Source organism: Rhodococcus sp. D-6 (assembly GCF_040256695.1).
GTDB lineage: Bacteria > Actinomycetota > Actinomycetes > Mycobacteriales > Mycobacteriaceae > Rhodococcus > Rhodococcus pyridinivorans.
In genome coordinates this window covers 2,696,391-2,927,076 of the sequence record NZ_CP132970.1, presented here as the reverse complement: position 1 = coordinate 2,927,076, position 230,686 = coordinate 2,696,391, and the positions used below count along the sequence as shown (strand labels likewise).

The following is a 230,686-nucleotide window of genomic DNA, read 5'->3' as shown; positions in this document are numbered from 1 at the left end:
CTCGTCGACCAGTTCGAGAAGGGCCTCGACGCCCCGATCTGCCTGACCTGGGAGCTCACCTACGCCTGCAACCTTTCATGTGTGCACTGCCTGTCCTCGTCGGGCAAGCGCGACCCGCGTGAACTGTCGACCGAACAGTGCAAGGCGATCATCGACGAGCTGCAGCGCATGCAGGTCTTCTACGTCAACATCGGCGGCGGCGAACCCACCGTGCGATCCGATTTCTGGGAACTCGTCGACTACGCCACCGAACACCAGGTGGGCGTGAAGTTCTCGACCAACGGTGTGCGCATCGACAAGAAGGTCGCCGCCCGGCTGGCCGCCTCCGACTATGTCGACGTGCAGATCTCCCTCGACGGCGCCACCGCCGAGGTCAACGACGCCGTGCGCGGGCCGGGTTCGTTCGCGATGGCCGTGCGTGCCCTGGAGAACCTGTCCGAGGCGGGCTTCCGCGACGCGAAGATCTCCGTCGTCGTCACCCGCCAGAATGTCGACCAGCTCGACGAATTCAAGGCTCTCGCCGACCGTTACGGCGCGACCCTGCGCATCACGCGACTGCGCCCGTCCGGCCGCGCCGTGGACGTGTGGGACGACCTGCATCCCACCCACGAGCAGCAGCGGCAGCTCTACGACTGGCTCGTCGCCCACGGCGAGGGCGTGCTCACCGGCGACTCGTTCTTCCACCTGTCCGCCTTCGGCGGCGAGGGCGGCGGCTCGCTGCCCGGACTGAACCTGTGCGGTGCGGGACGCGTGGTGTGCCTGATCGACCCGGTCGGCGACGTCTACGCGTGCCCGTTCGCGATCCACGAGAACTTCCACGCCGGAAACATCCTCACCGACGGTGGTTTCGCGTCGGTGTGGAAGAACTCCGAGCTGTTCCGCGAACTGCGCGAACCGCAGTCCGCCGGTGCGTGCGGCTCGTGCAACTTCTTCGACGCGTGCCGCGGCGGCTGTATGGCCGCGAAGTTCTTCACCGGCCTGCCGATGGACGGACCCGATCCCGAGTGCGTGCAGGGCTACGGGCAGTCCGCGCTCGAAGCCGAGCGCACCGTGCCGCAGTCGAGCGTCGACCACTCGCGCACCGGCAAGCGCGCCGAACGGCGCACCCCGGCCGCACCGGTACCGCTGACCCTGCTCACCAAGCCCCCCGCCAAGTTCTGCGACGAGAATCCGCTCGCAGGGCTCTAGATCTTCCGAGGAGACGACCGACGATGGCCAAGCCTTCCTGGTTGAAGAATCCGTGGGCCCAGGACCCATGGTTCGAGACCGTCGCAATCGCACAGCAGCGCGCCCGTAAACGCCTGCCCAAGTCCGTCTACGGCGCACTCGTCGCCGGATCCGAGGCCGGCATCACGGCCGACGACAACACCACCGCCTTCCGCGAACTCGGGTTCGCCCCGCACGTCGCGGGACTGTCGGACAAGCGGGAGATGTCTACGACCATCATGGGACAGGATGTGTCCCTGCCCGTGATGATCTCGCCGACCGGTGTGCAGGCCGTGCACCCGGACGGTGAGGTCGCCGTGGCCCGCGCGGCCGCCGCCCGCGGCACCGCGATGGGTCTGTCGTCGTTCGCGAGCAAGTCCATCGAGGAAGTCGCGGCGGTCAACGACAAGACCTTCTTCCAGATGTACTGGGTCGGCAGCCGCGACACGCTGATCCAACGCATGGAACGTGCCCGCGCTGCGGGCGCGAAGGGTCTGATCATGACCCTGGACTGGTCGTTCTCCAACGGTCGAGACTGGGGCAGCCCCGCCATCCCGGAGCGGATGAACCTCGAGGCGATGGTCAAGTTCGCCCCCGAGGGCATCACCCGGCCCAAGTGGCTCCTCGAATGGGCGAAGACCGGTGCCGTGCCGGATCTGACCACCCCCAACCTCACACCGCCGGACGGCCAGGCCCCGACCTTCTTCGGCGCCTACGGCGAGTGGATGACCACGCCCCTGCCCACCTGGGAGGACGTCGCGTGGCTGCGTGAGCAGTGGGGCGATGCACCGTTCATGCTCAAGGGCGTCATGCGCGTCGACGACGCCAAGCGCGCCGTCGATGCCGGGGTCACCGCCATCTCGGTGTCCAACCACGGTGGCAACAACCTCGACGGCACCCCGGCGCCGATCCGGGCCCTGCCGGCGATCGCCGAAGCGGTGGGCAAGGACGTCGAGGTGCTGCTCGACGGCGGTATCCGCCGCGGCAGCGACGTCGTCAAGGCGATCGCGCTCGGCGCCAGGGCCGTGCTCATCGGCCGCGCGTACCTGTGGGGTCTGGCCGCGAACGGTCAGGCAGGCGTGGAGAACGTCCTCGACATCCTTTCCGGCGGAATCGGTTCCGCCCTCATGGGTCTGGGCAAGAACTCGATCCACGAGCTCACCCCCGACGACGTCTTCGTGCCGGACGGCTTCCGCCGCGATCTCGGCATCTGACCGAACCGACGGCATGAGCCCCGCGCTCACCGAACCGATCACCCTCGCCGGACGCACCGCTCCGTCGAGGGTGATCTTCGGTCCGCACGTCACCAATCTCGGTGACGGCCGGTCGTTCTCGGACCGTCACGTCGCGTACTACGCGCGACGTGCGCAGGGTGGGTGCGGGATCGTCGTCACGGAGACGGCGTCGGTGCACCCGTCCGACCACCCTTACGAACGCGCACCGCTGGCCGAGTGCTGCGGGGACGGCTACCGGCGGATCGTCGAGGCCTGCCGTCCGCATGGCACACTCGTGCTCGCCGGCCTCGGTCATCGCGGCCTGCAGGGTTCGAGCGCGTGGACCCGGGCACCGCTGTGGGCACCCTCGCGCGTGCCGGATCCGGTGACACGCGAACTGCCTGCCGAGGCGATCGAGCGTGAAATCGCCGAGCTCGTCGAGTCCTTCGCCCGTGCTGCCGTCGTCGCCGCGGAAGCGGGTCTCGACGGAGTGGAACTCGACGCCGGACCGACCTCGCTGCTGCGGCAGTTCCTCTCCGGGCTGACCAACCGTCGCGACGACGCATACGGCACCGAACGCCTGCGGCTGCTGCGTGAAGCGATCGCCGCCGTTCGCGCGCGAATCGGCTCGGATCACATTGTTGCACTGAGACTCTCGTGCGACGAGAACGCGCCGTGGGCGGGCATCACACCCGACATCGCCGCCGGATACGTCCGCGCGATCGCATCATCGGTCGACCTGCTCACCGTGGTGCGCGGTGGATTGTTCTCACCCGAGTCGTATCGGCCCGACGCACATGTCGCCGCCGGATTCAACGACGACCTGTGCCGCCGCATCCGGGACGAGATCTCCGGATCGGTCCCGATCGCTCTGCAGGGCAGCATCGTCGACGCCGGCCACGCGCAGCGGGCCCTCTCCGACGGTGCGTGTGACCTGGTCGAGATGACCCGCGCGCAGATCGCCGACCCCGACCTCGTCGTCGCCGTCCGTCGCGGTCGTCGGCCGCGTCCCTGCGTGCGCTGCAACCAGGCGTGCCTCGTCGACGACTTCCACAACCCGATCGTGGGGTGCATCGCGAACCCGGAGGCCGGCGACGAGACACGGAACTCTCCCGGACCGGTGGACTCCGCACGCGACGTACTCGTGGTGGGTGCTGGACCCGCCGGTCTGGAAGCAGCGCGCGTGGCAGCGACGCGCGGTCACCGTGTCGTCCTGGTCGAGGCGGACGAACGGGTCGGTGGGACGATCGCCGCCGTCTCGCGCGGTGGCCGGCCCGACTTCGCTGCGCTCGTCGACTGGCTCGAACAGCAGTGCCTGGAGTCCGGCGTCGACATCCGTACCGGCACGGAAGTGAGCGCTGCCGACATCGAGAGTGCGCTCGCCGCGGGTGCGGAGGTCGTGCAGGCCACCGGCGGGCTTCCACGTCCACCCTCCTTTCCGGTGACCGAGCCCGAGCGGTACGCGACCGCCGCGGAGGTGCTGTCGGGGATTCGGCCGCCTGCGTCACGGATGGTCGTGTGGGATCCGACGGGTGGTCCGGTGGCGAGTGCCGTCGTCGACCGTCTCGTGGAGCGCGGCGCGGAGGTCCACTATGCGACGGGTGACCCGGTCGCCGGATCACGACTTGCGCCGACGGGGGACCTCGTCGCCTTCGACGTCCGCATGCAGCGGGCGGGCGTGGCGAGACATCTCGGGTGCCGGGTCGGTTCGGTCGATGCCGACGGCGTCGTGCTCGTCGACCGGGTGTCCGGGGAATCCAGGCCGGTGGCGGGCGCTGTCCTGGTCGACTGCGCACCCCCGTTACCGGCAGAAGTGTCCGAGTGGCCGGGATCGCGGTCGATCGGCGACCAGGTGGCCCCGAGGACCGTGCGCGAGGCCGTCCGAGAGGGATACCGGGTGGCCACGGCGCTGTAACGTGGGGCACACTGAAACGCGTTCTAATTTGGGTCTACGGAAGGGCCGACATGGGAGATTTCGACGGCAAGGTCGTCTTCATCACCGGGATCGCGCGCGGGCAGGGCCGCAACCACGCCATCCGGTTCGCGCGTGAGGGCGCGTCCGTCATCGGCGTCGACATCGCGGCCCCGGTATCGGAGTACGTGACCTACGAGCAGGCCACCGAGGACGACTTCCACGAGACGGTCCGCCTCGTGGAGGAGGCCGGCGGGAAGATCCTCGCCCGTGTCGCGGACGTGCGCGACAGTGCCGCACTGAAGGCCGTCGTCGACGAGGGCGTCGCCCAGTTCGGGCGACTCGACGTGGTGGTCGCCAATGCCGGCATCTGCAGCTGGAACCGCTTCTGGGAAATGCCCGACGACCAGTTCGAAGAGCTGATCGACATCAACCTCACCGGTGTCTTCAAGACCCTCAAGGCCGCTGCCCCCGCGATGATCGAGGCCGGTAACGGCGGATCGATCATCGTCGTCAGCTCGGTGGCGGGCCTCAAGGCGATGCCAGGCCAAATCAACTACGCGGCAGCGAAATTCGGCCTCGTCGGTATCACGCAGGCAGCGGCGAAGGAACTCGGCCCGTACCGTATCCGGGTCAACTCCATCCACCCCTACGGCGTGAACACCCCGATGGGCACCGACGTCAGCGTCCTGAAGCTGTTCGAGAAGAACCCGTCGTGGGGACCGAACTTCGTCCCCATCCTCACCGAGAAGCCTGCGGCCGACCCCGACGACATCTCGGAGACCGTGTTGTTCCTCGCGAGCGATCGGGCCTCCACGATCACCGGCAGCCAGATGGCCATCGACCAGGGCAACTCGAAGGTCTGACGGTGACGCGCACGGCGACCGGCACCGTTCCGCACGCGTCGTTGCGGATCGGTCCGGTCAGCCTGCGCAACCGCATCGTCTTCCCGGCGCACCTGACCAACTTCTCGGTCGACGGCACCGTCACCGACCGTCACATCGCGTACTACGAAGCCAGAGCCCGAGGCGGCGCGTCGATGATCGTCACCGAGGAGCACACCGTGCACCCCTCGGACCGGCCCTACGAGAAACTGATCCGGGGCTGGGACCCGGACATCGTCACCGGTTACCGCCGCCTCACCGACGCCGTCCACCGACACGGCACGCGGATCCTCGCGCAGCTCAACCACAACGGCGCGCAGGGCACCTCGATGTACACGGGGCAACCGCTGTGGGCGCCGAGCCCCGAGCCCGACCCGCTCTTCCGCGAGGTCCCACGCGTGATGACGGAATCCGACATCGCCGAACTCGTCGCGGGCTACGCCGACGTCGCCCGCCGCTGTGCCGAGGGCGGCTTCGACGGTGTCGAGATCCAGTGCTCCCAGGCATCCGTCCTGCGCGCTTTTCTCGCATCCGCGACGAACCGTCGCACGGACCGCTACGGCGGGGATCTCGCCGGGCGGGCCCGTCTGCTGCTCGAGGTCGTGTCCGCGGTACGGGCGGCCGTCGGGCGCGACCGTGTCGTGGGCGTGCGACTGACGGGTCACGACGGCACCGACGGCGGTGTCGGTATCGACGACGCCGTGCAGGTCGCGCGGATGCTCGAGGCGAGCGGCGACGTCGACTACCTCAACACGTCCGTGGGCGTCGCGACCGAGACGTTGCATCTGGTCGAAGCGCCGATGTCCACCCCGCACGGTTATTCCCTGTTCGTCCCCGACGCGATCCGGGCGGCGGTGTCGCTGCCGGTCGTCGGGGTCGGGCGCTTCACCCGACCCGAACAGATCGGTGCCGCGCTCGCCGACGGAGTATGCGATCTGGTCGGCGCCGTGCGCGCGCAGATCGCCGACCCGGAGTTCGCGAACAAGACCCTCTCCGGACGCGACGACGAGATTCGGCCGTGCATCGGCTGCAATCAGGAATGCATCGGACGGGTCGGGCTCAACCGTCCCATCGCGTGCGCGGTCAATCCCCAGGCCGGGTACGAATCCGACGCTCCTGCCGCGCCCGCCGTACCGCACCGGGTCGTCATCGTCGGCGGCGGACCCGCGGGCCTGCAGGCGGCGGTAACGGCTGCCGGAGAAGGACATTCGGTCACCTTGCTCGAACGGAACCGGTGCACCGGCGGCCAGATCCGTGAGGCGGCTGCAGCCCCGCACCGTGCCGAACTGCTCGGTGCGGTGACCCACCTCGACGCCGAGTGCCGCCGCAGGGGAGTGGAGGTGCGTACCGGTGTGACCGCCGATGCCGCGACGCTGCACGCGCTCGCGCCCGACGTCGTGGTCGTGGCGACGGGTGCGCGCCCACACCGGCCCGCCTGGGCGGGTTCGTCGGCGCGGGTGAGCGACGTGCGCGACGTGCTCACCGGTCGCGCCGCACCCTCCGGCCGCGTCCTCGTCGTCGACGATCTCGGTTTCCACCAGGCGACCTCGGTCGCCGAACTACTGGCCGACCGGGGGAGTGCGGTGACGGTGTGCACGCCGGGAATGCTCGTGGGCCAGGACCTCGGCCTGACGCTCGAGCTCGACGGCTGGTTGCGCCGCGCCCACGACAAGCGGATCGGGCGACTCACCGGCGTCGCCGTCGGCGGTGTCGTGGACCTGCCGGACGGCGCCGAGGTCACCCTGATCCACCACGCGACCGGCGAACCGGCGACGCTCGCGGTGGACGCGGTCGTCGTCGCCACCCATCAGGATCCCGTCGACGAGCTGTGGCAGGAGCTTTCGGCATCCGGCACGAGAGTGATCCGTGTGGGCGACGCGGTGACGCCACGCCGCCTGCACGCCGCGATCGTCGAGGGGGATCGGGCCGCCAGGGACCTGGCTCTTACGTCTTCAGCCCGCGGCGCATGACGATGCGCGGCCAACGGTCGAGGCCGTGCTTCCGTTCCTCCACGCGGATCCGGGTGAGACCAGGGGAGAGGGCATCGTCCGCGACCGTGCGGAAGCCGAGACGCGCGTAGTACGGGCCGTTCCACGGCACGTCGCGGTAGGTGGTCAGCGTCAGCGATCCGAACCCGGCGTCCCGCGCCCACCCCGCGACGTGGTCGATCAGCTCGCGGCCGATCCCGCGACGCGCGTGATCGGGATGCACCGACACCTGCTCGATGTGAACGCCGTTGTCGACGATGTCGGCCACGAGATACGCGACCGCTCGTCCGTGCTCGTCGAACCACGCCCAGCAGCGGCCCGCGTCCCGGTGAGCGCGCAACTCCTCGACGGACGGAGGATCGTCGTCGGCGACGAACGCCATCCCGATCTCGGCGAAGGGCTTGCCCGCCGCGCGTTCGATCTCCTGCAGCACCGGCAGGTCGTCGTCGGTCGCCGGACGGATCGGGGGCAGTTCCTTGCAGTAGTACATCGCCGTCGGTGATTCTGCGTAGAGCCCGAAGCGCTCGGTCATCGGCACGTACCCGGCCTTCGCGTACAGCGCGATCGCTTCGGGTTGCTCGCTGCCCGTCTCGAGGATCATGCGACGGCGACCGGCATCGGTCGCCGTGCGCTCCAGCGCACCCAGCACCCGTGCTGCCACACCACGTCGCCGCATGCTCGCCCGCACGTACATCCGCTTGATCTCGGCATCATCGTCGCGTACCCCTCGATGCGAATGCTCCGGTGCACGCCAGCCGCCGATCCCGGCCGGAACCCCGTCGGCCACCGCCAGGAGGAACACCCCGCGTGGCGGTTCGAATTCGTGCGGCGCCAGTTCGGTGTCGTCGGGTCCGCCGTACCTCCGCACGTATTCGAGTTGGACCTCGCCGATGAGGTCCTGCACGTCCGGATCGTCCAGCGGACGAGGTTCGATCAGCACCGGGAAAGCGTACCGACCGGATCTCGGCGTCCGGGCGGACCCACCGAGACCTCCGGGTTTCGTGCACGCCCGCGAAACCCTTAGCATCGGAGCGGTGATGCGGGAGCTCGCCGACGCCTGTTGGACGGACATCGAACCCGACCGGGTGACGGTGGCCGTCCCGATCGGTGCGTTCGAACAACACGGCCCACACCTTCCCCTCGACACCGACACCCGGATCGCGACTGCTGTCGCCGCCGAGCTGCCCGAGGTGGTCCTCGCGCCACCCCTGCCCTACGGAGCCAGCGGGGAACACGAAGGTTTCGCCGGCACCGTCTCGATCGGAGCCGAGGTGACGAAGGCGCTGATCGTCGAATACGGCAGGTCGGTGTGCCGATGGGCGAAGCGGGTCGTCTTCGTCAACGGGCACGGCGGCAACGCCTATCCGCTGATCGAGGCGGTGAGCCTCCTGCGATACGAAGGCCGCGACGCTGCCTGGCTTCCGTGCGCGGTGCCCGGATCCGATGCCCACGCCGGTGTCACCGAGACGAGTCTGCTGCTGCACCTGGCGCCCGGGGCGGTCGACATGACGCGGGCCGCGGTCGGCGCAACGGAACCGATCGGAGCACTGATGCCACGACTGCGCGAAGCCGGTATCGTCTCGGTGTCCGCGAACGGAGTGCTGGGAGACCCCACCGAGGCCACCGCAGAACTCGGCGCGCGCCTGTTCGCGAGTCTGGTCGAGCGGGCGAGTGCACAGGTCGCCCGGTGGCAGCCGGGAACGGAAGGAAGGCTTCGGTGAGTCGGGCGATCACTCCACAGGCGACGTCCCCGGAGGCGGCGCAGCCCTCAGCGACCCGGCTCCCCGACGGTTTCGGTGTGCGCATCGACGCGCGGGTGCGCAGCTTCGCCGGAGGACGCGTCCTCGTCGGAGGATCGCCCACGCGCATGCTCACACTTGCCCCCGCCGCCGTAGCGATGATCGACGAGGACTTCGTCGAGGTGGTGGACGCGCAGAGCGCCGCGGTCGCGCGACGCCTGCTCGACTCGGGCATCGGAAACCCCCGGCCGACGAAGCTGCCGCCGAGTTCCGCCGTCACCGTCGTCGTCCCGGTCAAGGACAATCCGTCCGGCCTCGCCCGTCTGCTCGCCGCTGTCGAAGGGCACGAGGTCGTGGTCGTCGACGACGGTTCCGAGAAACCGGTCGAGGCGCCGGAACGTGGTCGCGTCCGGGTGATCCGGCACGAGACCGCACGCGGGCCGGCGGCGGCCCGCAACACCGGATTGCAGCAGGTGGCAACGGAATTCGTCGCCTTCCTCGATTCCGATGTGGTGCCGCAGCTGGGCTGGCTCGAACGATCACTGGGGCACTTCACCGATCCTGCGGTCGCACTCGTCGCGCCGCGCGTCGTGGCCCTCGAACCCGACAGCAGCGCGCTCGCGAAGTACGAGCACGCACGCTCGTCGCTCGACCTCGGCAGCCGGGAATCCGCTGTGGTCGCGGGTGGTCCCGTCTCGTACGTGCCGAGCGCGGCGCTGCTCGTCCGTCGCGACGCGCTCGTCGCCTGCGGTGGTTTCGACGAGACGATGCACGTGGCCGAGGACGTCGATCTGTGCCGGCGACTGCAGACCTCGGGGTGGCGGTTGCGGTACGAGCCCATCTCGCGGGTCGCGCACGACCATCGCACCCGCTTCCGGACGTGGTTGACGCGCAAGGCATTCTACGGAACCGGTGCGGCTCCGCTCGCTGAGCGGCATCCGGGTTCCGTCCCACCGATGGTGATGTCGATCTGGACGCTCCTCGCGTGCGTCGCGATCGCGACCTTCACCCGCGTCGGGGTGATCGCAGCGGTGCTGACCCAGGTGGTCACCTTCGTGCGGTTGCGGCGGATGTTCTCCGGACTCGACCGGCCCGACCGCATCGCCGCGCTGCTCACCGCCCAGGGATTCGCCGGTGGTCTGTGGCAGGTGGCGTCGGCGGTGTGCCGGCACTACTGGCCGGTCACGGTCGTCGCAGCGGTGTTCTCCCGCAAGGTTCGGCGGGCGGTTCTGGCTTGCGCTGTGGCCGAAGGCATCTGGGACTGGAAGACGCACCGCGAGAGCGGCGGCCTCGATCCCGTCCGGTACCTGCTCTACAAGCGCCTCGACGACCTCGCCTACGGCGCGGGGCTGTGGAAGGGTGCGCTCGACGCCCGCACGGCGGCCGCGCTCGTACCCGACATCCGGAAGTGACATGATCCCGGCGCACGCCGATGTGGTGATCGTCGGCGGGGGAAGTTGTGGCTGCGTTCTCGCCGCCGGGCTCAGCGACGATCCGGACCGCACCGTGCTGCTGCTCGAGGAGGGCACGGCGTTCGGGTCGGCGTCCGCTGTTCCGCGCGAGATCCGTGACGCTGCCGTCCTTCCGGTTGGTCCGGAGAGCCCGTGGACGGCGGACTTTCCCGGACGGTTGACCTCGGACGTCCAGGCGACCGTGACGCGGGGCCGGGTGCTCGGGGGCTCCGGCGCGGTCAACGGCGCGTACTTCGTGCGTGCGCGGCCGGACGACTTCGCGTCGTGGCCCGCCTCGTGGTCGTACGAGGAGGTGCTGCCGTCCTTCCGGGCCGTCGAGACCGACACGGATGTCCCCGGCGACCTGCACGGAAGTTCCGGCCCGATACCGGTCGCCAGGGTGCCGCGCGAACGGATGCATCCGCTCTCGCGTGCCTTCGTCGACGCCTCCGAAAGTGCGGGATTCGCACCGGTCGCCGACCTCAACGCTCCCGGACCCGACGGGGTGGGTGCGGTTCCGTCGAACATGCGCGATGGCACGAGAGTGGGTCCGTTCCTCGCGTACCTGGCACCCGTCCTGGACCGGCCGAATCTGACGGTCGCCGGCGGGGTGAGCGCGACCCGAGTCGTGATGGCGGGCGGTCGCGCGGTGGGTGTCGAGATCGCCGGACCCGACGGACCACGAACGATCTCGGCCGGACACGTGATCGTCGCCGCAGGCGCAGTGAGGTCCCCGCAGCTGCTGATGCTCTCCGGGATCGGACCGGCCGACGAACTGGGCCGGCTCGGCATCGATCCGCTGCACGACCTTCCCGGGGTGGGCCGCGATTTCTCCGACCATCCGGAGTTCGCCGTCCCGTACCGATTCCGCCCGGGCCTCCCGTCGCACACGCTGCTGCTCGAGACGGTCCTGCACACCGAGAACCTCGAACTGCGCCCGTACACCGCGGCATTCGGTGCGGCGATCCCCGGCAGCGGTGTCGCCGATCCGGTGCTCGGCGTCGTCCTGACGCGCCCACGCAGTCGCGGACGCATCGTGCTCGACGAACGTGACCCGCGACGTCCACCTCTGCTCGACTATCGATACCTGACCGACCCGGCCGACCGGCAAGCTCTGGAGGAGGGTGTCCGGCTCGCCGCCGACCTCCTCGCCGCGACCACCGGCGTCGTCGAGGCCGGCAGCGTGGACGCGCGCGGCGGCAGGCTCGGAACGTCCCTGCACCTGTCCGGCACGTGCCGGATGGGCGACGACGAGAACGCCGTGGTCGACGAGTGGTGCCGCGTGCGCGGGATCGAGGGGTTGAGCGTCGTCGACACCTCGGTGTTTCCGCAGGTCCCCAGCCGTGGGCCGCACGCCACCGCGGTGATGCTCGCCCACCGCATCGCCGCGACCGCGAGGGATGCCCTGCCCCACACGGTGTGATCCCGACTACAGTGTCGGGGGAGGAGGCGCCGGTACATGACGGATCGTGGAATCGCGACGACCAACCCCTGGGTGGCACTCGACCCGGGAGCGGACGTGGCCGCGCACGCACGTGCGGTACTGCGCGCGCACGGCACGTTTGTCTCCGCCCGCGGCAAGGATCGGCTCGACGGGGTGCGCTCGGTGGTCCGCGACTCGTGGAGCCGGAGCCTGCAGCGCGGCATCGATCCCGACGTCGTCGAACAACCCGCACTGCTCTCCGGGCACGACCTCGAGGAGTACCGCGCCGGCCACCCCATGTCGCTGATCCGCCCGGTGGTGCGCAAGCTCCTCGTCGAGGACGCCGACGACAGTGGACTGCTCGTCGCCATCACCGACGGACAGGGACGGCTGCTGTGGGTCGAGGGCGATCACGCCGCGCGCGACCGCGCCCTGTCGATGAGCTTCGTCGAAGGGGCCGACTGGAGTGAGGACCGCGTCGGCACGAACGCTCCGGGAACGGCTCTCGCCGTGGATCATTCGGTGCAGATCTTCGGCGCCGAGCATTTCAACCGCACGGTGCACGAATGGAGTTGTTCGGCCGCTCCCGTGCACGACCCCACCAGCGGCCGGGTCCTCGGTGCCATCGACATCACCGGTGGGCACCGCGTCGCCGCGCCCGAGGTCCTGCAACTCGTCCGCGCGACGGTCGCGGCGGCGGAGGCCGAACTGCGGTTGCATGCCCTGAGCGGCCGCCCGTTGTTCCCGTCGGCGACGCCGCGCATCGAGACGATCGGCGCCGGGCGGCCCGCCCTGCACCGCGGAGGCGAACGCGTCGGCCTGTCCCGCCGGCACGCCGAGATCCTGCTGATCCTCGCCGATCACCCCGAAGGCCTGAGCTCCGACAGGCTCGCGATGCTGCTCGACGAGAACGAACTCGACTCGGTGACCATCCGCGCCGAGATGTCGCGCCTGCGCAAGGTGCTCGGGGCCGAACACCTCGGATCGCGGCCCTATCGGCTGCTCACCACGCTCGACACCGATGTCGCGGACGTGCGCCGCGCACTCGACCGCGGCGACGTGGCCTCGGCGGTCCGCCTCTGTACCGGGGAGATCCTGCCCGGATCGGTGGCGCCGGGCATCGAGGAGATCCGCGACGAACTCTGCTCGGGCGTGCGGGCGGCGCTGTTGCGCTGCGGCGAGGAGCATCTGCTCGCGCAATGGACCGCGTCCGTCCACGGCCGCGAGGACATCACCGCCTGGGCGGCCTACCGGGCATCGATCGATCCCCGGTCACCCCGCTTCGCGCAGGTCGACGCCACATTGACCCGATTGGACAGGCAGCTCGCAACGTAGTTGCAACCCTCGCGTTCGTAGTGTTTCGGATCACATACCGACCGCTCGACGCTGCAGGAGATGCACATGACCGTGTACGCCCGCCCCGGTTCGCCCGACGCCCACATGTCCTTCCAGTCCCGGTACGACAACTGGATCGGTGGCCAGTGGGTGCCCCCGGTGAAGGGGGAGTACTTCGAGAACGTCACCCCCGTCACCGGCCAGGTGTTCACCGAGGTCGCTCGCGGCACCGAGGAAGACATCGAACTCGCGCTCGACGCAGCCCACGCCGCCGCGCCGGCCTGGGGGAAGACCTCGCCCGCCGAACGCGCGGTGATCCTCAACAAGATCGCCGACCGCATCGAGGAGAACCTCGAGTCGATCGCCCTCGCCGAGTCGTGGGACAACGGCAAGCCCATCCGCGAGACCCTCAACGCCGACATCCCGCTCGCGATCGACCACTTCCGCTACTTCGCGGGAGCCATCCGCGCGCAGGAGGGTTCGATCTCCGAGATCAACTCCGAGACGGTCGCCTACCACTTCCACGAGCCGCTCGGCGTCGTCGGCCAGATCATCCCGTGGAACTTCCCGATCCTCATGGCCGTGTGGAAGCTCGCGCCGGCCCTGGCCGCCGGCAACGCGGTGGTCCTCAAGCCCGCCGAGCAGACACCGGCGTCGATCCTGCACCTGATCTCGATCATCGGCGACCTGCTGCCGCCCGGCGTGGTCAACATCGTCAACGGTTTCGGTGTGGAGGCGGGCAAGCCGCTCGCGTCGAGCCCGCGCATCCGCAAGATCGCGTTCACCGGTGAGACCACCACCGGCCGGCTGATCATGCAGTACGCCTCGCAGAACCTGATCCCGGTCACCCTCGAACTCGGTGGCAAGAGCCCGAACATCTTCTTCTCCGACGTGCTGTCGGCGAACGACGACTACCAGGACAAGGCGCTCGAAGGCTTCACGATGTTCGCCCTCAACCAGGGTGAGGTGTGCACGTGCCCGTCGCGTGCGCTGATCCAGCAGGACATCTTCGACGACTTCCTCTCGCTCGCCGCGGTCCGCACCAAGGCCGTCCGCCAGGGCGATCCGCTCGACACCGACACGATGATCGGCGCTCAGGCCTCGAACGACCAGCTCGAGAAGATCCTGTCGTACATCGAGATCGGCAAGAGCGAGGGTGCCAAGGTCATCACCGGTGGTGAGCGCGCCGATCTCGGCGGCGACCTCTCGGGCGGCTACTACGTGCAGCCGACGATCTTCCAGGGCAACAACAAGATGCGCATCTTCCAGGAGGAGATCTTCGGCCCGGTCGTGTCCGTGACGTCCTTCAGCGATTTCGACGATGCGATCTCGATCGCCAACGACACCCTCTACGGTCTCGGTGCCGGTGTGTGGTCCCGCGACGGTGGCGTCGCCTACCGTGCCGGTCGCGCCATCCAGGCCGGCCGGGTGTGGACGAACACCTACCACCAGTACCCCGCGCACGCGGCCTTCGGTGGTTACAAGCAGTCCGGCATCGGCCGCGAGAACCACCACATGATGCTCGACCACTACCAGCAGACGAAGAACCTCCTGGTGTCCTACGCCCCCAAGGCACAGGGCTTCTTCTGATCCGAACTTCGGCGCCTGTCACGTCCGCACGGCGTGGCAGGCGCCGTTGCCATACGCTCGGAACACCGTGCACCCCAACGGAAAGGCAGGCCTGTGACCGTCCCGCGAATCGTGGCGACCGTCGATGCCGTCGCCCTGCTGCGCCGCCTCGCGCAGCGCAACGGACCGCTCATGATGCATCAGTCCGGCGGATGCTGCGACGGCTCCGCGCCGATGTGTTATCCCGACGGCGATTTCGTCGTCGGCGACTGCGACGTGCTCCTCGGAGTCCTCGACCTGCGCCTCGGGGCAGGGGAGACCCGCTCCGATCCGCCGGTCGGCGCGGACGCCGTGCCGGTGTGGATCTCCGGTTCGCAGTTCGAGGCGTGGAAGCACACCTGTCTCGTCCTCGACGTGGTGCCCGGGCGCGGCTCCGGGTTCAGCCTCGAGAGTCCGGAGGGGGTGCGTTTCCTCAGTAGGGGGCGCGCGTTCACTTCCGACGAAATGGCTCTCCTGGAAGCCCACCGGCCACTCACCGGGCGGGACCGGGAGGCCGGCGTGGAGCCCGCCGTGTCCGATGTGCCCACCGTGGTCGCCGAGGCCGCCGACGCGTGCCCGGTACCCGGCCTGTCCCCGTGATCCCATCTGCGTGATCCCATCGGGAGGAGGGTGACTCGCCTGCCGGTTGCCGGTGTGCGTCAGAATCGGGACGGAATCCGTCCGGATTCCGGACGACGACGTGGGCGCCCGGCGGGTGCGACGAGGAGTGGGCATGGCCTTCGCAGGCAACGTGGACGAACTGGCACTGCTGCAGACGGTGCGCCTGAAGAAGCAGGTCACTGCCGAGGTGATCGCCGCGCACCTCGGTGTGTCGGTGGCGGCCGGCCAGGCTGCGGTGGCCGCGCTCCTCGAACAGGGCAAGGCGTCGGAGAACGGCGGCGGCATCAGCCTCACCGACAAGGGCACCTCCGAGCTGAACGATCAGCTCGATGCCGAACGGGTCTCCATCGACGAGGATTCGATCTCGGAGCTCTACGACCAGTTCCTCCCGCTCGACGAGGAGCTGAACACGCTCCTCGAGAACGCGGACGCCGACGGATTCGTCGACGGCCTCATCGACCTCGACCGCCGGGCGCAGAGTCTGTTCGACGACGTGTCGGCGTTCGTGCCGCGCCTGTCGCGCTACCAGGACCTGTTCGCCGAGGCCCTGGAGAAGATCAAGGGCGGCTCGCTGGCGTGGGCCACGGCCGCCAACATCGACTCCTACGCCTCCGTGTGGGGCGAGATGCGCCAGGAGATCGCGGGCGCCGCCGGCCGCTGACAATTTCGTTCGTTCGGCGCACTATGTGATGCCGGTCACCTCTACCCCCCTTTCGGGGGTGGTGCGGGGGTGACCGGCATCACTACGTTTCGTTCATCCGCCGAGGCGATCACGCCCGCGGTTCGAACGGACAACGGAGGACTCACGTGACCAGTGTGTCGACCCCGGGGGCTGCCGAACCCCCCGTCGCCGGACCGGTGGGACGTTCGCGTCCCGATCCATCCACACCCCGCCACGCGGGCCCCTCGAAGGAAGGGCCCGGTATCCGGCGCGTCGCCGTCGCCAGCTGCATGGGCACGACGATCGAGTTCTACGACTTCTTCATCTACGGCACCGCCGCAGCGCTCGTCTTCCCGACGGTCTTCTTCCCCGCGCTCGGATCGACCGCAGGTACCGTCGCCTCCTTCGCGACCTTCGCCGTCGCCTTCATCGCCCGCCCCGTGGGCGCAATGCTGTTCGGGCACTTCGGCGATCGCATCGGACGCAAGAAGACGCTGATCTCCACGCTGCTGCTGATGGGTATCTCCACCCTGCTCATCGGCCTTCTGCCCGGCGCCGAGACCATCGGTGTCGCCGCCCCGATCATCCTCGTGCTGCTGCGATTCGCCCAGGGCTTCGCAGTGGGCGGTGAGTGGGCCGGTGCGACCCTGCTCACCGCCGAATACGCGCCACCAGGCCAACGCGGTCTGTACGCGATGTTCCCGCAGCTCGGTCCCGCCATCGCATTCGCCCTGTCGAGCGGAACCTTCCTGTTCACCGGTCTCGCCCTCGGCGACACCAACGACGCCTTCCTGAACTACGGCTGGCGGATCCCGTTCCTGCTCAGCATCGTTCTCGTCGGCATCGGCCTCTACATGCGCCTCGCCATCGAAGAGACTCCTGTCTTTCGTGCGGAGCAGGAAGCCCGCCGTAGTGCCCCGGCCGCCGAGATCGAGGCCCCGCGCCGGCTGCCCTTCCTCGACGCGTTGCGCTACCAGGCCAAGGAGATCTTCCTTGCCGGCGGCGCGCTGGCCATCATGTTCGCCTTCTTCTACATGGGCACGGCCTACCTGACCAGCTACGCGACGTCCGAGCTGGGATTCGACCGGCCGTTCGTCCTGGTGGTGGGCATCGCCTCGTCGCTCGTCTTCGGTCTCGCGATCGTGCTGTCCGCGCTGTATTCCGACCGCTTCGGGCGCAAGAAGGTCATCATGGTCTCGTGCGCCTTCTCCGTGGTCTGGGCACTGGTGTTGTTCCCGCTCCTCGACACCGGCTCACCGATTGCGTTCGTGCTCGGAATGATGATCACCCTCGCGATCTTCGGTATCGCCTACGGGCCGTGCGGAGCACTGCTGCCCGAGATGTTCGCGACCCGCTACCGCTACACCGGTGCCGGTCTGGGCTACAACTTCGCCGGTGTCCTCGGCGGCGCCATCCCGCCGATGATCGCCGCACCGCTCGCCGCCTCCTACGGCGGTATCGCGATCGGGATCATGCTGGCCGGAATCGGCCTCGTGAGCCTGGTCTGCACCGCGGCGCTCGTGGAGACCCGCGACCGGGCCCTCTGATCCACCGCCCCACCGATCCACCCCCGGTGGCGGTCGTCCGGCAGCAGCCCGACGACCGCCACCACAGCCGTTTCCCCGCCTCGTGAAGGAGAATGCGATGTCCGGCCTCGACGTCGACCGTCTGCCCAGCTACACCCAGGGTGCCTGGGACGTCCCGCTGCTCGGCGACACCATCGGCGACAACCTCGACCGCACCGCCGCCCGCTTCGGCGACCGTGAGGCGCTCGTCGATTCTGCCGCCGGAAAGCGCTGGAGTTACACCGAATTCGTCGCGGACATCGACGTGCTCGCGCTCGGTATGCTGCGGGCGGGCATCACCAAGGGTGACCGCGTCGGAATCTGGGCACCCAACTGCTGGCAGTGGGTGCTCGTGCAGTACGCGACCGCGAAGATCGGGGCGATCCTCGTCAACATCAACCCCGCCTACCGCTCGCACGAGCTGCAATACGTCCTCGAGCAGGCCGGTGTGCGGATGCTGGTGTCCGCCCCGACGTTCAAGACCTCCGACTACGCGCAGATGATCGAGACCGTCCGGCCCAACTGCCCCGATCTCGAGGACGTCGTCCTGCTCGACTCGCCGCGGTGGGACGAACTCGTCGACTCCGGCCGCGCCGCGCTCACCGAGGACCGGGCACCGCTCGACGCGGCCCAGGCCTCGTTGTCGCCCGACGATCCGATCAACATCCAGTACACCTCGGGCACCACCGGTTTCCCCAAGGGCGCCACCCTCAGTCACCACAACGTGCTCAACAACGGTTTCTTCGTCGGCGAGCTGTGCCACTACACCGAACGCGACCGGGTCTGCATCCCCGTCCCGCTGTACCACTGCTTCGGGATGACGATGGGCAACCTCGCGTGCACGAGTCACGGCGCGACCATCGTGTTGCCGGCGCCGGGATTCGACCCCGCTGCGACGCTCGGTGCGGTCGCCGAGGAGAAGTGCACGTCGCTGTACGGCGTGCCGACGATGTTCATCGCCGAACTGGCCGACCCCGGATTCGACAACTACGACCTGTCGAGTCTGCGGACCGGAATCATGGCGGGATCACCGTGTCCGGTGGAGGTGATGAAGCAGGTGATCGACCGGATGGGCATGAGCGAGGTCTCCATCTGCTACGGCATGACCGAGACCTCCCCGGTCTCGACGCAGACCCGCAGCGACGACAGCATCGAGCGGCGCGTGAGCACCGTCGGTCGTGTCGGCCCGCATCTCGAGGTGAAGGTCGTCGACCCCGTCACCGGACTGACGGTGCCGCGCGGCGAACCCGGCGAACTATGCACCCGCGGTTACTCGGTGATGCTCGGCTACTGGGATCAGCCCGACAAGACCGCCGAGGCGATCGACGCGGCCCGCTGGATGCACACCGGCGACATCGGCGTCATGGACGAGGACGGGTACGTCTCGGTGACCGGCCGGATCAAGGACATGGTCATCCGGGGTGGGGAGAACATCTACCCCCGCGAGATCGAGGAATTCCTCTACACCCACCCGGACATCCTCGACGCCCAGGTCGTCGGCGTGCCCGACACGAAGTACGGCGAGGAACTCATGGCGTGGATCCGGATGCGCGAGGGCGCCGAACCGCTCGACGCCGATTCGCTCCGGACGTTCTGCACCGGCAAGCTCGCCCACTACAAGATCCCGCGCTATGTGCACGTGGTCGAGGAGTTCCCGATGACGGTGACCGGGAAGGTCCGCAAGGTGGAGATGCGCGAGCAGGCGATCGCCTTGCTCGAGGCGACACGAGCGGACGGGGGCCGGTGAGACCACGGCCCTGCCGGAGAAGGATGTTCACTCGACAGGCACGTCGAATCCGCCTCGTGTGAGGGGTTCATGATCGACACTGATGGGGTACATGGTCGTCGAGGTTGCGCCGCCCCGGGTGCGGCGCCGAACAGAGAGGCTCACCATGGGACAGATCATCGGCACGATCATCTTCGGCGCAGTCATCGGTATCCTCGCCAGGTTGGTGATCCCCGGTAAGCAGGCGATGGGGATGCTCATCACCATCGTCATCGGCATCATCGGTGCGCTGATCGGTTACTGGATCTGGGGTCTGATCTCGTCCGAGGGGAACGAGAACACCTCCGGCATCGATTGGATCCGCTGGATCATCTCCATCGCCGTCGCTGTGGTGCTCACCCTCATCTACACGTCTGCGACGCGCGAGCGGCGGTAGCCGAGAGTCCTCGCGCGAGACTCCGTTTCGGACGTCTCGGACGCCGTGCACGGGCAGTCCGTCCGTGCACGACGGTTCCCGGCCGGTCCGGGCGGGCCTTCGTCCGTGTTCAGGTACGGTCCCGGACCGGGAGGTGAACTGTGGTGGAACCGCAATGGACTCCGACGGACGTCGACATCGAGCAGGCGAACGTCACCGGATTCACCCGGTTCGTCGAGGAGAGACACGGACTCGACCTGCCCGGCTACCGGGCGTTGTGGCAGTGGTCCGTCGACGAGCCCGGCGCATTCTGGCAGGCAGTGTGGGACGCCTTCGACGTCGTCTCCCACACCGACCCCGGCCCGGCTCTGGCCGACGCCTCCATGCCCGGTGCCGTGTGGTTCCCGGGCGCGCGACTGAACTTCGCCGAGTACGTCTTCCGGGAGCGTCCCCCGGACGAGGCCGCCATCGTCCACCTCGACGAGGAGGGACGCCGGCGCGAGGTCTGCTGGTCCGAACTCGAACGCCGGACGGCCGCGCTCGCCGCGACGCTCCGCGCGCACGGGGTGGGGGAGGGTGATCGTGTCGTCGGCTACCTGCCCAACATCCCCGAAGCGATCGTCGCCCTGCTCGCCACGGCGAGCATCGGGGCCGTCTGGGCCGGATGTGGACAGGACTACGCCGCACCTGCGGCGATCGACCGTCTGGGCAGACTCGAACCACGAGCACTCGTCACGGCAACCGGATACCGCTACGCAGGACGGCGGCACGACCGCGTCGACGAGGTGGACGTACTCCGCGCCGCGATGCCTGGCCTCGCCCTGACGGTCGTCGTGTCGGAGGAGGAGACATCGTTCGACACGTCCGGGTTCGACATGTCCGGGCAGACCGGGACCGTTCTGGACTGGCGGGACGCTGTCTCCGGCGACGCCGCTCTCGAACCCCTACCCGTTCCCTTCGACCATCCGTTGTGGGTGGTCTTCTCCTCCGGCACCACCGGCCCACCGAAAGGCTTGGTGCACGGCCACGGTGGTGTGCTGCTCGAACACCTCAAGGCGTTGTCGCTGCACCTCGACCTCCGTCCCGGCGACCGCTTCCTCTGGTACACCAGCCCGAGCTGGATGATGTGGAACTTCCTGCTCTCGGGGCTGCTCGTGGGATGCACCGTCGTCACCTACGACGGCGCCCCGTCCCATCCCGAGGTCGATCGCCTGTGGCGGATCGCGGCCGAGGAGAACGTCACGGTGCTCGGGACGAGCCCCGGCTATGTGCTGGCCTGCATCAAGGCCGGTGTCGTCCCGCAGGACGACCACGATCTGTCGGCCCTCCGCGGCGTCGGGGTCACCGGGTCGACGCTGCCCGCCTCGTCGTCGGCGTGGCTGTCGGACAACGCCGGCGAGCACGTGCAGGTGATGTCGATCTCCGGCGGGACCGACGTCGTGACGGCCTTCGTCGGCGCCGTCCCCACGGTGCCCGTGTGGCCGGGGGAGATCTCGGTGCCCTGCCTCGGCGTGGCGGTCGACGCCTTCGACGAAGGGGGCCGGCCGGTGCGCGGAGAGGTCGGCGAACTCGTCGTGACCGTCCCCATGCCGTCCATGCCCGTGCGGTTCTGGAACGACCCGGACGGCAGTCGCTACCGCGATGCGTACTTCTCCGTCTATCCGGGTGTGTGGCGCCACGGCGACTGGATCACGATCACCGAGCGCGGAACCTTCGAGATGCACGGCAGGTCCGACTCCACCCTCAACCGCCACGGTGTGCGGATGGGCAGTGCCGATATCTACCAGGCCGTGGAGAACCTGCCCGAGGTCGTCGAGTCGCTCGTCCTCGGCATCGAACAACCCGACGGCACGTACCGCATGCCGCTGTTCGTCGTCCTCGCCGAGGGCGTCACGCTCACCGACGACCTGAAGGAACGGATCCGTGCGGCCGTGCGCGAGCACGCCTCGCCCCGGCACGTGCCCGACGAGATCGTCGCCGCGCCCGGGGTGCCGCACACCCGCACCGGTAAGAAGCTCGAGGTTCCCCTCAAACGGATCCTGCAGGGAGCCGATCCCGGCCGCGTCGTCGACCGCACCGCGATCGACGAACCCGACCTGCTCGACTGGTACCGCGACCAGGCGTGATCCGGGGCACACCATGAGCGTCACCTAACTGGACAGTCCCCGTCCCGAATGGTCGGATTGCGCCCATGGACATCGCCATCAAGATCTTCCTCATCCTGCACTTCATCGGCCTCGCGGGCATCATCGGTTCGTGGCTCGCGGTCATCAAGGAACCGCGCGTCGTCGCCGGCATGCTGCACGGCGCCATCCTGCAGGTCGTGACGGGTCTGGCCCTGGTCGGTCTGCGGGAGGCGCAGGACGTCGTCGAGGTGAACCACATGAAGATCGGCATCAAGCTGCTGGTCGCCCTCGCCGTGCTCGTCGTGGCGTTCATCGGCCTGAGGAAGGAGAAGCAGAATCCCGGCTCGACCGCGACGCTCGCCCACGTCGCCGGTGGTCTGGGCATTCTCAACGTGATCATCGCCGTGGCGTGGACGTGATCGTCCGCACTCGGGTGACAGCTGGTCGGCGCCGGGTGGGCACCCTGTAGATTGGGACCGATGCGTATGTCATGGGCTCCGGTGATGACCGGCGGGTAACCTGCTTCGGGCGCCTCGGCCGAAAGGCCGGGGATTCGTTGCTGCGTCCGGTCCTGCGGAGAGTCCTACCGCCCGGCCGCGCCGTAACGATTCCCACCTGGTCAGCAGATAAACCGAGAAGGTTGTGCGCTGCGCAAGCTGCCGCCGATGGGGGTTGCGCGACGGTGAGAGAGAGGTTGGGGATTGGACTCGCTGGGTAGCGGCGGATCGGAAGCGGCGAACGCGCAGGGCATCGTGCCGCCCGGGGCCTTTCCGCTCTCGCCGGCACAGCTGGGCATGTGGTTCGCTCAGCACGTCGATCCGACGGTGCCCGCCAACATCGCTCAGTACGTCGAACTCGAGGGCGACCTCGACCGCGACCTGCTGCGTGCCGCGAGTGTCCGCGCCGCCCACGAGATGGGATCGGGTTTCCTCCGGTTCATCGAGGTCGACGCCCAGCCCTACCAGCTCGTCGACCCCACTCTCGAAGAGTCCGTCGGGTACGAGGATCTTCGGGGCGAGCCCGATCCTCGCCAGGCCGCGCTCGATTGGATGCGCGACGACCGCAGCCGTCCCGTCGACGTCCTCCGCGACCGGCTGATCTCCGCGACGGTCCTGCGCATCGGTGACCGTCGTTACTTCTGGTACAACCGCGTCCACCATCTCGCGCTCGACGGTTTCGCCGCCGCGACCTTCATGACCCGCATCGCCGAGCTCTACACGGCGTCGGTCGACGGCGTCGAACCGTCCCCGAGCCTCGCGTCCGATCTGCGAAAGGTCCACGACGTCGAGATGGAGTACCGCGGATCGAAGCGGTTCGCCGACGACCGCGAGTACTGGGTGCAGCAGATCGAGGGCATCGAGGAACCCACGAGCCTCGCCGGCCGCACCGCGGCGCCCGCGCCGGTCAGCCGCATCGACAGCGCGGCGTTGTCGGATGAGACCGAACGTCGCGTCGAGCAGCTGTCAGAGCGGGAGAACACGAGTCTGGCGACCGCCGTCATCGCGGCGTTCGCGGCCTACGTCGCCCAGATGACCGGGCAGACCGACGTCGTCCTGAGCCTGCCCGTCGCGGCTCGCACGACCGCCCTGTTGCGCCGCTCCGGCAGCATGGTCTCGAACGTCGTCCCGCTCCGGCTGAGCGTGACCGACGAGACCACTGTGCACGACCTGATCGCGGCGTCCGGTGCTGCCGTCTCGGGCGCGCTGCGTCACCAGCGCTACCGGCACGAGGACATCGTCCGCGACCGCGCCGCGACCTCGGCGGGTGGAGCGCAGTCCACCTTCTTCGGACCGTGGGTCAACATCATGCTGTTCGACAACGAGGTCCGACTCGGCGACATGGTGGGACGGATCAACATCCTGTCCACCGGTCTGATCGAGGATCTCGGCGTCAACGTCTACACCAGCGGCGACAACACCCACATCGACTTCGAGTCGAACCCGAATCTCTACGGACCCGACCGGGCCGCCTCCGACCACGCGCGGTTCGTCGAGTTCTTCGACCGCTTCGTCGGTTCGGCCTCCGACCGGCCCGTCTGGGACATCCCGCTCGCCGGCGGCACCGAACTCGACCGGGTCGTCCGCGACTGGAACCGCACCGACCATCCCGTGCAGCGCCGCGACCTGCTCGCGGAGTTCCACGACCGGGTCGCGACCTCTCCCGAGGCGACCGCGCTGGTCTTCGAAGGCGAATCGCTGACCTACGCCGAATTCGCCGCGCGGGTGAACAGCCTTGCCCGGGCACTGGTCGATCTCGGTGTCGGCCCCGAGTCCCTCGTCGGACTGGCCATCCGACGCTCGCTCGAGCTCGTCGTCGGCATGTACGCGATCGTCGAGGCGGGTGGTGCCTGGGTGCCGATCGACCCCGACCACCCCGCCGATCGCACCGCCTACATCCTCGAGACCGCCCACCCCGCGGCGGTGCTCACCACGGCACGCGACGACGTGACGCTGCCCGAGGGCATCCCCACGATAGACGTCGACACCTTCGACCACGCGCGGTTCGGCACGACACCGCTCACCGACGCCGAACGACGCGGACCGATCCTGCCGGACACGACCGCCTACGTCATCTTCACCTCCGGTTCGACGGGCCGGCCGAAGGGCGTGGCCGTGAGCCACGTGGCGATCGACAACCAGATCCAGTGGATGAACGACCAGTACGGTCTGACCTCCACCGACGTGTACCTGCAGAAGACCGCGACGACCTTCGATGTGTCGCTGTGGGGCTTCTTCATGCCCCTGCGCGTCGGCGCGACCCTCGTGATCGCGACGCCCGACGGGCACCGCGACCCGGTCTACGTCGCGAACAAGATCGCCGAGCACGGCATCACGATCACCGACTTCGTGCCGTCGATGCTCACCGTCTTCGTCGCGAATGCGCCTGCCGGGACGTGTGATTCGCTGCGGCACGTCTTCGTCATCGGTGAGGCCCTGCCGTCCGAGACCGCCGCGGACTTCGCGCGCATGTGCCCGGCCGGGCTCCACAACCTGTACGGACCCACCGAAGCCGCGGTCTCCATCACCTACCACCGGGCCGCTCCCGGCGACGTGCACAGCGTCCCGATCGGCGTCCCGCAGTGGAACAGCCGCGCATACGTCCTCGACCGGCGGCTGCGGCCGGTGCCGGTGGGCCGACCCGGCGAGCTCTACCTCGCCGGCGTCCAGCTCGCGCGCGGATATCTCGACCGTCCCGACCTGACCTCCGACCGTTTCCTCGCCGACCCCTTCGGGGCGCCCGGCGAGCGGATGTACCGCACCGGCGACCTGGTGCGGTGGGAGACCGCCGCCGACGGCACGGGTCTGCTCGAATACATCGGCCGCACCGACTTCCAGGTCAAGTTCCGCGGCCAGCGCATCGAACTCGGCGAGATCGAAGCGGTGCTCCTCGCGCACTCCGCCGTCTCGCAGGCCGTCGTGCTCGTGGTGGAGACCCCCACCGGGGACCAGCTCGTGGGGTACGTCGTCGCGGCTCCCGGCCGCACCATCGACCCTTCCGATCTCGCCGATCATGCCGGCCGGTCGCTGCCGTCGTACATGGTTCCGGCGTCGCTCATGGTGCTCGACGCGCTGCCGCTCAACACGAGCGGCAAGCTCGACCGGAAGGCGCTGCCGGAGCCGGTCTTCAGCAGCACCCGCGTCTTCCGTGAGCCGCGCACCCCCGCCGAGCGTGCCGTCGCCGAAGCGTTCGGCGAGGTCCTCGGTGTCGAACGTGTCGGTCTCGACGACGACTTCTTCGAACTCGGCGGCAACTCCCTCGTCGCCACCCAGGTGGTCTCCCGCATCGGAGCCGCGCTCGACACCCAGGTGCCCGTGCGTGTGCTGTTCGAGGCGTCCACGGTCGTGGGTCTCGCGACCCGGCTCGCCAAGCAGATCGGTACCGGCGCGCGGTCCCCGCTCGTCGCCCGACCGCGACCCGACGTGCTGCCGTTGTCGACTGCGCAGCAACGGATCTGGTTCCTCAACCGCTTCGACGTCAGCACCGCCGCCTACAACCTTCCGTTCACGGTGCGGCTCACCGGCGCCGTCGATCCCGCAGCGGTGTCCGACGCCTTCGCCGACGTGGTGGCGCGGCACGAGAGCCTGCGGACCGTCTACCCCGAGGTGGACGGCGAGCCGCAGCAGACGATCCTTCCGGTCGAGCAGGTCGTCGTCCCGCTCGAGCCGATCGACGTCGACGAGCAGGACCTGCACGCGGCCGTCGTCGACCTCGCGAGCCGCGGTTTCGACGTCGTCCGCGACGTCCCCTTCCGGGTCGCGCTGTACCGGCTCGCCCCCGACGACTACGTCCTGGCCATGGTGCTGCACCACATCGCCGCCGACGGCTCCTCGTTCGGCCCCTTCGCCCGCGACGTGGTCACGGCCTACAGCGCCCGCGCCGAGGGGAACAAGCCGAGCTGGACGCCGCTTCCCGTCCAGTACGCCGACTACGCCGTTTGGCAGCGAGAGGCCCTCGGCGACGAGGCCGACCCGAATTCCGTTGCGGCGCAGCAGCTCGACTACTGGGTGAACGAGCTCGACGGTCTGCCCGACCAGCTCGACCTGCCCACCGACCGGACCCGGCCCGCCGTCTCCTCCTACAACGGCGACAAGCACCGCTTCGCGATCGACGCCGAGACCCACCGCGGTCTCGTCGACCTCGCCCGCAGGCAGCACGCGTCGCTGTTCATGATCGTCCACGCTGCCTACGCGGCGCTGCTGTCCCGCCTCAGCGGTTCCGACGACATCGCCATCGGTACCGCCGTGGCAGGTCGTGGGGAGAAGGATCTCGACGACCTGATCGGCATGTTCGTCAACACCCTCGTCCTGCGCACCAGGGTCGATCCCGGCGTTTCGTTCGAGGACTACCTCGCCGGCGTCCGGGAGACCGACCTGACGGCGTTCTCGAACGCAGACGTCCCCTTCGAGCGTCTCGTCGAGGTGCTCAACCCGCCGCGCTCGACCGCGCGGCACCCGCTGTTCCAGGCCGCGCTGTCCCTCGAACCGGGCACCGCGCGCGACGTCTCGTTCGCGGGAGTCCACGCCGTCGGCGCCGAACTGGACGTGCCGATCTCGAAGTTCGACATCCAGCTGTGGGTGACCGAGAAGACCGGTGACGACGGCGAACCCGCCGGCCTCGACGCCCTGTTCGAGTACGCCACCGACCTGTTCGACGCCGCGACGGTCGCCGTCTTCGCCGAACGCTTCGCGCGGATTCTCGCCGGGATCGTCGCCGATGCGTCGACCTGCGTGGGCGACCTGGCGATCCTCTCGCCCGGGGAGGCCGAACGCCTGCTCACGGCGACGGGGCCCGAGCCTGCCGAGGCCCGCACCCTGGTGGAACTGCTGACCACCGGCGCCGTCGACCATCCCGACCGCGTCGCCCTCCGCGACCGCGACACCGTCCTGACCTACCGCGAACTCGACACGTGGTCGAACCGCATCGCCCGGCGGCTCGTCGAGCGCGGTGCCCGGCCCGACGGCATCGTCGCGCTGGCCTTCCCACGGTCGTGGGAGATGGTGCTCGCCGTGTGGTCGGTCGCCAAGACCGGCGCCGCCTACACGCCCGTCGACCCGGAGTACCCGGCCGAACGCGTCACCCACATGCTCGACGACTCGTCGGCCGTCTTCGGTCTGACGACGGGGGAGTACGCCACCGGTCTGTCCTCGGCCACCGAGTGGATCCGACTCGACGACCCCGAGTTCGTCGACGCGTGCGCGTCCTACCCGGACGGCCCGCTCACCGACGCCGACCGCGCTGCGCCGCTGCGCCTCGACCACACCGCTTACGTCATCTACACCTCCGGTTCGACGGGCAAGCCCAAGGGCGTCGCCGTCACCCACCGCGGCCTCGCCGGTCTCGTCCGCGAGACCGTCGAACTGTACGGCGTGACAGAGGAATCGAAGCTCCTGCACATCTGCTCGCCGAGCTTCGACCCGACGGTCCTCGACTGGACGCTGGCCGGGTCCACCGGCGCCGAACTCGTCGTGACACCGCCGTCCGTCTACGGCGGCGCCGAACTGCGCGCGCTCATCGAACGCACCGGCGTCACCCACACCGTCATCACCCCGGCGGTGCTCGGTTCCGTCGACCCGAGCGGACTCGACGCCCTGCGCGTCGTGAACGTCGGTGGCGACGTGTCCACGGCCGACCTCGTCTCCCGCTGGGCGCCCGGCCGCAACTTCTACAACGCCTACGGGCCGACCGAGACCACGATCGTCTCGACGCGCGCTCTGCTCGAACCGTCCGGGCCGATCACCATCGGACGGCCCGTGGCGGGCGTGCACGCCCTGGTCCTCGACAGCCGGCTCCGCCCGGTCCCCGCCGGTGTCGCGGGTGAGCTCTATCTCGCGGGCGACGTGCTCGCCCGCGGTTACCATCGGCGTCCGGCGCTCACCGCCGACCGGTTCGTGGCGAACCCGTTCGGCGCGAACGGAACCCGGATGTACCGCACCGGCGACATCGTGCGCTGGGACGAGCAGGGCCGCATCGAGTTCGCCGGACGCGCCGACTTCCAGGTCAAGGTCCGCGGCTACCGCATCGAACTCGGGGAGATCGACGCCGCGCTGCTGACCCACCCCTCGGTCGCCTTCGCGACCACCGTCGGACACGAGATGCCGTCGGGCCAGACCGCGCTCGTCGCGTACGTGCACGGGGACGAGCAGATCGATCCTGCCGAACTCGCCGATCACGTCGGCCGCTCGCTGCCGTCGTACATGGTGCCGTCGCAGATCGTCGTGCTCGACGAGGTGCCGCTCAACCCGGTCGGCAAACTCGACCGCCGTGCCCTGCCCGAGCCCGATCTCGGCATCAGCTACCGCGAGTTCCGTGCCCCGACCACTCCCATCGAGGAGACGGTCGCGAACGTCTTCGCCGAGGTACTCGGCGTCCAGGGCGTGGGTCTCGACGACGACTTCTTCGAGCTCGGCGGCAACTCGCTGCTCGCCACGCAGGTCGTCTCCCGGCTCGGTGTCGCCCTCGACGCGCAGGTGCCGGTGCGGGCGTTGTTCGAATCCAGTTCGGTGGCGGCCCTGGCGGTGCGCGTCGAGCAGGAGGCAGGTCGCGGAGCGCGTATCGCTCTGACGAAGATGCCGCGGCCCGAACGTGTTCCGCTGTCGCTCGCGCAGCAGCGCATGTGGTTCCTCAACCGCTTCGATCCGCGGTCGTCCACCTACAACCTCCCGATGGCGCTGCGCCTGACCGGCGAACTGGACGTCGCCGCACTGCAGGTGTCGATCATGGACGTCATCGATCGGCACGAGTCGTTGCGCACCGTCTTCCCCGACTCGCCGAACGGACCGCACCAGGTCGTCCGTGCCGCGGCGGAGGTCGTGCCGGATCTGACCCCGACCCGGATCACCCCCGACGAGCTGCCGGCCTCCGTGCGCCGCCTGGTCTTCACCGGACTGGACGTGACGTCGGACGTGCCGATCCGCGCCGAACTGTTCGAACTCGGCGACCAGGACCACGTGCTCGCGCTCGTCGTGCACCACATCTCGGCCGACGGCTGGTCCACCGGCCCGATGGCGCGCGACATCATGGTCGCCTACACTGCCCGCACCGAATGGGAGGAGCCCTCGTGGGCACCCCTGCCGGTGCAGTACGCCGACTACACGCTGTGGCAGCGGCAGGTACTCGGATCCGAGGACGATCCGCAGTCGCTGATCTCCCGGCAGCTCGACTACTGGCGTCGCACCCTCGCCGGTGCGCCCGACCAGCTCGATCTGCCCGCCGACCGTCCGCGGCCGGCCGTGCAGTCGTACTCCGGTGCGACCGTGGACTTCCCGATCGATCCGGAACTGCACCGCGAGCTCGTGGCGCTGGCACGTACCCGCAACGCATCGCTGTTCATGGTGGTGCACGCGGCCCTGAGCGTGCTGCTCGCGCGGATGTCCGGTCAGGACGACATCGCGATCGGCACCCCGGTCGCGGGTCGCGGCGAGCAGGCGCTCGACGACCTGATCGGCATGTTCGTCAACACCCTCGTGCTGCGCACGGATGTCGATTCGGGCAGGCCGTTCACCGCGCATCTCGCACGGGCACGCGATGCGGCGCTCGGCGCCTTCGGCCACGCCGACGTGCCGTTCGAGCGGCTCGTCGAGGTGCTCAACCCGACCCGCTCCACCGCCCGGCACCCGCTGTTCCAGGTGATGCTCTCGTTCGAGAACCTGCGCGCCGCGCACGTCGAACTGCGTGGCCTGACCCTCGACGTGCTCGACATCGACACGGCGGTCGCCAGGTTCGACCTGCAGCTCACCCTCACCGAGGACTTCGCGGAGGACGGCACGCCGAACGGTCTCGGAGCGGCGTTCACCTATGCGACCGACCTGTTCGATCACGCGACGGTGCGCGGATTCGCCGATCGCTTCGTCCGCATCCTCGAGGCCGTGGTGCGCGAACCCGAGGTCGTCGTCGGCGACATCGACCTGCTCGACGCCGACGAGCGACTCGCGGTCCTCGAATCGTGGAACGACACCGCGCACGAGCTGGAACCGGCCACTCTCGTCGACCTGTTCGACGCCCGGGTGGCGACGGATCCCGACGCCGCGGCCGTGGCCTTCGAGGGCGAGCAGCTGACCTACGCGGACTTCGACGCGCGAGTGAACCGCCTTGCCCGCCATCTGATCTCGCAGGGTGTCGGACCGGAGTCGACCGTCGGACTCGCGGTGCGGCGATCCCTCGACCTCCTCGTCGGCATGTACGCGATCGTCAAGGCCGGCGGCGCCTACCTGCCGCTCGACCCCGATCAGCCCGCCGACCGCAACGCGTACATCCTCGACACGGCGGCGCCGGTCGCGGTGCTGACCACCACCCGCGACGCCTTCGGGTCGACCGCGGCCGCGCACACGATCGAGATCGACACGCTCGATGTGTCCGACCTGCCGTCCGGCCCGATCACCGATGCCGATCGCATCGCCACGCTCACGCCGGCGAACACCGCCTACGTCATCTTCACGTCCGGTTCGACGGGACGGCCCAAGGGTGTCGCGGTGCCGCACGGCGCAATCGTCAACCGCCTGCTGTGGATGCAGGACGAGTACGGCCTCGGTCGCGACGACGTGGTCCTGCAGAAGACGCCGTTCACCTTCGACGTGTCGGTGTGGGAGTTCTTCTGGCCCCTGCAGATCGGTGCGCGACTCGAGATCGCACTTCCCGACGGTCATCGGGACCCGGCCTATCTCGCCCGGGTCATGGCCGACCGCGGCGTCACGGTCGCGCACTTCGTGCCGTCCATGCTCGCGGTCTTCGTCGCCGAGAACGCCGCGGCCTCGGCCTCATCGTTGCGGATGGTCTTCGCCTCGGGCGAGGCACTGCCTGCCTCGGTCGCTGCACGCCTGCGGTCGATCCTGCCGGGCGCTCGCCTGCACAATCTGTACGGCCCCACCGAGGCGGCCGTCGACGTGACCTACCACGAGGTCACCGCGGCCGACGCGGTGTCGGTGCCGATCGGCGTCCCGGTCTGGAACACCGGCGTCCACGTCCTCGACGGCCGACTGCATCCGGTGCCGGTCGGTGTCGCGGGTGAGCTCTACCTGTCGGGCGTCCAGCTGGCGCGCGGTTACGTGGCGCGGCCGGACCTGACGGCGGAACGCTTCGTCGCCTCGCCGTACGGGGCGGGGGAGAGGCTCTACCGCACGGGCGATCTCGTGCGGTGGGTCGCCCGGGAGACCTCCGACGCACGCACGGCGCGTGCCGAACTCGAATACATCGGCCGCACCGACTTCCAGGTCAAGCTGCGCGGTCTGCGCATCGAACTCGGCGAGATCGAGACGGCCCTGCTCGCGCTCGACGACGTCGACCAGGCCGTCGTGCTCGTGCGCTCGGACGCCCACTCCGGTGAGCACCTCGTCGCCTATCTCGTCGCCGCCGACGGCCGGTCGCTCGACACCACCTCCGTCTCGCGTCGTCTCGCCGGCTCGCTGCCGGCCTACATGGTGCCGTCGGTCTACGTCGTGCTCGACGAGTTCCCGCTCGGATCGTCGGGCAAGCTCGACCGCAAGGCCCTGCCGGCCCCGGTCTTCGAGGTCAAGGAGTTCCGCGCCCCGACGACCCCGGTCGAACAGATCGTCGCGTCGGTCTTCGCCGACGTCCTCGGACTCGACCGCGTCGGTCTCGACGACGACTTCTTCGCGCTCGGCGGCAACTCGCTGATCGCAACACAGGCCGTCTCCCGCATCGGCGAATCCCTCGGTGGCCGAGTGGCATTGCGCGTGATCTTCGAGGCATCCACCGTCGAGGCCCTCGCCGCCGCCGTCGAGGCCGACTCGTCGGGTGCGGCCCGCACACCGCTCGTCGCCGGGCGCCGCCCCGAACGGGTTCCGCTGTCGCTCGCGCAGCAACGCATGTGGTTCCTCAACCGCTTCGACCCGGAGTCCGCGGTCAACAACATCCCGGTGGCCGTGCACCTGTCCGGTGCGCTCGACGTCGCCGCGCTCGGGACCGCGCTGCGCGACGTCGTCGCACGGCACGAATCGCTCCGCACCGTCTACCCCGACGTCGACGGCTACGGCTACCAGAAGGTGCTCCCGGTCTCGGAGGTGCCGGTCGAGCTGACCGTCACCCGTATCGACGCCGACCGTCTGCCCGCCGAACTGCGTGCACTCGCGGCGACGTCCTTCGACGTCGCTGTCGACGTACCGATGGTGGTGCGGCTATTCGAAACCGGCCCTGATTCGCACGTGCTCGTCGCGATCCTGCACCACATCGCCGCCGACGGATTCTCGATGGTGCCGTTGACCCGCGACATCATGATCGCGTACGCGGCTCGGTCGCAGGGCGGGGATCCGGCCTGGGCTCCGCTCGAAGTCCAGTATGCCGACTTTACTCTCTGGCAACACGAGGTGCTCGGTGCGGAGAACGACCCGGAATCGCTGTTATCAAAGCAAATTCGTTACTGGACGAAGGTGCTTGCTGGTCTACCTGACAGTCTCGACCTGCCGGCGGATCGGCCTCGCCCGGCGGTGGCGTCCTACGCGGGTGCCGTCACCCGATTGCGGATCGACGCTGAGCTCCGTATCGCTATCGAACGCGTCGCCCAGCAACACCGCTCCACCGAGTTCATGGTGGTGCACGCGGTGTTGGCCTTACTGCTTGCGCGGCTGAGCGGCTCCGGTGACATCACTATCGGTACTCCGGTCGCGGGCCGCGGTGAACGTTCCCTCGACGACCTCATCGGTATGTTTGTCAATACGCTCGTTCTGCGGACCCGAGTGGATCCCTCAGCGGGATTCGAAGATCTGCTTGCCCATGTCCGCGAAGTGGACCTCGGGGCCTTCGGGCACGCAGAGCTTCCGTTCGAACGTCTCGTCGACGTACTTGCTCCCGTTCGCACTCAGGCTCACAATCCGTTGTTCCAGGTGATGCTCGCATTCCAGAACCTTGGGCAGGTCGCTCTTGAGTTGTCGAACCTATCGGTCTCGAACCTGCCGTTCGACCACGGCATGTCGAAGTTCGACCTCGCATTTACCGTTCTCGACGTTGGCGAAGAAGAGGTCGATCGCGGTTATGAACTTGAAATTCAATATGCGACTGATTTGTTCGACGCCTCCACAATCGACGAATTGAGTAAGCGATTTGTCCGTCTCCTCCATGTCGTCACCGCAGACTGGTCCGTGACGGTGGGAGATATCGATCTACTGGATGCCGACGAGCGGTCGCGTCTGCTCCAGCATTGGAATGACACTCATCATGAGGTGGATGAGTCGTCTACCCTCGTGAATCTGTTCTTCGAACAGGTCGAGCGCACGCCGGATGCGATCGCGGTGGAATTCGAGGGTGAGGCACTGACCTACTCCGAATTCTCCTCCCGTGTCAATCGTCTTGCACGGCATCTGGTCTCGGTGGGAGTGGGGCCGGACTCGACGGTCGCGTTGGCTATGCGTCGGTCGACAAGCTTGTTGGTGGGTATGTACGCCGTTGTGGTGGCGGGAGGCGCCTACGTCCCGGTGGATCCGGATCAACCGGACGAGCGCAACGCATATATCCTCGACACGGCGGCTCCCGTGGTGGTGTTGACGACTGAAAGCGACAAGTTTGCGGTCTCCGGAGCAAAAGTGGTGCCGAACCTGACTATCGACACCTTGGATCTGTGCGATGTTTCGGATGCGCCTGTGTCGGATGTAGATCGGGTATCGCCGTTGCGGCGGACGAACACCGCCTACGTCATCTTCACGTCGGGATCGACGGGACGACCGAAGGGTGTTGCGGTACCGCACCGCGCGATAGTCAATCGTCTGCGCTGGATGCAGCACGAATACCCGCTTGACGCCACCGATGTAGTACTGCAAAAGACTCCGTTCACCTTCGACGTCTCGGTCTGGGAGTTCTTCTGGCCATTGCAGGTCGGCGCTCGCCTCGTGGTGGCGCGGCCCGACGGTCACCGCGATCCGCGCTACCTGGTCTCCGTGATAGCGCGCAGTTCCGTCTCGGTCGTTCACTTTGTCCCGTCGATGCTCGCGGTCTTCGTTGCAGAGTCTTCCGTCGCCAATTGCTCGTCGCTGCGTTACTTATTCGCGTCGGGTGAGGCGCTCCCGCCAGCGTTGGCGGCCCGCACCATTGCCGTCTTGCCCCGTGTCGGGCTGCACAATCTGTACGGACCGACGGAGGCTGCGGTGGACGTGACGTACCACGAGGTCGTCGATTCTGACGTGCTGTCGGTGCCGATCGGCGCGCCTGTGTGGAACACGAAGGTCTACGTCCTCGATCACCGCCTGGCTCCGGTCCCTGTTGGTGTCCCGGGGGAACTTTATCTCGCGGGCGTTCAGCTTGCCCGAGGTTACGTAAATCGGCCGGATCTGACGGCCGACCGCTTCGTTGCCTCTCCATTCGGTGATGGTGAGCGTCTGTACCGCACCGGCGATCTCGTCCGATGGATTGGTGATGGTGAGCGGGGTGAACTCGACTACATTGGGCGAACAGATTTCCAGGTCAAGCTCCGTGGTCTGCGGATCGAATTAGGGGAAATCGAAGCCGCACTTCTCGAATGTGACGACGTCGACCAAGCCGCAGTCCTCGTGCGACAGGACCAACTGGTCGCATATATCGTGCCGCAGAGCGGCGCGACCCTCGACCGCGAGGTGGTCGATACGTATCTGTCGACGCGTCTGCCGTCCTACATGGTGCCCGCGACCTATCTCGTGCTCGATGCCATGCCATTGGGTGCGTCCGGCAAACTCGACCGCAAGGCGTTGCCAGATCCTGTTATCGAGTTACAGGAGTTCATGCCGCCGCGCACGCCGGTCGAGGAGATCGTCGCGGGTGTCTACGCGCAGGTGCTCGGTGTCCCGCGCGTCGGCCGCACCGACGACTTCTTCGCGCTCGGTGGGAACTCGCTCGTGGCGACGCAGGTGGTCGCCCGTCTCGGCGACGCCCTCGACACGACCGTCCCCGTCCGTGCCCTGTTCGACGCCCCCACCGTCGAGGCTCTCGCGGTCCGCGTCGAACAGTTCGGGGGAGCCGGGTCGCGGCCCGCCCTCGAACGGCGCGAGCGTCCGGAGCGGATCCCGCTGTCGCCCGCGCAGCAGCGCATGTGGTTCCTCAACCGCTTCGATCCGGCCTCCGCGGCGAACAACATCCCCGTCGGTGTCCGCCTCACCGGGAACCTCGACGTCGACGCGCTGCGCACCGCGCTCGGCGACGTCATCGAGCGGCACGAGTCCCTGCGGACGGTCTACCCGGACATCGACGGCGTCGGCCACCAGTCGGTGCAGCCGCCCTACGAGGTGGAACTGCCCGTCGAGCGGGTCGCCGAGAGCAGCCTGCTCGAGCGGGCGGAGCAGCTCACCTCGGCCGGCTTCGACGTCACGAGCGAAGTGCCGCTGCGGGTCGTGCTGTTCTCGCTCGGCGCGCGTGAGCACGTGCTGTTCCTCGTGGTCCACCACATCGCGTCCGACGGCTTCTCGCTGCGGCCGCTCGCGCGCGACATCATGGTCGCCTACGCGAGCCGTTCGCGCGGTGAGACCCCGAACTGGGCGCCGCTCGAGGTGCAGTACGCCGACTACGCGTTGTGGCAGCGCGACGTGCTCGGCTCCGAGGACGATCCGCGTTCGGTGCTCTCCCGCCAGGTGGAGTACTGGACCGCGCAGCTGGCGGACCTTCCCGACCAGCTCGACCTGCCGTCGGATCGTGCTCGCCCCGAGGTCGCGTCGAACACCGGACGCACCAGCCGGTTCCGTATCGAACCCGAGCTGCACTCGGCGCTGGAAAGCCTTGCCCGGGAGCGGAACACGTCCCTGTTCATGGTCGTGCACGCGGCCCTGACGGTGCTGCTGGCGCGACTGTCCGACAGCGAGGACATCGCGATCGGCACCCCGATCGCGGGTCGCGGCGCGGCCGCCCTCGACGACCTCGTCGGCATGTTCGTCAACACGCTCGTGCTGCGTGTCGGTGTGCGCAACGACATCCGGTTCCAGGATCTCCTCGCCGAGGTGCGCGACACCGACCTCGACGCCTTCGCGAACGCCGACGTCCCCTTCGAGCGGCTCGTGGAGATCCTCGACCCGCAGCGTTCGCAGGCGCGTCACCCGCTGTTCCAGGTGGCTCTGACCTTCCAGAACACCGGCCGGGTCGAGTTCGACCTCGACAGCGTCACCGCCGCGGCGGTCGACTACGAGGCGCCCACCGCCAAGTTCGACCTGCAGTTCACCTTCGCCGAGAGCGTCGGCGAGGACGGTTCGGCGGCCGGTATGGACTTCGCCGTCACCTACGCGACCGATCTGTTCGACGACCTGCGGGTCGCGGCGTTCGCGGAGCAGCTGCTGCGCATCCTGCGCGGGGTGGCCGAGGATCCGGCGGCGGTGGTCGGCGACATCGAGATCGTCGACGACTTCGAACGCGAACTGGTCGTCTCGCGCTGGAATTCGCTGGGCGACGACGTCGCACCGGCCGGAACGACACTCGTCGACATGTTCGAGGCGCGCGTCGCCGAACGCGGCGACGCGGTCGCGGTGCGGTTCGGCGACGAGCAGTTGTCCTACCGCGAACTCGGTGCGCGGGTGCACCGCCTGGCACGTCATCTCATCGATGTCGGTGCGGGTCCGGAGGATCTGGTCGCGGTCGCGATGCCGCGCTCGCTCGATCTGATCGTGGCGCTGCTCGCGGTGCTCGAGGCCGGTGCCGGTTACCTGCCGATCGACCCGAACTCGCCGACCGACCGGATCGAGTTCCTGGTTTCGGACGCGACGCCGGTGGCGGTGGTGACCACTTCGGACGTCGAGGTCGCGTTCCCGGCCTCGGTGCCGGTCGTCGAGATCGACCGTCTCGATCTGTCGGAGGTCGACGACGCACCGATCCTCGACGCGGAGCGTCGTGCCCCGCTGACGTCGACGAATCTGGCGTACGTGATCTACACGTCGGGCTCGACGGGACGCCCGAAGGGTGTGCTGATCCCGCACCGCAATGTGGTGCGGCTGATGGTCAACACCGAATCGGTGTACGGCTTCGACTCGTCGGACGTGTGGACGATGTTCCACAGCTACGCCTTCGACTTCTCGGTGTGGGAGCTGTGGGGACCGCTGCTCTACGGCGGAACCCTCGTGGTCGTCGACTACTTCACGTCGCGTTCACCGGAAGCCTTCCGCGAGTTGCTGATCCGCGAGCGGGTCACCGTGCTCAACCAGACCCCGTCGGCGTTCTACCAGCTTGTCGAGGCCGACCGGGTGGCGGCCGACGAGGCACAGCTGTCGCTGCGGTACGTGATCTTCGGTGGTGAGGCACTCGAGCCACGGCGTCTGGCCGGGTGGTTCGAGCGTCACGGCGACACCTCACCGCGGTTGGTGAACATGTACGGCATCACCGAGACGACCGTGCACGTGTCGTACCGGGAGATCGGTGCCGACCTGGCGCAGGGCGCGTCCGCGAGCGTGGTCGGTGTGCCGATCGCGGGTCTGCGGGTGTACGTGCTCGACCGGCGGCTCAAGCCGGTGCCGGTGGGTGTGGCCGGCGAGATGTACGTCGGCGGCGGCCAATTGGCGCGTGGATACCTGCGCCGTCCGGAGCTGTCGGCGGCACGTTTCGTCGCCGATCCGTTCTCGTCCGACGGTGCGCTGCTGTACCGGACGGGCGACGTCGCACGCTGGGTCGTCTCGGGCGATCTCGAATATCTCGGACGCGCCGACGACCAGGTGAAGATCCGCGGTTTCCGCATCGAACTCGGTGAGGTCGAGGCTGCGGTGCTCGCGCAGGACGAGGTCGCCCACGCGGCGGTCATCGTGCGCGAGGACACCCCGGGAGCGGCCCGGATCGTCGCCTATGTGGTTCCGCACGAGGGCATGTCGATCGACACCGAAGCGCTGCGCAGCAGTGTCGCCGTGATTCTTCCGGAGTACATGGTGCCCTCGGCGTTCGTGGTGATCGACGCGATCCCGCTGACGGTCAACGGCAAGCTCGACCGGCGGGCGTTGCCCGAGCCGGTGTTCGAGACGCGTGGTTTCCGCGCGCCGAGCACCCCGATCGAGGAGATCGTGGCGGGTGTGTTCGCCGATGTGCTCGGTGTCGACCGCATCGGTGCTGACGACGATTTCTTCGCGCTCGGTGGCAACTCGTTGATCGCGACGCAGGTGGTTTCCCGGCTCGGTGCCGCGCTCGATGCGCAGGTGCCGGTGCGGGCGTTGTTCGAGGCGTCCACCGTCGCGGAACTCGCGACGCGGGTCGAGCAGGAGTCCGGTCGCGGTGCGCGGGTGCCGCTCACGGCCCGGACCCGGCCGGAGTCGATCCCGCTGTCGCTGGCGCAGCAGCGGATGTGGTTCCTCAACCGCTTCGATCCCGACTCGACGGCCTACAACATCCCGTTCGCGTTGCGGATGACGGGCGCACTGGACGTCGACGCCTTGCGTGCCGCGGTCGCCGACCTCGTCGCACGGCACGAGTCCCTGCGGACCGTCTACCCCGAGACCGAATCCGGTCCGGTGCAGCGCATCCTGCCCGCCTCGCAGGTCCGGCCCGAGCTCGAACCGGTGGACGTCACCGCCGCCGATCTCGAACCGCGGATGCGGGAGATCGCCGCGGCCGGCTTCGACGTCACGGTCGACGTGCCGGTGCGGATGCATCTGCTCCGCGTCGCCGACGACGATCACGTCCTCGTCACCGTGGTCCACCACATCAGCGCCGACGGCTCGTCGATGGTGCCGCTGGTCCGCGACGTCATGACGGCCTACGCCGCCCGGTCCGCGGACAGCGATCCGGCGTGGGCGCCGCTCGAGGTGCAGTACGCCGACTTCGCGTTGTGGCAGCGGGAGGTCCTCGGCTCCGAGGACGATCCGGAGTCCACCGCCGCCGAGCAGCTCGGCTACTGGCGCATCGCGCTCGCCGACCTGCCCGACCAGCTCGACCTGCCGCTCGACCGTCCGCGGCCTGCGCAGCAGAGCTTCCGCGGCGACCGCGTGGAGTTCACCATCGGTGCCGATCTGCACCGCGAGCTGCGCGACCTGGCACGCAACCGGAACGCGACCGTGTTCATGGCCGTGCACGCGGCCTTCGCGGCGCTGCTCGCGCGCCTGTCCGGCTCGACGGACATCGCGGTGGGCACCCCCATCGCGGGTCGCACCGAGCAGGCCACCGAGGACATCATCGGCATGTTCGTCAACACGCTGGTGCTCCGGCTGGAGGTGGACGGTGGTGCGTCCTTCGACGAACTGCTCTCCGCGGCACGGGAAACCGATCTGCAGGCGTTCGCCCACGCGGACGTGCCGTTCGAGCGCCTCGTCGAGGTCCTGAACCCGGCCCGCTCGACCGCCCGGCACCCGCTGTTCCAGGTCGGCTTCTCGTTCCAGAACCAGAGCCGCTCCGAACTCGCCCTGCCCGGCCTCGACATCGAACCGGTCGATCTCGAAGGCGGCACCGCCCAGTTCGACATGCACCTGATCGTCGCCGACAGCTACGGCGACGATGGCGCGCCGCAGGGCATCGACGCAATCCTCACCTACGCGACGGATCTGTTCGACCGCGAGACCGCGGAAGCCGTCGCGGCCCGTTTCGAGCAGCTGCTCGAAGCGCTCGTCGAGTCGCCGGCACTGCCCGTCGGCGATCACGCGTTGCTCCTGCCGCAGGAGCGCGACGCGGTGCTCGGCGCGTGGAACGACACCGCCCACGGAACCGACACCGGAGCGACCCTCGTCGGTCTGTTCGACGAGCAGGTCGCCGCACACCGCGACGACGTCGCGCTCGTGTACGAGGGCCGGCAGTGGACCTACGGCGAGTTCGACTCGTCGGTCAACCGTCTCGCCCGGCACCTGCTGGGTCTCGGTGTGGGACCGGAGCACCGGGTCGCGCTGGCGATCCGTCGTTCGCCCGAGTTGCTCGTGGGCATGTACGCGATCGCGAAGACCGGCGCGGCCTACGTGCCGGTCGACCCGGAGCAACCCGCCGAGCGCAACACCTACATCCTCGACACGGCCGCTCCCGTCGCGATCGTCACGACGAGCGGCGACCGGGTCGAGCACGGCACCGCGCCGGTCGTCGAACTCGACCGTCTCGACCTCACCGGGCTCCCGGACGGCCCGATCACCGACGACGACCGGTCGGCTCCACTGCGGCCGGGCAACACGGCGTATGTGATCTTCACGTCGGGTTCGACCGGACGCCCCAAGGGCGTCGCGGTCTCCCACGCCGCGGTCGTCAACCAGTTGCTGTGGAAGCGTGAGCATTTCGGCATCGGGTCCGACGACGCGGTGCTGCTCAAGACCGTCGCGACGTTCGACCTGTCGGTGTGGGAGTTCTGGTCGGCGCTCACCTCCGGTGCCCGCCTGGTGATCGCCACCGCCGACGGACACCGCGATCCCGACTACCTGCTCGCGCTGCTGCGCGACGAGCAGGTGACCACGCTGCACACCGTTCCGTCCATGCTGTCGATGCTGATGACGGTCGCGGCCGGTCCGGTGGCGCCGTCGCTGCGGCGGATCCTCGCGATCGGTGAGGCACTGCCCGCGGCGGTGGCCCAGCAGTTCCGCGCGGACAACACTGCGACGCTGTACAACCTCTACGGGCCGACCGAGGCTGCGGTCTCGGTGACCGTCCACGAGGTCGACGACGCCGACCGCACCGTCGTCCCGATCGGTGTGCCCGAGTGGAACACGGCCGTCTACGTCCTCGACGACCGGTTGCGACCGGTGGCGCCGGGCGTCGCCGGCGAGCTGTACCTCGCGGGTGCCCAGCTCGCGCGGGGCTACCACGACCGTCCCGACCTCACCGCGGACCGGTTCGTCGCCGACCCGTACGGGCGCGGACGCATGTACCGCACGGGGGACATCGTCCGGTGGAACCGTGCCGGTCGCCTCGAATACCTCGACCGGGCCGACTTCCAGGTCAAGGTACGCGGTTACCGCATCGAACTCGGCGAGGTCGAGACCGTCCTGCGGGAGCTGCCGGACGTGAAGGACGTCGCCGTCCTGGTGCGCAATACCGCCCACCTCGGCGACCGTCTCGTCGCGTACGTCGTTCCGGCCACCGACGCGTTCGACTCCGGTGCGACACGGGCGTTCGACGCCGGTGCGACACGGGCGTTCGACGCCGGTGCGACACGGGCGGCGCTCGCGGAGCGACTGCCGTCGTACATGGTGCCGTCGGCCTTCGTCGAACTCGACGCGCTGCCGCTGAACACCAACGGCAAGCTCGACCGGCGGGCCCTGCCCGACCCCGAACTCGACGCGGGGCAGTTCCGCGCCCCGACCGATCCCGTCGAGGAGATCGTGGCCGCGACCGTCGCCGAACTGCTCGGTGTCGAGCGGGCCGGTCTCGACGACGACTTCTTCGAACTCGGTGGCAACTCGCTGCTCGCGACGCAGCTCGCCGCCCGGCTCGGTGCCGCACTCGACACCCGCGTGCCCGTCCGGACCGTCTTCGAGTCGTCCACGGTAGTCGCGCTCGCCGCCCGCATCCGGCCGTCGGTGGGCGAGGGCGCCCGCCCGGCACTCACGACCGTCCCGCGCCCCGAACAGGTGCCGCTGTCGCTCGCCCAGCAGCGCATGTGGACCCTGAACCGGGTCGATCCCGAATCGGGTGTCTACAACATCCCCGTCGCCGTGCGCCTGACCGGTGCGCTCGACGTGGACGCCCTGCGCGCAGCGATCGCCGACCTGTTCGCCCGGCACGAGGTGCTGCGCACCGTCTACCCGGACAGCGGTGACGGTCCGGTGCAGGTCGTGCTGCCGGTCGCACAGGCCGTGCCCGAGCTCACCCCGGTGAGCGTGACCACCGACGAGCTCGTCGACCGCCTCACCGAGATCCTCGGCAGCGGATTCGACGTGACGGCATCGGTCCCGCCGGTGCGGGTCGCGCTGCTGCGTCTCGCGGCGGACGAACATGTCCTCGCGGTCGTGGCGCACCACATCAGCGCCGACGGGTACTCGATGCGTCCGCTCGTGCGCGACGTGATGACCGCCTATCTCGCGCACGCCGCGGGGGAGACCCCGGGATGGGAACCGCTCGAGGTCCAGTACGCCGACTACACGCTGTGGCAGCAGAGAGTTCTCGGCTCCGAAGACGATCCCGAGAGCGAGCTGTCGCGTCAGCTCGACTACTGGGCCGACGAACTCTCCGGTGTCCCGGAGGTTCTCGCCCTGCCCACGGATCGTCCGCGCCCCGCCCGCCAGTCGACCGTCGGTGAGTCGTTCACCTTCACGATCGGTGAGGAACTCGCGCAGCGCATCGAGAAGACCGCCCGCGAGCACAACGCGACGGTCTTCATGACGATGCACGCCGCCTTCGCGGTGCTGCTCGCCCGCCTGTCGGGCAGCGAGGACATCGCGGTGGGGACCCCGACCGCCGGTCGTGGTGAGGAAGCGCTCGACGACCTCGTCGGCATGTTCGTCAACACCCTCGTGCTCCGCACCCGGGTGGCCGGTTCGGCGACCTTTGCGGAGCTGCTCGCACAGGCCAAGGAGAAGGACCTCGCGGCGTTCGGCAACGCCGACGTGCCGTTCGAGCGGGTCGTCGAACGTCTCGGTGTGCGACGCAACAGCGCGTACACCCCGCTGTTCCAGGCGATGCTCACCTTCCAGAACATCGACACGGGCACCTTCGCCCTGCCGGGGCTCGAGGTGGCCGCGCTCGAGACGGGCGCCGACCAGGCGAAGTTCGACCTGCAGTGCACGGTGGTCGAACGGTTCTCCGAGTCGGGAGCGCTGACCGCGCTCGATGTGACCTTCACCTACGCCACGGCACTGTTCGACGCCGCGACGGTCGAGGCCTTCGGCGATCGCTTCGTCCGGATCCTCGAGGCCGTCAGCGCCGACCCGCAGGTCGTCCTCCGTTCGATCGACATCCGCACGGATGCCGAGCGGGCGCGGGCGGCCCGGCCGAAGAAGGCACGCACCGTCGCCGATCTTCCGGCACTCGTGGCGGCAGCGGCCGCGGTGGCCCCGGACACCGTCGCCTTCCGGCACGGTGAGCGCGAGGTCACACTCGGCGAGTTCGCCCAGCGTCTGGACACCATGGCCACCACGACCGGCGGTGCGCTCACCGCGGAAGCGCTCGTCTCGGTGGTTTTGAACGGCCTCGTACCGGGGATGCTGCCCCAACTCGGCGCCGACGGTCTCGCACAGTTGGTGCGCGATGTGATCGCCGTCGCGGAAGGCGTCGATGCCGATGCGGTGGGAGACGCGGATTAGTCCTGTGTCGGTCACTTCGGGATAATGGAAGATCGGCTGTCGTTCGACTGCCCGGCCAGTACGGTGCCGGGTGGCAGCGGGGGGCGGTGTCGCGTGCACAGCGTGATGCCGAGCGCAGGTTATTTCAGGAGGCTGACGTAGATGACGGGTGACATGGCGGGCAAGCCGGCGCTGGCGATCGAGGACCTTCCCCGGTTGCTCGCCGCCGTCGCGGAGATCGAACCCGACCGCGTCGCCCTCACCGACGGTGATACCCGTATCGGCTACGCGCGCCTGCGCGACGAGATCGCCACGCTCGACACCGCCATGGGCGGTGCGCTCGGTTTCGACGCGCTGTTCCCGGTCGTTCTGTCGAACATCGCGCCCGCTCTGCTGGGTGCTCCGGGTCTCGCGGGGGTGGTCGACGCCCTGCTGGCCGACGCCGTCGAGGTGCTCGGCGACGATGTGGCAGCACCGGCCACGGTCGATCCCGACACCCTCATGGCGCGTTTCGACGCCCAGGTGGCGCGGACCCCCGATGCGGTCGCTCTCGATTTCGACGGGCAGGCCCTGACCTACCGCGAATTCGACGCCCGCGCCAACCGTCTCGCACGTCACCTCATCGGTCTCGGTGTGGGCCCCGACGCACGTGTCGGTCTCGCCGTCCGTCGGTCGTTCGACCTGCTGGTCGGCATGTACGCGATCGTCAAGGCCGGTGGCGCCTACGTGCCGCTCGATCCCGACCACCCGGCCGACCGCCTCGCCTACGTCCTCGAGATCGCCGAGCCGGTCGCCGTCGTCACCACCGAGCGCGACGCCGTCGATCTCCCCGGTTCCGTCCCGGCGCTGACGATCGACACCCTCGACCTGTCCGAGGTATCCGACGAGCCGATCACTCCGGAGGAGCGCGGCGGCGCGCTCACGGCCGATCACCTCGCCTACGTCATCTTCACGTCGGGTTCGACGGGACGGCCCAAGGGCGTCGCCGTCGAGCACCGGGCGATCGTCGCGAACATCGACTGGCGTCAGTCCGAGTACGGGATGCGCGCCGACGACGTGGTGCTGCAGAAGACGCCGTTCACCTTCGACGTGTCGGTCTGGGAGTTCTTCTGGCCCCTGCAGGTGGGTGCCCGTCTCACGATCGCCGTGCCCGACGGGCACCGCGACCCTGCCTACCTCGCGCAGACGATGATCGAACGCGGCGTGACGATCGCGCACTTCGTGCCGTCGATGCTCGCCGTCTACCTCACCGAGTCCACCGCCGCGTCGGTGAGCACCCTCCGCTATGTCTTCGCGTCCGGTGAGGCGCTGCCGCCGCAGACCGTCGCCCGCTTCTACGAGATCTCCTCGGCGCGTCTGCACAACCTCTACGGGCCCACCGAGGCCGCGGTCGACGTCACCTACTTCGCGACCTCCGCCGACGACACCGTCGTGCCGATCGGTGCCGCCGTGGCCGACACCGGCCTCTACGTCCTCGACGAGGGTCTGCGCCCCGTCCCGGACGGTGTCGAGGGCGAGCTCTACCTCGCGGGCGTCCAGCTCGCGCGCGGCTATCTCCGTCGCCCCGATCTGACCTCCGATCGTTTCGTCGCCGACCCGTTCGGCGAGCCCGGCGACCGCATGTACCGCACCGGCGACCTCGTGAAGACGAACGAGGACGGGCAGATCGAGTACATCGGCCGTACGGACTTCCAGGTGAAGCTGCGCGGTCTGCGCATCGAACTCGGCGAGATCGAATCGGCGTTGCTCGACCACCCGGGCGTGCGGCAGTCGGTCGTCGTCGTGCACTCCGACCCCGCGCTCGGCGACCACCTCGTCGCCTACCTCGTCACCGACGGCCGCGACATCGAACGGTCCGAGCTCGCCGACGCCGTGCGCCGGCGCCTGCCCGACTACATGGTGCCGTCGCTGTTCGTCGAACTCGACGAGTTCCCGCTCGGCGGCAGCGGCAAGCTCGACCGGAAGGCCTTGCCCGCACCGGATTTCAGCTCCCTGCAGCGCGAATACCGCGCGCCGTCGACTGCTACCGAGCATGCCGTCGTCGCCGCTTTCGAGCAGGTCCTCGGCATCGAGCAGCTCGGTGTCGACGACGACTTCTTCGAACTCGGCGGCAACTCCCTGAGCGCGACGCGGGTCGTCGCGCGGCTCAGCGCCGATCACAAGGTCCGCATCGACGTCCGCGAGTTCTTCGACGCCCCGACGGCGGCCGAACTCGCCTCGCTCGTCGACGCCGCCATGGCCTCGGGTGGCGACGGACGCGCACCGCTGGTCCCGCAGGTGCGTCCGGAACTGGTGCCGTTGTCGCTCGCGCAGCAGCGGATGTGGTTCCTCAACCGCTTCGAACCGGAATCGGCGGTCAACAACATCCCCGTGGCGATCGGCCTGTCGGGGGCACTCGACGCGGCGGCCCTGCAGGCCGCGGTCACCGACGTGCTCGGCCGGCACGAGTCGTTGCGGACGATCTACCCGGACGTCGACGGTGTGGGCTACCAGCAGGTGCTGCCGGTGGACGAGGTGGTGCCCGACCTGACGCCGGTCCCGGTGGCCGAGTCCGATCTGATCGCCCGGGCCACCGAGATCGTCGGCACCGGCTTCGACGTGACGACGCAGGTCCCCTTCCGGACCCGGCTGTTCGCCGTCACCGAGACCGGGACCGCGGCCGAGCACGTGCTGGTGCTGGTCGTGCACCACATCGCCGCCGACGGTTTCTCGATGGGCCCGCTCACTCGCGACATCGTCTCGGCCTACGCGGCCCGCGCCGCCGGCGGCGAGCCGGGATGGGAGCCGCTGCCGGTCCAGTACGCCGACTTCGCGATCTGGCAGCGGGAGGTGCTCGGCTCGGAGGACGATCCGGAGTCGGTCATCTCCTCGCAGGTCGGTTTCTGGCGGGACACGCTTGAGGGTCTGCCCGAGCAGCTCGACCTGCCGGCCGACCGCCCGCGCCCCGCCGTCGCCACCAATCGTGGTGCCCTGCACGAGTTCACCATCGACGAGACGCTGCACGACCGCATCGTCACGCTCGCCCGCGAACGCAACGCGACCCCGTTCATGGTGGTGCACGCCGCGCTGGCGGTGCTGCTGGCGCGTCTGTCGGGCACCGACGACATCGCGATCGGTACTCCGGTGGCCGGTCGTGGCGACGCGGCGCTCGACGATCTGGTGGGCATGTTCGTCAACACCCTCGTGCTGCGCACCCGGGTCGAGGGCGGCGAGTCGTTCGAGCAGGTGCTCGGCCGGGTGCGCGGCGCCGACCTCGAGGCGTTCGGCCACGCCGACCTGCCGTTCGAACGACTCGTCGAGATCATCGACCCCGAGCGCTCCACCGCGCGTCACCCGCTGTTCCAGGTGATGTTGTCGTTCCAGAACCTCGAGACCGGCTCCCTCGAACTTCCGCGGCTGACCGTCGAGGCCGTCGACCTCGACATCGCGACCGCCAAGTTCGACCTCCAGTTCGTCGTCACCGAGACGCCGACCGCGACCGGTGCCGCCGAGTACTCGGTGGGCTTGGCCTACGCCACCGATCTGTTCGACACCCGCACGGTCGAGCGCGTCGCCGAGCGCTTCGTCCGTCTCCTCGATGCGGTCACCGGTGATCTCTCCGTCGCTATCGGTGATGTCGACCTGCTCGACGATGCCGAACGCGTGCAGGTCCTCGAGCAGTGGAACGACACCGGCCGCGCGCTCGACGACACCTCGACCCTCGTGGATCTGTTCGCCGAGCAGGTCCGGCGGTCGCCGGATGCGGTCGCGGTGGAGTTCGAGGGCGAGTCGCTGACCTACGGCGAGTTCTCGGAGCGCGTGAACCGTCTTGCGCGGCATCTGATCTCGCTCGGTGTCGGTCCCGACGCGCGGGTGGGTCTGGCGATGCGCCGCTCGCTGGATCTGCTCGTCGGTATGTACGCGGTCGTTACGGCCGGTGGTGCCTACGTGCCGATCGATCCGGATCAGCCCGAGGATCGCAACGGGTACATCCTCGACATCGCCGCGCCCGTGGTGGTGCTGACCACCGAACGCGACGGATTCTCCGTGCCGGCCACGGCATCGGTGCCGTCGCTCGCGATCGACACCCTCGACCTGTCCGCGACACCGGCCGAGCCGGTCACCGACGCCGACCGCGTCGCGCCGTTGCGGCCGTCGAACACCGCGTACTCGATCTTCACCTCCGGTTCGACGGGACGCCCGAAGGGTGTGGCGGTCGCCCATGCCTCGGTCGTCAACCAGATCCGGTGGATCACCACCGAATACGGGATCGGCCCCGACGATGTGGTGCTGCAGAAGACCCCGTTCACCTTCGACGTGTCGGTGTGGGAACTCTTCGGCACCCTCGCCGTCGGTGCGCGCATGGTGATCGCGGTCCCGGACGGGCACCGCGACCCCGCCTATCTCGGCACCGTCATCCGCGAGCGCGCGGTGACGGCGACCTCCTTCGTCCCGTCGATGCTCGCGGTGTTCGCCGCGTCGGTGTCGCCCGACGACTGCGCGTCGCTGCGCACCGTGCTCGTCGCCGGTGAAGCCTTCCCGCTGTCGGTGGCCGAGCAGTTCTCCCGGAGCAGCGACGCCGAGCTCCACAACCTCTACGGCCCCACCGAGGCCACGGTGCACGCCACCGCCCGCCCGGTCGCAGGAACGACGGGTGGTTCCGTCGCGATGGGCGCTCCGGTGTGGAACACCCGCGCCTACGTGCTCGACTCGCGACTGTCGCCGGTTCCCGCCGGTGTCGTGGGAGAGTTGTATCTCGCGGGCGTGCAGGTGGCGCGCGGTTACGTCGGCCGCCCCGATCTGACCGCCGAGCGTTTCGTCGCCTCGCCCTTCGGCGAGGGTGAACGTCTGTACCGCACGGGCGACCTCGTGCGCTGGAGCAACGACCGCAGCGGAGATCTCGAGTACCTCGGCCGCACCGACTTCCAGGTCAAGCTCCGCGGTCTGCGTATCGAGCTCGGGGAGATCGAGACCGCGCTGCTCGACCACACCGGGGTGTCGCAGGCCGCCGCGCAGGTGCGCCGCGATCAGCTCGTCGCCTACGTGGTCCCGGCCCCGAACACGACCTTCGACCGCGACGCCGCGCAGGCCGCGCTGAGCGCGGTGCTCCCGGCCTACATGGTGCCGTCGCAGTTCGTGGTCCTCGACGAGATGCCGCTCGGCAGCTCGGGCAAGGTCGACCGGAAGGCGCTGCCCGACCCGGTCTTCGAGGCTCGCGGCTTCCGTGCACCCACGACCCCGGTCGAGGAGGTCGTCGCCGGCGTGTTCGCCGACGTCCTCGGTGTCGACCGTGTCGGGCTCGACGACGACTTCTTCGCCCTCGGCGGCAACTCGCTCATCGCGACGCAGGTCGTCGCGCGCCTCGGTTCCGAACTGGGAACCGTTGTGCCCGTTCGTGTCCTGTTCGAGGCGCCCGGCGTAGCCGCTCTCGCCGCCCGCGTCGAGCAGAGCGAGGCCCAGGGCCGCACGCCGCTCGTCGCACAGGAACGTCCCGAGCGGGTCCCACTGTCGCTCGCGCAGCAGCGCATGTGGTTCCTCAACCGCTTCGAACCGGAATCGGCCGTCAACAACATCCCCGGGGCGATCCGGTTGACCGGCGCCCTGGACGTCGAGGCGCTGCGCTCCGCGGTGGTCGACGTGCTCGGCCGGCACGAGTCGCTGCGGACGATCTACCCGGACGTCGACGGTGTGGGCTACCAGCAGGTGCTGCCGGTGTCCGAGGTCGAACCCGACCTCACGCCGGTCGACGTCACCGAGACGCAGCTGGTGCAGAGCATCACCGATCTCGTCTCGTCCGGCTTCGACGTCTCCACCCAGGCACCCTTCCGGACGCAACTGTTCGCGGTGTCGGCGACCGAACACGTGCTCGCGCTGGTCGTGCACCACATCGCCGCCGACGGCTTCTCGATGGGCCCGCTCACTCGCGACATCGTCTCGGCCTACGCGGCCCGCGCCGCCGGCGGCGAGCCGGGATGGGAGCCGCTGCCGGTCCAGTACGCCGACTTCGCGATCTGGCAGCGGGAGGTGCTCGGCTCGGAGGACGATCCGGAGTCGGTCATCTCCTCGCAGGTCGGTTTCTGGCGGGACACGCTTGAGGGTCTGCCCGAGCAGCTCGACCTGCCGGCCGACCGCCCGCGCCCCGCCGTCGCCACCAATCGTGGTGCCCTGCACGAGTTCACCATCGACGAGACGCTGCACGACCGCATCGTCACGCTCGCCCGCGAACGCAACGCGACCCCGTTCATGGTGGTGCACGCCGCGCTGGCGGTGCTGCTGGCGCGTCTGTCGGGCACCGACGACATCGCGATCGGTACTCCGGTGGCCGGTCGTGGCGACGCGGCGCTCGACGATCTGGTGGGCATGTTCGTCAACACCCTCGTGCTGCGCACCCGGGTCGAGGGCGGCGAGTCGTTCGAGCAGGTGCTCGGCCGGGTGCGCGGCGCCGACCTCGAGGCGTTCGGCCACGCCGACCTGCCGTTCGAACGACTCGTCGAGATCATCGACCCCGAGCGCTCCACCGCGCGTCACCCGCTGTTCCAGGTGATGTTGTCGTTCCAGAACCTCGAGACCGGCTCCCTCGAACTTCCGCGGCTGACCGTCGAGGCCGTCGACCTCGACATCGCGACCGCCAAGTTCGACCTCCAGTTCGTCGTCACCGAGACGCCGACCGCGACCGGTGCCGCCGAGTACTCGGTGGGCTTGGCCTACGCCACCGATCTGTTCGACACCCGCACGGTCGAGCGCGTCGCCGAGCGCTTCGTCCGTCTCCTCGATGCGGTCACCGGTGATCTCTCCGTCGCTATCGGTGATGTCGACCTGCTCGACGATGCCGAACGCGTGCAGGTCCTCGAGCAGTGGAACGACACCGGCCGCGCGCTCGACGACACCTCGACCCTCGTGGATCTGTTCGCCGAGCAGGTCCGGCGGTCGCCGGATGCGGTCGCGGTGGAGTTCGAGGGCGAGTCGCTGACCTACGGCGAGTTCTCGGAGCGCGTGAACCGTCTTGCGCGGCATCTGATCTCGCTCGGTGTCGGTCCCGACGCGCGGGTGGGTCTGGCGATGCGCCGCTCGCTGGATCTGCTCGTCGGTATGTACGCGGTCGTTACGGCCGGTGGTGCCTACGTGCCGATCGATCCGGATCAGCCCGAGGATCGCAACGGGTACATCCTCGACATCGCCGCGCCCGTGGTGGTGCTGAGCACCGAACGCGACGGATTCCGCGTACCGGGGGAGAGGTCCGTCCCGAGCCTGCTCGTCGACACCCTCGACCTGTCCGCGACGGCGTCCGGGCCGGTCACCGACGCCGAGCGGACGTCTCCGCTGCGGGCGTCGAACACCGCCTACGTCATCTTCACGTCCGGGTCCACCGGGCGCCCGAAGGGTGTGGCGGTGCCGCACGGCGCGATCGTCAACCGCCTGCGCTGGATGCAGCACGAATACCCGCTCACCGGCGCCGACGTGGTGCTGCAGAAGACCCCGTTCACCTTCGATGTGTCGGTGTGGGAGTTCTTCTGGCCCTTGCAGATCGGTGCCCGACTGGTGGTCGCCGTGCCGGACGGTCACCGCGATCCGCGGTACCTGGCCTCGGTGATCGAGCGGCGCGGCGTGACCGTCGTGCACTTCGTGCCGTCGATGCTGGCGGTGTTCGTCGCCGAAGCGTCGGCCGACGAACTCACTTCGCTCCGTCACGTCTTCGCCTCCGGTGAGGCGCTCCCGCCCGCACTGGCCGCACGCACGCGGGCACTGTTGTCCGATGCCGGCCTGCACAACCTCTACGGCCCCACCGAGGCAGCCGTGGACGTGACCTACCACGAGGCCACCGACGCCGACACGGTCTCCGTGCCGATCGGCGCCCCCGTGTGGAACACCCGCGTCTACGTCCTCGACGAGCGTCTCGCGCCCGTGCCCGTGGGGGTCGCGGGAGAGCTCTATCTCGCGGGAGCTCAGCTCGCCCGCGGGTACATGCAGCGCCCCGACCTCACGGCCGAACGCTTCGTCGCCTCGCCGTTCGGCGACGGTGAGCGGCTGTACCGCACCGGCGACCTCGTGCGCTGGACGGAGGGCGCCGGCGAGCTCGACTACATCGGCCGCACCGACTTCCAGGTCAAGCTCCGCGGTCTGCGCATCGAACTCGGCGAGATCGAGACCGCGCTGCTCGTCCTCGACGAGGTCGACCAGGCCGTCGTGCTCGTCCGTCAGGACCAGCTCGTCGCCTACGTCGTCCCGCAGGCCGGTGCGACCTTCGATCAGGTGGCGGCTGGTGCGGCACTGTCCGCGCAGTTACCGGCCTACATGGTGCCCGCCACCTACGTGCTCCTCGACGCCATGCCGCTCGGTGCGTCCGGCAAGCTCGACCGCAAGGCACTGCCCGACCCGGTCTTCGAGGTCAAGGAGTTCCGCGCTCCCACCACCTCCACCGAGCAGGTCGTGGCGTCGATCTACTCCGAGGTCCTCGGTGTCGACCGCGTCGGCCTCGACGACGACTTCTTCGCGCTGGGCGGCAACTCGCTCATCGCCACCCAGGTGGTCTCCCGCATCGGTGCCGCGCTGAACGCCACCGTTCCGCTGCGCTTGCTGTTCGAGGCCTCCACCGTGGAAGAGCTTGCAGCACGCCTCGAACGCGGGGTCTCCGGCGGTCCGCGCCGGCCCCTCGTCGCCACCGAACGACCTGACCGGGTGCCGTTGTCGCTCGCGCAGCAGCGCTACTGGTTCCTCAACCAGTTCGACACGGCGTCCTCCGCGGTCGACAACATCCCGATCGCCGTGCGGCTCGTCGGCACCCTCGATGTCGAGGCGCTCCGCGCGGCAGCACGCGACGTCATCGCGCGACACGAATCGCTCCGCACCATCTACCCGGACTCGCCGGAGGGCCCGCACCAGGTGGTGCTCCCGCTCGACGGTGCGCTGCCCGAACTCGTCGTGCGCGAGGTCGCGGAGGCCGAACTCGAACCCGAGATCGTCGCCTTCATGTCGACGACCTTCGACGTGACCTCCGAGGTGCCAGTCGCGGTGCGCATCTTCCGCGTCAGCGACGACGAGCACATCCTCGCGCTGGTCGTGCACCATGTGTCGGCCGACGGTGCGTCGGTCGGCCCGCTCACCCGCGACCTGATGACGGCCTATGCAGCGCGCTCCCACGGGGACGCCCCGGCATGGGAACCGCTGCCCGTGCAGTACGCCGACTACGCGCTGTGGCAGCGCGAGGTGCTCGGCAGCGAGGACGATCCGGAATCGCTGGCCGCCAAGCAGGTCGAGTACTGGAAGCAGGCCCTCGCCGGCCTGCCCGACCAACTCGACCTCCCGTCCGACCGCCCGCGTCCGCCGAGTCAGAGCTTCCGCGGCGAATCGTTGCAGCTCACGATCTCACCTGAACTGCACCGCGGCCTGCAGGAACTCGCGCGATCGAAGAACGCGACGCTGTTCATGGTCGTCAACGCGGCCTTCGCGACCTTGCTGGCACGGCTCTCGGGCACCCGCGACATCGCGATCGGCACCCCGATCGCCGGTCGTGGCGAGCGCGAGCTCGACGACCTGATCGGCATGTTCGTCAACACGCTGGTCTTCCGCAGCGACGTCGACCCGGCACAGTCCTTCGAACGACTCCTCGAAGGCACCCGCGAGACCGACCTCGGTGCCTTCGCGAACGCCGACGTGCCGTTCGAACGCCTGGTGGAAGTGCTGAACCCCGTGCGCTCGACCGCCCGCAACCCGCTCTTCCAGGTGGGTCTGTCGTTCCAGAACCTGGCGCGTACCCAGCTCGAACTGCCCGGTCTGACGGTGAGCTCCACCGATTTCGAGTTGCAGCTTGCGAAGACCGACCTGCAGCTCACGGTGTTCGACCACTACGACGACGACGGTGCACCTGACGTCATCGACGCCACCTTCACGTACGCGACCGATCTGTTCGACGAGTCGACGGTCGAGGGCTTCGCGCAGCGTTTCGTGCGGGTCGTCGAGGCGATCGTCGCCGACCCGACCACGGCCGTCGGCGACATCGACATGCTCGACGGATCCGAACGGGTCGAGATCCTCGAGTCGTGGAACGCCACCGACCGCGTGGTCGAGCAGGCGTCGACCCTGGTGGATCTGTTCGACGAGCAGGTCTCGCGGGTGCCGGATGCAACGGCATTGGTGTTCGAGGGTGAGTCGCTGACCTATGCCGAGTTCGATGCTCGGGTGAATCGCCTTGCACGCAAACTGGTCTCGCTGGGTGTGGGTCCGGAGTCGACGGTGGCGTTGGCGATGCGTCGCTCGGTCGAGTTGCTGGTCGGTATGTATGCGGTGGTCAAGGCCGGTGGCGTGTATGTGCCGGTGGATCCGGATCAGCCGGACGATCGCAATGCGTACATTCTCGACACGGCTGCTCCGGTGGTGATCCTGTCCACCGAACGCGACGAGTTCACGGCACCGGGGGAGAAGTCTGTCCCCATCCTGCTGCTCGACAGCCTGGATCTGTCCGAGCTGTCCGCGGCGCCGGTGACCGACACCGAGCGGATTGCGCCGTTGCGTGCGACGAACACGGCGTATGTGATCTTCACGTCGGGTTCGACGGGCCGGCCGAAGGGTGTGGCGGTGCCGCATGCGGCGATCGTCAACCAGTTGCTGTGGAAGCGTGAGCATTTCGAGCTCGGTACCGATGATGCGGTGCTGTTGAAGACGGTGGCGACCTTCGACCTGTCGGTGTGGGAGTTCTGGTCCGCTCTGGTCTCCGGTGGCCGTGTGGTCATCGCGTCGGCCGACGGTCATCGCGATCCGGCCTATCTGAACCGGTTGCTGACGGAGCAGTCGGTCACGACCCTGCACGTGGTGCCGTCGATGCTCGAGGCTCTGATGGTCGACGCGGGCGGCACCCTCACGCCGTCCCTGCGGCAGGTACTGGCCATCGGTGAGGCCCTCCCGCCGGCCACCGCGAAGCGGTTCGTCGAGCACAACGCCGCCCGGTTGGTGAACCTGTACGGCCCGACCGAGGCCGCGGTGTCCGTCACCGCCGGTGACGTCACCGATACCTCGGGGGCGTCGGTGCCGATCGGTGTGCCCGAGTGGAACACCCGTGTCTACGTGCTCGACGAGCGTCTGCATCCGGTGCCGGCCGGTGTCGCCGGTGAGCTCTACCTCGCCGGTGCGCAGCTCGCACGCGGCTACTTTGATCGACCCGATCTGAGCGCGGAGCGGTTCGTCGCCTCACCGTTCGGTGACGGAGAACGCTTGTACCGCACGGGCGATCTGGTGCGGTGGACCCGCGATGGGCAGCTGGACTACCTGTCGCGCACCGACTTCCAGGTGAAGGTGCGTGGTTTCCGCATCGAGCTCGGCGAGATCGAATCCGCCCTGCGTGCGATGGATGCGCTGCGTGACGTCGCGGTCATCGCCCGGGAGGACGAGCGGGTCGGCACCCAGCTGGTCGCGTACGTCGTTCCCGCCGAGAACAACACCCTCGACGCGGCGACGGTCAGGAGCGACCTGGCGACGCAGGTGCCGTCGTACATGGTGCCCTCGGCGTTCGTGACGCTCGACGCGCTGCCGCTGAACGTCAACGGCAAGCTCGACCGCAGGGCCCTGCCCGAGCCGGTCTTCGAGACCCGCGAGTTCCGGACCCCCGTCACACCGGCCGAGCAGGCCGTCGCCGCGGTCTTCGCCGAGGTGCTCGGCGTCGAACGGGTCGGCCTCGACGACGACTTCTTCGAACTCGGCGGCAACTCGCTGCTCGCCACCCAGGTGGCCTCCCGCCTCGGAGCCGCGCTCGGTGCGAAGGTTCCGGTGCGCGCCCTCTTCGAGAACACCACCGTCGAATCGCTCGCCGGTGCGGTCGAGTCGCAGCGCGGCGACGACCGCCGGCCTCTCGAAGCCGTCGAGCGGCCCGAGCGCGTGCCTCTGTCGCTCGCGCAGCAGCGCATGTGGTTCCTCAACCGCTTCGACACCGAATCGTCGGCCTACAACGTGCCGATCGCGATCCGGCTCACCGGCGATCTCGATGTCGACGCGCTGCAGGCCGCCGTCGGCGACCTCGTGGCCCGTCACGAATCGCTGCGCACCTTCTATCCGGAGACCGGGGACGGTCCCGTCCAGGTCATCGTTCCGGCCGCGCAGGCGGTTCCCGACCTCACCCCGGTGGACGTGCCGGAGGCGGACATCGTCGCCGCCGTCCAGGAACTCGCGGCGACGATCTTCGACGTCACCACGGCTGTGCCGCTGAGCGCGCGACTGTTCCGGGTCCGCGAATCCGACTACGTCCTCGCCTTCGTGGTCCACCACATCTCCGCCGACGGCTCGTCGATGGGTCCGCTCACGCGCGACCTCATGACGGCCTACGTCGCGCGATCGCAGGGCGACACCCCCGCGTGGGAGCCGCTCTCGGTGCAGTACGCCGACTTCGCCATCTGGCAGCGCGAGGTGCTCGGCGACGAGGACGATCCCGAATCGCTCGCCGCCAAGCAGGTCGAGTACTGGAAGCACGCTCTCGCCGGCCTGCCCGACCAGCTCGATCTCCCGAGCGACCGGCCGCGTCCCGCGGTCCAGTCGTTCCGGGGCGGCCGCGTCGACTTCACGGTCGAGGCCGAACTCCACCGGCGCCTCGCCGACCTCGGCCGGCGCACGAACACCACGATGTTCATGGTGCTGCACACCGCACTCGCGGTGTTCCTCGCACGCATGTCCTCGAGCGACGACATCGCGATCGGCACGCCGATGGCCGGTCGTGGCGAGCGCGAGCTCGACGACCTGATCGGCATGTTCGTCAACACGCTGGTGTTCCGGACCCACGTCGATTCGGACGCGTCGTTCACCGAACTGCTGGGACGTACCCGTGAGGCCGACCTCGGCGCGTTCGCGAACGCCGACGTGCCGTTCGAGCGGCTCGTCGAGGTGCTCAACCCCGCGCGGTCCACGGCACGGCACCCGCTGTTCCAGGTGGGTCTGTCGTTCCAGAACCTCGCGCAGGCCGCACTCGAACTCCCCGGTCTCACCATCTCCGGTCTCGACACCGACATGGAGATCTCGCAGTTCGACCTGCACCTGATCGTCACCGATCGCTACAGCGAGGACGGCACGCCCACGGGCATCACCGGCTACTTCACCTACGCGACCGATCTGTTCGACGAATCGACGGTCGCGGAGTTCGCCGCCCGGTTCATCCGCGTGCTCGACGCCGTGGTCGACGACCCGGCCCTGCCGGTCGGCGATCTGCCCCTCCTCGACACCGTCGAAACCGCGCGAGTGCTCGAGGCATGGAACGACACCGTGCACCCCACCGCCTCGGCGACCCTGGTGGATCTGTTCGACGAGCAGGTCTCGCGGGTGCCGGATGCGACGGCGTTGGTGTTCGAGGGCGAGTCGCTGACCTATGCCGAGTTCGATGCTCGGGTGAATCGCCTTGCACGCAAACTGGTCTCGTTGGGCGTGGGTCCGGAGTCGACGGTGGCGCTGGCGATGCGCCGCTCGGTCGAATTGCTGGTCGGCATGTACGCGGTCGTCAAGGCCGGTGGCGTCTACGTGCCGGTCGATCCGGATCAGCCGGACGAGCGCAACGCCTACATCCTCGACACCGCTGCTCCCGTGGTGATCCTGTCGACCGAACACGACGAATTCACGGCGCCGGGGGAGAAGTCTGTCTCCACCCTGTTCCTCGACAGCCTGGATCTGTCCGAGCTGTCCGCGGCGCCGGTGACCGACACCGAGCGGATTGCGCCGTTGCGTGCGTCGAACACGGCGTATGTGATCTTCACGTCGGGTTCGACGGGCCGGCCGAAGGGTGTGGCGGTGCCGCATGCGGCGATCGTCAACCAGTTGCTGTGGAAGCGTGAGCATTTCGAGCTCGGTACCGATGATGCGGTGTTGTTGAAGACGGTGGCGACCTTCGACCTGTCGGTGTGGGAGTTCTGGTCGGCTCTGGTGTCCGGTGGGCGTGTGGTCATCGCGTCGGCCGACGGTCATCGCGATCCGGCCTATCTGAACCGGTTGCTGACGGAGCAGTCGGTCACGACCCTGCACGTGGTGCCGTCGATGCTCGAAGCATTGATGGTCGACGCCGACGGAGTGCTGGCCCCCTCGCTGCGCCACATCCTCGCCATCGGCGAAGCGCTGCCGCCGGCGACCGCCCAGCGGTTCCTGACCCACAACCGGGCGCGGCTCGTGAACCTGTACGGCCCGACCGAGGCCGCGGTGTCCGTCACCGCCGGTGATGTCACCGATACCTCGGGGGCGTCGGTGCCGATCGGTGTGCCCGAGTGGAACACCCGTGTCTACGTGCTCGACGAGCGTTTGCATCCGGTGCCGGCCGGTGTCGCCGGTGAGCTCTACCTCGCGGGCACACAGTTGGCGCGCGGTTACTTCGGGCGCCCGGATCTGAGCGCGGAGCGGTTCGTCGCCTCGCCGTTCGGTGACGGAGCACGCTTGTACCGCACGGGTGACCTGGTGCGGTGGACCCGCGAGGGGCAGTTGGATTACCTGTCGCGCACCGACTTCCAGGTGAAGGTGCGTGGTTTCCGCATCGAGCTCGGCGAGATCGAATCTGCCCTGCGTGCGATGGATGCGCTGCGTGACGTCGCGGTCATCGCCCGGGAGGACGAGCGGGTCGGCACCCAATTGGTCGCCTACGTCGTGCCCGCGGACGGTGCGCAGGCGGACATCGAGTCGATCAGGTCCGCGCTCGGCACCCGGGTGCCGTCGTACATGGTGCCCTCGGCGTTCGTGATGCTCGACGCGCTGCCGCTGAACGTCAACGGCAAGCTCGACCGCAGGGCCCTGCCCGAACCGGTCTTCGAGACCCGCGAATTCCGCGCTCCGAGCACCCCGGTCGAGGAGATCGTCGCCGGCGTGTTCGCCGACGTCCTCGGCCTCACCCGAGTGGGTGTGGACGACGACTTCTTCGAACTCGGCGGCAACTCGCTGCTCGCCACCCAGGTCGTCTCGCGGATCGGCGCGGCACTCGACACCCGCGTCCCCGTGCGCGTGCTGTTCGAGGCCCCCAGTGTCGCGGCGCTCGCCGTCGCGGCCGAGCAGCACACCGGTGCGGCGGCACGTCCGCCGCTGGTGCCGCAGCCGCGGCCCGAGCGTGTGCCGCTGTCGCTCGCGCAACAGCGCATGTGGTTCCTCAACCGCTTCGACACCGAGTCGTCGGTCAACAACATCCCGGTCGCGGTCCGCCTGACCGGGGCACTCGACCTCGGTGCGCTGCAGGTAGCGGTCCAGGATCTGCTCGCCCGGCACGAGGTGCTCCGCACCATCTATCCCGAGATCGACGGGCAGCCCTACCAGCTGATCCTCCCGGTCGCGGAGGCCGCACCCGACATCGACGTCGAATCGGCCACCGAGGACGACCTGCTGCAGAAGGTGACGGCGGTCGTCTCCCGCGGGTTCGACGTCACCACCGAGATCCCGCTGCGCGCACGACTGTTCGAGCTCTCCGAGCGCGATCACGTGCTCGTCTTCGTCGTCCACCACATCAGCGCCGACGGCTGGTCCATCTCGCCGCTGACCCGCGACGTCATGACGGCCTACATGTCCCGCGCCGAGGGCGAGGCTCCCGGCTGGGCACCGCTGCCCGTGCAGTACGCCGACTTCGCGATCTGGCAGCGCGACGTGCTCGGCGACGAGGACGATGCCGCGAGTCTGCTCGCGGCGCAGGCCGACTTCTGGAAGCACACCCTCGCCGGACTCCCGGACGAGCTGAACCTGCCGATGGACCGGCCGCGTCCCGCGGTGCAGTCCTTCGCCGGCGGCAAGGTCGACTTCCTCCTCGACGCCGACACGCACCGCGGTCTCGCGGCGCTCGCGCGGCGGACCGGCACGACGATGTTCATGGTCGTGCACACCGCGCTCGCGGTGTTCCTCGCGCGGATGGCCGACACCGACGACGTCGCGATCGGCACCCCCATCGCGGGTCGCGGTGAGGCCGAGGTCGACGACCTGATCGGCATGTTCGTCAACACGCTCGTGCTGCGCAGCCGGGTGGACACGGGTGAGGGCTTCTCCGACCTGCTCGCACGGGTGCGCGAGGCCGACCTCGAGGCGTTCGCCCATGCCGACATTCCGTTCGAGCGGCTCGTGGAGATCCTCAACCCCGAGCGGTCGACGGCACGCCACCCGCTGTTCCAGGTGGTCCTGTCGTTCGAGAACCTGCCCGAGACCGCCCTGGAACTGCCCGAGCTCACCGTCTCCGGCGTCCCGTTCGAGGTCGACACCGCGAAGTTCGACCTGGGCCTGACCCTGCGCGAACACATCGACGGATCCGGCGCGCCCGCCGGCCTGTCCGCCGAGTTCTCGTATGCCAGTGCGCTCTTCGACGAGAGCACGGTCCAGCGTTTCGCCGAACGGTTCACGCGACTGGTCGGCGGCATCCTCACGGACGACCGCGCACCGGTCGGCGACCTGCCGCTGCTCGCCGACGACGAGTTCGCGCAGCTCACGGCGATGCGCGGACACGACGTCATCACCGAACCGAGCACCCTCGCCGAGTTCCTCACGCGCGGCGTCGCGATGGATCCCGACGCCGTCGCGGTGCGGTACGAAGGACGGTCGATCACCTACCGCGAACTCGACGAGACCTCGTCGAAGCTCGCGCGGGTGCTGATCGATCGCGGCATCGGCCCGGAGAACTTCGTGGCCGTGTCGTTCCCGCGCTCGTACGACATGACGGTCACCGTCATGGCCGTGGCCAAGTCCGGTGCGGCGCACGTCCCCGTCGACCCGACCTATCCGGCCGACCGCGTGCGCTACATGCTCGACGACTCCGGGGCCACCCTGGGCATCACGTCGTCCGAGTTCGTCGGCGGACTGCCCGACGACGCGGAATGGCTGCTGCTCGACGACCCGGCGTTCGCCGCGGACGTCGAATCCCGCTCCGCCGCACCGATCACCGACGCCGACCGGGTACGCCCGATCCGGGTCCACCACCCCGCCTACCTGATCTACACCTCGGGGTCGACCGGCAAGCCCAAGGGCGTCGTCGTCACGCACACGGGTCTGGCGGGCCTGAAGGACATGGTCACCGATCTGTACGGGGTGACCTCCGAATCGCGGTTCCTGCAGATCTGCTCGCCGAGCTTCGACCCGTCGGTGCTCGAGTGGATGGCGGCCTTCGCATTCGGCGCGACGCTCGTGATCGTGCCCGCCAGGATCATCGGCGGTCCGGATCTCGCCGAGCTGCTGAAGACCGAGCGCGTGACGCACACGATCATCACGCCGGCGGTGCTCGGCACGATGGACTCCACGGGCATCGACAGCTTCGAAGTGCTCTCCGTCGGTGGCGACGTGACGACGCCGGAACTGCTGGCCGAATGGTCGCAGCGCACCACCTACGTCAACGCGTACGGCCCGACCGAGGCGACCATCGTGTCGACCTTCGGCGAGATGGAACCCGGACGTCCGATCACCATCGGCGAACCCATCGTGGGCATGACGGCCCTCGTGCTCGACTCGCGTCTGCGTCCCGTGGCCGCCGGTATGGCGGGTGAGCTCTACGTGGCCGGCCGGGCACTCGCCCGCGGATACCACCGCCGCAACGCGCTGACCGCCGAGCGGTTCGTCCCCAACCCCTACGGCGAACCCGGCGACCGCATGTACCGCACCGGCGACGTCGTCCGGTGGCGGCCCGTCGAGGACCGGCTCGAGATCGAGTTCGTCGGCCGCAGCGACTTCCAGGTCAAGGTGCGCGGTTTCCGCATCGAACTCGGGGAGATCGACGCCGTCCTCAGTGCACACGAGTCGGTGAACTGGGCGACGACGGTGGGGCGGTCCACCCCATCCGGCGCGACCGTCCTCGTGTCCTACGTGCTGCCCGTCCGCGGCCGCACGATCGACACCGCACAGGTGACGGAGTTCGTGGCGCGCTCGCTGCCGCCGCACATGGTGCCGTCGGCGATCGTGGTGCTCGACGAGGTGCCGCTGACGCCGGTGGGCAAGCTCGATCGTGATGCTCTGCCGGAGCCGGTGATCGAGGAGCGCGAGTACCGGGCTGCGGAGAGCGAGGTCGAGCAGATCATTGCGGAGGTGTTCGCGGAGGTTCTGCATCTGGACAAGGTGAGTGTCGACGAGTCGTTCTTCGCGCTCGGTGGCGACAGCATCGTGTCGATCCAGTTGGTGTCGCGGGCGAAGGCGCGGGGCGTGGTCTTCACGCCGCGCGACGTCTTCGAGCGTCGTTCGGTGGCGGGCCTCGCCGAGGTCGCCACCCGCGCCGACGAGACGCAGGCGAAGCGACTCGAGGAACTCCCCGGCGGCGGTGTCGGCGACGTGCCGCTCACCCCGATCATGCGCGAGGTCCTCGGCTGGCCCGGCGGCTTCGACCGCTTCTCGCAGACCGTCGCCGTAACCCTCCCGGCCGACATCGACCGGGACGTGCTGACCCGCACCATCGGTGCGGTCGTCGACCATCACGACGCGCTGCGCTCGATCCTCGAACGCGATGCCGACGGAGAGGTGACCCTGCGGGTCCGCTCCGCGAGCACCGTGGACCCGGACGCCCTGCTGTCGCGGGTCGAGGTCGCGGCCGACGTCGACGACGCCGAGCTCACCGAGATCGCCTCCCGCGAACTCGATTCGGCGCTCGGAGCACTCGACCCGTTCGCCGGTTCGGTGCTGCGATTCGTGTGGTTCGACTTCGGCTCGGCCGAACGTCGCGGCGTGCTCCTCGTCGTCGCCCACCACCTGGTGATGGACGGCGTGTCGTGGCGCATCCTGCTGCCGGATCTCGGTCTGGCCTGGGGGCAGATCGTCTCCGGTGAGCAGCCGCGGCTCGAGGCCGTCGGGACGTCGTTGCGCCGCTGGGCCCACGGCCTCGTGGATGCCGCGGCACAGCGCCGGTCGGAACTGCCGCTGTGGGAACGGATCCTCGAGGGACCGGACCCGCTGCTCGGCGAGCGTCCCTTCGACCCCGCCGTCGACGTCACCTCCACCGTCGAACGCATCGAGATGAATCTCGACGCCGCGCAGACCGATGCACTGCTCACCACGGTGCCGGCCCTGTTCCGCGGCGGTGTCGCCGACGGTCTGGTGGCCGCGCTCGGACTGGCACTCGTGAGCTGGCGCCGCGACCGCGGCATCGAATCCTCCTCCGCCCTCGTGAAGTTCGAGGGTCACGGCCGTGAGGAATCCGTGGTGCCGGGCGCCGACCTGTCCCGGACGGTCGGCTGGTTCACCAGCGCCTACCCGGTGCGGGTCGACCTCGCCAGTGTGGACGTCGACGACGCCTTCGCCGGTGGAGCCGCGATGGGTGCGGCGGTCAAGGCCGTCAAGGAACAGCTGCTGGCCATTCCGGACAAGGGCATGGGCTTCGGTCTGCTGCGCTACCTCGATCCGGAATCGTCGGCACGACTCGCCGCCGTCGCACGCTCACCGCAGATCAGCTTCAACTACCTCGGTCGCGTGTCCTCCGCGGACGTGCCGGAGGAACTCGCCGAGATCGGCTGGGCCCCGACCGACGCGCTGGGACGCGTCGACGCCGCTCTCGACGCCGACATGCCCGCGAGCGCGGCGATCGACATCAACGCGATCGTCAACGACGGCGCGGACGGCCCGCAGCTCGGCGCGAACATCGCCTTCCCGGCGGGTCTGCTCGACCGCGAGGACGTCGACGAGTTCGTGCAGCATTGGCGGGCCGCCCTCGCGGCGCTCGTCACCCACGCCGCCGACCCCGCCGCCGGTGGGCTCACACCCTCCGACGTGCCGCTCGTGTCGGTCACGCAGGCCGATCTCGACCGCTGGCACGTGCGCTACCCGTCGCTGGCGGACGTGTGGCCGCTGTCGCCGCTGCAGTCCGGTCTGCTCTTCCACGCGTTGATGACCGGCGAGGACGACGTCGACGTCTACACGATGCAGGCCGTCCTCGATCTCGAGGGAGAGGTGGATCCCGAGCGGCTCCACCGCGCCGCGCAGGCACTGCTCGACCGGCACGCCAACCTGCGGACGGTCTTCGTGACCGACGCCGACGGCGACTCGGTGCAGCTCGTCCTCGACGACGTGCAGGTGCCGTGGCGCACCGTCGACCTGTCCGCCGAGGTCGCCGCGGACGGCGTCACCGCCACGGTGCCGTTCTGGAAGGACGAGGAGGCACGCCGCTTCGTCATGGACACCGGACCGCTCATGCGGTTCGTCCTCGTGCACCTCGGCGACGGCCGCTACCAGCTCGGCGTGACCACCCACCACGTGCTGGTCGACGGCTGGTCGATGCCACTGCTCATGCAGGACCTCATGGCCCTGTACGCGACGAGGGGAGAGGTGTCCCTGCTGCCGCGGGTGCGCTCGTACCGCTCCTTCCTCGAATGGGTCACCGCCCGCGACCGCGAATCCTCGCGTGAGGCGTGGGCGCAGACCTTCGCCGGCTTCGAGGAGCCGACGCTGCTCGCCCCGCAGACCCCACGCCATCCCGGACTGCAGGGCGACGACCGGGTGAAGGTCGAACTCGACGCCGAGCGACTGACCGCCGTCAGCGGCGCCGCCGCGCGCCTCGGTGTCACGGTGAACACGCTCGTGCAGGCCGCCTGGGGCGTGCTGCTCGGCCGCCTCACCGGTGCCGAGGACGTCGTCTTCGGCGCTACGGTCTCGGGTCGCCCCGCCGACCTGCCCGGTGTGGAGTCGATGGTCGGCCTGTTCATCAACACGCTGCCCGTGCGGGTCGCCTTCGATCCGGACGAGCCCGTCTCGGCGTTCCTCGAACGCCTGCAGGGCGAGCAGGCCGCACTGCTCGGTCACCACCATCTCGGACTCACCGAGATCCAGTCCGCGACGGGTCCGACCGTCGGCTTCGACACCCTCACAGTGTTCGAGTCGTACCCGCTCGACGAGGCAGCACTCGCGGAGCAGTCGGCGTCGATCGACGGCATGGCCGTGACCGGCGTGGGCACCCACGATGCGACGCACTACCCGCTGAGCCTGTTCGTGCACCTGCGCGCCGGTCTCGACGTCGAACTGCGTTACCAGCGGGCACTGTTCGATCGCGAACAGGCCGAGACGCTGGTGCAGCGTTTCGTGCGTGCCCTCGAATCGATGGCTGCCCGGCCGGAACTGCCGGTCGGTGAGATCGCACTCCTCGGTGAGGACGAACTCGACCGGATCCTGCGCGTGTGGAACGACTCGGATCACCGGTTGGACGAGAACGCACTGCTCACTTCGCGTTTCGACGGCCAGGTCGAACGCACACCGGACGCGGTCGCGCTCGTCTACGAGGGAGAGCAGCTCACCTACGCCGAGTTCGACGCCCAGGTCAATCGCCTCGCCCGGCACCTCATCGACCGGGGTGTCGGACCGGAATCGCTGGTCGGTCTCGCGGTCAGGCGCTCGACCGAACTGCTCGTCGGTATGTACGCCATCGTGCGCGCGGGTGGTGCCTGGGTTCCGATCGACCCGGATCATCCGGCCGATCGCACCCGCCACATCCTCGACACCGCCGACCCGGTGTGCATCGTGACCACCGCTCGCGACGAGTTCGAGGTGCCCTCGGGAATCGACGTTCAGGCGATCGAGATCGATCGCCTCGACCTCGCGGACGTCTCCGCCGCGCCGATCCGCGACGACGAGCGTCGCGGAATCCTGCGGCCCGACAACACCGCCTACGCGATCTTCACCTCCGGCTCCACCGGCCGGCCGAAGGGCGTCGCGGTGACGCATCGGGCGATCGTCAACCAGACCGAGTGGATGCTGCACGAATTCGAGATGACCTCGGAGGACGTGTACTTCCAGAAGACCGCGACGACCTTCGACGTGTCGTTGTGGGGCTTCTTCATGCCGCTGAGTGTCGGTGCGAAGCTCGTGATCGCCACCCCCGACGGGCACCGTGATCCCGCCTACCTGTCGGAGGTCATCGCCCGCGAGAAGGTCACCATCACGGACTTCGTTCCGTCGATGCTCACCGTCTTCGCGGCACACGCCGACGCGGACGAGTGCCGCACACTGCGCGACATCTTCGTCATCGGTGAGGCCCTACCGCCGGAGACGATCGACGGGGTGCGCCGGATCAGCTCCGCGGACATCGACAACCTGTACGGGCCGACCGAGGCCGCGGTCTCCGCGACCTACTGGCAGGCGCCGGCGACCGGAGCGGTCGACGTGGTGCCGATCGGTGTGCCCGAGTGGAACGTGCGTGCCTACGTGCTCGACGGGCGTCTGCGGCCGGTTCCGGTGGGTGTCCCGGGTGAGCTGTATCTCGCGGGCGTCCAGCTCGCACGCGGCTACGTCCGTCGCCCCGATCTCACCTCCGACCGGTTCGTCGCGAACCCGTTCGGCGAGGCCGGCGACCGCATGTACCGCACCGGAGACCTGGTCACCTGGAACTCCTCCGGAGAACTCGAATACATCGGACGCACCGACTTCCAGGTCAAGTTCCGTGGCCAGCGCATCGAACTCGGTGAGATCGAAACGGCGCTGCTGGCACACGAATCCGTGAACCAGGCCGCCGTTCTCGTTGCGCAGACCCCGACCGGCGATCAGCTCGCCGGGTATGTGGTCCCGGTGCCGGGACGAGATGTCGACACCGGCGAACTCGTCGAATTCGTCTCGGGGGCGCTGCCGTCGTACATGGTGCCCGCTGCCGTGGTCGTCCTCGACGAGTTCCCTCTCAACACCTCGGGCAAGCTCGACCGCAGGGCACTGCCCACTCCCACCTTCGAGGTACGTGAGTTCCGGGCGCCGAGAACTCCGATCGAGGAGATCGTGGCGTCGACGTTCGCCGACGTCCTCGGCGTCGAGCGGGTGGGTCTCGACGACGACTTCTTCGCACTCGGCGGCAATTCGCTGATCGCGACGCAGCTCGTCTCGCGGCTGGGTTCCGCGCTCGATACCCAGATTCCGGTGCGAGCGCTCTTCGAGGATTCCGGTGTCGAGGCACTGGCCGCGCACGTGGAGCAGCACGCCGGTTCCGGTGGGGCCGTCCCGTTGGTGAAGGTGGAGCGTCCCGGCCGGGTGCCGTTGTCGCTGGCGCAGCAGCGCATGTGGTTCCTGAACCGTTTCGATCCTGAATCGGCCGCCTACAACCTGCCGATGGCGCTGCGGTTGTCGGGCACCCTCGACATCCCGGCATTGCAGGCCGCGATTCGCGACGTCCTCGAACGGCACGAGGTGCTGCGCACCGCGTACCCGGAGACGGAGGACGGTGCCGTTCAGATCGTGCTCCCCACCGCCACTGTGGTGCCCGATCTCGATCCGGTCGTTACTACCTGGGATCGCGTCCCGGACCTCGTGCGCGAACTCGCGTACACGTCGTTCGACGTCACCTCCGAGGCTCCCGTCCGCGTCAGGTTGCTGAGCGTGGGAGACGACGAACTGATCCTCGCGTTCGTGGTGCACCACATCTCGGCGGACGGATCGTCGATGGGGCCGCTCACCCGCGACCTCGTCACCGCCTATGCCGCCCGATCCACGGGACGAGCGCCGGACTGGGCTCCGCTCCCCGTGCAGTACGCCGACTACGCGATCTGGCAGCGCAGGTACCTCGGCGACGAGAACGACCCGGAATCGCTCGCCGCCAAGCAGATCGAGTTCTGGAAGCACACCCTCAGCGGCCTGCCGGACCAGCTCGACCTGCCGAGCGACCGGCCGCGGCCGGCCGTGCAGTCCTACGCGGGCGGCAAGGTCGACTTCAGGATCGACGCAGAGCTGCACCGCGAGCTGGTCGCACTCGCGCGAGGCAGAGGCGCGACGTTGTTCATGGCTGTGCACGCAGCGTTCGCCGTCCTCCTCGCCAGGTTGTCGGGAACGGACGACATCGCCATCGGCACGCCGATCGCCGGGCGAGGTCGTCGCGAACTCGACGACCTCGTCGGCATGTTCGTCAACACGCTGGTGTTCCGCTCGACCGTGGACGGAGACCTGCCCTTCACCGCCCTCGTCGATCAGGCGCGGGAGCGCGACCTGCAGGCGTTCGCGAACGCCGACGTCCCGTTCGAACGGCTCGTCGATGTTCTCGAACCCGAGCGCTCCACGGCGCGGCATCCGCTGTTCCAGGTCGGCCTGTCGTTCCAGAACCTCGCGGCGACCAGCCTGGAACTGCCGGGTCTGACCGTCGCGGGAGTCGATGCAGACCTGCAGACCTCGCAGTTCGATCTGCATCTCGTCGCCACCGACCGGTACGACGAGAGCGGCGCCCCGGCCGGCATCGACAACGTGCTGACCTACGCCACCGATCTGTTCGACGAGGCCACCGTGCAGGGCATCGCACGACGCTTCGTCGGTCTGCTCGAGGCGATCGTCGCCGAGCCTTCACTGCCGGTCGGTGATCTCGAGATCCTGGACGACGCCGAACGGCTCCGGATCGTCGAGGAGTGGAACGACACCCTGCATCCGACGGATACGGCACTCACCCTCGTCGATCTGTTCGACGAACAGGTTCGCCGGGACCCGGCGGCGCCGGCGCTCGTGTCCGAATCCTCGTCGTTGTCCTACGGAGAATTCGACGGACGCGTCAATCGCCTTGCGCGGCACCTCGTTTCGCTGGGCGTCGGCCCCGAGACCACGGTTGCGCTGGCAATGCGCCGATCGGTCGAGTTGCTCATCGGTATGTACGCGGTGGCGAAGGCCGGTGGTGCCTACGTCCCGCTGGACCCGGACCAGCCGGCAGAACGCACCGGGTACATCCTGTCGGTGGCGAAACCGGTCGCGGTACTCGCCACCTCCCGCGACGACGTCGGCTCGGCGTTCGCCCCGTCCTCGACGATCGTCGAGATCGATACCGTCGATCTCGACGGACATGCCGACGCCCCGGTCACGGATGCGGATCGGCTCGCCCCGCTGCGTCCGGAGCACACCGCCTACGTCATCTTCACGTCCGGCTCGACGGGCCGTCCGAAGGGCGTTGCGGTCCCGCACCGGGCGATCGTGAACCAGATGCTCTGGAAGCGGACGGAATACGACCTCGGGCCGGACGACGCGCTGTTGCTGAAGACCGCTGCGACGTTCGACCTGTCGGTGTGGGAATTCTGGTCCGCGCTCGTCTCCGGCGGCCGCGTGGTGATCGCGTCTGCCGACGGTCACCGCGACCCCGAGTACCTGCATCGCCTGATGGTGTCCGAGTCGGTCACCACACTGCATGTGGTGCCGTCGATGCTGGACGCGCTCATGGCCTCGGTCGGAGGTCCTCTGACGGGATCGCTGCGCCGGGTGCTCGCCATCGGTGAAGCGCTGCCGGCCACGACCGCCGCGCGGTTCGCGACGGAGAATCCGGCGCGCCTCGACAACCTGTACGGCCCGACCGAGGCGGCGGTGTCGGTGACCAACCACACCGTCGACGGGGACGACGTCGTGAGCGTGCCCATCGGGTCCCCGCAATGGAACACGCGCGTGTACGTCCTCGACGACCGGTTGCGTGTGGTGCCGGTCGGTGTGCCGGGTGAGCTGTACCTCGCGGGTGAGCAGCTCGCACGGGGCTACCACGAGCGTCCCGATCTGAGCGCCGAGCGGTTCGTCGCCTCCCCGTGGGGCCGGGGCGAACGCCTGTACCGGACCGGTGACCTCGTGAAGTGGTCGGCGGACGGTGAATTGGAGTACCTGGGTCGCACCGACTTCCAGGTGAAGGTGCGCGGGTTCCGCATCGAACTCGGCGAGATCGAAGCGGCCGTGCGACGCCTGAGCGCGGTGCGCGACGCGGCGGTCCTCGTCCGCGAGGATGCGCTCGTCGGTCCGCGCGTGGTCGCGTACGTCGTCGGGCACAAGGATGCCGACGTCGACACCGACGCGATGATCGTCGAACTCGGCCGGACACTTCCGTCGTACATGGTGCCGTCCGCGTTCGTGGTGCTCGACGCGTTGCCGCTCAACGCCAACGGCAAGCTCGATCGCAGGGCTCTGCCCGAACCGGTCTTCGAGGCGACGGAGTTCCGGGCCCCCACCGGTGAGATCGAGCAGATCGTCGCCGACGTGTTCGCGGATGTCCTCGGAGCCGACAAGATCGGTGCCGACGACGACTTCTTCGCGCTCGGTGGTGACAGCATCGTCTCGATCCAGTTGGTGTCGCGGGCGAAGGCCCGGGGCGTCGCGTTCACTCCGCGTGACGTGTTCGAACGCCGCACGGTGGCCGGACTCGCCGAGGTGGCGACGAGGGTCGAGAGCGGTGTGCTGCGGCCTACCGAACTTCCGGGCGGTGGTGTCGGCGAACTCCCGCCGACACCGGTCGTACGGGACGTTCTCGAGCGGTCCGAACCTGCCGAACGTCTCGTGCAGGCCGTCGCCGTGACATTGCCGCGCGACGTCGAACGCGCGGGGCTCGAGCGAGCCGTCGGTGCTGTGATCGACCATCACGACGCGCTACGCATGGTCCTCGACCTCGGTATGGCCGGAGAACCCGTCCTGCGGGTCCGGGCAGCGGGCACCGTCGACCCGGCCGCGATCCTGGAGCGGGTGGAGGTCGCCGGTGAGCTCGCCGAGCCGGAGCAGGCGCGCGTCGTGAAGGACGCCGTCGATGCCGCCCTCGACCGGGTGGACGTGTCGAAGGGCTGCGCGGTCCGGTTCGTCTGGCTCGACTTCGGTACGGCCCGACCGGGTGTGCTCGCGATCCTGGCCCATCGTTTCGCGGTCGACGAGGAATCGTGGCGCATCCTGCTCACCGACCTCGCGCGGGCCTGGAAGCAGATTTCCGCCGGGGAGGCGCCGAGCCTCGAGCCGGTCGGCACGTCGTTGCGGCGGTGGACGCACGGACTCGTCGAGGCCGCTTCCGCGCGGCGCGACGAGCTGCCGATGTGGGAGCGGATGCTCGACGACGCGCTCGCCGAGCCGGCCGTTCTCCCGGCGGAGTCCGTCGTGGGCCCGGCGAGCGCGCGTGACCACGTCCGCATCTCCCTGTCCGCGAATCACACCGACGCGGTACTGAATTCGGTGCCGGCGCTGTTCCGCGGTGAGGTCGAGGACGGTTTGGTCGCCACCCTCGGTCTGGCGCTGGTGCGGTGGCGGCGGGACCGCGGTGTGCAGTCGTCGTCGGCGCTGGTGAGGATCGAGGATCACGGTCGTGAGGAGTCCGTGCTCCCGGGCGCGGATCTGTCACGCACCGTCGGTTGCTTCACCAGTGCCTATCCGGTGCGGCTGGATCTTGCCGGGATCGACGTCGACGAGGCGTTCGCCGGCGGTACTGCGATGGCACGTGCCGTCAAGGCCGTGAAGGAGCAGTTGCTGGCGCTGCCGGACAGCGGCGTGGGCTTCGGTCTGTTGCGTCATCTGGATCCGGAGTCGTCGGTGCGCCTGGGCTCGACGGGGCGAGCGCCGCAGGTCGGCTTCGGCTACCTGGGCCGGACGCCGTCGGATGTTCTCGAAGGTGAAACCGGCTGGACGCCGACCGACGAACTCGGTGACCTCCTTCCGGTAACGGGCTCGCTCACCGGGGCCGATCTCGACCTCCGCGCGTCCGTGTCCGGAGGCGACGATGCAAGGCTGGAGGTGCGCATCGAATTCGCGGCGGACCTGATCGAGCGTGCGGACGCCGACGAATTCGGCCGGCACTGGACCGAGGCTCTCGAGGCGCTCGCGCAGCATGCGGGGTCGTCGGATGCCGGGGGTCTCACCCCGTCCGATCTGCCGCTCGTCGATCTCACCCAGAACGAGATCGAGTCGTGGGAGCAGCGCTATCCGTCGTTGACGGACGTGTGGTCCCTGTCGCCGCTGCAGTCGGGGCTGTTGTTCCACGCGTCGCTGACGATCGACGAGCGGATGGATGTCTACACCATGCAGGCCGTGCTCGACCTCAAAGGCGAGGTCGACCCCGAGCGGTTGCAGGTGGCGGGGCAGGCACTGCTCGACCGGTATCCGAACCTGCGCGCCGCCTTCGTCACCGACGAGGACGGAGATTCGCTCCAGCTCGTCGTCGGCCGGATCGAGCTTCCGTGGCGGACGCTGGATCTGAGCGACGTCGCGGAAGAGCGCAGGGAACGCGAACTCGCCTCGGCGTTCGCCGACGAGCAGTCCCGGCGGTTCGACATGGCCACGGCACCGTTGATGCGGTTCCTGCTGGTGAAGTCGGCGCCGAGCCGGTACCACCTCGCGGTCACCGCGCACCACATCCTGCTGGACGGCTGGTCGATGCCACTGCTCATGCAGGACCTCATGGCCCTGTACGTGCTCCGGGGAGACTTCGCTGCGCTGCCGCCGGTGCGTTCCTACCGGGACTTCCTCGGATGGCTCGCCGAGCAGGACCAGGAACGGTCGCTCGACGTCTGGGCCGGGGCCCTCGAAGGAGTGGGAGATCCGACCGTCGTCGCGCCGACGGTCCGGGATCCGGAGAACGACACGATCTCCAAGGTCTCGGTCCTCGTCGACGCCGATCTCACCGCTCGCCTGAGTGCGCTCGCGGCGCAACTCGGGATCACGGTGAACACCCTCGTCCAGGCGGCGTGGGGCGTTCTCCTCGGGCGGACCGTCGGCAACGACGACGTGGTGTTCGGTGCGACCGTGTCGGGACGTCCGGCCGACCTGGCCGAAGTCGAGTCGATGGTCGGTCTGTTCATCAACACGCTGCCCGTTCGCGTGAAGGTCGATCCGGACGAGCAGGTTTCGGCGCTGCTGCGACGACTGCAGAGCGAGCAGGCAGAACTGCTCGATCACCACTACGTCGGGCTGTCCGACATCGAACGGCGGCTCGGGACCTCGGTCGCATTCGACTCGTTGGTGGTCTTCGAGTCGTACCCCGTCGACCGGGAATCCCTGGCCGAGGCGGCCGGATCGATCGACGGGATGACGATCACCGGAGTGGCAGTGAAGGACGCCACTCACTACCCGATCACCCTCATGACGGTCGCCGACACGCAGATCGACCTGACCTTCAAGTACCTGGAGCGGTTCTTCGCCGAGCCGGAGGTCAGGAACATCTCGGAGCGGCTGGTGCGCGTGCTCGACGCGTTCGCCGCCGATCCGGAGTCGGCGGTCGGCGACATCGACCTCGTCGATGCAGAGGAACTCGCCCGTATCGTCGCCGAGTCCGGACCGTCCACCGCGGCGGTGGACACCGGCGCGCGGACGCTGGCCACTGTCTTCGCCGAGGTGGTCGAGGAGGATCCGGCGGCGCCGGCGCTCTCGCTCCCGGCCGATCCGGAGATCGGCGGTGAGGGGACGGAGATCGCCTACCGGGAACTCGACGCACGGTCGTCCCGCCTGGCTCGGCTGCTCATCGGCCGCGGCCTCGGCACCGGCGATGTGGTCGCGGTCGCGATCCCACGCTCGGTGGAGTCCGTGGTCGCCCAGTGGGCGGTGGTCAAGACCGGTGCCGCGATCGCACCGGTCGATCCCACCCGCGTCGACGGGCAGCTGCCCGCCGGAGCCGCTCTGGGACTGACGGTCGCCGGTACCGCGGCGAACGGTACGGACGGCTGGCTGGTCGTCGACGAGCCCGGTGTGCGGGACGAGCTGGCTGCGCAGACGGCGGATCCGGTGACCTACGCCGACCGGTTGCGTCCGGTCGGCTCGGCGGACCCGGCGCTCGTGCTGCCCTCGCGTACGTTCACGAACGTCGAACTGGTCGAGAGGATCGGCACGCTGCGGGATCGGTACGAACTGACCTACGAGTCGCGCAGCCTCGCGGTGGGCGGTGTCGAGATCGAGGCGGTGGCGCTCGAACCGCTGGTCGTCACGGCGACCGGTGCCGTCGTGGTGGTCGTGCCCGAGGGCGCGTCGTCGGGTACGGCACTGGACAGCGTGCTCTACAACGAGTGGGTCACCCACGTGCACCTGCCCGAGGCGTCGCTGAGCACGCTCGAACCCGGGTCGCTCGAGGACCTCGCGGCCGTCGTCGTGGTGGACGACGCCCCCGACGGGTTGCTCGAGGAGTGGGGCGCGGCACACCGCCTGTACCGGCTCGCTGACCTGGACTGACGACGTGGTGGGGCCGCTTCGGGTGGCCCCACCACCTCGGCGGACGAGTCCCCGCGGGATGCGCCGGTAACGTCGGGAGTGGTCGGAGAGATGAACCCCATGGGGTTACTACCGAGTAAGTTCGCCCGTCTCCGGCGGGTGACTATGCTTGCTCGGTTCGCAGACGCGGCCGTTGGGATCGAAAGCGAAGGGTATGGGCTTTTTCATGCGTTCACGACACGATGGCAGCTCGAACGGGGCCTCTCCGGTGAACGCATCCTCTTCGTCCGATTTCCCTTCGGAGACGCAGCCTCGCGAGACGCAGGACGGTGCCCGCAGCCGGGCACCGCGCCCCGAACGTGCACCCCGTCCCGAACGCGCGCCCCGGCCCGAGCGCGCACCCCGCCCCGAACGTGGCTCACGCCCCGAGCGCGCTGCGCGCCCGGCGCGCGGCGAGCGCGCCCGTGGTCGTCGGGGTGTGTTGTTGCCGCAGTTGTTGGTGTCGGCGGTGGAGTCGGCCGGTGATGCGGTGGCGGTGGTGGAGGGTTCTCGGTCGTTGTCGTATCGGGAGCTCGATGCGGTGTCGTCGCGGTGGGCGCGGTGGTTGATCGGTCGTGGGGTGGGGCCGGGGGATGCGGTGGTGGTGGCGGTGCCGCGGTCGCTCGAGTCGGTGGTGGTGTTGTGGGCGGTGGCGAAGTCGGGGGCGACGTTCGTGCCGGTGGATCCGGGTTATCCGGCCGAGCGGGTGCAGTTCATGGTGGCCGATTCGGGTGCGGTGTTGGCGTTGACGGTGTCGTCGGTGGCGCAGGTGGTGGCCGAGGCGGCGGGGTCGGTGCCGGTGGTGGCGGTCGACGAGGTGTCGGTGGCTGCGCGGGTGGGGCAGTTGTCGTCGCGTCCGGTTTCGTATGCGGATCGGGTGCGTTCGCTCGAGCTGTCGGATGCGGCGTGGATGATCTATACCTCGGGGTCGACGGGGCGGCCGAAGGGTGTGGTGGTTTCGCATGCCGGTATCGGTGGGGTGATGTCGGCCGAGCGTGAGCATTTCGGGGTCGATGGCTCCTCGCGGGTGTTGCATGTGTGTTCGCCGAGTTTCGATGTGTCGTTGCTCGAGTTGGGGGTGGGGTTCTCGGCGGGGGCGACGGTGGTGGTGGCGCCGGCGGGGGTCGGTGGTGGTCCGGATCTGGCGGATGTGATTGCGTCGCAGTCGGTGTCGCATGTGTTCATGACGCCGGGTGCGTTGGGGTCGATGGATCCTGCGGGCTTGGACGATCTGCGTGTGGTGGTCGTGGCGGGTGAGTCGTTCACCCCGGATCTGGTGCGGCGGTGGTCGGTGCCGGGTCGGCGGCGGTTCTTCAATGCCTATGGTCCGACGGAGACGACGATTCTGGCGACCTCGTCGGCGGAGCTGGTGCCCGATGCGCCGGTGGTGATCGGGTCGGCGATCGCGGGGGTGGGCGCGTTCGTGCTCGATGAGCGGTTGCGTCCGGTGCCCGAGGGTGTGGTCGGTGAGTTGTATGTGGCCGGGGCGCAGGTGGCGCGGGGCTATCACGGTCGGTTCGGGTTGACCGCGGCGCGGTTCGTGGCCGATCCGTTCACCCCGGGTGGCCGGATGTATCGGACGGGGGATCTGGTGCGTCGCGGCGGCGATGGGGTGTTCGAGTATGTGGGGCGCAGTGATTTCCAGGTCAAGATCCGGGGGTTCCGGATCGAGCTGGGGGAGATCGATGCGGTGTTGTCGTCGGTGCCGGGGGTCGGTTTCGCGGTGACGGTGGGGGCGGCGTTGGCGTCGGGGGAGTCGGCGTTGGTGTCGTATGTGGTGCCCGAGGCGGGGGCGGTGCTCGATCCGGCGCAGGTGCGGGCGTCGGTGGGGGAGGTGTTGCCCGGTTATATGGTGCCGTCGTCGGTGACGGTGCTCGACGAGGTGCCGCTCACGCCGGTGGGGAAGGTCGATCGGGCGGCGTTGCCGGCGCCGGTGTTCGAGGTGGCCGAGTATCGGGCGCCGCGGACGCCGGTGGAGATCGCGGTGGCCGAGGAGGTCGCGCAGGTTCTGGGGGTCGAGCGGGTCGGGTTGGACGATTCGTTCGTCGATCTCGGTGGTAATTCGTTGGCGGCGACGCGGTTGGTGGCGCGGTTGTCGGCGCGGTTGGGGTATCGGGTGGCGGTGCCGGTGGTGTTCGAGGCGTCGTCGGTGCAGGAGTTGGCGGCCCGTCTCGACACCGACACCGCCGGTGCCGGGGTCGGGAGTGTGGTGTTGGCGGCGCGGCAGCGTCCGGATCGGGTGCCGTTGTCGTTGGCGCAGCAACGCATGTGGTTCCTCAACCGGCTCGAACCGCATTCCGCCGTGAACAATATCCCTGTGGCCATTCGTCTTTCGGGACGTCTGGACGTCGATGCGCTGCAGGCAGCAGTCTCCGACGTGGTGGAACGTCACGAATCGCTCCGCACCGTCTACCCCGAGATCGACGGTGTCGGCTACCAGCAGGTGCTGCCCGCCGCGGACGCGGTCGTCGAGGTCCGTCCCGAGACCGTCGGGGCCGACGAGGTCCCGGCCCGGGTCGCCGAAGCGGTCACTACCGGCTTCGATGTGACGCAACAGGTTCCGATCCGAGTGCGCCTGTTCGCCGTGGCCCCGGACGAGCACGTGCTCGTCGTCGTGGTGCACCACATCTCCGCCGACGGCTACTCGATGGGGCCGCTGACCCGCGACGTGGTGACGGCCTACGCCGCGCGTGTCGCGGGCGGGGAACCCGGATGGGCACCGCTCGAGGTGCAGTACGCGGACTACACACTCTGGCAGCGCGAGGTCCTCGGCGAGGAGTCCGACCCCGAGTCGCTCATGGCGCGCGAGACGGACCTCTGGACGCGGACCCTCGCGGATCTGCCCGAAGAGGCGACGCTGCCGTCCGATCGTCCCCGGCCGGCCGTCGCGAGCTATCGGGGTGCCTCGCACCGCCTCACCCTCGACGAGCGGGTCCGCGCAGCGATCGCCGATCTCGCCCGCCGCAGCGGCGCAACGGAATTCATGGTCGTCCACGCCGCGCTCGCCGTGCTTCTCGCCCGGCTCGGCGGTAACGACGACATCACCATCGGTACTCCCGTCGCCGGCCGTGGCGACGCCGCGCTCGACGATCTGGTGGGCATGTTCGTCAACACCCTGGTGCTGCGTACACCCGTCGAACCCCAAGCGTCCTTCGGCGACTTCCTCGACTCGGTGCGCACGACCGACCTCGAGGCGTTCACCCACGCCGACGTGCCGTTCGAGCGGCTCGTCGAGGTGCTCGATCCACCTCGTTCGCAGGCGCGCCACCCACTCTTCCAGGTGATGCTCACCTTCCAGAACATGCCGGTCTCGCAGCTGGAACTGCCCGAGCTGACCGTCTCCGGTATCGACTTCGACGCGCAGGTCGCCAAGTTCGACCTGCAGGTCACCGTCGCGGATGTCGTCGACGCCGCCGGCGATCCCTCCGGTCTCGTGGTGGAATTCAACTACGCCACCGAACTGTTCGACCCGCAGACCGTCGCCGCTGTCGCAGAACGGTTCTCGCGGATCCTCGAGGCGGTCACCACCGATCCGCGCATCCCGGTCGGCGACGTGCCGCTCGTCACCGACGATGAGCTCGACCGCATCCTTACCGAGTGGAACACGCTCGGCGAATCCGTCCCGGTCGTCGAACCGGCCACGCTGTCTGCGCGTTTCGACGCGGCCGTCCGCACCCACACCGCGAATGCCGCGGTGACTCACGGGGAGACGACCCTCACGTACGCCGAACTCGGTGCCCGCGCGAACCGGATCGCACGCCGGCTCGTCGGCGCAGGCGTCGGACCGGGCACTCTCGTCGCGGTGGCCCTGCCGCGGACCGAGAACCTCGTGGTCGCTCTCACCGCGGTCGTGCTCTCCGGCGGCGCCTACCTGCCGATCGACACCGCTCACCCGCAGGACCGTGTGCGGTACATCCTCGACCAGGCACGGCCCCGCGTGATCCTCACCTCGGATGCACTCGGAGACGAGCCCGGAGCGGAGGCGTTGCGCGGCAGCGGAATCGAGATGCTCGATGTCGTCGCCGCACAAGACGACGCCTCGGTCTCGGCCGATCCGCTCACCGACGCCGACCGGATCGCATCGCCGCAGCCGGACGATCTCGCGTATGTCATCTTCACCTCCGGTTCCACCGGCCGCCCCAAGGGCGTCGCCGTCACACACCGGAACGTGCTGACCCTCTTCGCCAACGCCGAACCCCGCTTCGGCTTCGGCCCGGACGACGTGTGGACGCTGTTCCACTCCTACGCCTTCGACTTCTCGGTGTGGGAGCTGTGGGGACCGCTGCTGTACGGGGGCCGGCTCGTCGTCGTCGACTACCTCACCTCCCGGTCACCCGAGCTGTTCGCGCAGCTCGTGCGCCGCGAGGGCGTCACGGTGCTCAACCAGACGCCGTCGGCGTTCTACCAGTTCGACGAGGCCGATCGCACTCTCGCGGCCGACACAGCACCGCTCGCGCTGCGCTACGTCGTCTTCGGCGGTGAGGCACTCGACCCCGCCCGGCTCGCGGACTGGTTCGATCGTCACCCCGCCGGCCCACAACTGGTGAACATGTACGGCATCACCGAGACCACGGTGCACGTGTCGTACCAGCCCATCGACCGCGCCCTCGCGAAGGCCGGTGCCGCCAGCGCGATCGGACGGTCGCTTCCCGGACTGGACGCCTACGTCCTCGACCGGCGCCTGCATCCCGTGCCCGCCGGCGTGCCGGGCGAGCTGTACATCTCCGGCGACCAGCTATCCCGCGGATATCTCGGACGTCCCGACCTGACGGTCGCGCGCTTCGTCGCGAACCCCTTCGGTCGAGGTCGCCTCTACCGCACCGGCGACATCGCGCGGTGGAACGGTGAAGGCATCCTCGAATACGCGGGTCGCAGCGACTCGCAGGTCCAGCTCCGCGGCTTCCGCATCGAACTGGGCGAGATCGAGTCGCAGCTGCTGCAGGCTCCGGGTGTCGCACAGGCCGTCGCCATGGTCCGGGACGACGGACTCGGCGAACGTCTCGTCGGTTACGTCGTCGCCCGCACCGGTGAGACCGTCGACGCGGCCGCGGTGCGCGCGCACGCGTCCGAATTCCTCACGGGGTACATGGTTCCCGATGTGGTGACCGTGCTCGACGAACTCCCGCTCACGGTGAACGGCAAGCTCGACCGTCGCGCTCTCCCCGTGCCCCGCATCGACATCGACGCCGATCGTTTCCGCGAACCCGCCACCGAATCCGAACGGATCGTCGCGCAGGTCTGGAGCGAGGTACTGGGCATCGAACGCGTCGGCGCCGACGACTCGTTCTTCGACCTCGGCGGTAACTCCCTCGTCGCGACGCGGGTCGTCGCGCGCATCAACGAGGCGACCGGAGCGAGCCTGGCCATCCGCGAACTGTTCGAGGATCCCACCGTCGCGGGTCTGGCGGCGCGCGTCGACGCCGGCGGGTCCGATCGGGCCGTGCCGGAGCTCGTCGCACGGCCGCGTCCCGATCGCATCCCCCTCTCGCTCGCGCAGCAGCGCATGTGGGTGCTCAACCAGCTCGACCCGGGCTCCGCGACCTACAACATCCCGCTCGCCATCCGGCTGCGGGGCGCACTCGACATCGATGCGCTGACCGCGGCGGTGCGCGACGTCGTCGAGCGGCACGAGACGTTGCGCACCGTCTACACGCAGGACGAGCAGGGCCCGTTCCAGAAGATCCTGGATGCGGAGTCGATGCCGCCGCTCGAGGTGGTCCGCGTGGCCTCCGAGCAGGAGGCTTTCGAGGCCGTGGTCGAGGTCGCCTCGCAGGGATTCGACGTGTCCTCCGAGCCACCCGTGCGCGGTCGCCTCGTCTCGATCTCCGCCGGCGGTAGTGCAGGTTCGGTCGTCTCCGACGATCATGTCCTCGCGCTCGTGGTGCACCACATCTCGGCCGACGGCGCCTCGCTCGTGCCGTTGGCCCGCGACCTCATGGAGGCCTACGTCGCCCGGCTGTCCGGTTCGCGACCCGACCGCCCGCCGCTCGAGGTGCAGTACGCGGACTTCGCGGCGTGGCAGCAGGAGACCTTCGGCGACGCCGAGAACCCCGATTCGCCGGCGGGCAGGCAGCTCGCCTACTGGAAGCAGCAGCTGGCCGGGGTACCGGACCTGCTCGACCTGCCCACGGACCGGCCGCGCCCCGCGGTACCGAGCCTGCGCGGGGCCACGGTCTTCACCGAGGTCGACGCGTCGACCCGGCAGCGGCTCGAGGCGCTGGCGACCGAGAACCGTGCGTCGTTGTTCATGGTCGTCCACGCCGCGCTCGCCGTGCTGCTCGCGCGGATGAGCGGTTCGCGGGACGTCGTCGTGGGAACCGCCGTCGCGGGACGCGGCTCGCGGGTGCTCGACGACATCGTCGGCATGTTCGTGAACACACTCGCCCTGCGCACGGACGTCGATCCGGGCGCGCATTTCGCCGACATTCTCGAACAGGCACGCACCGCCGATCTCGAAGCGTTCGCGCACGCCGACATCCCGTTCGAGCGCATCGTCGACGAGGTCGTCGCCACCCGGTCGCCGGCACGTCATCCCGTCTTTCAGACGATGCTCTCGTTCCAGAACCTCGAACCCGCCCGGCTCGAACTGCCCGAGCTCACGGTGGAAGCACTCGATTCGGGGGTGCTCGCCGCGAAATTCGACCTGCAGGTGACCGTGGAGCCGCTCGCCGACGACGACGGCATGCGGATCGCGCTCACCTACGCCGTCGATCTCTTCGACGAGACGACGGCGCAGGCACTCGCGCAACGCTTCGTGACGGTCCTCGACGCCGTTGCCGCGGATCCCGGTTCGGTGGTCGGCGACATCGAGGTCCGGACCGAGACCGAGCGCGAGGCGGCAACCACCCCGGTCGCCGCTCCGGTGCGGGAAACCGCTCTCGAGACGGTCGACCGGACCGTCGTCCAGGAGTTGCAGATCGCGGTCGAGTCCGATCCCGAGGCGCCCGCCGTGGTGGTGGGCGACACCGAACTCGGCTTCGTCGACGTCGAGCGCCGGTCGTCGCAGTGGGCCCGGTACCTCATCTCCCGCGGAGCGGGTCCGGGTCGCACCGTCGCCGTCGACCTTCCGGTCGGTCCCGACCTGATCGTTGCGGTGTGGGCCGCCGTCAAGACGGGAGCCGCCGTCACGGTCGACCCCACGGTCACTGCCGACCACGTGCTGACCACCCTCGCACGCAGCGACGATCTGCGGTCGTCGGTCGCGGGGACGTTCGTCGACGATCCGGAGACGCTCGCCCTCGTCGCCGAGCAGCCGACCCGCTCGATCGCGTACACCGACCGTTCCGGTGTCCTCGGCCCCGACGACACGGCCGTCCGGACGAGTGAACTCGATCTCACCCACGGTGCGGTCGTCGCGGCGCTGCGGCGCGGCCGGAAGGACCTCGATCTGACCTACGAGTCGCGGGTCCTTCTCGCCGGTTCCCGCCTCGACCAGTGGACGGTCTTCGCCGTCCTGGCCGCGGCGATCACCGGTGCCGTCGTCGTTCCCGCCGGTCCCGACCATGACCCGGGCATCCTCGTCGACGAGGAGTGGGTGACCCACGGCTTCGTTCCGGCCGACGAACTCGCCGCTCTGCCCGACACCGAGGACCTCGTGGCGGTCGTCGTCACGGACGGGCCTGCGCACGACGGTGCGGAGCTCTCCGCCGGTCTCGCCGGCAAACTTTCCGACCTGCGTTCCCCCTGGGTCCTGCAGGAATGATTGCGGAAAGGTAACTTTACTTACCGGCCGAGTTCGTTCGGGGCGTCCACGGCCGGAAGGAGAGCTGTTCCGTGTTGCACAGAGGTCTTGTCGGGGGCCGAGCACGCTCGGGGACGCGCACACGGATGGGGAACCCGCCCAATGAGGGCACGGAGCCAAGATCGTGCTCGCCGTGGGAAGTCGAGTGAGCGTAGCTCGATGCGGGCCCGGGTGAGTCCGTGGCCGGCTGATGACGACGGAATTAACGTTGACGGTGTCCGCCCTACGGGGCACCCGGTGAGTAGGATGGTTGCCGCAGCGGCGCGCCGGCGTGGTCGCGATCGTCCCGGAACCGAAAGGACCGGAATACCGCTTCCATGGAGCTCGGGACAAGTAGGTGACGAATGATCTGTGCCTGCTTACGGACTTGGGACACCGGCGGGAGGGAAGATCTTGAGTTCGTCTCATTGCTGAGGATCGAATGTGATGAAGACAACCGCTCTCGAAAAGAATAGCGGTCTTCATGGCGAAACATTTGTGATGCAAGTATGCGTCGTCGGCTTGTCCGGTATTTTCCTGTTCTCCGCGGGACAAGTTGCCGCTACGATGGCAAACCATGATCCCATACATGCGTAGAGTGTTATCGGACCGATTTATGCCGCATCGCGAAGGCATCAGGACTTTTTGGTGGCGGCGCATGGGACTTGTTACCGACAGGCCGAATTTTGGTGACGAGCTCACATCCGGAATCGTCCATGGACTCGCCGGAGTTACGTGCACTTGGGCTCACCCCAAACGGAGTGAATTCATCGGTGCCGGGTCCATCCTGGAAATGGTGCAGGGCGCGGGTGCGCCAAGTGGGCTGAAGGTATGGGGTTCGGGATTCATGGCTAGCGGCACTGCGGGGGGGAGAAATTGGGATCATCCCGATTTCGATTTCTATGCGGTTCGGGGAGAACTCACTCTCTCACGTATCCGTCCGGTCCGAGATGTAGCCCTCGGTGACCCTGGCCTACTTGCCAGTAGAGTCTACCCCCGCTCACCGGTAGTGACTGGAAAGGTTGGTCTTGTCTACCATTATGTGGATGAGAAAGACGAGGTTGTACGAGCCCTCGCGCAACAGGGGCGCGTCGCACTTATCGACCCGTCCAGAGAACCCCGCGATGTCATTGCCGACATTACTGAATGTGAGTTCATCTTCTCGACGAGTCTTCACGGCCTTATTGTCGCCGATTCGTTCGGCATCCCGAATGCTTGGATCGCGCTGAGTGGCCGGATCGGTGGTGGTCGGTACAAGTTCGAGGACTACTATTCCGCCTTCGGTGGGACCGCAACACAGTACGATGCTGATCTCGTCTGGGATCCGGAGGCTGTGGAGGACCTGAAAAGGGGATATTGTGCTGTTCCAAATCTGAAAGAAATTCAGAGCAGGCTGATTCGAGCAATACCGTACCTGTAATGTTACATCGTAGAATCTCTATCACCGACGGGCAATGCTCTCGCCCCGCCACCAAGGCCGCGGATGCGTGATATTGACGAATGACTCTTGTACAGCGGAAGAAAAATTGCGTGAACAAGCATGTTCGCGATGAGTAGAAGACGCAAACCCAGATAGTCGTGTCCGTGGCGCACGAAAGTTCTCTTTGTCGCTCTCGTATATGAGAGGTAATCCTTCAAACTGCTATTTCCTCTACGTCCGGAAACCGAAAGGAGCATATCCGCTGCTTGACCGAGCTGAAATCCATGCTTCAAGAGGCAGAGGGAAAGATCGACGTCCTCATGGACGTCCCTAGATACGGCCGTGCTGTTCTCCACGGTCTCCCAAGCGCTTCGACGAATGGCCATATTAGCACCAGACAATACAACGACTGGGCGCGATCCTTTTGAGCGCCAGCGCCTTGAGAAACGATCGAAAATCGTGCGTTGCAAGCCGGCTACGGGCGACTCATATAGATATGATAGTCCTGTCACTGCAGCATACCCTGGTTGTTCCCGGAAGAATTCGTGAATCGCCCTAGCCCACGAATTGCCCACGATCGTATCGGCGTCTACGCGCGCTATTATGTCACCCGAAGTGGCGTTGAATCCCGCATTCCGGGCATGCACCACTCCCGGTGTCTGTTCCGAGATGACAGCAAACTTCTCAAAACGGTCACGGAAGAGCATTGCAATATCGCGCGTGCGATCGGTCGAATTGTTGTCGACAACCACAACTTCGTCAATCCATTCACGGTTGTGCGCGAGGGTCGACAGGCATTTCCGGATATACCGTTCCTCGTTGTAAGCGGGCACTACAACAGAGAGGGTTACTCGGCTCATGGCGATCTACGCTACCCATGAAGCGGAGTCCACGCTGGACAGGTGGAGCTGAGTGTAAGATATGTCACTTTAGAATTCCTTAGGGTGGCTCTGCCGTCGCCGTGCTATAATCCGCTGTTTTCGGGTCATATTCGCGTGTTGACGCTGCGGTCCTGCAGGATCTGTTCTCGGCCGGTAACTTTCTTTGCGACCAGGGACGTCGGGGTGCCTCGGTCGGGAGGAGTTTGATACGTGACGCACGCGAAATCCGACCAGGAAGGACCACGGTTCGGAAGAGTGACAGCGCCCGGTTCAGGCAGGGTTCGAACCCCAGTTTCGAGCCGTTCCAATCGACGTAGTGGTCGTCGGGGTGTGTTGTTGCCGCAGTTGTTGGTGTCGGCGGTGGAGTCGGCCGGTGATGCGGTGGCGGTGGTGGAGGGTTCTCGGTCGTTGTCGTATCGGGAGCTCGATGCGGTGTCGTCGCGGTGGGCGCGGTGGTTGATCGGTCGTGGGGTGGGGCCGGGGGATGCGGTGGTGGTGGCGGTGCCGCGGTCGCTCGAGTCGGTGGTGGTGTTGTGGGCGGTGGCGAAGTCGGGGGCGACGTTCGTGCCGGTGGATCCGGGTTATCCGGCCGAGCGGGTGCAGTTCATGGTGGCCGATTCGGGTGCGGTGTTGGCGTTGACGGTGTCGTCGGTGGCGCAGGTGGTGGCCGAGGCGGCGGGGTCGGTGCCGGTGGTGGCGGTCGACGAGGTGTCGGTGGCTGCGCGGGTGGGGCAGTTGTCGTCGCGTCCGGTTTCGTATGCGGATCGGGTGCGTTCGCTCGAGCTGTCGGATGCGGCGTGGATGATCTATACCTCGGGGTCGACGGGGCGGCCGAAGGGTGTGGTGGTTTCGCATGCCGGTATCGGTGGGGTGATGTCGGCCGAGCGTGAGCATTTCGGGGTCGATGGCTCCTCGCGGGTGTTGCATGTGTGTTCGCCGAGTTTCGATGTGTCGTTGCTCGAGTTGGGGGTGGGGTTCTCGGCGGGGGCGACGGTGGTGGTGGCGCCGGCGGGGGTCGGTGGTGGTCCGGATCTGGCGGATGTGATTGCGTCGCAGTCGGTGTCGCATGTGTTCATGACGCCGGGTGCGTTGGGGTCGATGGATCCTGCGGGCTTGGACGATCTGCGTGTGGTGGTCGTGGCGGGTGAGTCGTTCACCCCGGATCTGGTGCGGCGGTGGTCGGTGCCGGGTCGGCGGCGGTTCTTCAATGCCTATGGTCCGACGGAGACGACGATTCTGGCGACCTCGTCGGCGGAGCTGGTGCCCGATGCGCCGGTGGTGATCGGGTCGGCGATCGCGGGGGTGGGCGCGTTCGTGCTCGATGAGCGGTTGCGTCCGGTGCCCGAGGGTGTGGTCGGTGAGTTGTATGTGGCCGGGGCGCAGGTGGCGCGGGGCTATCACGGTCGGTTCGGGTTGACCGCGGCGCGGTTCGTGGCCGATCCGTTCACCCCGGGTGGCCGGATGTATCGGACGGGGGATCTGGTGCGTCGCGGCGGCGATGGGGTGTTCGAGTATGTGGGGCGCAGTGATTTCCAGGTCAAGATCCGGGGGTTCCGGATCGAGCTGGGGGAGATCGATGCGGTGTTGTCGTCGGTGCCGGGGGTCGGTTTCGCGGTGACGGTGGGGGCGGCGTTGGCGTCGGGGGAGTCGGCGTTGGTGTCGTATGTGGTGCCCGAGGCGGGGGCGGTGCTCGATCCGGCGCAGGTGCGGGCGTCGGTGGGGGAGGTGTTGCCCGGTTATATGGTGCCGTCGTCGGTGACGGTGCTCGACGAGGTGCCGCTCACGCCGGTGGGGAAGGTCGATCGGGCGGCGTTGCCGGCGCCGGTGTTCGAGGTGGCCGAGTATCGGGCGCCGCGGACGCCGGTGGAGATCGCGGTGGCCGAGGAGGTCGCGCAGGTTCTGGGGGTCGAGCGGGTCGGGTTGGACGATTCGTTCGTCGATCTCGGTGGTAATTCGTTGGCGGCGACGCGGTTGGTGGCGCGGTTGTCGGCGCGGTTGGGGTATCGGGTGGCGGTGCCGGTGGTGTTCGAGGCGTCGTCGGTGCAGGAGTTGGCGGCCCGTCTCGACACCGACACCGCCGGTGCCGGGGTCGGGAGTGTGGTGTTGGCGGCGCGGCAGCGTCCGGATCGGGTGCCGTTGTCGTTGGCGCAGCAACGCATGTGGTTCCTCGGACGATTCGATTCCTCTGCGGCATACAACATTCCGATCGTCGTCCGGCTGACCGGAGATCTCGACGCCGCGGCGATGCAGGCGGCGGTCCGCGATCTCGTCGCTCGGCACGAGACACTCCGCACCGTCTACCCCGAGATCGACGGTGTCCCGGTGCAGGAGGTCCTCCCGATCGAGGCGTTCCTGCCGGATCTCCTGCCGGTCGAAGTCGATCCCGACGCCGTGCGGTCCGAGGTCGACGCCGTCCTTTCGACCCGATTCGACGTCACCCGTGAGGTTCCGGTCCTGGCCCGACTGCTGCGGTGCAGTAGCAGTATCGAAAACGACAGTGATGCAACGGAACACGTGCTCGTCGTGGTCGTCCACCACATCGCCGCCGACGGAGCGTCGCTCGCGCCGCTGACCCGCGACCTCGCCGCCTTCTACGCCGCCCGCGCGACCGGGACCACGGCCGAGTTGCCGCCGCTGGCCGTCCAGTACGCGGATTACGCACTGTGGCAACGGGATGCGCTCGGTGATGCATCCGACCCGGAATCGGTCGCCGCGCGGCAACTCGACTACTGGCGGCGCGCCCTCGACGGGTTGCCCGACCAGCTCGATCTGCCCACCGACCGTCCCCGGCCGACCGTGCAGTCGCACCGCGGGGGCAGTGTCGACGTCGAGGTCGACGCCCACGTCCACGAGCAGTTGCGCGAACTCGCCGCGCGTCACGGTGCGACCCCGTTCATGGTCGCCCAGGCCGCCTTCGCGGTGATGCTCGCCCGGTTGTCGGCGACGCGCGACATCGCCATCGGCACCCCCGTCGCCGGGCGCACCGATCCGCTGCTCGACGACCTCATCGGCATGTTCGTCAACACCCTCGTCTTCCGGACCGTCGTGGACCCCGCCGAATCCTTCGACGAACTCCTCGACCGCAGTCGCGCGACGGTGCTGGAGGCCTTCGACCACGCCGACCTGCCGTTCGAGCGGCTCGTCGAAGCGCTCGATCCGGCCCGATCCCTGGCACGGCACCCGCTCTTCCAGGTGGGCCTGTCGTTCCAGAACCTCGCACCGTCCCGGCTCGACCTTCCCGGTCTGTCCGTCGAGAGTCTGGTCCCCGACACTCGTATCTCGCAGTTCGACCTGCATCTGCTCGTCGGCGAACGCGTCGACCAGGACGGGCGGTGCGGCGGGCTGGCGGGTCGGCTCACGTATGCGGCCGACCTGTTCGACGAGGAGACCGCCCGCTCGTTCTCGTCCATGTTCACGCGCGTGCTCGCCGCACTCGTGGACTGCCCGTCACGTCCCGTCGGCGATGCCGACATGATCGGAGAGGACGAGCGGACCAGGCTGCTCGACATCGGCAGGGGAAAGTACCGCCGGTCGGACGCATCCGTCCTTCCCGATCCGTTCCGGGCGCACGCCGATCGTCGCCCCGATGCGATCGCCCTCGTTCACGAGGGAACGTCGGTGTCCTACAGGGAATTCGACGAGCGTGTGAACCGGTGTGCGCGTGCGCTGATCGCGGCCGGTGTCGGCCCCGAGACCCGGGTCGGCCTCATGATCGGACAATCCGTCGAGTTGGTCGTCGCGATGTACGCGGTGTCCGTCGCCGGCGGAGCTTACGTTCCGCTCGACCCCTCCCTGCCACCCGGACGCATCGCGCAGATCGTCGCGGCCGCCGAACCCGCCGTCGTCGTACGTGTGGGTGGGGCGTCCGCAGCCGTCGATCTCGGCGGTGCCGCGGTGATCGACGTCGACGATCCGGCCCATGCCGGACTGTCCGCAGCGCCGGTGACCGATGCCGAACGGCTCGCCCGGCTGCGACCGGAGAACATCGCGTACGTCCTGTTCACCTCCGGTTCGACGGGGGTCCCCAAGGGTGTTGCGGTCACCCATCGTGCGGTCACCAATCAGATGTGTTGGCTGCGAGAGCGATTCGACCTCGGACCCGACGACGTGTCGGTCCTGCACACCCCGGCGACCTTCGACCTGTCGGTCTGGGAGTTCTGGGGCTGGTCGACGTGCGGTGGCCGGCTGGTGATCGCCGACCGGGGACGCCACCCCGACCCCCGCGCCATGATCGCCCTGCTCGAGCGTGAACGGGTCACCACCTTCCACGGGGTTCCGACCATGCTCGGCATGTTCCTGTCGGGGGTCGAGAAGCGACTTCCGTCGACGTTGCGGCGTGTGCTGTCCATCGGTGAGTCCCTGCCCGCCGCGACCGCGCGGGAGTTCGCCGCCCGCAGCGACGCCGAACTGGTGAATCTCTACGGGCCGACGGAAGCGGCCGTCTCGGTGACCGATCACCCGGTGACCGACGCCGACGTCCACGGCGTGCCGATCGGGACACCGGTGTGGAACACGGGCGTCCACGTGCTCGACGACCGCCTCGGTGCGGTCCCGCTCGGCGCGGTCGGGGAGTTGTACCTGTCCGGCGAGCAACTCGCGCGCGGTTACGTCGCGCGGGCGGGTGAGACCGCCGGCAGGTTCGTCGCCGACCCCTTCGGCAGCGGAGGGCGTCTCTACCGGACCGGGGACCTGGTGCGCTGGGTCACGAGCGCACGCGGACCCGAACTCGACTACATCGGTCGCCGGGATCTCCAGGTGAAGATCCGCGGGTTCCGGATCGAGCTCGGTGAGATCGAGGACGCACTCCGGGCATGCCCCGGCGTCGCTGCCGCGGCGGCAACGGTGCAGCAGGATGCACATCGTGGCGACCGCGTGGTGGCCTTCGTGGTCGTCTCGGACGGCACCGAACCGGACACCGCCGCCCTGCGGACCTCGCTCGGCGAACGGTTACCGAACTACATGGTCCCGGCCGACATCCGCGCGATCGACTGCCTGCCGAAGGGGAGCACCGGCAAACTCGATCGGAACGCCCTCCCACTCGTCCCGGCCGCGCCGGCCGAGCACCGTCCGCCCGCCACCGCCGTCGAATCCGCCGTTGCGAAGGTGTTCGGGAAGGTCCTCGGCATCGAGTCGGTCGGACGTGACGACGACTTCTTCCGCTCGGGCGGTACCTCGCTGGTCGCGGTCCGGGCGGTCAGCGAACTCGCGGCGGCGCTGGAGCGTCCCGTGCCCCTCGAGTGGCTGTTCGCCCACCCCGTCGTCGCCGAACTGGCGGAGCGGATCGAACGCAGCGAGCGCGACGGTGAGGAGTCGGCGTCCACGGCGTTCGACGTCGTGTTCCCCCTGCGCACGGGACCCGCCTCCGGTGAGCCGGTCTTCTTCGTCCACCCCGTCGTCGGCCTCGCCTGGGGATTCTCGCGGCTCGCGGAGTTCATCGACGCCGGTCGTCCGGTCTACGGACTGCAGTCGCCCGCGCTGTCGGGCACCGAGGAGCTTCCCGGATCGATCCGGGAATGGGCTGCCCTGTACGTGGACGAGATCCGGCGCGCGCACCCCGACGGGCCCTACCACCTCGTCGGGTGGTCTATGGGCGGAGTGATCGCGCACGAGATGGCCGTGCAACTGCAACGACACGGGAGCTCCGTGGACTCCCTCGTCCTGCTCGATGCGCACGTCCCGGCCCCGCTACCGGAGTCCGTCGATCCGCAGTCGGTGGCCCTCGCGGCCCTGAACGGTCTCGACAACGGTGACCGCGCCACGCCGAACGTCGGGGATATCACATCGATTCTCGGGCGTGGCGAATTCGACAGCGACGTCTTCCCGTCCATGGAGTCGTTTCTCGGCGGCATCAGTCATTCGTTCGACGTTCTCGAGCGGCACTACCCGGGACGCTTCGACGGCGACCTGCTCTTCGTGGGGTCGCGGAGTTCGGCGTCGCCGGAAGACGATTCCCGGAGGGACTGGACCGAGTTCGTCACCGGACGGGTGCACCGCCACGACATCGACGTGTCCCACTGGGCGATGACGGGCGAGCACGCGTGTCGCACCGTCGGCCCGCTCCTCGCCGCCTGGTGCAACCGCCGTGTATGTCCGAATTGCGAAGTCCGCAAGCGCGACTCGACACTCCGTGTCGGGCACTGATGTGGCAGCGTTCGTACTCCTGTGCGAGACTCGTGTAGTTCGGCGTACGTGATCCGGCTGTCGGGGGCCTGATCGCGTCGATACGCCAGGGCGCGTGCCTGTTTCGGCGTGCGTTCATCAGCCGTACCGTCCCCCGGCGCGAAGCGGGGAGTGGTATGACGACGAATGCGATGGACTTCGACTCGGCCCACTCGGACGAGGGATCCGTTTCCGGGATCCGTACGTCGGGCAGCCCTCGGAGATTGCGCCGCAGCGCACCGACCGCATCGTTGCCCCATCTGCTCGCCGTCGCCGTCGAACGGAATCCGGACGGCATCGCCGTCGTCTCCGAATCCGGCGCTCTCACCTACCGCGAACTCGACGCGGGATCGTCACGCCTTGCCCGTCTTCTGATCTCGCGCGGAATCGGTCCCGAGGACTGCGTGGCGCAGTTCCTCACGCGCTCGCTCGAATCCGTCCTCGCGACATGGGCGGTGGCGAAGACCGGCGCGGCGTTCGTGCCCGTCGACCCCACCTATCCCGCCGATCGCATCGCCTACATGCTGGACGATTCGGGGGCCGGGCTCGTCCTGACCACCGAGGAACACGCCGGCACGCTGCCCGGTGAGGTACCCGCACTCGTGCTCGACACGGCCGAGGTGCGCGACGAATCGGCCGGGATGTCCTCGGAGCCCGTCTTCTTCGACGAGCGACGCGGTGTCGTCCGTGCGGAGAACGCGGCGTACGTCATCTACACCTCCGGCTCCACCGGTCGCCCCAAGGGCGTCGTGGTGACGCATTCGGGGCTCGCCAACTTCTGCGCCGAACAGGTGGAGCGCTACGGACTCTCGTCGCAGTCGCGCACATTGCATTTCGCGTCACCGAGTTTCGACGCCTCCGTGCTGGAACTCCTGCTGGCGGTGGGTGCGTCGTCGACGATGGTCGTCGCCCCGCTGACCGTCTTCGGCGGGTCGGAGTTCGCGGATGTCGTGCGGAAGCACGGGGTCACACACGCATTCGTCACACCCGCTGCGCTGGCCTCGGTGGACCCGGCCGGTCTCGAGGTACTCGGCACCGTCGCGGTGGGCGGCGAGGCGTGCCCGCCCGAACTCGTGACGCGATGGGCGCCGGGCCGCCGCTTCCACAACGTCTACGGACCCACCGAGACGACCATCGTCTCGAACATCTCCGAACCCCTCACCCCGGGCGACCGGGTGACGATCGGACCTCCGATCGGCAATGTCACGGAGACCGTGCTCGATTCGCGACTCCACCTCGTCCCCGTCGGTGTCGCGGGCGAACTCTACACAGCAGGGCCGGGGGTGGCCCGCGGGTATCTCGGTCGCCCAGGGCTCACCGCAGCGCGATTCGTCGCAGCGCCGGGAGGTGCGCGGATGTACCGCACCGGCGACGTCGTGCGCGGACCCGAGACGCCCTCGTCGGGCATCGTCTACGTGGGCCGTAACGACTTCCAGGTCAAGGTCCGCGGATTCCGCATCGAACTCGGGGAGATCGACGCCGCACTCGCGTCGCACCCAGGGGTCGACTTCGCCCTCACCGTCGGCCGCGAGACCCCTGCCGGCGAGACCCAACTCGTCTCCTACGTGCACGGCACCGACGACCCGCTCGATCCGGGCAGCCTCGTCGAACACGTCGCCGGCGTGCTCCCGACGTACATGGTCCCCGCCGCGGTCGTGCCCCTCGACCGCATCCCGCTGACCCCCTCCGGCAAGGTCGACCGCGCGGCGCTTCCCGAGGTGGGAACGACCGTCGCCGAATTCCGCGCTCCCGTCACCGCTTCCGAGAAGGCCGTCGCCGATGTCTTCGCCGATGTCCTCGGTGTGGACCGGGTCGGACTCGACGACGACTTCTTCGATCTCGGCGGCAACTCGCTCCTCGCGACGTCCGTCGTCGGCCGCCTCCGCGCGCGTCTCGGCGTCACAGTCCGCGCGGCCGCGCTGTTCGACGAGCCGACCGTCGCGGCACTCGCCCGGCACCTCGACGCGGCCGGCTCCGATCGCGCGGTACCGCTCGTCGCCGGCCCGCGACCCGCACACCTGCCGCTGTCCTACGCGCAGCAGCGCATGTGGTTCCTCAACCGCCTCGATCCCGAATCCGCCCTGTACAACATCCCTCTCGCGGTGCGTCTGACCGGTGGGCTCGACGTCGACGCGATGCGCGCGGCGTTCGCCGACCTCGTCGAGCGTCACGAGACCCTCCGTACCGTCTACCCCGAGATCGACGGTGTGGGTGAGCAGCGCATCCTCGAACCGGGAGCACGCGTCGTCGACGTTCCGGTCGAGCAGGTGCCCGCCGGCGAGTTGCCGGAGCATCTCGCGCGCGTCGCGGGCCGCGGATTCGACGTCACGGCCGAGGTTCCGGTGCGTGCGCACCTGTTCGCGACCGCACCCGACGAGCACGTGCTCGTCCTCGTCCTGCACCACATCGCCGGCGACGGCACCTCGCTCGCGCCGCTCGTGCGCGACCTCGTCACCGCGTACACCGCACGTGTCGGTGGGCACGCGCCCGACTGGGTGCCCCTGCCGGTGCAGTACGCCGACTACACGCTGTGGCAACGGGAGGTCCTCGGCACCGACGACGACCCCGAATCGATCGCGGGCCGTCAGCTCGCGTACTGGACGGGCGCGCTCGCCGGTGTCCCCGAGCATCTCGATCTCGCCACCGACCACGTGCGACCTGCGATCCTCGGCGCGGGCGGCGGTGCCGTGCGCGTCGAACTCGAGGACGACGTCCACGAGGCGATCACCGGCCTCGCCCGCCGGGCGGGAACCACCCCGTTCATGGTCGTGCACGCCGCACTCGCCGCACTCCTCGCGCGCCTGTCGAACACCCACGACGTCGTGATCGGGACCCCCGTCGCCGGTCGCTCGGCGCCCGAACTCGACGGTGTCGTGGGCATGTTCGTCAACATGCTCGCGCTGCGCACCGAGGTCGATCTCGGCGGCACCTTCGCCGATCTGCTCGAGCAGGCCCGCACGGTCGACATCGATGCCTTCGACCACGCCGACATCCCGTTCGAACGGCTCGTCGAGGTGCTCGACCCCGTCCGGTCGCCGTCCCGGCACCCCCTCTTCCAGGTCGGGTTGTCGTATCACAACTTCACCATCGACGCGCTCGAGCTGCCGGGCCTGCGAGTGGAGGCGCTCGACGCGTCGTCCTCGTCGGTCCGCTTCGACCTGCACGTGACGATCGTCGACAAAGGCGTCGACGGCGGACCGGGTGGATTCGACATCGAATTCGGTTACGCTACCGACCTGTTCGAGGAACCCTCGATCCGGCGCATGGTCGACCGCTACCTGCGCATCCTGCGCTCCGTCGCCGAGGACGCCGACGTCGTGGTCGGCGACATCGACCTGCACGAGCCCGACCAGCTCGCCGCGATGCTCGAAGCCTGGGAGGCCGAACAGCTCGCGGTGGGCCCCGGCCGGACCCTCGCCGACCTGTTCGACGATCAGGCCCGCACGACGCCCACGGCGTGCGCGCTCGTCGACGCGAACAGCGAACTCACCTACGGGGACTTCGCCGACCGGGTGCGACGCCTCGCACGGATGCTGATCGAACACGGCGTCGGTCCCGAGACGGTCGTCGCGCTCCCGATCCGACGTTCGATCGACCTCGTCGTCGCGATGTACGCGGTCGTCGAGGCCGGCGGTGCATATCTGCCGCTCGACCCCGACCACCCGCGCGAACGCGTCGAGTACATCCTCGGATCCGCCGACCCCGCCTGCATTCTCACCACGAGCCGCGACCGCCTCGACCTGCCCGGCGACCGGCCGACCATCGAGGTCGACACCGTCGACCTCGCTGCCTACAGCGGCAAGGAGATCCGCAACGCCGACCGCCTCGCCCCGCTGCGCGCGAGCAACGCCGCCTACGTGATCTATACGTCCGGATCGACGGGACGGCCGAAGGGCGTCGTCGTGCCGCACGAGGCGATCGTCAACCAGCTCGTCTGGAAGCGGAAGGAATACCGCCTCGGCGTGGGCGACGCCGTCCTGCTCAAGACTGCAGCGACCTTCGACCTGTCGGTGTGGGAGTTCTGGTCGTCGCTGACCTCCGGCGCGAAACTCGTCGTCGCCGCACCCGACGGCCACCGCGACCCGGCCTACCTCAACGACCTGATCCGCCGCGAGCACGTGACGACCCTGCACGTCGTGCCCTCGATGCTCGACGCGCTGCTCGACGACGCCGACGGCGAACTGCCCGACTCGCTGCGACGAGTGCTCGCGATCGGTGAGGTGCTTCCCGTCGACACGGCCGAACGCACCCTCGAGCGGTCGCACACCGATCTCGTCAACCTGTACGGGCCGACGGAGGCGGCGGTCTCGGTGACCGCGCACCGCGTCACCGAGACGGGGGAGAGCTCGATTCCGATCGGCGGCCCGATCCCCAACACGCAGGTCTTCGTCCTCGACGAGCGGCTGCACCCGGTGCCCCCGGGAGTGGCCGGAGAGCTCTACCTCGCAGGAACCCAGCTCGCGCGCGGCTACTCCGGCCGACCGGAGCTGACCGCCGAGCGGTTCGTCGCAAACCCGTTCGGCGACCCCGGCACACGCCTGTACCGCACCGGCGACCTCGTGCGCTGGCGGTTCGACGACGATCAGCTGTCGGGCACGCTCGAATACCTCGACCGGGCCGACTTCCAGGTGAAGGTGCGTGGTTTCCGCATCGAGCTCGGGGAGATCGAGTCCGCGCTGCGGGCGCTGCCGCAGATCCGCGACGCGGTGGTGACGGTGCAGCACGGCGACCGGATCGTCGCGTTCGTCGTCCCCACCGGCGGAGCCCCCGACATCACCGCGATCCGCGGCGCGCTGGCGCGGACGCTGCCGTCCTACATGGTCCCGCAGGGCTTCGTCACCCTCGACGCCCTCCCGCTTAACGTCAACGGCAAGGTCGACCGCAAGGCCCTCCCGGAGGCGGAGGTCGTCACGGCGCCCTACCGCGCCCCGCGCACCGGCACGGAGGCGACGGTCGCGTCGGTCTACGCCGAAGTGCTCGGCAGCGACGACCCGGTCGGTCTCGACGACGACTTCTTCGGTATCGGCGGCAACTCGCTCAGCGCGGTCAAGGTCGCCGCGCGCCTGCGCGACCGCCTCGACGCCCACGTCGAGCTGCCGTGGTTGTTCCTGCACCCGGGTGTGGAGGAACTCGCCGCCCGGATCGACTCGCACAGCACGTCCGAGACGGACACGCTCGGCACTGCCGGGCTCGACCCGCTGCTGCCGCTGCGTTCCGGTGGGGACGGTGCACCGGTGTTCTGCATCCACCCCGTCACCGGCCTCGCATGGGGCTTCGCCGGCCTCGTGCCGTACCTCGGCGACCGTCCCGTCTACGGTCTGCAGTCGCCCGCGCTCGGCGAGGCGGACGACCTGCCCGGCGACATCGACGCCTGGGCGGACGAGTACGTCCGGCTCATCCGGCAGGCGCACCCGCACGGCCCCTACCATCTCGTCGGATGGTCCATGGGCGGCATCCTCGCCCACGCCGTCGCGGTCCGGCTGCGACGGGCGGGGGAGCAGGTCCCGACCCTCGCGATCCTCGACGCCTACCCCGAGACCGGGGCCGCGCGGGCCGACGCGCAGCCCACCGCGGCCACCGCCCCGACGGTCGCGAACGTGCTCGGCATCCCGGCCGAGGGCCCGGCTGCGGAGATCCCCCTCACCGAGCTCACCGCCGAGAGCGCGCAGCAGGTGGTGCAGGCTCTGCCGGCTCCGTTCGACAGCCTGTCCCCGGAACGGATCACCCGGATCGTCGAGGGCGTCCGGCACTCGTACTCGGTCCTCGCGACGCATCGTCCCGAGGTCTACGACGGTGACCTGACGGTCTTCATCGCCGAGACCGATCGTCCGATGTCCTCCACCGAGGCCTGGTATCCCTACGTGAACGGGCTGGTGACCACGCGTGAGGTGCCGGTCTCGCATTGGGACATGGCCACCAGGAAGGCGTGGGCGGTCATCGGACCCGCCATCGGTCGCCGTCTCGACGAGAGGCGCTGACCGGCCACAACTCGACATCCCGCCACGGTGGGGCGGCCCGCACGGGTCGTCCCACCGTGGCGTGCGCGCCCACGGCCGTAACATGGCTTCTCGGCCACCGATGCTCTAATGGGCACATGACTGCCCGGTAACAACCGGGTGGCCGCGGCCGGAACGGGACGTACGAGGGATCGGGACCAGTGGTGAGTGAAGCCTTGCGTAAGGTCGGCGAGCAGGGGGCCGAGGGGAACGGTGGAGCCTCTGGCGATGCTCGACCTGCGGCAGCAGAGCGGCGGCGGCCACGCAGGCGTCCCGAGCGTCGCGGAGCCAGGGCCGCGCTGCTTCCCCAGCTGATTGCGGCGGCGGTCGAACGCGACCCCTCCGCGACGGCAGTGGTCGAGGATGACCGTTCGCTCACCTACGCCGAGCTCGACGAGGCGTCCTCGCGACTCGCGCGGTACCTGATCGGCCTCGGTGTCGGTCCCGAGGACGTCGTCGCGCTCGCGATCGCCCGGTCGATCGACTCGGTGCTCGCCACCTGGGCGGTCGCGAAGACCGGTGCCGCCTTCGTGCCCGTCGACCCGAACTATCCCGCCGACCGGGTCGAGCACATGACGGTCGACTCCGGCGCGGCGCTCGGCCTGACCCTCGCCGAGAACGAACCCGCCCTGCCCTCCGCGACCCGGTGGATCGCACTCGACGATCCCGCGATCGCGCAGCAGCTCGCGGCTCTTCCGTCCGAGCCCGTCTCGTTCGACGAACGGGTCCGAACCCTGCGGGTCGAGAACACGGCCTACATCATCTACACCTCGGGGTCGACCGGACGGCCGAAGGGCGTCGTCGTGACCCATTCGGGTCTGGGGAACTTCTGCACCGAGCAGGTGGAGCGGTATGCCCTGACCTCCGACTCGCGCACGCTGCACTTCGCGTCCCCGAGCTTCGACGCCTCGATCCTCGAACTGCTGCTGGCGATCGGCGCGTCGTCGACGATGGTGATCGCCCCGACCTCCGTGTACGGCGGCGAGGAGTTCGCCGAACTCGTTGTGCAACAGCAGGTCACGCACGCCTTCGTCACCCCGGCCGCGCTGGCCTCGGTCGACCCGACGGGCCTGGGCGTGCTCGATTGCATCGTCGTCGGCGGTGAGGCGTGCCCTCCGGACCTGGTGGAGCGGTGGGCGCCGGGACGGCGATTCTTCAACGGCTACGGTCCGACCGAGACGACCATCATGACCAACATCTCGGATCCGCTGGCTCCGGGTGAGCAGATCACGATCGGTGCGCCCATCCGGAACACCACCGCGCACGTGCTGGACACACGGTTGCACGCCGTTCCGGCCGGGGTGACGGGCGAGCTCTACCTGTCGGGTCCGGGCGTGGCCCGCGGATACCACCGTCGGCCGGAGCTGACCGCCGCCCGGTTCGTCGCGGCCCCCGGCGGCACGCGCATGTACCGTTCCGGCGACCTCGTCCGCGGACCCCGGGACGCCGCATCCCCCATCGTCTACATCGGTCGGAACGACTTCCAGGTCAAGGTTCGCGGCTTCCGCATCGAACTCGGCGAGATCGACGCCGTGCTGGCCTCCTCGCCGGCAGTGGACTTCGCGGCGACGCTCGCGCGGACGGGCCCGTCCGGGCAGGCACAGCTTGTCGCGTACGTGCACGCGGCCCCCGACGCAACCGTCGACCTGCAGGAACTGTCGGCCCTGGCCGCCGAGCGGCTCCCTGCCCACATGGTGCCTTCGGCGATCGTGCCGATCGACGAGATCCCGCTCTCGCCCACCGGCAAGCTCGACCGCGACGCACTGCCCGATCCGGGGCCGATCGTCACCGAGTTCCGGGCCCCGGAAACCGGCACCGAGATCGACATCGCCGCGGTGTTCGCCGACGTGCTGGGACTCGACTCCACGCGGGTCGGCCTCGACGACGACTTCTTCGATCTCGGGGGTAACTCGCTGATCGCCACGCGAGTGGCGGCACGGCTGAGTGAGCGTCTAGGGGTACGGGTGCCTGCCCGCCTGCTGTTTGAGGGTTCGACGGTCGCCGCCCTCGCTGTCATGGTCGAACCTCTTGCCGGTGACGACCGAGCTCCGCTCGTGGCGCAGGAGCGTCCCGAGCGGGTGCCGTTGTCGCTCGCGCAGCAGCGGATGTGGTTCCTCAACCGCTTCGAACCGGAATCGGCCGTCAACAACATCCCCGGGGCGATCCGGTTGACCGGCGTCCTGGACGTCGAGGCGCTGCGCTCCGCGGTGGTCGACGTGCTCGGCCGGCACGAGTCGCTGCGGACGATCTACCCGGACGTCGACGGTGTGGGCTACCAGCAGGTGCTGCCGGTGGACGAGGTGGTGCCCGACCTGACGCCGGTCCCGGTGGCCGAGTCCGATCTGATCGCCCGGGCCACCGAGATCGTCGGCACCGGCTTCGACGTGACGACGCAGGTCCCCTTCCGGGCCCGGCTGTTCGCCGTCACCGAGACCGGGACCGCGGCCGAGCACGTGCTGGTGCTGGTCGTGCACCACATCGCGTCCGACGGTTTCTCGATGGGTCCGCTGACCCGCGACGTCGTGACGGCCTACGCGGCCCGCGTCTCGGGTGACGCCCCGCAGTGGGAGCCGCTGCCGGTGCAGTACGCCGACTTCGCCATCTGGCAGCGGGAGGTGCTCGGTTCGGAGGACGATCCGGAGTCGATCATCTCCTCGCAGGTCGCGTTCTGGCGGGAGACCCTCGCGGGTCTGCCCGAGCAGCTCGACCTGCCGGCGGACCGTCCGCGACCGGCGGTCGCGAGCTACCGCGGTGCCTCGCACCGGTTCGTCCTGGACTCCGAACTCCGTTCCGCCGTCCGCGATCTCGCCCGGCGCACCTCCACCACCGAGTTCATGGTCGTGCACGCGGCACTGGCGGTGCTGCTGGCGCGTCTGTCGGGCACCGACGACATCGCGATCGGCACCCCGGTGGCCGGTCGTGGCGACGCGGCGCTCGACGATCTGGTGGGCATGTTCGTCAACACCCTCGTGCTGCGCACCCGGGTGGAGGGCGGCGAGTCGTTCGAGCAGGTGCTCGGCCGGGTGCGCGGCGCCGACCTCGAAGCGTTCGGGCACGCCGACCTGCCGTTCGAGCGGCTCGTCGAGATCATCGACCCCGAACGGTCGACGGCACGGCACCCGCTGTTCCAGGTGCTCCTCGCGTTCCAGAACCTCGATGCCGGCTCCCTCGAGCTGCCCGGCCTGACCGTCTCGGCGCTCGATGTCGACGTGGCACTGGCGAAGTTCGACCTGCAGGTCACCGTCTCGGACGACGCCACCGCCGAGGGTTATCTCGTCGAATTGACTTATGCCACCGATCTGTTCGACGCCCGGACGATGGAGTCCTTCGCCGAGCGCCTGGCCCGGATCCTCACCGCGGTCGTGACCGAACCCGCACTCCCGGTCGGTGATGTCGCGCTGCTCGACGATGCCGAGCGCACCGATGTGCTCGCCACGTGGAACGCCACCGAGCACGCACTCGGCGACGCCGGGACCCTCGTCGATCTGTTCGCCGAGCAGGTCCGGCGGTCGCCGGACGCGGTCGCGGTGGAGTTCGAGGGCGAGACGCTGACCTACGGCGAGTTCTCCGAGCGTGTGAACCGTCTTGCACGACACCTGATCTCGCTCGGTGTCGGTCCCGACGCGCGGGTGGGTCTGGCGATGCGCCGCTCGCTGGATCTGCTCGTCGGTATGTACGCGGTCGTTACGGCCGGTGGTGCCTACGTGCCGATCGATCCGGATCAGCCCGAGGATCGCAACGGGTACATCCTCGACATCGCCGCGCCCGTGGTGGTGCTGACCACCGAACGCGACGGATTCTCCGTGCCGGCCACGGCATCGGTGCCGTCGCTCGCGATCGACACCCTCGACCTGTCCGCGACACCGGCCGAGCCGGTCACCGACGCCGACCGCGTCGCGCCGTTGCGGCCGTCGAACACCGCGTACTCGATCTTCACCTCCGGTTCGACGGGACGCCCGAAGGGTGTGGCGGTCGCCCATGCCTCGGTCGTCAACCAGATCCGGTGGATCACCACCGAATACGGGATCGGCCCCGACGATGTGGTGCTGCAGAAGACCCCGTTCACCTTCGACGTGTCGGTGTGGGAACTCTTCGGCACCCTCGCCGTCGGTGCGCGCATGGTGATCGCGGTCCCGGACGGGCACCGCGACCCCGCCTATCTCGGCACCGTCATCCGCGAGCGCGCGGTGACGGCGACCTCCTTCGTCCCGTCGATGCTCGCGGTGTTCGCCGCGTCGGTGTCGCCCGACGACTGCGCGTCGCTGCGCACCGTGCTCGTCGCCGGTGAAGCCTTCCCGCTGTCGGTGGCCGAGCAGTTCTCCCGGAGCAGCGACGCCGAGCTCCACAACCTCTACGGCCCCACCGAGGCCACGGTGCACGCCACCGCCCGCCCGGTCGCAGGAACGACGGGTGGTTCCGTCGCGATGGGCGCTCCGGTGTGGAACACCCGCGCCTACGTGCTCGACTCGCGACTGTCGCCGGTTCCCGCCGGTGTCGTGGGAGAGTTGTATCTCGCGGGCGTGCAGGTGGCGCGCGGTTACGTCGGCCGCCCCGATCTGACCGCCGAGCGTTTCGTCGCCTCGCCCTTCGGCGAGGGTGAACGTCTGTACCGCACGGGCGACCTCGTGCGCTGGAGCAACGACCGCAGCGGAGATCTCGAGTACCTCGGCCGCACCGACTTCCAGGTCAAGCTCCGCGGTCTGCGTATCGAGCTCGGGGAGATCGAGACCGCGCTGCTCGACCACACCGGGGTGTCGCAGGCCGCCGCGCAGGTGCGCCGCGATCAGCTCGTCGCCTACGTGGTCCCGGCCCCGAACACGACCTTCGACCGCGACGCCGCGCAGGCCGCGCTGAGCGCGGTGCTCCCGGCCTACATGGTGCCGTCGCAGTTCGTGGTCCTCGACGAGATGCCGCTCGGCAGCTCGGGCAAGGTCGACCGGAAGGCGCTGCCCGACCCGGTCTTCGAGGCTCGCGGCTTCCGTGCACCCACGACCCCGGTCGAGGAGGTCGTCGCCGGCGTGTTCGCCGACGTCCTCGGTGTCGACCGTGTCGGGCTCGACGACGACTTCTTCGCCCTCGGCGGCAACTCGCTCATCGCGACGCAGGTCGTCGCGCGCCTCGGTTCCGAACTGGGAACCGTTGTGCCCGTTCGTGTCCTGTTCGAGGCGCCCGGCGTAGCCGCTCTCGCCGCCCGCGTCGAGCAGAGCGAGGCCCAGGGCCGCACGCCGCTCGTCGCACAGGAACGTCCCGAGCGGGTCCCACTGTCGCTCGCGCAGCAGCGCATGTGGTTCCTCAACCGCTTCGACACCGAATCGTCGGTCAACAACATCCCGGTCGCGGTCCGCCTGACCGGGGCGCTCGACCTCGACGCGTTGCGGGCAGCGGTCCAGGATCTGCTCGCCCGGCACGAGGTGCTCCGCACGGTCTATCCGGAAGTGGACGGACGTCCCTATCAGCTGATCCTCCCGGTCGCGGAAGCCGCGCCCGACATCGACGTCGAATCGGCCACCGAGGACGACCTGCTGCAGAAGGTGACGGCGGTCGTCTCCCGCGGGTTCGACGTCACCACCGAGATCCCGTTGCGCGCACGATTGTTCGAGCTCTCCGAGCGCGATCACGTGCTCGTGTTCGTCGTCCACCACATCAGCGCCGACGGCTGGTCCATCTCGCCGTTGACCCGCGACGTGATGACGGCCTACATGTCCCGCGCCGAGGGGCAGGTTCCCGGTTGGGCACCGCTGCCCGTGCAGTACGCCGATTTCGCGATCTGGCAGCGCGACGTGCTCGGCGACGAGGACGATGCCGCGAGCCTGCTCGCGGCGCAGGCCGACTTCTGGAAACGCACCCTCGCCGGGCTTCCGGACGAGCTGAACCTGCCGATGGACCGGCCGCGTCCGGCGGTGCAGTCGTTCGCCGGTGGCATGGTCGGATTTACGATCGATGCGGATACGCACCGCGGTCTCGCGGCGCTCGCGCGGCGGACCGGCACGACGATGTTCATGGTCGTGCACACCGCGCTCGCGGTGTTCCTCGCGCGGATGGCCGACACCGACGACGTCGCGATCGGCACGCCTATCGCGGGTCGCGGTGAGGCCGAGGTCGACGACCTGATCGGCATGTTCGTCAACACCCTCGTGCTGCGCAGCCGGGTGGACACGGGTGAGGGCTTCTCCGACCTGCTCGCACGGGTGCGCGAGGCCGACCTCGAGGCGTTCGCTCATGCCGACATCCCGTTCGAGCGGCTCGTGGAGATCATCGACCCCGAACGGTCGACGGCACGCCACCCGCTGTTCCAGGTGGTCCTGTCGTTCCAGAATTTTCGTGAGGCAGCGCTCGAACTTCCGGGCCTGACGGTCTCAGGAGTCCCGTTCGACGTCGACACTGCGAAGTTCGATCTCTCGCTCATACTGCGTGAGCAGTACGACGAGGAGGGCGAGCCCGCCGGCATCGGAGCCGAGTTCTCCTACGCGACGGCCCTGTTCGATCGGCGGACCGTGGAGGAGTTCGCGCGCAGGTTCTCGATGTTGCTCACTGGCGCGTTGGACACTCCGGAGGCGCCCGTCGGCGACCTGGCGATCCTCGACGTGGATGAGTTCGACCGCCTCATCCACGTCCGCGGTGGTCACGTGACCACTGGAGGAAGTTTCAGCGATATCCTCACGCGGGGGGGCGCGATGGATCCCGACGCCGTGGCAGTGCGGTACGAGGGACGGTCGATCACCTACCGCGAACTCGACGAAACCTCGTCGCGACTGGCCCGCTTGCTCATCGAGCGTGGTGCCGGACCGGAGAACTTCGTGGCCGTGTCCTTCCCCCGTTCGTACGAGATGGTGCTCAGCGTGTGGGCGATCGCGAAGACCGGCGCCGCGCACCTGCCCGTCGACCCGACCTATCCGGACGACCGCGTGCGCTACATGCTCGACGACTCCGGGGCCACCCTGGGCATCACGTCGTCCGAGTTCGTCGGCGGACTGCCCGACGACGCGGAATGGCTGCTGATCGACGACCCGGCGTTCGCCGCCGACGTCGAATCCCGCTCCGCCGCACCGATCACCGACGCCGACCGGGTACGCCCGATCCGGGTTCACCACCCGGCCTACCTGATCTACACCTCGGGGTCGACCGGCAAGCCCAAGGGCGTCGTCGTCACCCACGCCGGCCTCGGCGGTGTGGTCGACACTGCTGCCGATCTCTACCATCTCCGTGCAGGGCACCGCTCCCTGCACATCTGTTCGCCGAGCTTCGACCCATCGGTGCTCGAGTGGACAGCCACGTTCTCCAGCGGTGCCACTCTGGTGATCGTGCCGGCAGGGATCATCGGCGGGCCGGATCTCGCCGAGTTACTGCGGGCGGAGGGGGTGACACATGTGACGATCACTCCGGCCGTGCTGGGCACCATGGATCCGACCGGCCTCGACAGTGTGGAAACGATCTGTGTCGGCGGCGACGTCACCACGCCCGAACTGCTCGCGCAATGGGCGGCGGGACGGAGGTACTTCAACGGCTACGGCCCGACCGAGGCGACCATTATGACTACCTTCGGTAGGCTCCAGCCGGGACGGCCGATCACCATCGGTAGTCCTACACACGGAGTGTCGGCCCTGGTGCTCGACTCGCGTCTGCGTCCCGTGGCCGCCGGTATGGCGGGTGAGCTCTACGTGGCCGGCCGGGCACTCGCCCGCGGATACCACCGCCGCAACGCGCTGACCGCCGAGCGGTTCGTCCCCAACCCCTACGGCGAACCCGGCGACCGCATGTACCGCACCGGCGACGTCGTCCGGTGGCGGCCCGTCGAGGACCGGCTCGAGATCGAGTTCGTCGGCCGCAGCGACTTCCAGGTCAAGGTGCGCGGTTTCCGCATCGAACTCGGTGAGATCGACGCGGTCCTCAGCGCACACGAGTCCGTGAACTGGGCGACGACGGTGGGGCGGTCCACCCCGTCCGGTGCGACCGTCCTCGCGTCCTACGTGCTGCCCGTCCGCGGCCGCACGATCGACACCGCGGAGTTGACGGAATTCGTGTCGCGATCGTTGCCGCCGCACATGGTGCCGTCGGCGATCGTGGTGCTCGACGAGGTGCCGCTGACCCCGGTGGGCAAGCTCGATCGTGATGCTCTGCCGGAGCCGGTGATCGAAGAGCGCGAGTACCGAGCTCCCGCTACGCCGTACGAGGAGATCGTGGCACGGACATACGCAGAGGTGTTGGGCGTGCCCCGGGCTGGGGTGGACGACGACTTCTTCACTCTCGGGGGCAACTCGCTGATCGCCACGCGGGTGGCGGCGCGGATTTCCAAAGCGCTCGGTGTGCGGGTCACCGTGCGCGAACTCTTCGAATCCTCCACTGTGGCGGGACTCGCTGCCGTGGTCGAGTCTCTCGCCGGGGGGGATCGCATACCTTTGGTGCCAGGCCCTCGTCCCGAGACGATTCCACTATCCTTCGCGCAACAGCGCATGTGGTTCCTGAATCGCTTCGATTCGGCCTCGGCGGCGAACAACATCCCCGTCGCACTGCGTCTGCGCGGGACACTCGACGCCGATGCGCTCGGTGCCGCGGTCGCGGATCTTGTCGAACGACATGAACCCCTTCGGACGATCTATCCGGACCGCGACGGTGTGGGCAGCCAGTTGGTCCTGCCTGTCTCGAAGGCTATCCCGGTGTTACGAGTCGAGGAGGTCCAGAGCTCGGAGATCGAAAGTCGAGTGATCCATGCAGTGATGACGGGATTCGATATCACCGTCGAAGTGCCCTGGCGACTAGAACTCTTACGGACGGGCGACGAGTACGTTCTGATCATCGTGGTCCATCACATCGCTGCCGACGGTGCGTCGATGGAGCCGTTCGTGCGTGATCTCGTCACCGCCTACCTCGCCCGTAGGGCGGGGGCGGTGCCCGGCTGGGAACCACTCGCCGTGCAGTATGCGGACTTCACCCTGTGGCAGCGGTCCGTCCTGGGCGACGAGGATGATCCGGATTCGACGATCTCGAAAGACATCGCCTACTGGACATCGGTTCTTGCGGATCTACCGGATCGTCTCGAACTGCCCACCGACCGGCCACGCCCGGCCGGGGCGTCGGGCCGCGGGGCGGTCGTCGAGTTCGAGATCGACCCGGCCCTGCACGAGGCCGTCGTCGAACTCGGCCGGGCCGCGGGATGTTCGCCCTTCATGGTCTTCCACGCGGCCTTCGCCGTTCTATTGTCCCGGATCTCGGGTGCGAACGACATCGCGATCGGCACCCCGGTCGCGGGCCGCGGCGAGCAGGCGCTCGACGATCTGATCGGCATGTTCGTCAACACACTCGTGCTGCGGACCACCGTCACTCCCGAGCGGACGTTCGCCGACGTCCTGCGCGAGGTCCGCGCCTCGGACATCGACGCGTTCGCCCACGCCGACCTGCCCTTCGAGCGGCTCGTGGAGGTCCTCGACCCTGTTCGTTCCGCTGGTCACCATCCGCTGTTCCAGGTGGCCCTGTTCTTCCAGAACATGGAGCGACCCGACCTCGCCCTGCCCGGACTGGACGTCGAGCCGGTGGATCTCGGTGGCAGCATCGCCAAGTTCGATCTGCAGCTCACCGTCGGACCGCGAGAGGTCGAGGGACGTCCCGCCGGTATGGATGCCCAGTTCACCTATGCCACGGACCTTTTCGACGAGACGACGGTGCGGTCGCTCGCCGCCCGTCTCGTGACGGTCCTCGAATCGCTCACCGGCGACGTCGAGATGGTCGTCGGTGACGTCGACCTGCTGGCCGCGCCGGAGCGACACGCGCTCACCGTCGAGGTGAACGCCACCGAGCGACCGGTCGATGCGCAGACCCTGCTCTCGCGCTACCGCGCGCAGGTCGCCTCGACCCCGGACTCCACCGCAGTCGTCTTCGGCGACGACGCCCTCACCTATACGGAGTTCGACGCGCGGGTCAACCGCCTCGCCCGTCACCTGATCTCGGTCGGTGTCGGACCCGAATCGCTTGTCGCGCTGGGTATCCGGCGCTCGATCGATCTGGTCGCCGCCATGTACGCGGTCGTCACGGCGGGCGGGGCCTACGTGCCGCTCGACCCCGACCACCCGGCCGACCGGATCAGCCACATCCTCGACACCGCACGACCGGTGTGCGTGCTCAGCACCACCGCCGACGCCGGGGATCTCCCGGCCGGGGTCGAGACGATCCTCGTCGACGACCCGGCTCTGCCCGACCATCCGGCAGAGCCCGTGCGCGAGGACGAACTGCGGGGCACCGTCCAGGCCGCCTCACCGGCCTACGTGATCTTCACGTCCGGATCCACCGGACGTCCGAAGGGTGTGTCCGTCCCCCACGAGGCGATCGTCAATCAGCTCGAGTGGATGGCCGCGGAGTACGACATCTCGCCCGGCGACGTGTACCTCCAGAAGACCGCCACGACCTTCGACGTGTCGCTGTGGGGTTACTTCCTGCCGCTGCGCACCGGCGGTACGCTCGTCGTCGCGACCCACGACGGTCACCGCGACCCGGCCTACGTGGCCGACGCGATCGTCCGGTACGGCGTCACGCTCACCGACTTCGTCCCGTCCATGCTCACCGTCTTCGCCGCCCACGCCCCGGCGGGTAGCTGCGCCGGCCTGCGCCACGTCTTCGTCATCGGCGAGGCCCTCCCGCCGGAGACCGTGACGGCCTTCCGGCGTCTCGGTGACGCGGCGGTCCACAACCTCTACGGCCCCACCGAGGCCGCGGTCTCGGCGACCTACTGGGGCGCCGAGGACGGCGACCATTCCGTGCCGATCGGCGTTCCCGAAGCGAACGTGCAGGTATACGTGCTGGATTCGCGTCTGCGTCCCACCCCGGTGGGAACCCCGGGCGAGCTGTATCTCGGTGGCGTGCAACTCGCGCGCGGCTACGAGAAGCGCCCCGACCTCACGTCCGACCGGTTCGTCGCGAGTCCCCTCGGGGTGCGGGGAAGCAGGATGTACCGCACCGGCGATCTCGTGCGGTGGCGCCGCATCGCCGACGGTGCCCTCGTCCTGGACTATCTCGGCCGCACCGACTTCCAGGTCAAGTTCCGCGGTCAGCGCATCGAACTGGGCGAGATCGAGACGGCGCTGCTCGGCTGCGCCGAGGTGAGCCAGGCCGTCGCGCTCGTCGTGCCGACACCGACCGGTGAGCAGCTGGTCGCCTACGTCGTGCCGGCACCCGGGCACACTGTCGACAAGGCGGTCCTGCTCGACGCCGTGCGTAGCGTCCTGCCGTCGTACATGGTGCCGTCGGCGGTCGTCGTGCTCGATGCGTTCCCGCTCAACACCAGCGGCAAGCTCGACCGCAAGGCCCTGCCGGAGCCCGTCTTCGAGGTCCGCGAATTCCGCGCTCCCCGTAGCCCGATCGAGGAGATCGTCGCGAACGTCTATGCCGAGGTGTTAGGCGTACCCCGCGTCGGTGTCGACGACGACTTCTTTGAGCTGGGCGGAAACTCACTGATCGCAACTCGAGTGGTAAGTCGCCTACGCGAGAAGATCGGTGTCGAGGTTCGAGTCCAATGGCTCTTTGCCGAAACCACCGTCGAGGCGCTGGCACAGCGGATCGCGTTCGATCTCGATAGCGGGGAAGCGTTCGATCCGTCGGACGACAATTCGATGCAGATCCTGTTGCCGCTTCGGACTCGTGGTAGCGGCAAGGCGCTCTTTTGTGTGCATCCTCTGTACGGTTTGGCATGGACGTATTCGGGTCTGACCCATTTTGTGCGCGACCGTCCTGTCTATGGCGTCCAATCCCGGATTCTGTCGGAGGACGGTTACCGACCTAAGTCCCTCGCCGAGATGACCGCCCGCTATGTGGAGGAGATCAGGATTGTGCAACCCGAAGGGCCCTATCATCTGATGGGCTGGTCGCTCGGTGGCGTGCTCGCTCACGAAATGGCTGTCCGTCTTCAGGGGGAGAACGAACAGGTTGGGAGTCTGACAATGCTCGACAGCCGACTGAACCTGAAGGTGGGGGATTTCCGGGACACCATTCGTGACGAGCTCGCCCAGATCGGCGTCGTCCTTGAGGATGGGGACAACGTGATGGCATTGTCCGACGAACACCTGGAAAAGTTGTGGGAGATGATCCCGCAGGAGATGTTCGCCCTCTCTCCCGAGCGGTTTCGAGACCTGTACGAAGGTGCGCTCCATTCCGCCGAGCTCATCGCCTCGCATACTCCGGGTGTTTTCGAGGGGGATCTGCTCTACTTCACCGCTGCGGATCATTCGCCGAACCAGGACGATGTCGAGCAGCAGTGGTCACATCTTGTGACCGGCAGCATCAAGGACGTTCCGGTCGGTTGCGTCCACGGGGCGATGATGACGCCGGAGTCGCTCGCGGCGATCGGCCCTGTACTCGACGAGTACCTGAGAAGGAAGCAGATGTAACGAGTTGCTTCCGCATCCCGACGCATGTAACTGTACGAAACCTGTAATCAGGTAGGTTCCGTTCGTCACCGTCGAACCCGACGCCGACAACCGCTGCCCAACTCGAAAAGGTGAGAGAACCGTATGAAGCATCCGATGCGAGGATCCGGACGACTTCGTGTATTGACCGTTGGCGCGGCATGCGCAGTTTTTTCGGCGGCGTTGTCGTTCGCTCCGGCAATCGCACAGCCGGCGGACCCGGTGGTAGAGAGCCAGCAACCGCTCCAGTCGGTAACCAGTGAAAACGGTTCGAAGATCACTCGTATCGAGAAGTACGATGACCAGCAGCTGCTGGTCTACGTGTACTCCGCTTCAATGGACAAGGAGATCCTGCTCGACGTCTGGCGTCCGGCCGACACGAGCGAGCCGCGCCCGACGCTGTACCTCCTCAACGGCGCCGGCGGCGGCGAGGACAGTGCCACCTGGCGTTTCCGTACCGACGCGATCGAGTTCTTCAAGGACAAGAACGTCAACGTCGTCTCGCCGGTCGGCGGAAAGTGGAGCTACTACACCGACTGGAAGAACGAGGACCCGGAGCTCGGCGTCAACAAGTGGGAGACCTTCCTTACGAAGGAGGTCCCGCCGCTGATCGACGCCGCGCTCGGCACCAACGGCGTCAACGCGATCGCCGGTCTGTCGTCCTCGGGTACGTCCGTCCTGCAGCTGCCCATCGCTGCTCCCGGCCTGTACCAGGGCGTCGCGGCCTACAGCGGGTGCGCGCAGACCTCCGACCCGATCGGTCAGCAGTTCGTCAAGCTCGTCGTCGAGACCTGGGGTGGCGGCGACACCCGCAACATGTGGGGCGAGCTCGACGATCCGGCCTGGGTCGAGAACGATCCCTACGTGCACGCCGAGGAGCTGCGCGGACTCGATCTGTACATCTCCAACGGCACCGGCCTGCCCGGACGTTACGACACCCTGGCCGGCCCCGAAATCGACGGTGAGGTCGACGTGCTCGCCAACCAGATCATCGTCGGCGGTGTCATCGAGGCTGCGACCAACTACTGCACGCACAACCTCCGTGGCCGCCTCGACCAGCTGGGCATCCCCGCCACCTACAACTTCCGCGACTCCGGCACCCACTCGTGGGGTTACTGGCAGGACGACCTCAAGGATTCGTGGCCCGTCCTCGAGAAGGCACTCGGTCTGACTTCGTAAGTCCGGCCGGTCCGTCGCGACCAGGTGTGAGAAGGCCCCTCTTCGCCAGGGGGGTTCACATGATCGTCGCAACACTCTCAACGAGAGGTTGCGACGATCATGTCGTTTACGGAGGACTGCGACCGGTTCGGTGACCAACTGGCACGACTGATCGATGCCGGGATTCCGGTCAAGGAGGCCGCGGCCGCATTCGGGCTGCCCCGACAGCGGTGTTACGCGATTTTGAGGGCGATCGGCCGGCCGGCGGGTAGATCCCGTGGCCGGGCCGGCACCGCCGACCCTGCGCTGATCGTGTCTGTCTACAACGAGACCGGTTCGATCACCCGGGCGGCGAAGGCCTCGAAGGTGGCGCATTCGGTGGCCCGCCGGATCCTGGTCGACGAGGGACTGGTCCGCACAGGGAAGATCTCGCCGAAGGGCAAACCCGAAGCCAAGCGTCGTTGTCTGGAGTTGATCGCAGCCGGGTGGTCGGCCAGACGAGCAGCCCGTGAGGTCGGGGTCAACGAACGCACCGCACGGGACTGGCGGCAGGGGATCCGGCGTTCGAACAGCAAGCGGATTCACCCCGATGGGCGGGTCGTGGATTACCACCACGGAACCGTCTACACACAGTCTGTGACCAGTGCGACCAGAGTGACCTGCGATGACAGCGGACGGCCGGCGATCAGCGACCGGTATCTGTCGACCGAGGACCGGATCGCGATCGCCGACGGCCTGCTCGTCGAGGATTCGTTGCGGGCCATCGCCGCTCGGATCGGCAAGAACGTCTCGACCGTCTCGCGGGAGGTTCGTCGGCACAGCATCGAGGGCAGGTACCTGCCGTATCAGGCCGATCGAGCCGCCGCTGCCGCCCGGGCGCGGCCCAAGCAGTCCAAACTGGTGGTGAACACGGTCCTGCGGGCAGCGGTCGAGGAAGGCCTGTCCCGGAAGTTGTCGCCGGAGCAGATCTCGCACCGTCTGCGCCGGGATCATCCCGACGACGAAAGTATGCGGGTGAGCCACGAAACGATCTATCAAGCCCTCTACTTCCAAGCTCGAGGTGGGCTCAAAAAGCACGTGCAACAGGCACTTCGGACCGGACGGGCGAGACGTAAACCGCACCGCGCGGACGGTCAGCGGTATCAGCGATTCACCGATCCGATGGTGATGATCAGTGACCGGCCCGCCGAGGTCGCCGACCGTGCGGTGCCCGGACACTGGGAGGGCGATTTGATCACCGGTGAGCTGAACAAGACCGCGATCGGCACCCTCGTCGAACGCACCACCCGTTACACGATGTTGCTGCACCTGCCGAACGGGCACGACGCCGAATCCGTGCGGGACGCGCTCATCGCCGCGATGAAAGACCTGCCCGCGCATCTTCGTGGCTCGCTGACCTGGGATCAGGGCGCCGAGATGGCCCGGCACAAACAGTTCGGTATCGCCGCCGATATGGCCGTGTACTTCTGTGACCCGGCCAGCCCCTGGCAACGCGGCACCAACGAGAACACCAACGGACTGCTGCGGCAGTATTTCCCCAAGGGCACCGATCTGAGTGTCTACAGCCCGGCGGACCTCGAGCACGTCGCCCAGGAACTCAACGGCCGGCCACGCAAAACGCTCGGCTGGGATACTCCAGCCGAGCGTCTGCGTGATCTAATCCCCACCAACTAACAGCGGTGTTGCGTCGACCCCTTGAAACCGCCCAGCGGAGAGGGGCCTTCCCCATTCGTGTGGTCGAGTCGGCTCGACGGGTGACGCTCGGATCAATTCTGTTCGGCCGAGCGCCGATATCCGACGACGGCGGGGAGGACGAAGATCGCCACCATCCCGGCCGACCACAGGACCGTCTTCAGGAACGGTTCCGCGATCGGACCGCCCATCGCGAGCGAGCGCATGGTGTCGATCGCGCAGGACATCGGCTGGTTCGCCACCACGGGTTGCAGCCAGCTCGGATACGCCATGACCGGCACGAACCCCGAGTTGAAGAACATGAGCAGCGTGCACAGGATCGAGACGGTCTCGACGAGGGGAGTGCGTCCCGGCAGGGTCGCCAGAGCCGTCACCATCATCGCGAATCCGAGACCGAAGATCAGTGGGACCACGAGGCTGAGCAGGGTGGGGCCGATGCCCTGCGTGAACCGGAAACCCAACGCCATGCCGGCGCCGAAGATCACGAGAGAGGTGACGAACACGCGCACCATCTCCGCCATCAACCGCCCCACCAGACCGGACGAGCGGTGGACGGGCAGCGTGTGGAACCGGCTCAGCAGGCCGGAATCGCGTTCGGTGCGCAGCCCCACCGCGCTGACGACCGAGCCGAACATCGCGCCGACGAGCACGATCATGGGCACGGTGCCGAAGATCGACGAATAGCCGGTCGCGGCGGTGATGCTGTCGCCGAGCACGATGCGGAACATCACCAGGGTGAGCGCCGGATAGATGAGCGCCTGGATCATCGTGGCCGGATCGCGGGCCCAGCGGAGCAGCAGGCGACCGCACTGCAGGCGGCTGTGCTCCCACAGTGCGCCGAGGGAACTCTCGCTGCGGACGCGATCCGGTTCGGGATAGGCGAAGGCGCGACCCGGAGTCCCTGCCCGCTCCCGCGATCGGGCCCGTGCCCGCTGTGTCTCGACGGTCTTGCTCATCGACTCACTCCCGCCTCGTCGCGGCCCACACGGCGCCCGGGATGCAGATCACGGCCAGCCCGATCATCCAGAACAGGCTCGGCCGGAAGACCTCCCAGGTCACGCCGTCCTGGGCCATGTCGCGCATCGCGAAGGAGAACTGTGAGATCGGCTGGTTGCGGACGAACGGTCTGATCCACTCCGGGAATCCCTCCTCGGGCACGAAACCGCACGAGAGCATCCCGAGGATCAGCTGCGGCAGGGTCAGCGCCTGCGCTGTGGCCTCGGGGCTCCGGGACAGACATCCGATCGCGTCGGCGCCCAGGCACAACAACAGGCTGATGATCAGTGCGGTCGCGCAGAACAACGCTGCCTGCCCGGGCCCGGCGGAGAAACGGAAACCGATGAGATAACCGAATCCGATCGCCGCGGCCAAGGAGATGACCGACCGCACCATGCTCGCCGTCATCCGTGACGCCAGGGGCGCCGCCGGGGCGACGGGCATCGTCTGCAGACGCGAGGTCACACCGGTCGTGCCCTCCTGCGCTGCCAGCTGCGCCGCGGAGATGGCGGTGAACGCCATCGACTGCAACACGATGATGGGCATCAGGAACTGCGCGTAGTCGATGCCCTGCAACTGCATCACGAACTTGAGCGGCAGATAGAAGCCGAGACCGAAGACGAACGGTGCCAGGACCGCGAGGACCAACTCGCCGTACCGCGCCATCGTGCGCAACGACCGGAGCGTCAGCACCCACCACTGCTCGACGCCCGACGGCGTGATCCGGCGGTGGACACCTCCCCGACGTGCGGGAAGGGTGGACGAGGAGTCGGTGAACGAGACCGTGGAGGCTTCCGTCCCGCGGACCGTCTCGTCGGTGCGGGCCGTCACGGCCGCTCACCTGCCGGCGCAGGCACCGCTCGTTCCGCCTCGGGCGGCGCTGTCGGGCCGCCGTTCGTAGGGCCACCGTCCGTCGGACCGCCGCCGTCGGAAGCGGAGTGCCCGGTGAGGCGGAGGAAGACGTCGTCGAGCGAGGGACGTCGCAGACCGATGTCGGCGAGTTCGATGCCCAGGGGTTCGATGCGCCGCAGCACCTCGGTGAGGGTCGCGGCGCCGTCCGGTGCCGGGACGGACACCCGATCCGTGTCGGGGACCGTACCCACCAGGACGTCCTGGGGGAGAAGACCGTTCAGGGCGTGCAGGATCTCGGGTATCGCCCGCGGGTCGGCCGGAACGATCTCGCAGTGGGTGCCACCCGCGGAGGACTTCAGCTGGTTCGCGGTGCCTTCCGCGATCACGGTGCCCTTGTCGATGACGATGATGTTGTCGCTCAGCACGTCGGCCTCTTCGAGGTACTGCGTCGTCAGGAGCACCGTGATGCCCTGGTCCTTGAGCGCCCCCACCAGCGACCACACGCCCTGCCGGCTGCGCGGGTCGAGACCGGTGGTCGGCTCGTCGAGGAAGACCACCTTGGGACGGACCACGAGGCCGCACGCGATGTCGACCCGTCGGCGCATACCGCCGGAATAACCCTTCACGGGGCGGCGACCGGCGTCGACGAGATCGAACTCCCGGAGCAGATCGTCGGCGCGCCGGGTGGCCGACTTCTTGTCCAGACCCATCAGGCGGCCGAACAGGATCAGGTTCTCCCGGCCGGTGAGGGTGTCGTCGAGCGCGGCGAACTGGCCGGTCATCATGATCGACCGCCGGACCGCTGCGGCGTCGGCGACCACATCGTGCCCGGCGACCACGGCGCGACCCGAGGTGGGACGCAACAGTGTCGACAGCACCTTGACCATCGTGGTCTTGCCGGCGCCGTTGGGGCCGAGGATGCCGAGGACACGGCCCGGCGGTGCAGAGAAGCTGATCCCGTCGAGTGCGTGGACGTCGCCGAACGACTTGTGGACGTCCTCCACGAGAACTGCCTGGTCGTGATCGCTCACATCACACCCCGCCGTAGATCTCGGTCCCCGTCGGGGACGGGTCGGTCCGTCACCGTCGGAATCGTACCGGTGCGCACGATCCCGGGAGGGGTGGACGGACATGCGCGTCGGCGCCGACGTCCCTTCCCCTCGGGGTGTTCACGCCGGTCGGTCAGGACCAGACGCCGAGATCTTCGAGGTGTTCGACGAGTCGGTGGGCCCCGTCGGTGAAGTGTTCGCGCGTCTCGCGTCCGGCGGCCTCGACGTCACCGGTGCGCAGCGCCTGCAGCAACCGCTCGTGCGAGGCGACCGCATCCGTCCCCCAGCTGCGCGCCTTCTCCTAGTACATGATCCGCCTTGTCACTTCACGGTCTCGGTAGCATCACAGCCGGAGGTGACATGTGGCACACCTACCGTGCCCTAACCTGGCTCGCAACGCACTGGATGGTTTGGTTGGCGGGTGAGCACCGGAGTATCACGCCGACGGTTACTGGGAGGGGCCGCCGGCGGATTGTTCGCGTGGGGTGCGACCGCGGGGAGCGGTCGTGCGGCTCCGCCACGCAGGCTTCCTCCACCCGACACCGTCACCGATCCCGCGAGGATGAGTGCGGCCGAGGCGGCAGCGCTGCTGCACGCCGGCGAACTGCACCCGCGCGAACTGCTCGATGCCTGTCTGGACCGCACGCGCTCGTACGACGGAGCGATCGGTGCGTGGATCCGGCTCTACCCCGAAGTGGCCTACGCGGCGGCCGAGGCGGCGGGGGAGCGCCTCGCCCGTGCGCGCCGCGATCGGACCCCGGCGCCGCTCGTGTGCGGGCTCCCGATCGCTCTCAAGGACATCTTCGCGGTGTCCGGGCTTCCGCTCACCGCGTCGAGTCGCGTCCTCGAGGGCAACATCGCGGCCGGGCACTCGGGTGTGTGGCGTCGACTCGAGGACGCCGGTGCGGTGCTCATGGGGCACGCGCACACCGACGAGTTCGCGATCGGTGTCGCCACCCCTCAGGTGGGCAATCCGTGGAACACCGAGATGTCGCCCGGCGGATCGTCCGGCGGCAGCGCGGCCGTGCTCGCCGCGCGGTTCGCGCCCCTCGCGATCGGTAGCGACACCGGCGGTTCGGTCCGGTTCCCGGCGAGCGCCTGCGGTGTCTCGTCGATCAAGCCGACCTACGGGCGCATCACCTCGCACGGCATGATCCCGCTGACCTGGACCCGCGACCACGTGGGTCCGATGGGCCGCAGCGTCGCCGACGCGTCCCTGATGATGACCGTGCTCGCGGGCGCGGATCCGGCCGACCCGATCACGGCACTCGGCCCCGACGTTCCCGAGGGCGGTTATCCGGTGACGGCCGCCGGGGGAGCGAGTCCCCTCGCCGGCGTGCGGATCGGACTGCCCGTGAACACGAATCCCGCACCCCCCGAGGCGGTGCAGCGCGTCGTCGACGACGCGGCACGGGTGGCGGAATCGCTCGGTGCGGTCACGGTCCCGGTGACGATGCCGTCCCTGCCGGAATCCCTCGCGACCGGCGACCAGGTCGAGATGGGTGCCTACCACCAGCAGTTCACCGACCGGCTCGGCCTGTATCGCCCCGAGAACGCGGTGGCCGCGGGCACGGCGGTGGCCTCGCTGGCCGTGCCGGTGGGCGACTACCTCACCTTCGAGCGCGACCGTCTGCGGTACCAGAGCGACTACAACCGGATGTTCGTCGACCAGGATCTCGACGCGATCATGCTGCCCGGCGCCTCCGTCGACGGCGCACGACGCCAGGAGTTCCTCGGCATCAGTGTCACGGCCGGAGTGACGGGCCCCGTGCGATGGGCGAACTACTCCGGTGCCCCCGTGGTGACCCTGCCCGCCGGGTACTCCGCCGCGACGGGGATGCCGGTCGGTGTGCAGCTCGGTGCGCGGCCGTGGCAGGACGAACGTCTCATCGGCATCGGGCTCGAACTGCAGGAGGCACTGCCGATCTGGCGCGACGAGCCGCAGCTCGTCGCCGCCGGCGCACGGGTCCCCGAGGTCGCGCAGGTGCAGCCGGGCCCCGGTCCCGACCCGACGAATACGATCGGGGCGGCCGCTCCGGTTCGGACCCTGCCGATGAACCCCATCGGCTAGGTTCGACCACGCGGATCCGACCGCACGGCGTATCGCCGAGGTGTACATCACGCACCGTCGTGAGTTGAACTCTCGGCCGTGCTCCTGCATACTGGTCGGGTTGCCTTGACCGGGCCATGGATGTTTTGCGGCTCGGATCGGGAAAGACGTGACAGTCGCGGATCGAGCCTCACGGCCTGGTCGCGGCCACATGCAAGACGGAAGCAGTACCCCTGTGTGCTCCTGTGGAGCGCAGCCGGTTCCGTTCCTTGCGGTGTCGAAGCCTTCGAGCATCGACGCCGGGGAATGAGCGGCGGGCCGACACGCCCGACCGCGTGGGCCGGAGAACAATGACAGATGAACAGCGGCAAGCGGATCGGATACGTCCGGCTCGCACTGTGTTTCGAGCGCTGTTCTCGGTCGCCGTTCCCCGGGGAACTGTGCAGACGAGGTGGTTTCCGGCTCCGCCGGGGATCACGAAACGCGGCAAGAAAAGGACACTAAGCGTGGCGGGACAGAAGATCCGCATCAGGCTCAAGGCCTATGACCACGAGGCGATCGACGCATCTGCGCGCAAGATCGTCGAGACGGTGACCCGTACGGGTGCCCGCGTGGTCGGCCCGGTGCCGTTGCCCACTGAAAAGAACGTGTACTGCGTCATCCGCTCGCCGCACAAGTACAAGGACTCGCGCGAGCACTTCGAGATGCGGACGCACAAGCGGCTCATCGACATCCTCGACCCGACGCCGAAGACCGTCGACGCGCTCATGCGCATCGATCTCCCGGCGAGTGTCGACGTCAACATTCAGTGACATTCGATTACAGCGAGCTTGTGAAAGACGCAGCGGAGACAACACATGACTAACCAGATCAAGGGAATCCTGGGCACCAAGCTCGGCATGACCCAGGTCTTCGACGAGAACAACCGGGTTGTCCCGGTCACCGTCGTCAAGGCCGGACCGAACGTGGTCACGCAGATCCGCACCGAGGAGCGCGACGGCTACAACGCCGTGCAGCTCGCCTACGGTGCCATCGCGCCGCGCAAGGTCAACAAGCCGGTTCGCGGCCAGTTCGAGAAGGCCGGCGTCACGCCGCGCCGTCACCTGGTCGAGCTCCGGATCGAGGACGCCTCCGAGTACGAGGTCGGCCAGGAACTCACCGCCGAGGTGTTCGAGGACGGCGCCTACGTCGACGTCACCGGCACCTCGAAGGGCAAGGGCTTCGCCGGCACCATGAAGCGTCACGGCTTCGCCGGCCAGGGTGCGTCGCACGGTACGCAGGCCGTGCACCGTCGTCCGGGCTCCATCGGTGGTTGCGCCACCCCGGGCCGCGTGTTCAAGGGCACGCGCATGTCCGGCCGTATGGGCTCCGACCGCATCACGACGCAGAACCTCTCGGTCCACAAGGTGGACGCCGAGAACGGTCTGCTGCTGATCAAGGGCGCGATCCCGGGTCGCAAGGGCGGCCTCGTGATCGTCAAGACCGCAGTGAAGGGTGGTGCACGGGCATGACCAGCACCGAGACCGCAACCAAGCTGACCCTGGACGTCAAGGCCCCCGGTGGCCAGACCTCCGGCTCCGTCGATCTCCCCGCCGAGATCTTCGACGCTCCCGCGAACATCGCGCTGCTGCACCAGGTCGTCACCGCGCAGCTCGCCGCGGCCCGCCAGGGAACGCACGCCACCAAGACCCGCGGCGAGGTCCGCGGCGGTGGCAAGAAGCCGTACCGCCAGAAGGGCACCGGCCGCGCACGTCAGGGCTCGACCCGTGCGCCGCAGTTCGCCGGCGGTGGCACCGTCCACGGCCCGCAGCCGCGCGACTACAGCCAGCGCACCCCCAAGAAGATGAAGGCCGCCGCCCTGCGCGGAGCCCTCTCCGACCGGGCGCGCAACGAGCGCATCCACGTGATCACCGAACTCGTCGCGGGTCAGACCCCGTCGACGAAGAGTGCTCGCACGTTCCTGGGCGAGATCAGCGACCGCAAGAAGGTCCTGCTCGTCGTCGGCCGTGAAGACGTGGCGGCGTGGAAGTCGGTTCAGAACCTTCCCAACGTCCACGCGCTCGCGCCGGATCAGCTGAACACCTACGACGTGCTCTACAGCGATGACGTCGTGTTCAGCGTCGAGGCGCTCAACACGTTCATCCACGGGCCGGCCGAGTCCGGCCAGGAAGTGAAGGAGGAGAGCAAGTGAGCACGATCGCCGATCCTCGCGACATCCTGCTGGCTCCCGTCGTCTCCGAGAAGTCCTACGGGCTGATGGAAGAAGGCACCTACACCTTCCTGGTCCACCCGGACTCGAACAAGACGCAGATCAAGATTGCCGTCGAGAAGGTCTTCGGCGTCAAGGTGAGCAGCGTCAACACCGCCAACCGTCAGGGCAAGCGCAAGCGGACCCGGTTCGGTTACGGCAAGCGCAAGAACACCAAGCGCGCGCTCGTGACCCTCACGGCCGACAGCAAGCCCATCGAGATCTTCGGAGGCCCGGTCGCCTAGCGATCGGAACTCTCGAGAGATAGAGGACGAGAAGACTCATGGCAATCCGTAAGTACAAGCCGACTACGCCGGGCCGCCGTGGCGCCAGCGTGTCGGACTTCGCCGAGATCACTCGGTCGACGCCCGAGAAGTCGCTGATCCGCCCGCTGCACGGTCGCGGTGGACGTAACGCGCACGGCCGCATCACCACCCGTCACAAGGGTGGCGGACACAAGCGCGCCTACCGCCTGATCGATTTCCGTCGCAACGACAAGGACGGCGTGCCGGCCAAGGTCGCTCACATCGAGTACGACCCCAACCGCACCGCGCGCATCGCGCTGCTCCACTACGTGGACGGCGAGAAGCGCTACATCATCGCCCCCAAGGGCCTCGTGCAGGGTGCTCCCGTCGAGTCGGGCCCCAACGCCGACATCAAGCCCGGCAACAACCTGCCGCTGCGCAACATCCCGACGGGTACGACCATCCACGCGGTCGAGCTGCGTCCGGGTGGCGGCGCCAAGATGGCCCGCTCCGCCGGTGCGAGCATCCAGCTCCTCGGTAAGGAAGGCACCTACGCCACGCTGCGTATGCCCTCCGGCGAGATCCGTCGCGTCGACGTGCGCTGCCGCGCCACCGTCGGCGAGGTCGGCAACGCCGAGCAGTCGAACATCAACTGGGGCAAGGCCGGCCGTATGCGCTGGAAGGGCAAGCGCCCGACCGTCCGTGGTGTCGTGATGAACCCGGTCGACCACCCGCACGGTGGTGGCGAGGGCAAGACCTCGGGTGGTCGCCACCCGGTCAGCCCGTGGGGCAAGCCCGAGGGCCGCACCCGCAAGAACAAGGCGTCCGACAAGCTCATCGTCCGTCGTCGCCGTACCGGCAAGAAGCGCTAGTCAAGGAGGGAGTTAGAGAATGCCACGCAGCCTCAAGAAGGGCCCGTTCGTCGACGACCACCTCCTGGCGAAGGTGGACACGCAGAACGAGAAGGGCACCAAGCAGGTCATCAAGACCTGGTCGCGCCGTTCCACGATTCTGCCCGACTTCATCGGTCATACGTTCGCTGTCCACGATGGACGCAAGCACGTGCCGGTGTTCGTCTCGGAGTCCATGGTCGGTCACAAGCTCGGTGAGTTCGCGCCGACCCGTACGTTCAAGGGCCACATCAAGGACGACCGGAAGAGCAAGCGTCGATGAGCACTGAAACCACCACCAACAGCGCTCGGGCTGTTGCGCGCCACGTGCGCGTGACCCCGATGAAGGCGCGCCGCGTCGTCGACATCGTTCGCGGTAAGTCCGTCGAGGAGGCCCTGGCCATCCTCAAGTTCGCGCCGCAGGCCGCGGCCGAGCCGGTCGCCAAGGTGATCGCGTCGGCCGCTGCGAACGCGCAGAACAACTACAACCTCGACCCCAGCACGCTCGTCGTCGCGACTGCGTACGTGGACGAGGGTGCGACCCTGAAGCGGTTCCAGCCGCGTGCCCAGGGCCGTGCGTTCCGCATCCGCAAGCGGTCGAGCCACATCACCGTGATCGTGGAAAGCGTCGGGTCGGCCTCGACTCGTAACCGCCGGAAGGGAGCTCAGTAGTGGGCCAGAAGATCAACCCGCACGGCTTCCGTCTGGGCGTCACCACTGACTGGAAGTCTCGTTGGTACGCGGACAAGCAGTACGCGGACTACGTCAAGGAAGATGTCGCGATCCGCAAGTTCCTGGCCTCCGGCCTCGAGCGCGCCGGCATCGCGAAGGTCGAGATCGAGCGCACCCGCGACCGTGTGCGTGTGGACATCCACACCGCTCGTCCCGGGATCGTCATCGGACGCCGCGGCGCCGAGGCCGATCGCATCCGCGCCGAGCTCGAGAAGCTGACCGGTAAGCAGGTCCAGCTGAACATCCTCGAGGTCAAGAACTCGGAGTCCGAGGCTCAGCTCGTGGCGCAGGGCGTCGCCGAGCAGCTCTCGAACCGTGTCGCCTTCCGTCGTGCGATGCGCAAGGCCATCCAGTCGGCCATGCGTCAGCCGAACGTCAAGGGCATCCGCGTGCAGTGCTCGGGCCGCCTCGGTGGCGCCGAGATGTCGCGTTCGGAGTTCTACCGCGAAGGTCGCGTCCCGCTGCACACGCTGCGCGCGGACATCGATTACGGCCTCTACGAGGCACGGACCACCTTCGGCCGCATCGGCGTGAAGGTCTGGATCTACAAGGGCGACATCGTCGGTGGCCGTCGTGAGCTCGCTGCTGCTGCAGCTGCTCCCGCCGACCGGCCGCGTCGTGAGCGTCCGAGCCGCCCGCGTCGTTCCGGCGCGTCGGGCACCACCGCGACGAGCACCGAGGCCGGCCGCGCCGCATCGAGCGACGCTCCTGCCTCGACCGAGAACAAGGAGGGCTGACGCAATGTTGATCCCCCGGCGGGTCAAACACCGCAAGCAGCACCATCCGAGCCGTACGGGTGCCGCCAAGGGCGGAACCCAGGTGGCCTTCGGTGACTACGGCATCCAGGCTCTCGAGCCGGCCTACATCACCAACCGGCAGATCGAGTCCGCTCGTATCGCCATGACCCGGCACATCAAGCGTGGCGGCAAGATCTGGATCAACATCTTCCCGGATCGCCCCCTCACCAAGAAGCCTGCCGAGACCCGCATGGGTTCCGGTAAGGGTTCGCCGGAGTGGTGGGTCGCGAACGTCAAGCCCGGTCGCGTGCTGTTCGAGATGAGCTACCCCAACGAGGAGATTGCGCGCGAGGCTCTGCGTCGCGCGATGCACAAGCTCCCCTGCAAGTGCCGCATCGTGACGAGGGAGGAGCAGTTCTGATGGCTACCGGTACCCCCGCCGCGGAACTCCGCGAGCTGAGCGACGAAGAGCTGACCGACAAGCTCCGCGAAGCCAAGGAAGAGCTGTTCAACCTCCGCTTCCAGATGGCCACCGGCCAGCTGGACAACAACCGTCGGCTCCGCGTGGTGCGCAACGAGATCGCCCGTATCTACACGGTGCTGCGCGAGCGCGAGCTCGGACTGGCCACCGGCCCGAATGCGGGTGACGTGGCATGAGTGAGGAAAAGGCAGTGAGCAACCAGGAACAGCGCGCGAGCCGTAAGGTCCGCATCGGTTACGTCGTCTCGGACAAGATGGAGAAGACCATCGTCGTCGAGCTCGAGGACCGGGTGAAGCACCCGCTGTACGGCAAGATCATCCGCCGTACGACCAAGGTGAAGGCGCACGACGAGAACGGTCTGGCCGGCATCGGCGACCGCGTGCAGCTGATGGAGACCCGTCCGCTGTCCGCGTCGAAGCGCTGGCGTCTGGTCGAGGTGCTCGAGAAGGCCAAGTAAGGCCTCCTCGTCCTCGACAGGACCGAGAACATGCAGCACCCCACCACCCGCACCGCGGGCGGTGGGGTGCTGTGCGTCGGGTAGTAGGTGTCGGGTAGTAGGTGCAGCCCTCGCGTGGGGGAGCGGTGGACGTCGCTGCGACACGCCCGGTTCCGGGGTGGGGAGTGACATCACAATTCGCGAATTTGCCCTGCGTACGGTATATGGCCTACTCTGGACGGGTTGCTTACGGGACCCGTGTGTGATTCGCGCGTGCGCCGCAGGCAACCGACGACCGCGTACGTCCAGGTCGGAAATCTGACGTACACACCAATCCAGGTCAAGGAGAAGTAAGTGATCCAGCAGGAGTCGCGACTGCGCGTCGCCGACAACACGGGTGCCAAGGAGATCCTCTGCATCCGCGTTCTCGGTGGCTCGTCCCGTCGCTACGCCGGAATCGGTGACGTCATCGTCGCCACCGTCAAGGACGCGATCCCCGGCGGCAACGTCAAGCGTGGCGATGTCGTCAAGGCCGTGATCGTGCGCACCGCCAAGGAGCGCCGCCGTCCGGACGGTTCCTACATCAAGTTCGACGAGAACGCTGCCGTCATCATCAAGGGCGACAACGATCCTCGCGGCACCCGCATCTTCGGACCCGTCGGTCGCGAGCTCCGCGACAAGCGGTTCATGAAGATCGTCTCGCTCGCTCCGGAGGTGCTGTGATGAAGGTGCACAAGGGTGACACCGTGCTCGTCATCTCGGGCAAGGACAAGGGTGCCAAGGGCAAGGTCATCGCGGCCTACCCGGCGACCGGCAAGGTCCTCGTCGAGGGCGTGAACCGTATCAAGAAGCACACCGCCGTCTCTGCGAACGAGCGTGGCGCCTCCTCCGGCGGCATCGTGACGCAGGAGGCCCCGATCCACGTTTCCAACGTTGCGGTCGTCGACTCGGACGGAAACCCCACCCGCGTGGGCTACCGCACCGATGAGGAAACCGGCAAGCGCGTTCGGATTTCCCGGAAGAACGGGAAGGACCTCTGACATGACTTCCACCGAGAACAAGACCCAGCCGCGCCTGAAGGCCCGCTACCGCGCCGAGATCAAGGACGCGCTGAACGCGGAGTTCGACTACGCGAACGTCATGCAGATCCCCGGCGTCGTGAAGGTCGTCGTCAACATGGGTGTCGGCGACGCCGCCCGCGACGCGAAGCTCATCAACGGAGCCGTCAACGACCTCGCGCTCATCACCGGTCAGAAGCCGGAGATCCGTAAGGCCCGCAAGTCCATCGCACAGTTCAAGCTGCGCGAGGGCATGCCGATCGGTGCGCGCGTCACGCTGCGCGGCGACCGCATGTGGGAGTTCCTGGACCGTCTCGTGTCCATCGCGCTTCCCCGTATCCGGGACTTCCGCGGCCTCAACGGCAACCAGTTCGACGGCAACGGCAACTACACGTTCGGCCTGAACGAGCAGTCGATGTTCCACGAGATCGACGTGGACAAGATCGATCGCCCGCGCGGCATGGACATCACTGTCGTGACCACCGCTACCAACAACGAAGAAGGCCGTGCCCTGCTCAAGCACCTCGGCTTCCCGTTCAAGGAGAACTGAGCCCATGGCTAAGAAGGCACTGGTCAACAAGGCCAACAAGAAGCCGAAGTTCGCGGTGCGCGCCTACACCCGCTGCCAGCGCTGCGGGCGCCCGCACTCGGTCTTCCGCAAGTTCGGACTCTGCCGCATCTGCCTTCGCGAGATGGCACACCGCGGAGAACTTCCGGGAGTTCACAAGAGCTCCTGGTGACGTGAGCGGTGGGCGGAGGACCGAGAAGTTCTCCGCCCACTGTCACGCTGTCATGGGTTCGTCGCCGATCCGTCGACGAATCCGCTATCGAAACCGAGTTTCGATGTAGGCCCACGGCCGGCATGTTCCGGCGTTGCATGGGAACCGCATCGAGAAAGGTGAACAGGTCAGCCATGACCATGACCGACCCCATCGCAGACTTCTTGACGCGTCTGCGTAACGCCAACACGGCGTACCACGACGAGGTCAAGCTCCCGTCCTCGAAGATCAAGGTGAACATCGCCGAGATCCTCAAGCGCGAGGGCTACATCTCCGACTACCGCACCGAGGACGCCGAGGTGGGCAAGACCCTCATCGTCGACCTCAAGTACGGACCTTCCCGTGAGCGCAGCCTTGCCGGCGTGCGCCGCGTGTCGAAGCCCGGCCTGCGCGTGTACGCGAAATCCACCAACCTGCCCAAGGTCCTGGGCGGCCTCGGCGTGGCGATCATCTCCACGTCCTCCGGCCTGCTCACCGATCGCCAGGCGGCCAAGCAGGGAGTGGGCGGGGAAGTCCTCGCCTACGTCTGGTAAAGGGAGGCCACCACAATGTCGCGAATCGGAAAACTCCCCGTTGCAGTTCCTTCGGGCGTCGAGATCACCATCGACGGCCAGGATGTTGCAGTCAAGGGCCCCAAGGGCAACCTGTCCCTGACGATCGCCGAGCCGATCGCCGTCGCCAAGGGTGAGGACGGGGCAATCAACGTCACGCGCCCGAACGACGAGCGTCGCAGCCGCGCGCTGCACGGCCTGTCGCGGACGCTCGTGCAGAACCTCATCGTCGGTGTCACCGAGGGTTACACCACCAAGATGGAGATCCACGGCGTCGGCTACCGCGTGGCCCTCAAGGGCAAGGACCTCGAGTTCTCGCTCGGCTACAGCCACCCCGTGCTGATCGAGGCGCCCGAGGGCATCACGTTCGCCGTCGAGAACCCCACGCGCTTCTCGATCTCGGGCATCGACAAGCAGAAGGTCGGCCAGATCGCGGCCAACATCCGCCGGCTGCGCAAGTCCGACCCCTACAAGGGCAAGGGCATCCGCTACGAGGGTGAACAGGTCCGTCGCAAGGTCGGAAAGACGGGTAAGTGATCATGAGCCAGACCGAGAACCAGAAGGCCAAGCGCATCCCGCGCGGCAAGGACGCCTCCACCACGCGTCGCCTTTCGAAGACGCGTCGTCACTTCCGCCTCCGCAAGAAGATCTCCGGCACCGCCGAGCGTCCCCGCCTCGTCGTCAACCGGTCCTCGCGCCACCTGCACGTGCAGCTGGTCGACGACCTGACGGGCACCACTCTCGCCGCAGCGTCGTCCATCGAACCCGATGTGCGCGCTCTCGAGGGCGACAAGAAGGCTCGCGGCGCGAAGGTCGGTCAGTTGATCGCCGAGCGCGCGAAGGCTGCCGGCGTGGAAGCCGTGGTCTTCGACCGCGGTGGCCACACCTACAGCGGACGCATCGCGGCCCTCGCGGACGCGGCTCGCGAAAGCGGGTTGAAGTTCTGATGACCATTTTCTCGAACGGAAGGAACGCCTGATGCCGGGACGTCAGCGGCGTGACGGCGGCAACGGCCCCGCCGGACAGAACCCCAACAGCGGTGACAACCGTGGCGGTCGCGACCGCCGCGACCGCGACTCGCGCGGCGGCAACGCTGCCGAGAAGTCGAACTACATCGAGCGTGTCGTCTCGATCAACCGTGTGTCGAAGGTCGTCAAGGGCGGTCGTCGCTTCAGCTTCACCGCTCTGGTGATCGTGGGCGACGGCAACGGCCTGGTCGGCGTCGGCTACGGCAAGGCCAAGGAAGTTCCCGCGGCCATCCAGAAGGGTGTCGAGGAAGCTCGCAAGAACTTCTTCCGCGTCCCGCTCATCGGCGGAACCATCACCCACCCCGTCCAGGGAGAGGCTGCAGCCGGTGTCGTCCTGCTGCGTCCGGCTTCCCCCGGTACCGGTGTCATCGCCGGTGGCGCTGTGCGCGCGGTGTTGGAGTGTGCGGGTGTCCACGACATCCTGTCGAAGTCGCTCGGCTCCGACAACGCCATCAATGTGGTGCACGCGACGGTTGCGGCCCTCAAGGGTCTGCAGCGTCCCGAGGAAGTCGCGGCTCGCCGTGGCCTCACCCTCGAGGAAGTTGCCCCCGCCGGCATGCTGCGCGCACGTGCACAGGCTGCTGGGAGCGTGAAGTAATGGCAGAGCTGAAGATCACCCAGATCAAGAGCACCATCGGGGCCAAGTCGAATCAGCGCGACAGCCTCCGGACCCTCGGTCTGCGGAAGATCCGCCAGTCCGTCGTCCGCGAGGACAATGCGCAGAATCGTGGCCTCATCAACGTGGTGCGTCACCTCGTCACCGTTGAGGAGGTCTGAGAATGACCATCAAGCTGCATCACCTGCGCCCGGCTCCGGGTGCGAAGACGGACAAGACCCGCGTCGGACGCGGTGAGGGTTCGAAGGGCAAGACCGCCGGCCGCGGTACGAAGGGCACGAAGGCACGCAAGAACGTGTCGCCGGCCTTCGAGGGTGGCCAGATGCCCATCCACATGCGTCTGCCGAAGCTCAAGGGCTTCAAGAACGCATTCCGTACCGAGTACCAGATCGTCAACGTCGGGGACATCGCTCGCGTGTTCCCCGAGGGTGGACAGATCGGTGTCGCGGACCTCGTGGCGAAGGGTCTGGTTCGCAAGAACCAGCTCGTCAAGGTCCTCGGCGAAGGCGAGCTGACGGTGGCCGTGCAGGTCACCGCCGACAAGTTCTCGGCCTCCGCTCAGGAGAAGATCGCTGCAGCCGGTGGCAGCGCGACCGTCCAGGCCTGACCTGTACTTTCGCGTGTGAGTCACGGCTGTCGAACGGCCGCGGTGCAGATACCTGCACCGCGGCCGTTCGCGCGTTCGCACCGGTGTCCCAAGCTGCGTTCGCAGCGGTGACATAGGCTACCGGGCTACGCCTCTCATCGGGGCCCACTGTTAGAGTTTCAGAGTTGTCTACCGTCCGACGGATCCCTCTCGATCCGTCGTCCCCGATCGGCCCGCCAGGAGGATCTTTGCTTTCCGCCTTCGTCTCGGCCCTCAGGACACCGGACCTGAGGCGGAAGATTCTCATCGCCCTCGGGCTCGTGGCGCTGTACCGCCTCGGTGCTACCGTGCCGTCCCCGGGCGTCGACTACGGCAACGTCCAGGCCTGTGTCGATCAGCTCGCCGGCAGCGAGCAGGCCGGCATCTACTCGCTGATCAATCTGTTCTCCGGCGGCGCGCTACTGCAGTTGTCGGTCTTCGCGATCGGCATCATGCCGTTCATCACCGCGAGCATCATCGTCCAGCTGCTCACCGTGGTCATTCCACGCTTCGAGGAACTGCGCAAGGAGGGCCAGTCCGGCCAGGCCAAGATGACGCAGTACACGCGTTATCTCGCCGTCGCGCTCGCCGTCCTGCAGGCCACCGGCATCGTCGCGCTCGCCGCCCGAGGGCAGCTGCTGCAGGGCTGCTCGGAGCCGATCCTCGCCGACGACAGCATCTTCGGGATGGTCGTCATCGTGCTGGTGATGACCGCCGGTGCCGCCGTCGTCATGTGGTTCGGTGAGCTCATCACCGAACGCGGTGTCGGCAACGGCATGTCGCTGCTGATCTTCGCCGGTATCGCGGCCGCGCTGCCGAGCGAGGGTCGCATGATCCTCGAATCCCGCGGCGGCCTCGTCTTCGCGATCGTCTGCGTCGTGGCCCTGGCCCTCATCACGGGTGTCGTGTTCATCGAGCAGGGTCAGCGCCGGATCCCGGTGCAGTACGCCAAGCGCATGGTCGGCCGTCGTATGTACGGCGGTTCGTCGACCTACCTGCCGCTGAAGGTCAACCAGGCGGGCATCATCCCCGTCATCTTCGCGTCGTCGCTGCTGTACCTGCCCAATCTCGTCGCGCAGCTCACCGGTGCCACGACGAACCCGGATCCGAGTTGGTGGCAGCGGATCATCAACGAGTACCTGGTCAATCCGAACAACCCGGTCTACATCGCGATCTACTTCGCCCTGATCGTGTTCTTCGTCTTCTTCTACGTCGCCATCACCTTCAATCCGGAGGAGCGGGCCGACGAGATGAAGAAATACGGCGGCTTCATCCCGGGCATCCGCCCCGGTCGCCCGACCGCCGAATATCTCAGTTTCGTGCTCAACCGCATCACGGTTCCGGGCTCGATCTACCTCGGTCTCATCGCGACGCTGCCGAACTTCTTCCTGTCCGGCAGCCAGACGGCCTCGAGCATCTTCGGTGGCGCCGCGGTTCTCATTCTCGTCAGTGTCGCGCTGGACACTGTCAAGCAGATCGAAAGTCAACTGATGCAGCGCAACTACGAAGGGTTCCTCAAGTGAGACTTGTACTGCTCGGTCCTCCCGGTGCCGGCAAGGGCACACAGGCCGCGATTCTGTCCGAGAAGCTCGGCGTCCCCGCCATCTCGACGGGCGATCTTTTCCGCGCGAACATCGGGCAGGGCACCCCGCTCGGCGTCGAGGCCAAGAAGTACATCGACGCGGGGGAGCTCGTTCCCGCCGAGATCACCAACAACATGGTGCGTGAGCGTCTGGCCGAGCCCGACGCCGCCAACGGCTTCCTCCTCGACGGCTTCCCGCGCAGCGTGGAGCAGGCCAAGGAACTCGAGAACATCCTGAAGGATCTCGGTGTCGAGCTCGACGGCGTGCTGTCCTTCGTCATCGACGAGGACGTCGTGGTCGAGCGCATGCTCGCCCGCGGTCGCGCCGACGACACCGAAGACGTGATCCGCAACCGTCTCCGGGTCTACCGTGAGGAGACGGCCCCGCTGCTCGACTACTACGCCGACTCGATCATCACGGTCGACGCGATCGGTGAGGTCGAGGAGATCAATTCGCGGGCTCTGTCCGCACTCGGAAAGTAGACGGGTAGTTCGACATGGGTTTCGGGCGCAAGCGCTCAGTGGTTCCGTTCCGCACCTCGGGTGAACTCGACGCGATGGCGGCGGCGGGAGCCGTGGTCGGTGCCGCACTCGTCGCAGTGCGCGAGGCCGCCAAGCCGGGCGTGAGCACCCTGGAACTCGACCAGGTGGCGGAATCGGTCATCCGCGATGCGGGGGCCGTTCCGTCCTTCCTGGGCTACCACGGCTTCACCGGTTCGATCTGTTCGTCGGTCAACGAGGTCGTCGTCCACGGCATCCCGTCGGTGTCGGTGGTGCTCGCCGAGGGCGACCTCGTGTCGATCGACTGCGGCGCGATCCTCGACGGCTGGCACGGCGACTCGGCATGGACCTTCGGGATCGGGGAGCTGTCGCAGGCCGACATCGACCTGAGCGAGGCCACCCGTCTGTCGCTCGAGGCCGGTATCGCGGCGATGCTCCCGGGCAACCGCCTGACCGACGTCTCGCATGCGATCGAGCAAGGCACGCATGCCGCCGAGAAGGTGCACGGCCGCTTGTACGGCATCGTCGACGGCTACGGCGGTCACGGTATCGGGCGCGAGATGCACATGGATCCGTTCCTCCCCAACGAAGGCAAGCCGGGCAAGGGCCCGAAGCTCGTCGTCGGATCGGTGCTCGCCGTCGAGCCGATGCTCACCCTCGGTACCTACGAGACCGAGGTCCTCGACGACGAGTGGACGGTGGTGACCGTCGACGGCAGCCGGGCCGCGCACTGGGAGCACACGGTAGCGGTCACCGAGGACGGCCCCCGTATCCTCACCGTCCGGCCGGAGTGACGCGAGCGGTCGTACTCCGCGGCGTCATACGTCGACGAGGAGCGTGACCGGTCCGTCGTTGACGAGGCTCACCTCCATGTGGGCCCCGAACTTCCCGGTCTCCACCGTCGCGCCGAGATCTCGTAGAGCGTTCGCGAACGCATCGACGAGAGGTTCGGCGATCGGGCGGGGAGCGGCGGCCGACCACGACGGACGCCTGCTCTTCCTCGTGTCGGCCATGAGCGTGAACTGGCTGACCACCAGGATCGGGGCGTCGACGTCGGAGGCGGATCGCTCGTCCTCGAGGATGCGCATCGTCCACACCTTCCGGGCGAGCGTCGCGGCCTTGGTCTCGTCGTCGTCGTGCGTGACGCCGACCAGCACGAGCAGACCGTGACCGTCTTCGGCCGGCGTGATGCGAGCCACCTCGGCTCCGTCGACCGCCACCGCCGCCGTGGTCACCCGCTGGATCAACGCCCGCACGTGCGGTCCTCCTCCTGGTCGTGGGCACGAGTGTGCCGGAGCTCATTTGTCCTGGACGGTCAACTTCCCGTACCATTGATCGGTGGTGCGCGCTGCGCTCCGATCGGTCCCGTGTCGAATTCCTTCGAATCTCGGTTCGTGTCCGGTCCCGGAGTTGCCGAGCGTCACGGTAACGGATGCCGATGCAACCACAACGCCGAACAACGGATCGCGGAGGATATGGCTAAGAAAGACGGGGCAATCGAGGTCGAGGGCCGGGTAATCGAACCGCTGCCCAATGCGATGTTCCGCATCGAGCTGGAGAACGGGCACAAGGTTCTCGCCCACATCAGCGGAAAGATGCGTCAGCACTACATTCGTATCCTTCCCGAGGACCGCGTTGTCGTGGAGCTTTCTCCCTACGACCTCACGCGTGGACGCATCGTCTACCGCTACAAGTAACGAAGCTTCCCCGGCCACACGGTCGGGGAGAATCATGTCGCCGGGCCGGCTCTGCCGTGTCCGGCGGCGCACATACAGGAGATCGGACTTACGTGAAGGTTCAGCCTAGCGTCAAGAAGATCTGCGAGAAGTGCAAGGTGATCCGCCGTAACGGTCGGGTCATGGTGATCTGCGAGAACCTGCGTCACAAGCAGCGTCAGGGCTAGATCCACCTTCGTCTCGAAGATCTGCTTGGCAACAAGCACGAAGACCTTCCAGCACCAGTCGCGTGGTTACGATCCTCGATCCGTCGAGGAGCTGCGCGATCAACCCCCGGTACGGAGGCCGGGGCCCCACTGTGTTTTTGAATCACACAGTTCTTCGACGCAGGGGACGGGCTGGGAGCAGACCTCCGCACACCGAATAGGAATGCCACATGGCACGTCTCGCAGGTGTCGATCTTCCCCGCGAAAAGCGGATGGAGATCGCACTCACGTACATCTACGGCATCGGCCGTACCCGCTCCCAGGAGATCCTCGAGGCCACGGGTGTCAACCCGGACCTGCGCAGCAAGGATCTGACGGACGAGGACCTCGCCAAGCTCCGCGAGTACATCGAGGAGAGCTACAAGGTCGAGGGTGACCTCCGTCGCGAGGTTCAGGCGGACATCCGCCGCAAGATCGAGATCGGCTGCTACCAGGGCCTGCGACACCGTCGTGGTCTGCCCGTGCGTGGACAGCGCACCAAGACCAACGCCCGCACCCGCAAGGGTCCGAAGCGCACCGTCGCAGGAAAGAAGAAGTAATGCCTCCCAAGTCACGCAGCACCGGTCCGAAGAAGACCCAGAAGGCACGGCGCAGGGACAAGAAGAACGTTCCGCACGGTGCCGCTCACATCAAGAGCACGTTCAACAACACCATCGTGTCCATCACGGACCCGCAGGGCAACGTGATCTCCTGGGCGTCCTCCGGCCACGTCGGCTTCAAGGGTTCGCGCAAGTCGACCCCGTTCGCCGCACAGCTCGCCGCCGAGAACGCCGCCCGCAAGGCGCAGGAACACGGTGTCAAGAAGGTCGACGTCTTCGTCAAGGGCCCGGGCTCGGGCCGCGAGACGGCGATCCGTTCCCTCCAGGCCGCAGGCCTCGAGGTCGGCACCATCTCCGATGTCACCCCGCAGCCCCACAACGGTTGCCGTCCGCCCAAGCGGCGTCGCGTCTAACGGGAAAGGAAGGTAAAGAAAAATGGCTCGTTATACCGGTCCCGTTACCCGTAAGTCGCGTCGTCTCCGTGTCGACCTGGTCGGAGGCGATCAGGCCTTCGAGCGTCGCCCCTACCCGCCCGGCCAGCACGGCCGCGCGCGGATCAAGGAGAGCGAGTACCTGCTCCAGCTGCAGGAGAAGCAGAAGGCCCGCTTCTCGTACGGCGTCATGGAGAAGCAGTTCCGTCGCTACTACGAAGAGGCCGCAAGCCGCCCCGGCAAGACCGGTGAGGTTCTGCTGGTCATCCTCGAGTCGCGCCTGGACAACGTCGTCTACCGTGCCGGCCTCGCCCGCACGCGTCGTCAGGCCCGCCAGCTGGTGAGCCACGGCCACTTCCTGGTCAACGGCAAGAAGGTCGACATCCCCAGCTACCGCGTCTCGCAGTACGACATCATCGATGTCCGCGAGAAGTCGCTGAGCACGCTGCCCTTCCAGGTCGCCCGCGAGACCCAGGGCGAGCGCCCGGTTCCGGGTTGGCTGCAGGTCGTCGGCCCGCGTCTGCGAGTGCTGGTCCACCAGCTCCCCGAGCGCGCGCAGATCGACATCCCGCTGCAGGAACAGCTGATCGTCGAGTACTACTCGAAGTAAGACACCTCGGTGTCGTGGTGTCCTCCGGTCCGTCCGGGCGGGAGGACACCGCTCCATTCCACTAGGGCGTCATATGGCGGACGCCCACAAGGAGGCAACAGATGCTCATCTCTCAGCGACCCGCACTGACCGAAGAGGTCATCGCTGAAAACCGCTCGAAGTTCGTCATCGAGCCGCTCGAGCCTGGCTTCGGGTACACCCTCGGCAACTCGCTTCGTCGCACCCTGCTCTCGTCGATCCCGGGCGCCGCTGTCACCAGCATCCGCATCGACGGCGTTCTCCACGAGTTCACCACCGTTCCCGGGGTGAAGGAGGATGTCACCGACATCATCCTGAACCTCAAGGGTCTCGTGGTGAGCTCCGAAGAGGACGAGCCGGTCACCATGTATGTCCGCAAGCAGGGGCCGGGCACCGTCACGGCCGGCGACATCGTGCCCCCGGCCGGTGTCACCATCCACAACCCGGATCTGCACATCGCCACCCTGAACGACAAGGGCAAGCTGGAGATCGAGCTCGTCGTCGAGCGCGGTCGCGGCTACGTTCCTGCCGTGCAGAACAAGGCGTCCGGCGCCGAGATCGGCCGTATCCCGGTCGACTCGATCTACTCGCCGGTGCTCAAGGTGACGTACAAGGTGGAAGCGACCCGCGTCGAGCAGCGCACCGACTTCGATCGGCTCATTCTCGACGTGGAGACCAAGAACTCGATCAGCGCGCGGGACGCGCTCGCCTCGGCGGGCAAGACCCTCGTGGAGCTCTTCGGTCTGGCTCGTGAGCTGAACGTCGAAGCAGAAGGCATCGAGATCGGTCCCTCGCCCGCCGAGGCCGACCACATCGCCTCCTTCGGACTTCCGATCGAGGACCTCGACCTCACGGTCCGGTCCTACAACTGCCTCAAGCGCGAAGGTGTCCACACCGTCGGCGAGCTCGTGGCACGGACGGAATCCGACCTGCTCGACATCCGCAACTTCGGCCAGAAGTCCATCGACGAGGTCAAGGTCAAGCTGCACTCGCTCGGCCTGTCCCTCAAGGACAGCCCGGCATCGTTCGACCCCAGCACCGTCGCCGGCTACGACGCCGCGACCGGTACCTGGAGCGATACCGAGGCCGGCTCCTTCGGTGACAACGACGGCAACGAGGACTACGCCGAGACCGAGCAGCTGTAGCAGCTCACGGTCCGTTACTAGGAGAAAATCATGCCCAAGCCCAAGAAGGGCGCCCGCTTCGGCGGATCGGCCTCGCATCAGAAGGCGCTCATGGCCAACCTGGCCACCGCGCTCTTCGAGCACGGCCGCATCACCACCACCGAGGCCAAGGCCAAGGCCCTGCGCCCGTACGCCGAGAAGCTCGTCACGCACGCCAAGGCCGGCACGCTGGCCTCGCGTCGTGAGGTGCTGAAGGTCATCCGCAACAAGGACGTCGTCCACTCGCTGTTCGCGGAGATCGGTCCCTCCTTCGAGGACCGCAACGGCGGTTACACCCGCATCATCAAGACGATGCCGCGCAAGGGCGACAACGCCCCCATGGCCATCATCGAGCTGGTGCGCGAGAAGACCGTCACCTCCGAGGCCGACCGCGCTCGCCGCGTCGCCGCCTCGCAGGCACCCGCCGAGGACAACGCGGTCCAGGCCGTCGAGGCCGAGGCCACCGACGCCGAGGTCGCGAACGCCGACGCCGTCGTCGAGGGTGTCGAGGACACCAACGCCACGGCTGCCGACGCACCCGAGGCGGACGAGGCCAAGAAGGACTAATCCACTTGGTTTCGGCATCTGCTGAAGCTCACGAGCCCGCCGACCCTTCCGAGGGCGGCGGGCTCGTGGCTTCTCACGAGACAACCCGTCTGCGACTCGACATCGCGTACGACGGCACCGACTTCTCCGGCTGGGCACGGCAGCCCGGACGTCGCACGGTGTGCGGGGAGATCGAGGAAAAGCTCTCCGCGATCGTCCGCACCCCCGTGCTGCTCACCGTCGCCGGTCGCACCGACGCCGGCGTGCACGCTTCCGGGCAGGTCGCCCACGTCGACGTCCCCACCGCGGTGCTGCCCGACGATCCGTCGCGCTGGGTCCGCCGTCTCGCACGGTTCCTGCCCCGCGACGTGCGGGTCACCGGGATCTCCGTCGCCCCCGAACATTTCGACGCGCGTTTCTCGGCGATCCGGCGCCACTACGAATACCGCCTCACCACAGCGGTGTACGGCGCCGAGCCGCTGCGTGCCCGCGACACCGTCGCGTGGCCGAAGGCCGTCGATCTCGATGCGATGCAACGCGCGTCGCAGTCGCTGCTCGGCCTGCACGACTTCGCCGCCTTCTGCAAGCGGCGGGAGGGTGCGACGACCGTACGTGAACTGCAGCGATACGACTGGACCCGCGAAGGTGACATCCTCACCGCCCATGTCAGCGCCGACGCCTTCTGCTGGTCGATGGTGCGCAGCCTCGTCGGCGCGGCCCTGGCCGTGGGGGAGGGGCGTCGCAGCGTCGAGTGGATGACGGCCCTGCTCGACGAACGCGAACGTGCGGCGTCCGTCGCGGTGGCACCGGCCCACGGCCTGTCACTGGTTCGCGTCGACTACCCTGCTGACGAGGAACTCGCCGCGCGCAACGCTGCGACGCGGGAGATGCGCGGGCCCATCACGCCCGGCTGTTGCGGATGAAGGGAACGAATGTGCGCGCACGACGGTTTGCGTTGATGGGGACGATCGGGGCGCTCGCCGTCTCGTCGCTGGTCCTGTCCGGTGCCGCGGTCGCCCACGCCGAGGATCTCCCGGCCGCCGCGACCGGCGAGACCCGGTCGCAGAGCGCGACCGTCGAACGCATCGAGAAGCACACCGACCGCGATTGGTCGCTGTTCGTGTACTCGCCGTCGATGGAACGCACCATCGAGCTGCAGGTGCTGCGACCGGCCGACACGAGCGCGCCGCGACCGGTCTTCTACCTGCTCAACGGTGCCGGCGGGGGACTGGACCGGGCGACCTGGCGCGAGCAGACCGACATCGTGGAGTTCTTCGGCGACAAGAACGTCAACGTCGTCACTCCGGTCGGTGGCGCGTTCAGCTACTACACCGACTGGCTCGAGGACGATCCCGTTCTCGGACGCAACAAGTGGACGACCTTCCTCACCGAGGAGATCCCGTCGGTGGTCGACGAGACGCTCGGCGCGAGCGGCCGCAACGCGATCGCCGGTGTGTCGATGTCGGCGACGTCGGCGCTGGCGCTCGCCCAGCAGGCGCCCGATCTCTACCAGGCGGTGGGTTCGTACAGCGGATGCGCCGAGACCGCCTCGGAGATCGGTTCGCGCTATGCGGAGATCGTCGTCGCGTTCGGCGGGGGCGAGGTCGAGAACATGTGGGGACCGGTCGCCGGTGAGCACTGGACGGAACAGGACGTCGTGCTCAACGCCGAGAAGCTGCGCGGCAAGGCCGTGTACGTCTCCACGAGCAGCGGTGTCCCGGGTCCGTACGAATTGAAGGCATGGGAGCAGGACGGTGTCGCCGTCCTTCCCGATGTGGCTCTGCTCGGGCTCATCGAGGCCGGCGTGAACGATTGCACGACGCGACTGCGCGGTGCGCTGGACGCAGCCGGGGTCGAGGCGACCTACTCGGTCCGGCCCGACGGTACCCACACCTGGGGCTACTGGCAGGAGGCCCTGTACGAGTCGTGGCCCGTGCTCGGCGAGGCCATCGGCGCCTGAGCCGAGAGCGCTGCGCTCGAAAAGACACCCGGGGGGGGTGAGGTCCGCGACCTCACCCCCTCGGGCGTTCTCACATGCTCGTCGGATCAGCCAGTCCAGGAACTCGAGGACGTTGCTGATGAGCGCATCGAGCGAACAGGGAAGCGGCCGAGCGCCTCGGCGATCATGCGGTGGCCCTCGGCCTCGTAGCAGTCGTCGCCCACATGGAAGGCCCACACCGCGACCGCGACCGCCGCGCGGACACGTCGGCGGAACCAGGCGTCCTCCTCACGGGGATCCTCGCCGTAGCCACGCAGGAAGGCCTGCTCGGCACCGGGGACCCGGAGGAACTCGCGTACCGCGAGCCGCTCGAAGTCCTCACCCGCCGGGCGCATCGCGGCACGCCCGAAGTCGATCACCTTCACCACACCGATGTCGTCGGCGAGCCAGTTGCGGCTCTGCCAGTCGCCGTGGGTGGGCACCAGGGTGGCCGTCGGTGTCGGCCATCCCTCGACCATCGAGCGCAATCGGCCGGCGACGTCGGGACCGATACGGTGCGGCGCCGCGAGCCACCGCAGCGTCTTCGTGTTCGCCGATCGCTCGTACCCCTCGTCCACCACATGCTCCTGGCGATGGAACTGGGCGAGCAGCGCGCCGGCCTGTTCGTAGACGTCGAGACGGGACGACGCGGCGGTGCCCAGGACGAGCCGCCCCGGAAGGTATTCCGTCACGACGAGTTTCGTCGCGCGGTCTGCGAACACCATGCGGGCGGCCCGACCGCACCGTACCCACGGAGCGGTCCACCGCTCGTGCGCGCTGATCTCGCGGCCGATGTGCCGATCCGGAGTTCCGCCCGCCTTCACGACCAGCAGCCCGTCGTCGGTGTCGACCTCGAGGACAGTGGTCGACACCAGTCCCCAACTCATGTCGGAGACCACGACGATGCGGCCGAACCGCTGCGTCAGCAGGTGGCGTTGCTGTGGAGTGAGCCGCTCCAGGGCGTCCGGCATGAAGGCACTCTAGCGATCTTTCGCCGCGAAAACCCCTGTCGCTTCCGGCTTGTGATCGTTCACCCCGCGAGGGACCGCGCGATCACGAGTCGCTGAATCTGATTGGTGCCCTCGAAGATCTGCGTGATCTTCGCGTCGCGCATGAAGCGCTCGACCGGGAAGTCGCGGGTGTAGCCGTATCCACCGAGGACCTGCACAGCGTCGGTCGTGACCTTCATGGCGGCATCCGTCGCGACGAGCTTGGCCACCGACGCCTGCCGCGAGTAGGGCAGGCCGGCGTCCTTGCGCCGGGCAGCGTCGAGATAGGTGGCGCGGGCCGAGTCGACGGCGGCGGCCATGTCGGCGAGAACGAAGCCGAGGCCCTGGTGGTCGATGATGCGCTTGCCGAAGGCCTGCCGTTCCTTGGCGTAGGCCGTCGCCTCGTCGAGGGCGGCCTGGGCCAGACCCGTCGCGACGGCGGCGATCCCCAGGCGTCCGGAATCCAGTGCGCTGAACGCGATCGGCAGTCCCTGTCCCTCGGCGCCGATCCGGCGCTCGGCCGGGACGAAGGCGTCGTCGTAGTGGGCGGAGGTGGTGGGGATGGCGTGCAGGCCCATCTTCTCCTCGGGCTTGCCGAAGGACAGGCCCTCGGTGCCGGCGGGCACGAGGAAGCACGAGATGCCCTTGCTGCCGGTGTCGGCTGTGCGGGCGAACAGGGTGTAGAAGTCGGCCTTGCCGCCGTTGGTGATCCACGCCTTCGAGCCGGTGATGCGGTAGCCGCCGTCGACGGGCTTCGCACGGCACGCGAGGGCCGCGGCGTCGGATCCGGCCTGCGGCTCGGAGAGGCTGTACGCGCCGATGGTGTTGCCGCCCAGCATCTCCGGGAGCCACTTGTTCTTCTGCTCGTCGGTGCCGTGGGTGGCGAGCGCGAAGCACGACAGTCCGTGCACGCTCACCGCAACCGCCACGGCAGCCCAGCGGGCGCCGAGTTCCTCGAGGACCTGCAGGTAGACCTCGTAGGGTTGGTCGCCGCCGCCGAACTCCTCGGGGTACGGCAGGCTCAGCAGCCCTGCGGCGCCGAGTGCGGGGAAGACGCCCTCGGGGAAGGTCTCCTTGCGCTCGTGCTCGTCGACGCGCGGGGCGAGCACCTTGTCGGCGACGTCGCGGGTGAGGTCGATCAGGTCGTAGGCCTCGCGGGTGGGAAGCAGACGCTCGACGGGCACGGTGGTTCCTCCTGGAAGACTGGGGACCAAAAATAGTACTGAGGACGATACTGCAGTACTGTTCTCGGTATGGCAAGAGTCGGTAGCCGGCGGCCCACCGCCCGGCAGGCGCAACTGTTCGACGATCTGGTCGCGTTGTTCCTGGCAGAAGGCTTCGCGCACCTGACCCTCGACGACATCGCCGCGCGTCTGCGCTGCTCGAAATCGACGCTCTACGCACTCGCGGAGAACAAGGACCGGCTCGTCTACGCGGCGACCGTCCACTTCTTCAAGGGTGCCGCCGACCGGGTGGAGGCCGACGTCGCGCGGGCCGCGGACGCCCAGGCTCGCATCGGCACCTATCTCGAGGCCGTGGGGCGCGAACTCGAACCCGCCTCCACGCGGTTCATGGAGGACATCGCCCACACGCCGGTCGCGCGCGAGGTCTACGAACGCAACACCCGGTTCGCCGCCGACCGCGTCCGCCAGCTCATCTCCGAGGGAGTTGCGGCCGGCGAACTGCGCGACGTCCACGCGGCCTTCGTCGCCGACGTCGTCGCCTCGGTCATGGTCCGCATCCAGCAACGACAGGTGGCCGAGGCGACCGGTCTCGAGGACGCACGTGCCTACCGGGAACTCGCCGCACTGCTCGCGCACGGGCTCTCGACCGCACCGCACCTACGATCGACCCTATGACCACGGCTGCACCGAACGATCCGATCCGCCTCGAGGTCGTCGTCGCGAGTGTCCGCGCCGGTCGCATCGCGCCGGTCGTCGCAGACTGGTTCGCGGCCACCGCACGGCGTCGGCCCGAGTTCGACGTCGGCGTTCTCGATCTCGCCGAGACTCCGCTCCCGCACGACCTCTCGGGCGGTCCCGACGCCGACGCCTTCACCGGTCGCATCGGTGCTGCGGACGCCTTCGTGGTGGTGACCTCCGAGTACAACCACGGCTATCCCGCCGCGCTGAAGACGGCCATCGACACCGTCAAGCACGAATGGCGCACCAAGCCGGTCGGATTCGTCTCCTACGGTGGCCTGTCCGGCGGATTGCGCGCGGTCGAGCAGTTGCGGCAGGTCGTCGTCGAGGTCCACATGGTGCCGGTGCGGCAGTCGGTGAGCTTCCACCGCGTCAAGCACGCCTTCGCGGCCGACGGCACCACCACGGACGAGGCCGCGATCGACGGCGCGGAACGCATGCTCGACCAGATCGCCTGGTGGGCCCGCACCGTCCGCGCCGGAACCGCCCTCGACCGCTATCCCGGCTGAGGCGCCGGATCCGGCATGCGCGACCGGCCGAGATGGGTGCTCTCCGCCGCGATCGTCACGAGGGTGAGAGACGTGCGTTCGCCGCCTACCGTGAGCACCACACGGCCCCCGGCCGCTCCGGGTTGGAGCAACGACACCGTGGGCCGCTCGCGCGGCCATCCGTCCGGGTGGATGTGCACGTGGATCGCGGTCGCGTGCGGCATGGACGAGGTGGGCGGGACGCCGTCGTAGACGACCGTGTCGAAATCGTGGTCGCCCGCGTACTCGCCCGCCAGACGCAGCCGGTCGGGTCCGGCCGCGGATCCGACCAGGCCGCGCCACGCACCGGACCGGTCGGTGTGGACGACGACCCGTGCCCCCACCGCGACGGCGCGGAAGACCACCTGCTGGGCGAGATACAACTCGCCCGCGATGTGGACCGAGCGGACTCCGGGACCGGTGAGACGCGCGGTGACGGCGCGACCGGCGTCGTCCGATCCGATGAGCTGCCCACACCCACCGGCCGGAAGAGCGAGGGCGTCGAGTTCCCCGCTACGCGATTCGCGCAAGGGAACCCGGTCTTCCAGTTGCGGAACCCCGAGGGGCAATGCCGCTGTGAGGAGTTCGGCGTGACGTCCGTACGCCGGGAACAGTCCGGCCACCGAGGGGACGTCCGCCTCGCGCGTGGTGAACCGTGCCAGCGCCCCGACCCGAACCGACCCGTCATCACCCGGTCGCAACCGGAGGACCAGTGTCGACGCCAAAGTTGGATGCGACCAGATCGCCGCCGTGTGGCGGCGGTCGATCCGACATGGGTCGAAGGCGCCGCCCGAGTCGAAGGCGGAGGCCAGGGCGACGTGCCGGCGCGTCGGGGCCCACTCCGCCGCCGGGACCCCGTGGGAGATGCGCAGCGCGGCCTGTTCGATCTCGCTCGCGGTGAGCAGTCGCGCACCGTACCCGGCGTCGCCGAGCGCGCGGATCACGCGCCGCGCCGCCGCGACGACGGTCCGGGCGGCACCCTCGGAGCCTCCGCCCCGACGGGCGGCAGCGGCCGCGCAGGACGTGACGTCGAGTCGGAGCACCACCCGCACCGTGCGTTCGGCCGCGGCGGGAAGCGGGCCCAGCAACTGTGCGTAGGCCTGCCCCGCGGGGGTCGAGTCGCGAACCCGGCGCCCCTGCACCACGACATCGATCCCGTCCAGGACGACGTCGTGCCGGTACAGGCAGGCGGCGATCGCGTCGAGGGGGAGCGTTCGCCCCGTCTCCTCGCTGTCGCGCCCGAGTCGGGTGATCGCACCGGCCGGTGAGAACGGTTCGAGAACCACGGTCGCGTACGGGCCGTCCCATAGCACCCCCACCGGGACTGCCGACCCGACGTGGAAGTCGCGGAGGACACCCGAGACGGAGACGTCGTCCGGGCGTCGGCGCAGAACGGTCGCGATCCATTCGGCTGTGCCGCGTCCGCCGATCCGCACGAGGCACAGCGCGGCCGGTGGCACGGCGATCGCGCAGGCCACCCACACGGACGCCCCCGACACCACCGCCAGCGTCCATACGAGGGCGGCGACGCACTGGGCACCCACGAGCCGCACGGCGACACGGCTTCTCGCATCACCTGCTGCTGTGCTGATCCGTGCACCGGTGGGCGCTGTGCTGACCCGTGCACCGGTGGGCGCTGTGCTGACCCGTGCACCGGTGGGCGCTGTGCTGACCCGTGAATCCCCCGACTCGAAGACGGTTCGTTGCATCGATCCCCCCGAACGACGGCCGGCAATGATTCCGGCGCGGTGCCGACCTTCCCCCTGACCGCGCGGAGCGCCTGTGGTGGACGCCCGACTGGACTGTACTGTGTTGCGCCAGAGAGCGTGCCGTACGGGGGGAGATCGATGGCAGCGCAACCGACCACGCGATGGCAGGTCAGTGGATACCGTTTCCTGGCACGACGCATGGATCATGCGTTGGTGCGGGGCGACGTACGAATGATCCACGATCCCATGCGTTCCCAGTTCCGGGCGTTCGTCGTCGGAGTCGTCGTCGCGTGTGTCGTGCTGGGAGGCTGTGCCGCCCTTGCCCTGTTCCGCCCCCAGGACCGGATCGGTGATGCTTCCGTCGTCGTCGGACGCGACTCCGGTGCGCTCTACGTCGCGATCGGCACGACCTTCCATCCCGTCCTGAATCTCGCGTCGGCCCGGCTGATCCTCGGATCGCCCACCGAACCGGCGGTCGTAGCCGACGAGGAACTGACGACACGACCACGCGGACCGCTGGTGGGGATCCCGGGTGCGCCGTCCTCCCTGGTCCATGATGCAGAGGAGGTGCCGTGGACGGTGTGCGACGTCGCCGACCCGAACGGTCTGCAGTCCTCGACCACCGCCGTGCTCGCCGGCACACCCGACCACCGGGCAGGCTCGGCGCTCGCCGACGACGAAGCGCTCCTCGTGGCCGCGGACGGCAGATACCACTTGCTCTACGAGGGCAGACGCGCCGAAATCGACCCGAACGACCGGTCGCTCGTGCGCCTGCTGGGCATCGACGTCTCCCGTGCGCGCCCCGCGAGTCCCGGACTGCTCGCCGCCGTGCCGGAATCGCCGAAGCTGGCGGCACCCCACATCACCGGCGCCGGAGGTGTCCCGGGCATGTCGATCCCGGGTGTGCGAGTCGGGTCGGTCGTCGCGGTGTCCGAACCGGACGGGCAGAGTTTCCACGTAGTGCTCGAGAACGGTGTGCAGGAGGTCTCGCGGGCCACCGCACATCTCATCCACTTCTCGGATTCGCAAGGAGCACCCGAGATTCCGGTGATTCCACCCGACGTCCTCGCAGCCGCGCCGGTCGTGCACGAACTGCCGGTCGACACCTTTCCCGAGGTCGTCCCGCGCATCGTCGATCCGGGGGAGAGGCCTGTGGCGTGCTCCACCTGGCAGCCCGGCACAGGCGAGAACGACCGGCACCGCTCGACTCTGCGGTTGTCCGCGGGGACGGCCCTGCCCACCGGCAAGGACGCCGTGCCGGTGGTCCCGGCCCAGGCGGACGATGCCGGACCGCAGGTCGACGCGATCCACATCCCGCCGGGCCGCGGCAGATACGTGCAGACCACCTCGCTGACCTCGGACACCGACCGTCTCGGTTCGTTGTTCTACGTCGCCGACACCGGCGTGCGGTACGGCATCACCGATGCGGACGCCGCTGCGGCACTCGGCTTCACGGATCCACCCGCCCGGGTCCCGTGGCCCATCCTGCAGTTGCTCGCTCCGGGACCCGCGCTCGGCCGGGAACAGGCGCTGCTCGCACACGACGGTGTCGCCGCCGACCCGGAGGCGGTCCCCGTCGGGGCGGGCAACTGATTCAGGTCCGTGATCGGGCGAGTCGTCGTGCCGGTGCAGTGAGGACGAGAACGAGGGCGGTCGCGGCGATCACGGCCGCAGCCGAGATCAGTGCGATTGTGCGCGGCCGGTGATCCGGTACCGGGGGAGGAGTCGGCTCGGCGACGGCAACCGCCGGCATCGGCTCCGCGCGCCCGGCCGGCAGCGGCGCGGTGACGGCGGCGAGCGGGTCGACGACCCCGTGGCCCACCTGAGGATTCCATCCTTCCGCGGGGGAGTGGGCGGTGCTCTCGATGCGCGTCATCACCTCTCGGGCGGACAACTGCGGGTACCGCGAGCGCACCAGCGCGACCGTCGCCGCGACGAGCGGCGCCGCGAAACTCGTCCCGGACACCGGTCTGCCGCCCTGGGGGCCGGGGATCAGGTCGGCCAGACCGTCGGTGCCGGGATTGAGTGAGACGAGCCCGCTCCCGGGAGCGGCGACGTCGACCCACGGCCCGGGCAGACTGTACCCGGCCGGTGTGCCGTCGTCCTCGACCGCGCCGACGGTGAGGACGTACTCGTCGTACCAGGCCGGTGATGCCAGGGTGACGACCGAATCCCACGGATCCGCACCGGGATCGGCCGGATCCGCCGAGCGCGGATTGCCTTCGCGGCAGGTGTCGGTGTTGCCGGCCGCCGCGACGACGACCGCGTCGTGTACATCCGTCGCGTACTGCACTGCCGCTCCCAGCGGACCGTCGACGAGGCCTTCGGCGACCGTCCGGCAGGCGACCTCGGAGATGTTGACGACGGTGGCGCCGAGATCCACCGCCTGCCGGACGGCCGCCGCGAGGGTCCGTACGTCGCCGTATCCGGAGGCGTTGCGCGCGGCATCGTCGTCCGATCGGGAGCGGTCGGAGAAATGGCCGCTCGACTGGCGGATGGCGATGATCCCCACGTCGGGTGCGCCACCGGCGAAACCTGATCCGGGTGTCGGCCGCGCCGCGATCAGGCCGGCGACGAGGGTGCCGTGCGCGTCGCAGTCCTCGGTGCCGTCACCCGTGGACACGTAGTCGCCACCCGGCCTCGGGGCCGGCAACCGCGGATGCGGATGGACCCCGGTGTCGATGACGGCGACCACCTGCCCCGCTCCCCGGGTGATCGGCCACACGGACGCGAAGTCGAGGATGCGTTGTGCCCGAGGGATCTGCGGTCCGTCGGGAGCATCCGGCAGTTCTGCGCACAGCACCCGCATCTCGGTGGCCTCGGGAGGCGCAGGCGTCGCGCCGGCGGGCAGTTGCGCCGGATCGGGTACCGGGGGCGCGGCGGTCGCGAGACCCGGAGTAGTGGTCGCTATCAGGGCGGCGAGGGCCAGGACCGCGAACCGGTGTGACAGCCGCACCGTCACAGTCCGCGGATCGCCGCGTACACACCGGCGACCCAGCAGGCCAACGGCACGACGGTGGCGATGGTCGCGTACTCCGCGATCTCGGCGATCCGGCGTTGTACCGGGGTGAACGTCCGTCGCGGCGCGACCACACCGAAGAGGAAACCGGCACACGCGAGACCCGTAGCGGATGCGAACACCGCCCATGGCGGCAACGCTCCGCTCGCTGCCGCACCGACGAGCAGCCCGAGCAGCAGTACCGCGCCACCGGCCACGAGGGGAGCCGCCTGCGCGGTCGCGGTGTAGGTGCGGCCTCGGAAGACCAGGACCACGGCCGACGCCACGGCCAGTGCTACCGCGGGCACGGACACGTCTCCGTCGAACGGGAACGCGGCGCACCACGCTCCGCCCGCCGTGAGTAGGACGACGGCGTGGACGATTCCGGTGAGCGCGCTCCGTGCCCGATTCGCACGGTGCTCGAGCTCCGCCTGTGACGGCAACCCGGACACGCTGCTCTCGGGGGTCTCCGGTTCGAGCGGAGCGCCCGGAGCAGGGACCGGGGGGATGGGGAGTTTCGCGAGCATCGCCGCGAGGCGTGGTGCCGTGCCGGCGAGCAGCAGCGCCACCACCACCGTTCCGGCTCCGAGGGCGCGCGCCTCGAGTTCGGTGGTCGATGCGAGGGTGGCCGTCACGACGACGCCCGCGGCGGTCGCGGCGACCGCCGTGCACGGTGCGAGGCCGATGCGGGTGGCACGCACGGCGAGCACTGCGACCGCACCGGTCAGTGCCGCGGCGAGGACGAGACGCGGCGCCGGCGATTCGCCGGGAACGAGCAGCGCCCCGGCCGTCGCTGCGAGCGGGAAGGCGCACCACAGCAGCGCGGTCGCGGTCCGTCGATCGTCGTGGAGCCGGGCGAGGATGCCTGCGGCGAGCAGCACCAGGAGAGGCAGCGCGGCGCACACGGCTCCGAGGGCGAGACGGCTCGCGCCGTCGGGCAGGAACAGCAACGGTACGCAGCCCGCGGCGAGGGCGACCGGACCCAGGACGGCCGCGATGAGACCCGACGGGCCCGCACCCCACGGCGTCGTGGTCCGGTCCGAGGCCGCGACGCTGTACATGACGTCGTCGAACAACGGTGGAGGAGCGGGGGATCCGGCGTCCTCCAGGACGAGGATCTCCCCGTCGCGGACGCCGTGCTCGTCGAGACTCAGCGCACCGGACAGCGGGGCCCGACCGATCCGGGCGAGCGCCCAGCCGTCGGGTTCCGTGCGTTCGGGTGTCGCGTCGAAGTCGTTGTCGGGCCGGTGGCCGGCGACGAGATTCACGATCCCCGGGAGCAGCAGCGCCACCGGAACGTCGAGGGGCAGTGCGAGATCGACCTCGGTGTGGCGGGCGAGCACGGTGATCCGGCACAGATCCGGGGCGCCCACCTGCCCCGGGGTCTCGGATCGCGCACGCACAGATGTCATCGGCCTCGGTTCCCCCCGTCACTGCAGTCCGAACGACGCAGACCATACGACATCGTCCCGACCGGTGTCGTACCCGAGTTGTCCGTCGAGGGACCGAGGGGCGAACAGGAGCACGGAAGGTCGCAGCCATGGGTTAGTCTTCCACGACCGTGGGGCCGTAGGGGGCGGCCGACGGCGTTCCGGGGGGTGACGAACGTGAGTACCGTGCGTTTCGTACGCAGAGCACGGCGGGAGGCACCGCGCGCTCCCAGCGGCGAGGTGAGTGTCCAACCGCCACCGGACATTCCCCGGGCCACGCCCGGCAATCTGGTGACCAGACTGCTCCCGCTCGTGATGGTCGCGGCGATGATCGGGATGGTCGCGCTGATGTTCACCACCGGCGCCGCACGCAGCCCCATGGCGATGATCTTCCCGCTCATGATGGTCGTGTCCCTGGTGGGCATGCTCGCCAACGGTGGTCGCAGCGGGGGAACGAAGACCGCCGAGGCGAACGAGGACCGCAAGGACTATCTGCGCTATCTCGACCAGCTCCGGCGCGAGGTCACCGAGACGGCGCACGAACAACGTCGGGCGCTCGAATGGTCGCATCCCGACCCGGCCCTGCTGTGGACCCTCGCCGGCACCGTCCGGATGTGGGAGCGGCGCAGCACCGATCCCGACTTCGGTCACCTCAGGGTGGGGCGCGGCGGGCAGCGACTCGCGACCCGACTCGTGCCTCCGGACACCGGGCCGGTCGAGGATCTCGAACCCGTCGCCGCCCTGTCGCTGCGCAGGTTCGTGCGCGCGCACTCGGTGGTGCAGGCGCTGCCCACGGCTGTGTCGCTGCGGGGTTTCGCGGCGATCGGCCTCGAGGGCGATCGCAGCGCGGCGCGCTCGCTCGCTCGGGGGATGCTCGCGCAGGCGTGCACCTTCCACGGTCCCGACACACTGCAGGTCGCCGTCGTGTGCGGGCCCGACACCGCTGCGGAATGGGAATGGATCAAGTGGCTGCCGCATGCGCAGAACCCGGTCCTGCGCGACGGTGCGGGCAGTGCACGCACGGTGTTCGGTTCGCTGTTCGAACTCGAGACCGATCTCGCGGCGGTCCTCGCCGGTCGCAGCAGATTCGTCCGGAACGCCCCGGCCACCGAGGGTGCCGTGCACCTCGTCGTGGTCGTCGACGGCGGGGTCACGGGATCGGGTTCGGGGGTGCTCGACGACGGTCTCGACGCAGTGACCGTGCTCGACCTCTCCGGCTACGCCACGCGGCTCAGCGCGACGCGCGGCCTGCGCCTGGTGGTCGAGGAAGGACGGGTCGGGGTCGCCACCGGCACCGACGTCGACATCTTCGCCGATGCCGACGGCATCGGGACTCCGCAGGCACAGACGTTGGCCAGACTGCTCGCGCCGTACCGGGTGACGAGCGGAGCGGTGGACGAGAGCGCCGGCGACGACCGGCCGTCGAGCTGGCAGGAGCTGCTGGGCCTCGGGGACGTGGCCCGCTTCGACCCCGCGCAGGTATGGGTGCCACGCCGCGGGCGCGACCGCCTGCGGGTACCGATCGGTGTCGGCATCGACGGTGCGCCTGTCGAACTCGACCTCAAGGAGGCCGCCGAGAACGGGATGGGACCGCACGGACTGTGCATCGGCGCAACCGGATCGGGAAAGAGCGAGTTCCTGCGGACGCTGGTCCTCGGTCTCGTGGCGACGCACCCGCCGGAGGCACTCAACCTGGTCCTCGTGGACTTCAAGGGCGGCGCGACCTTCCTCGGTCTGGACCGGATCTCGCACGTCGCGGCGGTGATCACCAACCTCGCCGACGAGATCGCGATGGTCGACCGCATGAAGGACGCCCTCGAAGGCGAGATGAACCGCCGCCAGGAACTGCTCCGGACCGCAGGCAACTTCGCCAACGTCGGCGACTACGAGAAGGCCAGGGCGGCAGGTGCACCGCTCGACCCGCTGCCCGCGCTGTTCATCGTGGTCGACGAGTTCTCCGAACTGCTCTCTCAACAGCCCGAATTCGCCGACCTCTTCGCGGCGATCGGACGCCTGGGCCGGTCGCTGCACATGCACCTGCTGCTCGCCAGCCAACGACTCGACGAGGGTCGCCTCCGCGGTCTCGACAGCCACTTGTCGTACCGCATCGGCCTGAAGACCTTCTCCGCAAACGAATCGCGGAGCGTTCTCGGCGTTCCCGACGCCTACCACCTGCCGTCGACACCCGGCGCCGGATATCTGCGGACCGATTCCGCCGACATCCAGCGGTTCTCCGCGGCGTACGTCTCGGGGCCGTACGAGCCCGGCCGCCCCACCCGGCGCACCCGATCGGCGGTGCCGGCCGGCACGTCCCGGCCCCGGCTCTTCACCGCGCGGGCGGTGCCGGTCGACGCCGGTCCGCCCGCCCCGGTCACGGAGCCGCTCCCGGTTCTTCCCACGGGCGACGGCCGGAGCGTGCTCGAGGTGGTCGTCGACCGGATGCGGGGGCACGGAACACCGGCGCACGAGGTGTGGCTTCCTCCGCTCGACGACTCCCCGTCGCTCGACATGCTGCTGCCCAGGTCGGTGCTCACCGGCGACGTGCCGCGTCACGCAACCTTGCGCACCGTCGTCGGTGTCGTCGACCGGCCGTTCGAGCAACGCCGCGACCCGCTGGTGGTCGACCTGTCCGGGTCGGCCGGCAACGTCGTGGTGGTCGGCGGCCCGCAGTCCGGGAAGTCCACACTGCTGCGCAGCCTCGTCCTGTCGATGGCCCTCACGCACAACGCCGAGCAGGTGCAGTTCTACGGTCTCGATTTCGGTGGTGGCACGTTGTCCGGTCTGGCCGGCCTGCCGCACGTCGGTTCCGTCGCGGGGCGGCACGACACCGACCGGGTGCGCCGCACGGTCGCGGAGATGATGTCGCTGCTGCGTCGTCGCGAACGGTCCTTCGCCGAGAACGGCATCGAGTCCATAGCTCAGCTGCGGCGGATGCGCGCCGACGCGGTCGCACCGGCCACCGACGATCCGTTCGGCGACGTCTTTCTCGTCGTCGACGGTTGGCCGAGCATCCGGCAGGACTTCGAGGCACTGGAACAGACGATCGGGATCCTCGCCGCCCAGGGTCTGTCCTACGGCATCCACGTGGTGCTCAGCGCCCCACGCTGGGGTGACGTGAGGCCCGCCATGCGCGACCTGCTGGGTACGCGGCTCGAACTCCGCCTCGGCGACCCGTCCGACTCCGAGTACGGCCGAAAGAGAGCGGCGATGGTGCCGGAAGGGCGGCCGGGACGCGGTATCGACCGCGATGGCCTGCACATCCTGGGGGCGCTGCCGCGGGTGGACGGAAGCTCCGATCCGGCCGATCTCGCGGTCGGCGTCGCAGCGGCGGTCGAGGCCGTCCGTGCTGCCACGCCGGGGCGTTCGGCGCCACCGGTGCGCATGCTGCCCGAACGCATCGACCGGCCCGACCTTCTCACAGCTCTGCCCTCAGGGTGGCCGCCACCGGCCGACGCGTCCCCGGCGGCCCGGCTCTCCGTCCCGATCGGCATCGACGAATCCGAACTCGCGCCCGTATCGGTGGATTTCACCGACCATCCGCACCTGCTGATCTTCGGCGACTCGGAGTGCGGCAAGACCAATCTGCTGCGAGGGCTGTGCCGCGGACTGGTCGAAGCCGGCAGCGGTGCGCAGACCAGGATCATCGTCGGCGACTACCGCCGCACGCTGCTCGGTGTCATGGGCGGCGACCATCTCGGGGGATACGCTGCGTCGGCAACGGTCCTCGCAGCCATGGTCCGCGAACTCGCCGGCATCTTCGAGCGCCGGCTGCCGGGCCCCGGCACGACGCAACAACAGCTGCGCGATCGATCGTGGTGGACGGGACCCGAAGTGTTCGTGGTGATCGACGACTACGACATGGTCGCCACCTCTGGCCAGAATCCGCTGCTGCCGTTGCTCGACTATCTCCCGCAGGGACGCGACATCGGCCTGCACCTGGTGGTCGCGCGTCGCTCGGGTGGTGCCGGACGCGCGATGTACGAACCGATCCTCGGGCGTCTGCGGGAGTTGTCGACTCCGGGTCTGATCATGAGCGGTAGCCGCGACGAGGGAGCGCTCGTCGGCGCGGTCCGTCCGTCGCCGGTGCCGCCGGGCCGCGGCACACTCGTACGACGCGACGGCACGGCGCTCGTCCAGACCGCGTGGGCGCCGGAGGTGTGATGGCGCTCCGGGACGAGACGGTCGTCGCGGTCGCGTTCACGCTGACACCCGGATCCGTCCACATCGGATGGCCCGGAACCACGCGCAGCGTGCCCGCTCTCGCCGCGGATCTCGGCGACCGACGGGTCTACGGAGCGGCAGCGGAGGAACCGTCGGAGCCGGCCGGCGTCGCAGGACTCATGGATGTCACGGAACTCGTGGATGCGGCCGCGGTCGAAGGGGAAACCGAACTCGGAGAACTGCTGAGCGGGCTCGTCTCCTACGCCGCAGCGACCGTGGGTGCACCGGACATCGGCGGGGTGGCGTGCGCGATACACCCGACCTGGTGGAACGAGCGGCGCCGCGATCTCTTCCGGACCGCCGTGCGGCAGGTCGCAGGCGATACGATCCTGCTTCCGGCCGCGGTGGCCGCCGCGCGCGCCGCCGATCCTGCGCCGCACGAGCGGTGTGCGGTGCTCGAATTCGCCGCCGGGGGAGTCACCGCCGTGAGCATCGCTCCGCCGGGACCCGACGGGCCGACCGTCGAACGACTCGCACGCGATCCGGGTCTGTCGGTGCACTCCCCGGACGCCGCGATGCGACTCGAGAACCTGCTGACCTCGGTGTGCGGCGGGGCTGGGCCGGAGGTCGTGGTGGTGACCGGCGGCCCGGGCGAACCGTCCGGTGTCGAATCCTTCTCTCTCGCAGTTGATCTCGTGGGTTCGGGTCGGCGGGTGCTGCCCGTCGCGGCCTCGGAGATGCTCAGCGCCGTGACCGGCCCTCCGGCGCCACCGGCAGGAACCGGAGGGACCGCGAGAGCCCCGGCCATCGCTCCGACGACCGACGGACCCGACAGGACACTGCCGTGGCTCAGCGAGGTGTGCGCACGCCCGGATCCCCCTCGTGGCGGGCGGGCCGGCACGGTGCCCGCGCTGGTCGTCGCCGGGGCGGTGATTCCGTTCCTGCTCGCCGCTACGATCTTCCTGTGGCCGCTTCTCACCGGAGAAGGTGGAGACGCGGAGGTCCCGGCTCCGCCGGAAGTCGTTGCTGCAGAGGAGCCGCCGACCGACGCTCGTGAGCCCGAGTCGGCCGCCGACGCCGGTCCCTCCCCGTCGACGCGGATCGACGCCGGTCCGCTGCACCTCGACCTGCCGGAGGGCTGGCGCGTCCGCGACCCCGCGACCGTGCCCGAGGGGCGCGCGGAACTGATACCGGTCGGCGGAACCGATCGCCGGATCCTGGTCGTGTACCGCGATCTTCCCGACGGGATCGACGAGCGCTCGGTCGCCTCCGCGTTGGCGGAGCGGGCCGCCGAACGTGCACCTGTCATCCGCGACCTCGACACCGACACGACCTTCGCCGACCGCAAGGTCGTGGCGTACACCGAAGTTCCCGACGACTACTCGGTGGTGCGGTGGTCGGTCCTGGTCTTCCCCGGACTTCAGGTCTCCGTGGGATGCCAGTACCTCGAGGGGGAATGGACCCGTATCCGGAGTGAATGCGAGCAGGCCGTCCACACCCTCCGGGGCGGGTGAGAAAAGTAGGTCCACGAATTTCGGAAGGCGCGGAACCGATACCGGATCGGGTGCGTCCAACCAGATGTAGGAGCCAGGACCGGCTCGACACCGAGCCGGATGATCCACGCACGAGCGAAGGAGTACGCCGTTGACCCAACCGACCGGCAATTCGAATCACCTCACCACCGATGTAGCGACCATGGAGGTCGTCGCGGGACAACTCCAGGACTCCCGCGCCGAACTCGACGCGATCCTCGGTCGTCTGACGGGCGTGGTGCAGTCCGCGCCGTCGGTCTGGCGGAGCCGCTCGGCGGAACAGTTCGCCGGAATCATGGAGCGCTGGAACGTCAACCACACCAAGCTGTCGAACGCCCTGGACGAACTGGCAGAAGCCGTGCGCACCAGTGGACGGTCGTACGCCGCTGCCGAGGACCAGCAGGCCCAGTCCTTGTCGGCGATCGACCCCGATGGCGGTTCGGTGCTCAACGGGTCGTTCAACTGATCGCCGGTCGCTCCGGCACACAGCCCTCCGGCACACATTCGAGAACAAGGAGAACGATCCGTGTCCGAGATCTATCAGAACTTCGCCGGCGTCGCCGACCTGCACGCCCAGCTCGTGTCCGGTCAGAAGGCGATCGAGGCGACGCTCGACCGCATCGAGGGGCAGGTGGCGCCCCTCATCGCCACCTGGGACAGTGGGGCGCAGGAGCGCTACGCCGCCACGCAGGCGCGCTGGAACGAGGCCGAGGCCGGCCTCATCCAGGTGCTGCACGACATCGGTCGGGTGGTCTCGACCGGTAACGACAACATGCAGGAGGTCGAGCGACTGAACCAGCAGCGCTTCCCGGGCTGATCCGGGTCTGCCGGATCCGGACCGATCCGGCGCTGTCACGTCCCGGTGGTGGAGAGGCCGCCGGGACGTGCTGCTGCTTCCGGGGTGCTCCAGCGGAGGGTGCGCAAGGGCAGGGCTGCTGCGGTGCTTTGACCGGCCCGGCGTCCGCCCGGTAGAGTGTCCCCTCGGCGTGTCGCACGTCGTCGTGCCCTGTGGTGCGACGAACACCTCTCCCGGGTCCCAACTGGCCGCCGGGCGTGGCAACCGTCGGCATGCAGGCCAGCAGCGAAACGATAGACGAGGAAGATCTGTGTCTACGTACACACCGAAGGCCGGCGACGTGACCCATCAGTGGCACGTCATCGACGCCACCGACGTGGTGCTCGGCCGCCTCGCGGTGCAGGCGGCAAACCTGCTCCGCGGCAAGCACAAGCCCACATTCGCGCCGCACGTCGACGGTGGTGACTTCGTCGTCATCATCAACGCCGACAAGGTTGCCGTCTCCGGCAACAAGCGGACCGACAAGTTCCTCTACAGCCACTCCGGTCACCCGGGCGGTCTGCGGGCTCGTTCCGTCGGCGAGGTTCTCGAGAAGAACCCCGACCGCCTCGTGGAGAAGGCCGTCACCGGCATGCTCCCGAAGAACAAGCTCGGTCGCGCCATCGCGAAGAAGCTGAAGGTCTACGCGGGCCCGAACCACCCCCACGCCGCGCAGCAGCCGGTGCCGTTCGAGATCAAGCAGGTGGCACAGTGACGACGCCCGAGGAACAGAACGTGAACCCCGAAGAGTACGTCGAGAACGTCGAGGTCGCTGCAGACGAGTACGTCGAGGACGTCGTCGAGGCACCTGCTGCCCCGATCGTGTTCGACCGTCCGGTCCAGACCGTCGGTCGCCGTAAGGAGGCTGTCGTCCGCGTCCGCCTCGTGCCCGGCACCGGCAACTTCACCCTCAACGGCCGCACCATCGAGGACTACTTCCCGAACAAGGTGCACCAGCAGCTCGTGAAGTCGCCCCTGGTGACGGTCGAGCGCACCGAGTCGTTCGACATCCACGCACGCCTGCACGGCGGCGGTCCGTCCGGCCAGGCCGGCGCGCTGCGTCTCGCCATCGCGCGTGCACTCACCGAGGTCACCCCCGAGGATCGCCCCGCGCTCAAGCGTGCCGGCTTCCTCACGCGTGACCCGCGTGCCGTCGAGCGCAAGAAGTACGGCCTGAAGAAGGCCCGTAAGGCATCGCAGTACTCCAAGCGCTGATGTGCCGCCGACGCTGATTTCGTCAGAGTCGGCACCTGTTCCATCACGAGAGCAGGCGTCGGTAGACATCTCCTACCGGCGCCTGCTTTCGTGCATTCTGTCCTCTATCGACACCCGCGGCGGGGGCCGCACACGACTGGGAGGCTGTGTACATGGGTCGGTTGTTCGGCACCGACGGAGTCCGGGGCTTGGCCAACGCCGAGCTCACATTGGAGCTGGCAGTACGCCTGGCAGGCGCTGCGGCAGCGGTCCTGGCCCCGCAGGGTGCCGAGCGGCGACCGGTCGCGGTCGTGGGTCGAGATCCACGCGCGAGCGGGGAGATGCTCGAGGCGGCCGTCACGGCCGGACTCACCGCAGCCGGAGTCGACGTGGTGTCGGTGGGCGTACTGCCCACCCCAGCGGTCGCGTACCTCACGGGTGACTACGGCGCCGACCTCGGCGTGATGATCTCCGCGTCGCACAATCCGATGCCCGACAACGGCATCAAGATCTTCGCAGCCGGCGGGCACAAGCTCGACGACGAGGTCGAGGACCGGATCGAAGCGGTGCTGCACGGCGACGCCGAGAGCGCCGCACGCCCCACCGGCTCCGGTATCGGCCGGGTGCGCGTCGTGTCCGACGCCCTCGACCGTTATCTCGCGCATCTCGCGACGGCCGTGCACAAGCCGCTCACCGGTACGACCGTAGTGGTCGACTGCGCGCACGGCGCCGCCTCGCAGGCCGGCCCGGCCGCCTACGCGGCCGCAGGTGCCACGGTCATCGCGATCAACGCCGAACCCGACGGACTGAACATCAACGACGGCTGCGGATCCACGCACCTGTCCGTGCTGCAGCAGGCCGTGCTCGAGCACGGCGCCGACCTCGGTCTCGCGCACGACGGCGACGCCGACCGCTGCCTCGCCGTCGATGCGACCGGCACGGTGGTCGACGGTGACGCGATCATGGCGATCCTCGCTCTCGGCATGCACGAAGCCGGTGAACTTCCCGACGACACCCTCGTCGCCACGGTGATGAGCAATCTCGGTCTGCATCTCGCGATGCGCGCGGCGGGGATCCAGGTGCGCACCGTCGGCGTGGGCGACCGCTACGTGCTCGAGGAGCTCCGCCGCGGTGGCTACGGCCTCGGCGGTGAGCAGTCCGGCCACATCGTCCTGCCCGCGCACGGTACGACCGGCGACGGCGTGCTCACGGGCCTGCGCCTGATGGAGCGGATCGCCACGACGGGTCTGCCGCTCGCGAAGCTCGCCTCGGTGATGACATCGCTTCCGCAGGTCCTCGTGAACGTGCGGGTCCACGACAAGGTCGCCGTCGCGAGCGATCCTGCGGTGGCGGACGCGGTCGCGGAGGCCGAGCGCGAACTCGGTGAGACCGGCCGGGTGCTGCTGCGTCCGTCGGGCACCGAGCAGCTCGTACGCGTCATGGTCGAAGCCGCCGACGACGATCACGCCCGGGCGGTCGCCGACCGTCTCGCGGGAGTCGTCGCCGCCGTCTGACCTGCGCGGTCCCTGCCCTTCGCTGCCGGTTTCCGCTCGCAGTCACGCTGCGGTGGAACCGGATCGTCCTGCGCTGCGTCCTAACCCTTCGAGAGGGTTCGGTGGGTGAAGGGCGGACATGGACACACAGCACAGCACGATCCAGGTCGACGGCGACGCGGTGCGAGCCGTCGCGGCACGACTCGCGGAGGTCGCCGAGGACGCCGACGACGAGATCCGTCGTGGCTTCGGCGGTCTCGTCTTCGACGGCTCCGGTGCCGGATCGACGCACCGGTCGGCCGGCGTTCGCGTCGAGACCGGATATCGCAGGATGCGTGCGACGTGTGAGAGCTGGGCGGCGACAGTGCAGGCGCAGGCCGACGCATTGCGCGCGGCGGCAGACAGATACCGGCACCAGGACGACGCGACCGGCATCGCCCTCACCGCTGTGACCGGTGCCGAACTCGACAGCGTCGGGTTCGGCGACGCAGGGACCCGGCAGCCGTGAGGACCCCTCCCGAGAGCGCAGGCGACATCCTCGACGCGGGAGCGCCCGGCCTGGCCCGTCTGACCGACCTCGTGCAGTCCCTGCACACTCTCGGGCTCGAGTCCGGCTGTTGCGTCGCGGACGTCCGGGCACGCTACGACGAGGAACGAACCCTCTCGTTGCCCGCCCTCGCCGACGACGCCGCCACGACGCGCTCGCTCGCGACCTCGCTCGGTCGTCGGACCGACGAACAGCGTCGCCTCCTGCAGCAACTCGACGAGTCGTGGGACGGATCCGCCGCCGACCGGGCTCGCGCCGAGCTGACGGCCACCGTCCGTTCCGGAGTGGCGCTGTGTGCGTCGCTGACCGATCTCGCGGTCGCGCTGGAATCGGCGGCCACCGCGATCGCCGCAGCGTTGCGTGAGAAGGCCCGCGTCGTCGGGGAACTCGCGGAAGGCACCGTCGACGGTCGCACGAGGGACGAGATCGACACGATCGTCGCCGGAGCGAGCGGTGGCCCGCACGGACCGAGCCCGGAGGAGCATGCCCGCTGGTTCGGCAACCCGCCCGGTGGCGACGTGGGCGACCCGCCCGGTGGCAACCTGGGCGACCCGCCCGGTGGCGACGTGTCCGACCCTGCCGCCGAGTGCCGGAGATGGATGGAGGAACGTCTGGTCCCGGCGGTCCGGGACGCCGTCGACGTGGTGCTCGGGGCATGTGAGGAGGCCGTCCGCCGGATCGCCGGCAGCGTCACCGACCTGGCGACGACCACCGAACGCGTCGCCGATGATGCCGGGGCGGCGGCCGCGGGCGTATCCGGTGCCGGGACGGTGGCTCCCGTCGTCGACGACGGGTCGACGCAGCACGGACCGAGCGACCCGCCGAATCAAGGTGCACTGCTGACGGTTCCCGGGATCCGCCCGGGCGAACGCAGACGCGAACACACCCCAGGACCGGTCGAGGCCGACCGCCGGCAGGACGAGAACGACGAGGGCGGTGCAGGAGTCGTGCTCGCGGAAGCCGGACCGCTGTGACGCGAACGACGGAACGTCAGCGCCCGAGGAGCAGGTTGACCTGCGTGCCGAGATCGCGATCGACGACGTCGGGGTCGGAGATCACCGTGGAGCCGGGCAGCTCCGTGGTGAGGTCGGAGAAGATCGCGTACGTCTTGTCGCCCGTGAGACGGTGCAGCAGGAAGCCGGTGAGCAGCGCACGAGTGCGTTCCTGGGTGCGACGCTCGGCACCACCGACGCCGAGCGCTCCGAGCAGGCGGCGCCCCTCGACGAGTCCTTCGTCGTTCGCCTTCTCGACGACCCGCAGCTGCACGTCGTCGCTGCCCCAGCCCCGGGCGACCGCGACGGCGTCGCTGGTCATCGACCCGATGCTCTTCTCGCCGACGAGGACGAGGCCCGGTGCCCGCACGCGGCCCGCGGCTTCGGAGGCAGCGGGGGAGACGGGCGAGGGGTAGAGCGCGGCGACGGCCGCGACCTCACGCCTCGCAGCGGCGAGCACCGCCGCCCCGGCACCCGAGCCGTGGCCCACCAGCGCGAGCTTCGACGGATGGACACTGATCCGCCCGGTACCGAGACGCACGCCGGTGCAGATGTCGAGGGTGGTGAGCAGGTCGGTCGACAAGCCGATCGTCGACGGCACCGGTCCGCGTTCGGTGTTGGGTGCGCCCACCACGATTCCCCAGGACGCGAGGTGCTCGAAGAGCTTCGTGTACTTCGTGACCCCGGTGAGCCAGCCGTGCCCGAACGCGATCGCGGGCAGGTCGAAGCCTTCCGCTGGGGTGTACACGACACCCGGCTGACCGGCGAGCGCCAGGTCGCCGCGCAGCACCGAGTGCGGGCCGCGCCGGGAGAGTTCCTGAGCCAGTTTCTTGGGGTTCGCCGCCACGGCCTGAACGTTAGCGGATGGCGCTGCCCGCCGGGGTCGGTGCGTACCGGACGGCGTGCCCCGATGCAGGTGTACGGGCTCACCGGTGTGTTGTTCCCGGGCGGGGGTCGACCAGTACCCTGCTAGGCATGTGCGGAATCGTGGGCTATGTCGGGCACCGTCGTGCTCTCGACGTCGTGGTGGAAGCGCTGCGGCGGATGGAGTACCGGGGTTACGACTCGGCGGGAATCGCCATCCTCGACGGCAAGGGTGGTCTGGCCGTCGAGCGGAAGGCGGGGCGGCTGGTCAATCTGGAGGCCGAGCTCGCCGAGATCGGCGAGGAGCACTTCGCCGGTACCGCGGGGATGGGGCATACCCGGTGGGCCACCCACGGTCGTCCCACCGACCGCAATGCGCATCCGCATCGCGACGCGACCGGCAAGGTCGCGGTGGTGCACAACGGCATCATCGAGAACTTCGCGCCGCTGCGTGAGGAGCTCGAGAAGTCGGGTGTGGAGCTGGCCAGCGACACCGACACCGAGGTCGCGGTGCATCTGGTGGCCCGCGCCTACGCCGAGGGTCCGACGGCGGGCAACTTCGTCGACAGCGCCCGCAGTGTGCTGCGCCGCCTGCAGGGTGCGTTCACACTGGTCTTCGCCCACGCCGATCATCCGGGCACGATCGTCGCGGCGCGCCGGTCGACGCCGCTGGTCGTCGGGGTCGGCGACGGTGAGATGTTCATCGCCTCGGACGTCGCGGCGTTCATCGAGTTCACCCGGGAGGCGGTCGAGCTCGGTCAGGACCAGGTCGTGGTGATCACGAACAACTCCTACGAGGTCACCGACTTCGACGGCAACACCGACGTGGCGACGCGTCCGTTCACCATCGACTGGGATCTCGCCGCCGCCGAGAAGGGCGGCCACGACTACTTCATGCTCAAGGAGATCGAGGAGCAGCCGGCCGCGGTCGCCGACACCCTGCGCGGTCACTTCGTCGACGGGTGCATCGTGCTCGACGAGCAGCGCCTGTCCGATCAGGAACTGCGCGACATCGACAAGGTGTTCGTCGTCGCCTGCGGCAGCTCGTACCACTCGGGCCTGGTCGCCAAGTACGCGATCGAGCACTGGACCCGCCTGCCCGTCGAGGTCGAGCTGGCCTCGGAGTTCCGCTACCGCGATCCGGTGCTCGACCGGTCCACGCTGGTCGTGGCGATCTCGCAGTCCGGGGAGACCGCCGACACCCTCGAAGCGGTCCGGCACGCCAAGGATCAGAAGGCGCGGGTGCTGGCGGTGTGCAACACCAACGGCGCGCAGATCCCGCGGGAGGCCGACGCGGTGCTCTACACCCGCACCGGCCCGGAGATCGGTGTGGCCTCGACGAAGGCGTTCCTGGCGCAGATGGCCGCGAACTACCTCGTGGGTCTGGCGCTGGCGCAGGCGCGCGGCACGAAGTATCCCGACGAGGTGGCCCGCGAGTACCAGGACCTGGCGGCGATGCCGGAGAAGATCGCCGAGCTGCTGACCGGCATGGAGCCGGTGCGGGCGCTGGCGCGGGAGCTGTCGGCCTCGCCGGCCGTGCTGTTCCTCGGTCGGCACGTGGGCTACCCGGTCGCGCTCGAGGGTGCGCTCAAGCTCAAGGAGCTGGCGTACATGCACGCCGAGGGTTTTGCGGCCGGTGAGCTCAAGCACGGCCCGATCGCGCTGATCGAGGACGGGCTGCCCGTCATCGTCGTCATGCCGTCGCCGAAGGGCCGCGCCGTGCTGCACAGCAAGCTGCTCAGCAACATCCGCGAGATCCAGGCCCGCGGGGCCGTCACCGTCGTCATCGCCGAGGAGGGCGACGAGACGGTCCGGCCGTTCGCCGATCACCTCGTCGAGATCCCGTCGTCGGCGTCGCTGCTGCAGCCGTTGTTGTCGACGGTGCCGTTGCAGGTCTTCGCCGCGGAGGTCGCGCAGGCCCGTGGTTACGACGTCGACAAGCCCCGCAACCTCGCCAAGTCGGTCACCGTCGAATAGCGACCCACCCGCCGGTGCAGGAGGGACGATGCGCAGTTTTCACCCGTCCGACGTGGTCCGCGCGGCGGAGGCGCCGCTGCTGGAGTCTCTCCCCGAGGGAACCCTCATGCGGCGCGCGGCCTACGGACTCGCGCGGGTCGTGGCTTCCGAACTGCGTGAACGCACCGGTGGGATCGCCGGTCGGCGGGTGAGCCTGCTCGTCGGGTCCGGCGACAACGGCGGCGACGCGCTGTGGGCGGGAACCTTCCTGCGCCGGCGGGGCGTGTCCGTCACTGCACTGCTGCTCGACCCCGACCGGGCGCACCCCGCGGGTCTGCGGGCACTGCGGAAGGCCGGCGGGCGGATCGTCCCGGCGACTCCAGAGCACCTCGGCGACCCGGACCTCGTGCTCGACGGCATCGTCGGCATCTCCGGGCGCGGCCCGCTGCGACCGGCGGCGGCCGCGCTCGTGGACGAGATCACCGCGCCGATCATCGCCGTCGACATCCCGAGCGGTGTCGACCCCGATACCGGTGCCGTCGACGGACCGGCGATCACGGCCGCGGTGACCGTCACCTTCGGCGCCTACAAGCCGGTCCATGCACTCGGCGCCACGCGCTGCGGTCGCGTCGAACTCGTCGACATCGGACTCACACTCCCGGAGGCCGGGCTGGTCGCGGCGGAACCGTCCGAGATCGGCGCGATCTGGCCGGTGCCCGGCGCCGAGGACGACAAGTACTCCCAGGGTGTGGTGGGTGTCCGTGCCGGCAGCGCCCGGTATCCGGGGGCGGGTGTGCTGTGCACGGGAGCGGCCGTCGCCGCGACCTCCGGCATGGTGCGCTACGCCGGGTCGGGTGCCTCCGAGGTGCTCGCGCGGTTCCCCGAGGTCGTCGTGTCGCCCTCGGTGGCCGAGACCGGGCGGGTGCAGGCCTGGGTCGTGGGGCCGGGTGCCGGTACCGACGATGAGGCCTGCGCGAACCTGCGCGACATCCTCGCCACCGACCTGCCGGTGCTCGTCGACGCCGACGGACTCACGCTCCTCGCCCGCGAACCCGGTCTCGTGCGGGGCCGGTCCGCGCACACCCTGCTCACCCCGCACGCCGGCGAGTTCGCCCGCCTGACCGGGAACCGCCCCGAACCGGACCGGGTCGCGGCGGTACGTTCCCTCGCCGCCGACTGGGGAGTGCACGTGCTGCTCAAGGGGCGCGCGACGCTCGTGGCACGGCCCGACGGGCACGTCTTCGTCAACGATGCGGGCGGTTCGTGGGCGTCGACCGCGGGTGCCGGGGACGTGTTGGCCGGTGTCATCGGGTCGTTGCTCTCGTCGGGCATGCCGGTGGACCTGGCCGCGGCGGCCGGTGCTCGGGCCCACGCCCTCGCCGCGAACCTGGCCGCGCAGGACCCCGAGTCCCCTGGAGCGGCGCCGACCTCGGCGAGCGCGATCCTCTCGCGACTCGGCGACTCGATTCGTCTGTTGCGCACCCACATTGCCGAATCGTGACGTGGTACACGGGGACACGACGTCGGCGTCCGACGGCGCAGTGGCAGGATCGACAGACGTGACCACGACCCAACGCACCCCGCGACCTGCACGTACCGTCCTTCCCCAAGCCGAAGCCCTCATCGATCTCGATGCCGTGTCGGAGAACGTACGAGCGCTCCGGGAGTACGCGGGTCCCGCTGCGGTCATGGCCGTCGTCAAAGCCGACGCCTACAACCACGGGGCCGTGCCGGTCGCGCGTGCCGCGCTCGCCGCAGGCGCCCGCGAACTGGGTGTGACGACGCTCGGCGAGGCCCTCGAACTCCGCGCCGCGGGTATCGAGGCTCCGATCCTGTCGTGGCTGCACACCGCCGACTCCGATTTCGCTCCCGCCGTCGAGGCCGGGATCGAACTGGGCGTGTCCTCGCCGCGGCATCTAGCGGCCGTCGTCGAGGCGGCGCGGCAGGTCGGGGTCACCGCGACCGTCACGGTCAAGGTCGACACCGGCCTCAACCGCAACGGTGTCGCCGTCGACGAGTGGGACGACATGGTGCGCGACCTGGGCCGGGCACAGGCCGAAGGTGTCGTGCGGCTGCGTGGAGCCTTTTCGCACCTCGCCCACGGCGACGAACCCGAGCATCCGGGCAACGCCGAGCAGCGCGACCGGCTGAGCGAGGCCGTCGCGGATCTGCGGCGGCACCATCTGGCTCCCGAAGTGGTGCACCTGTCGAATTCCGCGGCCACCGTCACCCGCCCCGACCTGCGATTCGACATGGTTCGGCCCGGAATTGCGATGTACGGGTTGACACCGATCCCGGAACTCGGCGACCTGGGCTTCCGGCCGGTGATGACCGTGCGGGCGAGGGTGGTGCTGGTGAAGAAGGTGAAGGCGGGAGACGGGGTGTCCTACGGGCACACCTGGACTGCTCCCGCGGATACGACGGTGGCGCTGCTGCCCATGGGATATGCGGACGGGATCCGCCGCAATCTCAGCGGGCGCATCGAGGTGCAGCTCGGCGGGCGCCGGTGCCCGCAGATCGGGCGCGTGTGCATGGATCAGGTCGTCGTCGACCTCGGCCCCGATGGGGCAGGAGTAAGCGAGGGCGACGAGGTGTTGTTCTTCGGTGACGGGCGTCACGGAGAACCGAACGCCCAGGACTGGGCGGACAAGCTGGGCACGATCAACTACGAGATCGTGACCGGCATCGGCGGACGGACCGTCCGGACCTATGTCGGAGCGAAGGGAGCGTGACGTCATGTCCCTCGTGAACAGGATGGGACTCCTCGGTGCGAGCCTTGCGACGCTCGCATCGTCGGCGGGACTGTACGCGGTCAAGACCGCGGGCGCGCCCGCCCATGAGATCTATCAGAACGAGGACTTCGACGAGATCCTCCGGCTCCCGCGCCGCATCGTGACCACCGAGGACGGTGTCCCGCTCGTGGTCCGCGAGAGCGGCTCGGCCCTGGCTCGGCTCACCGTCGTGTTCGTCCACGGCTACTGCCTGCGCATGCAGGCCTGGCATATGCAGTACCGCCACCTGCGCGAACAGTGGGGGCGTGACGTGCGTGCCGTCTTCTACGACCAGCGTGGTCACGGCGAATCCGGTTTCTCCGGTGCCGCGACGTGCACCATCGCGCAGCTCGGCCGCGACCTGGGCCGGGTGATCGACGAAGTCGCGCCCACCGGTCCGGTGGTGGTGGTGGGCCACTCGATGGGCGGCATGACCGCGATCGCGCTCGCCTCCCAGCGGCCCGACCTGTTCGGTGAACGCATCGTGGGCGTCGGTCTGCTGGCGACCACCGCGGCAGGGCTCAGCAAGACCGGTATCGGACGCAATCTCGAGAACCCGGTGATCGACGCGTTCCGGTACGCGGCGCGTACCGCACCGGGATTCGTGCAGTTCGCGCGCGGCGCGGCCCGTGCCGTCGTGACGCCGATCCTGCGTGCGGCGTCCTACGGCACGGTCGTGAGCCCCCGCCTGGTGAAGTTGTCCGACCGGATGCTCGACGAGACGTCGGTGCTCACCATCGTCAACTTCCTCCGCACCCTCGAACTGCACGACGAGTCCGCGGCGCTTCCGGTCCTGGGCACCGTGCCCGTGCTGGTGCTGTCCGGCGACGCCGACATGGTCATCCCGTACGCGAGTTCCGAGGCGCTGGCGGAGCAACTGCCCGATGTCGAACTCAAGCGGGTACGTGGTGCCGGGCACCTCGTGCAGCTGGAGTTCCCCGAGGTGGTCGACCGTGCCCTCGATCGTCTGATCCAGCGGAGTTTCACGCAGGGAGTGAACGGAAGGCAGATCGCAATTGGGTGATTCGCAATCGAGTGGGCCGCAGGTGGGGGAGCAGACCATCGAACTGCCGACCGTGGAGGACACCGAGGCGTTCGGGCGCAGGCTTGCAGCCGAGCTGCGGGCCGGGGACCTCGTCGTGCTCGACGGGCCGCTCGGCGCGGGAAAGACGGCACTGACCCGCGGAATCGCCGCCGGCCTCGGGGTGGAGGGACGCGTGACCTCCCCGACCTTCGTCATCGCCCGCGAACACCGTCCCGGTAGTCCGGAGGGACGCGAACCGGTCGGGCTCGTCCACGTCGACGCCTACCGTCTCGGCGACGGACCGAACGCCCTCGACGAACTCGACGCGCTCGACCTCGACACCGACCTGACCGACACCGTCGTGGTGGTCGAATGGGGCGGTGGCTTGGTCGAACAGCTCGCCGAACGGCATCTGAGGGTCCGGCTCCGGCGCGACCCGGGCACCGATGTCCGCCGTGCCTCGTGGGAATGGATCGGCTGAGCCACCGGCAGTCCGCATGCCGGTGGCTTCCGTCACTGCACACCGACCGGGCAGGTCGCGCGGGGTAGGCTGGTACATCGTGCTCGTGCTCGCTGTCGATACCGCCACCCCCGCCGTGACCTCGGGAGTCGTCCGTCTCGACCGCGGTCGGGACGATGCCCGACCCGAGACGGTCGCTGCGCGCGTGCTCGACAATCCGCGAGCGCACGCCGAAGTCCTCACTCCGCAGATCCTCGAATGCCTCGCCGAGGCCGGCGCTGCCCCCACCGATCTCGACGCGATCGTCGTCGGCATCGGACCCGGCCCGTTCACGGGTCTCCGCGTCGGCATGGCCACTGCTGCGGCCTTCGGTGATGCGCTCGGCATCCCCGTGCACGGGGTGTGCAGCCTCGACGCGATCGCCGCGGACGTCCACCGGGAACACGGTACGGACGACGATCTGCTCGTCGTCACCGACGCCCGTCGTCGCGAGATCTACTGGGCACGCTATTCCGGCGGCCGCCGCGTCGAAGGGCCCGAGGTGCGCAACCCCGCCGACGTGCCCGCCGAGCCGTCGGTGCGGGTGGCGGGCTCGTCGTCGCACGTCGCGCTGTTCGACCTTCCGGCGGTGGACGTGCAGACGCCGTCCCCGGCGGGCCTGGTGACAGTCGCGGCCGACGCCCTGCGCGCGGGCGCCGAACCGGAGCCGCTCGTGCCCCTGTACCTGCGCCGCCCCGACGCGGTGGAGACCGCGAATCGCCGAGCATGAACGCCACACCCGAGGAGAATACGGCCGCAGAGAACGCGGTCGTCATCGACGCACTGTGCCCCGAGGATGCACCCCGCTGCGCCGAACTCGAACAGATCCTGTTCCCCGGCGACGACCCGTGGAGCGCCGACGCCTTCCGTTCGGAGCTGGCCTCGCCCCACAACCGCTACTTCGCGGCCCGCGACCCGCAGGGCCGGCTGATCGGTTACGCGGGACTCGCGCGACTCGGTACGGCCATCGAACCCGAATCCGAGGTGCACACCATCGGTGTGGACCCCGTGGCGCGCCGCCGGGGGATCGGCGGAGCCCTCCTGGGGGAGTTGCTGGCCGTCGCCGACCGCTGGGGAGGGCCGGTCTTCCTCGAGGTGCGCACCGACAACGACGCGGCGATCGCCCTGTACCGGCGCGAGGGCTTCGAGATCGTCGGAACCAGGAAGCGTTACTACCAGCCGAGCGGCGCGGACGCGTACACGATGCGTCGTCCGGATCCGCGAGAGGAGTCACCGGCGTGAGCACCACCAGCCCCCGATTCGAGCTGCCCGAGCGCCCCGTCGTGATGGGCATCGAGAGTTCGTGCGACGAGACCGGTGTCGGCATCGTCCGCTGGGTGGGTGACGGCACCCTCGAGCTGATGGCCGACGCCGTGGCGTCGAGCGTGGACGAGCACGCCCGCTTCGGTGGTGTGGTGCCGGAGATCGCATCCCGCGCCCACCTCGAAGCCATGGTGCCGACGATGCGGCGCGCCCTCGACGAGGCCGGGATCGAGAAGCCGGACGCGGTGTGCGTAACCATCGGGCCGGGTCTCGCGGGAGCACTTCTCGTCGGTGTCGCCGCTGCCAAGGCCTACGCGGCAGCGTGGAACGTGCCGTTCTTCGCGATCAACCACCTCGCGGGCCACGTCGCGGTCGACACCCTCGAGCACGGACCGATGCCGCCCTGCGTGGCGCTGCTCGTCTCCGGTGGTCACACCCACCTGCTGCACGTCGAACATCTCGGCAAACCCATCGTCGAACTCGGCACCACCGTCGACGACGCCGCCGGGGAGGCCTTCGACAAGGTCGCGCGACTGCTGGGGCTCGGTTATCCGGGCGGTCCCGAGGTCGACAGGCTGGCCCGCCAGGGCGACCCCTCCGCGGTCGTCTTTCCGCGGGGTATGACCGGTCCGCGCGACGCGCGTCACGACTTCTCGTTCTCCGGTCTCAAGACCGCGGTGGCCCGCTTCGTCGAAGCGAAGGAACGTGAGGGCGAGCCGGTGCCGGTCGCCGATGTCGCCGCGGGCTTCCAGGAGGCGGTGGCGGACGTGCTCACCATGAAAGCTGTGCGGGCCGCCCAGGATCTCGGTGTCGACACGCTCGTCCTCGGTGGTGGAGCGACCGCCAACAGCCGGTTGCGCGCACTCGCCGAGGAACGGTGCACTGCTGCGGGTATTACCCTGCGCGTGCCGCGGCCGAAGTTGTGCACCGACAACGGCGTCATGATCGCGTCGCTGGGCGCGCATCTCATCGCCGCGGGGGCGCAGCCGTCCTCGCTGGGCGCTGCGACGGATCCGGGCCTGTCGGTGTCGGTGTCGCAGGTCGTGGCCTGACCTTTCCCGACCGACCCCCACCCGAGGAGGGCGCGCTGCCTAGGTGGGGGCGATCTCCGAGGTCCCGGATCCGGTGGTGGTCTCCCCGGTGGTCGTTTCCCCCGTCGTGGTCTGTCCGGTGGACGGCACGGTCGTGCCCTCCTCCGTGACGGACGCGATCGTGGAGGACAGGTCGGTCGGATATGCGCCGGTGGACGACGCGGACGGCGTCTCGGTCGACGGGGGTGTCGGGCTCACACCGGTGCTCGGTTCGGTCGTCTCCGGATCGGTGGGCGCAGGGCTCGTCGTCTCCGGCGGTGTGGTCGGCTCGGTGGTGTCGGGAGCCGTCGTGTCGGGAGCCGTGGTGTCCGGAGCGGTCGTGTCCGGAGCCGTGGAGTCCGGAGCCGTGGAGTCGGGATCGGGCCTCGGTGCGGTCTCGGAATCCGGCGACGTGAACGGTCGGTCCGGGTCGGACTCTTCCTCCGCTGTCGACCCGGGGGTCGGCACCTGATCGATCGGCGTGGGCGTCACGGTGGTGCTCGACGACTCGGGCACAGTGGGCCACGGATCTTGGGTCGACGGAACGGTGTGCTCGACGGTCGGCAACGGCCAGGGAACCGTCGTCGGCGCGGGTGCGTCCCGGGTGCTCCGGGACGTCACGGGTTCGGGCGGCGGGTCGTGGGACGGGACGGCCGACTCGCCGGGACCGGCCTCCTGCGTGGGGACGTCGCCGCTCGTGAAACGTGGCGACACCTGGGCGTCGCTGCTGTCGCGTTCGGTGAAGTGCTGGGTGGCGAAGCCGGCCATGATCGCACTGAGCACCAGGAGCCCGGCGACCGCACCGGAGACACGACCCGAGGACCGGTTGCCGGTGCGCGACAGGGCGCCGACCACGGTGTATCCGACCGAGGACGGGGAATCGACCGACAGTGCCGCACCGATCGCGGCAGCCGCTCCCGGTTCGGGGACGGTGACGATCTCGCCGTCGAACTCCGCCGAGATCGCCGCGGCGAGGACGGGGGACGCGGCCGCGCCCCCGATGAGGGCCATGGTCTCGGGGACCGGATCGGTGCTCGAGCAGATGCGCCGCGTGAACGCCGCCGCTTCGTCGGCGAGATCGGTCGTCAGTTCGTCCAGTTGCGCTCGGGTGAGGGTGACCGTCGCGTCGGGACCGGCCTCGGCGATGTCGATGCGGGTCGTCGTCGCCGAGGAGAGTGCCTCCTGGGCGCCCTGGCACCGGGCCGCCAGCAGGCCGGGGTCGATCTGCCTCCGGGTGCGCATCCGCTCGGTGGCGTTGCGGACATGATCGAGCACACGTGCGGTCAGGGCGTCGCCGCCGACGGTCTCGGTACGTGCGGACCGCAGCAGGGTGCCGGTCTCGCGGTCGAGGACGGAGACGGTCGTGCCGGTGGCTCCGATGTCCACGAGCGCGATCGCGCCGGGTTCGCGACGGACCCCCACTGTGTAGAGATATTCGAGGGCGGCGGTGGTCTCCGGAACGAGGCGGACCATGTGGCCCGTCCGCTCGGCGGCCGTGCGGATCTCGTGCGCCTGTTCCTCGGTGCGGTATGCGACCGTGATGATGGCGGGACTGTCGGCTCCGCGGGCGGTTCCGCGAGGAGACGTGAGCGAGACGGCGTCGAAGACGAGATCTCCGAGATCGCGCCCGGGCTGCGACTCGGAGGCGAGTCTGCGGAATTCCGTTGTGGGCGCGTGTGCAGCATCGACGCGCAGGGCCGAGCCGGCGCCGGAGGCGCCGACGGAGATGCCGAGCGACGTGGGCATTGTTCACCTTCCGTGCGTGATCGACGACCAGGCGTCCAGGGCCTACCTCGGCTGAGGTCACCGAACGATCACGCTCATGGGTTTCCGTTATTCAACCGTAACATGACGTCGGGTTCCACGCAGGTCGGCGTGTTTGCACCCGTTGCCCTTGAGCGCTGGCACTCTCGTGTATAGAGTGCTAGTGACACCGAGCGCCGGCCCGGCACCCGCGACGACGGGACGCGTGCGGAGTCACCGTGATGACTGAACACACCCGTGTCCGAGAACACCGGTTCTCGGACCCCATTACCCCTGAAAGTGGAGGGCTCATCGTGGCGAGCGTGAACATCAAGCCGCTCGAGGACAAGATCCTCGTCCAGGCCAACGAGGCCGAGACGACGACTGCCTCCGGCCTGGTCATCCCGGACACGGCGAAGGAGAAGCCCCAGGAGGGCACCGTCGTCGCCGTCGGACCCGGCCGCTGGGACGAAGATGGCGACAAGCGCATCCCGCTGGACGTCAAGGAAGGCGACGTCGTCATCTACAGCAAGTACGGCGGAACCGAGATCAAGTACGCCGGCGAGGAGTACCTGATCCTGTCTGCGCGCGACGTCCTGGCTGTCGTCGCCAAGTAGGCCGCTTGCATTCCGCCCCGGTGTCCCGTTTCGGACCCGGGGCGGAATACGTTGGGGAACATCCGAGTCCAGGAGTAGTCGCAGAACATGTCCAAGCAAATCGAGTTCAACGAGACCGCGCGGCGGGCTCTCGAGCGCGGTGTCGACCAGCTGGCCGACGCCGTCAAGGTGACGCTCGGCCCGCGTGGCCGGCACGTCGTGCTCGCCAAGGCCTTCGGTGGTCCCACCGTCACGAACGACGGTGTGAGCATCGCCCGTGAGATCGAGCTGGAGGATCCGTTCGAGAACCTCGGCGCCCAGCTCGTCAAGAGTGTCGCGACCAAGACCAACGATGTCGCGGGTGACGGCACCACCACCGCGACCGTTCTCGCCCAGGCGCTCGTCAAGGCCGGCCTGAAGAACGTTGCCGCAGGCGCCAATCCGATCGCGCTCGGTGCCGGTATCGCCCAGGGTGCGGACAAGGTGAGCGAGGCTCTGCTCGCTGCCGCCACTCCCGTCGAGGGCAAGACCGCCATCGCGCAGGTCGCCACCGTGTCCTCGCGCGACGAGGAGATCGGTGAGATGGTCGGCGAGGCGCTGACCCGCGTCGGGAAGAACGGTGTCGTCACCGTCGAGGAATCCTCCACCCTGAGCACCGAACTGGTCGTCACCGAGGGCGTGCAGTTCGACAAGGGCTTCCTGTCGCCCTACTTCATCACGGACATCGACGCGCAGGAAGCCGTCCTCGAGGACGCGCTCGTCCTGCTGTACCGCGAGAAGATCAGCTCGCTTCCCGACTTCCTCCCGCTCCTCGAGAAGATCGCAGAGTCCGGCAAGCCGGTCCTGATCATCGCCGAGGACATCGAGGGCGAGCCGCTGTCGACCCTGGTGGTCAACGCGATCCGCAAGACCCTCAAGGCCGTTGCCGTCAAGGCTCCGTACTTCGGTGATCGCCGGAAGGCCTTCCTCGAAGACCTCGCCGTTGTCACCGCGGGTACGGTCATCAACTCCGATCTGGGTCTGTCCCTCAAGGAGGCCGGACTCGACCTGCTCGGCTCGGCCCGCCGCGTCGTCGTCACGAAGGACAGCACCACGATCGTCGACGGTGCCGGTACCGCCGAGGACATCGAGGCGCGCGCCGCTCAGCTGCGTCGTGAGATCGAGGCCACCGAGTCCGACTGGGACCGCGAAAAGCTCGAAGAGCGCCTCGCGAAGCTCGCCGGTGGCGTCGCCGTCATCCGTGTGGGTGCGGCGACCGAAACGGACCTCAAGGAGCGCAAGTTCCGCGTCGAGGACGCAGTCAACGCCGCGAAGGCGGCCATCGAGGAGGGCATCGTCCCCGGTGGCGGGTCGGCTCTCGTACAGGCCGCACGCTCGCTCGAAGAGCTCCAGGCGTCCCTCTCCGGCGACGCCGCCACGGGCGTCGCCGCGCTGCGCACCGCGCTCACCGCGCCGCTGTACTGGATCGCCACGAACGCCGGCATCGACGGTGCGGTGGTCGTGAGCAAGGTCGAGGAGACGGGTAAGGGCTTCAACGCCGCGACCCTCTCCTACGGCGACCTCGTCGCCGAGGGCGTCGTCGACCCGGTGAAGGTGACGCGTTCCGCCGTCGTCAACGCCGCCTCGGTCGCACGCATGGTGCTCACCACCGAGAGCGCCGTCGTCGACAAGCCGGAGGAAGAGGCCGAGGCCGGGCACGGCCACGGTCACGCGCACTGAGCGACCGGTCAGGGCCGCGGACCCGCCGCCCGGCGGGTCCGTAGGTCGAGCCGGACGTGAAAGTCGTTCCGGACGGCACGAATACAGCGAGGCCCCGCAAGGAATGTTCGCATTCCCTGCGGGGCCTTCGTCGTATCGACGCAACTCCTCCAACCGGCCTCCCGGTCGTACCGTCACGGTCGTGTTGACATGATCACGACCGTGACGGTGTTGACATGGTCACGACCGTGACGGTGTCGTCACGGGGCGGGTGACCGCCTCACACAGCGACCTTCCGCCGTCGTTGCCTCGTGTACATCTCCCGCTCGGTCTCCGACATGCCGCCCCAGATGCCGTACGGCTCGGCGACGGCGAGGGCGTGGTCGCGGCAACGGGCCAGCACGGGGCAGGTGCGGCACAACTCCTTCGCGCGGTTCTCCCGCTGGGCGCGGGCACGACCGCGCTCTCCGTCGGGGTGGAAGAACACCGAGGAGTCCACACCACGACACTTACCGTGCATCTGCCAATCCCAGAGGTCCGCGTTGGGGCCGGGCAGTGTGTGTGGTGCGGGCATGTGGCACTCCTTTGCAGCAAGCTCGCGTGAATGGTGCGAGCGGACCGTGGACACATCGGGATTCCCGCTGTGATCCGAATCAAACAAACTCACCGTAGGATCTGTATCGATTCGTCGTCAATGTTTTCGATGAGTGGGATAGTCCATAACCGAACAGCCAAGATTTAACCGCGGAAATATTTACTTTCGTGAGGAGTCGTGCCTGTGCGCTGCGGGCGGGGGTGATCCGGGGTATCTTATGCTCCCGACGTGGGCAAAAGGTCCCTTACTCGCTGGTAACCCGGCCTTTCGGCGGCCGGATGCGGGCTCCGACGCGGCCTCGGAGGTCCGGGGCGGCACCATACATGCACCACGCATGTTTTAACTCGATGTTTAACAAAATGTTCGGAAATGTCTTCTGTGCGTCCCTGCGTTCCAATCATCGAGACTATTTGCGCTCACGGTGATAATTTCTCTCCGACAAATGCCCGGCGTCGGCCCGGAGCCCCGCGTATCGTCGGTATCCGCTGGTGCGATGATTCCGCGATGGCACATTCCGACGCCCGCCGGCACACGGCACCGACACCGTCCGACCGCCACGCGATCCTGGTCGCCGCGGCCTTCGGCTCGTCCCCGGGGGCACATCCGCTCCCTGCCGCGCACGGACCCGAACAGAACTGGTTGCGGGCCGTCGCGCTCGGTGGGCAGGGACGTTACGCCGCCGCGCGGGCCGAGCTGGCCCGAGTGCGTGGAACCGGAGGAGTGTGGTCGTCGTTCGGAGCGAGCACCGAGGCCTCCCTTCTCCGTCAGTTGGGCGGACATCGCGCGGCCGCCGTCCTGGACGGACGTGCTCTCGCGGAGGCGGGGTCGCTGCGAACCAGCTCCGGGAACACTGTCGCTGCATGGCGCGACGTCGGCACTGTCGCCGCACGGCGCGACGTCGATGTTGTCGCTGCATGGTGTGACGCCGCCACGGGGTTGGCGGCCGATGCGCTCGGGCGGGGCCGTCTCGCGGTGTGCGGGTCGCTGCTCGACCGATGCGCAGCCGCTCTCGACGCTGCCGAATCGGAAGCGGGGGAGAAGGCCTTCGTGCGACAGCGGATCCGTCTCGCATGGGTCGGGGCCGAATCCGCTCTCGCGGCAGGCGACTTCACCCGTGCGCGCAGCCGGGCGGACCGCGCGGTGGAACTTGCGGACGGATTCGGATCGATCCGGCACTCCGTGAAGTCGGACCTCGTTCGGTCGGCCTCTTTGACCGGACTGCCCGACCATGGTCCGGCTATGGATCTGGCCGCCGACGTCCTCGCGCGCGCGGAGGAACACGAACTCATTCCGTTGCAATGGGCCGCGGCGATGCTCCTCGACGGGCTGGAGGCAGGGAGAGACGCGGGTCGCGTCCGTGATCTCGATGCGGGTCGCGTCCGTGATCTCGATGCGGGTCGCGTCCGTGACTTCTGCGCGACCGTGATCAGGGGGCGTGGGGGTCGCTTCGTGACCTTGTCTGCCTGCTGAGTTCCAGTCGCGCGCGGGGGGTGACCGGACCGGTCGGTCGTTGTAGTTACTCTGGGGGTGTTCCACGGTCAGGTGGAAGCCCGCCCGGGGGGTGGTGCCGTCTGTAACGCCAGGACTTGCGCAATCGATGACTGTTATGGGTGAGGAGTTGGACTCCGCGGTTGCTGCGGCTGCGCAAGGCGACCGGGCGGCTCTCGCTCAGGTTCTTGCAAGTGTCCGGCCCCTCGTCGTGCGGTACTGCCGCGCACGGGTCGGATCTGCAGAGCGCGGCCAGCTCTCTGCAGACGACGTTGCACAGGAGGTGTGCCTGGCCGTGATGACCGCTTTGCCGAGATATCAGGACCAAGGCCGCCCCTTCATGGCGTTCGTGTACGGGATCGCTGCTCACAAGGTCGCCGACGCGCACCGCAGTGCGGCGCGCAACCGCGCGGAACCCGTGGCGGATGTGCCGGAGGTGATGTCGCTCGACGACAGCCCCGAGGAATACGCGATCAACTCCGAGGCGGGCCGGCAGATGAAGCAGCTGCTGGGCATCCTCCCGGAGAAGCAGCGCGAGATCCTCATCCTCCGTCTCGTCATGGGATTGTCGGCCGAGGAGACGGCCGCAGCAGTGGGTAGTACTGCAGGAGCGATCAGGGTGGCCCAGCACCGGGCCATCGCGAGACTCAAGAAGGAAGTCACGAGAGCAGGTGAGCGGAATGGGTAGGGGGCGTTTCTCGGGCGACGGCTTCGACGACGAGTTTCCCGACGACGAAACCTCCGTGGACCTCGCCGCCGTGCGTCGTGACGACGCGCTGATCGATGCGATCTCCGGTAACGGGCTCGTCGAGACGAAGGACAACGAGGAGTACGAACTCGCCACTCTGCTCGCCGACTGGCGTGCAGAGATCCTCGCCGAACCGATGCCCGCCGGCCCCGACCTCGACGAAGTGGTCGCCGCCGTCCACCGGGAACTGGGAACACGGGAAACGCTCGCTCGGGCCCCGGAGGTCACCCCTCTGCGCCCGCGATCGAAGGGGCAACTCCGGTTGCTCCGTCCGCTCGCAGGTGCAGCAGCGCTCGTCGCTATCGCCGTCGGCAGCGCGACCGCCGTGTCCTACGGCGCCGAGCCCGGCGACCCGTTGTGGGGCGTCAAGCAGGTCGTGTTCAGTGAGCAGGCGCAATCCACCGAGGCCCGGATCGACACCACATCGACCCTGGAGCGTGCCGAACAACTCATCGCCGAGGGCAACACGGAGGAAGCACGCGAGTTGCTGACGTCCGCGGAGTCCCGTTCGGGCGACGTCCGGGACGCGGAGGAGCGCGATGCGCTCGGCGACTGGGTGCAACGCCTCGCCGAGGAACTCGGCCGGTTGGTGCCGCAGGTGCCTCCGCCGCCGGCAGCGCCGGTGGCACCCGAGGTGCCGGTGGTTCCCGGTGCCGTCGTGCCCCCGCCGGTCACGACGCCCGGCACGGATGGGCAGCAGCCTGCCCCGACGACCGGTGCGGAAACCGGCACGACCGTGCCGCCCACTTCCACGACGGTGGATCCGACCATCCTGCAAGCGCCGCCTCCGGTTTCGAACACCACGACGCCGTCGCAGACCGCGCCACCGCCCCCGTCGAGCACGCCGGGTCCGTCGGTGCCCAGCGAGGCTCCTCCGTCGACCTCGGCTTCTTCCCCGACTCCCGCTCCGACGACGACGGCATCGTCGCCGCGGTCGACGCAGGACGGACCGGGAGCAGATTTCGCTCCGGGGTCCGTGACCACTTCGGAAGGCGGCTAGAAGTACAGAACGACCCGGGCCCGGCAGCATGTGCTGCCGGGCCCGGGTCGTTCGTGGAAGTGACGTGATGCGTGGTCCGCGTGGGGAACAGTCGGTCAGGAATCCAGACCGTAGGGGTCGACGGGAAGAGCCTCGTTCATGGACGCGTCCGCGTAGCCGCGGCAGTAGTCCCAGGTGACGTAGGCGTCGGGGGACGGATCGAAGGCCGGCTCGTGCGGTCTGACGGTGCCGTCGACGAGCAGCTGCAGCAGGTTCGCCCGCAGCATGTCCCAGTCGTGGTAGTGGTCCTGGTGGCAATCCTCGCAGCACACCACGAGTCCGCGGACGCCGCGGGGAGCCAACAGCGCCTCGTAGACGGCCAGGTCTGCGAGGTCCTCTTCCACCGCGAGCCGCTCCGCAGGATCCAGGGGCTGGCCCGGCTCGATCGCGTCCAGTGCTGCGGACGGATCGTCGGGGTCTCCTGCGAACGGGTCCGGTGGGAGTCCGGGAGGCAACTGATCACGCACGACTCCACGGTACGCAGACCGAGGGGGTCTGCGCCAGCGGTCGCCAGGGGACACGCCGTGAAATCACACGGGGTGATGTGACGAACATCGGGGAACAGGGTGGGAGCCGAGCTTGTTCCCCGAACAGATAACATGAAGGGGTGCGTGCCGCTCTCCAACCGCCCGTCGGTGCGACGAGCGCGCACAGCCTTCATTCATTCCTGCTGTCGGACGGTTCTGCCGTCCGCTCCCATCGACTGTCACGGAGGGTCCGAACCGCATGAGTAGTACCGGAGGGCGCGTGCACACCGGCGGTGACGACCCGAACAAGGTCGCAATGCTGGGTCTGACCTTCGACGACGTGCTGCTGCTTCCCGCGGCTTCCGACGTCGTCCCGAGTCAGGTCGACACGTCGAGTCAGCTCACCCGCGAGATCCGCCTGCGGATCCCGCTGGTCAGCTCCGCGATGGACACCGTCACCGAGTCCCGCATGGCCATCGCGATGGCCCGGGCCGGTGGTATGGGCGTGCTGCACCGCAACATGCCCACCGAGGTGCAGGCCGCGCAGGTCGAGACCGTCAAGCGGTCGGAGGCCGGCATGGTCACCGATCCCGTCACCTGCAAGCCGACCGACACGCTGGCCGAGGTCGACGCGAAGTGCGCGCGATTCCGCATCTCGGGTCTGCCGGTCACCGACGACGAGGGTCAGCTCGTCGGCATCATCACCAACCGCGACATGCGCTTCGAGGTCGACCAGAACCGCCCGGTCGCCGAGGTCATGACAAAGGCTCCGCTGGTCACGGCCCGCGAAGGCGTCACCGCTGAGGCCGCGCTCGGTCTCCTGCGTCGCCACAAGATCGAGAAGCTGCCGATCGTCGACGGTCAGGGCAAGCTCACCGGCCTGATCACCGTCAAGGACTTCGTCAAGACCGAGCAGCACCCCAACGCCACGAAGGACCGCGACGGCCGTCTGCTCGTCGGTGCCGCCGTGGGCGTCGGCGACGACTCCTGGACCCGCGCCATGACGCTGGTCGATGCCGGAGCCGACGTTCTCGTCGTCGACAGCGCCCACGGCCACTCGGCCAACGTGCTGTCGATGATCTCGAAGCTCAAGAGCGAGGTCGGCGACCGCGTGCAGATCATCGGCGGCAACGTCGCGACCCGCGAGGGCACCGAGGCGCTCATCAACGCCGGCGTCGACGCGGTCAAGGTCGGTATCGGCCCCGGCTCGATCTGCACCACGCGTGTCGTCGCGGGTGTCGGCGCGCCGCAGATCACGGCGATCCTCGAGGCGTCCACGGTGGCGCGCGCCCACGGCGTGCCGGTCATCGCCGACGGCGGTATGCAGTTCTCCGGCGACGTCGCCAAGGCTCTGGCAGCCGGTGCGTCCACCGCGATGCTCGGTTCGCTGCTCGCCGGCACCACGGAGTCCCCGGGTGAGCTGATCCTGGTGAACGGCAAGCAGTTCAAGAGCTACCGCGGCATGGGCTCGCTGGGCGCGATGCAGAGCCGCGGCGAGGCCAAGTCGTACTCGAAGGACCGCTACTTCCAGGACGACGTGCTCTCCGAGGACAAGCTCGTGCCCGAGGGCATCGAGGGACGCGTGCCGTTCCGCGGCCCGCTGCAGCAGGTCACGCACCAGCTCATCGGTGGCCTGCGCGCAGCGATGGGTTACGCCGGCGCGACGACGATCGAGCAACTGCAGGAGGCGCAGTTCGTGCAGATCACCGCCGCCGGCCTCAAGGAGAGCCACCCGCACGACATCACGATCACTGCCGAGGCGCCGAACTACGTGGTCCGGTAGTTTTCGCGTTCGCAGCAGGGTCCCGTTCCGATTAGGACGGGAGCATCGTCCAAGAGGAGAAAGGGGCGCGCGTGCGCGACCTCGTTGAAATCGGCATGGGTCGCACGGCCCGACGTACGTACGAGCTGGGCGACGTCGACATCGTCCCGTCGCGCCGGACGCGGTCGTCGAAGGAGGTGTCGACGGCCTGGCAGATCGACGCCTACCGTTTCGACATCCCGGTGCTGGCGCACCCCACCGACGCGCTGGTGTCGCCCGCCTTCGCGATCGAGCTGGGCAAGGCCGGCGGTCTCGGTGTCATCAACGGCGAGGGCCTGTGGGGTCGTCATGCCGATGTCGACGCCGTCGTCACCCGTCTCGCGGAGATCGCGAGCACGGATCCGCGCGCAGCCGTCCGTTACCTGCAGGAACTGCACACGGCTCCGCTGCAGGGCGATCTGCTGGCCGCGGCCGTCGCACAGGTGCGGGATGCCGGGGTGACCACCGCGGTCCGCGTCAGCCCGCAGAATGCGCGCGCTCTCACGCCCGAGCTCGTGAAGGCGGGCATCGATCTCCTCGTCGTCCAGGGCACCATCATCTCGGCCGAGCATGTGGCCCACGGTGAGGACGAGCCGCTGAACCTCAAGACGTTCATCTCGGAGCTCGACGTGCCGGTCATCGCCGGCGGTGTCAGCGACCACCGCACCGCGCTGCATCTGATGCGCACGGGTGCGGCCGGTGTCATCGTCGGCTTCGGCTCCACGAAGCAGGCGACCACCACGTCCTCCTCGCTCGGTATCGGCATCCCGATGGCCACGGCCATCGCCGACGCCGCTGCGGCCCGGCGCGACTACCTCGACGAGACCGGGGGCCGTTACGTCCACGTGCTCGCCGACGGCGACATCGAGAACGCCGGCGACCTCGCGAAGGCGATCGCGTGCGGCGCCGACGCGGTGGTGCTCGGCGCGCCCCTGGCTCTCGCCGAGGAGGCCGCGGGTAAGGGCTGGTACTGGCCGTCCGTGGCCGGGCATCCGTCGATGCCGCGCGGCGCTGCGGTCCGGGTCGCCGAGGACGGGCGACCGGGCCTCGGTCGGGTGCTGTTCGGCCCGTCCGATGACCCCTCCGGTTCGCTCAATCTTGTGGGCGGCCTGCGTCGATCGATGGCGAAGGCCGGATACTCCGATCTGAAGGAATTCCAGAAGGTCGGTCTGTCGGTCCGCGGATAAGGATCTTCCCGGTACATCCCGATGGCCGGTCACAGCGTCGCAGGACGCGGTGACCGGCCATCGATTTTTCTCGCACTTCGTTTTCGTGCAACTTCACGTAACGGGTAGAGTCGGGGCTGTGCCTGTAGTCACACCGCCGAAGTGCATACTTGCCGGTAACAACTCTCGCCGCTGGAGGTTCCATGGGTAAGCAACGGGTCACGGACTACGACGTCCTGATCGTCGGATCGGGTTTCGGTGGGAGCGTCACGGCGTTGCGCCTCGTGGAGAAGGGCTACAAGGTCGGCGTTCTCGAGGCCGGTCGCCGCTACGCCGACGCCGACTTCGCGAAGACCAGCTGGGACCTGCGCCGCTTCCTCTGGGCGCCCAAGCTCGGCTGCTTCGGCATTCAGCGCGTGCACCTGCTGCGCGACTGCCTGATCCTCGCCGGTGCCGGCGTGGGCGGCGGGTCGCTGAACTACGCGAACACCCTGTACAAGCCTCCGGCGCCGTTCTTCGAGGACCGCCAGTGGGCGCACATCACCGACTGGCAGGACGAACTGAGCCCGTACTACGACCAGGCGAAGCGGATGCTCGGCGTGGTGCAGTACGGCCGGATGACCGACGCCGACAAGGTGATCAAGTCGGTGGCCGACGACATGGGCGTCGGCGAGACCTTCATCCAGACGCCCGTGGGCGTGTTCTTCGGCGAACCCGGCCGCACGGTCGCCGATCCCTACTTCGGTGGCGTGGGTCCCGACCGCACCGGCTGCATCGAGTGCGGTGAGTGCATGACGGGATGCCGCCACGGTGCCAAGAACACCCTCGTGAAGAACTATCTGGGTCTCGCCGAGCGGGCGGGAGCCGAGATCGTCCCGCTGACCACCGTCACCGATCTCCGTCAGGCCGCCGACGGCACCTGGGACGTGATCACCGAACGCACCGGCGCGTGGGTCCGCAAGCGGCGGCGCACCTACTCGGCCGCGCACGTCGTCCTTGCCGCCGGAACGTGGGGCACGCAGCACCTGCTGCACCACCTCAAGGACACCGGTGCGCTGCCCGAACTGTCCGACAAGGTCGGCGAACTGACCCGCACCAACTCCGAATCGATCGTCGGCGCCGGGAAGATGCGGATCGATCCCGGTCTGAAGCTCACCGAGGGCGTCGCGATCACGTCGTCGTTCCACCCCACCCCCGACACGCACATCGAACCCGTGCGGTACGGCAAGGGATCGAACGCGATGGGCTTGCTGCAGACCCTCATGACCGACGGCGACGGACGCACCCCGCGCTGGGTGAAGTTCCTCGGGCAGGTCGTGCGGAACCCCGTGAAGATGCTGCGGATGCTCTCGGTGCACCGGTGGAGCGAGCGCACCATCATCGCGCTGGTGATGCAGAACCTCGACAACTCCATCACCACCTACACGACCAAGGGTGTGTTGGGCCGCCGCAAGGTCACGAGCAAACAGGGCCACGGGCAGCCGAATCCCACCTGGATCCCGGCCGGCAACGAGGCCACGCGCCGCATCGCCGAGAAGATCGACGGTGTCGCGGGCGGCACGTGGGGTGAGATCTTCAACATTCCGCTCACCGCACACTTCCTCGGTGGCGCCGTGATCGGATCCGATCGCGACCACGGGGTCATCGATCCGTACCACCGCGTCCACGGCTACCCGACGCTGAGCGTCGTCGACGGCGCCGCGGTCTCCGCGAACCTCGGTGTGAACCCCTCGCTCACCATCGCGGCGCAGGCTGAACGCGCTGCGTCGTTGTGGCCCAACAAGGGTGAGGACGACCAGCGTCCCGAGCAGGGACAGCCCTACCGTCGTATCGCGCCGATCGAACCGAAGAACCCCGTGGTGCCCGTCGACGCACCTGGTGCGTTGCGACTGCCGGTCGTCGAGGTCAAGCACAGCGGCGTCGCGTAGCGACCCGGAAGTGATCGGATGAGCGGCCGCGTCGGGAACACCCGGCGCGGCCGCTTAGACTGTTCGGGTGTCGTCGCAAAGCCAGCAGTCCAGACCGGTCGTCGTCGTCGATTTCGGAGCTCAGTACGCGCAGCTGATCGCTCGGCGCGTTCGTGAGGCCAACGTCTACTCGGAGGTCGTGCCCCACACGGCCGGTGTCGAGGAGATCGCGGCGAAGAACCCGCGCGCGGTGGTGCTGTCCGGTGGCCCCGCCAGCGTGTACGAGGAGGGCGCACCGCGTCTCGATCCCACGCTGTTCGATCTCGACGTCCCCGTCTTCGGCATCTGCTACGGCTTCCAGGCGATGGCGCAGGCGCTCGGCGGCACGGTCGCGCACACCGGCTCGCGCGAGTACGGCCGCACCGAGCTGTCGGTCTCCGGAGGTGTGCTGCACGACGGTCTGCCCGAGACGCAGCCCGTCTGGATGAGCCACGGCGACGGCGTCACCGAGGCCCCCGAGGGCTTCGAGGTCACGGCGACCAGCGCCGGTGCCCCGGTCGCGGCGTTCGAGGACCGCGCCCGTCGCCTCGCCGGTGTCCAGTACCACCCCGAGGTGCTGCACTCGCCCCACGGCCAGCAGGTGCTGAGCCGGTTCCTGCACGACATCGCCGGAATTCCGGGCGACTGGACTGCAGCGAACATCGCCGACGCGCTCGTCGAGCAGGTCCGCGAGCAGATCGGCGACGGTCGTGCCATCTGCGGCCTGTCCGGCGGCGTCGACTCCGCCGTGGCGGCCGCGCTGGTGCAGCGCGCCATCGGCGACCGCCTGACCTGTGTGTTCGTCGACCACGGCCTCATGCGCGAGGGTGAACGGCAGCAGGTCGAGAAGGACTTCGTCGCCGCGACGGGTGCCCGTCTGGTCACCGTCGACGCGTCCGAGACCTTCCTGCGCGAGCTCGCCGGCGTCACCGACCCCGAGACCAAGCGCAAGATCATCGGCCGCGAGTTCATCCGTTCCTTCGAGGGCGCGGTCTCCGAGGTGCTCGGCGAGGGTGCCGACAAGGGCGAGACCGTGAAGTTCCTCGTGCAGGGCACCCTGTACCCGGACGTCGTGGAGTCCGGCGGCGGTTCCGGCACCGCGAACATCAAGAGCCACCACAACGTCGGTGGACTTCCCGAGGACCTCGAGTTCGAGCTCGTCGAGCCGCTGCGCCTGCTGTTCAAGGACGAGGTGCGCGCGGTCGGACGTCAGCTCGGTCTGCCCGAGGAGATCGTCGGCCGCCAGCCGTTCCCCGGCCCCGGCCTCGGCATCCGCATCATCGGTGAGGTCACCCGCGAACGCCTCGAGATCCTGCGCCGCGCCGACTCGATCGCCCGCGAGGAACTCACCTCCGCCGGCCTCGACGGACAGATCTGGCAGTGCCCGGTCGTGCTGCTCGCCGACGTCCGCAGCGTGGGCGTGCAGGGCGACGGCCGCACCTACGGACACCCGATCGTGCTGCGTCCGGTCTCCAGCGAGGACGCGATGACCGCCGACTGGACGCGCCTGCCCTACGAGACCCTCGAGCGGATCTCCACTCGTATCACCAACGAGGTGGCGGAGGTCAACCGAGTGGTGCTCGACGTGACGAGCAAGCCCCCGGGAACGATCGAGTGGGAGTGATTTCCGCTCGCCGTAAGCGGTGAGACGACGTCCCCCGGACCGATCAGATCCGGGGGACGTCGCGTAGGTGGGGGTGGTTATCTCCGGCGGTTGGGGAGGAAGACCAGCACCGCTCCGATCAGCAGGGCCGCGCCTACCAGGACCCATCCGAGGTCGACGGCGGCGAGGAACTCGACGGAGAACGGCCCGATCATGGCCCATCCGCTCACGACCAGCGCTGCCAGTGCGGCGAGCAGGAGCAGGAGCGACGGTCCCTTGCGGGTGCGCTCGGTCCGATCCTCGGTGTGTGTTCCGGTTTCGTGATCAGCCACGACGCACCTCCAGAGATCCGAATTCCATGTTCGCGTTCAGGTCCAGGACCGGCCCGTCGTCGACTCCGTCGGCACCACCGTCGATGCCGGGGGCGGGGCATCCCCTGATCTCACCGGGACCGACCGTGCAGTCGGCGCGGACGTCCAGGTTCTCCGGCAACAGCACCTCGACGCTGCCGAACCGGCCGTCGACCTGCACCGTGCGGTCCTCGGTGAGTTCGAGTCCCCGCAGATCGAGGGTCATCGCCCCGAACTGGAAGCTGTATTCGGACTCGAGCTGATCGGTACTGGTCGGAGCCCAGGTCCGGTCGCCCCAGTTGGAGGTGTCGACCGGGCCGGCGATCGAGGCGAGGACGACGAATCCGAGGAGGGGGCCGGTGACGACGAGCAGTCCGTGCCCGCGGTGCAGGAACGCGCCGATCAGCAGGCCCAGACCGACGACCGCGAGGGCCGCGGCACCCACCCGGGCGGGGGTCACCCAGGCCAGGTCGGCGGCGGCACCGAGCGCGCCGGTCACCGCAGCGGCGATCACGGCCAGTCCGAGAACCGTCGTGGTCAGGCGCGAGCGTCGATTCGTGACGATCGCAGGTTCGTGCTTCGGTGCCGGTTCGGGCAGATCCCATGCGAACGGGGCGACCCCGAGGGGATCCCATGCCGGCGGTGCCGAACGGTGGGGGGAGAGCGCGTCGACATCCGGGAGCGGAAGGTCGGTGTCCTTGCGGTCGGTGTCCTTGCGTAGGTCGGGCATCGGGGACGTCTTCCTCTCAGTCGTCTCGGTGGGCGCTGTGGAATCGGTGCCCGAAGCAGGGGTGTCCGAGGCGTCGGTGGTGCTCAGGACCTCCGTCGCGTCGGTGGTCTGCGCAGGCGGGGTTGCCGCTGTGCTGGTTGTTTTTGTGCCGGCTGCCTCTCCGCCCGGTGTCGTCGTGGCCGCCGGACCCGCCTGCATGTGCCATGCACCGGTGTGTGCGCCCCACGGGGAGCAGTACGCGTTCGTCACCGGAGGCTGAGGAAAGGCCGCCTGGGTGGGGAAGGAGGTTCCCTCGGGCGCCGGCAGCACCGGCGGTTCGGGACGCCGCTGATAGAGCAGCCACCAACCGCCGAGCAGCAGGAGCGTTCCGATGAATCCGGAACCGCCCGAACCCGCACCCACCGGACCGATGGCACCCGCCGCGATCGCCAGGGCCACGAGGAGTACGACGACCTTGGTGGTCGAGTCCGAGCTCGCACCCCGCCCGACGAGCGATTCGAGCGAGGATACCTGGTCGCCGTGACGGGGGAACATCAGCCAGGCGGCCAGATAGAGGACGAGACCGCCACCGCCGAACAGCGCCGACGCGACGAAGACGACACGGATCAGCACGGGATCGACGCCGTAGCGCACTCCGATACCCGAGCACACACCCGCGATGTGCCCCTCCTTCGGCAGACGCACGGGGCGGGTCCGCCACATGTCCGCCACCTGGTCCTGAAAGCTCCTCGTGTCCATGGCACCCATCCTGCTGGGCTTCCGCGCGCGGCACATCAGGGACCAACCCTGATTTCCGAGGGCCCGATCGGAACCCGGACATCAGGGTTCGTCCCCGATGCCGGGCCGGCGATCTCCGTGCCAGTATCGAGGTGTGCAACCGGTACCTGGATTACCCGTGACCGTTCCCCGCCTCGAACGACGGGTGGGCGGTCGCATCGTGGGCGGTGTGGCCGGCGGTATCGCCGACCATCTCGGCATCGACGCCACCAAGGTGCGGGTCGCGTTCACAGTGCTCGCCGCCCTCGGCGGGTTCGGGATCGCGGCCTACGGCTTGCTGTGGATGTTCGTGCCCCCGGGCTCCGACACCGATCGCCCCACCGGCCCCGAACGGCGCCGAGCCATCGGCCTCGCCTTCATGGGTATCGGCCTGGCGGTGGGTCTTTCGTGGCTGTTCAGTGGTGGTGCCGCCGGGGTGGTGCTGCCGATCGTCGTGGTGGTCGTCGGTGCGGCGCTCGTATGGCGTGAATTCGACGTCGAAGGCCCCCGATCGGTACTCGGTCTGCCCGCACATCCGACGGTCCTCACATGGGCCCGCGTACTCGGCGGCCTGACCCTCGTCGTCACCGGACTCGGAGTGATGGTCATCGCGCAGGTCGACGTCGCGGCGCTGCGCTCGTCGCTGGTCGCCGTGGTGGTCACGCTGGTTGGTGCCGCCCTGCTGTCGGTGCCGCTGTGGATCCGGATGTGGCGTGCCCTCGAGACCGAGCGTGCCGCCCGGGTGCGCAACGAGGAGCGCGAGGAGATCGCGTCGCACCTGCACGACTCGGTACTCCAGACCCTCGCGCTCATCCAGAAGCAGGCCGGCGACCAGCAAGAGGTCGTGCGACTGGCGCGCAGCCAGGAACGCGAACTGCGCCGCTGGCTGTTCGGTGGGGACGAGACGCCGAGCACCTCGCTCGCCGAGACGCTGCGCACCATCGCCGGTGAGGTGGAGGACCAGTACGGTCTGTCCGTTCAACCCGTCATCGTCGGTGACGTCGCGCCGGATGACAGCGATCTGACCCCCGAGGCCGCGACCGCCGTGCTCGGCGCGACCCGCGAGGCTCTCGTCAACGCCGCCAAGCACGCCGGGGTGGACAGCGTCGACCTCTTCGCGGAGGTGGAACCGCATCAGGTGAGCGTGTTCGTGCGCGATCGCGGCGTCGGATTCGATCCCGACGAGGTGCCGGCCGATCGGCAGGGTCTGGCCAAGTCGATCCGGGCGCGCATCGAACGTCGCGGCGGCCGGACGGTCGTGAAGTCGAGTCCCGGAAAGGGAACCGAGGTGCGCATCCATGCACCGCGCGCCGGCCGGACGGAGACCGAACGCGAACAGGACACCGAGTCGACCTTAGAGTGGGGGGTGAACGACCCCCACCCCGAGGAGCAGACACAGTGACTTCGATTCCGGCGACATCGTCCGATGCCACCGAGAACAACCGTCCCTATCGTGTCTTCCTGGTGGACGACCATGCGGTCTTCCGCTCCGGAGTGCGCGCCGAACTGGGGCGCGAGGCCGACATGGAGATCGTCGGCGAGGCCGGGGGAGTCGCCGAGGCCGTCGCCGGGATCGAGGCGACCAAGCCGGATGTCGTGCTCCTCGACGTCCACATGCCCGACGGCGGCGGCGTCGCCGTCCTCCAGCGGATCCCGGACGGGCCGGTCTGCCTGGCGCTCAGCGTGTCCGACGCAGCCGAGGACGTCATTGCCGTCATCCGCGCCGGCGCCCGCGGGTACGTGACGAAGACGATTTCCGGTCCGGATCTGGCCGACGCCGTCCGGCGGGTCGCAGGGGGAGACGCCGTGTTCAGTCCGCGTCTGGCCGGTTTCGTGCTCGACTCGTTCACCGGCCGGTCGGCCGCGCCGGAACCGCCCCTCGATCCCGAGCTCGACTCGCTGACGCCGCGGGAACTCGAGGTGCTGCGCCTGCTCGCTCGCGGCTACACCTACCGTGAGATCGCCGAGGAACTCGTGATCTCGGTGAAGACCGTCGAGACGCACGCGTCGAACGTGTTGCGCAAGACGCAGCAGTCGAACCGCAACGCGCTGACCCGTTGGGCACACCGCCGCCGCATCGACTGAGCGTGACCGGTGCTCGTCGTGCCGATGCCGGCGGCGTGCAGTTCTCGTCGCTCGCGAGCGAAATCATCGACGAGGACTGCGCAGCCGGCGCAGATCAGACGACCAGCGCGATGATGACGGCGACGAGCAACGCCACCAGGATCACCGCGATCATCGCCGCCATCGCCAGGGGTGCATAGGCGACGATGCGGTCCTGCGGATTGTCGGGCACGGGGCCCTTCGGGAGCAGGCGGTCGAGCAGATCCGCCGGGGCGAAACCCTTCGCCGACTTCTTCGGACCACCGGTGGCCTGCGTCGCGGCACCGAGGGGGCGGTCGACGAAGGAACCACGGGGGCGTGCGGGTTCGGCGAAGTGCGCGGAACGCTGTGCCCACGACGGGATCGTGCCGTCCTCGTTCTGGATGGGACGGCCGCGCAGGGCCGCCGCCGATCCGCTCGGTCCGAGGACCACGCGGGCGAGGAGATCGCGCGCCTGCGCCATCGTCGGGCGTCGCGCCGGATCGGGCTGGAGCATCTCGAGCAGGGGCTCGGTGAGCGGACCGGTGTGCGTGGGCATGATGATCTCCGCCCGCGCGACCCGGTGCAGCAACGCGATCGAGTCGGTCTCGAAGCCGAAGGGCGGTTGCCCCTCCACCGCGGTGTAGAGGGTGGCGCCGAGCGAGAAGACGTCGCTGGCCTCGGTGGGATCGTTGCCGCGCGCGACCTCGGGTGCGAAATAGGCGGGGGTGCCGATGATCACGCCGTCGGGGTCGTTGTCGCCCTTCGCGCGAGCGATGCCGAAGTCGCTGATCTTCACGATGCCGGCGTCGCGGCCGCGTTCAGCGATGAGGATGTTGCCGGGCTTGACGTCGCGGTGGACGATCCCGGCGGCGTGCGCGGCGGTGAGGGCGTCGGCGACGTTCGCGCCGATCTGCGCCACCACGTACGGCGGGAGAGTGTCGACGACGTTCATCACCTGCGCCAGGCTGCGGGACGGCAAGTGCTCCATGACGAGCCACGGTTCGCCGTAGTGCAGAGCCATGTCGTACATCGAGATGGCGTGCTCGTGGGCGAGTTGGGCGGCGGCCCGGCCCTCTCGGAGCGCGCGGCGGCGAAGATCCTCGGCCTCGTCGGGATCGAGGTCTGCGGTGGAGATCACCTGCTTGACGGCGACGTCGCGGCCCAGACGGTTGTCGCGGGCGAGCCAGACGGCACCCATGCCGCCACCGCCGAGCTTGGAGTCGAGCCGATATCGACCGGCCACCAAGTGATCCGGTCCTACGGCCCGTCCTGCCCATGCCTGCTCCGCCACTCGATCGAGAGTAGTCGATCGGAGGTGTTCGCCCCGGCCGAAAAACGTGTGAGCTGCACGGTAGTCACCGTCGGGGGCGGTGCTCCCGGCTTGACGGGAAGGATTCGGGTCGGTTCTACTTGATGGGGATCGAAAGTATGTTCGAATAGAGTGCGAGCCGGGCCACGACTTCCCCGTGGTCGGCCGGTCGTGTGTGTCAGGCGGCAGGCGGATGACAGGGGTGACAGTGGGCGAGGTGGCCGAATTTCCGGTGGACGACGAGGAAGCGGGTCGCGCGGAGCGGATCGAAGCGTTGCGACGTCGGATCGCGGCAGTGCCGGCGCGGGGCGAGGTCCAGTCCGTCGCGCGAGGCCGGGTCGAGGCCCCCTCCGACCGCATCCTGCCCGTCCCGGCTCCGCTCGCGGAACTGTTGCCCCAGGGCGGATTGGTGCGTGGCAGCGTCGTCTCGGTCTCGGGGGCCACCTCCCTTCTCCTCGGGATGCTCGCGTCCGTGACTGCCTCGGGCGGATACGCCGCCGTGATCGGTCAGCGCCGGCTGGGTCTGCTCGCCGCCGCGGAGATGGGAGCCCGTCTGCACCGGTTGGCTGTGATCCCCGATCCCGGACCGGATCCCGTGGAGATCGCCGCGGTGCTGCTCGACGGGATCGACCTGGTGGTGTTGGGGCTCGGTGGGGCATCGGTGCCGCCGTCCCGCGCTCGTGCGGTCGCCGCCCGGGCGCGGAGCAAGCAGTCCGTCCTCGTGGTCACGGACGGTCGCTGGGAGGGTGCACACGTGCGACTGGAGGCGCGGGTCGACGGTTATCGGGGTGTGGACGGTCCCGGCCGGGACCGGCTGTGCGCGACCCGCTTGTCGGTCCGGGCGCACGGGCGTGCGTTTCCTCCGCGCGCCACCCGCGTGGAGGTGTGCGCCGGCCGCAGTGCCGTCGAATGGGTGAGTGAGGAGCGAAATCGGCTGGAGGACGGGCATTTCCGTAAAGCGGTCCGGTGAACGACTCGTCCTCTCGACGGGCGCCCGCGCGGGTCGTGGCCCTCTGGTGCCCCGACTGGCCCGCCGTCGCCGCCGCCACCGCCGCGGAGTTGCCCGCGACCGTCCCGGTGGCGGTGGTCTCGGCGAATCGTGTCGTCGCCTGCTCGGCCTCGGCGCGGGCCGCGGGTGTCCGGCGCGGCCTGAGACGACGTGAGGCGCAGGCACGCTGCCCGGAACTGCATGTGGCCCGCTCGGATCCCGACCTGGAAGCGCGGACGTTCGAGGCGGTGGTGGCCGCAATCGATGCGGTGGCCCCGGGCGTGGAGGTGCTGCGCCCGGGGCTGGTGGTCCTCGCCGCGCGCGGTGCAGTCCGGTGGTTCGGTTCGGAGGAGGCCGCCGCGGAGGCCCTGATCGACGCGGTCGCGGCGACCGGCGTGGAATGCCAGGTCGGTGTCGCCGACGAGTTGTCCACAGCGGTCCTCGCCGCGCGCCGGAACGCGCTGGTCCCGACGGGGAGGGGCGCCGAGTTCCTGGCGCCGCTGCCGGTCTCGTATCTCGCGGTGGAACCGGCGCTGGCGGCTCCTCGGCGGGCCGACACGGTGGATCTGTTGCGCCGTCTCGGTATCCGCACCATCGGAGCGTTCGCCGCGTTGTCCCCGATCGATGTTGCGTCACGCTTCGACGCGGACGTCGTCGCTGCGCACCGGAGCGCACGGGGCCTGCCGGAACGTCCCCCGTCGGGGCGGCCGATCCCTCCGGACCTGACGGTCGAGCAGCCCTGCGACCCGCCGGTGGAGCGGGTCGACGCCGCGGCCTTCGCCGGTCGCGCACTGGCCGAACTGCTCCACACCAGGCTCGCGGCAGCAGGAGTCGCATGCACGCGACTGCTCGTGACGGCACGCACCGGGGCCGGGGAGGAACTCGCGCGCACCTGGCGCTGCGCCGAGCCGCTCACCCCCGAGGGTACGGCCGATCGTGTGCGATGGCAGCTCGACGGATGGCTCACCGGCCGCAACACGAACCGGCCCACGGCGGGAATCGTGCTGCTACGTCTCGAACCGGTCGAGGTCGTGGCCGCCGGCGCGCTGCAGCTCGGGCTCTGGGGCGGTGTCGGCGACGAGGACGAACGCGCACGTCGGGCGCTCGTCCGAGTGCAGGGCCTGCTCGGTGGGGACGCCGTCCGGATCGGAGTGCTCGGCGGCGGCCGGGGACCCACCGAACGGATCGTCCTCGTGCCCGTCGGCGACGAGGCGATACCGCACTCCGACCCGGACGCACCGTGGCCGGGCCGGCTCCCGCCCCCGGCTCCCGCGCTGGTGTTGCACACACCTCCCGCGATCCGGCTGGACGACGACGTGGGGAATCCGGTCTCGGTGACCGAGCGCGGACTGCTCAGCGGGTCACCTGCTCGGCTGCGATGGGGAAGTCGCAGCTGGACGGTGATCGGATGGGCCGGTCCGTGGCCGGTGGACGAGTACTGGTGGGATCCGGCCGCCGCCCGGTGCGCCGCCCGTCTGCAGGTGCTGCTCGAGGAATCACGGGCCCTGCTGGTGTTCTTCGGCGCCGACGGCTGGCGGGTGGAGGGCGTCTACGACTGAGTAGGCTCGAGCATCATGAGATCTCCGGTCCTCACCGTCGCGCCGAACGGGGTCGCCCTGGCGTATCGCGAATACGCTGCGTCCCGCGAATCCGCGGGGTCCGCCGCCCGTTCCGTGCCCGTACTGCTGGTGCACGGGATGGGGGGTGACGGGCGCACATGGACCCGGTTCGCCGGAAACCTGGTGAAGGCGGGCCGACGGGTGATCACCGTCGACCTGCGCGGGCACGGACGCAGCGGCCGGGCCCCCTCGTACCGTTTCGACGAGTTCGCCGCCGACGTCGCCGGCCTGTGCGCCCACCTCGGTGTCGAGGCCGTCGATCTCGTCGGGCACTCGCTCGGCGGTCATGTGGGATCGCTGGTCGCGCAACAGAATCCCGGCCTCGTCCGGCGACTTGTCCTCGAGGAGACACCTCTGCCGTTGCGGGAGGGGGATCCGGTTCCGGAGGTGCCGGCCCACCGCCCGACTCCCGCGGAGTTATGGCACGCCGCGACCAGCATGGCGCTCAACCCGCGCGCGGTCACCGCCTTCGACCGCTCGATGACGCCGTCGGTCGTCGCCCAGTTCCACACGCCGAATCCGGTGTGGTGGAAGCATCTTCCGTCCCTCGACGCTCCGACCCTGCTGTTGCGCGGAGCGCGCCGCGGCAGCATGGTCGACCCGCGCCTGTTGACGGCGGCAGTCGACGCGCTGCCTTCGGCCTCAGTGCGGGAGATCGGCTGCGGGCACAGCATCCACCGCGACCGTGCCCGCGATTTCGCAGCGGCCGTCGTCCCGTTCCTCACGGATCGAACGGTTGCCTAGACTGGACGATCGTGCGCATCGCGACCTTCAACATCAACGGAATCCGCGCCGCACAGCGCCGCGGATTCGAGGACTGGTTGCGTGAGCGCAACCCCGACGTGGTGGCCCTGCAGGAGGTACGCGCCCCGGCGGCTGCGATCCCGCAGGGAGTCTTCGGCAAGTACCACCTCGCCTACGACGAGGGCACCCTTCCCGGCCGCAACGGCGTCGGAATCCTGACCCTGCACGAACCTGCCGCCGTGCGCACCTGGAGCGGCACCGCACTGCTGCGACTTCCCGGTGAGGAACACGTCGACCGGATCGAGTTCGATCGGGGAGCGCTGGCACGCGGACTGTCCGAATTCGCCCACGAGGGGCGGTACGTCGAGGTGGATCTCGCCGACGCACCGATCACCGTGGCGTCGCTGTACCTGCCGAAGGGCGGGCTCCCGGCGCACCTCCAGAAGCCCGGGCGCATGCGCGACGAACCGGACGGTGGGATGCGCTACCAACGCAAGATGCGGTTCCTGTCGGCCTTCGCCCGGCAGCTGACCCGTAGCCGACTCGCGGCGCGCGCCCAGGGGCGGGAGTTCCTGATCATGGGTGATTTCAACGTCGCCCACACGCGCTACGACGTGCGCAACTGGCGGCGTCGCGGGCAGGCCGAGGGCTTCCTGCCCGAGGAACGCGCCTGGTTCGATTCACTGTTGTCGCCGCGCACGCTCGTCGACGTCGTCCGCCGGCATCATCCCGAGGTCGACGGTCCCTACTCGTGGTGGTCGTGGCTGGGGGAGTCGTTCGCCTCCGATTCCGGGTGGCGGATCGACTACCACCTCGCCACGCCGCGACTGGCCCGGACCGCGATCTCCGCAGGGACCGACCGCGATCCGGCGCCGGACCGGAGGATCAGCGATCACGCGCCGGTCGTCGTGGACTACGACATCTGAGTGACTGTCGTGGACTACGACGTCTGAGCTTGATATGTAGGGCTCGTGGTCAGTCCATGGTGAGGATCTGACGGAGGGCGGTTCCGTCGGCCAGGGCGTCCATCGCCTCGTTGATCCGACCCAGCGGCAGACGGTCGGTGACGAGTCGCTCGACCGGCAGTCGCCCCTCGCGCCACATGTCCACGAAGCGGGGGATGTCGCGGGCCGGGACGGCGGATCCGAGGTAGCTGCCCACCAGTGAGCGGCCCTCGCCGACGAGAGCGGTGGGCGAGATCTCGAGCCGGGCGTCGGGGGCGGGCAGGCCGACAGTGATCGTAGTGCCTCCCGGTCCGGTGAGCGCGACCGCCGTGGCGAGCGCGGGCACGCTCCCCGCGGCCTCGATGACCAGCCGCGCCTTCACGCCCTGTTCGACGGCCTCGTCCGGTGAGAGGACGCGTTCGGCTCCCAGCGACCGGGCCGTATCGCGCTTGTCCGGGGAGGTGTCGACGGCGATCACGGTGACGTCGTCGTGGGCCAGCGCCACGAGCAGCGCGGCCATCCCCACTCCGCCGAGACCGATGACGACCAGCGTGTCCCCGGCCTGAGGACGAGCAGTATTGACGACCGCACCGCCACCGGTCAGCACGGCGCAACCCATCAGCGCGGCGACCTCGGCGGGGACGTCGTCGCCGACACCGACGAGCGACCGCGTGTCGACGACGGCGTGGGTCGCGAAGGCCGATGCTCCCAGATGGTGGTGGACGTCGTTCCCGTCGCGGTGCAGCCGCCGGGCGCCCGACAGCAGGGTTCCCGCCGCGTTCGCGGCCGATCCCGGGATGCAGGGACGGATGCCGTTGCTCGCGCAGCCCTCGCACTCACCGCAGCGGGGCATGAAGGTCATGACGACCCGCTCGCCGACGGAGAATCCGGTGGTGTCGTCGCCGAGTTCGACGATGCGTCCGGCCGCTTCGTGCCCGAGCAGCATGGGAACCGGACGAGGCCGGTTGCCGTCGACCACGGACAGATCGGAGTGGCACACACCGGCGCATTCGATCTCGACCAGCGCCTCACCCGGGCCCGGTGGGTCGAGTTCGAGAAGGTCCACGCTGAGCGGGGTGGACTTTTCGTACCGCCGTCGACGTCCGATCTCCTCCAGGACTGCTCCGGTGATCTGCACGAGTCTCCCTTCCGTAGAGTCGCGGATTCTCCGCCTCTAGCATCACGAGCATGACACTCACCCGGGCCGACCGCTTCCTCATCGGTGCTACCGCAGTCTTCCTCGTGTCCCAGGCGAACATCGGTCGGGTTCTCGGCTCCACGGCCCCGACGGTGGGCACCCTCCAGACCACCTTCTCGGCCGCGAAGTACCGAAAGATCCTCGACAATCTCGGTCCTGAGGAGATCGAGCGCTACCGGCAGCACTACTACTGGGACATGGTCCATCCGGCGACCTTCGCGATCGCATTGCGGGCCGGTGCACGATCGCTCGACGAACACCGCCCGCTGTTGCCGAGCACGCGTCGGATCCTGATGGCGGCGCCCGTCGTCGCCGCGGCGGGGGACTACGTCGAGAACGCCGTCGGCCTGTACCTGCTGGATCACCGCACCCGGATCGACGATCGGACGGTCCGGGCTGCCTCGACCGTCAGCGTCACCAAGTGGGTGCTGGCGCTGGGCAGTTTCGCGTACCTGTCGCAGGGATTCCTGCGGATGTGGGGCGGTGCGGCACAGCGGGTTCTTCGCCGCGGCTGACCGGTCACTGCGGGGTGCTGGGCCGTCACGAGGGTGTCCGGGCCACAATGTCCGCGTGACCACCATCTCCGCCCCCACCTGTTCCGCACTGTCCGCACTCGACGAGCCGCTGCCCGGTACGGCGGCCACCGCGCCCGGCTACGTGTGCCTCGAGGTGCCGACGGGCTGGGGCCGCGACGTGCTCGACGGCACCGCCCTCGGCGCCGAGTTGTCGGACGAATTGTCCGCCCGGGCGAAGGTCGCGGACGTGCGGATCCTGTTCATCCGGAGACCCGGCCGCGACGTGGTGCGGGAGACCCGGACCGTCCTGCTGGCCCGCACCGAACCGGAGAACACCTGGTGCGAGCGGCTCGAGATCACCGAGCCGGCGGAGCTGCTCGACATCGTCCCCCGTGTGGTCGCAGGTCCGGCCCCCGGTTTCGGCACGGCCGTGCAGGACCCGATCGCCCTGGTGTGCGCTCACGGAAAGCGGGACCGGTGCTGCGCTGTGCTGGGGCGCCCGATCGCGGCCGCTCTGACCGCCGAGTTCGGGCAGGACGTGTGGGAGTGCTCGCACACCGGCGGACACCGTTTCGCGCCGTCGATGATCATGCTGCCCACCGGTTACACCTACGGGCGGCTCGACGAGGACGACAGTCTCGCCGCCGTCCGCGACGCCGGGAAGGGCAAGGTCCACGCGGCCGGTCTGCGGGGTCGCAGCACCTGGGGTGCGGCCGGGCAGGCCGCCGAGATCGCGGTGCGCGAGGCGATCGACGAGTTCGCGATCGACGCCGTGACGGTCGAGGACGGGGACGAGCCGATCGTGCGTCATCGCGACGGCCGGGCATGGCAGGTCGGGGTGGAGACCTCGGAACTACCGGCCCGGCCGGCGAGCTGCGGTGCCGCGGCCAAGCCGGCGCGTCCCGTCGTCGCGACGACGATCACGCCGCTGTAGCGACACCCCGACCACCCGGCCGCTCTGCGGTTCAGTGATCCCGCCGCTCTGCGGTCTAGTGACCCAGTCCGACCTTCGCGTGCACGCGCTTCATCCACGCCGGTGCCCACCAGTTGGCCTCGCCCATGAGCTTGACCAGTGACGGCACGAGCAGCATGCGCACGATCGTTGCGTCGATGATCAGCGCGACGATCATGCCGACGCCGAGGAACCGCATGATCGACAGGCCGGAGATGGTGAAGGCCCCGGTGACCACGATCAGCAGCAGTGCAGCGGCGGTGACGACACGTCCGGTGCGGGCAATGCCGTACTCGACGGCTTCTACCGTCGTCGCTCCGGCCGCGCGGGCCTCCATCATGCGCGACATGAGGAACACCTCGTAGTCGGTCGACAGGCCGAACACCACGGCGAGGATGAGGACGACGAAGGTCGGCTCCATCGCCGCGGGAACGACGTGCAGCCACGAAGCACCGTGGCCCAGCTGGAACACCCAGGTCAGCACGCCGAAGGTCGCGGCGAGACTCAGTGCCGCCATGAGCACCGCCTTGATCGGCAGTGCCACCGACCCGAATGCCAGGAACAGCAGCACCAGGGTCGAGAGCACCATGATCGTGATCATCCAGGGGAGCGAATCCGAGACGGCCTGGTTGGCGTCGTCGACGAGAGCCCGGCCGCCGCCGACGAGCAGGTCGGTGCCGTCCGGCACGTCCAGGGCGCGCAGTTCGCCGGTGATCTCGCTCGCCCGTGCGGTGCCGTCCACGCCCTGAGCGTAGAGGCCTTGCAGGACCACCACGTCGGACTCCTGCCCGACGATGACGGTCTGCGAGATGCCGTCGACCTTGGCGACCTCGGTGGACACCGTGCGCACGGCAGTGCTGTCCGGGGCCTGTCCGTTCTCACCACGCAGGACGAGCGTGGCGCCGTTGCCGGTGCTCGGGAACTCGTCGAGCAAGGTCTGGGTGGCTGCGCGGGCCTGGCTGTCCTCGGGCAGGGCGGTGTATTCGATCTCCCCGAACCGTGCTTCGAACAGGGGCGACGCGAGTACGAGGAGACCGCCGGTGATCACCACCGCGATCAGGGCGGGACGGCGCACGACCTTGCGGACGACCCCACCCCAGAAACGACGTGCCCGCGCTTCGGCGCGGGTGGAGGTCTCACGGTCCCAGGTCCACGCGTTGATGCGGTGGCCGAGCATCGTCAGCAGGGCGGGAACCGCGGTCAGCGACAGGACGGCGGCACCGAGGACGGCGGCCATGGCACCGAGGCCGAGCGACCGCAGCACCGTCTGCGGGAAGACGAGCATGCCCGCGAACGCGCAGATCAGCAGGGCAGCGGAGAACATCACGGTGTGACCGGCGGTGGACATCGTCCGCTTGACCGCCGAGGTGACGTCCGAACCGGCCGCGAGTTCCTCGCGGTAGCGGCTGACGATGAACAGGCCGTAGTCGATCGCCAGGCCCAGACCGATCAGCGACGTGATGTTCAGCGCGTACGACGACACCTCGGTGAAATTCGACAGCAGGCGCAGGGTGGCGAGGGACGAGAAGATCGCGAGCACACCCACGAAGACCGGGACCGCGGCGGCGATCACCCCGCCGAAGATGAACACCAGCAGCACCAGCGTGATGGGCACCGCGATGAGCTCGGACCGGACGAGATCGCTCTCCAGGGTGTCGGTGAACTCGATCGCGACCACGGTGTTGCCGGCGAACTGCGATTCCACGCCGGGCACCTCGAGCAGGTCGAGGGCTTCGGGGAAGCTCGCGGCCGTGAGCCCGGAGTTCGCGCCGAGCGTGATCGAGGCAGCCACGCTGCGTTGGTCGGTCGACAGCAGCAGTTGGTTCATCGGCGGCGGAGCGGTCCAGTAGGTCTGGATCGACTCGGCGGGGACGGCGTCCTGGAACTCGGCGAGGGTTCTTTCGATGTCGGGACGGATGTCGTCGACCGTGCGTCCCTCGGGTGCGGTGTAGAGCGCGATGATGTCCGCGGCCTGCGACCCGAAGTTCTCGTAGATGATCTGCTCGACCTCGACGGCCTCGCTGTTCGGGTCGTAGTAGCCCGTGCCGGTCAGCTTGCCGAAGATCCCGACGCCCCAGGCGCCGGCGAAGAGCACGACGAGCAGCACGATCGCCAGTACCCATCGGCTCCTGGTGACGACGATCTCGGCCCAGCGACTCATGCCCACTCCCGGTTCCGCTGACGATTGTGACGATCGGCAACTGTACTGGCGTGGAGTGGGAGGGCTTTACCCTGCTCGGCCGGAACGGGCACGAGATCAGGGGAGGAAGAAGGTGGACCGACGCGCCGGATGCCTCACGGCACGGTGCGCAACGTGGCTCCAGCCGGACGGTATTCCACGAAGGCGGTTTCTCATTGGCTCCGGGGCGTACGCGACGCGCCGATCCACACTCCTCAACAGGGGTGGGCGGGGATCCATTCCCCGCCCTGCCGGACGTGACCGGGTTCACCCGCCGTCGTGGGCATGGTGGGCCGTGCCGGCCACCTGCGTCACCTCGTGCACCTCGTCGGCGCCGACCACCACGAACTGCCCCATCATCCCGGCGTCCTCGTGTTTGAGCAGGTGACAGTGGTACATGTACGGCATCGCCGGATCGGTGTGGCTACCGAACGGAACGAGCAGCCGCACCGTCGCCGCCGGCGGGATGAAGACGGTGTCCTTGCGCCCCGCCAGGGACGGATGGTCGGGACTCATCCCGGTCATGCCGAGGATCTCGAACTGCACGTCGTGGATGTGGAAGTTGTGGATCGTGCCGCTGGCGTTGGTCACCTCCCACAGTTCCGTGGTGCCGGCGACGATCACCTCGTCGATCCGGCTCATGTCCATCTCGCGATCGTTGATGGTCGTCGACGACGTCAGGTCGATGCGGCGGGTGTTGCTCGGCTCCCCGAGCTCCGGGAGGGTCGTCAGCTTCTCCGGGATCGCGGCCGACGACCCGAGCACGGGTGCCGTCCGCAGTTCGAGGACGTCCAGGCGATCGTCACCACCGGAGAAGCGGTCCTGGAAGAAGCCGGCCTTCAGCTCGGGTGGGGTGCTGCGCAGCACGTGGCTCGAACCTGCTTCCGGCCGGACGACGATCTCGGCGCGCTCACCCGGCGACAGCTGGAGGCTGCGGACGGCCTGCGGTTCCTCGAGCAGACCGCCGTCGCTGCCGACGACGAGGAACGGCATCCCGGTGTCGAACGAGAAGTTGTAGACGCGCGCGTTCGACGCGTTGAGCACCCGGAGCCGGACCGTCTCGGTGCCGACGTCCAGGAACGGTCGCGGTGTGCCGTTGACGAGGATCTCGTCGCCGAGCGTCCCGACGTCGGCGAAGATCGCGTTGCTGTCGTCGAGCTGATCGCCCTCGAACTTCCGGTCCTGGACGATGAGGGGGATGTCGTCGACCCCGTAGTCGTGGGGGAGCGGCGACGTGCCGGGTTCGTCGATCAGGAACATGCCCGCGACACCCCGGTACACGTGCGCGGCGGTGGAACCGTGCAGGTGCGGGTGGTACCAGAGGGTCGCGGCCGGCTGATCGACGGTCCAGTACGGCGACCATGTCGTTCCCGGCTCGATCGGCTGGTGCGGTCCGCCGTCCATCGCCGCGGGCAGGTGCATGCCGTGCCAGTGCATCGTGCTCGTCTCGTCGAGTTCGTTCGTGACGTTCACGCGCACGTTCTCACCCCGCACGGCGCGGAGGGTGGGCCCGAGATAGCTGCCGTTCACTCCCCACGTCCGGGTGTCGGGGCCGTGCCCGAGGTCGGTCGTGCCGCGCTGCATGGTCAGGTCGAACACGCGTGTGCCGTCGGCGTCGACGGTGCCCGACTCGACGGGAGGGATGCGCAGGGCGGTGTCGAAGTCGACGCGTCCGGTGGTGTCGATCGCGCGCGTGGTCCACGCGTGGACGGCCAGGCCACCGATGACCGCCACGAACGCGAGGAAGAGCACGAAGGGTATGGCGAGCAGACGCACCAGGAGTTTCACGACATCCATGCTCGTTCTCCCGCACTCTCGGCACATCCGGCGTGGCACCGGATTTCATGGTGGGGGAGAACCCTGAGCGACCCTCAGGAAACGCTGTGCAGGCGCGCCGCCTGCCGCACGAGATGGTCCCGCTCGGGGACGCTGGTCGCCAGGTGTGCGGCCTCCGTGTAGAGCCGGGCCGCCGTGGCCGTGTCGCCGGCGCGTTCGTGGAGATATGCCGCGGCCGCCGTGTACCGAGGCAAGCCGGGGTCGAGTTCGGCCAGCGCCGCGAGACCGGCCTGCGGTCCGTCCGCCTCACCGACCGCGACGGCGCGGTTGAGGCGGGCCACCGGGTTGTCGGTGAACCGCAGGAGCTCGTCGTACCACTCGACGATCTGCACCCAGTCGGTCTCCTCCGCAGTGCGTGCGTCGGCGTGAAGGGCGGCGACGGCGGCCTGTGCCTGGAACTCGCCGAGCCTGTCGCGGGCGAGTGCGGCCTGCAGGATCTCCACGCCCTCCGCGATCATGCGCGTGTCCCACAGGCTGCGGTCCTGTTCGGCGAGGGGGACGAGACTGCCGTCCGGCCGGATGCGCGCCGCTCGCCGGGCGTGGTGGAGCAGCATCAACGCGAGCAGACCCGACACCTCGGGGTGGTCGATCACCGCTGCCAGCCGGCGCGTGAGCCGGATGGCCTCGGTGGCCAGGTCGACGTCACCCGAATAACCCTCGTTGAACACGAGATAGAGCACCCGCAGCACCGTCGCGACATCGCCCGGCCGATCCAGCCGGACGTCCGCGATCGTGCGCTTGGCCCGGCTGATGCGTTGGGCCATCGTCGCTTCCGGGACGAGATAGGCCTGCGCGATCTGCCGGGTGGTCAACCCACCGACGGCCCGCAGGGTCAGCGCGACCGCCGACCCGGGCGTGAGCGACGGGTGGGCACACAGGAAGTACAACGCGAGGGTGTCGTCCACCGGTGTGCCCGGACCGGGCCGGGGCTCGGCGTCGACGAGGATCTCGCGGCGCCGGCGGGATGCGTCGGCGCGTACGGTGTCGAGGAATCTGCGCCACGCCACCGCGACCAGCCAGCCCTTCGGGTCGCGTGGCGGATCCTCCGGCCACACCCGCAGGGCTTCGACGAGCGCGTCCTGCACGGCATCCTCGGCCGCTGCGAAATCCGCTCCGCGGCGGACGAGGATGCCGATCACGGTGGGGACGAGCGTGCGCAGCAGAGCCTCGTCCACGTCTACTCCGTGACGGTCGGCGGCTCGGACATGAACGGGCGCACCTCGAGCCATTCGTGGATCGGCTTCCCGCCGGCTCCCGGCGCGGCCGACAGTTCGGCGGCCAACTCCAGTGCCCGGTCGTAGCTGTCGACGTCGATCACCATCCACCCGGCGATGAGATCCTTCGTCTCCGGGAACGGCCCGTCGGTGACCGGGGGACGTCCCTCACCGTCGTAACGGACGAAGGTGCCCTCCGGGGAGAGCGCCTGCGCGTCGACGAACTCGCCGGTGCTCTCGAGACGGGCGGCGAAATCCTGCATGTACCGGATGTGGGCCGACACCTCGTCCGGCTCCCACTGATCCATGGGTACGTCGTTCACCGCTGCCGGGGCGCCGCGGTAATGCTTGAGCAGCAGGTACTTGGCCATGATGTTCTCCTCCGTGCGGTACGGTCCATTGTGGCCGCGTTCGTGGAGGAGACGGAGCCGCTTCCGGATTCTCGACATCCCTCCGCGAGGGATTCGAGGTTAGGGTCGCGGCATGCGTATTCATCTCGGACCGGGCCACGACGAACACCTCGCCACCGCGATCGTCTCCGGCGGTGGAACCCTCTCCGAACTGGACGAGGCCGATGCCCTGGTGTGGGACGGCAGCGCCGAGGAGTTCCCGGATCTGCCCGACCGAGTCCGCTGGGTGCAGCTCACCTACGCGGGTATCGAACCGTTCTTCCGGGCGGGCGTGATCGACGACCGGCGGCTGTGGGCGAATGCGTCCGGTGTGTACGCCGACAACGTGGCCGAGTACGCGGTGGGAGCGCTGCTCGTGGGGTTGCGGCAGTTCCACGCCTCGGTTGCCGCGAAGCGGTGGACCAAGGACGTTCTCGACCCGCGGGTGCGGACCCTCCACGGCTCGACCGTGGCCATCGTCGGATGCGGCGGTATCGGCCGGGCGATGATCCCGCGCCTGCACGCCCTCGGCGCGTCCGTCGTCGCGGTCAATCGTTCGGGCCGTCCCGTCGACGGCGCGAAGGTCACGCTGCCGGCCGACCGCACGTCGGAGGTGTGGTCGATGGCCGATCACTTCGTCGTCGCCGCACCCGCGACCGCCGAGACCGATCATCTCGTCGACGCCGCCGCGCTCGCGGCGATGCCCGGGTCGGCGTGGCTTGTGAACGTCGCGCGGGGCAACCTCGTCGACACCGACGCGCTGGTGAAGGCGCTCGGGGACGGTGCGATCGCCGGGGCGGTCCTCGACGTGACCGATCCCGAACCGTTGCCCGACGGTCATCCGCTGTGGGATCTCGACAACGCCGTGATCACACCGCACATCGCCAATACGCGCAGCCGGCTGACGCAGACGTTCGCGCCGACCCTCGAGGAGAACGTGCGCCGGTTCGCCGCGGGTGAGGAGTTGATCGCCCGGGTCGATCCGAACGCGGGTTACTGAGGCCGTTCGGCCGCCTTCTTGATCGCGGACAGGCGGCGGTCCCAGCCTGCCCCCACGGCGTCGATCGCACGCCCGACCGCGCTCAGCCGCGATCCGACGGCGGAGAAGCGGATCTCCCGTCCGGCGCGCTCGGAGGTCACGAGACCGCACCGTTCGAGCACCGCCAGATGCTTGGCGATGGCCTGACGGGAGACCGTGAACTCGGCCGCGAGCCCGGACGCCGACGCCGGGGATCGGCCCAGTCGCTGCAGGATGCGCCATCGGGTGTCGTCGGCCAGGGCCGCGAAAACGGGATGCAGGTCGGCGGAGAACTCAGCGTCGGGCAACGCTTCCGTCCTTCTCGAGATGGTGCTTGGCGATTTCCAGTTCGGCCGTCCAGCCGCGGGAGTTCTCCTCGAAGCGGGTGCGGCGTTCGCTCGCGTCGCCGGGCAGGGAGTCGAATCCGCTTTCCGTGACTCGTAATTCGGTCGTGCCGGTGTCGAGGGCGGTGAGCCGGAACTCGACGAGGGTGGACGGGCTGTCGGGATCGGTGTGGTCGGCGAGCCAGCGGAAGGCGGCGTAGTGCGGTTCGTCGAGGGTCACGGTGCGGAAGACGAAGGCGCCGTGGACCGGATCTTGCACGGTGGTGAGATCTCCGTCGTGTTCGATGCGGTGCTCGGTCCACTCGTTGTCGTTGATGTACCAGCCGGGTTCGGCCACGAGTGTCCATACCCGGTCCACAGGGGCGTCGATGGTGATGTCGCGTTCGATGCGGTCGAGTTCGTCGGTCATGACTGTCTCCTCCGATGGGAATGCAACTCCAGGGTTGCACCCCTATCGCCCATGGTGCAACCCCCTGGTTGCAGTCGATTGTGCAGTTCTCGTCGACATGCCTGGATGCATCGACGAGATCTGCACGCGTTCGAGCATTGAACTCGAACACATGTGCGATACTGAACCGGTCGAGGAGGTGCCGGAGTGGGATGGGGAAACGGTCCGCCGACCTGGTCGGAGATGGAGCGCGTGCTCTCGGGACGACCCGGCACTTCCCGTCGCGATACCGAACATCCCGGCGACGGGAGCGACAGCCCGGCGTGGTCGCGCACCCGCGCCGAGTACGAGGCGCGGGTCCGACGTCCCGAGGGGCCGGTCGTGCCCTACGCCGAACTGCACACCCACTCCGCGTTCAGCTTCCTCGACGGTGCCTCCACGCCGGAGGAACTCGCCGAGGAGGCGGCACGACTCGGACTCGAGGCCCTCGCGGTGACCGACCACGACGGACTGTACGGAGCGGTGCGATTCGCCGAAGCCGCACGCGAACTCGACATCCGCACCGTCTTCGGAGCCGAGCTGGGCCTCGACGATGCGCACCTGCTCGTCCTCGCCCGCGGTCAGGAGGGTTATCGACGCCTGTCGCGGCAGATCGCCGACGCCCACCTCGCAGGAGGGGAGAAGAACAACCCGAGGTACGACTACGACGCGCTCACCGACGCCGCCGGTGGGCACTGGCAGATCCTCACCGGTTGTCGCCGGGGGCACCTGCGACAGGCGCTCACCACGGGCGGGATCCCCGCCGCCGAAGCGGCATTGCTCGATCTCGTCGACCGGTTCGGTGCCGACCGCGTGACCGTCGAACTCACCCGTCACGGATATCCCGACGACCACGAACGCAACGCAGCCCTCTTCGAACTTGCCGGGCGACACGGAATTCCGTGCATCGCGAGCACGGCAGCGCACTTCGCGCACCCCCGTCGGCGACGCCTGGCAATGGCCGTGGCGGCGATCTCCGACCGGCAGAGCCTCGACGACGCCGTCGGCCGGATCCCGCCGACCGGAGGCGGACACCTGCGGTCGGGGGAGGAGATGGCGTGGCTGTTCGAGGCCTTTCCGGGTGTCGTGCACCGTGCCGCCGAACTCGGCCGTGAATGCGCCTTCGACCTGCGTCTCGTCGCCCCGAAACTGCCGCCCTTCGATGTTCCCGACGGGCACACCGAGTTCACCTGGCTGCGCGAACTCACCTACGACGGGGCGCATCGCCGCTACGGTCCGGTCGAGCGCCGCCCCGACGCCTATCGGCAGATCGAACACGAACTCGATGTCGTCGGCCGGCTGGGATTTCCGGGATACTTCCTCGTCGTCCACGACATCGTCGACTTCTGCAAGCGAAACGACATCCTGTGCCAGGGAAGAGGATCAGCCGCCAACTCGGCGGTCTGCTACGCGATCGGCATCACCAACGTCGATCCCGTCGGCAACAAGCTGCTGTTCGAACGCTTCCTGTCGCCCGAACGCGACGGCCCACCCGACATCGACCTCGACATCGAATCCGACCGGCGCGAGGAGGCGATCCAGTACGTCTACCGCAAGTACGGGCGGATCAATGCCGCGCAGGTCGCGAACGTCATCACCTACCGCGGTCGCTCCGCTGTCCGCGACATGGCCCGTGCCCTCGGATACTCGCAGGGACAGCAGGACGCGTGGAGCAAGCTCATCGGCCGGTGGGGTGGGGTGCGGGTCGAGACCGACGAACGGATCCCGGAGACGGTTCTCGATCTCGCCGAACAGATCGAAGGTCTCCCACGGCATCTCGGCATCCACTCGGGCGGAATGGTGATCTGCGACCGGGCCGTCGCCGACGTGTGCCCCGTCGAATGGGCGCGGATGGAAGGGCGCACCGTCCTGCAGTGGGACAAGGACGACTGTGCTGCAGCGGGTCTCGTGAAGTTCGATCTGCTCGGCCTCGGCATGCTCTCCGCGTTGCATTACATGATCGACCTCGTCGACGAACACGAAGGCGTCCGAGTCGACCTCGCACACCTCGATCTCTCCGAGCCGGGGGTCTACGAGATGTTGTGCCGCGCCGACTCGGTGGGGGTCTTCCAGGTGGAGTCGCGGGCGCAGATGGCCACTCTGCCGCGGTTGAAGCCGCGATGCTTCTACGATCTGGTCATCGAGGTGGCCATCATCCGGCCCGGCCCCATCCAGGGCGGTTCGGTGCACCCCTACATCCGGCGGCGCAACGGTCTCGAACCCGTCACCTACGACCATCCCTGCCTCGAGAAGGCCCTCGAACGCACCCTCGGCGTTCCGCTCTTCCAGGAGCAACTCATGCAGATGGCCGTCGACGCCGCGGGATTCACCGCGGCGGAGGCCGATCGATTACGTCGCGCCATGGGATCGAAACGCTCGACGGAGAAGATGGAACGTCTGCGCGGACGCCTCTATCAGGGCATGCGGGACCTGCACGGCATCACGGGGGACGTCGCCGACCGCATCTACGAGAAGCTCTACGCCTTCGCGAATTTCGGTTTTCCCGAAAGTCATTCGCAGAGCTTCGCCTCGCTGGTGTTCTATTCGGCATGGTTCAAACTGCACCATCCCGCAGCGTTCTGTGCGGGCCTGCTGCGTGCTCAGCCGATGGGTTTCTACTCGCCGCAATCGCTGGTCGCCGATGCCCGCCGTCATGGTGTGGTCGTCCACGGCCCCGACATCGCGGCGAGTCTCGCGCACGCCACCCTCGAGAACGAAGGGAAGGAGGTCCGGCTCGGCCTGGCCACGGTGCGGCACATCGGCGACGACCTCGCCGAACGCATCGTGACCGAACGCAGTGCCCACGGCCCGTACACCTCGCCCGCCGACCTCGCCGCCCGCGTCGGTCTCACCACCACGCAGGTCGAGGCGCTGGCCACCGCAGGAGCTTTCTCCTCGTTCGGCGTCACCCGCCGCGAAGCCCTCTGGGGTGCGGCCCCGGCCGCGGCACAACGCCCCGGGCGGCTCCCCGGGATCGGGACGGTGCCGACTCCGGCCCTGCCGGGGATGAGCGCTCTCGAACTCGCCGCCGCCGACGTCTGGGCCACGGGAATCTCGCCCGACAGCTATCCGACGCAGTTTCTGCGCGAGCGGCTCGACGAACTCGGGGTGATCCCGGCCGCGGAGTTGTGGCAGGTCCCCGACGGGACGCGCATCCTCGTCGGCGGGGCCGTGACACACCGGCAGCGACCTGCAACAGCCGCCGGTGTCACCTTCCTCAACCTCGAGGACGAGACCGGAATGGTGAACGTGGTGTGCTCGGTCGGTCTGTGGGCGCGCTACCGGACCGTGGCCCACACGGCTCCCGCCCTGCTCGTCCGCGGCCGGCTCCAGAACGCCGAGGGCGTGGTCACGCTCCTCGCCGACCATCTCGAAGCCATGGATCTGCGAATGCCGAGCAGATCACGCGACTTTCGCTAACATCGCCGAGTGTGAAACGCCTGTGGCCGGTCTCGTTGGCTCTGTTCGCTCTGGTCGTCACCGGCTGCGACGAGGGTGGTGGAGGCGAGGGCTCCTCGGCGTCCGCGCCTGCGATCTCGGCACCGGCGATCGTCGACGGCGGTCTCCGCGAGTCGCAACCCGAAGAGGCCGACCGCAAGGAGGTCGTCACCGGCTACCTCGAGATGGATGCCGGCGATCCCGTGGCGACGGGCCGCCGGGTCATGACGGTCGTCGAGGAAGCCGGTGGACGCGTCGACTCGCTCACCGAACAACCCGAGGCGAGCAGCGTGCTCACGGTGCGGGTGCCCGCCGACCGGCTCGACGAGGTCGTCGACGAGATCCGCACACTCGGCCGTGTCACCAGCCTGAGCACCACCCGCGACGACGTGACGATGCAGTACACCGACCTCGAAGCCCGGGTGGGTGCGTTGCGGGCCTCGGTGGACCGCCTGCGGGCACTGCTCGAGTCGTCGGCCGACGTCGAGGCGCTGATCGCTGCAGAGACCGCGCTGGCCGAACGACAGGCCGAACTCGACAGCCTCGAGGCGCAGCGACGGCAGCTGGGCGACCGGATCGAACTGTCCACGCTCACCGTCGACATCACCACCGACCGCCTTCCCTCCGAACAGGACAGTTTCTGGGACGGGCTGGTCGCAGGATGGAACAGCCTGTGGGCCGCGCTGGGGGCAGCGGTGGTCGGTATCGGCGCCGCGCTACCGTGGGTGGCGTTCCTGTTCGTGTGTGCAGGTGTCCTCTACCTGGTCATCCGGCTCATCACCCGACGGGGACGTTCGTCCGGAACCACCGGGACGCCCGACACCGAGAGGACCGACAGCGATGCGTGAGGTCGACCTGGCCGCACTCGAATCCGCGCTCACCGACGGGGCGACCGTCATCGACGTGCGTGAACGCGACGAATACGCCCAGGTGCGCGTACCCGGCGTCACGAACATCCCGCTCAGCGAGTTCGTCGCGCGGATCGACGAGATCCCCACCGAGGGCACCGTCTACGTCGTCTGCGCCGTGGGTGGCCGCAGCCTGCAGGCCGCGCAGTATCTCGCCGGTCGCGGTGTCGACGCCGTGTCCGTCGCGGGTGGCACCGACGGATGGGCCCGCTCGGGTCGTCCGGTGGAGAGCGACGCCTGACTGCTCTCGTCGTCGAACGCGCGCCGTGGCACCGGGCCGCTCACCTTCGGCCTGCCGAAGGCTCATGTCGACACGGATCCGGGTGCCGGGTCCGTCTCGGGCACCGGCGGATCGTCCGGTGGGTGTGTCGGGAGGCGTGTCTCGGCGGCGATGCGGCGGGGATCGTCGTGGGGGAGCGAATCGATGAGGATCCGCCGGGGGTGTGCCGCGGTTCCGGTGACCAGATACTTCCGGCCGGGACGCACGTGCCGGGCCTGATCGATCATCTCGTCGGTGCCGGCCGGTGTTGCCGGCGGGTGCGCGGCAGGTTCGAGCAGTACGTCGTTCACGATCGTACGAGGATCGTACCGACGCAGGTCGAGTGATTGCCATTCGTTGCGGCGCAACGAGATTCCCATGTCGCGTTCGGCGTCGCTGCGGGTCTTGTCGATGAGATGCCGTAGGGCCCGGACTGTCCCGGCGAAGTGCTGGGCGTAGACGGGCAGGCGTTGTGGGCCGATCACGATTCCTGCCAGAAGAACCACGAGGAACAGTTTTTCGAGGGTCAGGCCGAACATGGTGTGGATTCCTCCCTGACGAGATCGGGATCGTGCGATGTGAGAGCGCGACGTGCCGCCCTCCGGTCGTGCAGACGGGTGATCACGAGAGCGGCGCCGAACAGAGCCGACATCGGTAACGCGACCAGGAACATCGACAACACGTCCGCGGACGGCGTGACCAGAGCACTGAACAGGGTGATGACCACGACGATGAGGCGCCAGCTGCGGCGCAGGGTGTGCGCGGAGACGACCCCGAGACAGTTCAGCATCACCAGCACCACCGGCAGGACGAATGCGATCCCGGTCGCCAGCACGATCTTCATCACGAAGTCCACGTAGTAGGAAGCATTGAGAAGGGTGCTGTCCCGGTCGGAGGAGAAGCCGGTGAGCACGCTCACCATGCGGGGGAAGAGCAGGAAACCGAAGGCGCACCCCCCAGCGAACAGTGGAGCGGCTGCCGCGGAGAACCCGATCACGTACTTCTTCTCGCGACGGGTCAGTCCGGGGGTGACGAAGGCGAACAGTTCGCACAACCAGACGGGACCGGAGACGATGACCCCGGAGAACAGCGCGATCTTCAGTTCGACGTCGAACGCTCCGGTGATCGTGTCGTAGTTGAGGCTCGCCTGGCGGGATCGGGCCAACTCCTCGATGGGTGCGCGCAGAAGGTCGAGGACCTGATCGGCGAAGACGAAACCGCCGATCACGCCGACCAGCAGCGCCACCGCCGCGCGAAGTCCGCGCCGTCGTGCCTCACGCAGGTGATCGGTGAGCGGCATCGTGCCGCGCGTGGCGGTGCGGGCCGTCATGACGCGGGTCGGTAGGGAACCGGGGTGCTCGTGACGGTGGTCGTCGAGTGCTCGCCGAGGGCGGTGGGGGCGTTGTCCTGCGGGGACGGAGTGGATTCCTCACGGATTTCGTCCTTGAGGATGCGCAGAGATTGTCCGACACCCTTGGCGAGGGCGGGAAGTTTGGCAGCTCCGAAGACGAGCAGGAGGATCGCCAGGACGATGAGGGCGTGCCAGCCCGTGAGATTGTGCAACATGGTGGAGTCCTTCGATGGTGGTGGGTCGATGTATGCGGACGGAGCGCGCTCAGTTCGAGGCTTCGGAGCCGGTTTGCGTCGGTGCGCCGCCGGGACCTCCGCCGCCGGGACCTCCGCCGGCGGGCGGCCGACCCGCGGATGGAACACTGTTGTTCCCGGGTCCGTCCGGACCTCCCGGTGCACCCCCGCCTGCACCGAGCGCGGGCTCGGTTGTCGTGTCGACTGCGACGGCCAGAGTCCCGACGTAACCCGCTTCGGTGTCGCCGGTGAACGTCCCCATCTGCAGGTCGTAACCGTCCCCGAAGACGTTGTCGTTGTCGGGGTTTCCGATCCGGGCCAGATTGCCGGCCGAACCCGGATAGGTAGCGAGCCGGTACACCGCGTCGAGCATGTCCTGTGGGAAGGCGACCTGTGAGGTCGCGATCGCGTTGTTCGCATCGGTCGCAGAGGCGGCATCGGGGTAGATCTCGAAATGGAGGTGGGTCCAGCGGCCGGAATAACAGCCCGGAACGATCGTCTCGAATGTCGCCTTGCCGTTGGTATCGGCGATCTGGATCCCTCGGAGATAGGTCTGGTCCTCGACGCCTTCGGAGTACATCGAGTACCGGCCCTGCGCGTCGCACTGCCAGGCGTACACGGCCACCCCGTCGAACGGGACGCCACCGTTCGCCGTGTCGGTGACGGTGAAGGTGAGCGAGAGCGGGACACCGTCGACGGTGGTCCCGCCGTCGAGGCTCGAGGTGATGTCCCTGCGGACGATCCCCGATTCCTCGAGCACGTTGATTCCGTTCGTGCCGTCGGCCGGGTAAGGCCCGTTGGTTTCTTCGGGTATCTCGTCTGCAGGGGTCACCGGCGCGGTCGTTCCGGCAGTGGTGATCGTGTTCGCGGTGCCGGTGGAGCAGGCGGCCAGTGCCAGGGCGCCCGCTCCGGCGCCGACGAGGCCGAGCACCCGGCGCCGGGTGACGAGGGTCGTGATGTCGAAACCGGCACCCTGGTCGACGACGTCCTCGGCGGGGCGATCGAGCAGGCGTCCTTCGTAGATGGGTCCGGCCGGTGTGGAAACGGGTTCGGGGATACGGGGCATGTCGACGTCTCCTTCGACGATTCGCTCGGTGGTTCGGTACCGAGTGTTGCCGTCGATCCGGTGGGGACGCTGTGTCTTACCTGTCGGTTTCCTGTCAGCCGGTCGGTGGAAGGGATACGGGCGGTATGTCGCCGGTGACTAGACCGCGCCGGGGAAACCCTGCTGCCGCCACGCCTCGTAGCAGGCGACCGCCGCGGCATTCGACAGATTCAACGAGCGTCGGCCGGGCAGCATGGGGATGCGGACCTGCTCGGTGATGTGCGGATCGGCGAGTACCTCGGGCGACAAGCCCGTCGGTTCGGGCCCGAACAGCAGCACGTCGCCGGACCGGTACTCGATCTCCGCGTAGCTCGACGTGCCGTGAGCGGTGAACGCGAACACCCGCTCGGGGGCCAACGCCTCCCATGCGGCCCCCAGATCGCTGTGCACGGTGACCGACGCGAGGTCGTGGTAGTCCAGTCCCGCCCGACGCAGCTTCGGTTCGGAGAGGTCGAAGCCGAGGGGTTCCACCAGGTGCAGCTCCGCGCCGGTCGCGGCGACCATGCGTATGGCATTGCCGGTGTTGGGGGGAATGCGCGGCTCGTGGAACATCACTCTGAACACTCGATCCAGCTTGCCAGAGGCGCGCCGGCGTCCCGCACGCGCGTAGCGCCGATCTCGGCGTAGCGAGGGCACGCGTGTTTTCATTCTCGTGTCGTGGTTCGACGTATCGACCGCTGGGGGATGCATGGAGTCACCGGTAGCGACGTACGTCTCGGCGGTGCGCAGCTTCTCGGAACTGGTCCGTGCCGTGCCGGAGGGCCGCTGGGACGGTCCGGGCCTGGGTGAGTGGGACCTCCGAGCACTGATCGGACACGCCTCACGCTCGTTGACGACCGTCATGACCTATCTCGACAGTCCTGCCGACACCGAGGACCTCGCGAGCGCGGAGCAGTACTACGTCCACGTCGAGGAACTGACCTCGGTCCTCGGCGCGGAGGACATCGTCGAACGTGGACGGCGTGCCGGTGCCGGCCTCGGTGACGACCCGGTGGCGACGATCGGTGCCCTGTCGGCTGCGGTGATCGAGCGGCTCGGTACCGGGGAGGATCGTCTGATCCGGGTGATCGGAGGATCGGGGATCCGGCTGCATTCCTACCTCCCGACACGCACCTTCGAACTCGCCGTCCACGGTCTCGACATCGCCGCCGCCGCGGATGTTCCCTACGAACCTCCCGCCGAGGTTCTCGAGCAGTCCACCCTGTTGGCGGCGAGAATCGCTCTGGCACTCGGCGACGGCACGACCGTGCTGCGGGCATTGACCGGTCGGATGGCGTTGCCGAACGGCTATTCCGTCGTGTGAGCGGAGAGGTTCAGCGCGACCGGGACCGGAACATCGAATCCTCCAGCAGCGCGAGCACGGATTCCGGTAGCGGCAATCGTGCGATCTCGTCGCGCAACCGTTCGGCGCCGGGGCGGAGAGAGCCCGAGGACAACGCATCGAGGGTGATCCTTCCGATCTCCGCCGAGGTTGCGGTGACGGGATCGACCCTGGTCCCTGCACGCAGCGCGACCAGCCGTCGGGCGTTGAGTTCCTGGTCCGCACCCATCGGAAGCGCGACGACCGGAACGCCGTGGGCGAGCGCACCGATGACGCTGCCCGATCCGCCGTGGTTGACGACGACATCGACGTGCGGGAGCGCGGCCGACTGGGGCACGAACCGCTCGATGCGGACGTTGCCGCCCGGTGACGGCAGGGTGGCCGGGTCGATGTCCCGGCCGACGGTGACGAGCACGCGCGCAGGTAGTCGGTGCAGCCCCCGGAGGAGACGGACGATGAGATCACCGGACTCGGTGTTGAAGACGGTACCCAGCGTGACGTACACGCGGTGGGGCTTCTCGCCGCTTCGAAGCCAGTCGATCGCAGGGTGTTCGCGGGATGCGAGCGACGGGCCCGGCCCTGTCGAGACGGCTGTGGGAGGCAACGGGACATCAGGATCACGGAACGACGGTGGGAACGGTGAGATGACCAAATCCTGTGTCAGGAAAGAGCACTCGTGATCGGAAGGGAGGTCGTGGGCGGCCCGTAGTCGTCCCAGTGGCTCACGGATGCGGTCGATCCGGGTGAGTGCTCCGGACGCGATGACGGCGACCACCACGCGGGGAACGGCGGCGTGCTCGGCCGCCGTCATCGCACCGAAGTCCATCTCGTCGCAGATCACCAGATCCGGATGCCAGCGGTCGATCACATCGCGGACCAGGTCGAATCGTCGCGCCGCGAGCACACCGGCGAAGTGGGTGCCGATCACCGAGTACTCGTGGTCGAGGTCGGGAGGAGCGAGCGTGCCCGTGGACCGACCGGAAGGAGATGTCGTCTCCCCCTCGGGGAAGTGTGCGTCGAAGCCTTCGGTGCCTGCGAGGGCGTCCGCCTCCCCGCACACGCCGAGACGGTGGCCGGCCCCGCGCAGGACGTCGGCGATCGGGAGCATCGGTGCGAGATGGCCGAGGCCGCCTGCGAACGAGAACAGGACGCGACGCACGGCCCGGCCTCGTGTACTGCCGGTCGTCGATCCGACTCGGTGCGCCATGGCCGAATTACACCGCTCCGCGCTCGTGTACGCGAATCGTCGACCGGGTGTGGCCCCGAGCGGTAACTGGTTCAATCGAGAGGCACGAGCAGCGGGCGACCCGGGAGAGAACCATCACGATGACACGCCGACGCGGAATCCGACTGGCCGCGCGGGACGCGCTCCACGTCTTCGTGGGGGACACCGACCCCGAAGCTCCGCCGTCGACCATGGTGAGCTTCTACGTGTTCGACGCCCGGGGAGGCGAGGACCCCATCCGCACACGTGGGGACGCCGTCACCTGGATCGGGGAGCGCCTGCATCGCACACCGGCGCTCACCCGACGCCTGCACCGCGTGCCGGCGAACCTCGACTTCCCGTACTGGGTCGAGACCGGCGTCGATCCGGACGATCACGTCCGGTACGAGACGATCGGACCGACCTCGCGCAGCGGGTTGCATCGGCTGCTCGCGTCGATGAAGGAACGCTGCCTCGATCTGTCCGCACCGCCGTGGGAAGTGCACGTCCTGACCGACATCCGCGGTGTCGAGGACCTTCCCGAGGGCGCCACCATCGTCGCGTTGCTCCTGCACCACTCGGTGACCGACGGGCTCGGAGCCGTCGAGATCGCTCGTGCACTGCTCGACGATCCGGCTGCCGCCCCTTCGGCGGGAGGACGCATCGTCGCCGTGCCGGGACCGGTCCGCGCGGCGGTCTCGCTGCCCTTCCGGTACGCGAGGATGCTCCCGGCTCTGGTCGCAGCACGTCGCGCTCGACGAGCACTGGGTGGTCTCACCGCATCGGGGGAGAACACCGCCCCCCGGCCGCAGCGTCCCCGCACCCGCTTCGACACCGACGCCGGCAGCGCCTGGCAGCTCGGCGTCGTCCGTATGCCGTTGCCGGAGGTGCGTGCCGTCGCGCGCGCCACGGATACCTCGGTGAACGACGTGATCCTGACGGTCGTCTCGGGCGGACTACGCGCCTACCTCGCGTCCTACGAGGAAATTCCCACCGATTCACCGGCGGCGATCGTTCCGGGATCCCTCCGGGACGGAGCGGGAGCGGAGTCGGAGAACAAGGTCACGCTCATGTATGTCGACCTGCACCTCGATCGGGCTGATCCGCGCGAGCGACTCCGCCGAGTCCACGAGTCGGCTGCTCTCGAGAAACAGCGCATCCGGCGTCCGGAGTCGGCTGCCTCCGTTGCGGCGGTGGATGCATCGCCCGCGTTCGACCTGGCGATGACGATCCGGAGAGCGCACCGCGGGCGGGTGGGGCCCACGGGAGACGTGGTGCCGCTGGCCAACACCACCGTGACGAATGTGCCGCGCGGGCCGGTCGAGGGCCTCCGATTCGGTGGCAGTCCCGCCGTCGAGGCGATCGGTACTCCGATGCTCAACCGGAACTACGGTCTCGTCCACTCCGTGACCTCGCTCGGCGAGGTTCTCACCTTGTCCTTTCTGGCCTCGGACTCTTGCATGCCCGACCCCGAGCAGTACGAGCGGCACCTCGCCGAAGCCTTCGCGGAACTATCCCGGGACTGCCTGCCTCCCGGCGCGCGCACGGTTTCCGGTACCGGCCGCGATTCGACGCCGGACGGGCGCCTGGAAGAATGAACGACGTGACTGCGACGATCCTGGACGGCAAAGCAACCCGCGACGAAATCTTCGAGGACCTGAAGGTCCGCGTGGATGCGCTGAAGGCCAAGGGCGTCACGCCCGGTCTCGGCACGATCCTCGTCGGCGACGATCCGGGATCCGCGGCCTATGTGCGCGGTAAGCACAACGACTGCGCGAAGGTCGGCATCACGTCGATCCGCAAGGATCTGCCCGCCGACATCACCCAGGAACAGCTGTTCGAGGCGATCGACGAGCTCAACGCCGACCCTGCCTGCACCGGCTACATAGTCCAGCTCCCGCTGCCGAAGCATCTCGACGAGAACGCGGCGCTCGAGCGCATGGATCCGGGCAAGGACGCCGACGGATTGCACCCGGTCAACCTCGGCCGGCTCGTGCTCGGCAAGGAGGCTCCGCTGCCCTGCACGCCGCGCGGCATCATCCACCTGCTGCGCCGCTACGACGTGGAGATCGCCGGCGCGCACGTGGTGGTGGTCGGTCGTGGCGTCACCGTCGGCCGCCCGATCGGTCTGCTGCTGACCCGTCGTTCGGAGAACGCGACGGTCACCCTCTGCCACACCGGCACTCGTGATCTCGCTGCAGAGGTGCGTCGCGCCGACATCATCGTCGCCGCCGCAGGTGTTCCCGGGCTGGTGACGGCGGACATGGTCAAGCCCGGCGCCGCTGTGCTGGACGTGGGTGTCTCCCGCACCGAGGACGGACTGCGCGGCGACGTCGCCGCGGACGTGCGCGAGGTCGCGGGCTTCGTGTCCCCGAACCCCGGTGGCGTCGGACCGCTCACCCGCGCCTTCCTGCTGACCAACGTCGTGGAGCGGGCCGAGCTGCTCGCGACCCGATAAGCGGGTCGACGACCCCGGGAGACGAGATGGCTCAGGCTATGCGATTCACGCGTCTGAACCTGCCGCTGCTCGCGGTCACCCTGGTGATCGCGGCAGCGGTGATCTTGGTGATCGCCGATCGGTGGCGACGCGGAGCGTTCGTCTTCGGCGGCGCCACCATCCTCGCCGGCCTGTTCCGCTGGGCTCTCGACGAGGACAAGGTCGGTGTCCTCGCGGTACGCGGCAAGGCGTTCGACGTCGCCTCGATGATGGTCGTCGGCGGAATCGTGGTGGCGCTCGCCGCGTCGATCGACCCGCTGGGAACCGACTAGCCCTCGGCGAGCTTCATCAGTTCGACGAGGAGCTTCGCGACCTCGTCGGCCTCGGTGAGGAATCCGTCGTGTCCGTCGCGGGAGACGAGCACACGCAGGTCGCCCGATCCCGGGAGCAGATCGGCGATCTCCTGCTGCAGGCGCAGCGGGTACAGGCGGTCGGAGTCGACGCCGGCGACGATCGTCGGGACCGGGGTGGACGCGAGTGCGGCCTCGACGCCGCCGCGTCCGCGCCCGACGTCGTGCCGGTTCATCACGTCGGACAACACCACGTAGGTACCGGGATCGAAACGCGCGACGAGCTTGCGCGCCTGGTGCTCGAGATAGCTCTGCACGGCGTACCGGCCGCCGCGCCACGGGTCCTCGTCGTCCTGGGGTAGATTCCCGAAGCGCGTGTCGAGTTCGAGTTCGGTCCGGTAGGTGAGGTGCGCGATGGTCCGGGCGATGGCGAGTCCGGCTTCGGGACGCCGCCCCGTGCCGTAGTAGTCGCCGCCCTGCCAGTCGGGGTCGGCCGTGATGGCAGCCATCTGCGCGGTCTGGGTGCCGATCTGGTCGGCGGTCGCGCGGGCACCGGTGGCGAGGACGAGCGACGCTCGCACCCGCTCCGGGTACGCGATGATCCACTCGAGGGTGCGCATGCCACCCATCGATCCGCCGGTCACGGCGGCGAGGACGTCGATGCCGAGCCTGTCGAGCAGCGCCACCTCGGCCGCCACCTGGTCGCGCACGGTGATCAGCGGGAAGCGGGATCCCCAGGCCTTGCCGTCGGGTGCGGTGCTGCCGGGGCCGGTGGTGCCGCGGCACCCGCCGAGAATGTTCGTCGAAACCACGCACCAGCGGTCGGTGTCGATCGGAGCACCGGGGCCGACCATGCCCGACCACCAGCCGGGGGACGGATGGTCCGGTCCGGCGGGGCCGGTGACGTGCGAGTCGCCGGTGAGGGCGTGTTCGACGAGCACCACGTTGTCGCGGGCGGGGGACAGTTCGCCCCACCTCTGCACGGCGACGGTGACGTTCGGCAGCGTCTCGCCGCTCTCGAGCGCGAGATCGCCGATGTCGATGGTGTCGAGGCGTCCGTCTGCCGGGGGCAGTTCGACGCGACGCCGCTCGGTGCCCGCCGTCAAGAGATGACCGCCTCGAGGCTCGCGGTGGGCCGGCAGCGCCGGCTGCGGATGTCGGTCATCGTGTCCTTCCGGCGGTGATGGGAGGTGTGATCGTGACTTGGGTGCGACAGCACATCATCATCTCAGTCCTCCCGACAACAGGCTTGTCGGTGGGGTTCCACCGACCGTGTCATCACCCGGAGCACCCCACCCCGGTCGGAGGGTTGCCGGCCAGCAAGCCGGGGCTTGACGCTGGCACTCATGACTTTCCCGGCAGTCTAGCGACTCTCCGTTGCAGGGTCTTTATGCACCCTCTGAACATCCCTGACCAGCAGGAAAGTTACCGGTCGGTAGGGCGTGAGGGTGGGACGAGGCGCTTTGCGGTCGTCGGCAATAGCAGTACGCTTGTCATGTTTGGCCGCGGTTCAGGACGTGGACACGGCCATGCTCGCTGCTCGCGAGCCGACGGCGACCGCACCCACAAAGTGCGGTCGATTGGGGACCTACAGAAACGTCCTAGGAGGACACGAAACGCATATGTCCAAGATCAAGGTTGAAGGTAAGGTCGTCGAACTCGACGGCGACGAGATGACCCGCATCATCTGGCAGTTCATCAAGGACAAGCTGATCCACCCGTACCTGGACGTGGATCTCGAGTACTACGACCTCGGCGTGGAGAACCGCGACGCCACCGACGACCAGGTGACGGTCGATGCGGCGAACGCCATCAAGAAGCACAACGTCGGCGTCAAGTGCGCCACCATCACCCCCGACGAAGCGCGTGTCGAGGAGTTCGGCCTGAAGAAGATGTGGCGGTCGCCCAACGGCACCATCCGTAACATCCTCGGCGGCACCATCTTCCGCGCGCCCATCATCATCTCGAACGTGCCGCGTCTGGTGCCGGGCTGGACCAAGCCCGTCATCGTCGGCCGTCACGCGTTCGGCGATCAGTACCGCGCCACCGACTTCAAGGTCGACCGCCCGGGCACCGTCACCATCACCTTCACGCCCGAGGACGGCAGCGAGCCGATCCAGCACGAGGTCTGCCAGATCCCCGAGGACGGCGGCGTCGTGATGGGTATGTACAACTACAAGAAGTCCATCCAGGACTTCGCGCGCGCCTCGCTCTCGTACGGCCTGCAGCGCAACTACCCGGTCTACCTGTCGACCAAGAACACGATCCTGAAGGCCTACGACGGCATGTTCAAGGACGAGTTCCAGCGGATCTACGAGGAAGAGTTCAAGGCGGAGTTCGACGCCGCCGGTCTCACCTACGAGCACCGCCTCATCGACGACATGGTCGCATCGTCCCTCAAGTGGGAGGGCGGCTACGTCTGGGCCTGCAAGAACTACGACGGCGACGTCCAGTCCGACACCGTCGCGCAGGGCTACGGCTCGCTGGGGCTGATGACCTCCGTCCTGATGACCCCGGATGGCAAGACCGTCGAGGCGGAGGCCGCACACGGCACCGTCACCCGGCACTACCGTCAGCACCAGCAGGGCAAGCCGACGTCGACCAACCCGATCGCGTCGATCTTCGCCTGGACCCGTGGCCTCGAGCACCGCGGCAAGCTGGACAACACCCCCGAGGTCATCGAGTTCGCGCAGCAGCTCGAGGACGTCGTCATCAAGACCGTCGAAGCCGGTCAGATGACCAAGGACCTCGCCCTGCTCGTCGGCCCCGAGCAGGGCTGGCTGACCACCGAGGAGTTCCTCGCAGCACTCGACGAGAACCTGCAGAAGGCTCGCGCCTGATCTTCCGCTCCGTTCTCGACAGCACGTACACGGGACGCCCCAATCGGGCGTCCCGTGTCGTGTTCCCGAGCACTCCCGGCACCGGCTACCGTTTCGTGTACCACTGTCAGTCGCATCACCGTAGGGCTCGGGAGGAGGACGGCCGTGACCACCACTGCCACCGACTCCGAAGCCCGCGGCGGAGCGCACGCCCGCCGGTGGTTCTGGACCCGGGTATGGATGCTGATGTTCGGCTCGGCGCTGGCCTACCTGCCCGTCGCGCTCGCGCCGAATCTGATCCACGCGATCGCCCGCCGCACCGACGAACTGGCCTACGACCGGTCCACGCCGGTGCGCAGCGGCGTGCTCACCACCCTCACGATGGGTGAGGCCGCCGCCGTCCTCGGGGTGCTCGCCGCCCTCGTCATCGCGCTCAATCTCATCGCGTGGTCGCTCGGACCGGTCATCGCCGCCGAGGGTTCGTCCCGATCGACCGAGGCGTTGCGCCTCGAGCACCTCGAACTGTGCGGGTCGGTGTTCGGTGTCGGAGCGACGATGACCTTCGTCGCAGCGCTGCTCGACGGTCTCCCGCACTCCGTGGATCTGGCGGCGCTGCTGCTGTTCCCGGCGGTCTTCGTGATCGTGGTACTCAGTCAGGACCTGTTCCTCGCGACCCAACGCGGCGTCGGTGCCCGCCGTCGTCTGCGCCGGGAGGCGTCGCTGCTGCGCCGACGTGAACTGCTCGCCACGGCGGCGAGGCTGCGACCGGGCGACCCGCGGGTCGCCGGCCACCCCTTCGCGGCGCTCGCCGTCGAACTCGCGGTCCTGGCCGTCGTCACGGTGGTGACGGGGCTCCTCATGATCGTGGTGTTCGACGACGAGTCGGGCTCCGGGCCCTTCCTGGATTCCTCGGACATGGTCTTCGTGGTGGTCACGTCCGCGATCACGATGTTCACGGCCGTCGTCCTCGTGCTGTGGACGGTCCGCTGCTGGTTGCTCCGCCGATACGTCGGCGCGGTCCTGGCCGCGGCGTTGGGTGGCACCCTCTACGTCGTGGTCGGTGCGGGAATCGTGTGGGCGGCACTCGACGAGGACGCCGTCGCCGAGGCGATCGCCTCCGCCGCCGTCCTGTACGCCTGGATAGTCCTGCCGGCCGCCGTCCTGCTCCTCGGCACCGTCGGGGTGGGCCGTCGGGGTCGCTTCCCGGGTGTCACCGCCGCCCTGCGCGCCGCGGTGCTGCGCGAGCGGTACCGGGTGCGGCGCGCCGAGCTCGACGGTGGTCGAAGGAACGGTCGAGCGGAGGGTTCCGTCCCGCCGCTCCGTCATCTGATCGTGCGGGCGCACACCGTCGCCCGTGTCGCTCCGGCGGACCGGACATGACGACGGGGACGTCCTCCTCGGAGGACGGCCCCGTCGATCCACTCGTCTACCGGTGCGCGCCCACCGGATCGCGGTGCGTTGCGCGCTGCCGCTCCGTCTGCTCGGTCAGCAGGTGGCCGAACAGACCCCCGGCGCGCAGCCATTCCCACTCGAGGGGAGTGTCGATCCGGGAGAGCGCCGTGCCCTCCCACACGATCTCGCCTGCACGGCGGACCCGGACGGTGATCTCGGTGGTCGATCCGAGAGCGGCCAGTCCACCACCGTCGACTTGGGGAGCCCGGTGATCCCGACGAGTTCGCGCAGCGTCCGGATCGGGTGCTCGGCGTCGAATGCGTTGAACAGATCGAACGCGCGGGCGACGCTCCGCACGCCGCCGTCGGCTCCGGCGACCGTCGATGCCTGTGTCATGCGAGTCACTCCAGGCCCACAGAACAGTCCGAACAATCCGCAGAATGGAACACATGAGTGTTTCCCCAGGAATACTCTCGGGACGTTCCGCTGAATGAGAGAAAATGGTGAATGTGTTCCGTCTTGTGGAACTCGCGGTCGTGGGGTGAGCCACTCTCACGGCAGGCTCCTGCCACGGTGGAGCAGTGGCATCGCCGGCGTCGGCTACGGTGACCCGGTGCCTCTCGTGATCACCACCGTGAACGTCAACGGCGTGCGTGCAGCCGCAGCCAAGGGTCTCGTCGACTGGCTCGCCTCGTCGGCCGCCGACATCGTGTGCCTGCAGGAGGTGCGGGCCACCGAGAAGCAGTTCCACGCCGCGATCGCCCCGGCGCTGGAGGCCGGATGGCACTGTGTCGGCGCAGAGTCCTCGGCCAAGGGCCGCGCCGGGGTGGCGATCCTCTCGCGTGTCCCGGCGGACGCCGTCCGCGTCGGATTCGACGTCGACGAGTTCGCCTCGGCCGGCCGCTACATCGAGGCCGACTTCGGCGACGTGACGGTGGGAAGCCTCTACCTGCCGACCGGTGAAGCACAGACGCCGAAGCAGGACGAGAAGGAACACTTCATGAAGAGCTTCGCGACCTACCTCGCCGAACGGTACGCCGCGGTGACGGCCGCAGGTCGCGACATGGTGGTGTGCGGCGACTGGAACATCGCCCCTACCGAGCGGGACATCAAGAACTGGAAGGGAAACGTCAAGAAGTCCGGCTTCCTGCCCGAGGAGCGCGCGTGGGTCGGCGACCTCCTCGAGACCGGCTGGCGCGACGTGGTGCGCGACCTCCACGGCGACGTCGCGGGCCCCTATTCGTGGTGGTCGTACCGCGGCAAGGCATTCGACACCGACGCAGGCTGGCGCATCGACTACCACCTCGTGACCCCGGGCCTGGCGGCCCGCGCGAGCGAGGCCCGCGTCGAACGCGCAGCGAGCTACGACCAGCGCTGGTCCGACCATGCACCGGTGACCGTGACCTTCGATCGCTGACCGCTTCTGCGGATCGGCGCAGAAGTGCCCACCTCGGTCGCAGCGCGGCGTGGCCTGCGTGGAATCATCGACGGCATGTCGAGCACTGCAGAACAGAACGCCACGAAGCCGAAGGCCCGCCCCCGTGTGCTGTCCGGCATCCAGCCCACCTCGGATTCGTTCCACCTCGGGAACTTCCTCGGGGCACTGGCGCAGTGGGTTCCGGCGCAGGACGAGAACGACGCCTTCTACTTCATCCCCGATCTGCACGCGATCACCGTTCCGCACGAGCCGAAGCTGCTGCGCAAGCGAGTGCTCGTCTCCGTGGCGCAGTTGCTCGCGATCGGTATCGATCCGGAGAAGTCCGTGCTGTTCGTGCAGAGCCAGGTGCCCGAGCACGCCGAGCTCGCCTGGGTCCTGAGCTGCATCACCGGTTTCGGTGAGGCCAGCCGGATGACGCAGTTCAAGGACAAGTCGGCCAAGCAGGGCACCGAGCACGCCGGCGTCGGCCTGTTCACCTATCCGATCCTCATGGCCGCCGACATCCTGCTCTACCGCGCGAGCCACGTGCCGGTGGGGGAGGACCAGCGTCAGCACCTCGAACTCACGCGAGATCTCGCGCAGCGCTTCAACTCCCGCTTCGGCAAGACCTTCGTCGTCCCCGAGCCGACGATCGTGAAGGAGACCGCGAAGATCTACGACCTGCAGGATCCGACGTCGAAGATGAGCAAGTCCGCGGCGACCGACGCGGGCCTGATCAACCTGCTCGACGATCCGAAGGTCTCGGCGAAGAAGATCCGCTCCGCGGTGACCGACAACGAGCGTGAGATCCGTTTCGACCGCGAGAACAAGCCCGGAGTGTCGAACCTGCTCACCATCCAGTCGGCGCTGTCGGGTCGCAGCATCGACGAACTCGTCGCCGGCTACGAGGGCAAGGGTTACGGCGATCTGAAGGCCGACACCGCAGAGGTCCTCACCGAGTTCGTCACCCCGATCCGCACCAAGGTCGACGAGTACCTGGCCGACCCGGCCGAACTGAACCGCATTCTCGCGGGCGGCGCGGACCGCGCTCGCGAGGTCGCATCCCGCACCTTGGCGCAGGTCTATGACAAGGTGGGTTTCCTGCCGCGGACCTAGACGAAGGAGCACCCGGATGGCCGGCGAACCCGACGAGAAGCCGGGGTTTCTCGAACGTCAACGCGCGGCCCATCCGGTGCTCGACCGCGTCCTTCGGGCCGGGGTGCGGTACCAGGAGAACAAGGGCGACTACTACGCGGCCGGCCTGACCTACTTCACGGTGCTGGCGATCGTCCCGATCATCATGGTCGTGTTCTCTCTGGCCGGTTTCGTGCTCGCCGGGCGACCCGAACTGCTCGACCAGATCCGGCAGATCATCTCCGAGAACATTCCCGGTCAGCTCGGCGGCACCGTGCAGAGCCTGATCGACTCGGCGATCGAATCCCGCGGCGCGGTCGGCCTCATCGGCCTGCTCACCGCCTCGTATGCCGGTCTGGGCTGGATCACGAATCTTCGCGAAGCCCTCACCGCCATGTGGGAGCACCCGCGCGACAAGGGCAACTTCCTCGTAGTGAAGTTGCGCGACGGGGGCGCACTTCTCAGTCTCGGACTCGCGATGACCGTGTCGTTGGGGCTCTCGGCGCTGAGCAGCGGGCCGATCGCGCGCAGGATCGTCGAGCTGCTCAACATGGAGAATCTCGTCGGCATCGGCGTGGGTCTGCGAATTCTGGCTCTGGTGGCGGCCACTGCCGCCACCGGTCTGGTGTTCACCTGGGTGATCGCTCGCCTGCCCCGCGAACCCGTTCCGTTCCGCAGCGCGCTCGTCGCGGGTGCGATCGCCGGGATCGGTTTCGAACTGCTCAAGCAGACGGGTTCGATCTACCTCGAACGTGTGCTCAACGGCCCGGCGGGCGTCGCCTTCGGCCCGATCCTCGGCATCCTCGTGTTCGGTAACCTCACGGCCCGCCTGGTGCTCTTCTGCACCGCGTTCGCAGCGACGTCCCGAGCGAGCCTCGCACTCGCACACCATCCCGCGCCCACAGGGGCGGTCATCACGCCTCGCCTCGAGGTGCACGAGGGTCTCGACGCGCGCCGCGGCGCCGCAATCCTCGGTGCGGGCCTGGTCGGTGGACTCCTCGCCGGGCTGCGCTTCCGGAGGAAATGAGCGAACTCCCGGGGTGAAAACTCGGTTCGGGGGTGCCGATCGTGCCGCGGACGGGCGACGATGGAGGCGTGGCAAAACAGACGCGATCCGCCGCGCCCCAACGCGCGTTCCGGGTGACTCCGCGCAGAGCGCTCGCGGCCGTCCTGGTCCTGCTCGCTGCGCTGTTCGTTCTCCAGAACCGCAACAGTACGAGCATCGACCTCTTCTGGATCTCGCTGCAGGCACCGCTGTGGCTGGTGCTCGTCATCATCTTCGCGGTCGGGTGGGTCGCGGGCTTCCTGTTCGCACGCGGACGCTGATCCGCATCGGTTCGGCCACCGGCAACGGAGCACAGGGGAGTGGGCACAGCGGAGTGGGCGCAGCGGAGTGGGCACAGCGGAGTGGGCACAGCGGAGTGGGCACCGACGACAGCAGGCCCGTCCCCGAAGGGACGGACCTGCTGTCGTGCGAGGTGATCAGCGAGCGAACATGAGCGCGCGCTTGACCTCCTGGATCGCCTTCGTCACCTGGATGCCACGGGGGCACGCGTCGGTGCAGTTGAAGGTGGTGCGGCAGCGCCACACGCCTTCCTTGTCGTTGAGGATGTCCAGCCGCTCGGAGGCACCCTCGTCACGCGAATCGAAGATGAACCGGTGCGCGTTGACGATCGCGGCGGGACCGAAGTAGCTGCCGTCGCTCCAGTACACCGGGCACGAGGTGGTGCAGCACGCGCACAGGATGCACTTGGTGGTGTCGTCGAACCGGGCACGGTCGGCCTGCGACTGGATACGCTCGCGGGTCGGCTCGTTGCCGGAGGCGATGAGGAACGGCTTCACGGCGCGGTAGGCGTCGAAGAAGGGCTCCATGTCGACGACGAGGTCCTTCTCGACCGGAAGGCCACGGATCGGCTCGATCGTGATCGTGACGTCCTTGCCGTTCTTGTCCAGCATGTCCTTCATGAGGATCTTGCAGGCGAGACGGTTGACGCCGTTGACACGCATCGCGTCCGAGCCGCACACGCCGTGGGCGCAGCTGCGACGGAAAGTGAGCGTGCCGTCGAGGTAACCCTTGACGTAGCCCAACAGGTTGAGCAGACGGTCGGACGGCAGCGCCGGCACCTGGAACGAATCCCAGTGCTGACCCTTGTCGTCCTCCGGGTTGAACCGGGCGATCTTGAGGGTGACCATCGTCGCGCCCTCGGGCACGGGTGGCAGTGTCGACGCGCCCGTGTCGGTCTTCTCGATGGTTGTCATCAGTACTTACGCTCCATGGGCTCGTACCGGGTCTGGACCACCGGCTTGTAGTCCAGGCGAATGTCGGAGATCAGTTCCTCGCCCACCTTGTACGCCATGGTGTGCTTGAGGAAGTTCTCGTCGTCGCGCTTCGGGTAGTCCTCGCGGGCGTGTCCGCCACGCGATTCCTTGCGGTTCAGCGCGCCGACGACGGTGACCTCGGCCATCTCGAGGAGGAAGCCGAGCTCCAGAGCCTCGAGCAGGTCGCTGTTGTAGCGCTTGCCCTTGTCGTGGACCGTGATCTCCTTGTAGCGCTTCTTCAGCTCGTGGATGTCGTTGAGCGCCTGCGTCAACGTCTCCTCGGTGCGGAACACCGACGCGTTGTTGTCCATCGTCTGCTGCAGCTCGGTGCGGATGTCGGCCACCCGCTCCTTGCCGCCCTGGTGCAGGATCAGATCGAGCCAGTCGTCGACGTACTTCGTCGGCTGCTCGGGCATCTCGACGTGCTTCGTGCTGTTGGCGTACTCCGCGGCGGCGATGCCGGCGCGACGACCGAAGACGTTGATGTCGAGCAGCGAGTTGGTGCCGAGACGGTTGGCGCCGTGGACGGACACGCACGCGCACTCGCCGGCCGCGTACAGGCCGGGCACGACGTTCTCGTTGTCGCGGAGGACCTCGCCGTCGACGTTGGTCGGGATACCGCCCATGACGTAGTGGCAGGTCGGGAACACGGGCACGAGCTCGGTGACGGGGTCGACACCGAGGTAGGTGCGGGAGAACTCGGTGATGTCGGGGAGCTTCTCCTCGAGGACGTCCTCGCCGAGGTGGGTCACGTCGATGTAGACGTAATCCTTGTTCGGTCCGGCGCCGCGACCCTCGAGCACCTCGAGCACCATCGAGCGGGCGACGATGTCGCGGGGCGCGAGGTCCTTGATGGTGGGGGCGTAGCGCTCCATGAACCGCTCGCCGTCGGCGTTGCGGAGGATGCCGCCCTCACCGCGCACGGCCTCCGAGATGAGGATGCCGAGACCGGCCAGGCCCGTCGGATGGAACTGGTGGAACTCCATGTCCTCGAGCGGGAGGCCCTTGCGGAAGATGATGCCGAGGCCGTCACCGGTGAGGGTGTGGGCGTTCGACGTCGTCTTGTACATACGGCCCGAGCCGCCCGTCGCGAAGACGATGGCCTTGGCGTGGAAGACGTGGATCTCGCCGGTCGCGAGCTCGTACGCGACGACACCCGTCGCGACGGGACCGTTCTCGGTCTCGGTGAGGGTGATGTCGAGTGCGTAGAACTCGTTGAAGAACTCGACGTCGTGCTTGACGCAGTTCTGGTACAGCGTCTGCAGAATCATGTGGCCGGTGCGGTCGGCGGCGTAGCACGCGCGACGGACCGGGGCCTTACCGTGGTCGCGGGTGTGACCACCGAAGCGACGCTGGTCGATCTTGCCCTCGGGCGTCCGGTTGAACGGAAGACCCATCTTCTCGAGGTCGAGAACGGCGTCGATGGCCTCCTTGGCCATGATCTCCGCAGCGTCCTGGTCGACCAGGTAGTCGCCACCCTTGACGGTGTCGAAGGTGTGCCACTCCCAGTTGTCCTCTTCGACGTTCGCGAGGGCGGCGCACATGCCACCCTGAGCGGCGCCGGTGTGGCTGCGGGTGGGGTAGAGCTTCGTGAGCACTGCGGTGCGCGCACGCGGGCCGGCTTCGATGGCCGCACGCATGCCGGCGCCGCCGGCGCCGACGATGACTACGTCGTAACGATGTTCCTGCATGAAGGTTCGGCTCCCCTAGCTCGCCGTGATGTTCGGGTCGAAGGTGAAGATCACGTAGGTGCCCAGGCCCATGATCAGGATCATCGACACGACGAGGATCGTGTTGAGCCAGAACCGGGTGGAGTCCTTACGTGCGTAGTCCGCGATGACGGTGCGCAGACCGTTACCGCCGTGGAGCTGTGCGAGCCACAGCATCGACAGGTCCCAGAACTGCCAGAACGGGCTGGACCAGCGGCCTGCGACGAACGCGAAGTTGATGCGGTGCACGCCGTCATCGAGCATCAGCATGATGAAGAGGTGACCGAGGACCAGGATGATCAGGGCCAGGCCGGACAGGCGCATGAACAACCAGGCGTAGAGCTCGAAGTTGTTCTTCGCGGCACGCCGCGGCGTGCGCGGGTTGTCGAGGCCTGCGGGCCGGTCGTATTCCTTACCCAGAGTCTTCGCTTCGGTCATGTCAGTGCCCCGCAAACGTGTTGAAGAGGATGCGAACGGCCGCGGGGATCATCACCACGAACCAGATCGCGAGGATCGTCCAGAGCATCACGCGCTGGTACTTCGGGCCCTTCGACCAGAAGTCCACGAGCATGACCCGCAGGCCGTTGAGTGCGTGGTACAGGACCATCGCGACCAGGCCGAGCTCCATGAGGCCGACGATCGGGTTCTTGTACGTATCGATCACCGCGTCGTAGGTCTCGGGGTTGACCCGGACGAGTGCGGTGTCGAGGACGTGGACGAAAAGGAAGAAGAATGTCGCCACGCCCGTGATCCGGTGCAATACCCAGGACCACATGCCGGGGTCTCCCCGGTAAAGCGACCGTGTGCGCCCCGCCTTTGCGGGGGCGGCTTCAGTCGTGCTGCTCATCGAGTGCTGTGCCTCCAACGTCAATGGTGGACGCGTCGAGCTGCTCCTACCTGTGGGGGATTCCGCAGTACGGGCCCGACGTGAACCTGAACCGACTTGGATCGACTCTAGACCCATCCCAAACTCGGGAACCAATCTCCTGCGCCATTCGTACAGGCCCCAAAAGCGAAGTTAGGTTTGCCTTTCCAACTGTGATCTGGCGCAGTGGGGGTCGCCTACCGTCGTCCACGCCACCGTGACAGGATGGGGAACCATGCCGGACATCGACTGGAAAATGTTGCGCGCCAAAGCACATGAGGTGATGGGTCGAGCCTACGCCCCCTACTCCGGGTTCCCGGTGGGGGCTGCCGGCCTCACCGTCGACGGTCGGATGGTCCTCGGGTGCAATGTGGAAAATGTCTCACACGGACTGGGGCTGTGTGCCGAATGTGTACTCGTCGGTAACTTGTTCGCCCAGGGTGGAGGGCGTCTGCGGGCCGTCGCCGTCTGCGACTCCCGAGGCCACGTCCTGACCCCGTGCGGCCGGTGCCGGCAGGTGCTCCTCGAACACGGCGGTCCCGATCTCGAGGTCGACGCCCAGGGTGGCCCGCGTCGCCTCTGCGAGCTCCTCCCCGACGCGTTCGGCCCCGACGATCTGGCGGCCGTGCGGGAGAACGAGGACCGCCGTGCCTGACATCGTCACCGTCATCCGCCGCAAGCGCGACGGACACGAGCTCTCCGGCGCCGAGATCGACTGGGTCATCGAGGCGTTCACCCACGAGATCGTCTCCGACGCCCAGATGTCGGCCCTGGCGATGGCAGTCTGGTTTCGCGGCATGAGCCGGGTCGAGACGGCACGCTGGACCACCGCCATGATCGACTCCGGTCGTCGTCTCGATTTCTCCGCTCTCGGCCTGCGCACCGTCGACAAACACTCGACAGGCGGTGTGGGGGACAAGATCACACTGCCGCTCGCACCGCTCGTCGCGGCCTGCGGCGTCGCGGTCCCGCAATTGTCGGGCCGCGGTCTCGGTCACACCGGCGGCACCCTGGACAAGCTCGAGGCGATCCCCGGCTGGAAGGCCGATCTGACCACCGCGGAGATCGCCGAGATCCTCAGCGACCCGGCCGTCGGTGCGGTCGTGTGCGCGGCGAGTGCCGATCTCGCCCCCGCCGACCGCAAGCTCTACGCGCTGCGCGACGTCACCGGGACCGTCGAGTCGATCCCGCTCATCGCCAGCTCGATCATGAGCAAGAAGATCGCCGAGGGCACCGGAGCCCTCGTCCTCGATGTGAAGGTCGGCAGCGGCGCCTTCATGAAGGAACTCGGCGAGGCCCGCGAGCTGGCGCGCACCATGGTCGAACTCGGCACCGACGAAGGGCTGCCCACGACGGCCCTGCTCACCCGCATGGACAGCCCGCTCGGGCGCACGGCGGGCAACGCGCTCGAGGTCCGGGAGGCCGTCGAGGTGCTCGCCGGCGGCGGACCCGACGACGTCGTCGAGCTGACCCTGGCCCTGGCCCGCGAGATGCTCGCCGCCGCCGGTGTCGACGATGTCGATCCCGCCGACCGACTGCGCGACGGCACCGCAATGGACCGGTGGAACGCGATGATCGCCGCCCAGGGCGGCGACCCCGCGGCGCCGTTGCCGGTCGCGACCCACACCGAGACCTTCCACGCCGACGCGGACGGGGTGGTCTCCGAACTCGACGCGTACAAGGTCGGTATCGCCGCCTGGCGGCTCGGAGCCGGTCGCGAACGGCAGGGTCAGGACGTGCAGCCCGGGGCCGGTATCGAACTGCACGCGGTCCTCGGTGATCGCGTCCGCGCGGGGCAGCCGATCGCGACGCTGCACACCGACACTCCGGGACGTATCCCCGACGCGCTCGCCGCCCTCCGCGGCGGTGTCCGAATCTCCGACACGGCCCCCGTTCGGCAGCCGCTCGTGATCGAACGGATCCGGGCGTAGGGGCTCGGTGGCCGGAGACCGAGCGGAACCGGCCGCCGCCGACTACCGTCCCGATCATGAACGGCCGTCTGACTCCCGAACTCGTTCGCACCGCACCCAAAGTGGTCCTACACGATCACCTGGACGGCGGACTCCGTCCCCGGACGGTCCTCGAACTCGCGGACGCGTGCGGGTGGTCGTTGCCCGCGGACACCGAAGCGGATCTCGCCCGCTGGTTCCGCGAATCCGCCGACAGTGGCTCGCTCGAACGCTATCTCCAGACCTTCGAGCACACCGTCGCCGTGATGCAGACGGCAGAAGGACTCGAACGCGTCGCACGCGAGTGCGTCCTCGACCTCGCCGACGACGGCGTGGTGTACGCCGAGGTGCGGTTCGCGCCCGAGCAGCACCTGGAGAAGGGACTGTCTCTGGACGAGGTCGTCGAGCGCGTCCTCGAAGGCTTCCGAGCCGGGGAATCGGAGGTGGCCGCCGGTGGTCGTCGCATCCGGGTGCGCTGCCTGCTCACTGCGATGCGGCACGCTGCACGCTCGTTGGAGATCGCCGAACTCGCCGTGCGCTTCCGGGACCGCGGCGTGGCGGGATTCGACATCGCCGGCGCCGAAGCGGGCAACCCGCCCAGCCGTCATCTCGACGCCTTCGAGTACACCCGCGCGGCCAACGCGCACTTCACGATCCACGCCGGTGAGGCGTTCGGGCTCCCGTCCATCCACGAAGCGGTCGCCTTCTGCGGCACCGACAGACTCGGCCACGGTGTGCGCATCGTCGACGACATCGAAGTGCACGACGACGGAACCGCCACTCTGGGCCGGCTCGCGAACTACATCCGCGACAAGCGCATCCCCCTCGAACTGTGCCCGTCGTCGAACGTGCAGACCGGCGCGGTGCGCACGCTCGCCGAGCATCCCTTCGACCTGCTGGCCCGCCTGCGCTTCCGCGTCACCGTCAACACCGACAACCGGTTGATGAGCGACACCACGATGACGCAGGAGATGGTGCGGCTCGTCGAGACCTTCGACTACAGCTGGGTCGACCTCGAACGGTTCACGATCAACGCGATGAAGTCGGCCTTCCTCCCGTTCGACCAGCGACTGGAACTGATCGACGACGTCATCAAGCCTGGATACGCCGTCCTCGTCGGGTAGAGACCGCGACCCGCAGATACCTCTATGGGTGCGCGGGGCGGGAAATGGTCATCGGAGCACGTTACAACGCGCTTTTGTGACCACTTCGCGCGCCGGAGTGCCCAAGTGGAGCTGCCGTCAGTGCCGACGCAGTCGCGCTTCGAACTCGCGCTCGAGCTCGCGCCAGGCGAGGGATTCGGTGTCGAACGGCGGCTTGGGTGCCGTGCGTCCCGAGTCGGGTTCGATCACGTGGTTGACGAACCAGCCGAGTTCCGTGGACGCGGCGAGCGCGGCCTCCGTCGAGTCGTCGTCCGCGAAGTTCGCTGCGTCGACGAACAACTCGACCGCGAGTTCGAGCTGGTCGGGGTCGACGGCCGCAACACCCTGAGCGATGTCGTCGGCGATCCCGGTGAGCACATAGACGTTGTCGTCGGTGACCGTCACGTCGAGCGATCCGTCGACGGCGGCGAGCTGGATCTCCGTGTACGGCTCGAGCGTCGCGAGGTCGTGGTCGTGGTTGTCGGCGAGGTGGCGGGCCAGCGCGCGCTCGGACGGGAAGACGTCGATCGTGCCGTCGTGGCCGAGGAAGACGGCGTCGTCGTTCACGTAGCACCGCAGCGAGTACCAGGTGCCGTCGGTCGTGATGATCCGGATGGGATCGATGCCGACCCGGGCCCAGAACTCGTAGCCGTCGTCCTCGTCATCGGTGTCGATGAACTCGTACTCGTCGTCGGCGTCGACGTCCTCGACCGTGTCGTCGGCCTCGACCTCGTTCTCGTCGACCGCGACGAGCTCGGATTCGATCTCGGCGACCACGGCAGCATCGACGTCGGGAGTGGAGATCACGGCGTCGAGCGCGTCGATCACGCCGTCCCAATCCTGCACGACCGCGGTCCCGACGCGATTCCACAGGTCGAGGCCCTCACGCGTGCGGAAGGCCGAGACACCGTGCTGCAACAGGAGGTCGATCTCCTCGCGTTCGAAGAACTTCGTCACGACGTCGAGATCGCAGACGTCGCCGAGGATGCTCACGATGTCGAAGGTGTCCTGCAGCTCGGACACCGACACGGGATCCGGATCGTCGGCCACGAGTTCGGGGACGCCGACGAGGTCGTAGGTGTGCGGTTCGTCGGGTTCGAACTCCGAGGCCGCAAGCTTGGACACGATCGGCCACGCCTCGTGCTCGACGAGGTCGTTGTCGGCACCCGAACGCACGAACGCGACGAGCTCGGGGACCGACGGGAAGGCGTACAGATCGTCGCCGTGGCCGAGGAATGCCTCCCACTCGTCGTCGCCTTCGCGCCAGCGCGGCGCCCAGAGCGTCACGAGGTTGCCGTCGGTGAGACCGAGCTCGATCGGGACGATGTCTCCAGCCATGGCGCGAAGCCTAGCCATGTCGGCGCCGAGAATATAGCCGGGGGCGGCTCGCTATCGGTTTCATCGCGTTACCGGACGGTCGCCGACGGTGACCGGGTGGTGACCGACGGCGACCGGACCGGCGTCGCTCGCGTCGAGGGCCGCGCGGAGCTCGTCCATCGCGGAGACGCGCGCGGCAGCGGCCTGCCGTGCGGCGTCGTGCACGGTCGCGAGAATCACCGCGGCCAGTTCGCGGGGGTCGGTGCCGCCGATCGGCTCGGCCAGCTCGAGTCCTTCGAGCGCTCCCGAACCGTCCACACGGGCGGTCACGCGTCCGTCGGGACTGCTCGCGGTGCCCCGGACCGCGCCGAGCCTCTCCACCGTGCGTTCGAGCGCATCGAGCCGGACGTGGGCTCGGTCGACGATCGCCTCCACCATCGGTTCGCTCATCGAACGAGACTTCCACGACGATCGGTCGGTCCGTCCGCCAGGTCGGCGCGGGACGGCAGCCGCATCCGGTCGAGGATCTCGCGGGGGACACCTTCGGCGGCGAGGCGTTCGCCGCGGACCACCGCGGCCTCGAGAGCGGCCTGCCGGTTCAAGGCGAGGATCTGATCGGCCAGTTGCCGTGCTCCGTAACGTAACTCGCGGGGGTCGATGCGAAGGTCCACGGGTAGTCCACCGTCCGTCGTGCGCACCGAGATCGTCCCGGCCCGGTTGTGGGCGGTGGCCGTGATCGGTTCCGTCGTCGTGCTGTCCATATCGGGTTGGACGCAGCGCGAGCCCGGCCGGTTCCCGCCCGGTGCGGAGATTCTCCGGAATCAGCCGGCGGTCGGGCGGTAGACACCGTGGAAGGCCATTCCACCGTTGCTGGTGCGCATCGGCGTCACGGAGACGGGGTCGCCCGCCTCGACCATGAGGCCGTTGCCCACCACCATCGCCACGTGCCCGTCCCACACGACGAGGTCTCCGGGCAGGGCGGCTGCAGGATCCACCCGTGTGCCGACGTCCTGTTCCTGGGCCAACCGCGGCAGTTCGACCCCGGCCTGCGCGTAGGCGTACTGCGTCAGTCCGCTGCAGTCGAGGCCGGAGCCGGGACTCGTGCCGCCCCACACGTACGGGGTGCCCTGCTGGGCGAGGGCGTGACGCACCGCTGCCGCAGCGGTCTCGTTCGGTGCCAGGCTGACGCTGCCGTCCGGAAGCCGCACCTCCACGCCCGTCGAGAGCCCTCCACCGAAGGTGTGGAGCGAACGTGGCTCGTCGCCGGCCGGGTCGGGGCCGGGATGGTGACCGGAGTCGATCGGGGGAGCGGAGGGCTCGGGTGGAAGGAGTGCGGACGCCCGATCGGTCAGCTCCGCGAGCGTTCCGGTCACCTGTGTCAGCACGTCCAGCCCGGCGACGAGGTGGTCGATCGCCACTGCGAGGAGCGCGAGCTGCCCCTGTGGAAGCGACGTCGCGGGTGCGGCCTGCTCGGCGAAGGTGACGAACGAGTCGACGAGACGAGTGATCTCGGCCGCACCGGTGACCACCGTGACGGTCGCCTCGAGCGCGATCCCGGCCAGTGCCGACCCACGATCGGCCGCCGCGAGGACGTCGGCGAGGACCTGCTCGGCACTCGCGATCGCCTGCGAGGCGGCCGGGCCACCCCAGGCCCAGGCGAGCTCGGCGACAGCGTCGCGCCCGGTCGCATGTACCTCCTCGGCCCACTGCGCACCGATGCGCACCATCTCACCCGGATCGACGCCGGGTGGCAGCGCGGTGCCGAACGCGTCGAGCAGGCCGGTCAGCGGAGCGACGAGCAGATCCCCTCCGATCACAGTGACTCCACGACGGAGTCGAGTCGTGCGGCGGTGTCGTCGGTGGTGTGCTCGTAGGCGGCCACGGAGGCCTTCGCGGCGTCTCCCATTCCGCCGAGCAGGTCGCCGAGCCGGCCGAGATCGCGCACGTGCGCGGAGTGGGTCGCGGTGAGAGCGGCGAGCACGGGTGCCCCGATCGGACCCAGTGCGGCGCTCAGCGTCGAGGGGTCGCCGTGCCGTGTCCGTTCGGCGGCCTCGTGCAGGCGCGCGGCGAGTTCGACGGCGTCGTCGCCGAACCTCCCGACGGCACTCGTGTCGATCCGTATCGCGTCCCTACCGGAGTTCTCGGTCACCTCGTCGCCTCTCGCGTCGTTGATGTGGGATTCGGCGCCTTCGGAGGGTTCCGTCCCTGCCTGGTTCGACGCACCCGACTGCCGATCGGTTCCGTCGTTCTATCCTTCGGACATGGATTCGCTCGTCGTCGACCATCCGCTCGCTGCTTCGCTCCTGACCATCCTTCGCGACGAACGCAGCGACAACGCTGCCTTCCGGCACGCGTTGAGGCGGCTCACCCAGATGCTCGTCTACGAGGCGGTGCGCGATGCGCCCACCGAGACGTTCGACGTCAAGACGCCGGTCGCGGTGACGACGGGGGTACGG

The 230,686-nt window shown here is 68.7% G+C and carries 158 protein-coding genes, 1 pseudogene and 1 riboswitch (2 of these 160 only partly in view); of the genes and pseudogenes, 115 read left to right on the top strand and 44 right to left on the bottom strand.

Translation table 11 applies throughout. The features are described from left to right. The 5 genes in view from mftC to RBB84_RS13485 are tightly spaced (at most 50 nt apart) and all read left to right on the top strand, a layout consistent with a single transcriptional unit that may run on beyond the window. Positions 1-1,188 carry the 3' portion of a mycofactocin radical SAM maturase gene (gene mftC / locus RBB84_RS13505; protein ID WP_019291268.1) on the top strand. It extends 54 nt beyond the left edge of the window, so 1,188 of the gene's 1,242 nt are visible here — the last part of the coding sequence; its start codon lies off the left edge, out of view; it ends in the stop codon at positions 1,186-1,188. Between the two features lie 23 nt (positions 1,189-1,211). Then, positions 1,212-2,420, top strand: a complete 1,209-nt coding sequence (gene mftD / locus RBB84_RS13500) for a pre-mycofactocin synthase MftD (RefSeq protein WP_006553543.1) — start codon at positions 1,212-1,214, stop codon at positions 2,418-2,420. Positions 2,421-2,433: 13 nt separating this feature from the next. Further along, complete coding sequence (locus RBB84_RS13495) at positions 2,434-4,335, top strand: mycofactocin system FadH/OYE family oxidoreductase 1 (RefSeq protein WP_033096089.1); 1,902 nt, start codon at positions 2,434-2,436, stop codon at positions 4,333-4,335. 50 nt (positions 4,336-4,385) lie between these two features. Then, entirely contained in the window at positions 4,386-5,198 is an 813-nt protein-coding gene (locus tag RBB84_RS13490; protein ID WP_024101647.1) for a mycofactocin-coupled SDR family oxidoreductase, read from the top strand. 2 nt (positions 5,199-5,200) lie between these two features. After that, entirely contained in the window at positions 5,201-7,186 is a 1,986-nt protein-coding gene (locus tag RBB84_RS13485) for a mycofactocin system FadH/OYE family oxidoreductase 2 (RefSeq protein ID WP_033096088.1), read from the top strand. Here the strand turns inward: RBB84_RS13485 and RBB84_RS13480 are convergent. Further along, complete coding sequence (locus tag RBB84_RS13480) at positions 7,161-8,144, bottom strand: GNAT family N-acetyltransferase (RefSeq protein WP_033096087.1); 984 nt, start codon at positions 8,142-8,144, stop codon at positions 7,161-7,163. The two genes, RBB84_RS13485 and RBB84_RS13480, sit on opposite strands and share 26 nt — an antisense overlap. Before the next feature lie 97 nt (positions 8,145-8,241). Here RBB84_RS13480 and mftE point away from each other — a divergent pair, with 97 nt between their 5' ends. The 16 genes from mftE to RBB84_RS13400 all read left to right on the top strand — a co-directional run bounded on the left by mftE (position 8,242) and on the right by RBB84_RS13400 (position 82,340). After that, complete coding sequence (gene mftE / locus RBB84_RS13475; RefSeq protein ID WP_019291273.1) at positions 8,242-8,925, top strand: mycofactocin biosynthesis peptidyl-dipeptidase MftE; 684 nt, start codon at positions 8,242-8,244, stop codon at positions 8,923-8,925. Continuing rightward, entirely contained in the window at positions 8,922-10,355 is a 1,434-nt protein-coding gene (gene mftF / locus RBB84_RS13470) for a mycofactocin biosynthesis glycosyltransferase MftF (protein ID WP_006553535.1), read from the top strand. The genes mftE and mftF overlap by 4 nt, the downstream gene beginning before the upstream one ends. A 1-nt stretch (position 10,356) precedes the next feature. Then, a complete protein-coding gene (gene mftG / locus RBB84_RS13465) occupies positions 10,357-11,817 on the top strand; it encodes a mycofactocin system GMC family oxidoreductase MftG (RefSeq protein ID WP_033096086.1) in 1,461 nt (486 codons plus the stop codon). A 36-nt stretch (positions 11,818-11,853) separates the two neighbouring features. After that, a complete protein-coding gene (locus tag RBB84_RS13460) occupies positions 11,854-13,152 on the top strand; it encodes a helix-turn-helix domain-containing protein (RefSeq protein WP_033096085.1) in 1,299 nt (432 codons plus the stop codon). A 66-nt stretch (positions 13,153-13,218) separates the two neighbouring features. Continuing rightward, positions 13,219-14,742: an aldehyde dehydrogenase gene (adh, locus tag RBB84_RS13455; protein ID WP_006553532.1), complete on the top strand. Its 1,524-nt coding sequence runs from the start codon at positions 13,219-13,221 to the stop codon at positions 14,740-14,742. 93 nt (positions 14,743-14,835) lie between these two features. Continuing rightward, a complete protein-coding gene (locus RBB84_RS13450; protein ID WP_006553531.1) occupies positions 14,836-15,360 on the top strand; it encodes a DUF779 domain-containing protein in 525 nt (174 codons plus the stop codon). A 133-nt stretch (positions 15,361-15,493) separates the two neighbouring features. Continuing rightward, positions 15,494-16,042 (top strand): hypothetical protein, encoded by a 549-nt coding sequence (locus RBB84_RS13445; protein WP_006553530.1) that lies wholly within the window; start codon positions 15,494-15,496, stop codon positions 16,040-16,042. A gap of 263 nt (positions 16,043-16,305) precedes the next feature. Beyond that, positions 16,306-17,589: an MFS transporter gene (locus RBB84_RS13440; protein ID WP_024101640.1), complete on the top strand. Its 1,284-nt coding sequence runs from the start codon at positions 16,306-16,308 to the stop codon at positions 17,587-17,589. A 97-nt stretch (positions 17,590-17,686) separates the two neighbouring features. After that, positions 17,687-19,354 (top strand): AMP-binding protein, encoded by a 1,668-nt coding sequence (locus tag RBB84_RS13435; RefSeq protein WP_006553528.1) that lies wholly within the window; start codon positions 17,687-17,689, stop codon positions 19,352-19,354. Between the two features lie 145 nt (positions 19,355-19,499). Then, complete coding sequence (locus RBB84_RS13430) at positions 19,500-19,769, top strand: GlsB/YeaQ/YmgE family stress response membrane protein (RefSeq protein WP_016932945.1); 270 nt, start codon at positions 19,500-19,502, stop codon at positions 19,767-19,769. Positions 19,770-19,912: 143 nt separating this feature from the next. Further along, on the top strand, positions 19,913-21,874 hold the full coding sequence (locus RBB84_RS13425; RefSeq protein ID WP_006553526.1) for an acetoacetate--CoA ligase: 1,962 nt from the start codon (positions 19,913-19,915) through the stop codon (positions 21,872-21,874). 65 nt (positions 21,875-21,939) lie between these two features. Beyond that, positions 21,940-22,293: a hypothetical protein gene (locus tag RBB84_RS13420; protein ID WP_006553525.1), complete on the top strand. Its 354-nt coding sequence runs from the start codon at positions 21,940-21,942 to the stop codon at positions 22,291-22,293. 282 nt (positions 22,294-22,575) lie between these two features. Beyond that, positions 22,576-43,455 carry a non-ribosomal peptide synthetase gene (locus tag RBB84_RS13415; protein ID WP_033096084.1) on the top strand — a complete coding sequence of 6,960 codons (20,880 nt, stop codon included), beginning with the start codon at positions 22,576-22,578 and terminating at the stop codon, positions 43,453-43,455. Between the two features lie 141 nt (positions 43,456-43,596). Beyond that, on the top strand, positions 43,597-73,182 hold the full coding sequence (locus tag RBB84_RS13410; RefSeq protein ID WP_350246167.1) for a non-ribosomal peptide synthase/polyketide synthase: 29,586 nt from the start codon (positions 43,597-43,599) through the stop codon (positions 73,180-73,182). A 247-nt stretch (positions 73,183-73,429) separates the two neighbouring features. Beyond that, positions 73,430-80,902, top strand: a complete 7,473-nt coding sequence (locus RBB84_RS13405) for a non-ribosomal peptide synthetase (protein ID WP_254583096.1) — start codon at positions 73,430-73,432, stop codon at positions 80,900-80,902. A gap of 676 nt (positions 80,903-81,578) precedes the next feature. Beyond that, positions 81,579-82,340 carry a polysaccharide pyruvyl transferase family protein gene (locus RBB84_RS13400; protein ID WP_157741786.1) on the top strand — a complete coding sequence of 254 codons (762 nt, stop codon included), beginning with the start codon at positions 81,579-81,581 and terminating at the stop codon, positions 82,338-82,340. Between the two features lie 2 nt (positions 82,341-82,342). On the opposite strand, the gene RBB84_RS13395 is transcribed toward RBB84_RS13400, so the two are convergent. After that, entirely contained in the window at positions 82,343-83,200 is an 858-nt protein-coding gene (locus tag RBB84_RS13395; protein WP_080678480.1) for a glycosyltransferase family 2 protein, read from the bottom strand. Between the two features lie 351 nt (positions 83,201-83,551). Here RBB84_RS13395 and RBB84_RS13390 point away from each other — a divergent pair, with 351 nt between their 5' ends. From RBB84_RS13390 to RBB84_RS13370, 5 genes are all read left to right on the top strand, one after another. Next, positions 83,552-89,362 carry a non-ribosomal peptide synthetase gene (locus tag RBB84_RS13390; RefSeq protein ID WP_255025830.1) on the top strand — a complete coding sequence of 1,937 codons (5,811 nt, stop codon included), beginning with the start codon at positions 83,552-83,554 and terminating at the stop codon, positions 89,360-89,362. 155 nt (positions 89,363-89,517) lie between these two features. Beyond that, on the top strand, positions 89,518-95,358 hold the full coding sequence (locus tag RBB84_RS13385) for a non-ribosomal peptide synthetase (RefSeq protein ID WP_033098812.1): 5,841 nt from the start codon (positions 89,518-89,520) through the stop codon (positions 95,356-95,358). A 182-nt stretch (positions 95,359-95,540) separates the two neighbouring features. Beyond that, positions 95,541-107,747: an amino acid adenylation domain-containing protein gene (locus RBB84_RS13380; protein WP_350246165.1), complete on the top strand. Its 12,207-nt coding sequence runs from the start codon at positions 95,541-95,543 to the stop codon at positions 107,745-107,747. A gap of 135 nt (positions 107,748-107,882) precedes the next feature. Then, entirely contained in the window at positions 107,883-108,944 is a 1,062-nt protein-coding gene (locus RBB84_RS13375) for an alpha/beta hydrolase family protein (protein WP_033097162.1), read from the top strand. 453 nt (positions 108,945-109,397) lie between these two features. Beyond that, positions 109,398-110,597, top strand: coding sequence for an IS30 family transposase (locus RBB84_RS13370; protein WP_197481795.1), 1,200 nt, complete (start codon positions 109,398-109,400; stop codon positions 110,595-110,597). 92 nt (positions 110,598-110,689) lie between these two features. Here RBB84_RS13370 and RBB84_RS13365 read toward each other — a convergent pair whose 3' ends face one another. The 4 genes from RBB84_RS13365 to RBB84_RS13350 form a co-directional block, all read right to left on the bottom strand. Next, positions 110,690-111,571 (bottom strand): ABC transporter permease, encoded by an 882-nt coding sequence (locus RBB84_RS13365; RefSeq protein WP_033096987.1) that lies wholly within the window; start codon positions 111,569-111,571, stop codon positions 110,690-110,692. Between the two features lie 4 nt (positions 111,572-111,575). Next, positions 111,576-112,442 (bottom strand): ABC transporter permease, encoded by an 867-nt coding sequence (locus tag RBB84_RS13360; RefSeq protein ID WP_033096988.1) that lies wholly within the window; start codon positions 112,440-112,442, stop codon positions 111,576-111,578. After that, a complete protein-coding gene (locus RBB84_RS13355; protein ID WP_033096989.1) occupies positions 112,439-113,494 on the bottom strand; it encodes a daunorubicin resistance protein DrrA family ABC transporter ATP-binding protein in 1,056 nt (351 codons plus the stop codon). The genes RBB84_RS13360 and RBB84_RS13355 overlap by 4 nt, the downstream gene beginning before the upstream one ends. 151 nt (positions 113,495-113,645) lie before the next feature. After that, on the bottom strand, positions 113,646-113,765 hold the full coding sequence (locus tag RBB84_RS13350) for a hypothetical protein (RefSeq protein WP_033096990.1): 120 nt from the start codon (positions 113,763-113,765) through the stop codon (positions 113,646-113,648). A gap of 309 nt (positions 113,766-114,074) precedes the next feature. On the opposite strand from RBB84_RS13350, the gene RBB84_RS13345 reads away from it, so the two are divergent. From RBB84_RS13345 to map, 25 genes are all read left to right on the top strand, one after another. Then, complete coding sequence (locus tag RBB84_RS13345; RefSeq protein WP_033096991.1) at positions 114,075-115,583, top strand: amidase; 1,509 nt, start codon at positions 114,075-114,077, stop codon at positions 115,581-115,583. A gap of 485 nt (positions 115,584-116,068) precedes the next feature. Then, positions 116,069-116,374, top strand: a complete 306-nt coding sequence (gene rpsJ, locus RBB84_RS13340) for a 30S ribosomal protein S10 (protein WP_003938093.1) — start codon at positions 116,069-116,071, stop codon at positions 116,372-116,374. 45 nt (positions 116,375-116,419) lie between these two features. Continuing rightward, the gene (gene rplC, locus RBB84_RS13335) at positions 116,420-117,073 is read left to right on the top strand and encodes a 50S ribosomal protein L3 (RefSeq protein ID WP_006554610.1); all 654 of its coding nucleotides are present in this window, start codon (positions 116,420-116,422) and stop codon (positions 117,071-117,073) included. Continuing rightward, a complete protein-coding gene (gene rplD, locus RBB84_RS13330) occupies positions 117,070-117,753 on the top strand; it encodes a 50S ribosomal protein L4 (protein WP_006554609.1) in 684 nt (227 codons plus the stop codon). The genes rplC and rplD overlap by 4 nt, the downstream gene beginning before the upstream one ends. Further along, positions 117,750-118,055 (top strand): 50S ribosomal protein L23, encoded by a 306-nt coding sequence (gene rplW / locus RBB84_RS13325; protein ID WP_006554608.1) that lies wholly within the window; start codon positions 117,750-117,752, stop codon positions 118,053-118,055. The genes rplD and rplW overlap by 4 nt, the downstream gene beginning before the upstream one ends. A gap of 38 nt (positions 118,056-118,093) precedes the next feature. Continuing rightward, positions 118,094-118,927, top strand: coding sequence for a 50S ribosomal protein L2 (gene rplB, locus RBB84_RS13320; protein ID WP_006554607.1), 834 nt, complete (start codon positions 118,094-118,096; stop codon positions 118,925-118,927). Between the two features lie 19 nt (positions 118,928-118,946). Beyond that, the gene (gene rpsS, locus RBB84_RS13315; protein ID WP_003938088.1) at positions 118,947-119,228 is read left to right on the top strand and encodes a 30S ribosomal protein S19; all 282 of its coding nucleotides are present in this window, start codon (positions 118,947-118,949) and stop codon (positions 119,226-119,228) included. Further along, positions 119,225-119,617: a 50S ribosomal protein L22 gene (gene rplV / locus RBB84_RS13310; RefSeq protein WP_006554606.1), complete on the top strand. Its 393-nt coding sequence runs from the start codon at positions 119,225-119,227 to the stop codon at positions 119,615-119,617. Before rpsS ends, rplV begins: the two co-directional genes overlap by 4 nt. Further along, positions 119,617-120,414: a 30S ribosomal protein S3 gene (gene rpsC, locus RBB84_RS13305; RefSeq protein ID WP_006554605.1), complete on the top strand. Its 798-nt coding sequence runs from the start codon at positions 119,617-119,619 to the stop codon at positions 120,412-120,414. The genes rplV and rpsC overlap by 1 nt, the downstream gene beginning before the upstream one ends. Positions 120,415-120,418: 4 nt before the next feature. Continuing rightward, positions 120,419-120,835 (top strand): 50S ribosomal protein L16, encoded by a 417-nt coding sequence (gene rplP / locus RBB84_RS13300; RefSeq protein ID WP_006554604.1) that lies wholly within the window; start codon positions 120,419-120,421, stop codon positions 120,833-120,835. After that, positions 120,835-121,071, top strand: a complete 237-nt coding sequence (rpmC, locus tag RBB84_RS13295; protein WP_006554603.1) for a 50S ribosomal protein L29 — start codon at positions 120,835-120,837, stop codon at positions 121,069-121,071. Before rplP ends, rpmC begins: the two co-directional genes overlap by 1 nt. Then, positions 121,068-121,352 carry a 30S ribosomal protein S17 gene (gene rpsQ, locus RBB84_RS13290; RefSeq protein ID WP_024101619.1) on the top strand — a complete coding sequence of 95 codons (285 nt, stop codon included), beginning with the start codon at positions 121,068-121,070 and terminating at the stop codon, positions 121,350-121,352. Before rpmC ends, rpsQ begins: the two co-directional genes overlap by 4 nt. Positions 121,353-121,685: 333 nt before the next feature. After that, complete coding sequence (gene rplN, locus RBB84_RS13285) at positions 121,686-122,054, top strand: 50S ribosomal protein L14 (protein ID WP_006554601.1); 369 nt, start codon at positions 121,686-121,688, stop codon at positions 122,052-122,054. Further along, the gene (rplX, locus tag RBB84_RS13280) at positions 122,054-122,371 is read left to right on the top strand and encodes a 50S ribosomal protein L24 (protein ID WP_006554600.1); all 318 of its coding nucleotides are present in this window, start codon (positions 122,054-122,056) and stop codon (positions 122,369-122,371) included. Before rplN ends, rplX begins: the two co-directional genes overlap by 1 nt. Position 122,372: 1 nt before the next feature. Then, complete coding sequence (rplE, locus tag RBB84_RS13275) at positions 122,373-122,939, top strand: 50S ribosomal protein L5 (RefSeq protein WP_006554599.1); 567 nt, start codon at positions 122,373-122,375, stop codon at positions 122,937-122,939. A gap of 4 nt (positions 122,940-122,943) precedes the next feature. Then, positions 122,944-123,129 carry a type Z 30S ribosomal protein S14 gene (locus tag RBB84_RS13270; protein ID WP_006554598.1) on the top strand — a complete coding sequence of 62 codons (186 nt, stop codon included), beginning with the start codon at positions 122,944-122,946 and terminating at the stop codon, positions 123,127-123,129. 173 nt (positions 123,130-123,302) lie between these two features. After that, positions 123,303-123,701: a 30S ribosomal protein S8 gene (gene rpsH, locus RBB84_RS13265; RefSeq protein WP_006554597.1), complete on the top strand. Its 399-nt coding sequence runs from the start codon at positions 123,303-123,305 to the stop codon at positions 123,699-123,701. Between the two features lie 15 nt (positions 123,702-123,716). Continuing rightward, the gene (gene rplF / locus RBB84_RS13260) at positions 123,717-124,256 is read left to right on the top strand and encodes a 50S ribosomal protein L6 (RefSeq protein ID WP_006554596.1); all 540 of its coding nucleotides are present in this window, start codon (positions 123,717-123,719) and stop codon (positions 124,254-124,256) included. A 2-nt stretch (positions 124,257-124,258) separates the two neighbouring features. Next, on the top strand, positions 124,259-124,666 hold the full coding sequence (rplR, locus tag RBB84_RS13255; protein WP_006554595.1) for a 50S ribosomal protein L18: 408 nt from the start codon (positions 124,259-124,261) through the stop codon (positions 124,664-124,666). Positions 124,667-124,697: 31 nt separating this feature from the next. Then, positions 124,698-125,345 carry a 30S ribosomal protein S5 gene (gene rpsE / locus RBB84_RS13250; RefSeq protein ID WP_006554594.1) on the top strand — a complete coding sequence of 216 codons (648 nt, stop codon included), beginning with the start codon at positions 124,698-124,700 and terminating at the stop codon, positions 125,343-125,345. After that, a complete protein-coding gene (rpmD, locus tag RBB84_RS13245) occupies positions 125,345-125,524 on the top strand; it encodes a 50S ribosomal protein L30 (RefSeq protein WP_006554593.1) in 180 nt (59 codons plus the stop codon). The genes rpsE and rpmD overlap by 1 nt, the downstream gene beginning before the upstream one ends. A gap of 2 nt (positions 125,525-125,526) precedes the next feature. Continuing rightward, positions 125,527-125,970 (top strand): 50S ribosomal protein L15, encoded by a 444-nt coding sequence (gene rplO, locus RBB84_RS13240; RefSeq protein ID WP_006554592.1) that lies wholly within the window; start codon positions 125,527-125,529, stop codon positions 125,968-125,970. Between the two features lie 227 nt (positions 125,971-126,197). Continuing rightward, a complete protein-coding gene (gene secY / locus RBB84_RS13235) occupies positions 126,198-127,511 on the top strand; it encodes a preprotein translocase subunit SecY (protein ID WP_006554591.1) in 1,314 nt (437 codons plus the stop codon). Next, the gene (locus RBB84_RS13230) at positions 127,508-128,053 is read left to right on the top strand and encodes an adenylate kinase (RefSeq protein ID WP_006554590.1); all 546 of its coding nucleotides are present in this window, start codon (positions 127,508-127,510) and stop codon (positions 128,051-128,053) included. The genes secY and RBB84_RS13230 overlap by 4 nt, the downstream gene beginning before the upstream one ends. Positions 128,054-128,067: 14 nt before the next feature. Continuing rightward, entirely contained in the window at positions 128,068-128,865 is a 798-nt protein-coding gene (gene map / locus RBB84_RS13225; protein WP_006554589.1) for a type I methionyl aminopeptidase, read from the top strand. A gap of 24 nt (positions 128,866-128,889) precedes the next feature. On the opposite strand, the gene dtd is transcribed toward map, so the two are convergent. Continuing rightward, a complete protein-coding gene (gene dtd / locus RBB84_RS13220; protein ID WP_033096992.1) occupies positions 128,890-129,327 on the bottom strand; it encodes a D-aminoacyl-tRNA deacylase in 438 nt (145 codons plus the stop codon). A 219-nt stretch (positions 129,328-129,546) separates the two neighbouring features. Between dtd and infA the strand changes: the two genes are divergently transcribed. From infA to RBB84_RS13175, 9 genes are all read left to right on the top strand, one after another. Continuing rightward, a complete protein-coding gene (gene infA / locus RBB84_RS13215; RefSeq protein ID WP_006554587.1) occupies positions 129,547-129,768 on the top strand; it encodes a translation initiation factor IF-1 in 222 nt (73 codons plus the stop codon). A 92-nt stretch (positions 129,769-129,860) separates the two neighbouring features. Beyond that, entirely contained in the window at positions 129,861-129,974 is a 114-nt protein-coding gene (gene rpmJ, locus RBB84_RS13210; RefSeq protein WP_003938068.1) for a 50S ribosomal protein L36, read from the top strand. A gap of 209 nt (positions 129,975-130,183) precedes the next feature. Continuing rightward, positions 130,184-130,552, top strand: a complete 369-nt coding sequence (gene rpsM / locus RBB84_RS13205) for a 30S ribosomal protein S13 (protein WP_006554586.1) — start codon at positions 130,184-130,186, stop codon at positions 130,550-130,552. Beyond that, positions 130,552-130,965, top strand: a complete 414-nt coding sequence (gene rpsK / locus RBB84_RS13200; protein WP_006554585.1) for a 30S ribosomal protein S11 — start codon at positions 130,552-130,554, stop codon at positions 130,963-130,965. Before rpsM ends, rpsK begins: the two co-directional genes overlap by 1 nt. Before the next feature lie 22 nt (positions 130,966-130,987). Further along, positions 130,988-131,593, top strand: coding sequence for a 30S ribosomal protein S4 (gene rpsD, locus RBB84_RS13195; RefSeq protein WP_006554584.1), 606 nt, complete (start codon positions 130,988-130,990; stop codon positions 131,591-131,593). A 101-nt stretch (positions 131,594-131,694) separates the two neighbouring features. Beyond that, a complete protein-coding gene (locus RBB84_RS13190) occupies positions 131,695-132,756 on the top strand; it encodes a DNA-directed RNA polymerase subunit alpha (RefSeq protein ID WP_006554583.1) in 1,062 nt (353 codons plus the stop codon). Between the two features lie 30 nt (positions 132,757-132,786). Then, entirely contained in the window at positions 132,787-133,341 is a 555-nt protein-coding gene (gene rplQ, locus RBB84_RS13185; RefSeq protein ID WP_006554582.1) for a 50S ribosomal protein L17, read from the top strand. A 65-nt stretch (positions 133,342-133,406) separates the two neighbouring features. Further along, entirely contained in the window at positions 133,407-134,243 is an 837-nt protein-coding gene (truA, locus tag RBB84_RS13180) for a tRNA pseudouridine(38-40) synthase TruA (protein ID WP_230826281.1), read from the top strand. 35 nt (positions 134,244-134,278) lie between these two features. After that, on the top strand, positions 134,279-135,280 hold the full coding sequence (locus RBB84_RS13175) for an alpha/beta hydrolase family protein (protein WP_033096994.1): 1,002 nt from the start codon (positions 134,279-134,281) through the stop codon (positions 135,278-135,280). Between the two features lie 86 nt (positions 135,281-135,366). Here RBB84_RS13175 and RBB84_RS13170 read toward each other — a convergent pair whose 3' ends face one another. Next, positions 135,367-136,269 (bottom strand): phosphotransferase, encoded by a 903-nt coding sequence (locus RBB84_RS13170; protein WP_033096995.1) that lies wholly within the window; start codon positions 136,267-136,269, stop codon positions 135,367-135,369. Positions 136,270-136,328: 59 nt separating this feature from the next. Beyond that, positions 136,329-137,471: an acyl-CoA dehydrogenase family protein gene (locus RBB84_RS13165; RefSeq protein ID WP_033096996.1), complete on the bottom strand. Its 1,143-nt coding sequence runs from the start codon at positions 137,469-137,471 to the stop codon at positions 136,329-136,331. 69 nt (positions 137,472-137,540) lie between these two features. Here RBB84_RS13165 and RBB84_RS13160 point away from each other — a divergent pair, with 69 nt between their 5' ends. Together RBB84_RS13160 and RBB84_RS13155 are read left to right on the top strand one after the other, a co-directional pair. Then, positions 137,541-138,146, top strand: a complete 606-nt coding sequence (locus RBB84_RS13160) for a TetR/AcrR family transcriptional regulator (RefSeq protein ID WP_033096997.1) — start codon at positions 137,541-137,543, stop codon at positions 138,144-138,146. Continuing rightward, entirely contained in the window at positions 138,143-138,718 is a 576-nt protein-coding gene (locus RBB84_RS13155) for an NAD(P)H-dependent oxidoreductase (RefSeq protein ID WP_019288595.1), read from the top strand. The genes RBB84_RS13160 and RBB84_RS13155 overlap by 4 nt, the downstream gene beginning before the upstream one ends. Here the strand turns inward: RBB84_RS13155 and eccE are convergent. Beyond that, positions 138,706-140,289, bottom strand: coding sequence for a type VII secretion protein EccE (gene eccE, locus RBB84_RS13150; protein ID WP_232333369.1), 1,584 nt, complete (start codon positions 140,287-140,289; stop codon positions 138,706-138,708). The genes RBB84_RS13155 and eccE overlap by 13 nt on opposite strands. Before the next feature lie 294 nt (positions 140,290-140,583). Between eccE and eccB the strand changes: the two genes are divergently transcribed. After that, complete coding sequence (gene eccB / locus RBB84_RS13145) at positions 140,584-142,038, top strand: type VII secretion protein EccB (protein ID WP_033096998.1); 1,455 nt, start codon at positions 140,584-140,586, stop codon at positions 142,036-142,038. Position 142,039: 1 nt separating this feature from the next. Here eccB and mycP read toward each other — a convergent pair whose 3' ends face one another. Together mycP and eccD are read right to left on the bottom strand one after the other, a co-directional pair. Next, the gene (gene mycP, locus RBB84_RS13140) at positions 142,040-143,407 is read right to left on the bottom strand and encodes a type VII secretion-associated serine protease mycosin (protein ID WP_033096999.1); all 1,368 of its coding nucleotides are present in this window, start codon (positions 143,405-143,407) and stop codon (positions 142,040-142,042) included. Beyond that, complete coding sequence (gene eccD / locus RBB84_RS13135) at positions 143,404-144,855, bottom strand: type VII secretion integral membrane protein EccD (protein ID WP_231781809.1); 1,452 nt, start codon at positions 144,853-144,855, stop codon at positions 143,404-143,406. The genes mycP and eccD overlap by 4 nt, the downstream gene beginning before the upstream one ends. 195 nt (positions 144,856-145,050) lie before the next feature. On the opposite strand from eccD, the gene RBB84_RS13130 reads away from it, so the two are divergent. The 9 genes from RBB84_RS13130 to RBB84_RS13090 all read left to right on the top strand — a co-directional run bounded on the left by RBB84_RS13130 (position 145,051) and on the right by RBB84_RS13090 (position 155,609). Then, a complete protein-coding gene (locus RBB84_RS13130) occupies positions 145,051-149,034 on the top strand; it encodes a type VII secretion protein EccC (RefSeq protein ID WP_033097164.1) in 3,984 nt (1,327 codons plus the stop codon). Beyond that, positions 149,034-150,548, top strand: coding sequence for a type VII secretion-associated protein (locus RBB84_RS13125; protein WP_231911948.1), 1,515 nt, complete (start codon positions 149,034-149,036; stop codon positions 150,546-150,548). The genes RBB84_RS13130 and RBB84_RS13125 overlap by 1 nt, the downstream gene beginning before the upstream one ends. A gap of 130 nt (positions 150,549-150,678) precedes the next feature. After that, positions 150,679-151,032, top strand: a complete 354-nt coding sequence (locus RBB84_RS13120) for a WXG100 family type VII secretion target (protein WP_019288588.1) — start codon at positions 150,679-150,681, stop codon at positions 151,030-151,032. A gap of 60 nt (positions 151,033-151,092) precedes the next feature. Further along, complete coding sequence (locus RBB84_RS13115) at positions 151,093-151,383, top strand: WXG100 family type VII secretion target (protein ID WP_016690931.1); 291 nt, start codon at positions 151,093-151,095, stop codon at positions 151,381-151,383. A 289-nt stretch (positions 151,384-151,672) separates the two neighbouring features. Beyond that, positions 151,673-152,116 carry a 50S ribosomal protein L13 gene (rplM, locus tag RBB84_RS13110; protein ID WP_006550055.1) on the top strand — a complete coding sequence of 148 codons (444 nt, stop codon included), beginning with the start codon at positions 151,673-151,675 and terminating at the stop codon, positions 152,114-152,116. After that, complete coding sequence (gene rpsI / locus RBB84_RS13105; RefSeq protein ID WP_006550056.1) at positions 152,113-152,616, top strand: 30S ribosomal protein S9; 504 nt, start codon at positions 152,113-152,115, stop codon at positions 152,614-152,616. The genes rplM and rpsI overlap by 4 nt, the downstream gene beginning before the upstream one ends. Positions 152,617-152,768: 152 nt before the next feature. Then, positions 152,769-154,109, top strand: coding sequence for a phosphoglucosamine mutase (gene glmM, locus RBB84_RS13100; protein ID WP_006550057.1), 1,341 nt, complete (start codon positions 152,769-152,771; stop codon positions 154,107-154,109). Between the two features lie 118 nt (positions 154,110-154,227). Further along, complete coding sequence (locus RBB84_RS13095; RefSeq protein ID WP_006550058.1) at positions 154,228-154,596, top strand: hypothetical protein; 369 nt, start codon at positions 154,228-154,230, stop codon at positions 154,594-154,596. Continuing rightward, complete coding sequence (locus tag RBB84_RS13090) at positions 154,593-155,609, top strand: hypothetical protein (protein ID WP_019288587.1); 1,017 nt, start codon at positions 154,593-154,595, stop codon at positions 155,607-155,609. The genes RBB84_RS13095 and RBB84_RS13090 overlap by 4 nt, the downstream gene beginning before the upstream one ends. A gap of 16 nt (positions 155,610-155,625) precedes the next feature. Here RBB84_RS13090 and RBB84_RS13085 read toward each other — a convergent pair whose 3' ends face one another. Next, entirely contained in the window at positions 155,626-156,474 is an 849-nt protein-coding gene (locus RBB84_RS13085) for a hypothetical protein (RefSeq protein WP_019288586.1), read from the bottom strand. Between the two features lie 128 nt (positions 156,475-156,602). Between RBB84_RS13085 and glmS the strand changes: the two genes are divergently transcribed. The 8 genes from glmS to tsaD all read left to right on the top strand — a co-directional run bounded on the left by glmS (position 156,603) and on the right by tsaD (position 165,056). Continuing rightward, positions 156,603-158,468: a glutamine--fructose-6-phosphate transaminase (isomerizing) gene (gene glmS, locus RBB84_RS13080; protein ID WP_006550061.1), complete on the top strand. Its 1,866-nt coding sequence runs from the start codon at positions 156,603-156,605 to the stop codon at positions 158,466-158,468. 28 nt (positions 158,469-158,496) lie between these two features. Further along, on the top strand, positions 158,497-159,948 hold the full coding sequence (locus tag RBB84_RS13075) for a bifunctional ADP-dependent NAD(P)H-hydrate dehydratase/NAD(P)H-hydrate epimerase (protein WP_006550062.1): 1,452 nt from the start codon (positions 158,497-158,499) through the stop codon (positions 159,946-159,948). Positions 159,949-160,006: 58 nt separating this feature from the next. Then, positions 160,007-161,179 carry an alanine racemase gene (gene alr, locus RBB84_RS13070; protein ID WP_019288585.1) on the top strand — a complete coding sequence of 391 codons (1,173 nt, stop codon included), beginning with the start codon at positions 160,007-160,009 and terminating at the stop codon, positions 161,177-161,179. Positions 161,180-161,183: 4 nt separating this feature from the next. Then, entirely contained in the window at positions 161,184-162,242 is a 1,059-nt protein-coding gene (locus RBB84_RS13065; protein WP_006550064.1) for an alpha/beta hydrolase, read from the top strand. Positions 162,243-162,264: 22 nt separating this feature from the next. Then, positions 162,265-162,723 carry a tRNA (adenosine(37)-N6)-threonylcarbamoyltransferase complex ATPase subunit type 1 TsaE gene (gene tsaE / locus RBB84_RS13060; RefSeq protein ID WP_033097002.1) on the top strand — a complete coding sequence of 153 codons (459 nt, stop codon included), beginning with the start codon at positions 162,265-162,267 and terminating at the stop codon, positions 162,721-162,723. Positions 162,724-162,802: 79 nt separating this feature from the next. After that, positions 162,803-163,471 carry a tRNA (adenosine(37)-N6)-threonylcarbamoyltransferase complex dimerization subunit type 1 TsaB gene (gene tsaB, locus RBB84_RS13055; protein ID WP_033097003.1) on the top strand — a complete coding sequence of 223 codons (669 nt, stop codon included), beginning with the start codon at positions 162,803-162,805 and terminating at the stop codon, positions 163,469-163,471. Beyond that, positions 163,468-163,983, top strand: a complete 516-nt coding sequence (gene rimI, locus RBB84_RS13050; protein ID WP_052040004.1) for a ribosomal protein S18-alanine N-acetyltransferase — start codon at positions 163,468-163,470, stop codon at positions 163,981-163,983. Before tsaB ends, rimI begins: the two co-directional genes overlap by 4 nt. A 44-nt stretch (positions 163,984-164,027) precedes the next feature. Further along, the gene (tsaD, locus tag RBB84_RS13045; RefSeq protein ID WP_033097166.1) at positions 164,028-165,056 is read left to right on the top strand and encodes a tRNA (adenosine(37)-N6)-threonylcarbamoyltransferase complex transferase subunit TsaD; all 1,029 of its coding nucleotides are present in this window, start codon (positions 164,028-164,030) and stop codon (positions 165,054-165,056) included. A gap of 39 nt (positions 165,057-165,095) precedes the next feature. Here the strand turns inward: tsaD and RBB84_RS13040 are convergent, their stop codons facing one another. Beyond that, the gene (locus tag RBB84_RS13040) at positions 165,096-166,820 is read right to left on the bottom strand and encodes an Hsp70 family protein (RefSeq protein WP_033097004.1); all 1,725 of its coding nucleotides are present in this window, start codon (positions 166,818-166,820) and stop codon (positions 165,096-165,098) included. A 311-nt stretch (positions 166,821-167,131) separates the two neighbouring features. Between RBB84_RS13040 and groES the strand changes: the two genes are divergently transcribed. Together groES and groL are read left to right on the top strand one after the other, a co-directional pair. Further along, positions 167,132-167,434, top strand: a complete 303-nt coding sequence (groES, locus tag RBB84_RS13035) for a co-chaperone GroES (protein ID WP_006550071.1) — start codon at positions 167,132-167,134, stop codon at positions 167,432-167,434. Between the two features lie 87 nt (positions 167,435-167,521). Continuing rightward, entirely contained in the window at positions 167,522-169,132 is a 1,611-nt protein-coding gene (gene groL, locus RBB84_RS13030) for a chaperonin GroEL (RefSeq protein WP_006550072.1), read from the top strand. 259 nt (positions 169,133-169,391) lie between these two features. On the opposite strand, the gene RBB84_RS13025 is transcribed toward groL, so the two are convergent. Next, positions 169,392-169,685 carry a WhiB family transcriptional regulator gene (locus RBB84_RS13025; protein ID WP_006550073.1) on the bottom strand — a complete coding sequence of 98 codons (294 nt, stop codon included), beginning with the start codon at positions 169,683-169,685 and terminating at the stop codon, positions 169,392-169,394. 525 nt (positions 169,686-170,210) lie between these two features. Between RBB84_RS13025 and RBB84_RS13020 the strand changes: the two genes are divergently transcribed. From RBB84_RS13020 to RBB84_RS13010, 3 genes are all read left to right on the top strand, one after another. Further along, positions 170,211-171,176: a hypothetical protein gene (locus RBB84_RS13020; RefSeq protein ID WP_033097048.1), complete on the top strand. Its 966-nt coding sequence runs from the start codon at positions 170,211-170,213 to the stop codon at positions 171,174-171,176. Between the two features lie 127 nt (positions 171,177-171,303). Then, on the top strand, positions 171,304-171,882 hold the full coding sequence (locus RBB84_RS13015; RefSeq protein WP_019288580.1) for a sigma-70 family RNA polymerase sigma factor: 579 nt from the start codon (positions 171,304-171,306) through the stop codon (positions 171,880-171,882). Beyond that, the gene (locus RBB84_RS13010) at positions 171,875-172,942 is read left to right on the top strand and encodes an anti-sigma-D factor RsdA (RefSeq protein ID WP_033097049.1); all 1,068 of its coding nucleotides are present in this window, start codon (positions 171,875-171,877) and stop codon (positions 172,940-172,942) included. Before RBB84_RS13015 ends, RBB84_RS13010 begins: the two co-directional genes overlap by 8 nt. Positions 172,943-173,037: 95 nt before the next feature. Here RBB84_RS13010 and RBB84_RS13005 read toward each other — a convergent pair whose 3' ends face one another. Continuing rightward, positions 173,038-173,448: a DUF5319 domain-containing protein gene (locus tag RBB84_RS13005; RefSeq protein WP_006550077.1), complete on the bottom strand. Its 411-nt coding sequence runs from the start codon at positions 173,446-173,448 to the stop codon at positions 173,038-173,040. 259 nt (positions 173,449-173,707) lie between these two features. Here RBB84_RS13005 and guaB point away from each other — a divergent pair, with 259 nt between their 5' ends. The 4 genes from guaB to guaA all read left to right on the top strand — a co-directional run bounded on the left by guaB (position 173,708) and on the right by guaA (position 179,985). Next, positions 173,708-175,231 (top strand): IMP dehydrogenase, encoded by a 1,524-nt coding sequence (gene guaB, locus RBB84_RS13000; protein ID WP_033097050.1) that lies wholly within the window; start codon positions 173,708-173,710, stop codon positions 175,229-175,231. Positions 175,232-175,302: 71 nt separating this feature from the next. Continuing rightward, the gene (locus RBB84_RS12995) at positions 175,303-176,436 is read left to right on the top strand and encodes a GuaB3 family IMP dehydrogenase-related protein (protein ID WP_033097051.1); all 1,134 of its coding nucleotides are present in this window, start codon (positions 175,303-175,305) and stop codon (positions 176,434-176,436) included. Positions 176,437-176,618: 182 nt separating this feature from the next. Next, positions 176,619-178,343, top strand: coding sequence for a GMC family oxidoreductase (locus tag RBB84_RS12990; RefSeq protein ID WP_033097052.1), 1,725 nt, complete (start codon positions 176,619-176,621; stop codon positions 178,341-178,343). A 67-nt stretch (positions 178,344-178,410) separates the two neighbouring features. Further along, positions 178,411-179,985: a glutamine-hydrolyzing GMP synthase gene (guaA, locus tag RBB84_RS12985; RefSeq protein ID WP_024101587.1), complete on the top strand. Its 1,575-nt coding sequence runs from the start codon at positions 178,411-178,413 to the stop codon at positions 179,983-179,985. A gap of 77 nt (positions 179,986-180,062) precedes the next feature. Here guaA and RBB84_RS12980 read toward each other — a convergent pair whose 3' ends face one another. After that, complete coding sequence (locus RBB84_RS12980; RefSeq protein WP_006550082.1) at positions 180,063-180,296, bottom strand: hypothetical protein; 234 nt, start codon at positions 180,294-180,296, stop codon at positions 180,063-180,065. Then, a complete protein-coding gene (locus RBB84_RS12975; RefSeq protein ID WP_033097189.1) occupies positions 180,289-181,782 on the bottom strand; it encodes a PspC domain-containing protein in 1,494 nt (497 codons plus the stop codon). The genes RBB84_RS12980 and RBB84_RS12975 overlap by 8 nt, the downstream gene beginning before the upstream one ends. Before the next feature lie 97 nt (positions 181,783-181,879). On the opposite strand from RBB84_RS12975, the gene RBB84_RS12970 reads away from it, so the two are divergent. Beyond that, positions 181,880-183,202, top strand: coding sequence for an ATP-binding protein (locus tag RBB84_RS12970; RefSeq protein WP_051121489.1), 1,323 nt, complete (start codon positions 181,880-181,882; stop codon positions 183,200-183,202). Continuing rightward, on the top strand, positions 183,199-183,885 hold the full coding sequence (locus RBB84_RS12965) for a response regulator transcription factor (protein WP_006550085.1): 687 nt from the start codon (positions 183,199-183,201) through the stop codon (positions 183,883-183,885). The genes RBB84_RS12970 and RBB84_RS12965 overlap by 4 nt, the downstream gene beginning before the upstream one ends. A gap of 94 nt (positions 183,886-183,979) precedes the next feature. On the opposite strand, the gene RBB84_RS12960 is transcribed toward RBB84_RS12965, so the two are convergent. Next, positions 183,980-185,128 (bottom strand): serine/threonine-protein kinase, encoded by a 1,149-nt coding sequence (locus RBB84_RS12960; RefSeq protein ID WP_019288573.1) that lies wholly within the window; start codon positions 185,126-185,128, stop codon positions 183,980-183,982. Between the two features lie 274 nt (positions 185,129-185,402). On the opposite strand from RBB84_RS12960, the gene RBB84_RS12955 reads away from it, so the two are divergent. From RBB84_RS12955 to RBB84_RS12940, 4 genes are read left to right on the top strand one after another with little or no spacing between them, the layout of a single operon-like run. Next, positions 185,403-186,164, top strand: a complete 762-nt coding sequence (locus RBB84_RS12955; RefSeq protein ID WP_033097055.1) for a hypothetical protein — start codon at positions 185,403-185,405, stop codon at positions 186,162-186,164. Then, positions 186,161-187,741, top strand: coding sequence for a DNA polymerase Y family protein (locus RBB84_RS12950; protein ID WP_033097056.1), 1,581 nt, complete (start codon positions 186,161-186,163; stop codon positions 187,739-187,741). Before RBB84_RS12955 ends, RBB84_RS12950 begins: the two co-directional genes overlap by 4 nt. 15 nt (positions 187,742-187,756) lie before the next feature. Beyond that, on the top strand, positions 187,757-188,545 hold the full coding sequence (locus RBB84_RS12945; RefSeq protein ID WP_006550089.1) for an alpha/beta hydrolase: 789 nt from the start codon (positions 187,757-187,759) through the stop codon (positions 188,543-188,545). 11 nt (positions 188,546-188,556) lie between these two features. Continuing rightward, positions 188,557-189,471, top strand: coding sequence for an exodeoxyribonuclease III (locus RBB84_RS12940; RefSeq protein ID WP_006550090.1), 915 nt, complete (start codon positions 188,557-188,559; stop codon positions 189,469-189,471). Between the two features lie 49 nt (positions 189,472-189,520). Here the strand turns inward: RBB84_RS12940 and RBB84_RS12935 are convergent, their stop codons facing one another. Then, positions 189,521-190,627 carry an alcohol dehydrogenase catalytic domain-containing protein gene (locus RBB84_RS12935; RefSeq protein WP_033097057.1) on the bottom strand — a complete coding sequence of 369 codons (1,107 nt, stop codon included), beginning with the start codon at positions 190,625-190,627 and terminating at the stop codon, positions 189,521-189,523. A gap of 50 nt (positions 190,628-190,677) precedes the next feature. Between RBB84_RS12935 and RBB84_RS12930 the strand changes: the two genes are divergently transcribed. After that, on the top strand, positions 190,678-191,202 hold the full coding sequence (locus tag RBB84_RS12930; RefSeq protein WP_019288568.1) for a hypothetical protein: 525 nt from the start codon (positions 190,678-190,680) through the stop codon (positions 191,200-191,202). A 55-nt stretch (positions 191,203-191,257) separates the two neighbouring features. Continuing rightward, the gene (locus RBB84_RS12925; protein WP_019288567.1) at positions 191,258-192,136 is read left to right on the top strand and encodes a sucrase ferredoxin; all 879 of its coding nucleotides are present in this window, start codon (positions 191,258-191,260) and stop codon (positions 192,134-192,136) included. Positions 192,137-192,191: 55 nt separating this feature from the next. Here the strand turns inward: RBB84_RS12925 and RBB84_RS12920 are convergent, their stop codons facing one another. The 4 genes from RBB84_RS12920 to RBB84_RS12905 form a co-directional block, all read right to left on the bottom strand. Next, entirely contained in the window at positions 192,192-194,315 is a 2,124-nt protein-coding gene (locus RBB84_RS12920) for an MMPL family transporter (protein WP_006550094.1), read from the bottom strand. Between the two features lie 285 nt (positions 194,316-194,600). Continuing rightward, positions 194,601-196,130 carry a multicopper oxidase domain-containing protein gene (locus tag RBB84_RS12915; protein ID WP_006550095.1) on the bottom strand — a complete coding sequence of 510 codons (1,530 nt, stop codon included), beginning with the start codon at positions 196,128-196,130 and terminating at the stop codon, positions 194,601-194,603. A gap of 74 nt (positions 196,131-196,204) precedes the next feature. Beyond that, on the bottom strand, positions 196,205-197,344 hold the full coding sequence (locus RBB84_RS12910) for a DUF6596 domain-containing protein (protein WP_006550096.1): 1,140 nt from the start codon (positions 197,342-197,344) through the stop codon (positions 196,205-196,207). A gap of 2 nt (positions 197,345-197,346) precedes the next feature. Further along, entirely contained in the window at positions 197,347-197,754 is a 408-nt protein-coding gene (locus RBB84_RS12905; protein ID WP_006550097.1) for a YciI family protein, read from the bottom strand. A gap of 112 nt (positions 197,755-197,866) precedes the next feature. On the opposite strand from RBB84_RS12905, the gene RBB84_RS12900 reads away from it, so the two are divergent. After that, positions 197,867-198,772: a D-isomer specific 2-hydroxyacid dehydrogenase family protein gene (locus RBB84_RS12900; protein ID WP_006550098.1), complete on the top strand. Its 906-nt coding sequence runs from the start codon at positions 197,867-197,869 to the stop codon at positions 198,770-198,772. Here RBB84_RS12900 and RBB84_RS12895 read toward each other — a convergent pair. Further along, on the bottom strand, positions 198,766-199,098 hold the full coding sequence (locus RBB84_RS12895; RefSeq protein ID WP_006550100.1) for a metalloregulator ArsR/SmtB family transcription factor: 333 nt from the start codon (positions 199,096-199,098) through the stop codon (positions 198,766-198,768). The genes RBB84_RS12900 and RBB84_RS12895 overlap by 7 nt on opposite strands. Continuing rightward, positions 199,085-199,543: an ATPase gene (locus RBB84_RS12890; RefSeq protein ID WP_033097058.1), complete on the bottom strand. Its 459-nt coding sequence runs from the start codon at positions 199,541-199,543 to the stop codon at positions 199,085-199,087. Before RBB84_RS12890 ends, RBB84_RS12895 begins: the two co-directional genes overlap by 14 nt. Before the next feature lie 186 nt (positions 199,544-199,729). On the opposite strand from RBB84_RS12890, the gene RBB84_RS12885 reads away from it, so the two are divergent. The 3 genes from RBB84_RS12885 to RBB84_RS12875 are packed head-to-tail and all read left to right on the top strand — an operon-like array spanning position 199,730 to position 204,148. Further along, on the top strand, positions 199,730-202,981 hold the full coding sequence (locus tag RBB84_RS12885) for an error-prone DNA polymerase (protein ID WP_033097059.1): 3,252 nt from the start codon (positions 199,730-199,732) through the stop codon (positions 202,979-202,981). A gap of 11 nt (positions 202,982-202,992) precedes the next feature. Continuing rightward, a complete protein-coding gene (locus RBB84_RS12880) occupies positions 202,993-203,847 on the top strand; it encodes a DUF4349 domain-containing protein (protein WP_033097060.1) in 855 nt (284 codons plus the stop codon). Beyond that, entirely contained in the window at positions 203,840-204,148 is a 309-nt protein-coding gene (locus tag RBB84_RS12875; protein ID WP_006550105.1) for a rhodanese-like domain-containing protein, read from the top strand. The genes RBB84_RS12880 and RBB84_RS12875 overlap by 8 nt, the downstream gene beginning before the upstream one ends. 62 nt (positions 204,149-204,210) lie before the next feature. Here the strand turns inward: RBB84_RS12875 and RBB84_RS12870 are convergent, their stop codons facing one another. From RBB84_RS12870 to RBB84_RS12850, 5 genes are all read right to left on the bottom strand, one after another. Next, positions 204,211-204,705, bottom strand: coding sequence for a hypothetical protein (locus RBB84_RS12870; protein ID WP_006550106.1), 495 nt, complete (start codon positions 204,703-204,705; stop codon positions 204,211-204,213). Continuing rightward, a complete protein-coding gene (gene tatC / locus RBB84_RS12865; RefSeq protein WP_006550107.1) occupies positions 204,693-205,496 on the bottom strand; it encodes a twin-arginine translocase subunit TatC in 804 nt (267 codons plus the stop codon). Before tatC ends, RBB84_RS12870 begins: the two co-directional genes overlap by 13 nt. Further along, positions 205,493-205,732 (bottom strand): twin-arginine translocase TatA/TatE family subunit, encoded by a 240-nt coding sequence (locus RBB84_RS12860; protein ID WP_006550108.1) that lies wholly within the window; start codon positions 205,730-205,732, stop codon positions 205,493-205,495. Before RBB84_RS12860 ends, tatC begins: the two co-directional genes overlap by 4 nt. Before the next feature lie 49 nt (positions 205,733-205,781). Further along, entirely contained in the window at positions 205,782-206,816 is a 1,035-nt protein-coding gene (locus RBB84_RS12855; protein ID WP_033097061.1) for an intradiol ring-cleavage dioxygenase, read from the bottom strand. Positions 206,817-206,954: 138 nt separating this feature from the next. Continuing rightward, complete coding sequence (locus RBB84_RS12850; RefSeq protein ID WP_006550110.1) at positions 206,955-207,419, bottom strand: tRNA (cytidine(34)-2'-O)-methyltransferase; 465 nt, start codon at positions 207,417-207,419, stop codon at positions 206,955-206,957. Positions 207,420-207,543: 124 nt separating this feature from the next. On the opposite strand from RBB84_RS12850, the gene RBB84_RS12845 reads away from it, so the two are divergent. After that, positions 207,544-208,158, top strand: a complete 615-nt coding sequence (locus RBB84_RS12845; protein WP_033097062.1) for a maleylpyruvate isomerase N-terminal domain-containing protein — start codon at positions 207,544-207,546, stop codon at positions 208,156-208,158. Positions 208,159-208,168: 10 nt separating this feature from the next. On the opposite strand, the gene RBB84_RS12840 is transcribed toward RBB84_RS12845, so the two are convergent. Next, positions 208,169-209,383: a glycosyltransferase gene (locus RBB84_RS12840; protein ID WP_052040024.1), complete on the bottom strand. Its 1,215-nt coding sequence runs from the start codon at positions 209,381-209,383 to the stop codon at positions 208,169-208,171. A 119-nt stretch (positions 209,384-209,502) separates the two neighbouring features. Between RBB84_RS12840 and RBB84_RS12835 the strand changes: the two genes are divergently transcribed. Genes RBB84_RS12835 through RBB84_RS12825 form a run of 3 tightly spaced genes read left to right on the top strand, consistent with a single transcriptional unit; the run spans position 209,503 to position 212,149 of the window. Then, the gene (locus RBB84_RS12835; RefSeq protein ID WP_033097064.1) at positions 209,503-210,978 is read left to right on the top strand and encodes a wax ester/triacylglycerol synthase domain-containing protein; all 1,476 of its coding nucleotides are present in this window, start codon (positions 209,503-209,505) and stop codon (positions 210,976-210,978) included. Between the two features lie 5 nt (positions 210,979-210,983). Next, on the top strand, positions 210,984-211,838 hold the full coding sequence (locus tag RBB84_RS12830) for a bifunctional methylenetetrahydrofolate dehydrogenase/methenyltetrahydrofolate cyclohydrolase (RefSeq protein WP_006550113.1): 855 nt from the start codon (positions 210,984-210,986) through the stop codon (positions 211,836-211,838). Positions 211,839-211,864: 26 nt separating this feature from the next. Beyond that, positions 211,865-212,149: a DUF3017 domain-containing protein gene (locus RBB84_RS12825; protein WP_033097065.1), complete on the top strand. Its 285-nt coding sequence runs from the start codon at positions 211,865-211,867 to the stop codon at positions 212,147-212,149. Here RBB84_RS12825 and RBB84_RS12820 read toward each other — a convergent pair. After that, positions 212,146-213,273, bottom strand: coding sequence for a homoserine O-acetyltransferase (locus RBB84_RS12820; protein ID WP_024101561.1), 1,128 nt, complete (start codon positions 213,271-213,273; stop codon positions 212,146-212,148). The genes RBB84_RS12825 and RBB84_RS12820 overlap by 4 nt on opposite strands. 134 nt (positions 213,274-213,407) lie before the next feature. Then, positions 213,408-213,519, bottom strand: a riboswitch (SAM riboswitch). A gap of 270 nt (positions 213,520-213,789) precedes the next feature. On the opposite strand from RBB84_RS12820, the gene RBB84_RS12815 reads away from it, so the two are divergent. Next, positions 213,790-215,007, top strand: coding sequence for an NADP-dependent isocitrate dehydrogenase (locus tag RBB84_RS12815; RefSeq protein ID WP_006550117.1), 1,218 nt, complete (start codon positions 213,790-213,792; stop codon positions 215,005-215,007). 144 nt (positions 215,008-215,151) lie between these two features. After that, positions 215,152-216,366 carry a hypothetical protein gene (locus RBB84_RS12810; RefSeq protein WP_033097066.1) on the top strand — a complete coding sequence of 405 codons (1,215 nt, stop codon included), beginning with the start codon at positions 215,152-215,154 and terminating at the stop codon, positions 216,364-216,366. A gap of 46 nt (positions 216,367-216,412) precedes the next feature. Here the strand turns inward: RBB84_RS12810 and RBB84_RS12805 are convergent, their stop codons facing one another. Both RBB84_RS12805 and RBB84_RS12800 read right to left on the bottom strand, forming a co-directional pair. Next, on the bottom strand, positions 216,413-216,559 hold the full coding sequence (locus RBB84_RS12805; protein ID WP_174556231.1) for a hypothetical protein: 147 nt from the start codon (positions 216,557-216,559) through the stop codon (positions 216,413-216,415). A 113-nt stretch (positions 216,560-216,672) separates the two neighbouring features. Further along, positions 216,673-216,774: pseudogene (locus RBB84_RS12800) on the bottom strand (IclR family transcriptional regulator); the annotation flags it as partial. Between the two features lie 217 nt (positions 216,775-216,991). Between RBB84_RS12800 and RBB84_RS12795 the strand changes: the two are divergent. The 4 genes from RBB84_RS12795 to RBB84_RS12780 all read left to right on the top strand — a co-directional run bounded on the left by RBB84_RS12795 (position 216,992) and on the right by RBB84_RS12780 (position 220,255). Next, positions 216,992-217,795, top strand: a complete 804-nt coding sequence (locus tag RBB84_RS12795) for an exodeoxyribonuclease III (protein ID WP_019288552.1) — start codon at positions 216,992-216,994, stop codon at positions 217,793-217,795. 75 nt (positions 217,796-217,870) lie between these two features. Further along, the gene (gene trpS / locus RBB84_RS12790; protein ID WP_026061260.1) at positions 217,871-218,911 is read left to right on the top strand and encodes a tryptophan--tRNA ligase; all 1,041 of its coding nucleotides are present in this window, start codon (positions 217,871-217,873) and stop codon (positions 218,909-218,911) included. Positions 218,912-218,927: 16 nt separating this feature from the next. Beyond that, positions 218,928-219,956 (top strand): YhjD/YihY/BrkB family envelope integrity protein, encoded by a 1,029-nt coding sequence (locus RBB84_RS12785; RefSeq protein ID WP_033097067.1) that lies wholly within the window; start codon positions 218,928-218,930, stop codon positions 219,954-219,956. 68 nt (positions 219,957-220,024) lie between these two features. After that, the gene (locus RBB84_RS12780) at positions 220,025-220,255 is read left to right on the top strand and encodes a LapA family protein (RefSeq protein WP_231414000.1); all 231 of its coding nucleotides are present in this window, start codon (positions 220,025-220,027) and stop codon (positions 220,253-220,255) included. Between the two features lie 156 nt (positions 220,256-220,411). On the opposite strand, the gene RBB84_RS12775 is transcribed toward RBB84_RS12780, so the two are convergent. From RBB84_RS12775 to sdhC, 4 genes are read right to left on the bottom strand one after another with little or no spacing between them, the layout of a single operon-like run. After that, the gene (locus tag RBB84_RS12775; RefSeq protein ID WP_006550125.1) at positions 220,412-221,188 is read right to left on the bottom strand and encodes a succinate dehydrogenase iron-sulfur subunit; all 777 of its coding nucleotides are present in this window, start codon (positions 221,186-221,188) and stop codon (positions 220,412-220,414) included. Next, positions 221,188-222,939: a succinate dehydrogenase flavoprotein subunit gene (gene sdhA, locus RBB84_RS12770; RefSeq protein ID WP_024101557.1), complete on the bottom strand. Its 1,752-nt coding sequence runs from the start codon at positions 222,937-222,939 to the stop codon at positions 221,188-221,190. Before sdhA ends, RBB84_RS12775 begins: the two co-directional genes overlap by 1 nt. Before the next feature lie 15 nt (positions 222,940-222,954). Then, on the bottom strand, positions 222,955-223,395 hold the full coding sequence (locus RBB84_RS12765; protein ID WP_006550127.1) for a succinate dehydrogenase hydrophobic membrane anchor subunit: 441 nt from the start codon (positions 223,393-223,395) through the stop codon (positions 222,955-222,957). 1 nt (position 223,396) lies between these two features. Further along, complete coding sequence (sdhC, locus tag RBB84_RS12760; RefSeq protein ID WP_006550128.1) at positions 223,397-223,732, bottom strand: succinate dehydrogenase, cytochrome b556 subunit; 336 nt, start codon at positions 223,730-223,732, stop codon at positions 223,397-223,399. A 325-nt stretch (positions 223,733-224,057) separates the two neighbouring features. Here sdhC and RBB84_RS12755 point away from each other — a divergent pair, with 325 nt between their 5' ends. From RBB84_RS12755 to RBB84_RS12745, 3 genes are read left to right on the top strand one after another with little or no spacing between them, the layout of a single operon-like run. Then, a complete protein-coding gene (locus RBB84_RS12755) occupies positions 224,058-224,477 on the top strand; it encodes a cytidine deaminase (protein ID WP_006550129.1) in 420 nt (139 codons plus the stop codon). Then, complete coding sequence (locus RBB84_RS12750; protein WP_024101555.1) at positions 224,470-225,753, top strand: thymidine phosphorylase; 1,284 nt, start codon at positions 224,470-224,472, stop codon at positions 225,751-225,753. The genes RBB84_RS12755 and RBB84_RS12750 overlap by 8 nt, the downstream gene beginning before the upstream one ends. A 56-nt stretch (positions 225,754-225,809) precedes the next feature. After that, on the top strand, positions 225,810-226,895 hold the full coding sequence (locus RBB84_RS12745) for an adenosine deaminase (RefSeq protein ID WP_033097069.1): 1,086 nt from the start codon (positions 225,810-225,812) through the stop codon (positions 226,893-226,895). 117 nt (positions 226,896-227,012) lie between these two features. Here RBB84_RS12745 and RBB84_RS12740 read toward each other — a convergent pair whose 3' ends face one another. The 5 genes from RBB84_RS12740 to RBB84_RS12720 are packed head-to-tail and all read right to left on the bottom strand — an operon-like array spanning position 227,013 to position 230,379. Continuing rightward, the gene (locus tag RBB84_RS12740; RefSeq protein WP_033097070.1) at positions 227,013-228,251 is read right to left on the bottom strand and encodes a hypothetical protein; all 1,239 of its coding nucleotides are present in this window, start codon (positions 228,249-228,251) and stop codon (positions 227,013-227,015) included. Between the two features lie 60 nt (positions 228,252-228,311). Continuing rightward, on the bottom strand, positions 228,312-228,680 hold the full coding sequence (locus RBB84_RS12735) for a YbaB/EbfC family nucleoid-associated protein (RefSeq protein ID WP_006550133.1): 369 nt from the start codon (positions 228,678-228,680) through the stop codon (positions 228,312-228,314). Beyond that, positions 228,677-228,991: a hypothetical protein gene (locus RBB84_RS12730; protein WP_006550134.1), complete on the bottom strand. Its 315-nt coding sequence runs from the start codon at positions 228,989-228,991 to the stop codon at positions 228,677-228,679. Before RBB84_RS12730 ends, RBB84_RS12735 begins: the two co-directional genes overlap by 4 nt. Before the next feature lie 60 nt (positions 228,992-229,051). After that, positions 229,052-230,047: a C40 family peptidase gene (locus tag RBB84_RS12725; RefSeq protein ID WP_033097071.1), complete on the bottom strand. Its 996-nt coding sequence runs from the start codon at positions 230,045-230,047 to the stop codon at positions 229,052-229,054. Beyond that, positions 230,044-230,379: a type VII secretion target gene (locus tag RBB84_RS12720; RefSeq protein ID WP_052040025.1), complete on the bottom strand. Its 336-nt coding sequence runs from the start codon at positions 230,377-230,379 to the stop codon at positions 230,044-230,046. The genes RBB84_RS12725 and RBB84_RS12720 overlap by 4 nt, the downstream gene beginning before the upstream one ends. 112 nt (positions 230,380-230,491) lie before the next feature. Here RBB84_RS12720 and upp point away from each other — a divergent pair, with 112 nt between their 5' ends. Continuing rightward, positions 230,492-230,686: the start of a uracil phosphoribosyltransferase gene (gene upp / locus RBB84_RS12715; RefSeq protein ID WP_024101551.1), read on the top strand. Its footprint extends 429 nt past the window's final position; 195 of the gene's 624 nt are visible here — the first part of the coding sequence; the start codon lies at positions 230,492-230,494; the stop codon falls past the right edge of the window.

Excerpts from the sequence above, each read along its gene's own strand:
- mftD (WP_006553543.1), top strand. The coding sequence starts at position 1,212 with ATGGCCAAGCCTTCCTGGTTGAAGAATCCGTGGGCCCAGGACCCATGG.
- RBB84_RS13495 (WP_033096089.1), top strand. The coding sequence starts at position 2,434 with ATGAGCCCCGCGCTCACCGAACCGATCACCCTCGCCGGACGCACCGCT.
- RBB84_RS13490 (WP_024101647.1), top strand. The coding sequence starts at position 4,386 with ATGGGAGATTTCGACGGCAAGGTCGTCTTCATCACCGGGATCGCGCGC.
- mftE (WP_019291273.1), top strand. The coding sequence starts at position 8,242 with ATGCGGGAGCTCGCCGACGCCTGTTGGACGGACATCGAACCCGACCGG.
- mftG (WP_033096086.1), top strand. The coding sequence starts at position 10,357 with ATGATCCCGGCGCACGCCGATGTGGTGATCGTCGGCGGGGGAAGTTGT.
- RBB84_RS13460 (WP_033096085.1), top strand. The coding sequence starts at position 11,854 with ATGACGGATCGTGGAATCGCGACGACCAACCCCTGGGTGGCACTCGAC.
- adh (WP_006553532.1), top strand. The coding sequence starts at position 13,219 with ATGACCGTGTACGCCCGCCCCGGTTCGCCCGACGCCCACATGTCCTTC.
- RBB84_RS13445 (WP_006553530.1), top strand. The coding sequence starts at position 15,494 with ATGGCCTTCGCAGGCAACGTGGACGAACTGGCACTGCTGCAGACGGTG.
- RBB84_RS13435 (WP_006553528.1), top strand. The coding sequence starts at position 17,687 with ATGTCCGGCCTCGACGTCGACCGTCTGCCCAGCTACACCCAGGGTGCC.
- RBB84_RS13430 (WP_016932945.1), top strand. The coding sequence starts at position 19,500 with ATGGGACAGATCATCGGCACGATCATCTTCGGCGCAGTCATCGGTATC.
- RBB84_RS13420 (WP_006553525.1), top strand. The coding sequence starts at position 21,940 with ATGGACATCGCCATCAAGATCTTCCTCATCCTGCACTTCATCGGCCTC.
- RBB84_RS13410 (WP_350246167.1), top strand. The coding sequence starts at position 43,597 with ATGACGGGTGACATGGCGGGCAAGCCGGCGCTGGCGATCGAGGACCTT.
- RBB84_RS13400 (WP_157741786.1), top strand. The coding sequence starts at position 81,579 with ATGGGACTTGTTACCGACAGGCCGAATTTTGGTGACGAGCTCACATCC.
- RBB84_RS13395 (WP_080678480.1), bottom strand. The coding sequence starts at position 83,200 with ATGAGCCGAGTAACCCTCTCTGTTGTAGTGCCCGCTTACAACGAGGAA.
- RBB84_RS13385 (WP_033098812.1), top strand. The coding sequence starts at position 89,518 with ATGACGACGAATGCGATGGACTTCGACTCGGCCCACTCGGACGAGGGA.
- RBB84_RS13375 (WP_033097162.1), top strand. The coding sequence starts at position 107,883 with ATGCGAGGATCCGGACGACTTCGTGTATTGACCGTTGGCGCGGCATGC.
- RBB84_RS13365 (WP_033096987.1), bottom strand. The coding sequence starts at position 111,571 with ATGAGCAAGACCGTCGAGACACAGCGGGCACGGGCCCGATCGCGGGAG.
- RBB84_RS13345 (WP_033096991.1), top strand. The coding sequence starts at position 114,075 with ATGAGTGCGGCCGAGGCGGCAGCGCTGCTGCACGCCGGCGAACTGCAC.
- rplC (WP_006554610.1), top strand. The coding sequence starts at position 116,420 with ATGACTAACCAGATCAAGGGAATCCTGGGCACCAAGCTCGGCATGACC.
- rplD (WP_006554609.1), top strand. The coding sequence starts at position 117,070 with ATGACCAGCACCGAGACCGCAACCAAGCTGACCCTGGACGTCAAGGCC.
- rplB (WP_006554607.1), top strand. The coding sequence starts at position 118,094 with ATGGCAATCCGTAAGTACAAGCCGACTACGCCGGGCCGCCGTGGCGCC.
- rpsS (WP_003938088.1), top strand. The coding sequence starts at position 118,947 with ATGCCACGCAGCCTCAAGAAGGGCCCGTTCGTCGACGACCACCTCCTG.
- rplV (WP_006554606.1), top strand. The coding sequence starts at position 119,225 with ATGAGCACTGAAACCACCACCAACAGCGCTCGGGCTGTTGCGCGCCAC.
- rplP (WP_006554604.1), top strand. The coding sequence starts at position 120,419 with ATGTTGATCCCCCGGCGGGTCAAACACCGCAAGCAGCACCATCCGAGC.
- rpmC (WP_006554603.1), top strand. The coding sequence starts at position 120,835 with ATGGCTACCGGTACCCCCGCCGCGGAACTCCGCGAGCTGAGCGACGAA.
- rpsQ (WP_024101619.1), top strand. The coding sequence starts at position 121,068 with ATGAGTGAGGAAAAGGCAGTGAGCAACCAGGAACAGCGCGCGAGCCGT.
- rplX (WP_006554600.1), top strand. The coding sequence starts at position 122,054 with ATGAAGGTGCACAAGGGTGACACCGTGCTCGTCATCTCGGGCAAGGAC.
- rplE (WP_006554599.1), top strand. The coding sequence starts at position 122,373 with ATGACTTCCACCGAGAACAAGACCCAGCCGCGCCTGAAGGCCCGCTAC.
- RBB84_RS13270 (WP_006554598.1), top strand. The coding sequence starts at position 122,944 with ATGGCTAAGAAGGCACTGGTCAACAAGGCCAACAAGAAGCCGAAGTTC.
- rpsH (WP_006554597.1), top strand. The coding sequence starts at position 123,303 with ATGACCATGACCGACCCCATCGCAGACTTCTTGACGCGTCTGCGTAAC.
- rplF (WP_006554596.1), top strand. The coding sequence starts at position 123,717 with ATGTCGCGAATCGGAAAACTCCCCGTTGCAGTTCCTTCGGGCGTCGAG.
- rplR (WP_006554595.1), top strand. The coding sequence starts at position 124,259 with ATGAGCCAGACCGAGAACCAGAAGGCCAAGCGCATCCCGCGCGGCAAG.
- rpsE (WP_006554594.1), top strand. The coding sequence starts at position 124,698 with ATGCCGGGACGTCAGCGGCGTGACGGCGGCAACGGCCCCGCCGGACAG.
- rpmD (WP_006554593.1), top strand. The coding sequence starts at position 125,345 with ATGGCAGAGCTGAAGATCACCCAGATCAAGAGCACCATCGGGGCCAAG.
- rplO (WP_006554592.1), top strand. The coding sequence starts at position 125,527 with ATGACCATCAAGCTGCATCACCTGCGCCCGGCTCCGGGTGCGAAGACG.
- map (WP_006554589.1), top strand. The coding sequence starts at position 128,068 with ATGGGTTTCGGGCGCAAGCGCTCAGTGGTTCCGTTCCGCACCTCGGGT.
- infA (WP_006554587.1), top strand. The coding sequence starts at position 129,547 with ATGGCTAAGAAAGACGGGGCAATCGAGGTCGAGGGCCGGGTAATCGAA.
- rpsM (WP_006554586.1), top strand. The coding sequence starts at position 130,184 with ATGGCACGTCTCGCAGGTGTCGATCTTCCCCGCGAAAAGCGGATGGAG.
- rpsK (WP_006554585.1), top strand. The coding sequence starts at position 130,552 with ATGCCTCCCAAGTCACGCAGCACCGGTCCGAAGAAGACCCAGAAGGCA.
- rpsD (WP_006554584.1), top strand. The coding sequence starts at position 130,988 with ATGGCTCGTTATACCGGTCCCGTTACCCGTAAGTCGCGTCGTCTCCGT.
- RBB84_RS13190 (WP_006554583.1), top strand. The coding sequence starts at position 131,695 with ATGCTCATCTCTCAGCGACCCGCACTGACCGAAGAGGTCATCGCTGAA.
- rplQ (WP_006554582.1), top strand. The coding sequence starts at position 132,787 with ATGCCCAAGCCCAAGAAGGGCGCCCGCTTCGGCGGATCGGCCTCGCAT.
- RBB84_RS13175 (WP_033096994.1), top strand. The coding sequence starts at position 134,279 with ATGGGGACGATCGGGGCGCTCGCCGTCTCGTCGCTGGTCCTGTCCGGT.
- RBB84_RS13170 (WP_033096995.1), bottom strand. The coding sequence starts at position 136,269 with ATGCCGGACGCCCTGGAGCGGCTCACTCCACAGCAACGCCACCTGCTG.
- RBB84_RS13160 (WP_033096997.1), top strand. The coding sequence starts at position 137,541 with ATGGCAAGAGTCGGTAGCCGGCGGCCCACCGCCCGGCAGGCGCAACTG.
- RBB84_RS13155 (WP_019288595.1), top strand. The coding sequence starts at position 138,143 with ATGACCACGGCTGCACCGAACGATCCGATCCGCCTCGAGGTCGTCGTC.
- eccB (WP_033096998.1), top strand. The coding sequence starts at position 140,584 with ATGGCAGCGCAACCGACCACGCGATGGCAGGTCAGTGGATACCGTTTC.
- eccD (WP_231781809.1), bottom strand. The coding sequence starts at position 144,855 with ATGACATCTGTGCGTGCGCGATCCGAGACCCCGGGGCAGGTGGGCGCC.
- RBB84_RS13125 (WP_231911948.1), top strand. The coding sequence starts at position 149,034 with ATGGCGCTCCGGGACGAGACGGTCGTCGCGGTCGCGTTCACGCTGACA.
- glmM (WP_006550057.1), top strand. The coding sequence starts at position 152,769 with ATGGGTCGGTTGTTCGGCACCGACGGAGTCCGGGGCTTGGCCAACGCC.
- RBB84_RS13095 (WP_006550058.1), top strand. The coding sequence starts at position 154,228 with ATGGACACACAGCACAGCACGATCCAGGTCGACGGCGACGCGGTGCGA.
- glmS (WP_006550061.1), top strand. The coding sequence starts at position 156,603 with ATGTGCGGAATCGTGGGCTATGTCGGGCACCGTCGTGCTCTCGACGTC.
- RBB84_RS13075 (WP_006550062.1), top strand. The coding sequence starts at position 158,497 with ATGCGCAGTTTTCACCCGTCCGACGTGGTCCGCGCGGCGGAGGCGCCG.
- RBB84_RS13065 (WP_006550064.1), top strand. The coding sequence starts at position 161,184 with ATGTCCCTCGTGAACAGGATGGGACTCCTCGGTGCGAGCCTTGCGACG.
- rimI (WP_052040004.1), top strand. The coding sequence starts at position 163,468 with ATGAACGCCACACCCGAGGAGAATACGGCCGCAGAGAACGCGGTCGTC.
- tsaD (WP_033097166.1), top strand. The coding sequence starts at position 164,028 with ATGGGCATCGAGAGTTCGTGCGACGAGACCGGTGTCGGCATCGTCCGC.
- RBB84_RS13040 (WP_033097004.1), bottom strand. The coding sequence starts at position 166,820 with ATGCCCACGTCGCTCGGCATCTCCGTCGGCGCCTCCGGCGCCGGCTCG.
- groL (WP_006550072.1), top strand. The coding sequence starts at position 167,522 with ATGTCCAAGCAAATCGAGTTCAACGAGACCGCGCGGCGGGCTCTCGAG.
- RBB84_RS13025 (WP_006550073.1), bottom strand. The coding sequence starts at position 169,685 with ATGCCCGCACCACACACACTGCCCGGCCCCAACGCGGACCTCTGGGAT.
- RBB84_RS13020 (WP_033097048.1), top strand. The coding sequence starts at position 170,211 with ATGGCACATTCCGACGCCCGCCGGCACACGGCACCGACACCGTCCGAC.
- RBB84_RS13015 (WP_019288580.1), top strand. The coding sequence starts at position 171,304 with ATGACTGTTATGGGTGAGGAGTTGGACTCCGCGGTTGCTGCGGCTGCG.
- RBB84_RS13010 (WP_033097049.1), top strand. The coding sequence starts at position 171,875 with ATGGGTAGGGGGCGTTTCTCGGGCGACGGCTTCGACGACGAGTTTCCC.
- guaB (WP_033097050.1), top strand. The coding sequence starts at position 173,708 with ATGAGTAGTACCGGAGGGCGCGTGCACACCGGCGGTGACGACCCGAAC.
- RBB84_RS12990 (WP_033097052.1), top strand. The coding sequence starts at position 176,619 with ATGGGTAAGCAACGGGTCACGGACTACGACGTCCTGATCGTCGGATCG.
- RBB84_RS12975 (WP_033097189.1), bottom strand. The coding sequence starts at position 181,782 with ATGGACACGAGGAGCTTTCAGGACCAGGTGGCGGACATGTGGCGGACC.
- RBB84_RS12970 (WP_051121489.1), top strand. The coding sequence starts at position 181,880 with ATGCCGGGCCGGCGATCTCCGTGCCAGTATCGAGGTGTGCAACCGGTA.
- RBB84_RS12945 (WP_006550089.1), top strand. The coding sequence starts at position 187,757 with ATGAGATCTCCGGTCCTCACCGTCGCGCCGAACGGGGTCGCCCTGGCG.
- RBB84_RS12930 (WP_019288568.1), top strand. The coding sequence starts at position 190,678 with ATGACACTCACCCGGGCCGACCGCTTCCTCATCGGTGCTACCGCAGTC.
- RBB84_RS12920 (WP_006550094.1), bottom strand. The coding sequence starts at position 194,315 with ATGAGTCGCTGGGCCGAGATCGTCGTCACCAGGAGCCGATGGGTACTG.
- RBB84_RS12915 (WP_006550095.1), bottom strand. The coding sequence starts at position 196,130 with ATGGATGTCGTGAAACTCCTGGTGCGTCTGCTCGCCATACCCTTCGTG.
- RBB84_RS12905 (WP_006550097.1), bottom strand. The coding sequence starts at position 197,754 with ATGGCCAAGTACCTGCTGCTCAAGCATTACCGCGGCGCCCCGGCAGCG.
- RBB84_RS12900 (WP_006550098.1), top strand. The coding sequence starts at position 197,867 with ATGCGTATTCATCTCGGACCGGGCCACGACGAACACCTCGCCACCGCG.
- RBB84_RS12890 (WP_033097058.1), bottom strand. The coding sequence starts at position 199,543 with ATGACCGACGAACTCGACCGCATCGAACGCGACATCACCATCGACGCC.
- RBB84_RS12875 (WP_006550105.1), top strand. The coding sequence starts at position 203,840 with ATGCGTGAGGTCGACCTGGCCGCACTCGAATCCGCGCTCACCGACGGG.
- RBB84_RS12870 (WP_006550106.1), bottom strand. The coding sequence starts at position 204,705 with ATGTTCGGCCTGACCCTCGAAAAACTGTTCCTCGTGGTTCTTCTGGCA.
- tatC (WP_006550107.1), bottom strand. The coding sequence starts at position 205,496 with ATGACGGCCCGCACCGCCACGCGCGGCACGATGCCGCTCACCGATCAC.
- RBB84_RS12860 (WP_006550108.1), bottom strand. The coding sequence starts at position 205,732 with ATGTTGCACAATCTCACGGGCTGGCACGCCCTCATCGTCCTGGCGATC.
- RBB84_RS12855 (WP_033097061.1), bottom strand. The coding sequence starts at position 206,816 with ATGCCCCGTATCCCCGAACCCGTTTCCACACCGGCCGGACCCATCTAC.
- RBB84_RS12845 (WP_033097062.1), top strand. The coding sequence starts at position 207,544 with ATGGAGTCACCGGTAGCGACGTACGTCTCGGCGGTGCGCAGCTTCTCG.
- RBB84_RS12840 (WP_052040024.1), bottom strand. The coding sequence starts at position 209,383 with ATGGCGCACCGAGTCGGATCGACGACCGGCAGTACACGAGGCCGGGCC.
- RBB84_RS12835 (WP_033097064.1), top strand. The coding sequence starts at position 209,503 with ATGACACGCCGACGCGGAATCCGACTGGCCGCGCGGGACGCGCTCCAC.
- RBB84_RS12825 (WP_033097065.1), top strand. The coding sequence starts at position 211,865 with ATGGCTCAGGCTATGCGATTCACGCGTCTGAACCTGCCGCTGCTCGCG.
- RBB84_RS12815 (WP_006550117.1), top strand. The coding sequence starts at position 213,790 with ATGTCCAAGATCAAGGTTGAAGGTAAGGTCGTCGAACTCGACGGCGAC.
- trpS (WP_026061260.1), top strand. The coding sequence starts at position 217,871 with ATGTCGAGCACTGCAGAACAGAACGCCACGAAGCCGAAGGCCCGCCCC.
- RBB84_RS12785 (WP_033097067.1), top strand. The coding sequence starts at position 218,928 with ATGGCCGGCGAACCCGACGAGAAGCCGGGGTTTCTCGAACGTCAACGC.
- RBB84_RS12775 (WP_006550125.1), bottom strand. The coding sequence starts at position 221,188 with ATGACAACCATCGAGAAGACCGACACGGGCGCGTCGACACTGCCACCC.
- sdhA (WP_024101557.1), bottom strand. The coding sequence starts at position 222,939 with ATGCAGGAACATCGTTACGACGTAGTCATCGTCGGCGCCGGCGGCGCC.
- RBB84_RS12765 (WP_006550127.1), bottom strand. The coding sequence starts at position 223,395 with ATGACCGAAGCGAAGACTCTGGGTAAGGAATACGACCGGCCCGCAGGC.
- sdhC (WP_006550128.1), bottom strand. The coding sequence starts at position 223,732 with ATGTGGTCCTGGGTATTGCACCGGATCACGGGCGTGGCGACATTCTTC.
- RBB84_RS12755 (WP_006550129.1), top strand. The coding sequence starts at position 224,058 with ATGCCGGACATCGACTGGAAAATGTTGCGCGCCAAAGCACATGAGGTG.
- RBB84_RS12745 (WP_033097069.1), top strand. The coding sequence starts at position 225,810 with ATGAACGGCCGTCTGACTCCCGAACTCGTTCGCACCGCACCCAAAGTG.
- RBB84_RS12740 (WP_033097070.1), bottom strand. The coding sequence starts at position 228,251 with ATGGCTGGAGACATCGTCCCGATCGAGCTCGGTCTCACCGACGGCAAC.
- RBB84_RS12735 (WP_006550133.1), bottom strand. The coding sequence starts at position 228,680 with ATGAGCGAACCGATGGTGGAGGCGATCGTCGACCGAGCCCACGTCCGG.
- RBB84_RS12730 (WP_006550134.1), bottom strand. The coding sequence starts at position 228,991 with ATGGACAGCACGACGACGGAACCGATCACGGCCACCGCCCACAACCGG.